The sequence below is a fragment of the Micromonospora sp. NPDC047740 genome, assembly GCF_043204735.1.
Lineage (GTDB): Bacteria > Actinomycetota > Actinomycetes > Mycobacteriales > Micromonosporaceae > Micromonospora.
Genome location: NZ_JBIDCT010000002.1, coordinates 57,672 through 288,357, shown reverse-complemented (window position 1 = coordinate 288,357; position 230,686 = coordinate 57,672). Strand labels below are relative to the sequence as shown.

The following is a 230,686-nucleotide window of genomic DNA, read 5'->3' as shown; positions in this document are numbered from 1 at the left end:
CGTGGTCTCGGTGGTGGTCATGGCGGTCAGCCCAGCTTCTCGATGAGGGTGGCCAGCGCGCCCTGCTCGTCGGCGGTGAGGTCGGTCAGCGGCGGCCGGACCGGGCCGGCGGGGCGGCCGACGATCCGCATCCCGGCCTTGATGATCGAGACCGCGTAGCCGGCCTTGCGGTTCCTGATCTCCAGGTACGGCAGCACGAACTCGTTGAGCCGGGTGTAGACGCCGGCCCGGTCCTGGGCCCGCACGGCGGCGTAGAACTCCAGCGCGAAGGTGGGGGCGAAGTTGAAGATCGCGGACGAGTAGGTGGTGACGCCCAGCTCCAGGTAGGGCAGAGCGAACGTCTCCGCGGTGGGCAGGCCGCCGATGTAGAGCAGCCGGTCGCCGATCGTGGCGTACAGCCGGGTCATCAGCTCGATGTCGCCGACGCCGTCCTTGAAGCCGATCAGGTTGGGGCAGGTCGCCACCAGCTGCTCCATGGTCGGCACGGTGAACCGGCCGTTGGCCCGGTGGTAGACGACCACGCCCAGCGAGGTGGCCGCACAGACCGCCCGGACGTGGGCGGCGAGGCCGTCCTGGCTCGACTCGGTCAGGTACGGCGGAAAGAGCAGGATGCCGTCGGCGCCGGCCCGCTCGGCGTCGCGGGCCAGGTCGACCGCCTGGGCGGTGCCGAAGCCGGCCGGCGCGATGATCGGCGTCGTGCCGCCGCTTGCCGCCACCGCCGCCCGCACCACCCGGGCGATCTCGTCCGGGGTCAGGGAGAAGAACTCCCCGGTGCCGCCCGCGGCGAACAGCCCCGCCGCCGGGTACGAGGCGAGCCAGCTCAGGTTCTCCCGGTACGCGGCCTCGTCGAACTCCAGCTCGGGGGTGAAGTGGGTGACGGGGAAGGACAGCAATCCGCTCCCCAGCACGCGCTGAAGCTCTTCCGGCGTGTGTCGCGTCATCTCGCTGGACTCCTGTTTCGGGTAGGTGACCAGGAGGTTAAGCACCTCGGGTGATACCGGTCCAACACGAGTTGGGCATTGGCTGATACCTTCCCGGCATCATCGCTGGAGGTGCCATGTTCACCCTCGATCAGCTGCGGGGCTTCGTGGCGGTCGCCGAGGAAGGCCACGTCGGGCGGGCGGCCGCCCGGCTGCGGATGACCCAGCCGCCGCTGAGCCGCCAGATCCAGCGGCTGGAGCGCGCCACCGGGCTGCTGCTGTTCGAGCGGACGTCCACCGGCGTCACCCTCACCCCCGCTGGCCGGGTCTTCCTCGACGAGGCGCGGCGGCTGCTCACGCTGGCCGCCACCGCGCCGCTGACCGCGCGCCGGGTCGCCGACGGCACCGCCGGGTCGATCCGGATCGGCTTCACCGCCGTGTCGGCGCTGACCGTGCTCGGGCGCTGGATCGCCACCGCGGCCGAACACCTGCCCGGCGTGGACCTGGTGCTCTCCGAGATGGTCACCCGGGTCCAGCTCGACGCGATCCTCGCCGGCGAGCTGGAGGTGGGGCTGGTCCGCGAGGTGCCGCGCAGCGAGCTGCTCGCCTCCCGGCTGGTGCACACCGAGTCGCTGGTGCTGGCGGCGCCCCGCGACCACCCGCTGACCCGGCTCGGCCGCCCGCCCCGGCTCGCCGACGTCGCCGAACACGACGTGGTCACCTACTCGCCCTCGGAGGCGTGGTACTTCTACGAGCTGGTGGTCGCCGCGTTCCACCAGGCCGGCGTCGCCCCCCGGTACGTCCAGCACATCAGCCAGGTGCACACCCTGCTGTCGGTGGTCAACGCCGGCCTGGGGGTGGCCCTGGTGCCGCGCTCGGCGTCCGCGCTGCGGCTGGAGAACCTGGCCTTCCTCGACGTGACCGACATCGAGGAGGGCACGGTGAAGCTGCACTGCGTGTGGCGCACCGGCCACCAGAACCCGGCCCTGGCGGCGCTGCTGGCGCGGGTGACCGGCTGACCAGGCACCCGCGCCGACGCTCGGTCAGGCCGCCGGCAGGAGCACCTTGGCGGCCAGCTTGGCCAGCTCGCGCAGCGCCTTGCCACGGTGGCTGACCGCGTCCTTCTCCTCCGGGGTCAGCTCCGCGTTGGTCCGCTCCTGACCGTCGCCCAGGAAGATCGGGTCGTACCCGAAGCCGCCGTCGCCGCGGGGCGCCCGCAGCAGCCGGCCCGACTGCCGGCCGTCGACCAGGTGCTCCTTGCCGCTCGGCAGCACCAGCGCCACCGTGCAGACGAAGGCGGCGCCCCGGTGCTCGTCCGCCAGGTCGGCGATCTGGTCCAGCACCAGCTGGAAGTTGGCCCGGTCGTCGCCGTGCCGGCCGGCCCAGCGGGCGCTGAACACGCCCGGCATGCCGTTGAGCGCGTCCACGGCGAGCCCGGAGTCGTCGGCGATGGTCGGCAGGCCGGTACGCCGGCAGCCCTCCCGCGCCTTGATCAGCGCGTTCTCGCCGAAGGTCAGGCCGGTCTCCGGCAGCTCCGGATACTCCTCGACGTCGTCCAGCCCGAGCAGGGCGATCCGGTGCGCGCCGAGCGCGCCGTCGAGGATCCGCTGGAGCTCGACGAGCTTCTTCCGGTTCCGGGTGGCGAGCAGGACCGTGTTCATGAGAGATCACCTTCGTTCGCGACTGCGGGGCTCACAAGCTCGCTCCTCGCGCTCACTGGAGCGCCTTCCGCTGCGCGTCGGCCAGTTCCAGGCAGCCCACCACGCCCAGGTCCAGCAGGGCGTCGAGCTGCTCCCGGGCGAAGACGCCGGCCTCGCCCGTCCCCTGCACCTCGACGAAGTCGCCGGTCCCGGTGCAGACCACGTTCATGTCGACCTCGGCGGCCACGTCCTCCTCGTAGCAGAGGTCCAGGCGCGGCTCGCCGGCGATGATGCCGACGCTGACCGCGGCCACCGAACGGTGCATCACCTTCTCCACCTTGCCGGCCAGGGCCTTGCGCTCGGCCAGCCAGGTCACCGCGTCGTGCAGCGCCACGTACGCGCCGGTGATCGCCGCGGTCCGGGTGCCGCCGTCGGCCTGGAGCACGTCGCAGTCGAGCACGATCGAGTTCTCGCCGAGCGCCTTCAGGTCGATGGAGGCGCGCAGGCTGCGGCCGATCAGCCGGGAGATCTCGTGGGTACGCCCGCCGATCTTCCCGCGCACGCTCTCCCGGTCGGAGCGGGTGTTGGTGGCCCGGGGCAGCATCGCGTACTCGGCGGTGACCCAGCCCAGCCCGGAGCCCTTGCGCCAGCGGGGCACCCCCTCGGTCACGCTCGCCGTGCAGAGCACCCGGGTCGCGCCGAACTCGACGAGGACCGAGCCCTCCGGGTGGGTGCTCCAGCCCCGGGTCAGGGTCACCGGTCGGAGTTGGTCGGGCCGCCGCCCGTCAGGTCGCGCCATGCCTGCACCTTATGCGGTGTCGTGATCGAAGCGCGCCGCGGTGTGCCCTCTGCCTGGGCGGGTCGGTGGCCCGGGCCTGAAGCGCGGGCCGGTCGGTTCCGTCCGACCCGGCAGTGGCGGGGGCCCAGCTCGCCGCCGGAACGAGCGGAGTGGCACGGGTCAGGGCGGGCCGGGTGCCTCCGTGGCGGGCTCGGCGGGGACCGGTGCAACGCCGTGCGCGCGGAGGAAACCGGCGACTGCGGCGGGCCAGCCGAACTCCTCGGCCCGGCGCCGGGCGGCCGACCGCCGCGCCGCCTCGGGGCGCTGAAGCAGCCGGACGACCGCGGCGGCGATTGCCGACGGGGTGCCGTAGGCGGCCAGCCCGCCCGGCCCGATCACCTCCGGCAGCGCACTGGCCGCGTTGGCCACCACCGGGGTGCCGCTGGCCAGCGCCTCCAGCCCGGCCAGGCCGAAGGTCTCCACCGGACCGGGTGCGAGCACCACGTCCGCGCTGGCCAGCAGCGCGGCGATGGCGGCCCGGTCGGGCAGGAAGCCGGCGAAGTGCACCGGCAGGCCGGCCGCGCGCCGGGCCAGCGTCGCCCGCAGCGGCCCGTCGCCGACCATCACCAGCACCGCGGGTACGCCGGCGCGGCGCAGCCGGGCGAGGGCGGCCACCGCCAGCTCGGGGCGTTTCTCCACCGACAGCCGGGCGCAGTGCACCAGCAGCACCTCGGTGTGGTCGGCGTACCGCTCGCGCAGCACCGGGTCGGTGCGGTCGGGATGGAACGTGGTCAGGTCGACCCCGAGCGGCACCAGGTCGACGGGCGGGCCGGCGAGCCGGTCGAACTCCTCCGCCGCCCAGCGGGTGGTGCAGACCACCCGGTCGTAGTGGCGCAGGGTCTCCCGGTTGAGCCGGTCGGCGACCCGCCGGGCCGCGGCGCCCGGCAGCCGCCACTGCCCGAGCAGCCCGGTCAGGCTCTCGTGCGAGACCATCACCGACGGCACGCCGTGCGCCCGGGCCCACCGGCCGGTCCAGCGCAGGGTGCTCCGGTCGGAGACCTCCAGCCGGTCGGGCGCCAGGTCGGCGAGCATCCCGGCGAGCCGGCGCCGGTCGGTCAGCAGCCGGTACCCGCCGCTGCCCGGCAGCACCGGTCCCGGCAGCGTGACCACGCGGCCCCACGGCTGCCGGGTGTCGCCGTACCGCTCGCCGGGGATCACCAGCACCGGTTCGTGGCCGGCGGCCAGGTAGCCCTCGCCGAGGTGCCGCAGGGCGGTACGCAGCCCGCCGGAGCGGCCGGTCACGAAGTTGGCCACCCGGACGATGCGTACCCCGCTCACCTGGGGGCCCGGAGGCCGGCGAGCGACGTGCCGGCGACGGCGGCCTGGTAGTGCCCGACCAGCTCGTCCCCGACGGCGCTCCAGCTGCGGCGGCTGACCGCCGCCCGGGCGGCGGTGCCGTACCGGGTCCGGCGGTCGGCGTCGGCGACCAACTCGGCCACGGCGGCGGCGAGCGCGTCCCCGTCGTCGGGCGGGACCAGCAGCCCGGTCACGCCGGACTCGACCAGGTCGACCGGTCCACCGCTGGCCGGCGCCACCACCGGCACCCCGCTGGCGGCGGCCTCCTGCAGCGTCTGCCCGAACGTCTCGTGCGGGCCGGTGTGGACGAACACGTCGAGGCTGGCGTAGAGGCGGGCCAGCGCTTCCCCGTGCTGCACGCCGAGGAACCGCACCCCGGGCAGGGCGCGTTCGAGTTGCCGGCGGGCCGGGCCGTCGCCGGCCACCACCACCCGTACGCCGGGCAGCCGGGCCGTCGCCGCGAGCAGTTCCACCCGCTTCTCGGGGGCGAGGCGGCCCACGTAGCCGACGAGGAGTTCGCCGTCGGGCGCCAGGGTCCGGCGCAGCGGGTCGCTGCGCCGGGTCGGGTGGAACAGGTCGGCGTCCACGCCCCGCCGCCAGAGCCAGATCCGCTGGATCCCGTTGGCGATCAGGTCGGCGGCGGCGCGGGTCGACGGCGCGAGGTTGCGCTGCGCGCAGTTGTGGATCTCGCGGAGCCGGCGCCAGGCCGCGGCCTCACCCCAGCCGACCCGGTACGCGCGGGCGTAGGAGGCCACGTCGGTCTGGTAGACGGCGACGACGGGCAGGTCGTGCCGGACGGCCAGGGTCGCCCCCGCCGCGCCGAGGACGAACGGGCTGGCGAGGTGGACGACGTCCGGCCGGTGGCCGAGCAGGGCGGCGGCCAGCCCGGCGGTCGGTACGCCGAGCCGGAAGCCCTGGTAGCGCGGCAGCGGCAGGCTGGGGATCCGCACCACGGGGTAGGGGTGCGGTTCGGTGGGTCGGTGCCGGCCCCGGGCCGGCGCGGGCGCGATGACGAGCGGCTCGTGTCCCCGCGCCACGAGGTGTTCGGCGGTCCGGACGACGGAGTTCGCCACGCCGTTCACGTCCGGCGGGAACGACTCGGTCACGATGGCGATCCGCATGGCCCGAGGGTGCGGGCCGGACGGGTGCGTCAGGCGACCAGCCGCTGACGGATCGGCGAACACTACGGCAACGCGGCGCGCCGCCGTCGTGGTCAGACGTCGTAGCAGGCGCCGGGGCGGACCACGTCCAGCGGCCCGACGTACGCCCCGGCCGCCGACTCGACGGTGTGCGCCTCGCTGCCCCAGGCCGCCACCAGATGGGTGAGCAGCAGCCGACCCACCCCTGCCTTGGTGGCCGCCTCGCCGGCCTCCCGGCCGGTCAGGTGCAGGTCCGGCGGATTCTCCACGCCGTCGAGGTAGCTGGCCTCGCAGAGGAAGAGGTCGGCGCCCTGGGCGAGGCGCAGCAGCGCGTCGCAGGGCGCGGTGTCCGCCGAGTAGCAGAACACCCGGCCGTTGTGTTCCAGCCGCACGCCGTACGTCTCGACCGGGTGGTTCATCCGGTCGACGGTGACGGTGAACGGGCCGATCGGGAAGGTGCCGGGCTGGAGCCCGTAGAACTGGTAGACGTCCTCGACCGTGCTGTCCTCCTGCCCGTACGCGCCGGCGATCCGGTCCGGCGCGCCGGAGGGGGCGTAGACCGGCAGGGGCGGGTATGGGCCGTCCGGGGCGTAGCGGCGCACCACCACGTAGGACGCCGCGTCGAGCATGTGGTCGCAGTGCAGGTGGGTGAGGAGGATGGCGTCGGGGGCGTGCAGCCCGACGTAGCGCTGGAGGGTGGAGAGCGCCCCCGGGCCGAAATCGATCAGGAGGCGGAAGCCCTCCGCCTCCACCAGGTAGGCGGAGCAGGGGGACTCGGGGCCGGGGAAGCTGCCCGCGCAGCCGAGGACGGTCAGTCGCATCCGGTCGCCCTGATGTCACGCTTCGTAGTCGAAACGCCGGCAGTCGCTCCGCCGATGATCACAACCGACGCGTACGCCACGCTGCGCAGCCTACGCGTCGGTCCGGGCGGGCAAGAATGATCCAACGGAAGTTGTCATCAACGTGACACCCGTACACGTCCGATGCCGACACGGCGGGGGCGGGCCGGCCGGCGGATGACGCCAACCGGCCCGAACCGCCAACGGTCAGGCCCAGAGCTGCCCCTCGAGAGCGTCCTCGGCGTCCGCCAGGGTGCCCCCGTACGCCCCGGTCGACAGGTATTTCCAGCCGCCGTCGGCGACCACGAACGCGACGTCGGCCGGGCGGCCCGCCCGGACCGCCTCGTGCGCCACCGCCAGGGCGGCGTGCAGGATCGCGCCGGTGGAGAAGCCGGCGAAGATCCCCTCCACCTCGACAAGCTGCCGGGTACGCAGCACCGCGTCCCGGGTGCCCACCGAGAACCGCCGGGAGAGCACCCCCGCGTCGTAGAGCTCGGGGACGTAGCCCTCGTCGATGTTGCGCAGGCCGTAGACCAGCTCGCCGTAACGGGGCTCGGCGGCGACGATCTGGATGCCGTCGACCTTCTCCCGCAGGAAGCGTCCGGTGCCCATCAGGGTGCCGGTGGTGCCCAGACCGGCCACGAAGTGGGTGATCGTGGGCAGGTCGTGCAGCAGCTCCGGCCCGGTCGTCTCGTAGTGCGCCCGGGCGTTCGCCTCGTTGCCGTACTGATAGAGCATCACCCAGTCGGGGTGCTCGGCGGCGATCTGCTTCGCGGTGGCGACGGCCTGATTCGAGCCGCCGGCGGCCGGCGAGAAGATGATCTCCGCGCCGTACATCCGGAGCAGCTGGACGCGCTCGGTGGAGACGTTCTCCGGCATCACGCAGACCAGCCGGTATCCGCGCAGCTTGGCCACCATGGCCAGGGAGATTCCGGTGTTGCCGCTGGTCGGTTCCAGGATGGTGTCACCCGGCCGGAGCTGCCCCGCCGCCTCGGCCGCGCGGACCATGAACAGGGCGGCCCGGTCCTTGATGCTGCCGGTCGGGTTCCGGTCCTCCAACTTGGCCCAGAGCCGCACCTGCGGCGCCCCGTCGGGCACCGTCGGCGAGAGCCGGGGCAACCCGATCAGGGGCGTACCGCCGCAGGCATCGAGCAGGCTGTCGTACCGCGCCATGACGGCCGCCGTCAGCGGCGCGCTGCGCGCACGCCAGCCGCCGCGGCGGCACCGTGCTGCGCGATCGCGGCTGCCGCCGCACTGTGCTGCGCGATCGCCGCGGCGGCGGCGAAGCCGAACGCGCCGCCCGCCACGGCCGGCAGGATGGTGACGCTGTCACCGTCGTTGAGCTTGGCGTCGAGCGCGCCGAGGAAACGGACGTCCTCGTCGTTGACGTAGACGTTGACGAACCGGTGCAGCGCGCCGGCGTCGGTGACCAGCCGGGCCTTCAGGCCGGCGTGCCGGGCGTCCAGGTCGGTGAGCAGGTCGGCGAGCGTGTCGCCGGTGCCCTCGACGACCTTCGCGCCGCCGGTGTAGCTGCGCAGGATGGTGGGGATGCGAACCTCGATGGCCATGATGTCTCGTGCTCCTTGAACGGGTAGTGCCAGGTGACGGGGGGAAAGAAGGAGGTGCCGGCGCTGAAAGGTCAGCGGCCGGAACACTCGTAGTCGACCGTCGCCGGGCTCTGCCCGAACATGTAGGACTGGACGGCGTGCGGGTCCACGGCGGCATCCACGATCCGGACCGGCTCCTCGGTCACCACCCCGTCGACGATGCGGAAGGAGCGGATCTCCTCCGTGTCGGGTTCGCGGGTCGAGACGAGCAGGTAGTGCGCTCCCGGCTCACCGGCGAAGGAGATGTCCGTCCGGGACGGATACGCCTCCGTCGCGGTGTGCGAGTGGTAGATGACGACCGGCTCCTCGTCACGGTCGTCCATCTCCCGCCACAACCGCAGCTGCTCCATCGAGTCGAACTCGTAGAAGGTCATGGAGCGGGCGGCGTTCTCCATCGGGATGTGCCGGGTCGGGGTGTCGCTGCCGGCGGGACCGGCGACCACGCCGCACGCCTCGTCCGGGTGGTCCCGACGCGCGTGGGCCACGATCGCGTCGATGATCGACCGGTCGATGCTCAGCACGCCGACCAGCCTAGCGCCTGGGCGTCACGGGCGGCGAGGTGGTGACCGTCACGAATCAGTCGATCAGGGCGTTGAGCAGGGATTCCTGCAGATACCCGAGGTACGCGTAGACCGACAGTTGGAACACCCGGGAGGAGGTCGGGTCCGCGGCGACCGCGTCGTCGAGCTCCTCCCCGAGGTCCATGCCGTCCTTGATCTCCAGCCGGACCCCCATGGCCAGCCGGGCGTCGTTGAGCGCCCGCAGCCACGCCTCGGCCGCCTCCGCGTCGAGGCGCACCTCGCCGCCGGCCTCACCGTCGGGCAGCGCGGCGAGGATGGCGCCAGCCTGGTCGATCTTGGCGGTCTTGAGGTCACCCTCGGTGTAGCGGCGGAACTCCGCGGCGCTCGCCGCGTCCTCCGGGTAGACCGCGGGGAACAGCCGGCCGACCACCGGGTCGCCGTGGTCGAAGCCGTCGGTGAGCAGGCCGACCACCTCGGAGGCGACCTTGCGCAGCACCCGGACCTCGTCCACCGCGAAGGTGGCCACGTAGCGGTCGCCCTGGCGACGGAACATGCTCACGACCGGTCCACCGTCGCCCACAGGCCGTACGCGTGCAGCTGCGACGCGTCGTGCTCCATCCGCTCCCGGGCGCCACTGGAGACGACCGCCTTGCCCTTGTGGTGCACATCCAGCATGAGCTGCTCGGCCTTCTCTCGGCTGTACCCGAAGAGCTTCTGGAACACCCAGGTCACGTACGTCATGAGGTTGACCGGATCGTCCCAGACGATGGTCACCCAGGGCCGGTCGGAAGCCGGCACCTCTTCAGTGTCCGGCGTCTCGACCGGCGCAACCTGTGGAGCCGCCATGCCCCCCATCGTGCCACCGGATCCGGGGAACCGATGAACCGGAACGTCACCCCGGCCCGGATCACCCGCCCGGGCCGCCCACGGCGACCCGGCCGGCCGGCCGGCGAGCCCGACCTCAGGCGAGCAGGATGCCGTGGTCGACAGCATCGGTGAGCACCGCCCCCAGCGAGAGCCGGATCACCTCGAAGCGACGGGACACCTCGCGGGACAGTTCCAGCTCGACCTCCCGCAGTGCCCGCTGCGACCAGGAGCGGGCGCTGTTCGGGTCGTCGTTGCCGGGAACGCGCCAGTGCTGCCAGCAGCCGCCGGAGAGCGCCACCCCGATGGGCGGCAGCACCTCGTCGCGGGCCGCACCGGGGAAGCCGGCCAGGGCGTCCGTCGCCCCGGTGCCGCTCAGCCCGGCCACCCCGGCCGTGCTGGTGACCAGGAGCACCCGGTCCAGCTCCCCGCCGACCGGCTGGTCGGCGAGGCCCCACCGGACGGCGTGGGTGATCCGGCGCCGCACCCCCTCCGCCAGGGGCGCGCCGAAGACCCGGGCCGCCAGGTCATCGACGATGCTCCGGACCGCCTCGTCGCACTGGGCGGTGGCGAGCAGCGACAACGCCTCCATCTCCCGGTCGAGCAGCTGCGGCAGGCCCGCGCAGCCGACCCCGAAGACGATCTCCTGCACCACCCGGAGGTGGATGTTGGCCAGTTCCAGGGCGAGGTGCTGGCGGATCCGCTGGGCGCACGAGCGGGCCTGACGGTCGAGGCGATCGGTGAGGTCGCCCGGGTCGAGCCCGGGCAGGACGGCCACCCGGTGGTGCACGCCGGGCGGCTCCGGCGGGTGGGCGCTGGCCCGCCGCAGTCCCTCGTCCGCCGCCCAGCCCACCAGGGCGCGGCGCAGGGCCGAGTGGTCCGCCTGCCGCACCGGGTACCAGCGGGCCGAGGCGAGGCCGGGCACCGCGGACAGCAGGGCCGCCCGGTGCGCCGCCAGGGAGACCTCCGCCGGGTCGACCCGGCGGTCCGCCGCACGCGGCCCGGGCGGCCGGGCACGACCGGCCGACGCGACGGACGCCCCCGGGTCCTCCGTCGTCGTCGGGCCGGCCGCCGGGGCCGCCCAGCCGGCTGCCCCGGGGGTGACCGCGAAGAACACCTCGACCCGGGCCCGGGCCACCTCCGCCAGCAGGTGCAGCTCGGCGGCGGTGAACGCCTGGTCGGCGGAGATCACGAAGAGCAGGGCGCCGGCCCGGCCGACCGCGTCGAGCAGCACCTGGTCACCGGCGACGCCGAGGGAGCCGGTGTCCGGCGTGTCGAGCACCGAAAAATGGCGCAGCAGCGGGTCGGGCAGGCTCAGCTCCACCCGGCGCGGCGGACGGGCCAGTGCGGGGCCGGCCGCGAGCGGATCCGCGCCGTACGAGTGCGGCTGGCGGTAGCCCGGCACGTACGCGGCGCGGGTCGGCACCTTGGCGTGGTTGACGAGCAGGCAACTGCCGGCGGGCACGGCCAGCATGCCGGGCGCCACCTCGAGCAGGCCGGCGAGCAGCTCGCGCCGACCGGCGCCGGCCGGACCCGCGACGACGACGGCCAGCGGCTCCTCGGGGCAGGGCTCGGTCACCCCGAGCCGGGTGGGCAGCGGGGCGCAGCGGGTTCGCTCGGCCGGCGCGCCCGGTTCGGACACGTCGACCGAGGGCAGCGGACGCCGCTTCATGAGATGGCCTCCCAACCAGGCGACCGGGTTGCGGACCGCGTCGCGTGGGAAATCCTGCGGTTAATCTGGGCTGCCGGAAGAGTACTTCTGTCGCAAGTCCGACAGCGAACACTCCCGATACTCAGGGCTGATCGGCCAGTTACTCAACTTCGGTGCGTGACGCTCTGCGCGCGGACGGATTACCGTCGATATGCTGCTGGGATGAGTCGGTGGGAGTTCGTCGGCCGGACGGAAGAGCTCAACCGTCTGTTGTCAACGGTCGGCGACCCCGAGGGGCGCGGGTTGTTCTTCAGCGGCAGCGCCGGGGTCGGCAAGAGCCGACTGCTGCGCGAAGGGGTGGCCGCCCTCCCCACCGACCGGTACGCGATCTGGTCCGTCGCGGCCAGCGCCACCACCGCCACGCTGCCCTTCGGCGGCCTGGTGCAGGTGCTCCCGGCCGAGCAGCCGCAGGGGCTCTCCCCCGCCGGTGTCCTCCGCTGGGCCGTGGACATGCTCCAGCAGCAGGCTGCCGGCCGACCGATCGTGCTCGCGATCGACGACGCGCACCTGCTCGACCCGCCCTCGGCCGCGCTGGTGCATCTGCTCGCCCGGGCGGAGAACGCGACCGTGATCGGCACCCTGCGCAACGGCGAGCAGATCCCGCTGCCGATCCGCGCCCTGTGGACCGACGATCTGGTCGACCTGGTCGAGCTGGCCCCGCTCGGCCCGGCCGAGACCGGCGGCCTGCTCGCCGCGATCCTGGGCGGCCCGGTCGACGACAAGTCGTCCGAGCGGCTGTTCCAGCTCTCCGCGGGCAACCCGCTGCTGCTGCGCGAGCTGGTGCTGGCCGCCTCCGGCGGCGACGAGCTGAGCCGGACGTACGGGATGTGGAAGTGGACCGGCCGGCTGGAGCTGGCCCCCAACCTCACCGACCTGATCGACATCCGGATCGGCCAGCTCACCCCCGGCGTGCGGTCGGTGGTCGAGCTGGTCGCGTTCGGCGAGCCGCTCGGCCTGCAACTGCTGCAGAAGGCGGTCGACCCGGCCGACGTGGAGGCCGCCGAGGAACGCGGCCTGATCACCATGGTCCACGACGACCGCCGGTTGGACGTCCGGCTCGCCCACCCCCTCTACGGCGAGGTGATGCGGCGGCAGTGCCCGGTCAGCCGGACCCGCCGGCTCCAGGCCACCCTGGCCGAGCTGCTGGAACAGGTCGGCAAGCGCCGCCGGGACGACCTGCTCCGGGTCGCGGTGTGGCGGCTCGACTCGGGTACGGCGCAGGACGCGGCCCTGCTGCTCGACGCGGCCGCCCAGGCCTTCGGCCGGTACGACGTGCCGCTGGCGACCCGGCTGGCCCGGGCCGCGCTGGACGCCGACGGCGGCTTCGACGCCGCGGAACTGCTCGCCACCATCCTCATGTTCGGCGACCGGCCGGACGAGGCCATCCAGGTGCTCGACTCGGTCGCCGGGGAGATCGGCTGCGACCGGCGGCGCAGCCGCTGGCTGACGGTCCGTGGCATGGTCAGCTACTGGGGGCTCAGCCGCGAGTCCACGGTGGAGGAGATCGCAGCCCGCGGCGACGAGATGACCGACTCGGCCGACCGGGCCCGGGTCCGCGCCTTCGAGGCGATCATGCGACTGCACCGGTTGGACACCGACGCCGCGCTGCGGCTCGCCCAGGCCGTGCTGGACCGCCCGGCCTCACCCATGGCGGCCCGGGAGCTGGTCCGCTGCACCATCGCCCACCTCCAGGCCGCGCAGGGGCAATACCACCGCAGCGCCACCGCCATCGCCCTGGTGCAGGCGGAGGCGGCCCGCTGGCGGGGCGACATGCCATACCTCCAGCTCGCCATGGAGCTGGCCCGGGGCACCCGGCTGGCGCTCTCCGGCGACCTGGCCGGCATCGACGCGATCGTCGCCGACGAGTTCGCCGACCTGGCCGGCGCGGGTGACTTCCGGCTCGGCACCGGCTACCTGGCCATCCTCCAGGCGTACGCGGCGCGGCTGCGCGGCCGCAGCGACGAGGCGCTCAAGACCAGCCTCGGCGCCTGCGCGGTGCTCGCCACCAGCCGGGTGTACGCCGGGCTGGCGCACGCCGAGCGCGCCCAGGCGGCGGCCCTGCGCGGCGACGCCACGCACGCGGTCGAGGCGATGGCCGAGGCGGACCGGACCCACGCCCCGGGCATGGCGGTGCTGTATCCGTGGCTGGAGCAGGCCCGAGCCGCCGTGCACGCGGCCACCGGTGACCTGCCGACCGCCGCCAAGCACCTGTGCGCGCTGGCCGACCGGCTCCGCGAGGACACCCTCGCCGGCCACGAGCTGCTCGTCCTGCTCGACCTGGTCCGGCTGGACCAGGCCGCCGCCCCGGTCGGGCCGATGTGCACCGACGGCGGCCGCCGTACCGTGGCGCAACGCCTGGCCGAGCTCTCCGAGCGGGTCGACGGGGCGCTGCCGCCGCTGGTCGCCCGGTACGCCCGCGCCACGGTCGAGGACTCCGTCCCCGAGCTGCTGGCCGTCGCCGACGACTTCGCCGCCCGGGACCTGACCGTGTACGCCGCCGAGGCGACCGCGATGGCCCTGCACCGGCTCGGCCGGAGCCGGGCCGCGGCGACCGCGCCGGTCCGGGAACGACTCGCCGCACTGCTCAGCCGCGGCGACCAGATCTCCACCCCGGCCCTGCGGCGGCTGCGGCCCGCACTCACCGACCGCGAGTGGGAGGTCGCGACGCTCGCGGCCGAGGGAGCCACCAGCCGGGCCATCGCGGAGCGGCTCTACCTCTCCACCCGCACCGTGGAGAACCACCTCCAGCGGGTCTACAGCAAGCTCGGGGTGACCGGCCGGGCCGAGCTGCGGGCCGCACTGTGGTCGATGCCGGGGCACGACGGCGGGGATCCGGCCTGAACTTTAGGCTGGAGCCGTGAGCACCCTTCGCCCCGCGCTGCTGACCGACCACTACGAGCTGACCATGGTCAGCGCCGCGCTCCGCGACGGCACGGCCGATCGCCGCTGCGTCTTCGAGGTGTTCACCCGGCGGCTGCCGGCGGGCCGCCGCTACGGAGTGGTCGCCGGAACCGGGCGGCTGATCGAGCTGATCCGGGATTTCCGGTTCGACGCCGAGGAGGTCGAGTTCCTCCGCCGCAGCCGGGTGGTGGACGACCGGGCCGCCGAGTGGCTGACCAACTACCGCTTCACCGGTGACATCGACGGGTACGCCGAGGGTGACCTCTTCTTCCCCAGCTCGCCAATCCTCACCGTCTCCGGCGGGTTCGCCGAGTGCGTGGTGCTGGAAACGCTGGTGCTGTCGGTGCTCAACCACGACTGCGCGGTCGCCGCTGCGGCCGCCCGGATGGTCACCGCCGCCCGCGGCCGGACGCTGATCGAGATGGGCTCCCGCCGGGCGCACGAGGGGGCGGCGGTGGCCGCCGCACGGGCCGCGTACCTGGCCGGGTTCCGGTTCACCTCCAACCTCGCCGCGGGCCACAAGTACGGCATCCCCACGGCCGGCACCGCCGCGCACGCCTTCACCCTGCTGCACGACGACGAGCGGGCGGCGTTCGCCTCGCAGGTCACCACGCTGGGCAAGGACACCACGCTGCTGGTCGACACGTACGACATCAGCGAGGGCATCCGCAACGCCATCGCGGTGGCCGGGCCGGAGCTGCGGGCCATCCGGATCGACTCAGGCGACCTCGCAGTGATCGCCCAGCAGTCCCGGGAGCTGCTCGACTCGCTCGGCGCCACCGAGACGAAGATCATCGTCAGCGGCGACCTGGACGAGTACGCCATCGCCGCGCTCGCGGCCGAGCCGGTCGACATGTACGGCGCCGGCACCGCCGTGGTGACCGGCTCGGGCGCGCCCACCGCCGGCCTGGTCTACAAGCTGGTCGAGGTCGACGGCCGCCCGGTGGTCAAGCGCTCCGAGCGCAAGGCCACCATCGGCGGCCGGAAAGTGGCGGTACGCCGGCACAAGCCGACCGGCACCGCGACCGAGGAGATCATCGTGCCGCAGGGTGTGCCGGACCGGCAGCCGAACGACCGGCTGCTCCAGCACTCCTTCATCGTGCACGGCGAGCCGGTGGCGCTGCCCACCCTCGACGAGTCGCGGGAGCACCTACGGCAGTGCCTGATCTCCATTCCATGGGAAGGCCTGAAGCTCTCCGGCGGCGACCCGGCTGTTCCGGTCACCGTCGTACCCGCGACCTGAGGAGGACCGCCAGCGTGAGCAACGCGTTGATCATCGTGGACGTGCAGAACGACTTCTGCGAGGGCGGCTCGCTGGCCGTGGCCGGCGGGGCGGGCGTGGCGGCCGGCATCTCCCGGCTGCTCGCCGCCGAGCCGGACCGGTGGGACCACGTGGTGGCGACGAAGGACTACCACATCGACCCGGGCGCGCACTTCGGCGAGCCGCCGAACTACGTCGAATCCTGGCCGCGGCACTGCGTGGTCGGCACTCCCGGGTCGGAGTTCCACCCCGACCTGGAGACCGGCCGGGTGGAGGCGATCTTCCACAAGGGCGAGTACGCGGCCGCGTACTCCGGGTTCGAGGGGCACGCCGAGGACGGCGAGTGCCTGGCCGACTGGCTGCGCCGGCACGGCGTCGACCGGGTCGACGTGGTGGGCATCGCGACCGACCACTGCGTCCGGGCGACCGCCCTGGACGCCGCCCGGGAGGGGTTCGGCACCACCGTGCTGCTGGACCTCACCGCCGCCGTGGCGCCCGAGACGCTGGACGTGGCGCTGCGGGCCATGGACGGCGCCGGGGTCACCATGGTCGGCGCGCCTGTGATCAGGGCCGCTTGACCAGGTAATCGGTTGCTGATTGTCGTACCCCCGGTCGAGGATGTGCGCCGGAGGTACGGACCGTCGTGAACTTGAAGCCTTACCGGGAGGCGCTCGCCCTGCCCGGTCTCCGGTCGCTGCTGCTGGTGTCGGTGCTGGCCCGCATCCCGCTCACCGCGACCGGCGTGACGCTCACCTTTCACGTCGTGCTCGACCTCGGCCGGGGATACGGCGCCGCGGGCCTGGTCGGCGCCGCGTCGACCGTCGGCGCCGCGCTCGGCTCTCCGCTGCTCGGGCGGCTGGTCGACCGGCGCGGGCTGCGCCCGGTGCTCCTGCTGACCACGATCGCCGAGGGGATCTTCTGGGCCAGTGCCCCGGCGCTGTCGTACCCGGTGCTGCTGCCGGCCGCGTTCCTGGCCGGACTGTTCGCCCTGCCGGTCTTCTCGGTGGTCCGCCAGTCGGTCGCCGCGCTGGTGCCGGCCGAGCGGCGCCGCCCGGCGTACGCGCTGGACTCGATGTCGGTGGAGCTGTCGTTCATGGTCGGCCCGGCGCTGGCCGTGGCCGTGGCGACCGCCGTCTCCCCGCGGCTCACCATGTGGGCGGTCGGGATCGGCATCGTCGCCTCCGGGATCGGGTTCTGGCTGCTCGACCCGCCGACCCGCAGCGCCGACGAGCCGGCCGGCCCGCACCGGAAGGTGCCCCGCCGCGAATGGCTGACGCCCCGGCTGCTCGCCGTGCTGGCGGTGAGCCTGGCCGCCACCCTGGTGCTCGGCGGCACGGACGTCGCCGTGGTCGCCGTGCTGCGTGCCGGCGGCGAGGTCGGGTGGACCGGGGCCGTGCTGACCATGTGGGCGGTGGCGTCACTGGTGGGCGGCTTCGCGTACGGGGCGGTCACCCGCTCGTTCTCCCCGCTGGTCCTGATGGCGGTGCTCAGCCTCACCACGATCCCGGTCGGGTTGGGCGGGGCGCACTGGTGGCTGCTCTGCCTGGCGCTCATCCCGACCGGGGCGCTCTGCGCGCCCACCATCGCGTCGACCGCCGACGCGGTCAGCCGGCTCACCCCGGCCGGCGTACGCGGTGAGGCGATGGGCCTGCACGGCTCCGCCGTCACCGTCGGCATCGCGCTCGGCGCGCCGCTCGCCGGCGCGGTGATCGACGCCTCCTCCCCGCCGTGGGGCTTCGCGGTCACCGGCGCGATCGGCGTGCTGGTCGCCCTGGCGGTGCTCCCGATCGAGCTGCGCCACCGCCGCCAGGCCGCCGCCGAGCCGGCCGCCCCGGAACTGGCCCCCGCCACCGTCTGATCCCCCGGCACCTCCCCACCCCGGCCACCCGACTCCCGGCACCCCGGCACCCGGGCACCGGGCACCGGGCACCGGGCACCGGGCACCGGGCACCGGGCGGACGTTGCCTGCTACCCCGTTCCCAGCCAGGCGGACGTTGCCTGAAGAGGGCGGCCGCCGTCGGGTGGCGGGGCGCCGGATCACTTGGCGGCATCGGCTCCCAAGGGCGTCATCACACCAGCGCGCCCAGGTGCCGGGCCGACTGGCCCGGGTGGCGGCCCGACTAGCTCTCGTACGCCTACGAACCTGATGACGTGGATGGATCACCAGGGCGGCCCGATTGAGGTGAATCGTTTACGTCATCAAGTTCGTAGCGGCTGAGGAGTCACCTCTCGGCGCGCGGGGCCAGCGACGCCGGCCGTGCAGAGCGGCAAGATCCGCACAACATCGCGGCAGTTGACCCCTCCGCAGCCGCGGAGACAGCAACGTCCCCGAAGTTGCGGCCAGCGCCCGCCCGCGGCCAGCGCCCATGCGCGGCCAGCGCCCACGCGCGGCCAGCACCCAAGCGGCACCGGACGGCCGGTTCGGCCGGAACGGCGACGGGCGCCGCACCCGGTGGGGTGCGGCGCCCGTGGCGCGGTGCCGGCAGCGGGTCAGCGCCGGTCGAGGTTGCTGGCGACGTCCTCCTGGTAGCTGGCGCCACCGTTGGACTCGCTCGTCAGCGGCTTGGCGCCACCCTCCGGCGGGCCGGCCAGGCTCTGCTGCCCGGCGGCCAGCTCCGGGAACTTGAGGTCGAACGCCGGGCGCTCGGAGCGGATCCGCGGCATCCGGTCGAAGTTCCGCAGCGGCGGCGGGGACGTGGTGGCCCACTCGAGCGAGTTGCCGTAGCCCCACGGGTCGTCGACCTCGACCACCGGACCAGCCTTGTACGACTTCCAGCAGTTGTAGATGAACGGCAGGGTCGAGATACCGGTGATGAAGGCGCCGATCGTGGAGACCGTGTTCAGGAAGGTGAAGCCGTCGTCGGGCAGGTAGTCGGCGTACCGCCGGGGCATGCCCTCGTTGCCCAGCCAGTGCTGCACCAGGAAGGTGGTGTGGAAGCCGATCATGGTCAGCCAGAAGTGGATCTTGCCCAGGCGCTCGTCGAGCATCCGGCCGAACATCTTCGGGAACCAGAAGTAGATGCCGGCGAACACGGCGAACACGATGGTGCCGAAGAGCACGTAGTGGAAGTGCGCCACCACGAAGTACGAGTCCTGGAGGTGGAAGTCCAGCGGCGGGCTGGCCAGCAGCACACCGGTCAGGCCACCGAAGAGGAAGGTCACCAGGAAGCCGACGGAGAACAGCATCGGCGTCTCGAAGGTGATCTGGCCCCGCCACATGGTGCCGATCCAGTTGAAGAACTTCATGCCGGTCGGCACGGCGATCAGGTAGCTGAGGAAGCTGAAGAACGGCAGTAGCACCTGGCCGGTGGCGAACATGTGGTGCGCCCAGACGCTCATCGACAGGGCGGCGATGGCGATGGTCGCGGCGACCAGGCCCTTGTAACCGAAGATCGGCTTCCGGGAGAAGACCGGGATGATCTCGGAGATGATGCCGAAGAACGGCAGCGCGATGATGTAGACCTCGGGGTGACCGAAGAACCAGAACAGGTGCTGCCACAGCATCGGGCCGCCGGTGGCCGGGTCGTACACGTGCGCGCCGATCAGCCGGTCCGCGGCGAGCGCGAAGAGCGCGGCGGCGAGCAGCGGGAAGACCAGGATCACCAGCAGGCTGGTGACCAGCATGTTCCAGGTGAAGATCGGCATCCGGAACATGGTCATGCCAGGGGCGCGCAGGGTCAGGATCGTGGTGATCAGGTTGACCGCGCCGAGGATGGTGCCCAGACCGGAGATCGCCAGGCCGACCACCCACATGTTCCCGCCGACGCCCGGCGAGTGCTCACCGTTGCTCAGCGGCGTGTACGCCGTCCAGCCGAAGTCGGCCGCGCCACCGGGGGCGATGAAGCCGGCGGTTGCGATGGTGCCGCCGAACAGGTACAGCCAGTAGGCGAAAGAGTTCAGCCGGGGGAACGACACGTCGGGCGCGCCGATCTGCAGCGGCACCACGTAGTTCGCGAAGGCGAACACGATCGGCGTCGCGAAGAACAGCAGCATGATCGTGCCGTGCATGGTGAAGAGCTGGTTGTACTGCTCGGGCGACAGGAACTGCAGGCCCGGTCGCGCCAGCTCGGCGCGCATGATCAGGGCCATCAGGCCGCCGATCATGAAGAACGCGAACGCGGTGACCATGTACATGATCCCGATCTGCTTCGCGTCCGTGGTGCGCAGCAGCCGCGCGATGGCCGACCCCTTGACCGGCTCGCGGACCGGCCAGGGCCGGGTCACGACCGGCTTGGGTGCGACGGTGGTCACGAGTGGCCTCCGGTTCTGGGTTGTCCCGCTCGGCAAACGCTGGTCATCTGCGCAGCCGTCATCCGCAAGGAGGATAGTCCCCGGCAGGTGGCACCGCCTCCGGGGGTGGGCCGCTACGATCACCGCCGCCCGGCGCAGCGCCTCAGAGCGGGTCCACGAGAAGCCGGTAGTGCTCCTGGAAGATGCGCCCGCCGCGGCCGCGCAGCAACGGGTCGCGCAGCGCCGGCGGCACGTCGCGGGTCCGGTTGCGGTCCCGGGTGCGGTCCCGCACCCAGCGGGTACGCGGCCGGCGGCGGCTCTCGTACGCGACCAGGGCGGCCTCCACGCTGCCGGCGGCCTTCAGCGACTCGGCGAGCACCACGGCGTCCTCGAGTGCCATGGCGGCACCCTGGGACAGGGTCGGCGCGGTGGCGTGGGCCGCGTCACCGACGAGCAGCACCCGGCCCTGGTACCAGCGCCCCAGCTCGACCTCCTCGGTGATCTCGACGTGCACGTCGTCCAGCGCGGCGAGTATCTCGGGGACCGGGCCGCCGTAGGAGCCGAACAGCTCGTGCAGGCGGGCGAGGGGGTCGGCCGGGAGGGTGGTGCCCGCCTCGTCGGCGTAGCAGTGCAGCCGCCCGGCGCCGATGGGCACCACCAGGAAGCCGGCGCGCTGGCCGAGCAGGGCGGTCCAGTCGGCGACCCGGGGGCCGCCGCGGACGATCCCCCGGTAGACCACCTGGCCGGCGGGGCGGGGCGGGCCGCCGAGCGCGCCCAGGGTACGCACCGCGGAGTGCGGCCCGTCGGCGCCGATGACCAGGTCGTAGTCCCCGCAGGTCCCGTCGGTGAAGCCGACGGTGACGCCACCGGGGCGCGGCTCGACGGCGCTGACCTCGGCGCCGTGCCGGACCGCCCCGCCCGCGCCGGTGAGCAGCACCCGGTGCAGCTCGGCGCGGGGCAGCGCCCGGCACTCCCCCACCCCGGCCCACAGGGCGTCGAGGTCCACCTCGCACAGCAGCGCGCCGGACGCGTCGAGGAACCGCTGGCGGTGGATGACCTGGCCGAGCGGGCGGAGCGGGCCGTCCAGGTCGAGCCGGCGCAGCGCCCGGGCCGCGTTTCCGGGGAGGTAGAGGCCGGTGTCGGCCCGCTCGGTGGGGGGCAGCCGCTCCGTGACGTCGGGCCGGAACCCCGCCAGTCGCAGCGCTCGGGCCACGGCGAGACCGGCGATGCCTGCGCCGACGACGAGGATGCGCAGGGGTGGACCACCCATGGTGGGGTACGCCTCCGGAGGGGTTCGGCACGCGTTGGAGGCACGACACTACTCCCCGCAACCGAAAGGCGGAAGGGCCCATCGGCCCTGGCGGCACCGCCCGTCGGCGCGGCTCGGCGATCCCACCAGCAGGAGTCCCACGTCGACCGGGGGAAGTTGCGCCGTGCCGCACGGCGCGGGAGCGAGTGGGCAGTCACCCGGCGTCGACATCCGGGACGGATCCGACCGGGTGGTTGCGGAAGGCTTTCAGACATGTAAATGTGTTGCAATGGAATTTGGGAGCGCTCCCGGCCTTGCTCCCCGGACCGAACCAGCCATCCTCCCGCCACCCAAGGAGCACCATGAAGCGTCCACTGAGAGCCCTCGCGGCCGCCGCCCTGCTGGCCGCCGGTTCGCTCGTCGCCGTCGTCCTCGCCGGCGGCAACGCCTCCGCCGACACCCAGATCTGCGATCAGTACGGCTCGACCGTCATCGGCAGCCGGTACGTCGTGCAGAACAACCGGTGGGGCACCAGCGCGCAACAGTGCATCAACGTGACGTCCACCGGCTTCTCGATCACCCGGCAGGACGGGGTGGGGAACACCAGCGGCGCGCCGGTCTCCTACCCGTCGATCTTCGTGGGCTGCCACTACACGAACTGCTCGCCCGGCACCAACCTGCCGGTCCAGGTGAAGAACATCAGCAGCGCGCCGAGCAGCATCAGCTACAACTACGTCAGCGGCGCGATCTATGACGCGGCGTACGACATCTGGCTCGACCCCACGCCGAAGCGGGACGGGGTCAACCAGATGGAGATCATGATCTGGTTCAACCGGCAGGGCCCGATCCAGCCGATCGGCTCGCCGGTGGGCAATACCACCGTGGCCGGGCGGACCTGGGAGGTCTGGCGGGGCAGCAACGGGTCGAATAACGTCATCTCGTACCTGGCGCCGTCGCCGATCACCAGCATGAGCTTCGACGTCATGGCGTTCATCAACGACACCCGCAGCCGCGGCGCGATCACCGCCGACTGGTACCTGACCAGCATCCAGGCCGGGTTCGAGCCGTGGCAGGGCGGCGTCGGCCTGGCGGTGAACTCGTTCTCGCAGAGCGTCGACACCGGCGGCGGCACCACCCCGCCCACCACGACCCCGCCGTCCGGCACCGGGTGCGCGGTGAAGTACACCCCGAACGCCTGGAACAACGGCTTCACCGCCGACGTGCAGATCACCAACACCGGCTCGTCGACGGTCAACGGCTGGACGCTCAGCTACAACCTGCCAGCCGGACAGCAGATCACCAGCGCCTGGAACGCCACGGTGAGCCAGAGCGGCTCCGCGGTGACCGCGCGGAACCTCGGCTACAACGGGACGCTGGCGCCGGGCGCCTCGACCAGCTTCGGCTACCAGGGCACGCTGAGCGGGGCGTACTCCTCGCCGACCAGCTTCACCCTCAACGGCGTCACCTGCGCGCGGGCCTGAGCGGAGAAGGGGCGCGGCCCGTGGGGGCCGCGCCCCCGGTGCCCGGCACCCGGCGCCCAGCACCCGGCTCAGGACACCGGGTCGGCTTACCGGACGCGGTCCAGGTCACCTCGCCCGCCGTCCCTTTTCCCGCCGCAGTCAGCCGCCGAGGGCGTCGATGTCGCGCATCTCCTCGGCGGTGAGCGAGAAGTGGAAGACGTCGGCGTTGGCCTGGATCCGCTCCGGATGGACCGACTTGGGGATCACCACGATCTCGTGGTCGATGTGCCAGCGGAGCACCACCTGCGCCGGGGAGACGCCGTGGGCCTGGGCGATGCGCACCAGCACCGGGTCGGAGAGGTCGCTGGTCTTGAACGGGCTGTAGCCCTCCAGCACCACCCCCCGGTCCCGGTGGGCGGCGTGCGTCTGCCGGTCGTACAGCGTCGGGCTCCACCGGACCTGATTGACCGCCGGATTCTCCTCGGTGGCCTGGATCAGCTCGTCGATCTGGCTGATGCTGTAGTTGCTCACCCCCACCGTGCGGACCAGGCCCTCGTCCCGGGCGGCCAGGAACTCCCGCCACACGGGGATGCTGTCCCCGGGCGCGGACGGCGGCCAGTGGATCAGCCACAGGTCGACGTAGTCGGTGTCGAGGGCCCGCAGGCTCGCCTCGATGGCCTCCCGCTCCCGGCCGACCTGGTCCGGCAGCATCTTGGTGGTGAGGAAGACATCCTCCCGGCGCAGCCCGCTCTCCTTGACCGCCCGGCCCACCTCCTCCTCGTTGCCGTACATGGTGGCGGTGTCGATCATCCGGTAGCCCGCGTCGAGGGCGGCGAGCACGGCGTCGTAACCGGCCCGGCCGGTGGCCTGCCAGGTGCCGAACCCGAGCAACGGGATCCGGACGTCGCCGGAGAGCGGGACGGTGGGTTGCTGCTCAACACCAGTCATGGCGGCTGTTCTACCCCTGATCGGGCCCACCATGCCGGCGACCCGCCGGCGGACGGGCCCGGCGCCGACGGCGGAAACGGGACGATCCGCCCCACGACACCCCTGCGGAGCGCCGCCGCGTACCGGACAATGCGGGAGTGGCTGACCGGCTGGAGGAGTACCGGCGGAAGCGGGACGCGGCGCGTACCCCCGAGCCGGTGCCGGAACCGGCCCCGGAGCGGAAGCGGACCTCCCGGCGCAAGCCCCGCTTCGTCATCCAGCAGCACCACGCCCGCAGCCTGCACTGGGACCTGCGGCTGGAGCACGACGGGGTGTTGGCCTCCTGGGCGGTGCCGCGCGGCCTGCCCCGCGACCCGGGTCGCAACCACCTCGCCGTGCACACCGAGGACCACCCGATGGAGTACCTCACCTTCCACGGCGAGATCCCGGCCGGCGAGTACGGCGGCGGGAAGATGACCATCCACGACACCGGGACGTACCGCGCCGAGAAGTGGCGCGACGACGAGGTGATCGTGGTGCTCGACGGGAAGCGGACGAAGGGCCGGTACGTGCTCTTCGCCACCGGGGGCCGGGGGCGGGACTGGATGGTCCGCCGCACCGACCCCGCCCCCGAGGGCTGGGCCCCGATGCCCGAGCTGGTCCGCCCGATGCACGCCGCCCCGGGGAAGGGCCTGCCGAAGGACGAGACCGCCTGGGGGTACGAGCTGCGCTGGGCCGGGCTGCGGGCGGTCGCGTACGTCTCGGGCGGCCGGCTGCGGCTGCTCGACGAGTCGGACGCGGACGTCACCGGGGACTACCCCTGGCTGCGGGCGATGGCCGAGGAGTTGGCCCCCACCGAGGCGGTGCTGGACGGCGTGCTGGTCCGCATCGATCCGGCCGGGCGGGTGAAGCCGCCCACCAAGCGGGACGGCCAGTTCCTGGGCGTCGACCTGCTCTGGCTGGAGGGCGTGACCACCCTCGACGTGCCGTACGCCCAGCGCCGCGAACTGCTCGACGGTCTGGCGCTGGCCGGGAAGCACTGGCAGACTCCGCCGTGGTTCCCGGGTGCCGGCGCGGACGCCCTGCGGACCGCCCACGAACAGGGGCTCCCGGGAGTCGTGGCCAAGCGGCTCGACTCCCCGTACGAGCCGGGTCGGCGCAGCCGGCTCTGGCTGAGCATCGACCCGAGCTGAGGACCACCGTGCACCTGACGCACCTGGAGTGCCCGCGCTGCGGCCGGGAGCATCCGGCCGACAAGCTGCAGAACCTGTGCGAGTGCGGATCCCCGTTGCTGGCCCGCTACGACCTGGCCGCGGTGGGCGCGTCGGTGACCCCGGAGCAGTTCGGTCTCCGCCCGGCCGACCTGTGGCGCTACCGGGAGCTGCTGCCGGTGGCCGACCAACGCTTCGTGACCACGCTGGGCGAGGGCTGGACTCCGCTGCTGCGCGTCCCCGGGTACGGCCAGGAGATCGGCATCCCGGACCTGATCGTGAAGGACGAGGGGCTCACCCCGACCGGGTCGTTCAAGGCCCGGGGCGCGGCGGTGGGGGTGAGCCGGGCCCGGGAGCTGGGCGCCGAGCGGATCGCCATGCCGACCAACGGCAACGCCGGCGCGGCCTGGGCGACGTACGCGGCCCGGGCCGGGATGGGCGCGACCATCGCCATGCCGCTGGACGCCCCGACCATCTGCCGGCGGGAGTGCCTGGCGGCCGGGGCCGACCTGCGGCTGGTCGACGGCCTGATCAGCGACGCCGGCCGGTGGGTGGCCCGGCTGGTCGCCGAGTCGGGCGGGCGGATCTTCGACGCCGGCACGCTGCGCGAGCCGTACCGCCTGGAAGGCAAGAAGACCATGGGGTACGAGATCGTCGAGCAGCTCGGCTGGCAGGTGCCCGATGTGATCATCTATCCGACCGGCGGCGGGGTGGGGCTGATCGGCATCCACAAGGCGCTGCACGAGCTGCGCGAGCTGGGCTGGGTGGAGGACCGGCTGCCCCGGCTGGTGGCGGTACAGTCCACCGGCTGCGCGCCGATCGTCCGGGCGTTCGCCGCCGGCGAGCCGCGCGCCACCGCATGGGCCGACGCGCGGACCGTGGCGTTCGGCATCACCGTGCCGGCCCCGCTCGGCGACGAGCTGATCCTCACCGCGCTGCGGGAGAGCGGCGGGACGGCGATCGCGGTGGACGACGCCGAGATCCTCGCCGACCTGCGTGACTTCGCCGCCCGGGAGGGGCTGCTGCTCTGCCCGGAGGGGGCCGCGTGCCTGACCGCCGCCCGGCAACTGCGGGCCGGGGGCTGGATCCGGGCCGGCGAGCGGGTGGTGGTGTTGAACACCGGCGCCGGGCTGAAGTACCCGGAGACGGTGGACGTCTCCGGGGTACCGCTGGTGGCGGTCTGATCCGCACCTCGATCCCTGGCCGGTCACCCGGTGGGCGGCTCGTCCTGGCCGGCGGCCTCGGCCGCGTCGGCCTCCTCCTTGGTCCGGTGCACCGCGCCGTCGGCGTGATCGGGCGGGCCGTAGACGGTGTAGAGGACGAGCGGGTTGGGGCCGGTGTTGACGAAGTTGTGCCTGGTGCCGGCGGGTACGACCACCAGGTCGCCGGCGACGACCTCCTTCTTCTCTCCAGCCACCCGGGCCTCCCCGGTGCCGCTGACGAAGGTCAGGATCTGGTCGATGCCCTCGTGCACCTCCTCGCCGATCTCCCCACCCGGCGGGATCGTCATGATCACCAGTTGGGTGTGCTGCCCGGTCCAGAGCACCCGCCGGAAGTCCGGGCTCCTCTCGGCGACGGTCGCGATCGTGAAATGCTCCATGGCGGGCACATACCCGATCGCCCGCACCAGTCACGCCGAAACTTGCGGATGGTGGAATTTGCCACCCGCCCTGGTTTGGATCCCCTCTGGACGGGCATCCGCTGCGCCAGGACCGGTGCACCCTGGCCGGTCGAGCCAAGTCCCCGCTGTCGTACCGCCGTACGGCTGCGGTGGTGGGAGACGGCCAGAGCGCGGCGACGTTACGACCCCGGTCGAGCGGCGCCGTGCGCTCGTCTGCGCGCCCGTTCCGGCAGCCGGCCGGCTCAGTCGTGGGGGTCGGCCACCGGCTGCCCGCCGACGCAGCGCACCCTCAGCTCGTACTCGCCCCCGGGGCCGACGAACCGGACCTTGACGTGGTCGTCCGGTCCTGGTTCGGCTTCCTTCTCCCGGTAGCCCTGGGCGGGCGACCAGGTGACCAGGCGGGCTCCAGCCGGCCCGCACTCCGCCACCGCTGTGCCACCCGGGGTGGCGAAGCTGCTCCGGGCTCCGGTCGGGCGGCCGGTGGGCGTCGGGCTCGCCGGGGCGGTCGCGCCAACGGCTGGCGAGCCGGTCGGGCTTCGGGTCGGCCGCGGGGGTGCCGGCTCGGGGGACGCGAGCGCCCGCTCGACCTCCTGCTGGTCGCGTACACCGCCGGGGGTGCCGGCGATGCCCTTGCCGACCAACTGGATCGCGGCCATCCCGACGAGGGTGGCGGCGACGGTGGTGGCCAACCACCCGACGGCGGCGAGGATCTGACGACGGCCCATGCGCCGAGTGTCCCCGAGGGAAGGTTAAGGCCGGCACTGGGGAACGTTAAATGAGTCAGCGGGGCTTCGACGACGGCCGCAGCCGTTCGGCCGAGTTAGTCATCCGGCGGCGGTGGCGGTCGGCATCCCGCCTGGGGTCGGGGCAGGGGTCGGTGTCGCGCTCCCGATGGCCTTGACGACCGCAACGGCCACCGCCGTGGTCAGCGGGATCGCGAGCACCAAACCGATGGAGGCGACCAGCGTCCGGACGATCTCCTCGGCGATCTGGGCGGTGGTGAGCACGTTGAGCAGCGGGCGGTCGTAAGCGTTGATCAGCAGCAGGACGGGTAGGGCCGCCCCGGCGTACGCGAAAGCCATGGTGTAGACGGTCGAGGCGATGTGGTCGCGGCCGATCCGCATGGCACTGCCGAACAGTTGTCGGGCGGAGCTGTTCGAGCCCAGTTCGTGCAGCTCCCACACGGCCGAGGACTGGGTGATGGTGACGTCGTTGAGCACGCCGAGTCCGGCGACGATGACGCCACAGAGCACGATCTCCGGCAAGTTGATCCGGGTGTCGAAGAGGGCGAGCGCACCGCTGTCGTGGTCACCGAGGCCCGTCAGGTGGGCGGCGCTGGTGGCCCAGAGCCCGATACCGGCCGTGGCCAGCAGGCCGAACAGCGTACCGATCAGCGCGGAGGTGGTGCGCACCGAGAATCCGTGGGCCAGGTAGAGGACGACGAACATGATCGCCGACGAGCCGACCACGCCGACCAGTAGGCCGGATTCACCGGTCAGCAGCGCGGGCAGCATGAACTTGACGATGATCAGATAAGCGAAGCCGAGCCCGATCAGGGCCTTCAGCCCGCGCATCCGGGCCACTGCGATGACGACCACGGCGAAGGCCGCCGCGAGCAGTGAGATGGGCAGGGTCCGGGAGTAGTCGTAGAAGGCGTACATGGCCGGGCCGCTCTGGTGGTTGAAGACGCGGACCAGCTTGATCCGATCACCGGGTTCGAGGCCGGCGCGGTAGACCTCCGCCGGCACGTCGACGGCCACGCTGCCACCACTTTCCGGCCCGGTCTCCAACCGGGCCTGCACCGACGCGCAGGTCACCATCTGTTGCCGGCCGTCTGGTCCGGGCTGTTGACTGCCGGCGGGGCAGTCGTACGTCGCGACGCTCTGCACCGTCGCCTCGGGATGGCTCCGGCTGCGCGCGCTCGCGGTGGCACTACCGCTCGCCGGCTTGCCGTCCGGCCAGAGCAGCACCATCCCGAGCAGCGTCGCCGCGGCCAACGGCGCCAGGATCAGAGTGAGCAGCAGCAGGGTCCGACGTCGGGTCGCGCTGTCGCGGGACGGGTCGACCGGCGGCCGGGAGGTCGGCCGGGTGTGGGTGTGCATCGGTTGCTCCGGTGGGTAGCGGAGATGGGCGTGATCGGGGTGGCTGCGGGGACGAAGCCGAGCCGGGCATGCCGGGACAACGGCGGTGGCCGCCGACCGGAGGTCGACGGCCACCGCTTCCCATCGATGTTGATTACTGGATGGCTACCGTCTGCTTGTTGTAGTTCTTGCCGTTGCCGTCCGGCTTGTAGTTGCTCTCCACGTTGCCGGCGATGTCGATCGAGAACCAGTTGACGGTGGTGTTGCCCTTGACCGTGAGGGTCTGGTTGCCCTCCCGCATGCCGGCCAGCGCTAGCTTGGGGGAGTCGAACGTCGGCCGGCTGCCGTCGAGCGTGTAGTAGACGTTCGCCGGCTCGCTGGTGGTGAAGGTAAAGGTCGTGGCACCAGGTTCCTGCTTGACGGTCTTCAGCTCGGATCGCGGCTGGAGCTTGTCCGTCGCGTAGGACCGGGCGACATCGAGGATGGCGATGTTGCCGTTGGCGAACTCCATCGCCTCCTCGTGACCCTCGGCGAAGGACGGCTGGAAGCCGACCGCGGTGAACCGCTTGGTCGTCGGGTTGTAGACGTCCGCGCCGACCTCGAAGTCCCAGCCGATGATGCCCCGGTTGTACCAGTGCTCGTCGGCGCTGTTACCGGCCGCCGAGTAGAGCACGTCGGTCACCGGCCCGGTGCGACCCGGCCAGATCCCGGTGCCCCGGTGCTCCTGCACGCGGGAGAGGATGTAGTCCGACGAGGTCCAGAAGAAGGCCTCGGTGCCCTGGTCCACCCGCGGCAGCACCTCCCGCCCGGCGGTCTTGTACGCGCCCGGGGGCCACATGAAGTAACCACCGTAGGAGTGGTTGTTCATGGCGAACTTGATGTTCGGGAAGGTGTCGACCAACCACACCTCGTTGCGTGCCTCCGGCTCCGACAACTTGCTCGGACCGGCGTAGGTGTCACTGGTACAGCTCGTCGAGCCCCCGTTGTAGCCGTCGTAGACCGAACCGATCGAGAAGTTCCGGTTCAGGTCCACGCCCCAGGCGTTGCGGTTGGCCGGGTCCGCCGAGGTGGCCGGGCAGTAGTTGGTCATGTTCCGGCGTTGCATGTTGTAGTCGTACATGCTGTAGTGCGAGCCGTCCGGGTTGACCGTGGGCAGGATGAAGATGTCCAGGTCATCGACGAGCTTGCGGGTGTTCGGGTCCTTCGCGTAGTTGCGCAGCAGCCGCTCGGCCGTCTCCACGCAGACCAGCGGGGTCACCCACTCCCGGGCGTGCTCCTGGCAGTAGAGGAAGACGCCGACCTTCGAGCCGTCCCGCTGCTTGCCGATCCGCAGCGCCTTCATCTGGAACGGGTCGCGGGACACACTCGCCGGGGCCTTCAGGTTGTCGGTCAGCCTGGTGACCGCCGCCGCGGCCACCACACCGGCGCCGGCGTTACCCCGGTAGGTGCTGGCGGTGAGCAGCTTCGCGGCGTCGGCGTTGCCGTTCACCGCGGCGACGACCTGCGCCGCGGTGCTGCTGATCGCGCCGGAGACGTTGGTGGCCAGGTTCACCGTGACGGCCCTGCCGGACACGCCGACCGTCAGCGGGGCGTTCGCCACGCCCGGGTTGACCAGCGACATGGTGATGTCGTTGCCGCCCTCGGAGCCGTACGCCTTGGAGGTGACGTAGACGATGCTCGCCGAGGCGGTGCCGAACTGAGCCTGCGCCTGGCGCCGGTAGCCGTTCGTCTTGTACGGCAGGTCGATCAGCTGGGTCAGCTTCGGGAACTCGGCGGCCAGGCTGCTGATCCGCGCGGTGACCTCGGTCGCGTCCATGTAGTGGTCGACGAAGTCCGACACGTACGGGTGGTTGCCGGTGACCTTGCGCGGGCTGCCCAGCCACTTGCTCACGTCGACGGTGACCAAGCCGCCCTTGCTGCTGGTGATGGTTGCCTTGGCCGGTGCGGCGCTGATGGCCACCGGGTTGCTGAACCGGTGGTACATGTACTGGCCGGCGTCGGTGAACCGGGACATGGTGGCGGTGCCACCGGAGCCGATCTCGGTACCCGCTCCGCTGTCCCAGCTCGCCGTCAGCACGGTCGTCGAGTCGGTGCCGGCGCTCGACTTCACCTCGATGTTGAGGAAGAGCTGGTTGTCGAGGCTGGTGAACCACTCCGCGCGCAGCATGGTCAAGGTGTCCGTGCTGGCCGCCGCAGCCGTCAGGGCGCGCATCGTGGCGGCCCGTTCGGTCATGTTCTCCGCGTAGTCGTTCTGGTCGGAAATGGCGTCCTGGACGTCGAAGCCCATGTCCCGCAACGCCTGGCTCTCCTCCGGGCTGAGGATTGCGTGCACCTCGATGCCGTTGTCGACCGGCTTGACGTACTCGGCGAGGTCGACACCCAACTCGTTGAGCTGATCGATGCCCGACTTGTCGGCGACCACGATGCGCATCAGCCCGACGCCGTTCTGCGCACCACTCGACACCCTGTCGGGGGCCACCTCGCCGTCCGACGTCATCGCGAGGCCGGGGGCGCTGAAGGCGAGCGCCAGCGGTAGCGCGAGCAGGGCCAACCAGCGGCCCGTTCTGACCGATTTTCTGCTACTCCTCATGAGAGTCCTTCCAGGCAAGGGGGTTCCCGAGGGCCGCTTGGTGGGGGAGTGTCCGGCACGACCTCCGGCTGCCACAGTTGGGCGGAAGTGTGAGCCGCCTCTCAGCCAGTGTCAAGATCAGCGGCGACAGGGCGGACCTTGGTCCGACCGATCGGAACGATCATCCCGACCGGGCTGCCCGCACCGCCAAGCCCTCGACCCGAGCAGCTCGAACCGCATCATTAGCCCAGCTAACATTTCTGCGGACTCAATCGGGCGTTCGGTCGAAGACCGGACCGCCTCGACAACCCGGACGAGGACTGACCCGGACGGCTCCAGCGGGCTACCGTGCACCCTGTGCCCCGGCTGCTGCTCATCGAGGACGACCTGACCATCCGTACCCCGTTGATCCGGGCCCTGCGCGAGCGCGGGCACGCGGTGGCCGCCGCCTCGACCGCGATGACCGGGCTGCGCGACGCACTCGACGACCGGCCCGACCTGGTCGTGCTCGACCTGGGACTGCCCGACCTGGACGGTCGTGAGCTGCTGCGGATGCTGCGCGCGGTCAGCTCGGTGCCGGTAATCGTGGCCACCGCGCGGGACGACGAGAGCGAGATCGTCCGGCTGCTCGACGCCGGGGCCGACGACTATCTGGTGAAACCGTTCACCGCGGCGCAGCTGGACGCCCGGGTCCGGGCCGTGCTGCGCCGGTCGGCCGGCGACCCCGGGGCGGAGGACGCGGCGCTGGTGGTCGGCGGGCTGCGGATCGACCCGCGCTCCCGGCAGGTGAGCCTGGACGGCGTCGCGGTCGAACTGACCCCGCGCGAGTTCGACCTGCTGCACCACCTCGCCGGTCGCCCCGGGCAGGTGGTCAGCAAGCGGGAGCTGCTCACCGACGTCTGGCAGATCCCGTACGGCGGCGCCGACAAGACCGTCGACGTGCACCTGTCCTGGCTCCGCCGCAAGCTGGGCGAGACCGCTCAGGAACCGCGCTACCTGCACACGATCCGGGGAGTCGGAGTGCGGCTGGAGGCTCCCGGGGCCAGCCGGTGAGGGGCCGGCTGGCGCTGCTCGTCGCCGCCGTCAGCGTGCTCGTCCTGACCGCCTTCCTGGTGCCGCTGGCGCTGCTGCTGCGCACCGTCGCCGCGGACCGGGCGACCGTCCAGGCCACCGCCGACGCGCAGAGCCTGGTACCGGTGGTCGGCACGGCCGACCCGGACACTATCCGGCTCACCGTCGAGCAGCGTGCCGCCGACTCGGGCCGACCGATCAGCGTGTACCTGCCCGACGGCACGGTGCTCGGCACGCCGGTGCCACGGACGCCCGCGGTGGCGCTCGCGGCACGGGGGCAGAGCCTGACCGTCGAGTCGGCCGACGGCCGGGAGGTGGTCATCGCGGTCCGGGGCCGCGATGCCGGGACCGGGGTGATCCGGACCGTGGTGCCCCGGTCGGAGCTCACCGCCGGGGTGACCCGGGCCTGGCTGGTGCTGGCCCTGCTCGGCGTGCTGCTGGTGCTGGTCGGGCTGGCGGTCGCCGATCGGCTGGCCCGCACGCTGGTCCGGCCGATCAGCGAACTCTCCGCGGTCTCGCACCGGCTCGCCAACGCCGAACTCGACGCCCGGGTCACCCCGGCCGGGCCGCCCGAGCTGCGGGAGGTCGCCGGCGCGCTGAACCACCTGGCCGGCCGGATCCAGGTGCTGCTACGCGAGGAGCGTGAACAGGTCGCGGACCTGTCGCACCGGCTGCGTACCCCGCTGACCGCGCTGCGGCTGGAGGCCGAGTCGCTGCGCGACCCGGACGACGCGGCCCGGCTGACCACCGCGGTGGACGGCCTGGAACGGGCCGTCACCGGCCTGATCCGGCAGGCCCGGTGGCGCAGCGCGGCATCGGACGGCCGGCCCGGCTGCGACGCGGCGGCGGTCGTCCGCGAGCGGGTGGCCTTCTGGTCGGTGCTCGCCGAGGACACCGGCCGCACCGTCGCCCTCGACCTGGCGCCCGGCCCGCTGCCGGTCGGGGTGCCCGGGGACGAGCTGGCCGCAGCCGTGGACGCGCTACTGGGCAACGTCTTCGCGCATACGTCGGACGGCACCCCGTTCGCCGTCCGGCTCGCCCCCGAAGCGGGGCAGGTCGCGCTGACCGTCGCCGACTCCGGCCCGGGTCTGCCGTCCGGAACGGTCCGGCGGGGCGCCAGCCACGCGGGTTCGACCGGGCTGGGACTGGACATCGCCGACCGGGCCGCCCGGGCCAGCGGTGGCCGGCTGGAGCTGCAGACCGCCCCCGGCGGTGGGGCGCTCGTGCTGCTGCGGCTCGGGCCGCCCCGGCCTTAACCCGGGCTTATCACGCGGGTAGCGCGCCGCTATCCACTCCGGACCGATCCTCGACGGCACAACCGAGGAAAGGTGGAGACGATGCGACGGACTTCTTTGGCCCTGGCGGCGGCCGGCGGGGCCGCGGTGCTGGCGGTGACCGGTGTGGCGCTGGGCATGACCGCGGCCGACCGGCCGGCTCCCGGCCCCGCGCTCGCCGCAGCGACCGCAGACGACAACCCCAAGCCGGACGACGACACGACGTCCAGCGGGGCGCCGAGCGGCACCGCCGACGGTGCGGTGAGCGGCAAGCGGGCGGGCGAGATCGCGCTCGCCCGGCTCGGCGGCGGCCGGATCGTGGAGATCGAGGCCGAGCTTGAGCACGGCCGTCGGGTGTGGAGCGTCAAGGTCGCCAAGGGCGGCACCACGTACGAGGTGAAGGTCGACCGGGGTGACGGCACCGTGGTCGAGATCGAGCAGCGGCGGGCCGACGGCGATCGCCGCGGCGACGACCGCACCGCCGCCCGCAGCGGCAGCGACGACCGCAACCACGACATCGGCGACGACCACGGCGGAGACCGGCCCCGCACCGGCACCGACGACCGCGGCGACGACCACGGCGGCACCCGCACCGGCAGCGACGACCGCAACCACGACGTCGGCGACGACCACGGCGGGGACCGGCCCCGAAACCGCGACGACGACTGAGCAAGCCGCCGCACAGCTCCGGGGCCCGGGCGGACATCGTCTGCCCGGACCCCGGATGCCAGCGCGCAAGCAGGCAGTCGGCTCAGGAGGTGGTCAGGGTGTCCTGCCCGGCGACGCCAGCCCGTGCCAGCACCGCTGGTCAGCGGCCGTCAACGACGTCCCGATTCCGCCGAAAGTGTGGGCGAACGCGAATCGCCCGATACATTGAAGTATGGTGCCCGCCCACGGGGGTCGGGCGGCCGATGCGGTCTACCGTCCTGTACTCAATGGCCGCCGGGGTGAGCTGGAGGCGCTGGCCCATCTCGACGAGGTCACCGCTCCGCTGCTCGCTCCGGTCATCGACGTCCACGCGGTGGAGCCGTACACCGTGGACCTGGTCGGCCGGCTGCCGGCCGGGCTGCTTCCCTCGGTCGATGTGTCGGCGCTGCCGGACGGGCCGCGCAGCGAGCTGGTCCGCTGGGGCGTACCGCTGGTGCCGGTGATCGGGCTCGCGGAGAGCCACCGGCGGCTGGTGGCGCACGGCGCCGCCGCGCGGGCGTACGCCCAGCGGGCGGTGCTGCGGCTGCGGACCGGTCAGGGCCGGGCCGGGCCGGACGCGACGACCGGCGCGGTGGAGCGGGTGTGGCGGCTGGCCCGGCTGGTGCCGGAGCAGTGCGACCTGCTGATCGACGCCGGGGACGTCTGCTGCCCGGCGGACGTCCGGCTGGCCGAGTCTCGGGTCCGGCGGCTGGCGGAGTGGGCCCGGCGGCACGCGTGGCGTTCGGTGACCGTGGTGGCCGGCGGGATGCCGCCGACGCTGGCCCGGCTGCCCACCGACGAACCGGTCCGCCTGGACCGCTTCGACTGGCAGCTCTGGCAGCGGCTGGCCGACCTCGGCGTCGGCTACGGCGACTACGGAGTCTGCTGCGCGGTGCCGGACGCGGAGGGGCCGGGCGACCGGCTGCCGACGCTGCGCTACACCACGGACGGGGCGTGGTGGCTGTATCGCTGGTCGCGGCGGGGCGGCCGGGGTGACGAGCGCTTCGCCGACCTGTGCCGCACGCTCGTGGCAGCGCCGCACTGGCCGGTTGCCGGGGCCGGCTTCTCGTGGGGCGATCACGAGATCCTGCGCCGGGCCCGGCGGGGTGCGGGGGCCGGCTCGACGGCGAACTGGATCGCCTGGAGCACCTCGCACCACCTGGCGCACGTGCTGGCGGCGCTGCTCCCCGCCGGGCCGGAGCAGCGCGACGATCCGTGGCACGCGGACGGGCCTGAGCGGGGCCGTTCCGGCCGGCCGCACCGCGGCGGTGAGACTCACCGCCGGGCCGGGTGACCGGTGGTCGTCACTCCTTTGTGGTGAAGCCGAACTGGACGATCCCCTCCTCGTCGACGACCGCGTCGACGGAGGTGTCGTTGAGCAGCTGGGCGGCGTCGGCGTCGAGGAAGATCCGGGCGCCCTCGGTGTCGACCACCTGGTCGCCCTGCGCCGGCTGCGGCACCAGCTCGATCGAGAGCGAGCCGGCGTCGGTGTCGGCGGCGATGCGCAGCCCGCCACCATCGGCGACGTCCTGCTGTTCGGCGAGGTCGCGGATCACCAGGACGGCGTTGTCGGTCATGGTCAGCATGGCGGACTCCTCGTGGCAGGTTCGGGATCGAGGACGGGTCGACGCGGCCGTACGCGGCCGGGCCCGGAACCGGAACGGCGAATCACTCTTCGCCGGGCAAATCTGGGCAGCTCGCACCGCCCTCATGGCCTACGGTGCCCCCTGCGCGGGCATCCGTCAAATAGAGCCAGATCAGTGGACAGCGGGGCCGCGGGTGGGACACCCGATCGGGTGACCAGGGGGTTGACCAGGGGTTTTGCGGTCCGTGAGGTGGGTATTCGGCGGAGTTTCAGCCGCGCTTCCGTCGGCGGCGACCATTACGGCAATAACTTTCGCTCCAGAGCCTTCTCCGGAAGAAAACGCCATGGCAGCATCGATACATGCATCGTCGTCTCTTTCCGCGGGCGCTCGCCGTGCTGGCAGTGGTCGCCACCGCGGCCACGGCCGGCGCCTCGACCGCCACCGCCGAGTCGCCCACCCCCGCGCAGACCCGGCTCAACGCGACCATCGACGCGGTCCTCGCCGACTCCCGGCTGGCCGGGGCGCAGGCGGGCGTGGTCGTGGTGGACACCGCCACCGGGCGGACCCTCTATCACCGCAACGGTGACCGCCGGCTGATCCCCGCCTCGAACACCAAGCTGCTCACCTCGACCGCGGCGATGAAACTGCTCGGCCCCAGCCACCGCTTCACCACCGACGTCGCCAACGACGGCGTACGCCGCGCCGGGGTGCTCACCGGCAACCTGTACCTGCGCGGCGGAGGCGACCCGACCATGCTCGCCGAGAACTACGACGAGCTGGCCGCGCGGGTCGCCGCCGCGGGCGTACGGGTGGTGACCGGGACCCTGGTCGCCGACGACACCCGCTACGACCGCACCCGGCTGGGCCCGGACTGGACCTGGGACGACGAGTCCTACTACTACGCCGCGCAGGTCTCGGCGCTGACCGTGGCCCCGGACACCGACTACGACGCCGGTACGGTGATCATGCACGCCGCCCCGGCCGGCGCGGCGGGCGCGCCGCCGGTGGTCACCATGACCCCGCCCAACGGCTGGCTGCGGATCGACAACCGGGCCGAGACGGTCGCCACCGGCGACACGAGCATCTCCTTCGAGCGCGAGCACGGCGGCAACACCATCGTGGTGACCGGCCAGATCGCGGTCGGCGAGGACCCGGCGAGCGACTGGATGACGGTCTGGGAGCCGACCGGGTACGCCGCCGACATCTTCCGGTCGGCGCTGCTGCGCCACGGAGTGCGCGTCCTCGGCCGGACGGTGCTGGGCGAGGCCACCCCGCGCGACGCCACCACGATCGCCCGCCACGACTCGATGCCGCTGGCCGAGTTGATGGTGCCGTTCCTCAAACTCTCCAACAACGGCCACGCGGAGGTGCTCACCAAGGAACTGGGCCGGGTCCTGTCCGGCTCCGGCACCTGGTCCGCCGGGCTCGCCGCGATCGGGACGTACGCCGGCAACTCCGGAGTGGACACCGGCACGCTGCGCCAACGCGACGGCTCCGGCCTCTCCCGACGCAACATGATCCCGCCGTCCCAGTTCGTGACGCTGCTCGCCGCCGTCCGGGCCGAACCCTGGTTCGACACCTGGTACGCGGCCCTGCCGGTGGCCGGCAACGCCGACCGCTTCGTCGGCGGCACGCTGCGCAGCCGGATGCGCGGCACGGCCGCCGCGAACAACGTGCACGCCAAGACCGGCAGCCTCACCGGGGCGTCCAGCCTCTCCGGCTACGTCACCGACGCGGACGGGCGCCTGCTGGCCTTCTCCATCGTGCTGAACAACTACCTGACCTCGTCGGTCAAGGGGCTGGAGGACCAGATCGCGGTCGCGCTGGCCGCGTACACCGAGAAGGGGACGAGCACGGCGCGGCTGACGGTGCCGACGGCGCCGGAGGCACCGCAGGTGCCCGAGGGCAGGGAGTGCTCCTGGGTGAAGCCGATCGTCTGCTGACTCCGGTGAAGCCCCGGCCCGCGGGATGGGCCGGGGCTTCACCGGTCAGGCGCCGGGCCGGCGCGGGCGCGGCTCGGCGTTCGGATCGCCGCGCTCGATCAGGGCGTCGATCTCGGCGGGCGGCAGCCCGTGCAGTGCCAGCACCCGCCGCCCCCAGCGGTGCAGCCGGCAGGGGTGCGGGCTGGCGTCATTGCGGCAGATCGTCCCGCCCGACCAGCGCCGCGGTGCATGCACCACCACCGCCCGGGCCGCGAACTGGGCGTCCTCGCCGGTCACGTACGGCGGCAGCGGGATCTCCCGCAGCACCTCGCCGGACGGGTCACCCGGGCCGGACAGGCCGACGGGACGGACGACGGACGCACTGCTGCACATGAGAACAACCTCCACAGGGGACGGTCGAACCGGGACATCGGAAAGGTACGACGGCCCATGCCGCCCCTGACGGACAAACTGTCCCGCCGTCACCGGCCGCAGTGCCGGCACGTCCGACGGGTCCGCAGGTGATAACCGACTGCGGCGACGCCCAGCCCCCAGCCCCACAACCAGTAGCCGGACTCGGCGAACCAGAAGAAGCCCAGCGGGTAACGCCCGTCGCCCAGGTCGACGGTGCCGGTCACGGTCTCGACGGCGAGCTGGGCGAGACCGACACCGAAGTAGCAGATCAGCCCCACCGCGAAGACGACCGCCGGTGCCAGCGGCACCAGGCGGGGCACCCTATGGCCGGCGAGCAGCGGCACCCACCCCGGCCACACCCTCCCCCACCGGTACACCAGGGCCAGCGGCAGCAGCACCCCGGCGAGCAGGAACCCCACCTCGAACGCCACCACCGAGGCGCCCTGCGCCAGCGGCAGGTCCCCGAAACCCACCGCCACCTGGGCGGCGAGCCGCACCAGGCAGCCGGCGACCGCCGCCCACGCCGCGACCCGGGCCCAGCGCGGCGCCGGCCCACCGGACCTGCGAGCGCGGCCGCACCGGCCGCAGTCCCCCCGGAATCGGCGAAGGTGGGCGAGCGCCGCTGCGTGCAGCAGCACGGCGCCGGTGAGCGCACCCGCCCGGCTGAGGAACCCGGCCAGGGTGAACGCCGGGCTGAGGTCGAGGATGAGGAAACCGACCAGGTCCAGCAGCAGCAGTGCGCCGGAGAGCAGGATGGCGGCGCAGACCGCCCAGGCCGCCGCGGCCAGCGCCGGCCGCCAGGCGTGAGCCCGGGCCAGCCCGACGCCGGCCGTCGCCGCGGCGGCCTGGAGCGCCACGGACCACCAGCCGGTGACCACCACCAGGTCGGTCCCGAGCGGCCCGAACGACGGGGGCCCCGTCATCGCCCAGGCCGCGCGCAGCGTGCCGTAGCCGATCGCCCAGGCCACGGCGGCGTACGCCAGCCAGGCGGCACGGCGCCGGGTGGCGGCGGCGGTCGGCGGCGGCACGGTGAGCGTCATGCGTCCACCCTGCCGCCGCCGCGCCCACGGTCCCTCCCGAGCGGGAGGGGACCGACTCCCCCGGGCGGGGGATCCGCCTCAACCGGCGTCCTGGCGCAGCCGGGCGGCGGTGCGCGCGGCGCTGTAGTCCGGCCCGACGCCCTGGATGATGATCGCCGAGCCCTCGATGTGTCGCAGGCGCAGCGGCAGGATCTCCTGATACGCCGGGGAGGCGTACCAGGCGTGGGCCTGCTCGACGTCCGGGAACTCGATGACCACCACCGTGCCCGGCCACTCCCCCTCGATCACCTCCGGCGGAGCGCCGTGCACCCGGAACCGCCCCTGGTAGGGGTCGAGGGTCGCCTGGATCTTCTCCAGGTATTCCAGGACGTCCTCGTTGATCTGCGGCGTACGCAGATGGGCGAGCGCGAACGCGGGCATTTGTCCCTCCCCGGTGACGTGCGCCGACTCGACGGCGCAGGGCCTGGCATCGATTCTGCGGCCGGCGGCTTCTCCTCGGGTGCCGCGGGCGTGGGCGGCTCGCCCGCGGGTCCGGCCCCTACCGGACGTACGCCAGCGCCAGCGCCAGCGCGGCCAGGGCCGCCACCCCGAACAACAGCCGGCGCCGGCGACGCCGGGCCCGGGCCACGCCGACCCGGGTGACCGGCCCGTCGGGGATGATCCCGACGGCCGTGCCTACCTTGGCGGCCGCCGGACCGAGCAACTCGGCGAGGCGACCTCTGACGCTCCGCGACGAGTGCCGGGCCGGCGCCACGGCGCCGGGCCGCGGCCCGGTGACCGGCGGTGCGGCTGGCTCGGCCGGGGACCTGAACGGCTCGGGATCATCCTCCCCGGGCCGGTCGATCACGATCGCCGGTTGAGCGTGGTCGCGGACGAGCGACGGATCGGGGCGGTCGCGGACCGGTGCCCGATCGGACGAGGTCTCGCCGTCGGCGGGCAGCCGCCGCGGCATGGTCAACGCCTGCTCCGGTGCCCGCGCCGGTTCGGCCGATACGGCGGGCAGCCACCCACCCACCCGGATACCGGTCTGCGTGAGTTCGTCCTCAGCCACCGATCCCTCCCTCGGCCACCGGCGCCGGCGGTCGCCCCCGTGGCCCGCCGCAGGGAGGATGACACACGCCTCGATCGTCGAGTAGCCGTCGAGCGGAGGCGTGTTCCCGACAGCTGGCCGGTCAGCGCCGCTCGCGCCGCCGCAGGCCACGGTCGGGATGCCAGCTCTCGATCAGCAGATGGTCCGGCGGGTCGCCGACCCGGGTCAGCACCACCTCGGTCAACTCGATCCGGAACCGGTGCGAACCGTCCTCGCCGGGCGGCTCCTCGTGCGCCCGGCCGGCGATCTTCGCGTCCCCGCCCCACGACGCCGGGTCGTCCTCCGGGGCGTCCTCGCTCGGGCAGTGCAGCGCCACGCGGGGATCGCGCCGCAGGTCGAGCGCCTTGACCGCGCCGGCCATGCTGCCCAGCCGGAGCTGACCGTCGTCGGAGAAGTCGAACTCGGTGCCGCTGATCCGCGGCGAGCCGTCCCGCCGCAGGGTCGCCATCGTGCCGTGCTTGCGGACGGTGAATCGGGCGCGGACGCGCGCCGCGAAGTCGGGTTCGGCTGCCACCAGGTCGGACCACCATGCCATGCGGGCCAGCCTGGCAGGGAAATCTGACACCCTGCGGCGTATTTTCCGGACTGCTCAGCGGATCTCGAAGCCCAGCGCCTGGGCCAGCACGATCGCCTGCTCGGCGTCGACGATCGCCCCGGCCCGCTCCACGGCGGTGGGGTCGAGCGCGGTCAGGTCGCTGCCACGCAGGTCGGCCCGGACCAGCCGGGCGGCGTGCAGCTGGGCGCCGGAGAGGTCGACGCCGGTGACGGCCGCGCCGGTCAGGTCGGCGCCGGTCAGGTCCACCTCGCGCATGCGTACGTCGGTGAGGTGCACCCCGCGCAGGTCGGCGGCGGGCAGGGCGACGAAGGACCAGTCCCCGCCGCTGACCCGCAGCGGGCGCAGGTCGCACTGCTCGAAGCTGCTGCCGACCAGCTTGCAGCCGGTGAACTCGGCCTCGAACAGGTTGCAGCGCTTGAAGGTGCAGCGGGTGAAGGCCGAGTCGGTGTGCCGGGAGGCGTTCAAGGCGACGTTGCCGAAGACGCACTCGGTGAAGACGGCGCCCTGGCTGACCGCCTCGGTGAGGTCGACGTGGAAGAAGGAGCAGCGGACGAAGTGCCGGTCGGCCAACTCCTCGGCATACCAGTCCTCGTGGCGGTAGGTGACGTCCTCTGTCGGCTCCGGCATGGGGCAAGGTTAGTGGTGGCCGCCGACACTTCCCGGTCGGCGTACCGGCCGGTAGGTTCGGCGGCGTGAGCGTCGCAGTGAGCACCGACCCGGCCCGTATCGGATTCGACCCCGCCCGGCTGGCGCGGATCGACGAGCACTTCGGCAGGTACGTCGACGACGGCCGGCTCGCCGGCTGGCAGATCGTGGTGACCCGCCGGGGCGAGATCGCCCACTCCTCGACCTACGGGCTGCGCGACCGGGAGGCCGGCACGCCGGTCGAGGCGGACACCCTCTGGCGCATCTACTCGATGACCAAGCCGATCACCTCCGTGGCCGCGATGATGCTCTGGGAGGAGGGCCGGTTCGAGCTGAACGACCCGATCAGCCGTTGGCTGCCGGAGTTCGCCGACGTCCGGGTCTATGACAAGGGGTCGGTGCTCAAGCCGTACACGGTGCCGGCGGTCGAGCCGATCCGGGTCTGGCACCTGCTCACCCACACCGCCGGCCTGACGTACGGCTTCGCCCAGAGCACGGTGGTCGACGGCCTGTACCGGGCGGCGGGCTTCGACCTGGGCGTGCCGCCGGGTGCGGACCTGGCGGCGGCCTCGGCCGGGCTGGCCCGGCTGCCGCTGCTCTTCCAGCCCGGCACGAGCTGGAACTACGGCGTCTCCACCGACGTGCTGGGCCGGCTCGTCGAGGTGGTCTCCGGGCAGAGCCTGGACGCGTTCTTCGCCGGGCGGATCCTGCGTCCGCTGGGCATGACCGACACCCGGTGGTGGGTCGCCGAGGGGGACGCCAAGCGGCTGGCCGCGCTGTACGCCCCGCACCCGGCCACCGGGCAGGCGACGCGGCACGACGGCATCGGCCAGGCCGCGCTGACCGAGCCGAGCTGGTTCTCCGGCGGCGGCGGGCTGGTCTCCACAGCCGCCGACTACCACCGGTTCACCCAGTTCCTGCTACGCGGGGGCGAACTCGACGGGGTACGCCTGCTGGGGCCGCGGACGGTGCGCTTCATGACCCGCAACCACCTGCCCGACGGCCGGGACCTGGCCTCGTTCGAGCCGGCGGGCTTCGCCGAGACGGTGCTCGACGGCATCGGCTTCGGCCTCGGCTTCGCCGTGGTGCTGGACCCGGTGCCCGTCCGGGTGCCGAGCAGCGTGGGCGAGTACTACTGGGGTGGGCTGGCCAGCACCGCGTTCTGGGTGGATCCGGTGGAGGAGATCACCACGTTGCTGTTCACCCAGCTCATGCCGTCGAGCACCTATCCGCTGCGTACGCAGCTGCGCCAGCTGGTCTACTCCGCGTTGATCGACTGAACCGGCTCGCCGCCCGGCCGGGATCGCCGTTACGGCACCGGCCGGGCGATCGGCTCCCTAGCCTGAGGGGCGAGGCACCTGGGGCGGGGAGGTGGTCAGCCATGAGCGAGCGCAGCGAGCGAATTAGAGGGCGCAGTGCGGTGGAGCCTCATGCGGTCGCCGAGCGGAGCGAGGTGGCCGCATGAGCGAGCGCAGCGAGCGAATCATCGGGCGCAGTGCCGTGGAGCCTCATGCGGTCGCCGAGCGGAGCGAGGTGGCCGCATGAGCAACATCGTCGTGTTCGGCGCCGGTGGCACCGCGGGGTCGCGGATCACCGACGAGGCGATGAACCGGGGGCACCGGGTCACCGCGGCGGTGCGCCGCCCGGAGGCGACCAGCTACCTGGCGCCCGGCGTACGCACGGTCACCGGCGACGCCACCTCGGCGCGCAGCGTGCGCGAGCTGGCCGAGGACGCGGACGTGTTCGTGGTGGCGATCGGCGGCGGCGAGCGGGAGCTGTGGCGGGAGGCGGCCCGGACACTGGTCGACACGCTCCGCGAGCTGCCGAACCCGCCCCGGGTGATCCACGTCGGTGGCGGGGCGACGCTGCTGACGTCGAAGGGCACCCCGTACCTGAACGAGCCGGACTTCCCCGCGGAATACCGGGACGCGGCGCTGGGCCAGGCCGAGGCGCTGGCCATCTACCGCTCCGCGGACGACGGGGTGACCTGGACGTACATCTCCCCGCCGCCACTGGAGTTCCACCCAGGCGAGCGGACCGGGCACTACCGCACGGGCACCGACCACCCGGTGACGGACGCGCAGGGCCGGTCGGTGCTCACCTACGAGGACCTGGCGGTGGTCATCGTCGACGAGATCGAGCACCCGCGGTTCACCAACACGCGGTTCACCGCGGCCTACTGAGCGGGTCAGTCGGCCAGCCGGGCGGGGAAGCCGCCGGTGGCGATCGGGCCCCAGTGCTCGATGGTGATCCGGATCAGCGACTTGCCCTGCCGGACCATGGCCTCGCGGTACTCGTCCCAGTCCGGGTGCTCGCCGGAGATGCTGCGGAAGTACTCCACCAGCGGCTCCAGGGCCTCGGGCAGGTCGAGCACCTCGGCGGTGCCGTCCACCTGCACCCAGGGCCCGTTCCAGTCGTCGGAGAGCACGCAGGCGGAGACCCGGGGGTCGCGGCGGATGTTGGCCACCTTCGCCCGTTCGGGGTAGGTGGAGATCACCAGCCGGCCCGCGGCGTCGATGCCGCAGGACACCGGGGAGGACTGCGGCCGGCCGTCGGCGCGGGTGGTCATCAGCAGGACCTTGTGCCGGGGGCGGAGGAACTCGATCAGGGCGTCCCGGTCGACCCGGGTATTGGTCGCGATGGTGCGTGCCATGCGTCGGTTCTACCAGTCCGCCGGGTCAGGGATTCGGCGCGGGCTCAGCGGGGGCGATGGGCAACCCGGCGTGGGGTGGCCTGGGCCGGCACCCGGGGCCGGGCGGTCGGCCGCCAGGCCCGGCCATTGGCGTAGATCACCCGGAAGCCGAGGTATGCGGCGAGGGGCGCCCAGTGTGCCGAGCCCATCCGCAGCTCGGCGGCGTTGTGTCGCTGCCCGTTGGCCAGCACGTCGAGCAGCACGGTCTCGAACGCGGCCGACTCGACCCAGTCCACCTCGCGGGTGAAGCCGCAGACCAGGGCCGCCCCGGTGACGTCGAGGAATTCCCGCAGCGCGGCGTCGGAGGCGCGCAGCACCGAGCAGCTGCCGAAATAGAGGCGCCGCCCGTCACAGCGGCCGGCCATCCGGTCGGCCACGTCGGCCAGTTCCACCGAGTCCCAGTCGGTGAGGCAGAGCCGGCTCGGTTCGCCGTGCATGGCGAAGAAGCCGACCCGGTAGTCGGCGTACTGCTTGAGCAGCCAGCGGTCGATGAAGTAGAAGAGCTCGTCGCGGGTGGCGGCGTCCTTGTGGATGAAGCGGATCCGGCCCAGCCGTTCGAGCAGTTCGAGCGTGGGCAGGACGGAGCCGCGCTCGTTGAGGTCCCGGTGCCACTGCCCCTCGACGCAGAAGACGCCACCCCGCGCCAACGCCCACCTCCCCCGCCAGCGAAGGCCGCCCGGGAAGCCGTGCCCGCCCCCCCGGCGCAGACGTTACCGGCCGCGGGCCGCCCGGCAACATCACCGTCGGCACGATTTGGCAACCGTTTCCGTCCCCGCTGGGTCGGCGCGCGTGTCGACCGCCGGAATGGGCGTTTCCGAGAATTGGTGCAATTTGCAGAAACAGTCCTTGACCTGCGGTTATGAGGCTAATTCGGGTAAACGGCTGCTCATGGGTCGGAACAGTGCCAGGGTGGATGAGCCAGGGACGTCCCGCCCGATGCCCTGATCGCACCCCAATCGCACTCCAATCAGGAGGAATCTGTGCGCGTCCATACCTTGAAACGGATCGCCGTCGCCTTCGCGCTGGCTCTGCCCGGGGCCGCGATCGCCACGGTGGTCGCCGCGCCGCCGGCCCACGCCGACGGCTGCTACACCTGGAACCGCACCCTCGCCCAAGGGCGCTCCGGCGAGGACGTCCGCCAGCTGCAGATCCGGGTGGCCGGCTGGGCCGCGTACCGGAACATCGTCCGCGTCGACGGCCGGTACGGTCCCGAGACGGCCGCCGCGGTCCGGCGGTTCCAGTCGGCGTACGGGCTGCGCGCCGACGGCACCGCCGGCCCGCAGACCTTCGCCAAGCTCTACGAGTTGCAGGACAACGACTGCACGCCGAAGCACTTCAGCTACACCGAGCTGGACAACGGCTGCGGCATCGGTGGCTGGACCGGCGGCCCGCTCTCCGCGAGCGCGACCCGGGCCAACGCGCTACGGCTGATGTGGAAGCTGGAGGCGCTGCGCCACAGTCTCGGCGACCAGCCCCTCCACGTGAACAGCGGCTTCCGCAGCTTCACCTGCAACCGGCGCGTCGGCGGCGCGTCGGACAGCCAGCACCTCTACGGGAACGCGGCCGACCTGACCTCGCGTACCTCGTCGCTGTGCCGGATCGCCCGGGAGGCCCGCAGCCACGGCTTCAGCGGCATCTTCGGCCCCGGCTACCCGGGCCACAGCAACCAGGTCCACGTGGACGCGCGCCGGGAGAACAACGCCGACAAGAGCGCGAACACGACCACCTGGTCCGCCGCACGCTGCGGGATCTGACCAGGGCGGAGTCGATGTCGACGGGGGCCCGACGCAGGGGGAGCCCTGCGGCCGGGCCGCCGTCGGCGTCGCCTCGGGCGCCATTCGGGCTCGGAGTGCGTGCGCAGAGGCGGTGAAGTAGAGGTACGGCACGTCGGCACGGTCGACGAACTCCTCGACCAGTCGGGACTTGCCCACCCGACGCCGTCCGCGCATCAGGAGGGCGCGGCCAGGGCGTCCCGCTCAACCGCTGCGGCTGACCCTGGGCAGCATGCCGTGGAGCGCTGCGAGTTGCCGGGTACGTCCCAGAAATCCCTGCACGCGCTCCCCCGCGATACTTTCACCGGTGATACAACCAAGAATGATTGCAATCCGCCCGGCGAGCGGTCCGGCGCCGCTCAGACCAGGCCGGCGTCGTGGACGAGCAGCGCCACCTGCACCCGGTTGTTCAGCTCGAGCTTGGTCAGCAGGCGCGACACGTACGCCTTCACGGTCGCCACGCTCATGAACAGCTCCGCCGCGATTTCGGCGTTGGTCCGGCCCTGCCCGAGCGCGACCGCGACCTCCCGCTCCCGCTCACTGAGCCCGTCCAGCAGCCGCAGCGCCCGGTCCCGCCGGGGGTCCGCGCCCACCTCGGCCGGGGCGGCGGCGGTCACGTGCCGGATGAGCTGGCGGGTCACCGTCGGCGACAGGGTCGCCTCCCCCGCCGCGACCCGGCGGATCGCCTGGACGATCTCGGCGGGTGGCGTGTCCTTGAGCAGGAAACCGGCGGCGCCGGCGCGCAGGGCCCGCAGCACCTGGTCGTCGGCGTCGAAGGTGGTCAGCACCAGCACCTCGGGCGGCCGGGGCAGCGCCCGCAGTGCCTCCGTGGCGGTCAGCCCGTCCATCCGGGGCATCCGGATGTCCATCAGCACCACGTCCGGCGCGTACGCCTCCACGGCGGCCGGAACCTCGGCGCCGTCGGCCGCCTCCCCGACGACCCGGACGTCCGGCACCCCGCCGAGGATCATCGACAGGCCGGCCCGGACCAGCGCGTCGTCGTCGACGATCAGCACCCGGACCGGTTCCGGGCCGGCGTTCACGCCGGCCACGGCAGCCAGGCGGCGAGCCGGAAGTCGCCCGAGTCGTCGCGCCCGTACTCCAGGCGGCCGCCGGCCAGGCTGACCCGCTCGGCGATGCCGACCAGGCCGGTCCCGGCACCCGGCAGCTCCGGGCTACCGGACCCGCCGACGGGCCAGCGGTTGCGGATCTCGACAGTGAGCCCGGCGCCGGGCCCGCCGATCAGCTCCACCGTGACCGCGGCCCCGACGGCGTGCTTGCGGGCGTTGGTCAGGCCCTCCTGCACGATCCGGTAGACACTGCGCCCGAGGGCCGCCGGCATTCGTTCCGCCTCGGTCACCCGATCGCGCAGATCGACCCGCATCCCGGCCGCCCGAGACTCCTCGACCAGAGCCGCGAGGTCCGCCAGCGTGGGCTGCGGACGTTCCGGAATCCGCTCCGCGCCGGTCTCCGCGCGGAGCACGCCGATCACCTCGCGCAGGTCCTGCAGGGCGGCGTGGGCGCTGCCCCGGATCACCCCGGCCGCCTTCGCCACCTCGTCCGGCGGTGCGTCCGGACGGAACTCCAGAGCGCCCGCGTGCAGGCTGAGCAGGGAGATCCGGTGGGCGAGCACATCGTGCATCTCGCGCGCGATCCGAGTGCGCTCCAGCTGTCGGGCCTGCGCCACCCGCAGCTGCTGTTCAGCCTCGGCCCGCTCGGCCCGCTCCCGCAACGACACGACCAGCTGCCGGCGGGCCCGCACGAACATTCCCCAGGCGAGCACGAGGAAGCTGAGCACCACGCCCCAGGCGGTGGCCGCCCAGTACGGCATGGTGGGCTCGGGGCGCAGGTAGTTGAAGGCGAGGTTGGTGAGCATGCCGGCGGCGGTGACCCCCAGCGCGACGGCCGTCCGGCGGTGCACCACCACGGTGAAGTAGATGATCAGCAGGGGGCCCGCGGCCGCCAACGAGAACAGAGTCAACGGCAGGGTCGCGACGGCCAGGCCCAGCGGCCACCGGCGCCGCACCCAGAGCAGGACGCAGCAGGCCAGCCCGAGCAGCGCGTCGGCCGTGATCATCCACGGCTGCGCCAGCGGCTCGGCCATCTCCGGATCGGGCGAGGCCGCATCGGCCGTGGCGACCAGGACCCAGCCGAGGCCGAGCAGGAAGCACAGACTGTCGATGATCCAGTCCCGCATGGTGCGTCGCGGTCGCGCTCCCGCCGCCGGATTCAGCGTCAGCACCCCCGGCAGCAGCCAGGGGTGCTCGGGCACGGCGCTGCTGGTCACGCCCTCATGCTAGGCGGGCCCCGGCGAGTCGGACCAGCGACCAAAGTCGACACCTGAGCGTCGACCTCGGTCGAGGCGATGCCGACCGCCGGCCGCTGCGGGTGGCCGGGTGGCGCGGGCAGGCTCACCGGCATGATCGAGGTTGACCACCTGACCAAGCGCTACGGCCCGCACCCGGCCGTCGACGATGTCTCGTTCCGCTGCGAGCCGGGCACGGTGACCGGCTTCCTCGGCCCGAACGGCGCGGGCAAGTCCACCACCATGCGGATGATCTGCGGCCTGACCCCGCCGACCTCGGGCAGCGCCACCGTCGCCGGGCTGCCCTACCGGCAGTTGGGCAACCCCGGCCGGGAAGTGGGCGTCCTGCTCGACGCGTCCGCGCAGCACGTCGGGCGGACCGGTCGGGAGGCACTGACCGTCGCCGCGAGCACGATGGGCGTGGACCGGCGGGAGGTCGCCGCGAAGCTCGACCTGGTCGGACTGACCGGGCCCGCGACGAAGCGCCGGGTCCGGGCGTACTCCCTGGGGATGCGGCAGCGGCTCGGCCTGGCGCTGGCCCTGCTGGGTGACCCCCGGGTGCTGATCCTCGACGAGCCGGCCAACGGCCTCGACCCGGAGGGCATCTTCTGGATGCGCGGCCTGCTGCGCGACTTCGCCGACCGGGGCGGCACCGTGCTGCTCTCCTCGCACCTGCTCCGCGAGGTGGAGGCGGTCGCCGACCGGCTGGTCGTGATCGGCAACGGCCGGGTGGTGGCCCAGGGCGGCAAGGACGAACTGCTTGCCGGCGCCGGCACCCTGGTCCGGGCCCGCGACCAGGGCGCGTTGCGCGTCGCGTTGGACCGGGCCGGGCTCGACGCCGACCAGGTCACCGACGGCCTGCTGGTGCGCGCCGAGGCCGAGGCGGTCGGACAGGCCGCCGCCGACGCGGGCGTCGCCCTCAGCGAGTTGCGACCGGCCAGCAGCTCCGGCCTCGAACAGCTCTTCCTCTCCCTCACCTCCGACGCGCCGACCAGGGAGGACGCCCGATGACCACCACCACGCCCGCACCCGCCCCGCCCACCGTCACCCGCCGGGCCGACCGGCACCAGCCGTCGCTGGCCCGGCTGACCGGGGTGGAGCTGCGCAAGCTCGCCGACACCCGGGCCGGATACTGGCTGCTGATCACCATCGGGCTGGTCGCCGCCGGCATCGTCACCGTACAGCTCTTCGTCCTCGACGACGAGCAGCAGAACTTCGCCGACTTCTTCGTCCCGTCACTGCTGCCGGTGGGGCTGCTGCTGCCGGTGCTGGGCATTCTGTCGATCACCGCCGAGTGGTCGCAGCGGACCGCGCTGACCACGTTCACCCTGGTGCCCAGGCGGGAGCGGGTCGTTTTCGCGAAGCTCGCCGCGATGGTGCTGGCCGCGCTCGGGTCGGTGCTGGTCAGCCTGGCCGTGGCCGCCGTCGCCACGCTGCTCGCCCGGGCCACCGGCGGCGCGGGCGCCTGGTCGTTCGACGGGTCCATGCTCCTGCACGCGGCCGTGCTGCAGGTCGTCAGCGTGCTGATGGGCGCGGGGTTCGGGTTGCTGCTGCTCAACACGCCGCTGGCGATCGTCACCTACCTGCTGCTGCCCACCCTCTGGACGATCCTCGGCGGGATGATCTCGGCGCTGCGCGGGCCCGCCCGCTGGCTGGACACCGGGGTGACGATGGAGCCGCTACTCGGACCCGACGTCACCGCGGGGCAGTGGGCACGCCTGGCCGTGTCGCTGGTGGTGTGGATGGTCCTACCGCTGGCCGCCGGGCTGGTCCGGACGCTACGGCGGGAGGTGTCCTGACCATGACCACGCGGGGGTACGGCGACACGGTGGTCAGCGGCGGCGCCGGGGAGCTGGTGCTGATGTGGGCCGGGTTCCCGCTGCTCGGGGCCGGGCTGGGCGCGGCGCTCACGGCCGCGTCCGGCTGGCTGGCCGGCCTGCCCTGGTTCCCGTTCCAGGGCTGGTTCAAGCTGCTGGCCCGGCTGCCCGACGAGCGGGCGTACGCCGGGGGCGCGGCGGCACTGGCGCTGGTCGGGCTGATCGTCGCCTACCTCGGCACCCGGGAGCGGTTGACCGTGACGGTGGGCCGGACTGGGGTGCGGCTGCACCGCGACGGCCACGGCCGGGACGTCGCCCGGGCCGGGGTCGCGGGGGTCTTCCTGGACGGGAAGGCGCTGGTGCTGCTCGACGCCGAGGGTGGGGAACTGGCCCGGGAGAAGTCCGACCTGGATCAGGGCCGGCTGCGTGCCGCGTTCACCGGGCAGGGCTGGCCGTGGCTGGAGCAGGACCCGCACCGGGCGGCGTACCGGCGCTGGGTGGAGGGGCTGCCGGGGCTGCCGGCCGGGGCGGACGCGCTGCTGCGGGCCCGGCAGCGGGCGGTCGAGGCCGACCGTGGCGGCGAGGTGCGGGAGCTGCGCGAAGAGCTGGGCCGGCTCGGGGTGGTGGTTCGCGACGACGGGAAGCGGCAGTACTGGCGGCTGGTGCCGGGCCAGCCCGAGCGGGACGGCGACCGCCGGTAGCGGGGGCCGGTGGGCTCGCCGGGCCGGCCTTAGACTCCCCGGTGACCCGACCTCGCCCAGATGGGAAGTCCTGTGCGTCGCTGGCCCGCCGCCCTGGCCCTGGTCCTGCTGCTCGCCGGCTGCGGCGAGAGCGTCGACCGCACCCTCCCGCCGCCGGTCTGGCAGACCCCGTCGCCGACCGCCCCGGCGCCGCTGAGCCCGAAGGAGGCGAAGGGCCGCTACCTGGCGATCGTGGCGCCGTACAACACGGCGCTGGAAGCGCTGGAGGAGGCGCTCAAGGCTGGCAAGCCGTGGCGGACGTGCCGTGACCTGGCCCGGACCGTCGCCGTCACCAGCGCCACACACGCGGAGCAGTTGCGGACCACAGTGTGGCCGGCGGCGGTGCAGGCCCCGGTCACCGCGCTGCTTAAGGAGAACGACGTGGCGCTGCGGCACTGGAAGCTGGCCGCCGAGGCGACCAGCGCCGAGGCGCTGATGCGGGAGATCCGTGCCGCCGCCGCACACGACGGCGGCGAGCAGGCCAACAAGGTACGGGCCACCCTCGGCCTCCCGGTCTACCAGGAGTCCTGACCTCCGGCACCGCGGCCGGCCGGTGACCGCGACGGGCCCGCGCCGACGTGCGGCGCGGGCCCGAAGGGGTACGGAACTTACTTCGCGTTGCCGGTGTTGGTCACCCGGAACGTGTAGTCCGCGTCCAGGTAGGTGAGGTCACCGGTCGGCAGGTTGGAGATCAGGACGGCGAAGTCGTCCTGCTTGCCGTTGGCGCACTTCGTCTTGAGTCCGCTGGCGGTGAACTGGTCGCCGGTGGTCCGGTAGACCCAGTTGCCCGCGCCGTCGGTGGTCTCCCCCGGCGAGGTGACGCCCGGGGTGAGGTCGCAGTGGCTGACCACCTGGACCGTCCAGTTGTTGTCCTGCACGCCGCTGGTGGCGAACCAGTTGCCCGCCGCCGAGGTGAGGTTCGCATCGGCGCCGTTGACCCGAACGTCGTCGACGAACCAGCCGGTGTCCATGTACGCGGCGTCGGTGGAGTACCGGAACCGCACGTCCGTCGCGCCGGTCGGCAGGTCGGCGGTCAGGTGCAGGTAGGCCGGGTCGTCCACGAAGTACCGGCCGCCGGAGGTGCCGGTCAGGCCGTTGCCCTCCTCGTTGTTGCCGTGCGGGTCGTCGTTGGTGGTGACGACCTGGCCGGCGTCGTTGCGCACCGGCACCGTCACCCAGTTGCCGTTGACCAGGGCTTCGACGAAGCCGTAGTCCCAGCCCTCCTCGATGAAGTACCAGCTCCAGAAGTCCAGCGAGGTCACGCCGCCGGAGGTGTCGACGTCGAGGATGTTGTCGTCCTGGCTCTCGTACCCGGCGTACCAGTGGGTCGTGCCGGTGTGCGGCGCGATCACCGTCTCGTCGTCGCCGTCGAAGGCCAGCGCCACGGTCGGGCCGGGGTTGCGGAACCGCTCGACGGACATGCCGAACGGCACGGCGGTGGTGTCGGGGCGGTTCTTCAGCCGCGCCCACTTGGCCTCCGGGGTGGCGCCCTGGTAGCGGCCCCGGCCGCCCCAGAAGACGTCGTCGGCGATGTCGATGGTCCAGGAGGTGTCCGCCGGGTCGCCGAAGTCGAACGCCTTGATGTCGTAGATCGGCGACTTCTCGTCGTCCAGGTAGACCGCCACCGACCAGTCGCGGAACAGGTCGGCCGCGCTGCGCAGGTGCCCGCCGGTCGCCGCGTTGAAGCTGTCGATGGCGTTCTGCACGCCGGTCATGCCGTCGGCCTGCTCCTCGAAGATCTTCTTGATGAGCAGGTCACCGGCCTTGCCGTCGTACTGCTTGTCCGGCGTGTAGGTGCCGTCGCCGTTGCCGCCGGCCTGCTCCCAGAGGTACTGGAAGTAGGTGAAGGAGGCGCCGTAGTTGGCCAGGGTGCTGCCCCACCGGGTCAGCGAGGTCTCCTCGTAGAAGACCTGCTGGTTGCTCAGGTGCGAGCCGCCGGCGTCCAGCCCGTTGAGGAAGATGGCGAAGTCGGCCAGGCCCTCGTCGACCCAGGACAGCTCGCCCGGGTCGCTGTAGTTGTGCAGCAGGTGCTGCAGCTCGTGCGCGACGGTGCCCTCGTACAGCTCGGGGCGGTCGTTGGCAGGGTTGTTGTCGCGCCACGGCGAGTCGTTCGGGCCGACCCGGTTGGCCCAGTCCAGGGCGTCGACCACGATGACGTTCATGCCGTTGGTCTGGATGAAGTCCGGCGCGAAGTAGCCGGCGGTGTAGGACGTCTGCGCGCAGTCGTAGTACGCGTCGTCCTGGATGTTGTAGAGCACCATGACCAGCGAGTCGCTGGCCGGCTCGTCCGGGTCGGCCGCGTCCATCGGGCCGAAGTGCTCCTCGTCCACCGCGACGATCTGGTTGGCGAGCTTGTCGCCGACATAGTTGATCTGCGCCTGGGTGAGGGTGAACTGCGCCGCCGTGGCCGTGGCGCAGGGGGTGAACCCGTCGCCCGGGTTGTGGTCGAACTGCGGGTCGAGGCTGGCCACGCCGGCCGGCGCGGTGCCGTCGAGCGGGGTGCCCTTCGGGACGTAGATGTAGACCGGGGTGCCGTCGGGCGTGGTGTTGGCGTACACCCGGGTGAAGTCCTGGTTGTACGTGCCGCCCGCCGCGCTGTCGTTGATCGGCAACGTGATGGTCGGCTCGCCGGGAAGGTTCTCGTGATCGTTGGCCTGGGCCGGGGCCGAGACCGTGAAGGCGAGCGCGGTGGCGCCCGCCACCGCCGCCGCGATCCGGCTCGGTCGTTTCAATAGCACGCGGATTCCTCCTGCTGGTGAGGCGGTGATCAGCGTCGGCCACCGCCGTCGGTTAACAGGGTCGCCCCGGTGAATGCTGCACTGAGCAGCTTTTGACCAGGGGATGTTGGCTTCAGGCAACCACTTGGGACAGTGCGCTGCGAAGCGGCGGCAGGTCACAAGTACGACACGATCGGGCGACGCGTCCCGTCATACGGACGATTGGCGCGAACCATCCGTACGCCGGCACCGCCCGGAGTTGGCCGGGCGGTGGCGAGTGAAAGCCGCTCGGAACGGTGATGCCGGAGAGCCGGGGAGGTAGCACGGGATTCCGGCCCGCCCGTTACCGTTCCGGTCGGGGAGGTGCAGGTGTACGTCGTATCGGTGATCAACTACAAGGGTGGGGTGGGTAAGACCACCATGACCGCCAACCTCGGGGCCGAGCTGGCCAACCGGGGGATGAAGGTACTGCTGATCGACCTCGATCCGCAGGCCAGCCTGACGTTCAGTTTCTACGAGCCGGACGACTGGCGGGACCGCCTGCGCGACGAGCGGACGGTCAAGCGCTGGTACGACGGACTGCGCGGGGACACCCCGGCGGTGACCCTCGGGGAGCTGGTGGTCTCCCCCGGCCCGGCGAACACCCAGCTGAAGGGCGCGGGGCGGCTCGACCTGATCGCGTCCCACCTCCAGCTGGTCGACATCGACCTGGCCCTGGCCCGGGGTGTCGCCGACGGCGACGAGTACGACGCCGAACTGTTCCGGGTCCGCGGTTCGCTCGACCAGGGGCTGCACGACCCGGCGCTGGACCCGTACGACCTGGTGCTCATCGACTGCCCGCCGAACTTCAACGTGGTCACCCAGTCGGCCATCATCGCCAGCGACCACCTGCTCATCCCGGCGAAGGCCGACTACCTGTCCACCCTCGGCATCGACTACCTGCACGGCAATGTCCGCGAGCTGGTCGACCGGTACAACGCGGACTCCCGCCGATTCGCCAAGATCCGGCGTCACCACAAGGTCGCCCCGGACATCGCGGGCGTGGTGTTCACGATGATCCAGCTGATGGCGCAGCAGCCGATCGCCGCGCACCAGGGCTACATGGACCAGGTACGGGCGCTGGGGGTGCCGGTGTTCCCCACCGCGCTGCGGGAGAACGTGACCCTGTTCGCCACGAACACGCCACGCGGGGTGCCGGTGGTGCTGCGGGACCGGGTCACCGCGCCGGCGGTCCGCGAGGAGCTACGTCAGATCACCACCGAGTTCCTGGCCCACCTCCAGCCCGCCTCGGCGGCAACGCCCTCCTACCCCGCCGCCAGCGGCGCGGCAGCCACCCCCGCCGTCCCCGTCACCAGCGGCGCGACGGGGGCAGACGCATGAGCGACCCGACCCAAGTGCTGGCCCGGGTGGCCGCGTTCCTCGGCGGTCTGTCCGCGACGGAGGTGGCCGACCTGGCCGCGGGACGCGCCCGGCTCGCGCTGCTCCCGGCCGCCGCCGACCCCGCGCCGCCCGCCCCCGGCGTCGCCCCGACGCGGGGGAACAGGGGCAGTGCACCGGCAGCCGCCGGACGGGCAGCGCCGCCGGGCGGCGCGCCGGGCGGGAAAATCCAGGACGTGGAGCGGGCCCAGGCCGCGCTCGCGGCGATGTCCCGGCGCGAGGACGGTACGGCGTACCTGGGGTCGTGGACGACCCGGGAACTGCGGGCGTTGGCCGCCCGGCTGGGACTGCGCGGGATCGCCGGGCTGCGGAAGATGGAGCTGGTCGAGCGGATCGTCGAGCGCACCATCGGCTTCCGGCTCAACTCCACCGCCATCCGCCAGCGCTGAGCCGCGACGTCGCGGCGCAGCGGTCCGGGAGGAGGAGTGTGTCCGCCGCCGCCTGCTGAGCCGCCCGGCACATACCTCGTGAGTCGCTGTCGACCTGATGTCGCAGGCGATTCACACCACGCGGGTGGACGCGGCCAGCCGGGCAGCGCCGAGGGCCCTACGCTGGGCAGGAGCGATGTCGAGGCGAGGAGGCCCAGGATGGCCGACGGCAGCAACCGCTACGCCGCCCTGCTGCGGGGTGTCAACGTCGGCAGCACCCGGCTCGCCATGGCGGACCTGCGTCGCCTGGTCGCCGACCTCGGCCACGAGGACGTGAAGACGTACCTGCAGAGCGGCAACGTGGTCTTCACCAGCCCACCGACGAAGGACGAGATCCTGGCCGAGGGCATCGAGCGCAAACTCGCTGACGAGCTCGGGTTGCGGGTGCCGGTGCTGGTCCGCGACGGCGGCGAGTTTGCCGCGGTCGCCGACGCCAGCCCGTACGCGGCGAAGCAGGACGACCCGACCCGGGTGCTGGTGGCCTTCCTGTCGGCCAAGCCCACCGCGGCGAAGGTCAAGGACCTGACCGTGCCGGCCGGCGAGAACATCGAGTACGAGGTGATCGGCCGGGAGTTGCACCTGCACTTCCCGGACGGCGGCTACGGGCGGACGAAGTTCACCAACGCGTACCTGGAGAAGAAGTTGGGGGTGGTCGCGACGACCCGCAACTGGAAGTCGGTGCTGGCACTGCGCGACCTGACCGGGGGCTGAGCGGCGGGACCGCCGGGCCCCGCCGCGGCCGGCGTCAGAAGTGGTACGCGGTGTGGGTACTCAGGCAGCAGCACGCGGCTGCGCCCAGCTCGCGGCCGAGGTGCTGGCGGTGGTCGAGCCGCCGCCCGGGCCGGCGGCGGTCGCGTCGGCCGCCCGCCCGTGGCCGGTGCTGTTCGAGGCGGGCCAGTCACCGGCCGGCTGACGCCGGCCGGTGACGCGCCGGTCAGCGCGGGGCGGGGACGACTGCCGGGGCCTGCTCCAGCACGGCCGTCGGAAGCTGCGGGCCGGCGGGCAGCGCCACCGGCTCCTTGGCCCGGGTGACCAGGTCGACCACGGTCCGGCTGAGCCGCTGGGCGGACTCCGACATGGACTGGTTCGCGGTGACGATGGCGGTGACCACTTCGGCCCGCTTCTGCTGGCCGTAGCGGACGGCGTCCTCGATGCCCCGGGCCTGCGCGTCGATCGACTCGGCTACCTCCAGGATGGTTTCCGGGCGGACGGTGGGGGTCTGGATCACCCGGGCGATCTGCGGCACGGCCGTCTTCGACGCCGCCGCGTACGCCGACAGCACGTCGTTGGCGCCGTCGGCGACCGCCTGCTGCATGTCGGCGGCCTGGTTGGCCTGCAACAGCAGCGCCCACTGGGCGATGGTGAGCTTCATCGTCGGGATGGTGAGGTTCATCAGCAGGGCGAGACGCTGGCCGAGTCCATAGTTGAGGGTGCGGATGTTGCGCACCTGCGGCGAGGTCGACCAGGCCACGAAGAGGCGCTGCTGGAACTCGTTGATCCGCACCTCCAGCGCCTGGGCGAACTCGGTGACCAGGGAGAGTCGTTCCTGCTGGTCCCGTTCGTCGGGTGCGCCGGGGGTGACGGTGATCGACCTGGCGTCCGCCAGCGCCGCGTCGCGGATCAGCTCCATCACCGCGATGACGCCGACGAGTTGCCCGATGGCCGCCTCGTTGGCCTTGTAGAGCTCGTCGCAGAGCACCACGTTGCGGCGTAGCTGCAACTGCTTGTCGCTGAGCTGCCCGGCGACCCGGTCGAGCTGCTGCTCGACGGTCCGGGCCTCCTCGAACAGCATCTCCAGCAGATCCCGCCCCTTGCGGAACAGGCCGCGGATGGCGTCGGAGAACTTGGCGAAGGTCTCCCGCACCTTGGGGTCGCTCGGGTCGTACTTGCGGCGGAAGCTGCGCATCCGGTCGTTGATCTCGTGCATGATGCTGGTCAGTTCCGGGATGTCGACCCGGCCGACCTCCCGGAAGATCCGGCTGACCTGCGCGTTGACCTGGTCCAACGCCTGGTTGCCGAAGTTCGCCAGGGCCTCGGTGTTGGCCAGCATGGTCGGGTAGAGCTGGCGGGCGGCCTGCTCGGCCTGCGTCCGCTGCGCCGGGGTGAGCAGGGCGGTGCAGGAGAAGGTCTTCGGTTCCGCGGTGGCCAGCGCGGTGGTGATGGCCGCGTCGGCGGCGCCGGCGGGCGGGTCGGCCGAGCCGCCGACGATGCTGCCGAAGTCGATCTGGAGTCCCTCGGTCATGACGTGGGTCCCTTCACTTGCAGGTGGTGGCGTCCTTCATGCAGCTGAGCAGCGCAAGCGTCACGTCGGCGGCCGGCGCGGGAGCAGCCCGGATCTGGTCGGCGAGCCCGATGTCGGGGAAGTCGGTGACGTCGTTCGCGCCGACCTGCACGGCCGAGCGGAAGCCGTACCGCTGCCAGGCGATGTCCTGGATCTTCGGGTCCTTGAGCGCGTCGATGAGCCGGCCGGCGGCCGGGTCGAGGGCGAGTACCGGGTGGTCGCTGTAGATGGTCGGGTCGGGGTAGAGCACCCGGACGTTCTTCAGCAGGTTGGCGCTGTTGTCGCCGCTCTGCACCACCTGCTGGATGATCTGGTTCTCGTAGCCGGCGTACAGCGGGGCCTTGAACTCGCCGCCCTGGGTGAGCCATTCCCGGAAGCCCGAGTCGGAACTGCGGGACTGCAGGCCCTGCGCGTCGTGCAGCGCGCGCATCGTGGGCAGGGCCCGGCGTGCCTGGGCGAGGCTCGGGGCGGAGAACCCGTCGGCAGTGGCGATGATGTTGAGCTGGAGCTGCGCCAGGGTGAATCCGCTGTTGGACTTGGCGGGATCGGTGCTGGCCACGGTGATCGGGCCACGCAAATCGGCCGCGCCGATCGCCTCCCAGGTGCCGCGCTTGACGACGTGGTCGAGGAGCAGGCCCTTCATGTCGACCACGAAGTACCGGTCGCCGCGGCGCTGCACGATGCCCTTGCGCAGGAGCGCGTCGGTGCCGCGCGGTCCGGCGTAGATGACCTCGGGCGACTGGAGCAGGTTCTCCGCCCGGTAGTCCGGGAAGGCTCCGGCGTGCTGGGCCTCGAAGACGCTCTGGGCGCTGGCGCTGGAGGGCCAGAGGCAGTCCAGCTTGCGGGCCTTGACCTCGTCGGTGCTCAGCTGCACCTGGTCGTAGGAGCCCAGCGGCTGGAAGGCGACCGCCAGCCGGTAGTCCTCGCGCAGGATCCGCTTGACCTCGCCGTCGGCCATCAGCTCGGACTTCTCGGAGCCGCCCACGCAGGTGACCGTGGTGGGTGGGCCGGCGGTCGCCGGGGTGTCCGCGGAGCGGCGCCAGAGCAGCGCCGCGACGACGCAGACGGCGATCACCGTGACCAGCCCGATCAGGAACCGGGTGCTGGGCAGTCTCAACGTGACTCCTTATCGGCCCAGGTCGGGCAGGCTGGGTGGGGCGACGGTGTCCAGGTTGGCGGTGTACTGCGCGATGTCGCCCTGGTTGACCAGCCGGACGCTGTCCAGGGCGAAGTCGGCGAAGCGTCGGAACGCGGCTTCGCCGTTGCGGCGCAGCATCTCCGGGTCGTGGTAGAGCACCGGCTGGCGCTGGATGTCGAGATACTGGCGTACCGCGCCGTCGAGGCTGCGTAGATGGCCGCCGACCTGGGCGGCGGTGGAGTAGAGGCTGTCCGGTGAGCGGTCGCGGACCCGCTCGAACAGTTCGGGGACGTACCGGCAGGCGTCGTCCAGGGCCCGGCGGGCCGCCGGGCTGCGCACGTCCCGGGCGAGTCGCTCGACGCCGCGCAGCACGCGCAGCGCCTCGCCCACCCGGTCGTCGGCCTCGTCGGCGTAGCTGTCGCTGGCCACCCGGGCGGCGGAGCGGTCGTCGAGCATCAGGTAGAGCCCGAGCGCGACGGCGGCGGCGAGCAGCGGCGCCCAGAGCAGGCTGCCGGTGAGGGCGAAGACCAGCGCGAAGGCGCCGACCGCGGCGGCCAGGGCGACGGGCGCGGCCAGCCGGCGCCTCACTTGTACCCCGCCGCCTGCCGCAGGGCCGCCACCAGGTCGTCCTGTCGGACGAAGGTGCCGTTGGTGGCGTCGGCGACCTCCTGGAGCTGGGTGGGGTCGGCGCCGCGGCCGAAGGCGATGGCGACGACCGGCACGCCGGCCGACCGTAGCGCGGCCAGGGCCTTCCCGCGCCGCTTGCTGTCGGACTGGCCGTCGGTCATCAGCACGACCAGCCGCTTGCGGTCGTCGGGCTGCGGCCGGGCCAGTTCGTCGGCGGCGCGGAGCAGGCAGGCGTACATGTCGGTGCCGCCGTCGGGCTGGTAGCCGGTCACCTTGCGGACCAGGTCGCGCAGTGCGGCGGGGTCGTTGCCGGGCACGGTCCACGGGCTGCCGCCGGTGATGTCGCCGTTGAAGATGCTGACGGTCGTGGTGTCCTTCGGGTGGGTCTGCAGGAAGTTCAGGGCGGCCTGCTCGGGGTCGAAGATCTGCCCGGCGGCGGCCTGGATGCCGGTCCACCCGTCGTTGTCGCCCATCGAACCGCTGCCGTCGAGGCAGTAGTAGACGGCGGCCGGCCGGCGGTAGCGGGTCTGGTAGCGGTCCAGCGCGGCCTGGATGACCGGGGCGGACGGGAACTGGATGGCCTGCTCGTTGATGGTGCCCTGGATGCCCCAGGCCGGGTTGAACACGGCCGGGTCGGGTTTGTCGAGGGTGAGCCCGACGCCGGCGGCGGGGCGGCGGCCCAGCTTGAGCAGCGCCGCCTGCGCGCCAGCGTCCTTGAGCAGGTGGTTCTGCAGCTCGGTGAAGATCCGGTGGGCGTTGTCGTTGCCGTCGTGCGGCAGGAAGCCCAGCGGCGCGTCGCTGACCGCGAGGGAGCCCCGGGGGTACGCCACCAGCAGCGGTTCCCGGCCGGCCTTGACCAGCTCGGTGTTCTTCTCGATGACCAGGTCCTCGTAGGTGAACATGGCCCGGCACTGGTCCGGGCGGGCGAGGCACTCGGTCATCAGGGTGCCGGTGGAGGGCGGGGTCTGGTCCATCGCCTTGACGAACCGGGTGACGCCCTGCTCGACGGCGGGCGAGTCGAGCTGCTGCTGGGTGAGCGGGGTGCCCGGGCCGTTGCCGGCGAAGTGGTTCAGGAAGCCGAAGAGCACCGTGGCGCCGGAGTTGGACTGGGTGGGGTTGGTGATCCACACCCTGGTCCGCCCCGATTCGACGGCCTGCAGAATGTCGGCGATCGGCACGTCGGAGCGGCCGGCGAAGCCGAGTTTGTCCATCTCGGAGCGCCAGGCGGCGAAGACGACCGGGGTGAGGAACATCGGCTGCACGTCGCGCAGCGCGCTGGCCCGGTCGCCCAGTTGCAGGAAGACGCTGGAGGCGAACCAGTACGCGTCGAAGTCGGTGCTGCCGGAGGCGAGCATCCGGGCCTGGTCCACCGAACCCTTGAAGGTGACCTCGCACTGGTAGTGCCGCTCGGCGCACCACGGCTTCACGACGGTGTCGACGACGGTTTGCTGTTCACTGCCGGCGACCATGCGCAGGGTGCCGGTGGCCGGCCCGTCGGTCCGCCGCGTCGTCGGCCCGTCCGTCGTACAGCCGGTGATCAGCACCAGCACCGCCACAGCCAGCGCCGTGAGTCTCTTGGCCCGCACCTGCACCCCGCTCCTGTCCGGTGGAAATCCGCATTCGGGCGGATCGAGGTCGTTGGTAGCACCGGCAAACCAACGGGACGGCCAACCTTGGGTGAACTCCAGGTGTCATGATCGTTTGTCGCGGATCACCGTCGGCCCGTCGTGAGGAACCGCCCCGATCGGGTAGGAGAGGCTGGTGGCATGGCCCGGACGAGGGCGTGGAAGCGCTTCCGGGCACCCCCGACGATGGGAGATGAGGCTTTCATGGCCGCGAACGGCGTTCCGACCATCGCACTCAACGACGGCAACACCATCCCGCAGCTCGGCTTCGGGGTCTTCCAGGTCCCGCCGCAGGAGACCGCGCAGGCCGTCGGCACGGCGCTGCAGGTCGGCTACCGGCACATCGACACCGCCCAGATGTACGGCAACGAGGCCGAGGTCGGACAGGCGGTCCGCACCTCCGGGCTGGACCGCGGCGAGGTCTTCGTCACCAGCAAGCTCAGCAACGGCTTCCACCGCCCCGACGACGCCCGCAAGGCGTTCGAGTCGACGTTGCAGGCGCTCAAGTTCGACTACCTCGACCTGTTCCTCATCCACTGGCCGCTCCCCACGCGGTACGACGGGGACTTCGTCTCGACGTGGCAGGTGCTGGAGGAGCTTCAGCGCGACGGCCGGGCGAAGTCGATCGGCGTGTCGAACTTCCAGGTGGCGCACCTGGAGCGGCTGGCCGCCGAGGCGCAGGTGATGCCGGCGGTGAACCAGATCGAGGCGCACCCGTACTTCGGCAACGAGGAGGTCCGCGCGTACGACCAGGCCCACAACATCATCACCGAGGCGTGGTCCCCGATCGCCCAGGGCAAGGTGCTGGACGACCCGACGATCATCGACATCGCCGAGGAGATGGGCCGCGCCCCGGCTCAGGTGGTGCTGCGCTGGCACATCCAGCGCGGCGACGTGGTCTTCCCGAAGTCGACCACGGCGAAGCGGATCGAGGAGAACTTCCGGATCTTCGACTTCGAGCTGGACGGCGCCACGATGGACCGGATCGGCGGCCTGGGCCAGGGCGAGGCCGGCCGGCAGGGGCCGAACCCGGACACCTTCGACTACGTACCGAGCTGACCAGGAACTCCGTCAGGAGCGGACGCGCTCACCGATCCGGCGGAAGGCCGCCTGGGTCGGCGAGCCCGGCTCGGGGACGTAGACGATGAGCCGCTGGTCGGTCTCCGGCACGTGCAGCACCCGGCACTCGAACTCCAGCGGGCCCAGCTCCGGATGGGCCACCCGCTTGACGGTGGGGCGCCGCTCCCCCACCTCGTGCTCGGCCCAGAGCGCGGCGAACCGCGGCGACGTCCCCAGCAGCTCGGTGACCAGCCCGGCGATCGCCGGGTCGGTCGGGTAACGGCCGTACGCGGCCCGCAGGTCGGCCATCGTGGTACGGGCGAAGCGCAGCGCCTCCGGGTCGGTCCAGTGCGACTCCGGGACCTTCCGGCCGAACATCCAGCGGATCATGTTGCGTTCGTCGGCCGGCACCGCCGACAGCTCGCCGACGAACCAGGTGGCCAGCCGGTTCCAGGCCAGCACCTCGTACGCGGCGTCGACCAGGTACGCGGGCGTCTCCGTCATCGCGTCCAGCAGGTGCCGCAGCCCCGGCGGCACCTGCCGGCTCGGCCCGGTCGGTTCCGGCGGGCTCTCCCCGGCGATCCGGAACAGGTACGCCCGCTCATCGCGGCCGAGCAGCAGCGCCCGGGCCAGCGCGGCGAGCACCTGCCGGGACGGGTGCGGGCCCCGGCCCTGCTCCAGCCGGATGTAGTAGTCGATGGACATGCCGGCGAGCTGGGCGACCTCCTGCCGGCGCAGGCCCGGCGTGCGGCGGCGTACCCCCTCGGGCAGGCCGACCTCGGCGGGGCGCAGCCGGGCGCGGCGGGTGCGCAGGAAGTCGGCCAGCTCATCACGGCGCAGGCTCGTCATGCCTCCAGCCTGCCGCAACCCCGACCCCCGAGGGTGGTACCGCCGGTACCAGCCTCGGCGGGCCTCTCCCGGCCGGCCCGTCGCGGCGGCAGCCTCGGTGCCATGACGACGACGATCGCCCTGATCACCGGGGCCAACAAGGGAATCGGGCTGGCCACCGCCCGGCAGTTCGGCGCGCGCGGGTGGACCGTGCTGGTCGGCGCGCGGGACGCCGCGCGGGGCCGGGAGGCGGAGCGGACGCTGCGCGCCGAGGGCGCGGACGCCCGGTTCGTGCCGCTGGACGTCACCGACGAGGCGTCGGTCGCCGCCGCGGCCGAGTTGGTCGAGCTGGAGTACGGCCACCTGGACGTGCTGGTCAACAACGCCGGCATCATCCGCGCCGACGGGTCGGCGCTGCCCAGCGAGACCACCCTCGCCACGCTGCGCGAGGTGTACGAGACGAATGTGTTCGGGGTGGTAGCGGTGACCAACGCGTTCCTGCCGCTGCTGCACAAGGCCCCCGCCGCGCGGATCGTGAACGTCTCCAGCGAGGTCGGCTCCATCGCGGTGATGACCGACCCGCAGGGCGCCCTGTTCGAGCTGACCTCGGTGCCGTACCCGTCGTCGAAGGCGGCGCTGAACATGGTCACCGCGATGTACGCCAAGGAGCTGCGGGACACCGCGATCAAGGTGAACGCGGCCAACCCCGGCTACTGCGCCACCGACCTCAACCACCACTCCGGCTTCCGTACCCCGGAGCAGGGCGCGGAGGTGAGCGTGCACCTGGCGACGCTGCCGGCGGACGGGCCGAGCGGGCTGCTGTGGGGTTTTCAGATGGATGCCGGCGGCGGCTACGGCGTGCTGCCGTGGTGAGGGCCTACCCGGCTGCCGCCGTGGCGCGGGCTTGACTTCGAGCGCGCTCGAAGGTCGAGGGTGGTCGGGGACGGCGCTCATCCCACGGGGAGGGATCCATGAGATACCGCACGATCGGCACCGACCCGGCCACCCGCCGCGAGGTCAGCGTGCTCAGCCTCGGCGCGATGCTGTTCGGCACCGCCACCGACGAGGCCACCTCGTACGCCATCCTCGACCGCTACGTCGAGGCCGGCGGCACGTTCATCGACACCTCGGACAATTACGCCTTCTGGCAGAACGGGGGCCAGGGCGGGGAGAGCGAGGAACTGCTCGGCCGCTGGCGGCGCAGCCGCGGCGTCGGCGCCGAGGTGTTCATCGCCACCAAGCTCGGCGCGCGGCCCCTGGCCCCGGGCACCAGCTATGTGGACAACCCGGAGGGGCTGTCGGCGAAGGTGATCCGCGAGTCGGCCGAGCGGAGCCGGGAGCGGCTCGGCGTGGACCGGCTCGACTTGCTCTACGCGCACATCGAGGACCGGACGGTGTCGCTGCGGGAGACCGTGGAGGGTTTCGCGGAGCTGGTCGGCGAGGGCACCGTCGGGCTGCTGGGTGCGAGCAACCACCGCGCCTGGCGGGTGGAGCGGGCCCGGAGCATCGCCGCCGCGGCCGGCCTGCCCGGGTACGAGGTGCTCCAGTATCACCGCAGCTACCTGCCCCCGCGGCTGGACCTGCCCAGCGAGCTGGACCCGGACGGCGACGTCGGCTGGGTCGGCCCCGACCTGGCCAGCTATCTGCGGGCCGAGCCGCAGCTGGCCCTGGTCGCGTACTCGCCGCTGCTCAAGGGCGCGTACGCCCGGCCCGACCGGTTGGGCGTCGAGTATGACCTGCCGAGCACCCCGGCCCGGCTGGCCGCGCTGCGTGCCGTGGCGGCGGAGACCGGCGGCACGGTCAACCAGGTGGTCCTGGCCTGGCTGATGGGCGGGGACATTCCGGCGATCGCGCTGGTCGGCGCGTCCTCGGTGGCGCAGCTGGACGAGAGCCTCGCCGCGGTCGACCTGGTGCTGACCGCGGAGCAGCGGGCGAGGCTGGACGCGGCCCGGTGACGGATGCCCACCGATCCACCGTTCGGCCGGGCCAGCCCGGCCGTCCGCGCGGCCCGGCCGCCCTCACCGGCACGCCAGGGTCCGCCACCTGTGCGTGGCCGGGGCCGTACCGCCGGGCAGGCCGGCGACATGGGTCTGGCTGACGGGACAGTCAGGCAGCGAGATTGGTTCGTATTGCTGTGGGGTACAGATCGCGATCGCCGAATACTGTAAGCGACCGGAGGATCGACGCCGCGCGGCTGTAGGCGGCGGCGCCGATGGCGCGAGCACCAACAGGAACGGATACCTCGCATCCCATGAGCACCTACCGGCGGCCCCCGGTCGTGGTGGCGCTGCCCGCGTACAACGAGGTGGCCAGGGGGCGGGCACGGGTCGCCCAGACCCGGCCGGTGGACCGGCCCGTCGTGGCGCCGGACAACCGCTCCAACGACACCGCCGCCATCACCGGCCGCGCCGCAACCGAGGTGTGGCACCGGCCCCACCCGACCCCGCACCGCCAGGGCCGGCACCGCCGGCCTGCCCGGGAGCGCCAGCGCGGCGCCGGGCGGCGCGACGCGGGGCACTCGGTGAGAAGAAACGCGGCTGCGGCCCGTGGTAGCGCCACGGTGCCTGGGCGGCTCATCGTGCTGGTTCCTGCGCACAACGAAGCCCAGGGGATCAGCGAAGCGGTCACCGCGCTGTTGCGGCAGACGTATCAGCCCACACAGGTTGTGGTCATCGCCGACAACTGTCGCGATGAAACGGCGAGACTGGCCGCACAGGCCGGTGCACGCGTCTTCACGACGTACGAGAACCGACACAAAAAAGCGGGCGCGCTGAATCAGGCTCTCGCCCAACTGCTACCGCGGCTGGCGAGTGACGACTTCGTGATGGTGGTGGACGCTGATTCGGTCCTGGACCCGCACTTCCTGACGCACGCGGTGGCGAAGCTCAGCGCCGACCGGCGGCTGGGTGCCGTAGGGGGCGTGTTCCGGGGCAGCAGCGGCAGCGGGTTCGTCGGCCACCTGCAACGCAACGAGTACATGCGGTACGCCCGGGACCTGGCCCGATTGAACGGGAAGTGCCTGGTGGTCACCGGGACCGCTGCGGTGTTCCGGGCAGGCACCCTGAAGGAAATCTCCGCGGCGAGACTCAGTGGCAAGCTCCCCACGGGCGACAGAGTGGGCGGCGTCTACGACACCACCGTCCTGACCGAGGACAATGAGATGACCTTCGCCCTGCGCCATCTCGGCTACACGGTCCTCTCCCCCAAGGAATGTTCACTGGTCACCGAGGTCATGGGCACCTGGGGCGACCTCTGGAGGCAGCGCCTGCGCTGGAAGCGGGGGGCCGTCGAGAACTGCTTTCAGTACGGGCTCACGCGTGTGACGTGGCGGTACTGGGGCAGGCAGTTGATGACCCTCCTCGGGGTGCTCGTCACCTTCGCGTATCTCGGATCCCTCGTGTACACCGTGGTCGCCTACGGGGGAATCCACATCCAGCCGTTCTGGCTGGCAATTTCCAGCATCTTTGTCGTCGAGCGGGTGGTGACCGTCCGCTATCGCGGCTGGAAGTACATGCTCGCTTCGGCAACGATGTACGAGTTGGTCCTTGACCTCTTTCTGCAATTCGTCCACGCCAAGGCATACGCAGATGCCATTCTGCGCCGAGAAAGGAACTGGTAACCAGAGATGTACAACAACGTGACTGCCCCTGCGGCTGCTGGTGCAGCTACTTCTGGTGGACTCGCCGTCACCGGAGCCAGCACCGTCTGGGTCGTGCTGGCAGGGTTCGCCATGGTGGCTGTCGGATCCGCGCTGATGCGAATCGCTCCGAAGCTTCGCCGGTCCCGGTGAAACTACCGCGACACTGACCGACCGGTCCGACCGACCCCGGCGGCGCAACGACGCGTCGCCGGGGTCGGCTGTCTCTCAGCCGCCGGCACCGTCACTTCTCGGTCGTGCCGGTCAGGTCGATGCGCCAGTCGTTGGCGCGGATCAGGTGCCCCGGCGGGTATTCGAACTCGGTCTCGCCGAGCAGCGTAAAACCGGCCTTGCGGCAAACCGCGTTCGACGCCGGGTTCTCGACCGACGGGTAGGCGTGCGCCCAGCGCCGGCTCCCCTCGGCGCGGGCCGCGTCCAGCGTCGCGAGCACCGCCGCGGTGGCCAGCCCTCTCCCCTGGTACGCCGGCAGCACCGCCCAGCCCAGCTCCCAGATCTGCTCGCCGCGCCAGGCGCGCTCCCAGTAACCGACGCTGCCCACCTTGGTCCCGTCCGGCAGCCCGATGGTGAACATGCAACCGGGACCGGCGCCGCTCGACCGCGCGTAGCGGGCGTTGCGGCTCACGACCTGCTCGTCGGTCTCCGGCCCGCCCGTGTGCCGCCGCACCTCCGGCGAGTTGAGCTGCCGCAACAGGTCCAGGTCGCCCTCGATCCACGGCTGGATGCGCACGTCGGCCATGCCGCCCCCTCGTCTCCGGCGCCATTCAAGCAGCCGCCACCGACACTCCGGGCCGCGTTCGGCGGCTCCGCCAGATCCGATCTGGCGGCTGCCGGCCGGCGTCTCGCGCCTGACGGGTGAGGCCCGACGGAGCCGGGGAGGAAGCATGGCGCCGCTACAGCTCGCCGTGATCATCGGCAGTACCCGCGAGGGGCGGATGGGCGACCGGATCGGTCGCTGGTTCGTCGACCAGGCGCGGCAGCGCGACGACATGGCGGTGTCCGTCGTCGACCTCGCCACGTACGACTTCCCCGCCAGCTACCCCGCTGAGCCGACGGCCACCATGCGGTCGTTCGCCGAGGAGGTGAGCCGGGCGGAGGCGTTCGTCGTAGTCACCCCCGAGTACAACCACAGCTTCCCGGCCTCGTTGAAACAGGCGATCGACTACGCGTACGACGAGTGGCAGGCCAAGCCGGTCGGCTTCGTGTCGTACGGCTGCCGTTCGGTCGGCCTGCACGCGGTCGACCAGCTCCGGACGGTCTTCACCGCCCTGCACGCCGTGACGGTGCGCGACTTCGTCGGTGTCGACCTGCTCGGTGCTGAGTCGACGCCGCAGGTCGAGGACCAACTGCGCCAGGACGCCCAGGTGCTGCTCGACGAGCTCTGCTGGTGGGGACTGGCGCTGCGCGACGGCCGGGCGGCGCGCCCGTACGTCTCCTGATTGTCGAAGGAAGGTAGTGATCATGAGTAAACGGAACACCGGTCTGGCTGTCGAGGCCGACGGGCTGGTCCGCTCGTTCGGCGCGACCCGCGCGCTCGACGGCCTGGACCTTCAGGTCCCGGCCGGCACCGTCTACGGGCTGCTCGGCCCGAACGGTGCCGGCAAGACCACGGCGGTGCGGGTGCTGGCGACGCTGTTGCGCCCCGACGGCGGGCGGGCGCGGGTGTTCGGCCACGACGTGGTGACGGAGGCCGACGCGGTGCGCGCCCGGGTCAGCCTGACCGGCCAGTACGCCTCGCTGGACGAGGACCTGACCGGATCGGAGAACCTGGTCCTGCTGGGCCGCCTGCTCGGGCTGCCCAAGCCGGCCGCCCGGGCGCGAGCGGAGAGCCTGCTCGCCGCGTTCGGTCTGACGGACGCGGCGGGCCGGCAGGTGAAGAAGTACTCGGGCGGGATGCGGCGGCGGATCGACATCGCGGCGAGCATCCTGAACACCCCGGACCTGCTCTTCCTGGACGAGCCGACGACGGGGCTGGACCCGCGCAGCCGCAACCAGGTGTGGGAGATCGTCCGGGCGGTGGTGGCGCACGGCACGACGGTGCTGCTGACCACGCAGTACCTGGACGAGGCCGACCAGCTCGCCGGCCGGATCGCGGTGATCGACCACGGCAAGGTGATCGCCGAGGGCACCCCGGGCGAGCTGAAGTCGTCGGTCGGCTCCGGCACCATCCATGTGCGGCTGCGCGACGCGGGCCAGCGGCCGGAGGCCGAGAAGGTGCTCCAGGCGGCGCTCGGCGTGCCGGTGCAGCTCGAACCGGATCCGGTGGCCATGACGGCCCGGGTCGGCGAGGAGGGCAGCGACCTCGAGGCCAACGAGCAGGCCGCTCGGGCGCTCGGGGAGCTGGCCCGCGCCGGCATCGTCGTCGACGACTTCTCCCTCGGCCAGCCGAGCCTGGACGAGGTGTTCCTGGCCCTCACCGACCACCCCGCCGTCGCGGCCGACGAGCGGGACGACCAGCTGGAGGCAGCCCGATGAGCGACACCGCGACCACCACCGGGCGGGCGCCGTCCGTCTACGTGCCGTCCGCCGAGGCGTTGGCGACGGTCCTCGCGCCGGGTGCCCGGCCACCGCGGCCGAATGCCTTGTCGGCGTCGCTCACGTTCGGCTGGCGGGCGCTGCTGAAGATCAAGCACGTGCCGGAGCAGCTGTTCGACGTGACCGCGTTCCCGATCATCATGGTGCTGATGTTCACGTACCTGTTCGGCGGCGCCCTCGCCGGCAGCCCGCGGGACTACCTGCAGTTCTTCCTGCCCGGAATCATGGTGACCAGCGTCGTGATGATCACCATGTACACCGGGGTCGGCCTCAACAACGACATCGAGAAGGGCGTCTTCGACCGGATCCGGACCCTGCCGGTCTGGCGGCCGGCGGCGCTGGTCGGGATGATCTTCGGCGACGTGCTGCGTTACATCCTCGCCGCGGTGGTCATCCTCGGCGTCGGGCTGGCGCTCGGTTTCCGGCCCGGCGGCGGGCTGCTCGGCGTGCTGGCGGGCATCGGCCTGCTGGTGGTCTTCTCGTTCGCGTTCTCCTGGGTCTGGACGTTCTTCGGCCTGGTGCTGCGCAGCGAGAAGTCGGTGATGGGGGTCAGCATGATGGTGCTGTTCCCGCTGACCTTCCTGAGCAACGTCTTCGTCAACCCGAGCACCATGCCGGGCTGGCTGCAGGCGTTCGTCAAGGTCAACCCGATCACCCATCTGGTGGCCTCGGTACGCGCGGCGATGGCCGGCTCGTCCGACGCGGCGAACACGATGTGGCTGCTGCTGTGGAGCGTCGGGTTCGTCGTGGTCTTCGGCTCGCTGACCATGTACCGCTACAACCGCCGCTGATCCTCCGCTCGACGACGGGCGTCCCGGCTGGGGCGCCCGTCGTCCGTCCTTTGCGGAGCTGAGTAGCCACCTTTTTGTGGGTACTTGGCGGCGGCTGACGGCGGGGCCAAGCTGGTCATGGGCGGTCGAGGGACCGCCAGTGTGCGAAACGAGCCGGAGGTGGCGATGCTTCAGGACGCCGGTTGGGCGTTGGTGAGCTTCGCCAGGCGACGGTGGCCCCAGTCCGACAGGGGTGCCAGCGCCTCGGAGAGTTCGCGACCGAAGGCGGTAAGGAAATATTCAGTCTTCAACGGCAGCTCGTCGTGTACCTCCCGGTGCACCAGCCCATCGACCTCCATCTCCCGAAGGGCCTGAGTCAGCACCTTCTCGGTAAGGCCGGGCAGGCTCCGCCGTAGCTCTCCGGGACGGCGCGGACCGGATTCCAGCAGCCAGAGCAGAATCGTCTTCCACTTGCCGTCGATCACGGCGATCGCGGCGGTCACTCCGCACACGTTCAGGTCCTGGGCACGACTGCGCGTCATCTCCGCCCCATTCGTCACTGTTTGTTGGTATCTGCCGATGAGGAGTAGAGGCATGTCCTCGGACACCGAAAAGTCTGTCACCGTGCTCGGCCTGGGTCCGATGGGACGCTCGCTGGCCGGTGCGTTCCTGGACGCCGGCGTGCGAACCACGATCTGGAACCGGACCCCGGGCCGAGGCCAGGCGTTGGTCGAGCGGGGTGCGGTTGGCGCCGAATCGGCGGAGGAGGCGGTCGCCACGAGTGACTTGACCGTGGTCTGCGTGGTGAACTACGACGCCAGCGACGCCATCCTCCGCCCGGCGGCGGTCACCGATGCGCTCAAGGCGCGGACGGTGGTGAACCTGACCGCCGACACGCCGGACCGGGCCCGGGACAGCGCCGACTGGGCGGCCACCCACGGCATCGGCTATCTGGACGGCGCGATCATGACACCGGCCACGACCATCGGGACGCCGGCCGGGGTCTTCATCCACAGCGGTCCGAAGGAGCTCTACCAGCAGCACCGGCCGGTGCTGGACGCGCTGGGCGGCACCCACACCCACCTCGGCGAGGAGATCGGCCGGGCAGCGGCGTACGACATCGCGCTGCTCGACATCTTCTGGACCGCGATGGCCGGCTACGCGCACGCCCTGGCGGTGGCGCAGGCGGAGGGCGTCACCGCACGTGAGCTGGCGCCGTTCGCCAAGGGCATCGGCGCGATCATCCCGCCGATCTTCGAACAGTTCGCCGAGGACGTGGCGAACGGGACCTACTCCGGCGAGGGCAACCCGATCACCTCGGCCGCGTCGTCCATGGCCCACATCGTGCACGCCTCCGAGGCCCACGGCATCGACGCCGGCGTGATGCGGGCGGCAGAGGGGATGGCCCGCCGCACGATCGGGCTGGGCCACGGCACGGACGGGTTCAGCCGGATCGCCGAGGTCCTGGGACGCCGCTGACGCGGACCGGGCCCGGGCCGACGCCGACGCCGACGCCGCCCGGATGGCGGCCGAGGCGGCCCGCGCCAGAGCGCGACACCCCAACCACCCCAGGTCCCGGTTGTGCCGGGCCGGCCCGGCGACCCGGCCTAGAGGCGCCACGGCAGCGGCTGCGGGGGCAGGTAGCGGCAGGAACTGCCGGTGGAGACCGTGTCGCGTAGGTGGGCAGCCAGCGCCGGGTGCCGGTCGTCGAGCCGGCGCAGGGTGTCGCGGATCCGGGCGGTCACCGCCTTGCGGGCCCGTTCGGCCTCGTCGCCGAGCCGGCGGCTGCGGCCGGCCAGCCCGGCCGCGGCGCGCAGCTCGTCCAGCAGCGCCGCACGCTCGGCGTCGAGGGCGGCCACCTTCGCCTCGTCGCCGCGTGCGGCGGCCCGGTCGATCTCGTCGTCGAGCCGTTGCAGGTGGCGCCGGTAGCGGGCCTTGGCCTCGTCGTCGAGGACCGGGTCACCACCGAGGCGTCGGGCGGCCACCAGCTCCGGCCCGGCGGCGGGGTCGAGCAGCTCGACGGCGGGCACGTCGACGCCCGGGCGGCTCAGCAGCAGGCGCAGGTCGTGCAGGCCCTTGGCGTCGGGCAGGTGCACCACCGTGCCGGCGTACGCGAGCCGCCACACGGCGCCGTCACGCCGGAACTCGTAGTCCGGAACCGGAGCCGGGCCGGGTGCTGCCCGTGTGGCGGCAACCGTGGCGGATGGCTGGTCGGGTCCGGGTGTCGCCAGCGCGGCGGACCGGTGCTCGGGTCCGGATGCCGCCGGCACCAGGGCCTGCTCACTAACGGGCCCGACCTCGGCCGCCGTCGCCGGGGCGACGAAGCCGCCCGCGGTTGCGGGCACCTGGCCTGATCCGGCCGACGCCGGGCCGCCCACCTCGACGGGTGCCGCCGCCGGGACGCCCAGCCGGTGCAGGACCTGCGCCATGCCGAGCGCTCGCGCCTCGGCCGCGGTGGCGGCGCGCAGCTCGGCGGCGGCCTCCGCGTCGCCCGCGCGACCCCGCGCGGTCAGGGCGTCCACCAGAGCGGCGCGGCTGATTAGCGACCACGGTCGGGCGCCCATCCGGTCGGCGGCGTCGCGGGCCGCCTCGAACCCGGCGATCGCGTCGTCCCAGCGCTCCTGCGCGGCGTCGACGACGGCCAGCCAGTGGTCGACCGGGCCGCTGATGTCGCAGCCGAACAGGGCGGCCATCCACTGGCCGCGGTGCGGCGCGAGCGCCTGCCGGGCCTGCGCGCAGCGGTGCGGGTCGCGGGTCGCGGCGGCGGCCTGCGCGCGCAGGCGCAGCCACAGCGGGGACATCGGCCGGGCGTAGGTGGTGCCGGCGGCTTCGATGCCGGCGGTCAGTTTCGCGGTTGTCTCGGCGTCGCCGCGCTCGGCGGCGGTAATCGCCCTGACCAGCTCCAGGTGGGAGCGGTCGGTCGGATCCACCCCGTCGAGCAGGGTGTCGATCTCGTCGAACCGGCCCTGCAGCAGCAGCCGCGACCAGTGCAGGTGCTGGTTCATGAACCCGTGGTCGGCGTGCTCCCGTTCACCGAGGTCGGCCAGCTCGGCGAGGAACTCGTCGGCCTGGGCGAAGTTGCCCCGGAAGCCGGCGATGATGGCGCCGTCGATGGCCGCCGCCATCTTGTGGCGGGCGACGTCGCCGTCCCGGCCGGCGGTGACGAAGGCGGTGAGCTCCTGGTGGTAGCGCGGGTCGTTGAGTTCGAGCAGCGCGACCCAGCGCAGCGAGGTCGCCCACAGCTCGGTCTCCCGGTCGCCGGTCCGGCGGGCCACGTCGCGGATCTCGGCGGTGAGCGCGGCCCGGTCGGCGGCGGTGCCGAGCCCCCAGGTGGTGTCGTGGCGGGCCCACAGGCTGAAGGTGAGCGCCTCGTCGTCCTGGCCGCGCCGGGCGAGCGTCTCGGTGGCGGTGATGAGGTCGGCGACGACGGTGCTGAGCGGCATGCGGCCGTCGGGTTCGCCGATGAACCGCCGGTACGCCTCGCGCAGCAGCTCCTCGGCGTCGGTCAGGCGGCCGGTGAAGGTCTGGTGCCGGTGGACGCTGAGCGCGACCCGGGCCAGCACCGCCGGCTCGTCGAGGGTGAGCGCGAGCGCCGCGGCGTCGGCGAGCAGCCGCTGGGCCTCGTCACCGACGATGTGGAGCAGCAGTTGGGCGAGCTCCACCATGATCTTGACCCGCTGCGCCGGCTGCTCGGTCACCTCCAGGGCGCGGCGGAAGTGCAGCGCCGACTCCTCCACCGCCAGCCGGCCACCCGCGTCGCGGGCGGCGGCGACGAGCAGGTCGGCGGCCCGGGACGGGTCGAGGTCGGTGCCGGCGAGCCAGGCGTGGCGGGCCAGGTCGGCGGGGATGAGCCGCTCGGCGAGCGCCGCCGAGTGGTCGACGGCCCGGACTACGGTGGCGTGCCGGGCGCGCCGGTCGTCGTCGGGCAGCCCGTCGTAGAGGGTTTCCCGGACCAGGTCGTGGGCGAAGGCGAACCGGCCGCCGCCGCGGGAGATCACGAGCCGGGCGGTCACCGCGCGGTCGAGCAGCCGGTCGACCTGCGCCGCCGGGGTGGGTACGCAGGCGGCGAGGACCTGGCGGTGGAAGTGGCGGCCGAGCACGGCGGCGACGGTGAGCGCCTCGACCACCGGGGCGGGCAGTTGGGCCAGCCGCCGCCGCACGGCCTCCCGGACGCCGGGAGCGATGGTGCTGACCTGGCCGTCGGCGCGCCACAGCCGGGCGGTCTGCTCGACGAAGAACGGGTTGCCGCCGGTGCGCCGGTGCACCTCGTCGACGAGCTCGGCGTCGGGCTCGGAACCCGCCGTGCGGGTCATCAGCGCGGCCACCTCGTCGCGGGACAGGCCGGTGAGGGTGATGGTGGTGGCCTTCGCGGTCAGCGGCATCAGCAGCGGGCGCAGCCGGTGGTCGCCGGACTCGACCTCCGCGTCGCGGTAGGTGCCGATCAGCAGCAGCCGTTCGAACCAGGTGTGCTGGGTGGCGAACTGCAGCAGCCGCATCGACGCGGCATCGGCCCAGTGCAGGTCGTCGAGGACGACCACGACCGGCCGGCGCTGGGAGGCCGCGACCAGGGCGGTGGTCACCGCGTCGTGCAGTGCGAACTCCTCCTGGTCCCCGTCGTCCCCGTCGTCGCCGCCACGACCGCCGGGGGTCTCGCCGAGCAGCACCGCGAGCCCGGGCTCGGCGGCCTCCCGGGCCAGGGCCCACTCGTCGGGCGAGCGGCGCAGGCCGCGCAGCACCTGCACCCACGGCCAGTAGCCGGGTGCGCTGTCGGAATCCCAGCAGGCGGCGCCGAGCACGAGCGCGCCGCGCCGCCGGGCCTCCTCTGCCGTCGCGGTCACCAGCGTGGTCTTGCCGATGCCGGGCTCGCCGGTGACCAGGACGAGGCCGCCGTGGCTCGCGGTCACCCGGTCGACTTCGGCGCGCAGCAGCCCGGCGGGGTGCTCCCGCCCGATGATCTCCTCGCCGAACCGCGGCTCCATGACGTTCCGACCGTAGCGGAAGCCTCCGACACCGGGAGGACACCCGGAGGATGACCGGGCAGCTTCGCCGCGGCGAATTTTCGTCGGACTGGTGACCCCGCCGACCCGGATGGGGCCGGCGGGGTCACCGCAGGTGGCGACTACCGGTGGCAGGACGCCGAGCCGGAGTCGGTGAAGCCGCTGGTGCTGCCGGCGATCGGCACGAATCGCCAGTCGTAGCCGGTGGGCTTCAGGGTCAGCTCCAGCGCCCCGAAGGTGTCGCCCTGCGCGACCTCCAGGTTGGGGACCTGGTCGGGGGTGCCGTGGAAGCCGACGCCGCCGGTGCCGACGATGAACTCCCGCGGTGCGTCGGGCCGGGGGTTGCCGTCGACGTCCTGCGGCGCGAACCGCTGGTAGCTGTGGTCGTGCCCGTTGAGGATCACGTCCACCCCGTACCGGTCGGCAAGCTCGTAGAGCGAATTGCTGTCGGGGTTGCCGTAGATCCCGCCGCGGAAGGTGCCGGTGTGCACCGGCTTGTGCCAGGTGGCCAGCACGCACATGTTGTGGTGCCGTTGGAGGTCCTGCTCGAGCCATGCGTACTGGGCCGAGCCGGGAGCGCAGGACACCACGCCGCACTCGCTGTTGAGCGCCACCACGTGCCAGCGGCCGATGTCGTACGAGTAGTAGCCCTTCTCCCGGTCGCCGGCCCGACCGTCCGGCGCGCCCACGCCGTTGAAGTAGTCGAAGTAGCCGTCGGCGCGGGCCCCCGGGTGGTAGGCCTGCCCGTACTCGTGGTTGCCGACGACCGGGTAGGTGATGTCCTTGACCGCGCCCCACGACTTGTCGTAGGAGGCGAGGAATGCGGGGAGCGTGCCGACGTCGTACTGGTTGTCGGCGAGGGTGAGCACGGCGTCGGGGTTCAGCGACCGCACCGTGTCGGCGACGGCGGCCTGCTGGCAGGTCGTGGGGGTGGTGCGGCTGGTCGCCGCGCAGGCGATGTCGCCCGCGGCCACGACGCGGGCCACGTCGGGGCCGGCCATGGGGCGGTCGGGCCGGATCTGGCCGCGGTCGTAGGCGCCGGGCGCGATGCTCGGCGGTGGGGTCCGGAACGTGACGTTCTTCGTACTCGCGTTGCCGGCAGCGTCCGTGGCGGTGACGGCGAGGGTGTGCTCGCCGGCCGGGATGTTGCCGGTCGGGAAGGAGTTGGGCACGGGGATGGTGCGACCGTCCAGCTTGGCGGTCACCGAGGCGACGGCGGAGACGCTGTCGGCCGCCGACACGGTGACCTCGATGCGGTCCCCGGTGACGGTGGTGCCGTCGGCGGGAGTGGTGGCGGTGACGACCGGCCCGCTGTTGTCGGTCAGGAACCGGACGACGGTGGCGGTGCCGGCCGAGGTCACGGTGAGGGCGTGCGGTCCGTCGGGCAACGGGCGGGTGTCCACGCTCGCGGCGACGCCGTGCGCCTGAGCTTCGTCGAGGGTGATGGCGAAGTTGGCGGTCACCTGCTCTTCGGTCGCGTTGCCGCCCGGGTAGCCGTCGCCGAGGGAAACCTTGCGGGTTGGCGGGACGGCGGGATCAGCGATGTCCGTACCGTCGAGCGTGGTGATCCGCACGTTGCGGACGGTGAAGTCGTCGTGGTTCGCGGTGAGGTCGGTGGGCGAGATCGAGCTGCCGGCGCGGATGGTGAGGGTGTTGGTTCCGGCGGTCAGGTAGCCGGCGGGAATCGGGATCTCGGCCGTGGCGTAGCCCAGGTAGTCCTTGTTGATCAGGGTCACGATCTTGCCGTTCACCCAGACCGAGTTCAGCAGTTTCTGGGATCCGCTCTGGATGCCCTCCCCTTCGAAGCGAAGGGTGGCGGGCAGGCTCGACACCCCGGTGGTGCTGAGCGGGCTGCCGTCCAGGTCCAGCGAGGGCAGGGGTGAGCCGGTGGCGTAGACGGTGGTGACGCCGCGGATGACGTCGCCGTCGTGGACGGAGGTGGCGGGCGTCGTGCCCGCTGCGTACGCCGGTCCGCCCAGCGTGCCGAGGAGCAGTCCGGTGATGGCGAAGGCCGTCAACGCCCGGCCGTGTGGGCGTCGCAGGATCATGTGTCCCTCCAAGCTTCGATCCGGCAGGCCGCGCGTACGGGCACAGCCCCGGGGCCTGGTCAGGCTAGGAATCGTGGCGATCTTGAAGGTGAACTCGGCGACAACACCGGTGGACGACCTGGATGCCGAACAGAAGCTCAACCAATCAGTTGAACATTTCCTGGCGGAGCACTATCCTCAACCACATGGTTGAGGATCCGGTGGGGATGGACGAGGTGTTCCACGCCCTCGCGCACGGCGCGCGCCGCACCATGCTGCGCCGGCTCGCCGAGCGGGAGCTGACGGTCGGCGAGCTGGCCGAACCGCTGGCGATGTCCCTGGCCGCCGCCTCCAAGCACGTCCAGGTGCTGGAACGCGCCGGCCTGGTGAAACGGACGGTCACCGGCCGGCGGCACGTCTGCCGGCTGGAGCCCGCCCCGCTCGCCACCGCCTCGGCCTGGCTGAACTTCTACCAGCGCCACTGGGCCGAGCGCCTCGACGCCCTCGAAGCGCTGTTCACCGACGAAGGGACCGAACGATGAGCACGGTCGTACGGCTGCACCGCGACATCCCCGCCCCGCCCGACAAGGTCTACCGGGCCTGGCTCGACCCCGACCTGCTGCGCCGCTGGATGGCACCCGGCGGGCTGGAGGTGACCCGCGCCGAGGTCGAGCCGCGAGTCGGCGGCCGGTACCGGATCTGGCACGCCGACGCCAGCACCGACGTCGGCGGCTTCGACTGCGAGCTGGTCGAGCTGGAGCAGGACCGGCGCATCGTCTGGCGGTGGGGGTTCGTCGGCCCGCAGCGCACCGACGCGCCGCACTTCGACTCGCTGCTCACCGTCACCCTCGACGGCAACCCGGACGGCGGGACCGCGCTCACCCTCGTACACGAGCGGTTGGCGGAGCTGGCGGCGGCGCTGCCGCAGGTGGCCGCGAACGTCGCGGGCGGCTGGGAGTCGGCGCTGGACAAGCTCACGGAGGTGGCCGCGTGAAGCTCGTGGTGGTCGAGTGGATGAGCCTGGACGGTGTGGTGCAGGCGCCCGGCGCACCCGACGAGGACCCCAGCGGCGGCTTCGCACACGGTGGCTGGCACCTGCGCTGGTTCGACGACGCCTCCCGGCAGTGGGTGGTCGACAACCTGAACGCCGCCGCCGCGTTCCTGTTCGGACGCCGCACCTACGACCGGTTCGCCGCGCACTGGCCGCACGTCACCGGGCCGGAGCAGGTGGTCGCCGACCCGCTCAACAACAAGCCCAAGTATGTGGTCTCCTCGACGCTCACCGCCCCGGAGTGGACCGGTTCGTCGGTGCTGCCGGACCTGCCCGCCGTCGCCGAGCTGGCCAGGTCCGGCGAGGGCGAGCTGCACGTCATCGGCAGCGCGCAGCTCGCCGCCGCCCTGCTCGCCGCCGACCTGGTGGACGAGCTGCGGCTGATGGTCGACCCGGTACGCCTCGGCGGCGGCAAGCGGATCTGGCCGTCCGACGGAACGTTGCAGTCGTACGCCCTGACCCGCTGCACCCCGACCAGCACCGGGTCGCTGCTGCTGCACTACGAGCGCGCCGCGGGCGGGCAGGACTAGCGGCGGGCGGAGCGGGTACGCCGCCCGCATGGGTAGCCACAAGCAGAACAAGCATGATCCGGGCGGCGAGTCGGCGCGCGCCGGGCGGAATCCGGGCAGCGGGGCACGAGGCCGGCAGGGCTCTGAGGTGGAGCACTCGCCGGACCGGCGGCACCTGCGGGCCGCGACCGGAACATCGGGCACGGAACGCGACCACGGCCGGGCGAGGGTCGAGGGCGGCGAGCGGGTCCAACGCCAGGGGACGCGCTGAGCGTCCTGGGCTGATTCGAGCGGGCAGTCGCGGCAGTCCGAGGGCCGCCAGCACGTCGGGGAGTTGATCGAGGTGTCCATGTTCCTGTTGCAGTCGACCTACACCATCGACGGGGTCAAGGGGCTGATCACGGACGGTGGGACCAGACGCGCCCAGGTTGTCCGAAACACGATCGAGGCCAACGGCGGACGGATGGACTCGCTTCACTTCTCGTTCGGTAAGTACGACACCTACGTCCTGTGTGACCTGCCGGACCACAAGAGCGCGGCGGCGCTGGCCATCGCCATCCGAGCGGCGGGCGGGGTGGACACCCGGGTGATTCCGCTGATCACGCCCGCGGAGATCGACGAGGCGACCCGGGCAGAGCCCCCCTACGAGCCGCCAGGCCGATAATCAGGCGGGGCGCTCACCCTGCCCGCCGGGCGATGACCGCCATCCGGGACAAGTCCAGTCGGCGCACTCAGCGTCATCGCGGCGATCCACTACGGTAGTGGTCTGCCGAGGGACTGGGGAGTGTTCTGGGTGTTGCGCATCAGCGTGCTCGGCCCGGTGCAGGTGACGCGCGGACACCAGCCCGTCCGGCTCGGCCCGAAGCTGGTCGAGCTGCTGGCGATCCTGACGATCGACGCGGGCTCGGCGGTGCCGGCCGCCCGGGTGGTCGAGCTGCTCTGGGCCGGCTCGCCACCGTCCGGGGCGCAGGCCACGCTGCGCAGTCACGTGTCGCACCTGCGCCGCGCGCTCGCCGCGCCGGACGATCCAGTGGTGGTGACCGTCGGGTCGGGCGCCGGTGGGGCGTACCGGCTCGATGTGCCGCACGACGCCGTCGACGCGCACCGGTTCGAACGGTGGTGCGCGGAGGGTCGCCGGCTGCTCTCCGCCGGCGACAACGACCTGACCGAACGGGCCGCCGCGGTGCTGGAGCGGGCGCTCGGGCTGTGGCGCGGTCCGGCCTTCGCCGACGTGGCGGACCGCTCCTTCGTCTTGCCGAGAGTCGCCCAGCTCGACGCCGTGCGGCGGGATGCGCGCCGTGGCTACGCGGAGGCGCTCACCGCGCTCGGTCGGCACGCCGAGGCGATCCCGCAGCTCTCCGGTGCGGTGGTCGACGACCCCTACGACGAGGGCGTCCGGCGGCTGCTCGCCCTGGCGCTCTACGCCGAGCAGCGGGTGGACGAGGCGGCCGAGGTCTGCCGCGCGGGCGTGCATCTGCTGCGCGACCGCGGGCTCGACGCCCCCGAGCTGCAGGAACTCCAGCGGGACATCCTGCAGCGCCGGCTGCCGCCGGGCCTGTTGCCGGCGGACCGCGGCAAGCCACTGCGCCCCTGTCTGCTGCCACCGGACCCACCGCAGTTCGTCGGCCGGGTCGACGAGCTGGCCACCGGCCGCGACCTGCTGTCCTCCGCGTCGGGCGGGCCGCCGCTCGTGCTGGTCGGCGGGCCGGCCGGCATCGGCAAGTCCCTGTTCGTGCTGCGGCTGGCGCACACGGTGCTGGATCAGTTCCCGGACGGGCAGCTGTTCGTCAACATGCGCGGGTTCGATCCGACCGGCGCACCGATGGCGGCGGCTGAGGCACTGCTGGGCTTCCTCGACGCGCTCGGCGTACCGCCCGAGCAGTTGCCGGCCACGGTGGAGGCGCAGGCCGGGCTCTACCGCGACCTGCTGCGCGACCGGCGGATCCTGGTGGTGCTCGACAACGTCCGGGACGCCGAGCAGGTCCGGCCGCTGCTGCCCGGCGCGCCCGGCTGCGCCACGGTGGTCGCCAGCCGCAACCAGCTGCCCGGCCTGGTGGTGGCCGAGGACGCCCGCCCGCTGCGGCTCGATCTGCTCAGTCGCGGCGAGTCGCGGGAGCTGATCGTGCGCCGGGTGGGCGCCGGCCGGCTGGCCGGTGAGCCGGCGGCGGTGGACCGGATCATCGACTCGTGCGGTCGGCTTCCGCTGGCCCTGGCCATCGTGGCCGCCCGCGCCGCCACCCACCCCGAGTTCCCGCTCGACGCGCTCGTCGAGGAACTGCGCCCGGGGCTGGACGCGTTCGCGGGCGGCGACGCCAGCACCGACGTAAGGGATGTCTTCTCCTGGTCGTACCGGAATCTGAACCCGGCGGCGGCCCGGCTGTTCCGGCTGCTGGCGGCGCACCCGGGCCCGGACCTCACCGCCGCCGCGGCGGCCAGTCTCGCCGGCCTGCCCGCCGACCGGGTCCGCCCCGCATTGCGGGAACTCGTCACGGCGCAGCTCGTCGGTGAGCATCGTCCCGGCCGGTACGCGCTGCACGACCTGCTCCGCCTGTACGCCGCCGAGTTGGGCCGCGACGACGAGCTGTCGGCGGCGCAGCAGCGGCTCCTGGACCACTACCTGCACACCGCGCTGGCCGCCGACGGGCTGCTGTGGCCGCATCGGGATCCGCTGGCGGCGCCGCCGGTCGCCGCCGGGGTGACCGCCGAGGTGTTCGAGGACCGGCCGTCGGCGCTGGCGTGGTTCACCGCGGAGCACGCGGTCCTGCTCGCCGTGGTGGACCAGGCGGCGCGCGGCGGGTTCGACGGGCACGTGTGGCGGTTGGCGTGGGCGGCCACGAATTTCTTCGCCCGGCGGGGGCACTGGCCGGACTGGGTACGCACGGGCCGGGCCGCGGTCGCCGCCGCGCGGCGGCAGGGCGACCGCGCCGCCGAGGCGGAGGCGCACCGGATTCTGGGTGGCGCGCACGTGCGGCTGCGCCAGTTCGCCGTCGCCCGGGAGCACTACGGGCAGGCGCTGGAGTTGTTCGGCGTCCTCGGCGACCTGGTCGGGCAGGGTTTCACCTGCCGCAGCCTTGGCTGGCTGTGCGAGCAGCAGGGCGACATCGGTGCGGCGCTGCGCCACGATCAGCGGGCGCTGGAGCTGTTCCACCGCGCCGGCCACGAGCGGGGCGAGGCGAACACGCTCAACTCGGTGGGCTGGTGTCACGCCCTGCTCGGCGACCACGAGCAGGCGATCGTGCACTGCCGGCGGTCGCTGTCCCTGCTGGAGCGCCTCGGTGACCCGGTCGGGATGGCCGGCGCGTGGGACAGCCTCGGCTACGCGTACCGGCATGTGGACCTCGCCGAGGCGATCTCCTGCTATCAGCAGGCGCTGCTGCTGTACCAGGGGCTCGGCGATCGGCCGAACGAGGCGGTGACGCTTCGCCATCTCGGCGAGAGCCAGCACGCGTACGGTGACGCCGATGCGGCCCGGCGGTCCTGGCGGCAGGCGTTGGACATCCTCACCGAGATCGAGCACCCGGACGCCGGGCGGGTCCGGGCGCTGCTGGCTGCGGACGGGTAGACCGTGGCGGTGCCGTACCCCCCGTCATCGGTATGGCACCGCCACGGTGGATCGCATGGTCACCCTCGGTCGGCGACCTCGTCGTCGGTCTCGTCCGAGGTCGCGGCGACGCCCGTCTGCGGGTCGTGGCGCAGGCTTTCGCGGTGGTGCGAGTCGAACCGCCGCTGGAACGGTGTGCTGAGCAGGTGGTTGCGCAGCGACAGGAGATTCTCCTCGTGGTGGCGCAGCGCCCGGTAGGGCAGGTTGTGGCTGGCGGTGTGGAGGGTCGATTCGCTGCCCTGGCGGATGGTCAGGAACTTGTCGTGCATGGGAATCCCCGCGCCCGGATGGAAGTCTGCTGGTGCCAACTGTGGCGGCGGTCTGTGGAAGCGCTGTGGAAGAAGCGTGAAAGCTGCTGCTGGGCCGGCCCTCGTCGTCGCCGGTCGACCGGTCCGGCGCGGCCGTTCCTGGTGGCGCGTGGTGGCGCAGTCTCACTCACCGGCCGGAGCGTGCCGGTAGGCCAGCCAGCCCATGGCCACGAACCAGGCGTGCACCTGCAGCACCAGAAGCCGCTGCACGAGTCCCGCGATGCCGTGTTCGGCGCCGTCGGCGGTTGGCTGGAACGTCGCGAAGAAGGCGACCAGGAGCACCAGGGTCAGCGGGCTGCCGAGCAGCAGCATGGTGCCGAATCGCTGCCACCCGGGGACGCCGCGGAGGTAGCGCCCGGCGACGAGGAAGGCGGCGATCGGGGTCCCGACGGCGAGGGTGAAGCCGAGCGAGTGCGGCATCGCGGCTTCGAGGTTGAAGATCCCGCACACGACCTGACCGATCCCGGTACAGGCGAGCAGCGCGACCGACCAGCGCCGCAGGGCGGGCCGGGTGGGCGGCAGGGCGCGGAACACGCCGACCACGCCGACGGTCAGGACCAGCCCGGTGACGACGAAGGCGATGTTCATGTACGGGGCGGTCACGCCGAGGCCCAGCCCGCTGATCGGCTGGCTGATCGGCGAGTAGTCGGTGAACCGGTGACCGAAGAAGGTGTATCCGGGGCTCAGGATGCCGAGGACGAGCCAGGCGAGGGTGAACAGCACTGGCCCGACAACAGCTCCGAGGGCGAGCCGTCGGGTCGAGCGGGAGGTGTGGGGGCGTGGGAGCATCGTCGCTATAGTCATGGAGTGACTATACATTTTATGACTATGCAAGTGTCAAGCGTTAAGCTCGGCCGGTGACCTCACCACGCCGCTCCGTGCTCGCGCTGGCCGTGCTGTCGATGCTCACCGAGGAGCCGATGCACGCGTACCGGATGCAGCAACTGATCAAGGAACAGCGCAAGGACGACGTGGTCAACGTCAGCCAGCGCAACAGCGTCTACCAGACGATCCAGCGGCTGGTCCGGGACGGCCTGGTGGCGGTGGAGTCCACCGAACGCGCCGAGAACCGGCCGGAACGCACGACGTACCGCATCACCGACGCCGGACGGGCGGCCCTGGGAGAGTGGCTGCGCGTCATGCTCTCCACCCCGGCCCCGGAGTACCCCGAGTTCCCGGCTGCCCTGTCCTTCCTGCCGAACCTCGCCCCGGCCGACGCCCTCGCCGCGCTGAACACCCGCGCCGCCCGGCTCGCGGAGCGGCTGACCGCGCTCGACGAGGAGATCATCGAGGTCGGCCGGTTCCTGCCCCGACTGTTCGCGATCGAGTCGGAATACCAACGCCAGGTCATCGCCGCGGAGCTGGCGTACGTCCGCACCCTGATCGAGGACCTGCGCGCCGAGCGGATCACCTGGCCGTTCGTCGACGGTGCGCCGGTCTGGCCGGGCTGAGCGAGGGCCCGGTCGCCGGATGGTCCAGCCGTGGCTACGGAGCCGCGCCGGTCAGCGGGTGTCGGTGACGACGTGCGAGCAGGCCGGGCAGGCCGCCGGCCCCTGCTCGGCGAACCATCGGCAGGTACGCCGGATCGCGCACTTCGGCAGCTCCACCTCGGTCGGGCCGACGGCCTCCTGATATGACGCGGCCAGCCGGGCGCCCAGGCCGCAGTGGTCACCGGTCCAGAACCCGCAGGACGAGGTGACGCAGGGCCCGGCGAGCCGGTAGCGGGACTCGACCGGGGTGTCGGCGTCGCTGGCCGCGGCCAGGGCGACCTCGGCCGGGGTCGCCGGGGTGACGTAGGCGACCCGACCCGCCGGAGTGATCATGCCGAGGAAGACCGTGGCGTTGGCCGCGGGCGTACTCGGGCACATCCGCTCCGACGGGTCAGGACGTACGGCGGGATCGGTCACCGCTCGATCCAGAACCCGATGTCGTTGATCTTTTGGCCCAGCTCGTCGGCGTTGATCCCGTCGAGCACCCAGAGACCGCGCCACTCGGGGCGGAGCTTGAGGTTGGAGTGGCCGACGGTGAGCGGGTTGGTCAGCTTGGCGTTGGCGGCGGAGAGGGCGGCCAGCCCCGCCTTCTGGATCTCGCGGGAGATGAGGGTCTGCTGCTCGGTGGTCAGGTCGACGCCGTCGACCACGAACCGGAACTCGCTGCGGGACATGTACTACCTCCGGTCATTCGTACGATTCGGTGCCCAGCCCGCGCCGCAGACTGGTCCGGGTGAAGGCCGCCCAGCCGGCGCGGGAGGCGACATCGCCCCGCTGCCCGGCACGGCTGAGCACCTGGTTGGCGTGCTCCCGCCAGCCGACAGCGGTCGCCGCGCGCTCGCCCCACAGCTCGCGGCAGGCCGCGACCGCGAAGGCGAGTTGCCCGGCGCTGCCGGTGAAGCCGGCGACCCCGTCGCCGACCTGGACCGGGCCGCCGGGCAGCGGAGCCACGATCGGGAAGTGGTGGTGCAGGCTCGCCAGGGTTGCCCAGTGACTGCCGTCCACCCGGCCGGCGGCGAAGCCGTCGTGCAGTTCGTCGGCGCGCCGATAGCGGACGGCGTGCAGGGTGAACGTGTCGCCGGACCGGTCGACCCGGCCGACGACCTGGACCGGGGAGCTCCAGGCGGCGGGTGAGTTCGCCGACCAGAAGGCGAGCCAGGCGGCGAGCCGGTCGTGGAAATCGGCCTGGAAGCGCGCCACGGCCGGGCCGCCGCCCGGGTCGTGGAGCAGGGCCGACCCGATCCGGTCGCGGGTGACCAGTGGGGTGGTGGCGTGGGTGGGGTTCGCCGCGGCGGCGGTCGGGGCGGTGGCCACGCCGGTCACGGTGACCGCCGAGGCAACCGCGGCGCCGGCGAGGAGCCGCCGGCGCGAGAACGGGTGTCCGTTGTGGTTCATCGTCGGCCTTTCGTCGTCGGCCAGTGCCACGACGCTATCGATCGAAGGCGATCAGATGAACAGCTCCCGTGACGGGAGCCCGACAGGAACGCCGCAGATCAACGGCGGCGTGAACCGGTGTTCCTGTGGCACGAATTCACGCCTGACCGCCATGCGTCACGGTGGGCAGCGTCCGCACCGGTTGGGCGGGGACGATCGCGCCCAGCGGTGGCAGGGTGACCGTCACGACCAGCCCGCCACCGTTTCGGGGGTAGGCGTGTACCGCGCCGCCGTGCGCCTGGGCCACCGCCCGCACGATCGACAGGCCGAGCCCGAACCCGCGTCCCGCGCCGGCCCGGTCGTCGGCGCCGCCCCGACCGGCGCTCCCCCTCGGGCCGGCCAGGCGGTCGTGACGCAGCCGCCGGAACGGCTGGAAGATGGTTTCGATCTCGTAGCTGGGCACCACGGGGCCGGTGTTGACGACCACCAGGGTGACCCAGCCGTTGACCAGGCCGGTGCTCACGTCGACCTCGCCGCCGGCCGGCAGGTTGTGCCGGACCGCGTTCTCCACCAGGTTCTGCGTGAGCCGCTCCAGCAGCACCGGGTCACCGGCCGTGGCGGCGGACGCGAGCTGGCGGCGTACGGTCAGCTCCGGCGTGCCGGCGGCCTGGTCGAGGACGTGCCGGGCGATCTCGGCGAGGTCTACCGGGGTGCGGTCGACGACCTGCTGCTCCGAGTCGGCCAGGGTGAGCAGCCCGTCGATGAGCCGTTCGTGGCGTTCGTTGATCGCCAGCAGCGTCTCGCCGAGCTGCCGCAGCTCGGCGGAGGCGCCCGGCCGGGACATCGCCACCTCCAGCAGCGACCGGTTGAGCGCGAGCGGGGTACGTAGCTCGTGCGACGCGTTCGCCACGAACCGCCGCTGGCCGTCGAAGGACCGGTCGAGCCGCTCCAGCATCAGGTCGAACGTGTCGGCTAGTTCCTGCACCTCGTCCCGGGGCCCCCGCAACGCGATCCGCTCGTGCAGGCCCCGCCCGGCCGCGCCGGCGGCGGCGATCCGGCGGGCGGTGCCGGTGATCTGGTGCAGCGGCTGCAGCGCCCGCCCGGCGATCAACCAGCCGAAGCCGAGGGCGATCGCCGAGATCAGCAACAGCGCCACCCCGCCCTGGGTGAGCAGCGATTCCAGCGCGGTCCGTTTCGCCTCGTCCTGAGCCTCCTGGATCAGGACCCGCACCTGGTCGGCCTCGCCCGGGCCGGGCAGCCTGCTGAACGGGTTGGTCGTGGTGATCTGGGTCTTGACGCCGGCCAGCGGCTGGCGCATCCGCTGGTCGACCAGCACGTACGTGACGCCGAGCAGGACCACGCCGGCGAGCAGCAGGAGGCCGCCGTGCACCAGGGTCAGGCGGGCCCGGATGGTCAGTCGCTTCACCTGATCTGATACCCCACTCCCGGCACCGTCTCGACCACCTGCGGGTCGCCGAGCTTGCGGCGCAGCTTCATCACGGTCACCCGTACCACGTTGGTGAACGGGTCGATGTGCTCGTCCCAGGCCCGCTCCAGCAGCTCCTCGGCGGAGACCACCGCCCCGCCGGCCCGGACCAGTTCGGCCAGCACCGCGAACTCCTTGCGGGACAGCGCGACGTACCGGCCGTCGCGGTAGACCTCACGCCGGGCCGGGTCGACCACGATGCCGGCCCGGCTCAGCTTCGGCGGAGCGGCCGGGCGAGCCCGCCGGGCCAGCGCGTGCACCCGGGCGGAGAGTTCGACCAGCGCGAACGGTTTGACCAGGTAGTCGTCGGCGCCGAGGGCCAGGCCGGCCACCCGTTCCCGGACGGCCGCGGCGGCGGTCAGCATCAGCACCCGCGTCTCGCCGCCGCTGTCCACCACCGCCCGGCACACGTCGTCGCCGTGCACCACCGGCAGGTCCCGGTCGAGCACCACCACGTCGTAGTCGGTGACGCCGAGCCGTTCCAGCGCCGCGTCCCCGTCGTAGGCGACGTCCACCGCGAACGCTTCCCGGCGCAGCCACTCCGCGATGGAGTCGGCCAGCAGCGTCTCGTCCTCGACCACAAGCACTCGCACCGTCCCATGGTGACGCGGCCACGGATAACCACAGCGTTAACACCGACGGTTACGCCCGGGATACCGCCGCTGCGGTCGACTCGTCCGTATCGGCCGGCGATCCGCGCCGGCCCGGAGGAAGGAGTTGTGCCATGCGCCGACGAATGTCGGACACACTGCTCGTCCTGCCCCTGCTGCTCGGGCTCGCGGTCGCCGGCTGCGCGAAGACCGGTTCGGACGGGGAGCAGGTGGCCACGGCCGGCGGCGGTGCGGCCAGTGCCTCGCCGAGCGCCAGCCTCGTCCCGGTCAGCGACGAGGACCGGCAGCGCGAGTTCGCCAAGTGCATGCGGGAGAACGGGCTGCCGGACTTCCCGGACCCCGAGACAGCCGACGGCAAGGTCCGCATCCGCATGCCGGACGGAGCTGACCGGGCGAAGGGAGAGGCGGCCATGGAGAAGTGCCGCAGCCTGATGCCCAACGGCGGCAAGGAGATCAAGCTCGACCCGGAGCAGGTGGAGAAGGTGCGGCAGCTCGCCCGGTGCATGCGGGAGAACGGGGTGCCGGACTTCCCGGACCCGGGCCCGGACGGCGCCATCGAACTCAACGGCGACGGTTTCGACCCGAAAAGCCCGACGGTGCAGGCCGCCATGGAGAAGTGCCGGCAGGACGGCGCGCCGCTACTGATGAAGAGGACCCAGTGAGCGCGAGGAGTGAGCCGGGTTTGCGAGCCCCGCAGTCGCGAACAGAGACAAACTCCGCGAGCGCGAGGAGTGAGCCGGGTTTGCGAGCCCCGCAGTCGCAAACGGAGATCGTTCCGGTGAGCACCACCACCCCGCTGGCCGCCGCACCCGCTGGGGGCGGCCGGCGCCGCCGCCGCGCGCGTACCCCGATCGTGGTCGCCTCCGCGGTGGTGGTCGCCGCCGCCGCGGGCGTCGCGGCCGCCGTCGGGGCCGAGGGCCGCACCGGGGGTACGCCGGCCAGCGGCGGGCTGCCGCCAGCGACCGCCCAGGTCACCCGGCAGACCCTGGTGGACTCGGAGAGCTTCGACGGGGAACTCGGCTACGGCGCCAGCCACACCGCGACGCTGCGCACCGGCGGCACGGTCACCTCGCTGGCCGCCACCGGCAGCCAGGTCAGCCGGGGCAAGCCGCTGTTCGCCGTCGACAACGCCAAGGTGCTGCTGCTGTACGGGCGGCTGCCGGCGTACCGGACGCTCGGGCCCGGCGTGTCCGGCGCCGACGTGCGGCAGTTCGAGGAGAACCTCAAGGCGCTGGGCTACTCCGGGTTCGCCGTCGACGACGACTACACCTCGGCGACGGCGGACGCGGTGCGGCGGTGGCAGGACGACCTGGGCCTGCCCGAGACCGGCCGGGTCGAGCTGGGCCGGGTCGTCTACGCCGACGGCGCGGTCCGGGTGGACAGCCACGAGGCGGACCTCGGCGACCCGGCCCAGCCCGGCCAGACGGTGCTGACCTACACCGGCACCGCCCGGGTGGTGACGGTGTCCCTCGACGTCGACGACGAGCGGCTGGCGAAGCGGGGCACCAAGGTGAGCGTCACCCTGCCCAACGACAAGGACGTCACCGGCACGGTCGCGGCCACGGAGACGGTGATCGACACCGGCACCGGCGGCGGAGCGGGCGGCCAGGGCGACCCGGAGACCAAGATCGAGGTCACCGTGACCGTGGCCGACCCGAAGGCGCTGACCGGTTTCGAGCAGGCCTCGGCGAAGGTGGCGTTCACCGCCGCCGAGCGCCGGGACGTGCTGACCGTGCCGGTCGCCGCGCTGCTGGCGCTGGCCGAGGGCGGCTACGGCGTGCAACTGGTCGAGGGCTTTACCACGCGGATCGTCGCTGTGGAGACCGGGTTGTTCGCGTCCGGCCGGGTGGAGGTCTCCGGCGCGGGGCTCGCCGAGGGGGCGACCGTGGGGATGCCGACGTGACCGGCGACGCGGTGGTGGAGCTGGCCGAGGTGACCAAGGTGTACCCGGGCGGCGTACGGGCCCTCGACGGGGTGTCACTGACCATCCGGTACGGCGAACTGGTGGCCATCGTCGGCCCCTCCGGGTCGGGCAAGTCCACCATGCTGCACCTGATCGGTACCCTGGACCGCCCCTCCACCGGCCGGGTCCGCATCGACGGGTACGACGTGGCCGCCCTCGCCGACCGGCAGCTCTCCGCCCTCCGGTCGTCCCGGATCGGCTTCGTCTTCCAGCAGTTCCACCTGGCCCCGAACGTGCCGGTGCGGGACAACGTCGCCGACGGGCTGCTCTACGCGGGCGTACCCCTGCGGGAGCGGCGGCGGCGCGCGGAGGCCGCGCTGGACCGGGTGGGGCTGGGGCACCGACTCGACCACCGGCCGCACGAGCTGTCCGGCGGCGAGCGGCAGCGGGTGGCGATCGCCCGCGCGGTGGTGGGTGCGCCCAGGCTGCTGCTCGCGGACGAACCGACCGGCAACCTGGACTCCGCGTCCGGCGCCGGGGTGCTGGCGCTGCTGCGCGACCTGCACGCGGCCGGGACCACCATCGTGGTGATCACCCACGACCTGGAGATCGCGGCCGGCCTGCCCCGCCGGGTGCAGATGCGCGACGGCCGGATCGTCGCCGACCACCATCCCGTGGCGGTGCCGGCATGAGCGAGCGCAGCGAGCGAATCAGCCAGCTCAGCGCGGTGGTGCCTCATGGCGTCGGCGAGCGAAGCGAGGCGACGACATGAGCGAACGCCTACGGCTGGCACCCGCCCGGCTGCGCCCACGGGACGTCCTGCGGGTTGGCGGGGTCGGGCTGCGCACCCGGCCGCTGCGGGCGTTCCTGTCCGCGCTGGGCATCGCGATCGGGATCGCCGCCATGGTCGCGGTCGTCGGGATCTCCGCGTCGTCCCGGGCGGAGCTGGACCGCACGCTCGCCCAGCTCGGCACCAACCTGCTCACCGTCAGCCCGGGCAACACCCTGTTCGGCGACGACGCCCAGCTGCCGACCGAGTCGGTGGCGATGATCGGGCGGATCGGGCCGGTACGGGCGGTGGCCGCCACCGCGCTGCTGGCCGACGCGAAGGTGTACCGGTCGGATCTGATCGCTCGGGGCGAGAGCGGCGGGATCGCCACCCGGGCGGCCAGCCTGGAGCTGCGGGACACGGTCGGGCTGGCGGTGGCGAGCGGCACCTGGCTGAACGCCGCCACCGCGCGCTATCCGGCGGTGGTGCTCGGCGCCACCACGGCGCGGCGGCTCGGGATCGGCGCCGCCGGGCCGGACGTGCAGGTCCAGCTCGGTGGGCGCTGGTTCACCGTGGTGGGGATCCTGGCGCCCGCGCCGCTGGCCCCGGAGCTGGACCTGTCCGCGCTGGTCGGCTGGGACGCGGCGAAGTCCTATCTCGGCTTCGACGGGCACCCGACCACCGTCTACACCCGCACCGCGGACACCGCCGTCGAGGCGGTACGCGCGGTGCTCGGCGCCACCGCGAACCCGGAGGCGCCGAACGAGGTGAAGGTGGCGCGGCCGTCCGACGCGCTCGCCGCGAAGCAGGCCACCGACGAGGCGTTCACCGGGCTGCTGCTCGGACTCGGCGCGGTCGCCCTGCTGGTGGGCGGCGTCGGGGTGGCGAACACGATGGTCATCTCGGTGCTGGAACGGCGCCCGGAGATCGGCCTGCGTCGTTCGCTCGGTGCCACCCGCGGCCAGGTACGCACCCAGTTTCTGGCCGAGTCGCTGCTGCTGTCGGCCCTTGGCGGGGTCGGCGGGGTGCTGCTGGGCGCCGGGGTCACCGCCGGTTACGCCCTCTCCCAGGCGTGGCCAGCGGTGGTGCCGGTCTGGGCGGCGGCCGGCGGGGTCGGTGCGACCCTGCTGATCGGTGCTCTCGCCGGGCTGTACCCGGCGATCCGCGCCGCCCGGCTCGCCCCGACCGAGGCGCTTGCCACCCCGTAACGGCGATCAGGGAGGAGTCCTGGCGGGTTGTGGTCGACGTCGGCCGCAACCCGCCAGCTTCGTGCGCGTGCGGCAACTACTTGAAGGTCATTCAAGTAGTTGCTACCTTCGCCGCATGGCTCCCTCCAGCGCCGACCCGTCATCCGCTCCCGGTGCCGAACCAGCTCCGCTCGACGCCGCCGCCGCCCTTCGCGAGATCCAACGCGTCAGCCGTCGGGCCCGCGCAAGCCTCTGGCGGGAAGTCCTCCAATGGCTGTGGGCCGCCGCATTCATCCCCAGCTTCCTGCTCGTCCTGCACCTGCATCCCGAGTATTCGATGGGGATGGTGATTGCTGCGATCGTGATGTGTGTGCCCCTGGGCATCCTCAACTCGCGCACCGGTGCGTTCAGTCGGGGCGCCGCCCGCCGAGACAAGGTGATCGGCTGGATCTGGATACTCCTCTTGTGCGGAGCTCTTGCCGCCCTGGACCAGGTGCCTCAGGGCCTGTCACCGTGGGTGGTGATCATCGCTATCGTGCCGGGTCTACCCCCGCTCCTGGCGGCGGCGTGGGTGTTTCGCCGATGACCGACCAGGGCAGCCATCCGCGTCACGGACTCGTCGATGTCATCCACGCCCCGGTCCGGTTGTCGATCGTCGCCGCGCTCGCCGGGCTGGAGAAGGCGGAGTTCCGATTCCTCCGCGACACCATCGAGGTCAGCGATTCGCTGCTCTCCAAGCACCTGACCACCTTGGAAGCGGCCGGTTACGTGCAGATCGTCAAGGCCGGCACGGGGCGCAGACCGCGAACCTGGGTGAGTCTGACCCCGGCGGGCCGGACCGCCTTCGACGCCTACACGGAATCGCTTAAAAAGATCATCGACGCCGGCACCTGAGCCGACCAGCGACGGTTGCCGCCGGAATGCACGCCCGCCTCGTCCTCGACCCAGCTGCTGGTGCCGGCGGTGGTGGCGGTCGCCGCGATCGGCCTGCGCGTCTCCCCCGGCGCCGTTATGGTCGACGCGTGATCAATGGTGCTCATGTGATCATTTACAGCCGCGACCCGGAGGGAGATCGGGCCTTCTTCCGGGACACGCTCGGCTATCAGCATGTCGACGCCGGCCACGGTTGGCTCATCTTCCGGCTGCCGCCGGCCGAGCTCGCCGTGCACCCGACCGACGGCGAGCCGGCCCACGAGCTGTTTCTCATGTGCGACGACGTCGAGGCGACCATGGCCGAGCTGACGGCGAACGGCGTCGAGTTCACGATCCCGGTCACCGAGGAGCGGTGGGGGCTGCGCACCGCGCTGCGGCTGCCCGGCGGTGGCGAACTCGGCCTCTACGAGCCCCGCCACCCGGTGGCAATCTGAGGCCCCGGCATCCGCGCGGTGGCGGGTGCGGCGCCGTGTAGCAGCGACCGCACCCGTCCTCGCACAGGCTGTGCAGGCGGTCAGCCGTATCGCCGGCCGCTGGTCGGGCACTGACCGTCAGGACCCGACGGTCTGCGGCTTGCGGGTCAGGCCCCGTCCCTTCATGACGTGCTGGAGCAGGGTGATGAGGACCTCCTTGCTGGACTCCCGCTTGCGGGCGTCGCACAGCATCACCGGCACGTCCGGGTCGAGGTTCAACGCCATCTGCACCTCTTCGAGGCTGTACTGCCGAGCGCCGTCGAAGCAGTTCACGGCGACGATGAACGGCAGACCCTGGCCCTCGAAGTAGTCGATGGACGGGAAGCAGTCGGCCAGGCGGCGGGTGTCGGCGAGCACCACCGCGCCGAGGGCGCCGAGGGCCAACTCGTCCCAGAGGAACCAGAAGCGGTCCTGCCCTGGGGTGCCGAACAGGTAGAGCACGAGGTCGTCACCGAAGGTGATTCGGCCGAAGTCCATCGCCACCGTGGTGGTGGACTTCGCCTCGACCCCGGTGAGGTCGTCGACGCCGACGCCCCGCTCGGAGAGCACCTCCTCGGTGCGTAGCGGCTGGGTTTCGCTGACCGCTGCGACGAGGGTCGTCTTGCCGACGCCGAAGCCCCCCGCAATGAGGATCTTGAGGGCGGTGGGCAGGATCGTCCGATCCTCCCTGTCAGAGTTCTCGTAGTCCATGAATGAGCGCCTCGAATACGCTGTCGTCGGGAAGAGTGGCGGGCGGACGGGGTTCGGAGACCTGCACAAGCTGGCGGGCGACCAGGTCGTCGAGCAGGACGCGGACCGTGCCGAGCGGCAGGTGGAGGTGCGCGGCGACCTCCGCCAACGCGAGGGGCCGCTGGCACAGCTCGATGATCCGAGCGTGCTCCGGCACCAGTCCGACGTCGAGGGGCGGGGTCGCCCGGGTTGCGGTCACGAGTGAGATCACGTTGAAGCCGTTCCTCGGTCTGGCTCGCCCGCGGGTCATGGCGTAGGGCCGGACCACCGGTCCGGCCTCGTCATCGACCCACATCGGCTCGGCGTCAGGCCTCGTCATGGGCGCCTCTACTTCCCGGACAGCTGGACGGTGGCTCGGGCGGGGGCGGCCAGGAACTTGCCGGCCCTCTGAACGATCATGGCCATCTCGTAGGCGACGAGACCGACGTCGGCGTCCTCGGCCGCGAGGACGGCCAGGCACGCGCCGTGACCGGCCGCCGTGACGAACAGGAACGATGACTGCATCTCGATGACGGTCTGCCGCACCGGTCCGCCGCCGAAGCGACGTCCGGCACCCTTGGCGAGGCTCTGGATTCCAGAGGCGATCGCGGCCAGTTGCTCCGCGTCGTCCCGGCTGAGTCCGGCGGAGGACGCCATCAGCAGGCCGTCCACCGAGAGTACGACGGCATGCTGGGTCTGCTTGACACGTCCGACCAGGTCGTCGAGCAGCCAGGCCAGATCGGACCTCGAAGAGTTCTGATGCTGCACGTGCTGGTTCCTCTTTCTACCGATCGGTCCCGGCCGCCGGTGAATCGTCGGCGGCTGGGGGCTGTTCGTCTTCGTCGCCGAGCAGGCGCGCGTCGTCGCGTCCACGGCGGGTGCCGCTCTGGTAGCGGCTCATCAGTTGGCGGATCTGTTCCGGCGACCTGCCCGGGTCCGCCTCGGCGGGCGCTTCGACGGCCGGTTCGGCGTCGGCCCGCAACTGCGGTGCGAGGCTCGCCTGCCGGACCCGCACCGGCAGTCCTTGCGGGGTCCGATCCGCGTCGGGCCGCGGACGCGGCACGAGCGGGGCGCCCGCGCTGCCCGGCTCGGCAACGGGCGCGGTGTCCGCGACGGGCGCGGCCTTTTCAACGGGCGTGGCATCTTCAGCGGCCGGGCGCACCGGTGCCCGCATGCCCACGGCCGGCAGCTCCAGGGTGGGCTGGCGGGCCGGCGGGGCGTCGGTCAGCGCGACGGATCCCCGTCGTTCCACGGCGGGCAGGCCGTCGTGGAGGGACGCGGTGGGCTCGCCGGCGGACGGACCGCCGGCCTTGCCGGCTGCGGCGGTGAGGGCTTCGGCGCTGGTCACCAGCTCCATCGGGATGAGCACGACGGCGGTGGTGCCGCCGTACGGCGAGGTCTTGAGGTTGACGCTGAGGTCGTGCCGCTGGGCGAGGTGGCTCACCACGAACAGACCCAGCTGGTTGGCATTGGCCAGGTTGAACTCGGTCGGGTTGGCGATGCGGTCGTTGGCTGCGGCGAGTTCCTCCTCGCTCATGCCCAGACCGCGGTCCTCGACCTCGATGACGAAGCCGCGCGCCACCAACTGTCCCCGCACCTCCACCTCGGTGTTCGGCGGGGAGAAGGACAGCGCGTTCTCGACGAGCTCGGCGAGCAGGTGGATGACGTCACCGGCGGCCCGGCCGGTCAGGCCCACGGAGCCGAACGGCAGCACGTTCACCCGCGTGTAGTCCTCCACCTCCTGGGTCGCCGCGCGGGCCACGTCGATCATGGGCACGTCCCGGCGCCAGGCGCGGCCGGGCGCCGCGCCGGACAGGACGATGAGGTTTTCCGCGTTGCGCCGCATGCGGGTGGCGAGGTGGTCGACGCGGAACAGGTCCTCGAGCTCGTCGGCGTCGTGCTCGCGGCGCTCCATCGCGTCGAGCAGGGTCACCTGGCGGTGGACGAGGCCCTGCGTACGCCGGGCGAGGCTGAGGAAGACGTCGCGCACGTTGCGGCGCAGCTCCGCCTGCTCCACGGCGGTGCGGATGGCCGTCTCCTGGACCCGGTTGAAGGCCTCGCCGACCTGCCCGATCTCGTCGGAGCCGAAGTCCAGCGGTGGTGCTTCGACGGCGACGTCCACCTGCTCACCGTGGCCGAGTCGTTCGACCACGCTGGGCAGTCGCTTGTCAGCGAGGTCGTGGGCGGCGTTCCGCAGCCGCTCCAGCTGGGCCACCAGGGCGCGGGCGGTCGTGATCGCGAGGATGATCGAGGCGATAACGGCGATCGTGCCGAGGCCGGCCGCGAGGAGAAGCCGGACGATGACCATGATGGCCACGCCCGTGGCGCCGCTGACGATCCCGTTGCCACCGGCGGTCACGACGCTTTGCAGCTCGCCCTGGGCGTCGTCTACCGCGCGGCGCCATTGGGCTGCGTCGACCGGAGCCTTGGAGCGCGTGTTGGCGCTCTGGACAACCTGGTCTTCGATTGACCGGAGGCGGCTGAACGCGTCGCCGGCGAGCAGCTGTTCGTATCGGGCGCGGTCGTCGGGTGACAGCTTGGTCGAGGTCTCGGCCCCGGCGAATCGCTGTGCGCCGACGAGCTGTGCAAACTGCGCGTATTCGGCGCCGGTGAGCCGACCGCTGGCGAGGATGCCGCTCATCAGGGCGTCCTCTTGTGAGATCAGTTCCGACATCCGGTTGAGCTGGATGAGCGCCGCGGCGTAGCCCGCGATTTCCTTGTCGTCAAGGCTCGCGGTGGCGTGGTAGATGCTGAAGATCGAGTCGATTGCGTCGGCGAAAGAACGCCCTGCGCTGGTGCGGTCGATCGTCCTTGCGTTGACCGACTCGCGGGTAGCGGCGAGACCATCCAGGCTGGCGTAGGTGGCGTCGAGCCGTTGGCCCAGCTTGTCGCTGCCGGCAAGGTCGGTCTGCCAGCCCTGTGCGGACTCCTTGAAGCTCGCCGCGAGCTGCTCGGACTCTCGTCGTTGGGCCTCCAGGGCCGCTCGCGCCTGGCTGTCGTTCCCGGGTCCGCCCAGGTAGGCCAGCGTGAGTCGGCGTTCGTTCTGCAGTGCCTTCAGCAGCGGGGCGCTCGGCTCATAGACGGTGCTGTTCAGCGTGTTCACCCAGAGCAGGTTCAGGCCGTCCCGCAGGGTCACCCACGCCGCGAACGCCCACAGGGCGGTTAGCGACACGAGCATCGCGACCACTTTGGTGCGTACATTGGTACTGCGAGAACGCATTACACCGTCCCAGTCAGCCGTTGAAGCATCTGGCATACAGCTTGGTGAATTGAGGTACCTGGGTGCGTGCGAGCCGTCGGCGCGCGACAACGGGGCACGCTAGCAGTGCCCGAACAATCCCTCAAGCGTCGCTGATCACCGGCTTGCCGGCAGCCTGTCCGGGTTTGGACGCGATTGCACTAGCCTCCACTGTGGTGACCTCCGGGTGCTGCCGCGCGAGATGCAGTGCGGCGAGCACCGCGGCCCGGACGATCGCCCTCGGGTGGTAAAGCTCTTTGCCGTACCAGAGGGGAGGATCAGCGCCGCGCCCGGCGGCGTGGCGCAGGTACGCGCAGCCGCGACGCGCGGCCGTTCCGACCCCCGCAGCCTGCGGGCGCGTGGTCAGCAGCACCTGCAGCGCGTATGCGGTCTCCTCAACGGTGCCGCCCCATCGTCCCCACGAGCCGTCGGACCGTTGGGTGGCCAGGACCCAGTCGACGGCCTTCACCACCGACTCGACCGCCGTGGGCCCGCGGCCGAAGTCGTTGAGCGCCTGGGTGCAGCACGCGGTGGCGTAATACGGCGAGGCGTGCCATCGGTCGCGCCACTGTCCGTCGGGCTGCTGGTGTTCGCGCAGCAGGACCGTGAGCCGATCGATGGCCGTCACGTACCGTGGCGAGGGATTGCTGCCGTGCACGTACTGGCCAAAAGCGTCCAGGACGTGCGCGTTGGTGGTGACGGAAAAGCCGTCCTCACCCGGCCAGGTGCAGAAACCGTCCGCGGTTTCGTACGTCCACAGACCTCGGGGATCTGCCGGCTGGCCAAGCTTCCCGAGCGCATGCAGCGCCACGGACGTGGTGTCCGCGTCAGCGGGTAGTCCTGGCCCGGTGGGGGTGCCGACTGGGCCCATCGCGGCGGCGAGGCTCGCCAGCACGCCTGGACGCACCGCGGGCCTTATTCCGGCACGTGCCAGTCCGCTCACCACCCACGCCTGTTCGAAGACGGTGATGGGAAGCGGGCACGGTACGGGTCCACCACCGGCTACGGACGCCAGGTATGCCCAGGCGGGATCGTCGGGGGTGGCGGGGACGCCGAACCAGGCAGCGGTCGCCGCCGGCGAGGCGCCGACCGTGCCGGGCGGCATCGGGTGGATGCCGGCGGCGCGGCGGGCAGCAGGGCCCAGGACCTCTAGGAAGTGCAGCAGCTTGCCGGGCAGCTCAGCACCGGCCGCCAAAGCCTGTCGGACCCGGGCGAGGCGGTTGTTGTCCATTCCCGCCGGCAGGCCCAGGCGCACGCCGTGCCAGCGTTCGAGGCCGGTGGCTGGCGCGTCCTCAAGTCGGTCGAGGTGCTGATTGATCTCCGCCACGAGCGAGGGCACGATGACGTCCGCTGCCGGTGTGTCCGGCACCAGCAGATCCCCGCGTAGCCAATTGGTGAGCGCCTGGAGGCCGTGGCTGGCGGCGACGGCCAACCGTGCCTGCCCATGATCCCGTTGCGCTCCGGATCCGATCGCCCGGATGGTCGCGAGCAGCGCCTCGGTGGCGCTCAGCGTGGGTACCAGCGCATAACCCTCTGGCGGGCCCCACGCGCCATCCCCCCGCTGGCTCTCGAGCAGGTACGCGATGCGCTCACCATGCCCGCCGAGCCACGGAGACAGCGCCACGAGCCGGGCGGTCTCGTAGACCGATGGAGCAACCTGACCCCACGGCTCCGCCTCCAGACTGGCGATCAGTTCACGTACGGCGAAGTCGAGGTCGTCCTCGGCGCGGGTGGGTGTGGGGATGCCCTGGCTGCTCACAGGCTGCCCCAGAAGTCTGAGACCTGGTAGAAGCCGCTGGTGAACGCGATCTGGCGTTTCAGGTAGGTGGCCTGCCGGGGGCACGTTGGCTCCAGCGGCCGGATCAGGTCGTGGCAGCCCTCGATGAGCGTGGTGAGCCTGGTGGTCACCTCGGTCGAGTCGTTGACGAGCAGGAGCGCGTTGAGGTCCCCCCATTGGAGGTCGCGCCGATACGTAGCGAGGTCGTTGACCAGCCGCAGTGCGCGCTGCACCGCGCGGCTGGCGACTCTGAGTTCGGCAATGTGGTCGAGGCAGTCCTGATCTCCGACGTAGGTCCAGTGCGCCACGTTGACCAGCACACAGGCGAGATTGTCGGCGTTGCCGAGGTATTCATCGAGCGTCGGAGCAGCAGTGCTCGGCTCCGACGCGGCCTCGGGCGTGGTCTTCCAGGTCCATTCCTGCTCGACCGCCGCGAACATCCGCCCGAGTTCTTCCCGCCACATCGGCTGCATGACCGCAAAAGCAGGCGCCGCCGCCAGATCGCCGCCGATCTCGGCCAACAGCCGGGCCAGTGGGTGCCTGCCGGGGGGAGGGCTGCCGTCAGCGACCGCGAGGCAGTCGGCGACGACCGCCCGCACGTCGTCGGCAGTCCTCGCCAGATAGTCGATCTGCCAGTCGGCCGCGAATACCCACAGCAGGGTCCGCGTCGTCACCCGCAGTTGCTCGGCCGGGTATTCGGGTGCGGTGACGGCGATCGACATGGCGATGCTGCTGACCAGGGCTGGGTCGAACGGCCGGCCGGTAAACAGATCCTGGTGGCGGGATACCACCTCGTGCAGGTCACGTTCGAGTCGGACGGCCAGCGCGCAGATCCGTCCGTGCTCTGCCACGGTGAGCAGGTCGGCTGCGGTGAGCGGTACGTGCGGGCCCGAAGTCACGAGACCGAGGCGCGTTCGCGCGGTAGCAGGGTGACCGTGTTCGGCCGGGGCCGCAGCGAGGCGCCGAGCCGCGGCTTGAGATCGGCCGGCTGCCCGAGCCGGAACCGGAACCGGCTCAGGAGCGTCGCCATGATGATGGGCGCCTCGAGCAGGAACAGGTACTGGCCGATGCACTGGTGCGGGCCACCCCCGAACGGGAAATAGCTGTAGCGGTACTGCCGCTTCGGCCGGTCGGGAGCGAACCGCTCCGGGTCGAACTCGTCCGGGCGATCCCAGAACGCCTCCATCCGCTGCGTCGCGTACGGGCTCACCAGGATCGTGGCCCCGGCCTCGATCCGGACGCCGCCCAGGACCTGCTCCCCTACCGCGGTACGCGGGATGGTCCAGCCCGCGGGCCAGAGCCGCAGCATCTCGTCCAGGACCATCCGGGTGTAGCGCAGCTCCGGGATGTGCGTCCGCTGCACCGGCCCATGCCCGACTACCTCGTCGATCTCGGCGTAGAGCCGGGAGGCCACCTCGGGATGCGTCTCGAGGACCGGCCACAGCCAGGACAGGACGCCGATCGTGGTCTCGTTGGCCGTGGAGAACATGGCGACCACATCGCTGCGGATCTGCTCCTCGCTGGCCTGCGACCCGTCAGCCCGTGGACGGCACAGCGTCGCGATGATGTCGTCGCCGTCGCCCGGGGCTGCCCGCTCCTTCCGGATGATCGGCAGAACCAACGAGTCGATGCCTGCCACGGCGTTACGGAAGTCGCGGTCGCCTGGCAGGGGAATCCAGTAGGGCATCCCGGGGGCGATCAGGCGAGACACCATCGTCCGCGTGATCGTGTCCAGGTGCGCGTAGATCTGGAGCGCATCAGGCAACGGGATCTTCTTGCCGAAGAGCACCCGCGTGGTGGCCTGGCATACGACCCGCGACATCAGGGTGATGGCGTCGACGGCCTGGCCCGCTCGTGCGGGCTCGTCCAGAGCGTCGACCGCCTCGCGGATCGCCACCGCCATCCGGTCGATCAGCATCTCGGCGCGCTTGGCGGTGAACAACGGTTGCAGAGTGTCCCGGCTGGACTCCCACAACTCGCCCTCGGTGACGAGGATCGCGTCACCGACCACCCGCCGGACCCCCCGCCAGAGCATGCTCTCGGGGTCGCGGATGTAGTTGGTCCTGTCGCGCAGGATCTGCTGCAGGTGCTCAGGATGAGTGACCAGGTAGGGGCGGAAGGTGCCGAGGTTGAGCCGCACGACCTCGCCACCGGCCTGGTTGCCGAAGTGGACAAGCGCCCCCAACGGGTCCCGGACCAGGTGCGGCAGTGCGCGGCGCAGGGGAACGGGTCTGGCCTGGCCGGCGACGACCTGCGCCTCGGACATGAGCACCTCCACGATCTGTCGTACAACCGAGCCCATGGCGGCGGCCAGGTAGGTCTCGTGAAAGCAAGGCCCTTGATGATCATCGCACGCATCGCCCCGCAAGGCCAGATATGTCCACCGTCCTCACCGGACTTTCGGGCGATGGGGTGCGTCCATCAGGTTGACTGAGCGGTCAACCTGTGGGGTGGCATGTTGCCTGACCGGTCAACCCGTGCGGCGGCCTGGACGCATCCGCGCCGGAGCCGGTCACCCACGCTCCGCCAGCACCGTCACCGGACCCTTCGACCAGGCGCTCCCACCTGGCCGAGTCGAGGCGCCGCAGCGGACATCACGTCGCCGTTACCACTCCTGTCGCTGGGAGGCCCTCATATGTAACATCCCTCGACTGGACCGACGGCAGGGTGGAGGTGACCGGGGGGTGCTCCCTACCGAGATTCTCGATACATCCCTACTACCACCAGCTGACCGCTTTGCCTGTTGGTATGAGATCGTCTCGCAGGAGGCCGCCCCGACCCACGTCAGATGCCCGCACATCGAGAACTTCACGGCCGTGGCAAAGCGGGTGGACCTGGGCAGTGTCCGGCTGGCGGAGCTGCACTACCCAACCCTGGAAACCATCCGATCGCCGCGCCTGGTGCGCAAATCGCAACCCGACACGTACCAGTTGGTGCTGATGACTACCGGGTCGAGCGTCGCCATCCAGGACCGCACAGAGTCGCCCCTGGAGCCGTCGTCGTTCACCCTTCTTGACAACAGCCGGCCGTTCACCGGCTCGCACTTCGCGGACGGGCCGGTGCTCGCGGGCTCCATCTCCCTTCTCATCTCGCGTCAGTCGTTGCCCCTGCATCCCGACCGGGTGCGCCGATTGCTCGCCACCTCGATCCCCTCCGATACAGGTATGGCGGCCCTGCTCGCTCAGTTCGTTCAGCGCCTGGTGACCTATCCCGAGCAGTTTGCCGCGAGTGATGCGCCGAGGCTCGGCATGATGGCGCTGGACCTCGCCGCCGGCGCCCTGGCGCAGCAGCTGGAGGTGCAAGGGGCACTCCCGGTCGACGTCCGGGAACGTGCGCTGCGTGCGGAGATCCGGGCCTTCATCGAGAAAAACCTTGGCAACAGTGAACTCAACCCCAGCTCGGTCGCCGCAGCCCACCACATCTCGCTGCGCACCCTGCACCGCCTCTTCGAGCAGGAGGACCGCACCGTGGCGGGATTGATCCGCCAACGACGCCTGGACCGGTGCCAGCGAGATCTGATCAATCCCCGGTTGGCCCACCAGGCGATCCAGCGAATTGCCGCCCGCTGGGGGTTCGCCGACAAAGCGCACTTCAGTCGCCTCTTCAAGGCGTGTTACGGCATGTCGCCACAGGAGTACCGCGACCAGCACCGCCAGCCTTGACCTCCCATTGGCGCTCCCGGTCGTCAGCCGTGCGTCGAGGAGGACCGGGCGATGGCGGCCAGTTGGGCTCGGGAGGTGACACCGAGTTTGGGGAACGCCTTGTAGAGGTGGTAGCCGACGGTGCGCGGGCTGAGGAAGAGCTGCGCGGCGATGTCGCGGTTGGAGGCACCACCGGCCGCCAGCCGTACGACCTGGCGTTCCTGGGGAGTGAGCACGCTGAGCGGATCGCCCGCCTTGCGCGGCGCCGCCGGCACGTCCCCGGTCGCGCGCAGCTCGGCGCGAGCGCGGTCGGCCCACAGCTGCGAACCGAGTCGGTCGAAGATCTCCAGCGCGCCGCGCAACTGTGCGCGGGCGTCCGACCGCCGCCGTGCCCGGCGCAGCCACTCGCCGTAGGCGAGCCGCGTCCTCGCCAGCTCGTACGGCTGGGCGTCGTCATGGAGCTGCACGGCCCGCGTGAAATGCGCTTCGTGCTCCTCGACGAACGCCCGGCAGCGCAGGGCGATCGCTTCCGCCGACGGCTGACGGACGTGCCGCGCCCAGGCCAGGTAGCGGGCGAGCGGCTCCGCTGCCTGCCCCGGCCGGCCGCTGCGGACAGCTGCCTCGACCTGGTCCGGGGCGGACAGAACGGCGATGCTGCTGACGGGGATGGCCTGCAACTGCTGGAGGGCGGCGTCCGGGCGGCCCAGGCCGAGGTCGAGCAGGCCCAGGGCCCACCGCCCGATGGCCGCCGCGAGCACCATGCCCTGCTGGTCAGCTCGCGCCACGCCCGCTTCGGCCTTCACCCGGCACTCCTGCGCGTCGGCGAGGTGCGCGAGCACCCAGGCGAGCGAGCACGTGAGGTGGCTGACCCGGTGCTCGTGGCCCAGGTCCGTCGCCAGCCGCAACCCCGCGTTGAGGGTCGCGGTGGCCTCGCCGTACCGGCCGAGCCACCCCTGCGCGAGTCCGTGGTCGAGGAGCGCGTTGGCGAGCCAGCCGATCATCCCGTTCCGCTGGCAGTCCGCCACGACTCCGCCGGTGATCTCCTCGCCGAGGGCGGCTCGGCCCAGCGCGAAACACAGCGACGCGGTGAAGGTCAGTCCGGGCACGCCCAGCCCGGCGCGGTGGTGTTCGTCCACCGCTTCACCCATGAGCGTGATCCCACCACCGATGTCACCGCCCATCAGCCGGGTCAGCCCGAGCGCACCGGTGACCAGCGGCGAGTCGATCGCGGGGAGCGCGCGGAGGCTGGCGGCCGCCTCCTCCGCCAGCTCGGTGTCGCCGGCGAACCACGCGCAGCGGATGGCCTCCACCAGCAGCCAGGTGGCCCGCTCGGTGGACCGGGTTGCCAGGCGTGGCACGCCGGCCATGATGATCCGGCCCGCCGCGAGCGGTGCGCCCAGCTCGAATTCGCGATGGGCGCGTACCTGGACCAGCGCAGCGATCATGTCCGGGTCGTCCACATCGGGTGCGGCGCGGTCGGCGAGGGCGGCGGCCCGATCCATCAGTCCGGCGTCACTCGCCGCCAGCGCGGCGGCGGCGAGTCGTCCGGATCGTCGTACCGGATCGGCGGTGAGTTCGGCGGCCCGCTCGTAGGCCGCGGCGATCGCGGCGTGGCCGCCGCGGGTCCGTGCCCGTTCCGCGGCTTCCGCCAACTCCCGGGCGATTTCCTCGTCGGGACCGAGCGCGGCGGCGGCCAGGTGCCACGCCCGCCGGTCGGCCGCGTCGACGGCCGGCGAGCGGGTGAGGGCGTCGGCAAGGGCACGGTGTACGGCGAGGCGGCGGGTGGCCGGCGCGCCCTGGTAGGCGGCAGTCCGGATCAGGGGGTGGCGGAAACCGACGACAGTCCCCTTGACCTCGATCAGCCGGCTCCGCTCGGCCGCGCCCAGCGCGTCGAGGGTGGCGCCCGCGGCTACCAGCGTCCCCAGCTCACCGGAGCCGTCCGCCGCCGCGATCAGCAGCGCGGTTCGCGCGGACTCGGGCAGCGCGGCTATCTGTGCCTGGAACGCCTCCTGGACCCGATCGGCGACGGGCATCGCACCCACCGGTGAGAGTCGTCCCGCCCGCTGCTCGGCGCTGAGTGCGGCGGGCAGTTCGATGAGCGCCAGCGGGTTGCCGTCCGATTCGTCGATGAGGCGCTGCCGTACCTGCGGTGGGAGGTCGGCCGGGAGCAGGGCGGCGGCGGCTGCCCGGTCCAGCCCGCCGAGCCGGAGCTCGGGCAGCCCCACGGCGGGAAAGCCCGCGCGGGCGGCGAAGAGCATGACGACGCCTTCCGCCTCGAGGCGGCGGGCAGCGAACATCAGTGCGTCGATGGACGCCTGGTCGAACCACTGCGCGTCGTCGACGAGGCAGAGCAGCGCGGCGTCCCCGGCCAGCTCGGTGAGCAGGCTCAGCGTGGCCAGCCCGACCAGGAACCGGCTCTCCGGAGCGGTGTCGCCCAGTCCCAGGGCGGCGTTGAGCGCGGTGGCCTGCGCGGCGGGCAGCGTGTGGATCCGGTCGAGCCCGGTGCGCAGGAGCAGGTGGAGTGCGGCGAACGGCAACATCGCCTCGGACTCGACCCCGACTCCGCGCAACACCCGCATGCCCTCGGCCCGCCGGGCGGCGTGCTCCAGGAGCGCGGACTTGCCGATCCCCGCTGGGCCCCGGATGACGAGGCTTCCGCTCCGGCCACTGCGGGCCGCCGCCAGGAGCCGCTCGATCGTCGCCTGCTCCCCCACTCGTCCGTGCAGCACGGTCAGGAAGCTACCGTCACGATGACTGATTCGGCGTGGCCTGGACCTCCGTAGCTTCGTGATCATCCGCACGGACGTACTACGAAGGGACCCCCGGGATGACCACCGTCGCCAGCACCGTCCACCCCGCCGCCGACGCCAAGCTGCTCCGCTTCGCCCTCAAGCAGGACGCGCTGGGCTCGGGCGCCAACGGAGTCGTCTACGTCGTCGTCGCGGCGATCTTCGGGGAGCTGTTCGGGCTGCCCGCCGCCCTCCTCTACCCGATCGGTGTCTTCCTGGTCGCGTGGGCCGCCGCGCTGTTCTTCCTCGCCGCGCGGCCGACGGTGAGCCGGGCCGCGGTGGGTGTGGTGATGGCGGTCAACGTCGTCTGGGTGGTCGCGAGCGTCGAGCTGCTCGTCGCCGGTTGGTTCCCGTTGACCGGCCTCGGCATCGCACTGGTGATCGTCCAGGCGGTGGCGGTCGCCGGCTTCACCGTCCTGCAGTTCGCCGGCCTCCGCAAGGCCGGGTGAGCCGCGAGCCCTCGGCGCCCGCCCTGGTAGGGGCGGGCGCCGAGGCACGTCGGCCGCGCTCACGACGAGGGGTCACGGGGTGGCGACGCCCTCCTCGATCGCCAGCCGGGTCAGTTCCGGCCGCCTTCGGCGCCCGGTCTTCTCCCGGATCCGATCGAGGTGGGAGCGGACCGTGCGGACGCTGATCGCCAGCGCCTCCGCGATGTCCTGATCCCGCTCGCCGGCCACCAGCAGCGACAGCACCTGGCGTTCCCGGTCGGACAGGGGCACCCGGTAGAGCGGTTGCCGGCCGCGGGACGAGTCCAGCAGGATCGAGGCCAGGGTCGGGGACACGTACGTGTTGCCGGCCGCGATCTCCCGCACCGCCGGCGCATGCCGACCGGCGGGTGGGCGGCGGACCGGGACCGCCAAAGGCGGACCCGTGTGCCAGGCGGGCTGCATCAGCTCACGACGCGGACACCAGGCCATCGCTCGGCGGGGCGGTGCCGGGCCAGTCGTTGCCGGGAGACGTCGGGGCTGACCCGGGTCGGGTTTCGCCGCCACACGCCGTCGAGGAGGTCGTCGAGGCCGTGCGGGGCGCAGATGTCGATCCGGTCGTGCCCGTCGAGGCGGACGGCGACGGCGGTGGCGTACTCGGGCCAGGTGGCTACCGCTTCGGCGATGCTGCGCAGCGGCGGAACCGGGTCGCCGCCGAATTTGGCGGAGTACCAGGTGTGTACGGCGGCTTGGTTTTTGGCTTCCCAGGGTGGTTCCGGCCAGGCTGCCCGGAGTCCAGCGGTGGCTCTGTCGTCGTTGTCCCGGTTCAGATCAAGCGGATCGAAGAACACGACGTCGATATCGCGTACCGCCGAGGGGTCGAAGCCGTTGCCGTACCGCTGGCCCCAGACCAGATCGCGCAGGACTCCCGCGCCGATCCACGCATCGGGCAGCCCCGAGTTCCGTACGACGTCGAGGGCGCCCATCAGCCACGGACTGGCTCTGACCAGGTCCCGCAACATCGCCTCCCGCACACCCCCACCTTAGGTTCCCGACCGCAGCTGTCACCCGGGCGGCAATGGCAGAGCCGGGGATGAAGGCTCGGTCGGAGCGTCTGCGCAAGCTCGGCAGTCCTGGCGAAGCGGTGCCGTCTCTGGTAGCCGGAGCTCAGCTGCGTCTGGCGGCCGCGGACGGCGTCGGGCAGTGTCGAGCGTCGTGGATGCCATGACGATCGCCGCCGCTCAACCGTTGGTGACCTGCGATCCGGTCGAGAACGGAGCCGTGGTGCGTGCGCTCATGCGCGAGGCGCATGAGCGGGGAGCACGCCTGGTGCAGTTTCCCGAGGGAGCGCTCACCGGCTATGTCGGACAGGCGAAGCGGCACTTCGCCGGCTGGAACATCGACTGGGCGCCGGTCCGGGCGCAACTCGACGAGATCACTGCGCTCGCCGGCGAGCTCGATCTGTGGGTGGTGCTGGGCGGCAACCACCGCCTGACCGGCCCCCACCGGCCGCACAACAGCTTGTACGTGATCTCCAATCGGGGTGAGATCGTCGACCGGTACGACAAGCGGTACCTCTCCCACACGGAGGTGACCGGCTACTACTCCCCCGGCTTCGAGCCGGTGGTGGTCGACGTGTCCGGATTCCGTTTCGGCCTGGCCCTCTGCATCGAAATCAACTTTGCGGAGGTGTTCCTCGACTACCTGCACCGCGGTGTGGACTGTGTGCTGTTCTCGTCCTTCTCCCAGGACCCTGTGTTCGGCGTGATCGCCCAGGGCTACGCCGCCGCCAACTGCCAGTGGTTCAGCGTTTCGGTTCCCGCCCAGTGCAGCCCAGCGATGCCGAGTGGAGTGATCGGCCCACACGGCTCCTGGCTGGGTCAGTGCGCCGCCGACGGCCACAGTGGGCTGGTGTGCGTCGACCTCGACCGGCAGGCCCCGGAGCTGGAGGTGGCTCTGCACGTCGCCCGGCCGTGGCGCGCCACCGCCCGTGCCGGCACGATCTACACACAACGCCGCGTGGCGGATCCTCGCAGCAGCGATCGCACGGCGCCGTAGTTGTTGATGGCTACACCCCGCCCCGTTGCATATCCCGGCCGGTGCAGGTGAGCCGGCGTGCGAGGTAGTCGCCGAGCGACGTGGCTTCCGGCACCTCGGGGTCGCCGGTCGGGCCGGCGGGGGCGTAGCGGGTGTGCCGCAGTTCCGCCACGAACTCGGACACGGGCGCCCCAGCGTGTAGGCCGGTGGTGATCGCGGTCGACAGGGCGTCGGTCAGGCCGGCCAGGGTGGAGCCGTGCTTGCCGACGTGCAGCTCGACGTGGGTGAGCCGGTCAGCTGCGACAGCGGTGACGAGGAGGCCGGGGGTGCCATCCAGAACGAACTCGGCCGTGGTGCCTGCCGTCCGGCGAGGTACCGGAATGCGAGTTCGCCCAAGGTCCGTCATCGTCGGGTGCTCCTTCACGCTCGCGCCTCGCCCCGTGCCGTCGAGGACCTCGACACGGTAGGCAGCCGGACGGGCCGGCACCAGCGCGACACGCTACCCATTCGCACAGGTGAACGAAGACGAGCTCAGGAAGGCAGGCAGCACCGCGTAAGCCGGTGTTGTCCGTCCACGGGAATGGCCAGCGTCCGGGTGGAGGTGGCCAGTCCGTGCAGTGCCCGCTACGGGGTCGCGCGTCTCGCCTATCGGGTGATATGCACACTTCATGACCTGGTCCAAGGCGCGGTCAACCCACCCGTCGGCCTCAACCTCGCACGTCATCACCGGCACCGCTGTCATGCTGGCGTGGTTCGTGGCTGCCCTGGCCGCGACGGTTTACTGGGTGGCGCACCAGTCGAACAGGGCAGGCGCCTGCGACAGCTTCTGCGTGTCGGACCGGGTCGAGGCCTTCGTCGTGGCGTTCTTCGTCGGCATCCCAGTCGGCGTTGTCGGCCTGTTCGCCGGTGCGGTCCTCCTCGCGTTACTCGGACGGCGGATCCGTTCAGGGTGGCTCGTTGGCAGTCTCGCAGGCGTTGGTGGCCTGGTCACCGGCCTGGTCGTCGTGGTCGGCGGGCTGCAGGTCTGGACGCGGGTCACCGAGGCCGCCGGATGGTGACGGGTCGGGCGCGGAACGGCGAGCCGCGAGCATGCCCTCCACCATGCCGGCTGTAACGGCGGACGACGGATCGACGCTCACCTACCAGGGACGGCCGCAAAGCATGGCCAGACCCTTCGCCGGGCGGGATGTCGGCCCACACCTCCCCCGCAGTCCCGTCCGGCCTCCACAGTCCGACCCGTAACAGCGACCCCTGACGCTGCCGGAGGCCCCGTGATCGTCGAATCAACCACCCGCACACCGCCGCCCCGTTGGCCGGCCACCAACAGCCGGCAGGTGCCTGCCGCGCGGAATCAGCCAACGCAGCAGGTACCGGAGCCGCGCGACTGGTTGCCGTACGCGGCGTTGGCCGTCACGACCGTGATGATCGGATGCATCGCCACGGTCGTGGTCGTGCTGGCTCGCTAGCCGGCCCTGCCTCAGCTGAACCACGAACGCCCCCACCGCCTCGCGTGGGGGCGCTTCGTGTCCGCCCGGCTGTCAGCGGCGGTGTCGGCGGCTACCGGTAACGCCGCCGGTGTGCTGCGGTATCGGGTGCCAGTCGGGAGAGTGCGGGGAGGAACGCCGCACCGGCTGATCAAGCGTGAACAAGGAGCAGCCGCATCGTGCCACAGCCTGAAAACCGCGAAGACCTTGTCGCACGCGCGCGCGAACTGGTGCTGGCCGAGCGGTTCGAGCCCGCCATCGCACTGCTACGCGAGCATCTGGCGGCGCACCCGGACGATGGCGTTGCATGGCGCCGCCTCGCCGGAGCGCTGATCGGGTTCGGCGACGATGCCGCCGCGGTCGACGCGGCCAGTCGAGCAATCGAAGCCAATCCTGAGGACGCGACCGCCTACCGCTACCGTGCGTTGGCTCATCTCATACTCGCCAGGGATCGGGAGTCGTATGCCGACGCGAAGCGCGCGGTGGAGCTTGCGCCCGATGATCACGAGGCGCTGAGTCTGCTTGCCTCGAACGTCCTCAATGTCGATCGCGACGTGGCGCGGTTCGAGGAGCTGATCCAGCGGGCGCTCACCGTGAATCCGAGCAGTCCCCCGACACGAAGGCTGGCCAGGCGATATCGGGCGATCCATCGCCGCACCAAGACGATCGCGGTGAACCTTGCGGCCTTCCCGATCGCGATCGTGCTGCTGTTCGGGTGGTTCGCGGTGGATACCGGCAGGGCGAGCGACGCTACTTGGATGATCTGGCCCGGCCTTGTCGCCTTGGCCGTCATCTTTGTCAGCGGCCTGGTCACCTGGTCGGCACGCGGCGCGCTTCCGATGCTCACTCTGCCCCAGGTGGCCACAGCGGCTGGCGCCGCCGGAATCATCGCGGCAGGTGCGGGATACGGTGCCACGCGCGGAGTTCCCGCCGCAGCCGTCCTCGGCCTGATCTCGATCGCATTGTCGGGCGTCTTGGGGCTTCCCCTGTTCCTTCGCGCCGGACGACGCACGGCGCACCATACGGACCGTGACTGACCGTAGATCGTGAGACAGACTCAGGGGGAGTCGTGATCCTCCGCTGAACACCGCCACCGGTGTTAACGTCTTCGGCGTGATGTCCGGGTGGACCCCGGCGCTGCGTCGGTCGCACGAGACCAGGGAGGACTGCGACGCGCACCGTCGCCGCCCCGAATCACCCCGATGATCGAGAGGGGGTGAGACTCTATGACCACCCCGATGCGAGCCGGCGATGTCGTCGCCGTAACCGTGACCAAGGTCCTGCCGTTCGGCGTGCTCGTCGAGACTCCGGCAGGCGTGCCCGGGCTCGTGCGCAGCGCCAAGGCCGAGGTCGGCACGGTCGTAAACGTTCGCGTCCGCGAGTTCGACGGCCAGCGGTTCGGCGCCAGTCTGGTGTGAGTGAGGTGGCCGGGTGCGGCTTGGAAAGCGCACCCGGCCACGACATTCCCCCGCTGAACAGTCGCCGCCCGTCACGACGAAGCCACAGGACCAGACTGCCCGAGCGGCGGCTTATCGCCTTCGGCTACCAGCACCAGCGGGGACGGTCAGGAGGACCAGGCCCAGGGCGAGGACGACCATCCCGGACCACGATGCGGCCGGCAGGCGTTCATCGAGGACGGCGACACCCAGGACCGCTGCCACGGCAGGCTCGGCCAGGGTCAGCGACGTGGCCACCGACGCGGGGGTACGGCGCAGTCCGTGCCCGAAGAGCCGGTAGGCCAGGTAGACGGTGAACAGGGCAAGATACAGTGCCACCGCCGCGCCGCGGGTGGTGGCGAGCCAGTGCGGGTTGGTGAACAGCACGAGCGGCAGGACGAGCAGCCCGGCGGCGCCGAACAGCACGCCCATCACCGCGTCGGAAGGGTGTTCGCGGGTGATCAGTTTCCCGCCGATCAGCGAGTAGGCGGCGTACGACAGACCGGCGCACCCGGCGAGTGCGACGCCCGTCAGGTCCATGGGCGCGGCATGTCCGGTGAGCCCGGGGCCGAGCACCAGAAGGGTGCAACCCAGCACGGCGGCCGCGGTGGCGCCGCTCCAGCGTGCGGTCGGCCGGGCCTGCGAGGTGATCCAGGACAGCAGGCCGGCGAAGACCGGCGCGCTGCCCAGGGCAACCACGGTGGCCACCGCCACGCCGGTCCGGGCCACGGCGGGGTAGAAGGTGACCGGATACCCGGCCACCGCCAGCGCACCCAGCACGAGCAGCCACCGTTCGGGGCGGGTGCAAACGGCGGGCAGCGAGCGAGCGCGGCGTGAGGTGAGGAACAGCAGGGTGCCGCCGAGGGTGAGACCGGCGCCGCCGATCGCCGCCGCCGTTGCACCGGCGGGTGCCAGGGAGCTGGCGGTCCCGGTCGTACCCCAGAGAACGGCTGCGGTGAGGATGGGCGCGGGGCCGCCCAGGGAACCGGTGCGGGAGGGGCGTTGGCCGGCAGCCGGGTAGGTGGGAGCTTGAGGTGAAATGCGGTTCGGCACAGTAGTGGTCTTCCGTCGTCGAATGCGTCTGGGACTCGATCCGAAACGGGCGCACCACAGGAACCTGAACCGCCGCGGTCGACGGGGTCAGGGGTTCACACCATTAGTGTCTGCGCCCGATCAGGCGCAGAGCGGCGGCAGAACGACGTGCCAGTAGGAGTTCACCTCGCGATGGTAGCTGCCTGGGACCGGTGGCTGAGGAAAGGCCCTGTCCCGGCTGGTGATGAAGTGGCCAAGATCGATCAGGAATCAAGAAGTGCAGGCCACGGAGCCGCACCTAGCATGATCGTCATGGACATCACCATTCACACGAGCTTCCTTCCGCATGTCGACCCGGACGCCTCCGTGGCCTTCTACCGGGACGTCCTCGGCTTCGAGGTCCGCAGCGACGTCGGCCAGGGCAAGATGCGTTGGATCACCGTCGGCCCCGTCAACCAGCCCGACACGTCCATCCTCCTGGCGCCGGCGGCCGCCGACCCTGGGATCACCGAGGACGAACGCCGCACCATCGCCGAAATGATGGCCAAGGGCACCTATGGCTGGATCCTGCTGGCCACCCGGGACCTCGACGGCACCTTCGAGAAGGTGCAGGCCGGCGACGCCGAGGTCGTCCAGGAGCCGACCGAGCAGCCGTACGGCATCCGCGACTGCGCCTTCCGCGATCCCGCCGGCAACCTGGTCCGCATCCAGGAGCTTCGCTGAACCGACCGGTCACGCGGCCGTGCTGGCCGGCGCCACGACCACCTGCGGGAACGGGGCGGTCGGCCCTTCCCGGCCGCCGCCCTCGCCCACACTCCTCGGCGGGCCGTTCATGCTCGCGGGCATCGATGGAAGGAGCTCTCTCATGTGTCACCCCTCGTGGGGGCGCGCGCTCACCGCGGCGCACCGCCTCACCGACCTCGCTCGACTGCGCCGCGTCCGCGACCGGATCGACCGGGAGTACGCGCAGCCGCTGAACGTCGAGGCGCTCGCCCGCGGCGTGAACATGTCGGCAGGGCATCTCAGCCGCCAGTTCCGGCTGGCCTACGGCGAGTCGCCGTACGCGTACCTGATGACGCGGCGCATCGAGCGGGCGGCGGCGCTGTTGCGGCGTGGGGACCTCAACGTCACTGAGGTCTGCTTCGCGGTCGGGTGCTCCTCGCTGGGCACCTTCAGCACTCGCTTCACCGAGCTGGTCGGCATGTCGCCCAGCGCCTACCGGCGCGGCGCAACCAGCGCTGCGGCGGGGATGCCGTCGTGTGTGGCGAAGCAGGTGACCAGACCGGTCAGGAATCAAGAAGCCCTGGTCGCCGAGCCGCAACTAGCGTGATTGTCATGACATCCATCGAATCCGTCACCCTCGACGTGGCCGACCCCGCGGCCGCCAGCCGCTTCTACACCGCCGCCTTCGGTTTGGACACGCAGATCCGCCTGCGGGCCTCGGAGGCACCGACGACCGGTTTCCGTGGGTTCACGCTGGCGCTCACGGTGTCCCAGCCGGCCACCGTCAACGGCTTCATCGGCGCCGCCTTGGACGCCGGCGCCACGACGCTGAAGCCGGCCGCGAAGTCGCTCTGGGGCTACGGCGGTGTCGTGCAGGCCCCGGACGGGACGATCTGGAAGGTCGCGACCTCGGCGAAGAAGGACACCGGCCCGGCGACCCGGCAGATCGACGAGTTGGTGCTCCTGCTGGGTGTCGCGGACGTGGCAGCGAGCAAGCGGTTCTACGTCGAGCGTGGCCTGGCCGTGGCGAAGAGCTTCGGCCGCATGTACGTCGAGTTCGCTGCTGGGTCGAGCCCGGTGAAGCTGGCGCTGTACCGGCGCCGCGCGCTTGCCAAGGACGTCGGCGTCGCTCCCGAGGGCACCGGATCGCACCGGCTCATGATCGGCGGCGATGCCGGGGCTTTCACCGACCCGGACGGGTTTGCCTGGGAGGCCGCCTCGCTGGCACCCACGGCCTGATTCAGCGGGGCTCGCTCGGCCTTGCCGGGCGAGCCCGTTTGCCGCGCTAGATCGGCGTCGGGTCGGCGGGAAACTGCTCATGTCCCAGCACGGCGAGCAGTTGCAGCTTCTCGTAGCCCTCGCTGCGCGGTGGCGCGGTGAGCACGAGCAGCGCCTGGGACTGGTCCTCGGTGATCAGCGCCTGGCAGTCCAGTTCGATCGCACCGAGTTGGGGATGGATGAGCGTCTTGTGGTCCTCGAAGCGCTTGGCCACCTCATGTCGTTCCCACAGCTCGGCGAACTCCGCGCTCGCCTTCTGCAGGGCCCGCACGATCTCGCCGGCCCGTGACTGCGGGCCCATCGACCCGTACGCGGCGCGCAGGTTGGCGACCTGGGCGCGGCTGTGCCGGTCGCGGTCCTCCTCGGGGTAGCGCAGCCGCTCCGCGGGCTCGGTGAACCACCGGTAGATCTCGCTGCGGGCGAGGCCGGTGTAGCCCGATCTGTCGCCGAACAGGGCTTCGGCCATCCGGTTCTGCACGAGGGTCTCGCCGAGGTTGGACAGGATGAGTGCCGGGGTGTCGTCGAGCCGGTCCAGCACGCGCAGCAGCGCCGGGGCGACGTGCGTCGCCGCGGACACCGAGGCCGGGGCGTTCTGCCCTGCCACCTGGAAGAGGTAGTCGCGTTCGTCGCCGGTCAGCCGCAGCGCCCGGGCGAGCGACGCCAGCATCTGCGGGCTCGGCTGCGGGCCGCGCTGCTGTTCGAGGCGGGTGTAGTAGTCGGTCGACATGGCGGCGAGGGCAGCGACTTCCTCACGCCGCAGGCCGGGTGCGCGCCGGCGGGCGCCGGCAGCCAGCCCGACGTCCCCGGGCTGCAGTGCCTCTCGGCGGCGGCGCAGGAAGTCGGCCAGGGCTGCACGGTCCATGATCTCAGTATCCGCAGGCGGCGGGAGCCAACCAGGGATTGCCGATCCCCCGATGACCGGTCTCTTAATCCGCCTTCGAGGAACGGCGAGGCTCGGGGCATGAACATCTCCGGAAACACGATCTTCATCCCGGGCGCCACGAGCGGTATCGGCCTGGCCCTCGCCGTCGAGTTGCGGGCCAGGGGTAACACGGTCATCGTCGGCGGCCGGCGTACCGATCTGCTCGACAAGATCGCCGCGGAACACCCGGGCATCGACACCGTACGGATCGACACGACGGACCCGGCGAGCATCGGCGCCGCCGCGAAGGAGGTGCTGGCGAAGCACCCGGACCTCGACGTCCTCGTCACGATGGCCGGCATCATGCGCGTCGAGGACTGGCACCAGCCCGAATCGTTCCTCGCCTCGGCCGAGGCGGTGGTGACGACCAACGTGCTCGGCCCGATCCGGCTCATCGCCGCGTTCATCGAGCACCTGCGGGCGCAGCCGGACGCCACCATCGTCACCGTCTCCTCGGGCCTGGCGTTCGCGCCGCTGAAGGTCACCCCGAGCTACAACGCGTCGAAGGCCGCGATCCACATGCTCAGCGAGTCGATCCGGCTGCAGCTCGCCGACACGACCGTGAAGGTGGTGGAGCTCGAACCGCCGGCCGTCCGTACCTCGTTGCTGCCCGGGCAGGAGGACAGCGAGTTCGCGATGCCGCTGGACGAGTTCGTGGCGGAGGTCGTCGCGCTGCTGGAGTCGCAGCCCGACGCCAGGGAGATCCAGGTCGAGCGCGTGAAGTTCCTCCGGTACGGCGAAGCGCGCGGCGACTACGACCAGGTCGTCGCGACGCTCAACACGGCCGACCCGCACGGAAAGTAGCCCCGGACTCCCTGGCGGCGCAGGGTCGACGCCGCGTCGCCGGCACTGGGCAGGCGAAAGGCCGGCCGGGCGACACCACCTCGACCGTCGCCATCGAAGCGCCACCGGCTGGTCATACCGGCTTCGGCTAGAGATCATGGACGGCTTCACGGGCGGCGTTTAGGGTCTTTTGCGCCCCCTACCGGGCGAACTGTGCGCCGTTCTCGAACCGGAGGAAACGCCTCGTCGGCACTGGCCTTTCCACCGTCTGATCCGGGAGGACCCGTTGAGACTGAGCATTCATCGCCGTACCCTGCTCGGCACCGCGCTCGCCGCCGCGCTGGCACCGCTGTCGCTGGCCGCGCCGGCCGGCGCGACCGAGCGCGCGGGATCGGCCGCGCCACCCGTGGCGCTACGCGTGGCCACCTACAACATCCACGCCGGGGCCGGCGAGGACAACGTCTTCGACCTCGCCCGGACCACCGAGGCGATCCGGGCGCTGGACGCCGACGTGGTCGGCCTTCAGGAGGTGGACGTCCACTGGGGTAACCGCAGCAACTTCATCGACGAGGCCGAGGAGCTCGCCGATCGGCTGGGCATGTGGGCCTTCTTCGCGCCGATCTACGACTTCGACCCGCTGACCGCCGGTGCGCCCCGCCGGCAGTACGGGGTCGCGGTGCTCAGCCGCTACCCGATCCTCGAGGCGGAGAACAACGAGATCACCCGGCTCTCCACCCAGGTGCCCAACCCGGTGCCGGCCCCCGCGCCGGGCTTCGCCGAGGTGACGATCAACGTGCGGGGTGCCCACGTACACGTCTACTCCACGCACCTCGACTACCGGGGAGACCCGACCGTGCGGCGCATGCAGGTCGCGGACACGCTGAACATCCTGGCCGCCGACTCCGGGCCGAAGGTGCTGGTCGGCGACCTCAACGCGCAGCCGGGGGCACCCGAGCTGACCGCCCTGTGGCAAGACCTGCGTGATGCCGCCCCGGCCGGCGCCAAGACGTACCCGGCGATCAACCCGGTGAAGCGGATCGACGTCATCAGCGTCTCACCGGACATCACCGTGGTGGGCACGGACACCGTAGCGACGACGGCATCGGACCACCGGCCGGTGGTCGCCGACCTCCTGCTGCACCAGCGCGGCAACTGATCCGGGCGGCAGCCGACGCGGCGGTGCTCCGGCCCTGGGACCGGAGCACCGCCCCGCCACGATCCCCGGTCAGCGGGCGTGGTGCGCGGCGAGGTGGGTCAGCATCGTCTGGTTGGCTTCCCAGCCGTCCGGGAACTTCACCGGCACGTCCAGGTGCACCCGCTCGGTCGACGGGTGCGCATCGAGCAATTCGGCGATCCCGGCCCGGGCCACCACGAGGCATGCGTGCCGGTGCCGGGATGCCAGCACGCACAGCCGCCCCGACTCCAGGTGGAACGCGGTCGCGTCCCGCCGCCCGGACAGCGGGTGCAGCACGACCGTCACGTCGTACTCCCGGCCCTGCAGCCGGTTGGCGGTGTCGACGGTGATGCCCGCGCCGGCCTCGCCGAGTTGCGACCGGATGGCCGCCACCTGGTCGCGGTGGGCAGCCCCGATGGCGATCCGGTCCGCGGTCACCGGCGCGCCGTCGGGCGCCTGCTCGGAGATCGCGACCGCACCCCGCGCCAGCACCCGCAGCGCGAGGGCCGCGCAGGCCGCGGCGGCCTCCCCATCGGTACGCAGCGTCTGCCGGGCCGGCAGTTCGTACAGCCCCCAGCCGGTGGTCGCCGCCACGTCCACCGTCGCGTCGTAGGCGTCACCGGGTCCGGCCTCGGTGAGGGAGAGGGCGCGGTCGGCGGGCCCGGTGCCGGACCGGAACCCGGTGAACGGGTAGAACGCCGCCGCCACCACCGGCGCGGCGGTGGCGGGCAGCCGCCAGGACACCGGCAGCCGGTGTACGGGCAGGTCCGGGTTGTGCCGCAGCAGGGTGGCCACCGCCGACTGCATCGGATCCCAGGTCAGGCCGGTCCAGCGGGCGGTCTCGACGGTGGAGAACGGGTCGAGCTGCCCGGGATCGCCCACGAACAGCGCCCGCTCGAACCGGCCGGCCACGCGCAGCAGCGCGTCGGAGCGCATCTGGTATGCCTCGTCGACGATCGCCCACGGCCAGCAGCCCTCGGCGACGGTGGCCCACTTGGCGGCCGTACCGATGATGACGGCCGAGGCGGCGAGGTCGGCGACCTTGGCGGCGACCCGGACCGTCTCGTGGCCCTCGACCCGGTCGGTCGGCTTGTAGTCGGTGGCGGAGAGCCGGCCGATGCGCAGTTCGGGTGCCTTGCGGACGAGGCGGTCGATGAGGTCGTCGACCTGCTCGTTGGTCTGCGCGATGATGATCAGCGGCTCGCCGGTGGTGGCTAGTTCGACGGCGGCGCGGACCACGAGGGTGGACTTGCCGGCGCCGGGCGGGGAGTCGACCACCACGCCACGGTGGTCGCCGGAGCGCAGGTCGGCCAGCACGGCGGTGATCACCCGCTCCGCCTCGACGGCGGGCGGGAGCTCCAGACCAGCAAGCATCGACACGTCACCTTCCGACACGGCGTCCCCGGCACCCTACCGGTCGGGGCGGACGCCGACCTTTCTCCGATGGCCGCTGACCCGCTGTCACCCTTGCGACATAACCATTAGTGATCGACCGGCAACGGTTCGTCCAAAACCACGCGTCCTTCCCATCATCAATGCGGCGGAGAGCTGTCGCGCCATACACCTGAGGACACCTCATGCAGAAACGAATCGGCCGCCGGCTGACAGCCGTGCTCACGGTGGCGGGACTGGCCCTGCTCGGTGCGGTGGGGTCCGCAACCCCGGTCGCAGCCGCCAAGGCAGGGGCGCGGGCGTCGGTGCAGGTGGGACGATTGATCCTCGAGCCGACTGAGCGCGGTTACCGGGGCGATCTCCCGGTGACCGTGACCAACCTCGGCAGCACCACGGACAGCTTCGCCCTGCAGATCGCGGAGCCGATCGCCGGTTCCTTCCGCAACGCCGGCCCGGACGCGCCCTGCCTCACCTTCGACGACATGGTCGATGGTCGGCGCACCTTCGAGTGCTCCCCCTCGCTCTACCTGCAACCCGGCGAGACCCGGCAGGCCGTCCTGTCGTTCGAGGTGCTCACCACGGTCCGGTCGTACGCGATGCGCGCCGGTAGCGGCACGATCACGGCGACCGTCTACTACCAGAGCGCACCGGCAGGCAGGGGCGACTTCGGGACCCTGTTCCGCGCGGCGGACGGCAAACTGAACCCGACCACGCCCTACGTCCAGGACAGCGAGATCAAGGCGTCGATCACGGCGGATGACGCCACCCTGTCCCGAGTGGCGGACGGGCGTTGGTTCGGCCGGGTGCCGATGACGGTGCGCTACGCCGGCGACGCCGCCCACGACGACCTGTGGGTCGACGGGATCGCCCTGCCCAACGGGGTACGGGTCTGGGCCACCGACCCGGACAGCGGCCCGGCCACCACGGACACCCGGCTGAACGTTCCGGGGCACCGGTTCATGCCCGGCGAGGAGCGCAGCTTCGACCTGGTGGTCGTCGCGCCCGCCGAAACGCCGGCGGGTGATCTCGGCAGTGCCACGTTCGAGGTGGGGGCGATGTTCTTCCCCATCCAGCAGCTGAGCGACGCGGATCCGTCCGACAACACGGCGTCGGTGCGGCTCACCGCCGTCGACAACAGCTGACCGTCATGGTGGTGGTCCCTGGCCGCCGGTCGGGGGGTGCGGGCCGGGGTCACCGGCCCGCACCCACCGGTCAGCCGCGGCGCTCCCCCACCTGGTACGTGTGGTCAGCGTGGGCGGCCGAGTCCGGCGTCGCGGGCGCGGACGATGGCCTGGCTGCGCTGGGTGAGGTGCAGTTTGGCGAGGATGGTGGTGACGTTGTTCGCCACCGTCTTGCTGGAAAGGTGCAGGCGCTGGCCGATTTCGGTGTTGGACAGCCCGGCGGCGAGGTGGTCGAGGATGTCGCGTTCGCGGGTGGTCAGTTCGGGAAATGGGCCGTCCTGCGGCGGTGGCGAGGCGAACCAGGTCCGTAGGCGGCCGGCGAGGGCGGCACCGAACACGGGTTGTCCGGCTGCGGCGGCGTGGATGGCGGCGACGATGTCCGCGCCGTCGGCGCCCTTGACCAGGTAGCCGAGGGCGCCGGCTTGCATGGCGGCGAAGACGGTGGCGTCGTCTTCGAACATGGTGAGGACCAGGACGGCGGCGTGGGGCACCTGGGCCTGGATCTGGCGGGTGGCTTCGATGCCGTGTAGGCCGGGCAGTTGCAGGTCCATGATGATGACGTCGGGTTGCAGCTCGACGGCTTGGCGGACGGCTTGGCGGCCGTCGCTGGCTTCGCCGGCCAGGTCGATGTTGTCGACCGTGTCGAGGACGGCTCGTAGCCCCTGGCGTACCAGGGGGTGGTCGTCGGCGAGCAGTACGCGGATCATGGCGTCACCGGAAGTGGGAGTCGGGCGGTGACGCTGCCGCCACCGTCGGGGGTGGGGCCAGCGTGGCAGGTCCCGCCAAGTTCGGCGGCGCGTTCTCGCATCGCGGTCAGTCCGACGCCCGGCAGCCACGGGCCGCTGGAGCTCCCGTCGTCGGTCACCTGAATGACCATTTCGCCGGGTGCGGCGGTCAGGCGTACCCGGCACTGGTGGCCGTCGCTGTGCCGGACCGTGTTGGTGATCGCTTCGACGGCGGTGCGGTAGGCGACGACCTCGATCGCCGCGGGCAGGTCCGGTAGGCCGTCGGCATCGATGGTGACTCGCAGCGGGCCGCCTGCGGTCAGCCGGTCGGCCTGGGAGCGCAGGGCACCGGCGAGTCCGAGGTCGTCGAGGGCGGGTGGGCGTAGCCCGTGGACGACCTTGCGCAGGTCGGCCAGCGCCTGCGTGGCGGCGTCACGGGCTTCCCGGATGTGGTGGTCGGCGGCGGGTGGGTCGGTGTGCAGGCGGGTGCGGGCGGCATCGAGGGTCAGGCCGATGGCGGTGAGCGCGGGTCCGAGGCCGTCGTGCAGTTCGCGGCGCAGCCGGCGGCGTTCCTCCTCCCGGGCGGTGACCAGTCGCTGTCGTGAGCGCAAGACTTCGGTGGTGAGGCTGCGGGTGGCCATGGCCAGGCCGAGTTGTCCGGCGAGGTCGGACAGCAGGTTGCTGTCGCGTTCGTCGACGGTCTCCTCGCCGCGCCGGGCCGACGCGATGAGGAAACCCTCGACCTGGCCGTCGTAGGCCAGTGGCCAGCGATGCTGCGGCTCGGCCGGCCGGCCGTACGACGTGACGGGAGTGCCGTCGACCCGATGGATCGCCACGTAGGGCAGCCGGAGTGCGGCGGCGACGGCGTGGGCGAAGGTGCCGAGGGCGTCGCCGCCGGGGACGGTGTTGAGTTGCCGTCCCAGGTCACGCAGGGTCCGGTGGGGATCCTGGCGGCCGCCGTAGAACAGCCGGTCGACGAGGCGCTGGGTGCGCTCGCGCAGCGGCACGAACGACATCGCCACGGCCACCGCGGCGATCGGCGCGGCGATCTGGCGGGAGACGACCCGGGTGGTCAGGGCCGAGAGCAGCGCGAAGCTGACGACGAGGGTGGCGGTGATCGCGCCGTAGACCAGGGAGCGGCGGAGGATCGTGTCGATGGACCACAGCCGGTAGCGCAGCACCGGGCCGACGAGGGTGAGTACGAACACGAACGCGTCGACGGTGTTGACGACGCCCGGCAGCCGTTCCGTGACCGCCAGCGGAAACAGGGCCAGCGCCACGACGATGCCGGCCGCCCGCCACTTCAGCTGCTGACGGGCGATGCCGTCGGCCCGGGCGAACCGGATGACCACGCCGATGCCGGCGGCCAGGCCCAGCAGGACGACGACGGGGGCCAGCAGGAGCATGCCGTCGGCGACGCGCCCGACCAGGGTGCCTCCGGTGAGAGGATGCGCCAGGCCGGGTACGCCGGTCACGCTGCGCGGCGTCGTGCTGCCGAGGATGCCGCCCACCAGGACGAGCACCGTGGCGCCGATGATCAGTTTTTCCAGGATGGCGCCCCACCGACTGGCGGGCCGTCCGGACGGGAACCGGATGTTGATCAGACCCTGGGCGGCGATCGGCGCGAAGCTGAAGGTTCCGCTGGTCAGGGCCCAGGTCACCCATGCGCTGTGATCACCCTGCCGGGCGGCCAGGTAGGCGGGCGGCAGGATCAGCACCTGGCCGACGACGAGCACCGCGGCGCCGGCCAGCAGCCAGCCGAACGGCAGATCCGGGCGGCGGTCGATCAGCAGGCCGCCGGCGACCCCGTAGGCGACCATGATGGCCAGCGGCTCCAGCCATGTCGGCAAGGAGCCGTTCGGTGGCAGGGGCCGCCCGGCGGTGACCCACCACAGCAGGAACCCGACCCCGATCAGGACAGCCACCAGCGTCCCGGCAGCCCACCGGCTGCCGTCGCGGGTCTGGTGAGCCGGCGCCGTGTCGATACGGGCCAGTATCCCGGCCCTGCTCAGAGGGGATCAACGGCCGCGGTTCCCGAGCGGCCGGGAAGAGGTTCCCGCCGGTCCGGGAATCCCCGGACGTCAGGGCGGAGGACGGCGGCGCGGTTCGGGAAGCGCTGCCGTGGTCCGGTGAGCGGTGCGCGGCCGACGCTCAGTGGCGACAGCATCTCTTGCCACACCGGGAGTTTCGCCATGAGGACCATCCGCTACACCGCTGCCGTCGCGACGATCATCATGTCGCTGCTCAACCTGCCCGTCGGCCTCGACCCGGCCGGCGCCCACCTGCCGGCCCCGGTCGCCTGGCTGGTCAGCCTGGTCGGCGTCGCCGGCATCGTCGCCGCGATCGGCCTGTTCCGCACCGCCGGCTGGGCCGTCCCGGCGGTGATCGCCGTCGGCGGGCTCAACCTGTTCGGCGCGGTCATCGCGCTGGCCAACAGCAGTGAAGGTGGGGTCGTCGGCCTGGTGCTCAGCGCGGTCGGCACCGGCCTGGCCGTCGCGTACGCCGCCCGCCGCCCGGCCGCGGCACCGCAGGCCGGCTGACCCACTCCCCGTGAACGGAGGTTCCACCATGCAGACCGAAACCGCACCGGCGCAGACCGCGCCGCCACGCCGGCAGCTGACGGACGTGCGAGGATTCTGGCGGGTGCTGCTCGCCGTCATCGCGCCGCTGCCCATGCTCGCGCAAGGGTTGTACTACCTGCTGTTGCCGTGGGCCGCCGACGCGTCGTTCCCACAGCGCGTGCAGGACACCACTGGCCACCTGAACCTGGTCGGTTCGCTGCAATGGATCGAGACGCCGTTCCTGGTCGGGCTCATCCCCGCCACGTTCGCGGTCGCCTGGGTCGCCCGTCGTGGCGCGCCGCGGCTGGCCACCGCCGGCGCGCTGCTCGCCCTGCTGGGCGACCTGGCCGGGTTCCCGCTCATTCCCAACAACGACCGGCTGACCTACCTCACCGCGACCAACAGTTTCGATGTCGACGCGATGTCCGCGCTGTCCGGCGCCGAGGACAACTACCTGCTCGGCCAGTTGGGCGGTCTGCTGTTCATCATCGGCGTCACCATCGGGCTGCTGCTGCTCGGGCTTGCGCTCTGGCGCAGCAAAGCGGCCCCGGCGTGGATGGGCTGGGCGCTGGCCATCGGCGGTTTCACCCACCCGTTCGTCTCCGGCATCGTGCCCGGCTACGTCGCGCAAGGCCTCGGGCTCTGGGTGGCCGCTGTCGGCTTCGCCGGCGCGTCCTACGCGCTGCTGCGGATGCGCAACGACGCGTTCGACCTGCCGCCCGCCCCAGCCGGCTGAACCAGCAGCAGACCGCGGGTGCCGGAGCGAGTGAGCCCGACCGCTGCGGCACCCCTTCCGGGAGAGGCGACTGGGCCGCGAGCCCGCCGTCAGCTCCCTCATCGCGGGAAGTTGGGGATCAGGCCTGCGCACCAGCGGCGCCGGTACCGGCCTGCGGCAGTGGGTCCGCAGGCCGGCACCCGGTCATCGACCGCCGGTCAGTCGCGGCGCTCCCCCACCCGATACGTGACCAGGTTGGGGTCGGCCTTGAGCTGCCGTTCAGTGAACTTGATGGTGTCGAAGCCCTTGCCCGAGTAGAGCCGGGTCTGATCGGCGTACCAGGGGGAGTTCGGGTTGGCCGACTGGGAGTAGGTGAGGATCTGCCGGCCCGACGGCCCGTTGCGGCCCAGCTCGACGGCCATCAGGAACGACGTGCCGTGCACCACCTTCGGGTAGCCGACGCCAGGCTGCACCAGGTTGATCGTCATATTGAAGACGCCGGCCTCGGGCCACCCGCCGTGGATCGGGATCCGTTCGGTGCCGCGCGGCTCGGTCTGGATGTCGCCGAGGCGCGCGTCGAGCGGGATCCCGTCGAGCAGCTGAACGGCGTCCGCGAGGGCGGTGCGGATCCGAGGGTCGTCGACGGCGAGCCGGCCCGAGGTGGTGAGCGGGTTGGCCGGTTCGAACCGGTCGGCGAAGCGCAGGCCGCCGGCGCGGGCGAACTCGGTGAATAGGTGCGAGCCGCGGCTGTCCAAGTCGACCCGAAGGTCCCAGCCGCGCAGGGCGGCGCAGGCGGCGCTCAGGTCGACCCGGGTGCCGTCGGAGGCGGTGGCGACCGGGTTGGCCGTACACGATCTCACCAGGTCGTCGCGGACCAGTTCACCGCCGTAGGCGCGGTTGCCGAGGGTGACCGTCCACAGTTGCCGGTGGTGAACTGGGTGCCGGGGAGCCCGTCGGTGCCGGCGAGGCGCTGCCGCACCTGGTTGACGCCGAGCCGGGTACGCAGGCTGCGTTCGGTCCGTGCCGATGATGCGCGGGAAGCGTCCCTGATCAGCTTGGCGATCCTGAGTCGGATGGGGTTTCCGGGATCGTTTCCCACCGTGGCGGAGATGCATGGACGTGGAGATGGAATCCCGCGCCCAAGGCGGCTCCGCGTGGCCGGTGGCCGGCGGTGGTGGGTGTGCTGGTCGTATTCACGCCCTGGTGCCGGTGGGCTGCGCGAGGCAGCCTGGGCCGGTCCGTTGGTGCGTGTCCCTCCGGACGCTTACTCGCCCAGCCATGAGGCCGGGTGGGGGAGGGTGCCCTGCGTCGCCTGGGCGCGGGGCGTGAGGTGCGGGGCCGGGTGGGGCCGGACTTCGACCGGTCCCTCCGGCTGCCTGTGGTGGTGGGGGTGACGACGGCGTTGGCTTCGAGCTCGTCAACGACCGAGCGGATCACCATCTGCCCGCTGGTCTTGTCGATGACGGTCTTGCCCTGATGGGTCAGACCACGGGCGGCGATGCGCCGCCAGGCACCGTGGTCGCGGTCGCCCTGCCAACCGCAGCCGCCGGTGTTGGGGCAGATGGCCCACTTCCATCCCGGTGTGGTGGGCCGGTCGGGGGCTTTACGGTGCTGTAGCGGGGTCAAACATTGCGGGCAGTGCTTGGAAGTGTTGCGGGCGGGGACCGTGACCACGGCGATATCGTGCTCGGCGGCGAGGTGCCGCATCCGGTCGCTGATCTTTCCGCGGACCTGCTGGGACAGCCGCGTGTTCAGGCTGTGCCCCATGCCCCGCGCTTCCATCGACCGCAGGTCTTCCAGATAGATCGCCGTCGCCCGGGCGGCGATCGCCTGGTCGACCGTCCAGCGGGCGGCAGCCCAGGCGAGCGCGTCGTTCAGGTTTTGGCGGCGGGTGGACACGTGGCGGATCTCGCCGGCCAGCACCTCCTGTTTCGCCCTCAACTGCTCGTCGGGGCGGCCGCCGAGCAGCCGCGTGTACTGGTCGGCCTTCGCATGCAGCCGCTCACTGTGACGGCGCAGGCGGTGCTGCTTGGCCAGGACCCCGGCGGCCCGGAACTGGCCACCCGCCCCCAACGCCGTGATCCGCCCATCCTTACCCAGTCGCAGCGCACCGGCGCTGAGGAGCGTGTTGAGACCCCAATCCACGCCAAGCGCCACCGAGTGACCGGTAGCCCGGGCCTTCGGCACGGCATGCGTGTACGCCATGTCGGCACGCACCTTGCCGTCGGTGAGGCGGAGGGTGGGCAGGTGCAGCACCGCCGAGGCAGGAACCGTGGACGGCAACGCGATCCGGCACGCCACCCACGTCCAGTCCCGATACCCCCGCGGATCCGGACGGGTGGGCAGTTGCAGCCGCAGCAGCGCTCTCGCCGGGTCGGTGTCGCAGCGCTCGATCGTGGCCTGCTGCCGATCACACGCGGCCAACAGCAACATCCGCCCGATCCTCGGGGTGCCTTCGAGTTCGAACACGTCCACCGGCAGGCGACCATTGGTCTTGGCGAACGCGGCAACCTGGCGGGTCCGACCCTTGATGACATTCGACGGCAGATGCTCCCCACCCGGGACCGCCCGGCGCACCTGATCCCACTCGGCCGGGGTGCGCTTGCGCGGATCGGCCGGCCACGTCGCCAGGACCCCGGCGGTCACCTCGGCACGCCACGCCGCCGAACGCAGCGCACGCCCCGCCTGCTCCTGTGCCATCCGCACGATCCGGTCATTGACCCTCACACCCCCAGGCGGGGCGACCGTCCACCCCAGTCGCCGTAACGCCATCCACGCGTGCGACGGCAACCTCCGCCCACCCGCATCCACCCCGGAAGCCAACACCCCCACATCCACGCTGTTCCAATGCTCACCGACCAGCGCGGCCACCATGCCCGCCACCAGATCGGCGCACCAACCCATCCGCAGCGCCAGCACCGCCGCAGACAGGACCTCACCGGTTGCCTCGTCCACACCGGTGCGCAACACCGCGCGGGCACACGCGGTGCGGGCCGCCTCACCCTCGGCCAGCCGCAGCTTCCCGCTCACCGACTCAACGACCCACCAACGATCGAGCAGAACCAACGCCCACGGACGGCCCGCGTCACCGGAATCCGCCCCGAACCAACCCAACCACCAGGCGTCACGAGGCGGACACCGACAGACGCGCCGCAGTCTGCGAGAATCGAAGAAGGTCCACACGACCAATCTATGATCACTGACGATTCGTAATCAAATTGGTCAGCCTTCCAGGGGCTGCTGCGGGTTGGCGAGCCGGTAGCTGTCGTTGGAGTTGGTCACGTAGTCATTGCGGACCAGCGTGGGCAGGTGCGCCGGGCCGAAGATGCCCGGCACGGCGGCGTCGGGGTCCCGGCCCAGCTCGCAGGCGGAGCGGGAGCCGTCGAGGACGCCTGGCCGCTGCGGGTGACGGCCGCCGTGGACCGGGCCGCGGGACGGTGGGAGGGTCTGGTGGACCGCGTCCGCCGCCTGGGCGGCGCGGCGGCCACGTACCCCGCGGCGTCCCTGGACTCGCGGCTGCTGCACGGCGCGCTGCTTGCGGCGATGGGGCCGACCGAGGAAGCCGTGGACCGCCTGGTCGACGTGATCGCGGTCGCCGAGCGGGTCGGCGCCGTCAGGCCGCCCTGCTGACCGCCCAGGCCGTCCTGGCCCGCTCCCGCTAGGAATGGGGACACGCTGATCGCCTGCTCGACGCAGCGCATACCGTCTTGAACGGTGCGGGGCTGCGGTACGAGGAGGCCCTGGCCGCCGACGGCTCGGCCGGTTGCGCTGCGAGCGCGAGGCCGCGGACGGCGGGCACCTGCTGGAGAGCGCACTGCGCCGGTACGGAGCGATACACGCCGACCGCGACATCGCGCGGATCTGCCAGATCATGCGGCGGAACGGCGTGCCGATCCCGTACCCGTGGCGGGGCGGGCGACCCTCCCTCGGCCAGACACTGTCGTCGCGGGAGCGCAAGGTGGCGCTGCTGGCGGCGGAGGGCAAGACGAACCAGGAGATCGCCACCGAGCTGTTCCTTTCCCGGCGCACCGTCGAGAGCCACATCTCCAGCGCACTACGCAAGCTCGGCTACCTGTCGCGAAAGGAACTGGCAGGCTTACCGCTCGATGAAGATGGTGCTCTGCCGCGGGCTACGTCTGGGTGACCCGCCCTCGGGTTAGGGTCAGCGGCGTGAGTGTGCACGCCCGCGTCGTCGCCGACGAATTCCCGGCCACCCTGCGCTTCTACACCGACCTGCTCGGCGAACCGGAAACGGTTGTCGCGGACTTCGAGTACGCCAGCTTCGACCAGGGCGGCGAAACCGTCCTGGCGATCCTCGGCCGCCGGGCGGCGGAGGCGGTGCTTCCGGTGGGTCGGGGCGACGGCAGCGTGCTCGTGGTGGTCCCGGTGCCCGACGTGGATGCCACCATCGCCGGGCTCCCGGCCGAGGTGGTGGTGGCCGAGGCGGCCGACCGCCCTGGGTGGGGTGTGCGCTCGGCGTACCTGCGCGACCCCGAGGGTAACCTGGTCGAGGTGCAGACCTGGACGGCCCGCTGAGGGTGCGGCCGGCACTGTCGTTGCGGTCCGGCCGCACTTCCGGTCCCGCAGTCTCGGCATCGGCGGGGTTGGTTGAAGACGTGCAGGTGGGTGCCAGGGCCTCCTAGGTGTCGGGAACGGGAAGCGGGGCCGGCCCGATGGACCGGCCCCGCTCAGAGTGTGCGTTTTGTGAACCCGTCGATCAGCGCTTGGGCTCGACCACCGTCAGGGTGAAGTCGTCGTACGACGCCGCGTGGGTCTTGTCGCCGCCGTAGACCGCCCGCACTTGATGGATGCCGGGGTTGGGCAGCATGCGGACGGTGCAGGAGGCGATGCCCTTCTTGGCCGGCGCCTCGCAGAGCACGTCCTCACCGATCATGAACTGCACCGGGCCGGTAGCCGTGGTCGGCGTGACGGTCGCGGTCAGTTTCAGGGTCCGGCCCCAGGTGGCGGTCACGTCGTTGACGCGGACCGAGGTGGGGGTGAGTTCCACGGTCGGGGCCGGGGTGACGGTGACCACCCGGTTGGCGACCGCCTGGTTGCCGTTGGTGTCGGAGACCAGGTAGGACAGCGCGTAGTTGCCCGGGGTGGTGGTGTCGACGGTGCCGATGACCTGGATCCGGTTGGTGACGTCGCCGTCGGTGTTGTCCACCGCGGTGATCCCGGCCAGCGGATCGAAGGCCTGTCCCTGCTTGACTGAGGTCGAGGCGGGGACGGTCAGCACCGGCGCGGTGACGTCGGTGCCGGCCGCGGTGGCGGTGAAGATGCCGCCGAACTGGTCGACCGAGCCGACCTGGGCACCGCTGCCGGTGTGGCTGGTGGTGGTCCAGGCGTAGAGCTCGCCCTCGGTCAGGCCGCTCCACTGGACGGTGGCCGGCCAGCCCGACTTGGCCGTGGCCTCACCGATGACGGTGTCGGTCGGGGTGACCAGGACGAGGCCGTCGGTGCTGAAGCTGGTCTTCCGCGAGGACAGGTCGATCGGCAGGACCATGTTGTCCTCGGCGCCGTTGTAGCGCTTGCGGTCGTCGTACTCGGTGGCGCCGTAGTTGTTGAGCATCGGCGAGTAGGTGTCGATGCTCATCTGGGCCCGATCGACGTCGATCTGCAGCAGCCGCAGGAAGCTGGCGCCGAACTGCAGCAGGTCGCCCTTCTTGTGGTCGACGACGCCATCGCCGTTGAGGTCGAGGTTGCCGTTGGCGTCGACCTTCTCCGGCCACAGCTCGCCCGCGGTCATCTTGTAGAACTGGTAGTCCGCGAGCAGTTCGACCACGTTGTGCTCGACGGTGACGCCGACCCCGGTCTTGAGGTTCGTGCCGACGCCGTGCTCGTGGCCGGCGAGGACCAGGAAGACGTTCGGGTTGGCGGCCACGATGCTGGAGAAGGCCCGCGAACCGTCGGTGGAGAAGTTGGCGCCCCGGCCGTCCGGCGCGCCCGACGGGGCGATGTAGGCGTGGGTCAGCAGGATGCCGTTGCGGTCGTGGTAGCGCTGGAAGATCGAGCTGGCCCAGTCGGCCTCGGCCTGGGTGACGCCGTAGGAGAGACCCACCGCGACGAAGTCCAGACCGCCCGCGGAGAAGAGGACGTAGTTGTTCTGGTTGTCCTTACCGCGGGTGACCACGGCGCCGGAGGCGTCGGTGGTCTCGTCCCAGGCGTGGTACGACGCCTTGTACTCGGCCGGCCACTGCTTGGAGCCCTCGTAGTAGCGCTCGGGGCCGTAGTACTGGTTGAACCGTGAGGTCGGGCCGGTCTCGGCGCCGCCCTGGTTGTCGTGGTTGCCGGCGATGACCTGGTTGACCAGTCCGGCCGCGTCCAGGGTGCGCTGCGCCTCGGCGGTGAACTGGAACTCTTTGGTCACCTGCTCGTCGAGGCCGGGGCGGAGCAGTTTGCCGCTGGCGTCGGTGGCCAGCGGGTTGGTGTAGTCGTTCTCGATGATGTCACCGGTGTGCGCGGTGTAAGCGATCTTCCGCTTGGCGGCGTTGTCGGCCAGCCACTGGGTGGTGTCCCGGTAGGACTTCGCCCAGAGCGCCTGCTCCTCCATGGTCATCTTGTCGCTGGGCTCGTCGATGCCGTCGAAGTCGTCGTACGTGCCACCGACGGCACCCTCGGCGAGGTACTGCGTGTCGGTGAAGTGGGCCAGCGAGAAGTCGTAGGCCGACGGGTCCTCGAAGTGGTCCCGGTTGGCCGGGGCGCCGGCGGTCGCGTCGCGCGACGCCAGGTCGTCGGCGAACGGGTCCTGGCCGGTGACCAGGACGTGGACCACGCCGTTGTCGACCAGTTCCGGCCGGACGGCGGCCTTCAGCGTGGTCTCACCCTCGGCCTGGCCGCGGGCGGTGGCGAGTTCGGTCCACACCTGGGCGGTGCCGTTCCACGCGTGCAGGGAGACCGCGCGCGCGGGGTCGACCGTGCCGTTCCACAGGATCTGGCGGCGCTCGGTCGACGCCGGCACCTGGACGTCGTACCGCTGGAACGGGATGTTGCCCGTGGACGGGCTGTTCGCCATCTTGCCGTCGGGACGCGGTGCGGTGCCGATCTGGCCGCCGTCGGTGTAGGAGAAGTCCAGCGCGGACGGCATCACCGGGATGACACCCTGGAAGCCGCCGACCGGCACGCTCGGGGTGGCCTGCTTGAAGGTGGTGGTCACCTCGCCGCCGTCGGGGTTGTTGGCGATCGCCGAGAGCGTCACCCGACCGCTGCCCTGGCCGACGTCGGTGCCGCCCGTGGTCGGGATGGCGTCGGAGGTGAACGTGACCGTCTTGCTGACGGGCTTGCCGAACACGTCGGTCGCCGAGATCGCCAGGGTGTGGTTGCCGGACTTCATGCCGGCGCCGATCTCCTGGCCGACCTGTACGGGCTGGCCGTCGAGCAGGTAGCGCCAGCCGGTCGCGTTGCCCTGGTTGGTCACGGTCACCTGGAGCTCGGTCGGGCGGCTCAGGTGGTCGCCCTCCCCGGGGAGCGTCGAGGTGATCGCGACGCCCGCGTTCCGGATGTCACCGAGGGCGGCGATGTTGAGCGCCTTCACCTCGTCGAGGGTGAGGACGCGGGAGTAGATTCGGGCGTTGCGCACCGTCGCCGGGGCCCAGAACTGGTTGACCGCGTCGGCGCCGACGTAGAAGGAGTTGCGGGCGGCACCGCCGGGCAGGCCGAGCGGTGCCGGGGCGGCGACGGACGCGGCCAGCTCGCCATCGACGTAGAGGCGGGCGGTGGCACCGTCCCAGGTGCCGACGGCGTGGTACCAGCGGCCGGAGGAGATCTGGACCTGGGCGTTGCGGTAGGCGCCGCTGGCGTACACGGCGAAGGTCAGCTTGTCGCCGTAGACGACGATCGAGTAGCCGCCGGTCTCCTTCTCGGAGCAGACGGAGTGCTCACCGGAGTTGGGCAGGGTGCCGTTGTCCTTGAAGGTGCACTCGATCGAGACCTGGTTGCGGATCTTCTCCCACTGCGTGTCGCCCATCGCGTAGGCGTAGGCGTCGTTGGCGCCGTCGAAGGTCGCGACCGGCGTCTTCACCGCGGTGTCCTGGGCGATCACCGGCTCGCCGACGGTGGTGACGGCGAGGTTCTGGGCGTCGTCCTTCGGCGTGCCGTCGTCGAAGTCCACGTCGAGGACGTCGGCGGTCGGGACGGGCGCCTTGAGGTCGAAGGCTGACGCCAGCTCGGCCGCCTGGGCGGCGGTCAGCCCCCGGCTCCAGACCTTGCTGGCCGCGAAGGAGGCCGGCGGGGCGACCTGCCCGATGCCGGACGGGGCGGCGTCGGCGCCAATCACGAAGCGGCGCGAGGTCGTGGCCGGCGGGGTGAGCGCACCGGTGGCCGCGGCGGAGCCGGCCAGCTGGCCGTTGAGGTAGAGGCTCAGAGTCTGGCCGTCCCAGACCGAGAGGGCGTGGTACCAGCGGTTGCCGCTGATCGGGGTCAGCACCGACTTGTAGCCGCCGCCGATGTGGGCCATCGTGCCGAGGTTGCCGGCGTTGACGTAGACCGAGAAGCCGCCGGCTTCCTTGTCGGAGCAGAGGTCCTTCTCGCCGCTCACCGGCATCGTGGTGTCGACCCGGAAGACGCACTCGATGGCGAAGCCGCTGGAGAACCGGCTCCACTGGTCGGTGAAGTCGAAGGAGACCGCGTCGTCGACCCCGTCCACCTTGAGCAGGTCGTGACCGAACGCCGCGTCCGTGGTGTAGCTGGGAGCGCCCCAGGTGGTGGGGGCGAGGCCCTGGGCCCGGTCGGTGGTAACGCCGCCGGTGAAGGCGACGTCGAGCACGTCGGCAGCCGGGACCGTGGCAGCCGCGGTGGGCGCGGCCTGGGCGGGCATCATCAGCGCGCCGCCGGCCATCGCGAGCCCGAGGGCGGCCGCGCCCAGGCGGCGCCACCTCCGGGCGAACGGATGGAGTCGTGTTGTCACGACATCTCCTTTTTCTGAAGGGGTTTCTCTTGGTGGTTGGTGGTGGGTGGTTGGAAATCCGGAAGGAAGGTCAGGTGCCGGGTAGGCCGGCGACGGCGGAGGCGGAGATGCCGACGCCGATGAGGGTGATCCCACAGGCGGCCAGCACCGGGGCCACCCGCGTGGCCAGCTGCAGGAGGGCGTGGGACCCGGCGGCGCGCGTCACGAGGGAGCGGCCGGTGAGAGCCATGAGGCCGACGGTGAAGAGCACCGCGGCGAGCCCGAGGCCGAAACAGACCACGAGGACGAGAGCGAACCCGGCTCGCCCGGCGAAGATGCCGGTCACCAGCACAAGGAAAGCCGCCGGCGACGGCGTCAGGCCGCCGGACATGCCGAGGAGGAGGAGCCCCGGGCGGGACGGGCTGGGGTGGTCGTGTCCGTGGCCGTGGTCATGGCTGTGGCTGTGGCTGTGGCTGTGGCTGTGGCTGTGGCTGTGGCTGTGAGCATGACCACGCCGACGCAGGTGGCGGCGTAGCAGCCAGAGCCCGACGGCGACGACGGTCAGGCCAGCCGCCAACTGCAGCCCGGTGGTCAGGCGCTCGAGGCTGACCAGGTCGGAGAGGGAGAAGAAGGTCCAGGCGACCGCGATGACCAGCACCGAGACGGTGTGCATGGCGGCCACCGAGAAACCCAGCCAGGCGGCGTCGCGGACCCGGCCGCGGGAGCCGATCAGGTACGCCGCAGCGAGACTCTTGCCGTGGCCGGGTGCGAGTCCGTGCGCAGCCCCCGCCACGAAGGCGATCACCAGCGCCACCGGCACGAAACCCGGCGACTGCACCGTCTCGATCAGTCGATCGCCGAACCCGGCGGCGCCGAAGAGATCGACGGCGAGGAGGGCTGCGGGGCCGGAGCCGAGGGGTGCCGCCGCAGTGCCGAGGCTGGTGATCGAGTGCATGATTCAGGCCTTTCGTCCGCGCCGGTGATGCCAGAACGCTCCGGCTGCGACGAGGGCCAGCAGGACGCCCCCGACGACGGAGAGTTGCAGGGCGCTGCTGCTTGAGGAGGTCGCGGCGACGGTCCGAGTTGCCGCGGGACGGGAACTCGGACCGTCGCTGATGGTCCAGTCCGCCGACTCGTGCGCGGCGTCGTACACCGCCTTCTGCCCACGAGGACCTCTGGCGAGCGTCCGATAGGCCTCGTGCAGGTCGGTGAGCATCCGGGACGTCACGGTCACCGTGCTCACCGGTTCGGGGCAGGTGAACAGCACCTCGGCGCCGCCGGCCACCAGATCGTCGGCCACGGTGACCTCGCCCTTGCAGGACCGCCCTCCCTGCTTCACGGCGATCCGCTCGGTCAGGTACTTGGCGAACGCGGGAGCCTCAGCCAACGCCACCGCGTCGGCGGGCTCGTAGATCACCGCACCGTCCAGCAACACCCGGTCCTGCGGAAGCACGCCGAGGGCGATGCCGAGCTGGGTCAGGTCGTCGGTGCCGCCGACGAGCCACCGGACCCGCACAGCGTGATCGCCCTCGCCCGCGACCTTGATCTGCTGTGGGGCGCCGAAGGGATGCGCCGAGACCGGGGCCGGAGCCAGCCCTCCCATCAGCACCAGTGCGAGTACGCCCCAGGAGCAACGCCAGGCGTGGCGTAGGGCACGGCGCAGGGCAGGCACAACAGGCTCTCATCCGCTCGGTGGGGCAAACGCAATGACTGTTCCGGCCACAGGTGACCAGCAAGATCACAAAAACCGAGCGAACTCTTACGGGCAGGTTGCCGAACCAGGAAATGACCCTGGTCATCGCGGGTACCGGGCGGCTCTGTCCATGCCCCACCGGCGCCGGTGACGGCCGAAATGACACGCAGCCGCGTCGCCGACGCCGTACCAACTCATCTGCGGAAGTGGCTGGACCGCACGATGATACTGAGTATTATACCCAGTATATCGACGGCTGGGTGGTGGACCATGAGCATCCGACATGCACTGCTGGCGTTGCTGGCGGAAGGATCCAAGTACGGCCTGCAACTGCGGCAGGAGTTCGAGGCACGCACCGGTGAGGTCTGGCCGCTCAACGTCGGGCAGGTCTACACCACGCTGCAACGCCTCGAGCGCGAAGGACACGTGGAATCAGACGAGACCGAACGCGACGGTGCGCAGCGACGGTACCGGATCACCGCCGACGGCGAACGCGAACTGGACCGGTGGTTGCGGACCCCGCCCGGCGCCACGCCTCCCCCGCGCGACGAACTCGTCATCAAGGTGCAGGTGGCGGTGCGCCTGCCCGACGTCGACGTACGGGAGATCCTGCAGGTCCACCGCCGGCGCCTCGTCGAGGAAATGCAGCGGTACACCCACCTCAAGGCCGAGGCGGACCCCAGCGACATCGCGCTCGGCCTCGTCGTCGACGCGGAACTGTTCCGGCTCGAGGCGGTGGTCCGCTGGCTCGACGCGGCCGACGCCCGGCTGCGCCGCCTACCCGCCACGCCCACCGTGCCCGCCGATGCGGCGTCGAGCGACCCGGCCCGACCGGCCGGCCCCGCCGACCGGGAACCGGCCGAATCCACCCCGGCACGCGAGGGGGCCCGTCGATGAGTGCGGTGCTGAGCATGCGCCACGTGTCCAAGGTGTACGGCGCGGGCAACGCCGCCGTACACGCGCTGCGGCAGGTGGACCTCACCGTGGACGGCGGCGAGCTGGTGGCCGTCATGGGTCCGAGCGGCTCCGGCAAGAGCACCCTGCTGACGATCGCCGGCAGCCTCGAGGAGCCGACCGACGGTGCGGTGCTGGTCTGCGGTGACGACATGTCGACCATGTCCGCCGACGCGCAGGCCAGGATGCGTCGCCGCGCCATCGGCTTCGTCTTCCAGGACCTGAATCTGCTCGCCGGGCTGTCCGCCGTCGAGAACGTGGCGCTGCCGCTCGAACTCGACGGCGTGGGCGCGCGGGCCGCACGGGCCGCCGGCATGCGCGTACTCGAGGAGTTGGGGCTGGCCGAACGGGCCGCCGCCTTCCCCGACGACCTGTCCGGCGGCGAACGCCAACGGGTCGCGATCGCCCGCGCCGTGGTCGGCGACCGGCGGCTGCTGCTCGCCGACGAGCCCACCGGTGCGCTGGACTCGGCCAACGGCGAAGCGGTCATGCGGATGCTGCGCGCGGCCTGCAAGCGCGGGATCGCCGGGGTCATGGTGACCCACGACGCGCAGCTCGCCTCCTGGGCCGACCGGGTGGTGTTCCTCCGCGACGGCCGGGTCGTCGACCAGACTGCGTCGACCGGTCCGGACGCCCTGCTCGCCGGGGACGTGACCCCGTGACGGCGAGCACCGCCACCCCACCGAGCACTGACCGGCCGGCACCCCGCCGCGCCCCGGGCGGCGGCCTGCCGGCCCACCGGGCCGTGATCCGGTGGGCGGTACGGCTGTTCCGCCGCGAGTGGCGCCAGCAGATGCTCACCCTCGCACTGCTCACCGTCGCCGTCATCGGGGCCACCTTCGCCGTCTCGGCGACCTACAACATGGCCTCATCAAGCGACGCGACGTTCGGGCGCGCCGACCACCTCCTGCGCCTCGACGGTGGCGACCCGGCCGTGCTCGACTCCCGGCTCGCCGCCGCACGGGCGTGGTTCGGCACGATCGACGCGATCGGCCACCACTACGTGCAGGTGCCGGGCCTGTTCGACCCGGTCGACGTCCGCGCGCAGAACCCTGACGGCGCGTACGGCGCACCGATGCTGGCGCTGCGGCAGGGGCGGTACCCGGCCGGCGCGGGCGAGATCGCGGTCACCGACGGGGTGGCGCATACCCTGCGGACCGGGCTCGGCCGGCGGGTCAGCCTCGACGGCCACGACCGGCTGGTCGTCGGGGTGGTGGAGAACCCCAAGGACCTGACCGACGAGTTCGCCCTCGTCGACCCGGCGCACGCCGACCCGCCGCAGACCGTCACCGTCCTCGTCGCCGGGGACCAGGCCTCCCTGGAGGCGTTCCGCAACACCATCGACGGTCCGCTGGTACGCGAGTCACGGCCCGCCATGACCCGTACGGTGATCGCCGCCGTCACGCTGGCGCTGGCCACCATCGGCCTGCTGCTGGTGTCGCTGGTCGCCGCGGCCGGGTTCATCGTGGTGGCGCAGCGCCGGCAGCGCCAGCTCGGCATGCTCGCCGCGATGGGCGCCACCCGACGGCACCTGCGGCTGGTGATGCTGGCCAACGGCACCGTCGTCGGAGCGGTCGCCGCGGTGCTCGGCACCACCATCGGCGTCGCCGCCTGGCTGCTCGTCGCCGGGCGGGTGGAGACGGCCGCCGGGCACCGCATCGACCGGTTCGACCTGCCCTGGGCGACGCTCGGCGCGGAGATGGTGCTGGCCGTGGCAACCGCCACCGCCGCCGCATGGTGGCCGGCGCGGGCCATCGCGCGTACCCCGATCATGAGCGCCCTGTCGGCGCGGCCGCCGCGCCCCCGACCGGCCCGGCGCACCGCGGTGGCCGCCGTGGTCCTGCTCGCCGCCGGTGTCACCTGCCTGGTGCTGTCCGGCGGCACCAACCCGGTGCTGATCTCCGCCGGCACCCTCGCCACGGCGGTCGGGGTGCTCTTCGTCGGCCCGACCGCGATCCGGTTGCTGGCCGCGGCGCGCGGCGGGATGCCGGTGGCCGTCCGCCTGGCGTTGACCGACCTGGTCCGCTACCAGGCCCGGGCCGGCGCGGCGCTCGCCGCGATGAGTCTCGCGCTGGGGATCTCGGTGGCGGTCGTCGCCGGGTCCGCCGCCGCCGAGTACCAGGCCAGGCACTCCGCCGGGCTGGGCAACCTGGCCGACACCACGCTCCTGGTCCGCATCGGCCGACCCACCCCGGTGATCCCGATACGGACCCCGGACCAACTGGCCAGCCTGCAGGCGCAGCTCGACGCGATCGCCGGCAACCTCGGCACGCCCACGGTGACCCCGCTCGACATGGCGGTGGTCGCCTCGTACGCCGACCCGGGCCAGCCTGGCGGCCAGCCCGGCCATCCGGCCGTCGAGATCGGTACGCCGGTTGCCGACGGTCAGACGATGACGTCGTACCCCCTCTACGTGGCCACACCGGAACTGCTCCGGCTCTACCGGCTCGACACCACGGCGGTCGCCGCCGACACCGAGGTGCTCAGCGTCCGCACCGGCGCGCTCGAACTGGTGAACATCCCCGAACGCCGCGTCTACCCGAAGACCCAGGCGCTTCCGGACACCCGGTACTCCTCGATGCCGAACTCGATGGTCACCGCGAGCATGATGGCCCGCCACGGCTGGCAGCCCGCGCGGGTCGGCTGGCTCGTCGACGCGGACCACCCCCTCACCGGGCAGGAGCTGACCACCGCGCAGAACCTCGCCGCGACCGCCGGCCTCACCATCGAGTCCCGCCACGAGCAAGCCTCCCTCGGGGCACTGCGGACCGGAGCGGTCGCCGCCGGCGCGCTGCTCGCCCTCGGCATCCTCGCCATGACCGTCGGCCTCATCCGCGGCGAAGCGGCCGGCGACCTGCGCACCCTGACCGCGACCGGCGCCCCGCGACGCGTACGGCGCACGCTGACCGCCACGACCTCCGGTGCGCTCGCCCTGCTGGGCGCCGTCCTCGGCCTGGCCGGCGCGTACCTCGCGCTGGTCAGCGTCCTGCACCGCGACCTCGACGCGCTGACCGACGTACCCGTCGCCCACCTGGCCGCGGCGACCGTCGGGCTGCCGGTGCTCGCCGCCGTCGCCGGCTGGCTCCTCGCCGGCCGCGAACCGTCCTCGTTGAGCCGCCGCAGACTGGACTGAGCAGGGCCCGCGCTGCGCCACCAAACTCGCGCGCAAACGGCGAACAGACGTGATGTGATGAACCGCTGTGAATGAAGGGAAACAACTCCTCGGCGGCCGCGCAGACCTGATGATCGCAATGGAGCAGAACCTCGCCGAACATGCCTGCCACTTGCACCGGCATGTGGCGGGCTCGACCGTCATGGAAACCAACGACCTCCTGATCGCCGACAGCGGCCTGGACGACGACACTTTCAACATCGTCGCAGCGGCGCGTCTCACGCCGGACACCGCCGCGACCCGGATCGAGCAGACCCTTCAGGCACTGGCCACCACCGAGCGTCCCTTCTCGTGGTGGGTGGGCCCGGCCTCCACGCCGGCGGATCTCGCGTCGCTCCTGGAAAGCACCGGTCTCCAGGCATCCGAGACCGAGACCGGCATGTGGCAGGACCTACGTGCGGCCCCACCCCAGCAACCTGCTGGGGATCTGGCCATCCACCGGGTGAGCACCCCCGAGCAACTCGCCGATTACTCGACCGTCCTGGCTGCGAACTGGAACCCACCGGCGGCCACGGTGCGCCGCTTCTTTGCTGATGCAGCCGACTGGGCCCTCGCCCCCGACTGCCCCGCTCGCTACCTGGTCGGCTACGTCGACGATCGCCCCGTCTGCTCGGCCGAGGTCTTCCTCCACTCGGGAGTCGCTGGGATCTACAACATCGCTACCCTGGCGACCGACCGCCGGCGCGGCTACGGCAGCGCCATCACCCTGGCGACCTTGCGCACCGCGTACGGCGCGGGCTACCGCACAGTGGTCCTGCAAGCATCCTCCGAGGGCGAACCCGTCTACCGCCGGCTTGGGTTCCAACCCTGCGGCCGCTTCACCGAGTACGCCATCACACCCTGAGACCAGATATCCACTCGCGTGCCGTGGCCCCTGCCCCAGCGGGTGGCCGGGCCCAGCGTGAGCAGGCCACGAGCATCGAAAAACGATGAGTTACTGATCAGTCACCCATTGTTTAATCTCTGCATTCGCATGGATGATTGCGCTGATGGCCCGGACGCCGGTGCTCCGTCGTCCGAGTCAGCTCGCCCACCGGATGAAGGAGAGTGCCTGGTGTGTGACACCGATCATCTTGAGCCCTCCGGCATGAACCGTCGCGACCTGCTGGGACTTCTCGGCGCGGCCGGCGCCGGGCTGGCCGTCGCCCCCGTCCTGACGTCAGACCCGGCACTGGCCGCCGCGTCAGACCTCGCGCTCGACCCGAAGACAATGCCCGCCGACCCGGTCAACTACGAGCCACCGACCACACTCGCCATCGACTCGCAGGCCAAGGACTCGGCCATCTCCTGGATCGACCGCAACGAACACCGCATCGTGGGGTTGAACGACCGGATCTGGGAGTACGCCGAGCCCTCCCTGGCCGAGTGGAACTCGTCCTGGGCCGAGGCGGACTTCCTGCAGGCCAACGGCTTCACCATCAAGTGGGGCGCCGGCGGCATGCCCACCGCGTTCGTCGCCACCTTCAGCCATGGCACCGGCAAGCCGGTGATCGGATTCAGCGGGGAGTACGACGCGCTACCCGGGCTGTCGCAGGAAAAGGGCAACCCACAGCATTCGCCCCTGGTCTACCACCACGACCCGTACGCCCCCACGTACGGCTTCGGACACGGGTGCGGCCACTGCGCGCTCGGCGCAGCCGCGGCGGGTGCGGCTGTCGCGACCGCCACGGCGATGCGCGCTCGCAACCTCGACGGCACGATCAAGTTCTTCGGCTCGACCGCGGAGGAGCAACTGGTCGGCAAGTCGGTGGCAGTGCGAGCCGGGGTCTACAAGGGCCTCGATGCCTTCGTCGACTGGCACCCCAGCAGCGGCAACAGCACGAGCTGGTCGTCGAGCAACGCGATGTACAGCATCGCCTTCCATTTCCTCGGCACCGACGGCCACGGCGGGTCACCGCTCGCGACCCGATCCAGCCAGGACGCGGTGACGGCGATGGCGATGCTGACGGAATATCTGCGGGAGAGCGACCAGGCGCACACCTCCCGGATGCACTACGCGATCCGGCAGACCGGCCAGGCGCCGAACGTCTTCCCCACGCTGTCGAGCATCTGGTACTACGCCCGCGAGGGCAGCCCGGAACGCGCGAAGATCCTGATGGACAAGATCATCAAGTGTGGTGAGGCGGCGGCGATGGCCACCGGCACCCGGATGCAGTACCGCATCATGGGTGGGGTCTGGAACCAGCTCGGCAACAAGCGTGGCGCCGAGCTGATGTACGCCAACATGACGCAGATCGGCGCGCCGAAGTTCTCCGCCCAGGACCAGGCGTTCGGCAAGGCGCTGCAGCGGTCCAACGGCACGGCGGAGACCGGCTTCTCCGAAACGATCACCGAGCTGCGGCCGCCGGCCACGGTCTTCATGGGCGGAGGTTCGACCGACGTCGCCGACATCAGCTGGCAGGTGCCGACGATCGGAATGGGGACCGCGCATCAGCCCGGCGGCACGAAGAACCACTCGTGGCACCACACCGCCACTGCGGCCTCCCACGCCGGCCACCTCACCACCCTGATCGCCGCCAAGTACCTGGCGGCAACCACCATCGACCTGCTGACCCAACCGACAGTGCTGGGTGAGATGAAGGACGAGTTCGACCGGCGTACCGCCAAGATCAAGTGGAAGAGCCTGCTGCCCGGCGACTACGAGTTGCCGCTCTACGAGCCGCCGGCGTGGTTCCTGGAGCGGACCGGGCAGTCGTGGCCGCCGCCCGGCGTCAAGTGGCCGCCCCGGCGGGTCGTCTCGACCGAGACGGCCCCGGACCTCGGGCCCGCGCTGCCACCGTCGAACCTGCCCCCGCTCGACTGATCCGTACCGGTGCGCCCGGCCAGGCGGTTGATCACCTGGCCGGGCGCCACCTCGGCCGGCCCCTCGCGTGGCCGCTGTTGCGGCCCATTGGTGGTGGCGGTCAGTTCCCGCTGCGGTACGGGCCGTCCACGTAGATCAGCGCGTCGCCGACGGCCCGCTCGGTCGACCCGCTGGGCCGGTTGACCAGGGCGCCCTCGACGGACATGGCGGTGGAGCCGCCGCCGTCGAGGTTGATCGAGTCGGACATGCCGAGCGCCTGGGCGACAGCGGCGGTCTCGTCCATGGTGGTGCCGACGCTGGTGGTCTGGCGGCCGTCGATGGTGGCGAGCACGATCTTCCCGTCCCGGGTGGTACCGGCGATGGTGCGCGGGTTGCGGTCGAAGAAGCTGCCGGAGCCGGCCGGTACGACGATCTGGCCGTCCGCCGTCAGCGGGTACCGCCCGGTCACCCCGAACAGGCCGGGCCGCACGGGAAGGTGCTCGCCGTTCTGGTCGGTCAGGGTCGAGGTCATGCTCACGCAACCCTGCGCGGTCACGTCGAGCAGGGCGGCGGTGTCCCGCCCGGTGGCCTGCAGCGAGGTCTGGCCGGCCGCGAGGGTGGTGCCCCGGGTGGTCGAGGTGCGCACCACGCAGCCGAGCCGGTCGAGCACGACCTCCACGCCGGCGCCGGACGGGGTGGCCGCGGCGAACTCGGGGGTGAACTCGACGACGTCGCCGGGCAGGGTGCACTGCGTCTGATCGACGAGGGCGGCGCAGCCGGCGGGCACGACCGGCGGGTGGTTGATGAACTCCAGCGGCAGGGTGGCGTCGGTCTGCCGGTTTCGTACGCTGCCCGACCAGGTCAGCTTCCCGGTGAGGGCCCGGTTGCTGTTGGCGTCGACGACGAAGTTGACCTCGGCCGGGTCGCTGATCGGCTCGCTGAGCAGCTTCCCGCCGAACAGCCCAAGCCCGACCGGGTCGCCCGGGTAGAGCTGGCTGGCGGTGAAGGTGAAGAAGGAGGCGTTGACCCCGGCGAGGGCGCCGGAGGCGCGGACCAGGTCGGTGGTCTTCTCGACCTTGGCGAGGTCCGGGCCGTACGTCGCCTTCAGGTGCCCGCGGGCCTTGCTCGGGTCGATCGTGAGCACGTTGACCACCCACGGACCCCGCGTGGTGGTGTTGATCTGGTCGGCGGGCGCCGGCGCGCTGCCCCGCTCGATCCGGGTGAGGGTGACGCCCTCGGCCAGGGCACGACTGGCGTGTACCTCCGTCAGGTCGGCGTCGCCGAGCGGAAGCGTGCCGGCGGCGGCCTCGGCCCGGGCCTGCGGTACGACACCGAGCGCCACCGCGGCCAGGGCGGCCGCCGCGATCGCCCCGGCCCGGCGGAAGCGGGACAGGTCAGCAGTGGAAACAGTCATGGCCGTGATCTTGGCGGCGCCGAGGAACCACGGTCCCGACTCCACTTGACACCGAGCCGAATTGTGGTTGAGGAACAGCTGACCCGAAGGAGTCGACGTGAGCGGCACCGACAAGCCGATCGGCTACTGGCTCAAGCACTTGCACAACCTGATCGAGAAGCAGTTCGACGCGACGCTGGGCGACCTCGGCCTCGACCGCCGGCAGTGGCAGATCCTGAACGCGCTGTCTAGCGCGGCGCGGAGCCGCAGCGAGATCGAGCAGGCGCTCGCACCGTTCTGGCCGGACGGCGTACCCCACTTCGGCGCGATCCTCGACGGTCCCGACGGCCTGGTCACGCGGGGATGGGTGGCGGACGACGGCGACGCGCTCAACCTGACCGAGCAGGGGCGCGCGGCGCACCGTAGGGCGGCCGAGCGCGTCGGCGAGACTCGGCGGCTGCTGCTGCACGGACTCAGCCCCGAGCAGTACGCCGAGACCGTTCGGATCCTGTCGGTCATGGCCGACAACGTCGAAACAGCGTTGGCCAGCCGCGCCGGCGTGCAGGACTGAATGGTCTGCGGGTGGTTCAGCGTCCTGGCATCGCCGATCCCAGGGCCGGTCGACGCAACCGGGCCCGTCGCCACTCCTGTTCGAGGATGGCGTAGCCGACCGTGTCCAGCCATCGGCCGGACCGGTGCAGTGACTCGCGGACTGCGTGCACTTCGCGGCGCATGCCGACGTGCTCCATGAGGCGCCAGGAGGTGTCGTTGCCGAGGAAGCAGTTCGCGGTGGCCCGGCGCACGCCGAGATCCTCGAAGCAGTAGCGGAGGAGCTCACGTACGGCTTCGGTGGCGTAGCCGTGGCCGGTGAAGGCGGGATCGAGGACCCAGCCGAGCTCTGCCTGCGTGTCGCGCGCCTGGTCGGCGACATCGAGCTGGGCCCAGGCGTCCTCGCGGCGGAGCATGAAGTCGCCGATGGTCGGGGCCTCGGGGTCGTGGCCGAGGGTGACGATGACAGTGGTCGCGAGGCGGGCAGGCTTCGAGAACAGCTCGCGGTAGCCCTCGAGGTCTGCGGGGCAGCCAGTGAGCCACTCGTTGACCGACTCGAGCTGACGGAACGTCCAGGTCGCGTCGGCGTCGTCGGCGGTGGCGGGACGGAGGGTGAGGCGCTCGGTCTGCAATGGGCGCTCGAGCACCGACGGGCAGATGGGGGCCGGCGTACCGGTGGCGCGGAGCTCAGTGAGGACGACGCCGATGTCGCGCAGTCCGGCGAGTACACCGTGGAGCTGCGCTTGGTCGACGACCGAGACCGTGACGGTGGTGGTGCCGTCGTCGTTGCGGGTCAGGTCGAGCTGGCCGAGCCAGGCGGACCAGTGGTCGTCGAGGTGGCCGTCGACGCGGATCGTGTACGTCGTGGGGGCGGTGTTCATGAGGGCGCTCCAGTTTGCTGAGGACCTGTGGGGAGTACGGGGCGCCGACGGGCGGGACTTCGAAGGGCCCACTCGGCGACGGCCAAGTTGATCACCCAGCCGGCGCCCTTGGCGAGATCGGCGGCGAGCACGCCGGGGCCGAAGATCGCGCCGCCGATGCCCTCGGTGAAGGCCTGGGTGCCGGCGGCCAGGCCGATCGCGTACGCCCGGATCATCCACGCCCGGTGGGCCGCGGTGTCCCGGCGACGTACGGCGGTGAAGCCAAGCACAAGGCAGGCGGCCATCGCGGACCCGAAGACCAGGCGGAGCACGTAGAGCAGGCCGCCGGTGCCTGGCTGCGCCTCGTAGAACAGCGTCATCCAGAGGGCCGAGGTCGCCACCAGCAGGCCGGCCACGGCCAGCACCCGGCCGGCACGGCGGTGCCAGGCCAGGTGCCGGCGGCGGAACCGTGGCATGAGCTGCAGGATCCCGACGAGCACGTACATCGTCGCGCCGACGATGTGCACCACGAGCGGGAGCGGGAGGCCGGTGAACCGGTGGTCAGCGGGGATGATGGCCGGGCCGCCGGCCAGCTGGATCAGCCGCAGCGTCCCGGCCGTCAGCGGGATCGCGCTTAGGGCGACCAGCGCCATCGGCACCGGCCAGCTCCGTTTCCGGGTGCTCACCGGACCGCGGCGACGTCGGCGTGGGCCGTGGGCCGGGCGTCGACCGCCTCGGCGGCGTCGACCCGCCGGCGCCCGTCGCGCCACAGTGAGATGCCGAGGCCGATCAGTGCGACGCCGGTGGGCACCGCGAACGGGCGGTCGAAGGACTCCGGGAGCACGGACAGCGCCAGCGCGGAGACGGTGCCATAGGCCAGCAGCAGGGCGGCCCAGCGGGGCAAGATGCCCGCTCGGAACAGCGCGATGCCGAAAAGCAGGCCGCCGAGCGAGTAGCCGATGCCGGTGATGCCGAACAGGACGGTCATGCCGCCGATATCGCCGCTCGGGCTGCCACCCATGGCGGCGTCAACATAGTCCTGGACGTAGCCCGGGCTCGTCTTGGCCACGGTCGGCAGGACGCAGGCGACGATGACCTGGTTGGCGAACATCGCGAGGTATCCGACGGTCAGCAGCACGTAGCCGGCCACCCCGAGAACCCCGAACCGGCGGTGGTTGCGGAGGAACATGCCGGCGAAGCCGGCCAGCGACAGGACGGCCATCACGGCCTTGGCGGTCTCACGGACCGCCATCTCGGTCGTCACGATGTGCGCAACGTCGGCCGGTGGGTGGTTGACCTGGACGCCTGCGTAGATGGCGCCGGCGGCGGCCGCGCACAGGCCGGCGGCTGCGGTGATGCGGTGGGTGGTGATGTTCATGTCGGATTCCTTGGTGCGCGGTGCCGGGCGGGGTGTCCGGCGATATCCGGGACGTTAGGAACCGACGTGGTGAGGTCACATCACCATGTGATGTGACCGGGGTGGTGATTCGGCTCCGCGGTGACGCTCAGAGCAGGCCGAGGTCCGCGGCTCGGCGTACCGCGGCGCGGCGGGTGTTCACGTCGAGCTTGGTGAAGATGTGCTTGGTGTGCGTGCGCAGCGTGTTCACCGATACGAAGAGCTGTCGCGCGATCTCCGGCCCGCTGAGGTCGGTCGCCAGCAGGCGCAGGACCTCGAGCTCACGCCCGCTGAGTCCTTCCTCGGAGGCGGGTCCGGCGGGTGCGGGTGCCGACGGTCTTTGTGCGGCGGCCAGCAGGTGCTCGGCGTGCGTCCGTACGTCGTGCGGCGCGGCGCGGGCGACCTTCCCGAGCAGCTCCGCCATCGGGTATCCCTCGTCGAGGAAGAGCCGGCAGTAGCCGGCCGGCACCCCGTCAGCGAGGGCGGCAGCGAGGTCGCGCGCCGCCGAGTCCACGTCGCCGTTCGCCTGGTGGGCGAGCGCCCGCACCAGGCCCGCCTCGACCAGGCTGCCGTCGCGGCCCGCCGTCCGCGCGGCGTCCAGCACGCGGTCGAGCAGGTCGAGCGCCGCGCGCGCGTCACCCTCGGCGATGAGCAGCCGGGCGAGGGTGAGTTGGTCGTACTCGGCCAGGTAGGCCAGCGGATCCGTCGGCACGACGCCGCGCTCGCGGGCCCACGCTCGCGCCTCATCGAGGCGGCCCTGGGCGATCCGCACCCGTGCTCGGGTCGCGGCGATCGGCCGCACGTCCGGGAAGTAGCCGGGCAGGAAGAGCGGCTCCGCCTGGTTGAGCATCGCGATCGCGCCGTCGAGGTCGCCTTGCGCCTGCAGCAGTGCGGCCGTCGCGGTGTACCAGCGGTGCCGGTTCTCCAGCAGCGACGCCCGGTCGCCGAGCTCGCGGGCGAGCTCGAGGTGCTCCGTGGCCGCGTCGAGGTCGCCCTGCTCGCGGAGGACGTTGGCGAGGCCGACGTGCAGGTCGCCGGTGGTGGGGAGCACCGGGCCGGGGTGGCTCTCGGCCGCGGCCAGCGCCCGTTCGTAGAGCCGGCGCGCCTCGACCGGACGTCCGCGCGCCAGCCACATTTCTGCCAGCACGACAGTCGCGCCCAGCTCGTCTGCGACCATGCCGGCCGCGTGCAGGCTGGCGACCGCCGCGGTGAACGTGTCCACCGCGGCGCCGAGGTCGCCGGCCGCCCAAGCCGCCAGGCCGACGAAGCCGGCGGCGGCTCCGCGCGGGAAGTGGTCCTCCGGCCCGGCCAGCGCGAGTGCCCGGCGGGCGTGCGAGACGGTACCGTCGACATCGCCCCTGGCCTGGGCGACCGCGGCGCGGTAGACCGCGATCATGGCTGGGAGGGAGCGGAGTTCGCCCTCCCGGTCCCGGGCCGCCTCGGCCAGTGAGCCCGCGGTAGGAATGGTCGATGGCGGCATCGTGTCGAGAGCAGCCTCAGCGGCGTCGAGCCACGCCTCCACCCCGTCGAAGTCGCCCTCGGAGAGCCGGCTCCACCCCACGAAGGTGGCCAGCAGCGGTCGGCGACGGACGACGTCGCCGGGCAGCGCAACCAGCCAGTCGCGAAGGGTGCGGTCCTGGCGTCGTCGGCGCATGTCGGCCTCGGCGAGCTCGACGAGGTCGGCGGTGTGCTCGTGGTCGCCGCTCGCGATCGCGTGCCGTACGGCGTCGGCCAGCAGCCCGTTCTCGGCGAGCCATCGGCTGGCCGCGGCGTGCAGCTCACCGACCCGGTCGGCCTGCCGGGCCGCCAGGCGGGCACGCAATGCGTCGGCGAAGAGCTGGTGGTAGCGGTACCACCGGCGCTCGTCATCGAGCGGGACGACGAACAGGTGCTCGCGCTCAAGGGTCTCCAGCATCGGCTGACCGTCGGAGCGACCGGTCAGGGCGTCGCAAAGGCCGCCGGTCAGCTGGTCGAGCACGGAGGTGTCGAGCAGGAACGCGCGCACCTCGTCCGGCTGCCGGTCCAGAACCTCCTCAACGAGGTAGTCGAGGACGAACCGATGGCTCCCGGAGAAGGCCTCGACGAACCCAGCGACATCTCCAGGCCCGTCGGCGGCGGCATGGGTCCGGGCCGACAGCGCGGCCAGCTGCAGCCCCGCCGCCCACCCCTCGGTGCGCGCCTCGAGCGCGGCCACCAGCGCGGGCTCGAGCTGCAGCCCCATCACCTCGTTGAGGAACACCTCCGCCTCGTCGGTGGTGAACCTGAGGTCAGCGGCCCGCACCTCCACGAGCTCGCCCCGCGCACGCAGACGGGACAGCGGGAGCGGCGGGTCGGCCCGAGTGGTCACCGCCAGCGTGACCTGCGGAGGCAGGTTGTCCAGGAGGAAGGTCACCGCCTCATGGACGGCGGCCGCGTCGATGACGTGGTAGTCGTCGAGCGCCACCACCGTGGGACCGGCGAGGACGTCGAGATCGTTGATCAGGCTGACCAGGACGGTGTCGGTTGGCGTGGCACCGCCGGCCTCCAGCAGGGCGAGCGCGTCGACACCAGCCTCGGGCTCGGCGGTCTGAATCGCGGCCACGAGGTGGGTCAGAAACTGCCGGAGGTCGGCGTCGCCTGTGTCGAGAGCCAACCACGCAACTCTGCGCTGCGACTTCTCGACCGCCGCCAGCCACTGCACCAGAAGTGTGGTCTTGCCGAACCCAGCCGGTGCCGCGACGAGGACCAGCCGCGGCCCTTCGCCTCCGTCCGTGCGCAGTTGGTCGGTGAGGCGGGCGCGCTGCACCAGCCGACGACGCGGCGAGGGCAGGTGCAGCTTGGTGCCCAGCACAGGCATCCAATCATCGTAGGCCCGCTGTGAGGCGGTGGTCAGCCGGTACTGGCCCCGTCTACCTGGCGGAACATCCAGTCCACGTCGAGCCGCTCAGCCGGGCGGACCGGTTAGGGCAGGATGGCGGCGGGAACGAGTCGTTGCGCCCGTCCGGGCGTCTGCGGCACGGGGCCGGGGCTGCGGGCGGTGACGACAAACGGCCCCTGCCCTGACGGGCGGGACCGTGTGGCGGTTGCGTCGCCCGGCCTGTCGCCGGATCGGGTGTGGTCAGCGGGGCTGCTGAGATTGGTTTTGCCGCAGGGCTTCCTCGAGTTGGTCTTCGAGGATGATGATCCGTACGGCGGAGGCCATGTCGGTGCCCTGGTCGCACATCTCGCGGGCGCGGGCGGCCAGCCGCAGTTGGTATCGGGAGTAGCGGCGGTGGCCGCCGCCGGACCGGTACGGGTCGATCAGTTTCGCCTCGCCGAGCCGGCGTAGAAAGTCCGGCGAGCAGCCGACGATCTCCGCCGCGCGGCCCATCGTGTAGGCCGGGTAATCCTCGTCGTCGAGCCTGTCATCCGGTTGTGCCATGCACACCTCCATCACGAGGGCCCCGGCGCCGTAGCGCCGGGGCCCAAGGGTTACGGGTCAGAAACACCATTCACCGACAGGAACGTCGGTGAGTCATATCCGCACCAGCCGCGCGAGTCGGCTTCGGGTGCGGGGATCGCGTAAGCGTGACCGGAGACCACCTCTCGTTCGATGGAAACAACGGTGTCCGCGCCGAGCCCAGTCGATGCGGCCGGCATCGGGCGATCCAACGGTGTGTACAGCCCTCCCTCTCCTCTGACTTCCTCTACTACTACTTGCTGTCCGCCGGTGTCGAAACCCCACGCGACTCCATGGCCCCAGACACGTGCGGCGGAACGGTTACTGCTAGCAGCGGAACCCTGAAACCTGACGTCGGCCCCACCACTTCGGTACCCGGGAGCATATCTGCCCCCGGGATACCGCCGTACTGAACTTCCACTTCAACTACAAGGTGCTGTCGTTCAACTGCCTGGCACTTCTCGTGCTGAGCAGGGCCGTGTCGCTTGCTGGCCCTGCCCCCTCGCCTCGTCCGGCGGTTCCGTCCGCGTCGCTGTCGTTCCTTTGCTCTCAACCCGAGAAAATATAACCGGCGACGGCGAGCATGTCTACTAACTCGCGCATAGATTCTGCCGACTCGGCGCGGGCGTGCCGGCGGACCGACCGGGTATGCGGACGTTCGCAGTTCATGCGACAGGAGGGACATCATGCAGAAAACCCTCGCGGCCGGACAGGTCAACATCAGTGGCGCGCTGACCGACCTGTGGCGGTCCGTGCTGCTCTTCGTGCCGAAAGCGGTCGCGTTCATCGTGATCCTCGTGATCGGCTGGCTCATCGCCCGAGCCGTCCTGAAGATCGTGGACAAGGTACTGGAACGGGTGGGCTTCGACCGCGCGGTCGAACGCGGCGGCGTGAAACGCGCGCTCGAACGCAGCAAGTACGACGCCAGCGACATCCTGGCCAAGCTGGCCTACTACGCGGTCCTGCTGTTCACCCTGCAGCTCGCGTTCGGGGTCTGGGGACCAAACCCGATCAGTGGGCTGATCCGAGGCGTCATCTCGTGGCTGCCGCGAGCCTTCGTGGCGATCATCATCGTGATCGTCGCCGCCGCCATCGCCAACGCCGTCCGGGACCTGGTGACCGGCGCGCTCGGTGGGCTCTCGTACGGGCGGGTGCTGGCGAATCTGACAGCGGTCTTCATCCTGGCGCTCGGCATCATCGCGGCACTGAACCAGGTCGGCATCGCCACCACGGTCACCACTCCGGTGCTGATCGCGTTCCTCGCCACCGTGGCCGGCATCCTGATCATCGGGGTCGGCGGGGGCCTGGTGAAGCCGATGCAGGCCCGCTGGGACGGTTGGCTCAACCGCATGGCGGAGGAGTCCCGGGCCATCCGCGAGCAGCGGCAGGCGCAGACCGCCGGCCGCGCCGACTACGAACGGCAGATGGCCGACCGGGGCACGGCAACCACCCAGGTGATGCCGCCATCGTCGGTGTCCGGCACCCGAGGCCGGCAGAGCGGCACGTAGCGGTCCGGCAAGGTCAGCGACGAGACCCAGCAGTTCCACCGGCCAAACCCGTGAGAAGAGGCGTGCGAGGGTGTGCCCACGTTCGGCTGCGGGCACACCCTCGCCGCAACCCCGGCGCTTCCCGACGACGCCTCCGCCCGGCAGAGGTAGATGACTCGCCCTTCCCACCGGCTGACTCGTCTGGCGCGATCGCGCCCCACCCGGACCCGTTCAGGCGCCACCTGGCGGTCCCAGCCATGGTCCACTTCACCGCGGCGCAGCGTGTCTGCGAGGGGTCCGGCGATGGTGGCGCCTGGTTGCAGGACGGCCTGGTAGTTCCTCCTGCGTGACCTGCCCGTGCAGGTCCTCGCTCGGATGCGCTCAGACCGGGTACTACGCCGAGCAGTGGCAGCCCGGCAACCCGGGACGATCGGCCGACCCCGCAGGCACGGCGACGAGTTCGTCTTCGGCGATCCCACCACCTGGGGTGTACCGGACGCAGCCACCATCGCCGACACCCGGGCTCCACGGCACGGCGTGGGCGGCGTTGGTCGCCTCGGTCGTTCACCCAGTTGGTCACACGGCCCGGGTGTCAGATATTGATGGGCTCCTCATCGGGCCTCCCGTGCCGTGCGTGGGATGTGTGCCTCCGTCGCCACCACCAACGCAGCAGCCAGAACAATCCCTTCACGGACTCCGGCAGCAGGAATGGTCCGGCAGCGGTCACGGCGACGAGCTGCCAGACCTGTGCATCGCCCGGATCGGCCACATGGTCGAAGACGATCAGCGCGGCCATCACTGACCAAGCGGCATCTGCTCCCCAGTCGCGCACCTTGACCAGGGCGCGCCGCCAACCCTTCCGTACCGGAGGATCGGGAAACTCGCCCCTGATCACCAAGGCCATCCAGCCGCGCCACCCAACGGCCAGCGCATAGGCGAGCATCATCGGCAGCCTCACCAGCACGATCCACGCAGCGAACCTCGCAGGGCTAGCAGCCACCTCACCCAGCACGCTCGGAGCGATCGAGGCCAGCACCACATACGTGAGAAGGAGGAGGACGAAGTCGAGGGCAAACCCATACAACGGGAGTCCCAGCATTAACAGCCAGCCCAGCAGCCTAACCTTGCGCGGGCTCATCTCTGCCATGCCGATCATTGTCCGAGCGGGTGGCAAAACCGCTAGGGAACCTCCTGCCATCGCCTTCGCCGTCGACCCGCCGCCGGGGAGAGCGAGCTGCCACCCGGCCCCTACGTCAAGCGGACCTGACGCACGTACGGACGCTGCCGGGACAGACTGAGTCGCATCTCGTGTCACGGACCGCGCCCCCGGCGGACACCGCCACAGTGGCGCAGTTGACCCAACCTCGCCCGGCACGGACCCGGCCCCCCGGGGTCGGCGCCGGCCACCGGCGGCCGCCCCTCCCTCTCCCAGGTGAGCGGTTGACCTGACCCTGAACGGCTGTGGAGCCGGCTCCTGGATGACTTGTCCGGTCTCGGGACCTGCGTGACACTCCCCGATGGGGCCCGGGCGCCAGCGCGGCCGGCCAACTGACGCACCACTGCACCGACCTGGGAGATCAGCCGGGGTGTGCGGCGCTGGTAGCGGTTCAGGAGCCCGGGCAGGTGTTCCCGGAACGTCTGACGGCAGCCTTGGGTCGCACACCAGCCGACGTACCCGGACCACCACCGGCCGAGCATCGACCGGCACGTCCGCGGCAGTCCGCTGATGATATCCGTGCACCCAGCCCGTTACCGCCGCGCAGCCCGGACAGGCCACCGGCCCCTCGGGAGTCCGAGTCCGCACCAGGATCCGTTCGCCCTCGTCCGTAACGTCGTCGATCGCCAGCGGCAACAGCCCCGAGAACATCATCTTCCTAAGATCATCGATCTTGCCCACATGACCTCGACGACATCGACTACCTTCGGTCACCACCGAATGTGGGACAAAGCCGTCAGATCCACACTCCCCTCGGCGGCCAGGTCTATCCGCGCCATGCCGTCACCCCCCAGGTGCGCCGGGCGCTGGGCTTCAGCCGGTCTGGCCGGCCTTGTCGACAAACTTCGCCGCCACCCGGGTGATGGTGAACTGGACCTCACCCCGCTTGATCCGAATGGGCCCGGTGGGCGACGTGAACGTGTGATCCTTGGCCGCCACGGAGCGGTACCCGACGAACTCGTGCGTGCCGGCATCCAGCAAAAGTTGCTCGAAGCGCCAACCCTCCTGAACCCGGCCGACCGCCACCACCGGCCGCCCGTTGACCATGACCGTTCCCGGTTCCTGGGTAGCCCCAGGAACCATGCCGATCCCCCGCCACAGCGCCGCCGCAACCCGCGGCGGGAGCACGTTGCTCTCCAGGATCATCGCGAGGCGGCCGAACAGAAGGCTGTCCATGTCATCCGACGGTTTGATGTGCGCTGGTACGCCGCCAGCCTCATGCTGCAGTTGCCCGCGGACGGCATCGAGCAGCTTGCCCGGGTCGGTGGGCAGCGCGACCGCCTCCGGGTAGCCGTTGTCCTGCGTCCACGTGTCGAACTTGCCGGTCTCGGGGTTCCATTCGGCCATCTTCAAGCCGTCGACGCTGCGCCACACCTCGGTGATCTCGTCCTGCCGCTGGCCCTTGTCCTTGGCGATCGAGCTCGGGTTGCTCTTGTGGTCCTTGACGTAGACCCACTGGTCCGGGCGGGGCGGCGTGTACGGTTGCGCGGCTGCATACTGGGCGGCCAGCTCGAACGCGGGGGCCGGGGCGTGCTTCGACGGTGGGTTTTGCGCCGTATGCTGCGGTGTGGTGTCAGTGGGCAGGCTGCCAGCGGGCACGGTGCCGGTGTGCAGGGCCCCGGTACCGACCGCCACGGCGGCGACAGCGGCGGCCGCCAAGCCCGCGGTGGCGAAAAGGAGCCGCCGCTGCACCCGGCGGGCCGCCCCGGACTCGCGTTGGTCCCGCTGGATCTCGCTCATCAGAAACTCCTGAAGTTGGCGCTGGCGGCCGCCAGGTAGATCAACCTCCGCCAGTTCCGGCAGCAGCCGGGCCACCTCGTCACGGTCATCGCCGGCGGGCTGGTTCGGGGTCATGTCCATCAGATCTCCTGAACGAACCGGACCGCGTTGTCGCGGTCGACTGTTACCTGTCCGGGGCGGACCGGCGGTTCCCGCCGTATCCGCTGAGGCTCCACAACACCCCCGGCGACGAGTGCGGTGAGCTTCCTGCGGGCCCGGGAGAGCCGGGAGCGGACCGTGCCCACCGGTACATCCAGTGCTGCCGCAGCCTGCGCGTAGTCCAGGCCCGACCAAACGCACAACGCCAGCACCTCACGCTCGGCCCGCCGTAACGACCGCAGCGCCGCCACCACCCGGGCCAGCCGCTCGCGGTCGGCCAGCCGGGCGGTGACGCCCTCGGCGAAGTCCGGTTCCGGTTCGGCATCGGGTAATCGCGCCAGCGCACCCTCATGGCGGCGCGCGGTCCGACGCACGTTGCGCGCCACGTTGGTGGCGATGCCCAGCAGCCAGGGCCGCAGCGACCCGGCCGCATCATCGATGTCGACCCGTTCGCGCAGCCGCCACGCCTCCAGGAACGTCAGCGACACCACGCCCTCCGCCGCCGACCAGTCACCGATCAGCCGGAAGGCATGGTTGTAGACGGCGCGCGCGTGCGCGTCGAACAGTTCACGGAACGCCTCAGGATCCCCCTGGCGAACCCGTTGGCGCACATTCATCTCCACACGTGATAACTGTCCGCGGCCCACGTCCCGGTTCCCGTCAGGCGCAGTGAAGGGCGCCAGCAGCCCTCGGGCGAAGTCACGCACCGGGGCGACGCGGCTCAGGCCTGCGGAAACGCTGCCCGACCGTCAACATCAGGTCGTCGAACAACACCCGCCACCGCTGCGCGTCTACCCGTCCTCCGAAGCAGTAGCATCTGCAACTTCGGCCCCCCGCACGGCCTCGCGAAAGCGAGCCTATGGGTCGTTGCAGGAGAAGTGAGTTCCCGCAAATCAACAAGCTCCGCGCAGTGCTGTCCGGTCCGCCCGAACTGGCCGGAGCGCTGCTTTGAACTGGCCGGAAGATCGCTGAGGACAACACCTCTGCACATACCGCTCCTCTGCCTCAAGCCCATCTCTGTCGAAGATCCCCGCCGGAGGCAACGTTCCGGGTACTGGGGCAGTCTGCAATCGGCCGGCGCGCCGGCCGATGCCGGCGCTTGCGCCGCCAGCAGGCCGAGCGCGGCCGGCGCGGTCCGCTTGCGGGCCGCATTGACTGGACGGCCGGCACGCTGCTGGTGTCGCACAGCGTCAAGCGGATCAAGGAGCGCAATCAGCAGCTGGCCGGGGCGCATGAAGCGGTCCGACAGGACACGTTTCCCAGAATCCCGGACCTGATGACCGCCGCACCTGTCCCCAGAGGGTGGGCGGCGAATACGGTTCCGCCGGTGGACAGCTACCTCGAGCTCGCATCCTGCCAGGGCTGGCCGGGCAATGCGCTCCGATCGCATCAACGCTCTCGCTGACGGATCGCCCGGCTTCGCGTGGCGTCTTGTCAACACCCACGCGCTCTACGCCGTGTGAGAAGCCCGCGTTGAGTCGCACCAAGGCGCACAGGGCGGCCTACGAGCGGTGCCGCTGTGCACCTGCCTTGATCACGTCAACGGGTAATTCATGAAGGGGTCCTGGGGATGGATGGCTATTTCGCTACCGCCCGCCACGAACGGCTGCGGGACGAAGTCAGAGCGTTCGCGGAGGCCGAGGTGCGGCCCCGGGTACCGGAGATGGAAGCTTCCCATGGTGTGGCGCACGAGCTTTCTCGGCTGATCGCCTGTCAGGGCTGGATCGGTGTCACGATCAGCCCCGAATACGGTGGCATGGGCCTGGGGCACATGGCGAAGACCATCGTCATCGAGGAGTTGGCGCGGGTCAGCGGTGCGATGGGCGCGATGGTGCAGGCCTCGCAGCTTGGCGTGGCCAAAATCGTCCACTTCGGGAGTGAGACCCAGAAGAAGACGTGGCTGCCGGCCATATCGAGCGGTGACTGCCTGCCCACCATCGCGGTCACCGAGCCGGAGTCAGGTGGACATGTCCTCGGCATGACGGCCAGAGCGGTGCGTGACGGCGACGACTACATCCTCACGGGCCGGAAGGTTTTCGTCGGCAACAGCCACGTGGGCGACCTGCACGGCGTCGTGGTGCGGACAGGGCCGGCCTCCAAGGGGTTGTCGGCGTTCCTGGTGGAGTCGGACCGTCCGGGCTTTTCGCTGGGTCCGCACCGGCCTGCCATGGGTTTGCACGGCTTTAGCTTCGGCGAGCTGAACTTTGACGACTGCCGGGTTCCTGCGGCCAACATGCTCGGCGAGGAGGGAGACGGGCTGGCGGTGGCCTACTCGTCCAGCGTTCTTTACGGCCGTCCCAACCTGACGGCCGTCTCGCTGGGCATCCACCAGGCCATCATGGACGAGACGGTGGCGTACGCCGCGGAACGGCACCGCTACGGCAAGCCGCTGCACGAGATACCGTCGATCAAATTGAAGATCGGGCAGATGCAGTCGCGGCTGATGACCGCGCGTCTGGCCGCGTACCACGCGGTGCACCTACTCGATCAGGGGCAGCCCTGCGACGCGGAGCTGATGAACGCCAAACTCGTCAACGTCGAATACGCGCTGGACTCGGCGCGTAACGCGATGGAAATGCAGGCGGCCAGCGGTCTGTGTACCGATCGGCCGCTGGAACGGTACGTGCGCGACGCTTACCACATCTTCGCTCCGGCCGGAACATCCGACGTGCAGATGCTCCGGCTGGGCGAGATGGCGCTGGGGCACTCGAAGGGTCAGTGGTCGCAGCGGCTTGCCGCAGCCGTGACGGCGGCTGCGGGTGCCCGCTGACTACTGCGTACGCCGGTCACGCTGGTTGATCCGCTCCACCAACTCTTGGGCAAGGGCCTTGACGGTCTCCAGTCCCGGTCGCCCCCAGGGGCGCGGTTCGGTGTCCACCACACAGATGGTGCCGAGCGTCGCACCGGTGTGGTCGATCAGTGGCGCCCCCGGGCAGGAGCGGATACCGATCCGGATTGCCGGCGAATCTCGGGTAGTCGGCGGCGGGACTGTCCATCGATCGACTGACACCGGATTCCGTCTTGTCGCCGTCCCGCGCGGCACCCCGGCCGGCGCACGATCGACACATCGACCGGCGGCCTGCCGAGCTGCGGGCAGCCTTCTCCGCAATCAACGGTTTGGAGACAACGATGCGACCCGTCTTCCGGTTTGGCGTACATGTTGTTGAGATGGTCGTGGCGATGCTGGTCGGCATGTTCGCGCTGCGGCCGCTGTGGGCGTTGGCATTGCCCGGCGCGATCGAGCGGACCGACGTACGTACGCTCGCGATGGCCACCGGCATGGCCATCGGCATGGCGGTCTGGATGCGTGTACGTGGCCACGGTTGGGCCGGCATCGGCGAGATGGCCACCGCGATGTACGCGCCGTTCATCGTGCTGCTCGTGCCGTACTGGTTCGGCGCCGTCTCAGCCGGTGTCGTCATGACCGGAGGCCACGTGCTGATGGTGATCGCGATGGTCGCGGTCATGCTGCGGCGGCGGTCGGAGTACACCCGCGGCGGGCACCGGCTGCCGCGCGCCGTGGTACGGATCGGCGCGGTGGTGCTGGCGCTGGCGGTACTGCCGGTGTCGGTCGGTGCGGCGGTCGCCGCAGTGAACACACGAAGCGTGTACGCGCCGCCGGCGCCGGGCGCTCCGGCGCCGGCATCACGTCCCTTCGACCCGACGCTGCCGACCGCCGTCGTGGTGCTCGGCGCCGAGGGGGCCCACGCCGGGGACATGCTCGGACCATTCGAGGTGCTGGCCGTCACGGGACGCTTCAACGTCCTCACCGCCGCCCCGACCGCGGCACCGGTCGCCCTGACCGGTGGCCTGGACCTGGTACCCGATGTCACGTTCGAGTCCCTGACCACCCGGCTTGGCGGCCGCGCCGCAGACGTGGTCGTGGTACCCGCCATGCCGCGCACCGACGAGCCGGCGGTGCTCGACTTCCTCCGGCGGCAGGCCGACGACGGCGCGCTGATCCTCAGCGTGTGCGTGGGCGGCGAGGTCGCCGCGGCAGCCGGGGTGCTCGACGGGCACACCGCCACATCGCACTGGTACTACCTGGACGGCCTGGAAAAGGACTTCCCTGAGGTGCGGTGGCAGCGCGGCGTCCGATACGTCGACGACGGCCAGGTGATCAGCACCGCCGGCGTGCTCTCCGGCATCGACGGCACGCTACGCGTGATCGAACGCCTGACCGACACGCAGGTCGCCGCCGCTGCGGCACAGGCCGTGGGCTGGCGCCACTACTCCCCCGGAACGCCGCTGCCGATTCCCGTGCAGCGCTTCGGTCCCGGCGACGCGATCGCCGCACTGAACCAGTCCTACCGCTGGGACGCGCCAACGGCCGGGGTCCTGCTCACGGACGGCGTCGGTGAACTCGAACTCGCCTCGCCGTTCACCACCTACACCGAGGCCGTCTACGCCGCCCGCACGCTCGCCGTGTCGCCAGGAGCCACAACCGTCCGCTCCCGGCACGGGCTGACATTCGTGCCCCGCGCGACGCTCGCGGACGCACCACAGCTGGACCGACTGCTGGTGCCCGGCGCGGCAGCCGCCGCCCGGCACGACGCGCCCACGACCCACGACCTCCAGCCGGCGTACCTGCACGCGACACCCGGCTTCGCCTTCGACGGACCACTACGCGACATCGCCACCAACGTCGACGTCCCCTCCGCGGCGTGGCGAGCCAAACTCCTGGAGTACCCGACCGGAGACATCACCCTCACCGGCCGCGGCTGGCCCTGGGAGCGCACCCTCCGCCCGGTCGTCCTCGCGCTAGCCGGCCTGGCCCTACTCGCCGGTGGGCTGGCCGTACGCCGGCGCCGGACACGCCGACCGGTGCAGCAGGACGACCACCGCGCTCCGGCAGCCGCGTAATGAGCAGTTCGAGCGGTCGGCGCATCGGGCCGCCCGACGTCATGGTGCCGCCGGAGATCCACCGCTCCCCCGCGGACGCCGTCACGTTCGGGTTGCTCGGCCCGTTCGTCATGCTGGTCCAGGGCCGACCCGTGCCCGTCCGCTCGCCCAAGCACCGGACGCTGCTCGCCGCGCTCCTACTGGGAGGCGGCCGCGTCCTTCCGGTCCGGCACCTCGTCGACGCCCTGTGGGACGGCCGCGAGCCGGACAGTCCGCGACGTGCGGTCCAGCTCACGGTGGTGCGGCTTCGCGCGCTCCTCGACGCGGCCGGCTGCGCCGGCGTGATCACCACCAGCGCCGACGGTTACCGGATCGAGCTGCCAACGGAGTCCCTCGACCTCAACCGGTTCCGACGATGCCTCGACGACGCCGATCGGGCGGCGAACCGGCCGGACCTCGCCGCGGAGGCCGCGGCGCTGCGGCGAGCGCTGTCCCTGTGGCGCGGCGAACCGCTGGCCGACGTCCCCTCCGAGACGCTGCACCGACTGCACACGCCGGGTCTGCGTGAGCAACGGCTACGCGTACTCGAACGGTGCTTCGACTCCGAACTGCGCCTCGGACGCCATCGTGAGGTGGTGGAGGAACTGTTCGAGGCGACGACCGCGTACCCGTTGCGCGAGCGGCTGCGGGCGCAGCTCATGACCGCGCTGCACTGCGACGGTCGACGCGCGGACGCGCTCGCCGCGTATCACACCGGACGCCGGCACATGGCCGAGCAACTGGGCATCGATCCTGGCGAGGAACTGCAGCGCCTGCACGCGTCAATCCTCGACGGTCTCCGGTCCCGCACCAGCGGCGCGATTCTGCCGCCTGCGGTCCCGCGTCAGCTACCGGCCGACGTATCCGGGTTCACCGGACGGATGGCGGAGCTCGCCGAACTGGATGCCATGGTCGCCGGGCGCGGCCCACGCGAGCCGCAACCGGCGCCCGTCGTGGTGGTCACCGGCGCGGCGGCCGTCGGCAAGACAGCGCTGGTGCAGCGCTGGGCGCGACTTTCGGCCGACCGGTTTCCGGACGGCCAGCTCTGGGTCGACATGCGCGGCCACCAGAAGAACCGGATATCGCCGGGCGACGCACTCGGCCGGTTCCTTCGGGCGCTCGGTGCACCGGACGAGGTGATTCCACCCGATCCAGACAGCCGGGCTGGGCTGTACCGAACCTTGATGGACGGCCGACGGGCCTTGGTCGTGGTCGACCACGCTCGCAACGCCGAGGATGTCCGGCCGCTGCTTCCCGGCGGGCCCGGCAGCGCCGTCCTTGTCACGAGCCGTGACCGGTTGGCCGGTCTGGTCGCGGCGAACGGCGCTCGCGTCCTGCCCCTGAACAAGCTCGACGGCGGGGAGGGCCCATGAACCGCGGCGACCTGAGCTTCGGTCTGCTGGGACCGCTGGCCGTGCGCTCCGCCACGCACGGTCAGCTGCACATCCGCTCGCCGAAGCACCGGATCCTCCTCGCCGCGCTCCTGCTCGCGCCCGGGCAGGCCGTGCCGGTCGCCAATCTCGCCGAGGCCGTCTGGGGCACGCGTCCGCCGGCGAACGCGAGACGTGCGCTGCAATTGCACGTGTTGCGGGTGCGCGCCTTGTTCATGGAGGCCGGGCTCGCTCCGGTGATCGCGAGAGACGCCGGCGGGTACCGCATCGACATCGACGCGAACGCGGTCGACGCGTGGTCGGTCACGCGGCTGGTGGACGAGGCGGACGCGGCAGCCCGTCGCACGGATCCGCAAAACGAACTCGCCGCGCTCAGCCGGGCGCTGGACCTGTGGCGCGGTGAACCGCTGTGCGACGTGCCGTCGGACCTGCTGCACGGCAGGTATGTCCCAGTCCTCGACGAGCAGCAACTACGCATCGTCGAGCGGTACCACGACGTCGGCCTCCAGCTGGGCCGCTTCGACGAGACGGCCGAGTCCGCTTTGCGCCATCTGGCGCGGTACCCGCTTGCCGAGCCGTTGTGGCACCAGCTCATCACGGCGTTGCACAGCAGTGGCAGGCGGGCGGACGCGCTGCAGGCATACCACCAGGCTCGGCAACAGCTGGCCGCGGACCTCGGCGTCGGCCCCGGGCGCGCGTTGCAGCGGCTCTACGCGAGCGTGCTGTCCGGCCACAGCGCGACCGCTGACCTGGCCGGCCCGCCGGACGTGCCGCGGCAACTGCCGAATGCGATCGCAGGGTTCGTCGGGCGCTCACCAGAACTGCGGCAGCTCGAGGCACTGATCGACAGGAGTGACCGGCAGCCGGCAGTAGCGGCGCTGACCGGCATGGGAGGCATCGGCAAGACCGCACTGGCGGCCCACTTCGCCCGCCGCGCCGCGGACGCCTTCCCGGACGGCCAGCTCTGGATCGACCTGCGCGGGTACGACGCTCGGCCGGCCCTCACACCCACGCAGGCGTTGACGATCCTCCTGCGGTCGCTCGGTGAGCAGAGCTCGCAGATGCCCACCGACTTGGACGGCCTCACCGAGCGGTACCGGTCGGTCATGGCCGACCGGCGTGCGCTGATCGTGCTGGACAACGCCCGAGACGCCGGCCAGGTGCGTGCGCTGTTGCCCGGCGGATCGCCGAGCCTCTTGCTCATCACAAGCCGTCACATGCTCAGCGACGTGGTGGTCCGCGCCCGAGGGCAAGCGCTCCGCTTGGAACCCCTCGATCGGCAGGAGGCGTGTGCTTTGCTCACCGCCCGGCTCGGCGCCGACCGGGTGGACGGCGAGCCCGAGGCGGTCAACGGCATCGTCGACGTGTGCGGGGGCCTGCCGTTGGCGCTGGCCATCGTCGCTGCCCACGGGGTGGCCTGTCCCACCGCACCGCTGGCGGATCTACCCGGGCAGTTGCAGGCAGCCGACGCCGACCTCGACCGGTTCTCCAGCAACGACGTGCGGGCCGATGTCCGCACAGTGCTGTCCTGGTCCTACCAGGCCCTTGGACCCCAGGCGGCGCAACTGTTTCGTCGACTCGGGCTCCATCCGAGCCCGGCCATCCGCGAGGCGGCAGCCGCGGGCTTGGTCGAGGCAGGGCCGGCCGGGGTGCGACCGCTGCTTGACGAGCTGGTCGCGGAGCACCTGATCGCCGAGCCGCAGCCGGGCAGTTTTGTAATGAACCGGCTGGTCCATGCGTACGCGGTCGAGCTGGCACGGGCCTTCGACAGCGCCCGACGGCGCGTCCTGGCGCGGTACGGCCTCCTCGACCGCCTCGCCCGGCACGGGCGAGCTTCCCTCGCCCCCGACGACGGGCGACGATGGTCGGTATGGGAGTGAGTGTGGACGCGCGGCCCAGCCTTCAGGGCGCGGGCGAGGGTGCGGGCCGACTCTGGGACGCCTATTTCGCGGCGGTCTTCACCCTGACACTGGCAGCCGTGGCGTTGTCCGAGGCGTCCGCCGCCCGGCGTTGGCTCGCCGCCATCACGCTGGGTGCGATCGCGACGCTGTACCTGGCGTACGGGCGCGGCCTGGCGCGCCGGGGCACCATAGACAGCCGCGCCGGTGGCTTCCTCGCGGCAGTGCTGGTGCTGTTCCTCGTGGCGCTCACCGGAGCGGCGCCGAGCTCGTTCCTGCTGTTCGCGATCTGCCCGCTCGTCTTCCGCATGTTGCCGATGTGGCCGGCCGCCGCCGTCACCACACTCGCCAACGCCCTGCCGGCGATCGTCGCGATCCAGCGTGAGGGCTTCGCCGGGCAACTGCACACCCACCTGCTGCCGATGGCGGTCGGTGGCGCGATCCTGTCGCTGGGGCTCGGCCTGTGGATCCGGGAGGTGGTGCGCCGCAGCCGCGAACGGGCGGACCTCATCGTGCAGCTGGAGCAGTCCCGGGCCGAGGTGGCCAGACTCTCGCACCAGGCCGGTGTCGCCGCCGAACGGGCCCGCCTCGCCGGGGAAATCCACGACACGCTCGCGCAGGGCTTCACCAGCATCATCGCGCTGCTGCAGGCCGCCGGTTCCGATCTTGACGACCTGGAAAGCAACCCGGACGGTGACCGGGCCCGGCACCGGATAGACGTCGCCGTGCGCACGGCTCGGGAGAGCCTCGCCGAATCCCGGGCGCTCGTGGCCGCGCTCGCGCCGGTCGCCTTGGACGCCGGCCCGCTCGACGAGGCGGTCCGAGACCTCGTCGCCCGGCTGGGCGAGCAGACGCTGATCCGCGCGTCCTACCGGCTGTCCGGCACGGTACGGCCGCTGCCGACCGCGGTCGAGGTCGTCCTGCTGCGCGCGGCTCAGGAGGCGTTGGCGAACGTCCGCCGGCACTCGTTCGCGTCCGAGGTTTCCGTAACGCTCGGGTACAAACCGGACGCCATACGGCTGGTCGTGGCGGACGACGGGCGCGGCTTCGACCCCGCCTCCGCCAGTGGCGGGTTCGGGCTCCGCAGCATCCGCGCCCGGACCGACGAGGTGGGCGGGACGCTGACCGTGCAGAGTGGCCGGGACGCCGACCAGGGTACGACGCTCACACTGGAGGTGCCGCAGTGATCAGGGTGCTGCTCGTCGACGACCACCCGGTGGTCCGTGAAGGCCTGCGCGGAATGCTCGAGGCCGAACCCGACCTCACCGTGGTGGGTGAGGCCTCCTCCGGTACCGAGGCGGTGCGGCTCGCCACCGACCTGGCGCCGGACATCGTCCTGATGGACCTGCGTATGCCGGGCATGGACGGCGTCGCCGCCACGGCGGAGATCGTGGCCGGGCCCGCGCCGCCGCGGGTGATGGTGCTGACCACCTACGAGTCCGACGCCGACATCCTGCGCGCGGTCGCCGCCGGCGCCACCGGCTACCTGCTGAAGGACGCAACGCGGACGGACCTGGCCGGCGCGGTGCGCGCCGCTGCCCGCGGCGAGACCGTGCTGGCCCCGTCGGTGGCCACAAAACTCGTCCAGCAGGTGCGTTCCCCGGCCCAGCCGCCACTGTCGGCACGCGAGATCGACGTGCTCCGGCTGGTCGCGCGGGGCCTGACCAACGCGGAGATCGGCACGGCCCTGTTCATCTCGGAGGCCACCGTCAAGACCCACATGTACCGCGTCTTCACCAAGCTCGACGTCACCGACCGCACGGCGGCCGTGACCACCGCCATGGCCCGCGGCCTCCTCCAGTAGGCACCGAGAAGACCATCATGGCCACTATTCGTTCCAGTTCGGCGAGGGGGAGTTTGCTGCTCACCGGCGGGTTGCACGGCTTGGTCAGGACGCTCGGTCCGCGGGTGCGCGCCGACGCCGACGGGCAGCGTTCGACCTGCAGTTCAGCTGCGGACGACACTCGGGTCGGCCGTCGCGGACGAGGGCGACGTGGTCAGGGGCGGCCGTTGAGCGAGTCGAGGAACCGCTGCTCGAACGCCTCGGTGTTGACGTCGAAAGCCGCATGGACCCGGCTGCCGGCCGGGGAGACCATCGTCCGGCCCGACTGCACGCCGTCCTGGACCACGTCCACGCGCGCGTCGCGGAACGGCGCGAGTTCCTCGTGGACCAGGGCAACCGCCGCCGCGGCGTCCCACCAGTACATGATGCCCAGGTCGATCAGCGCGAGCAGGTCCGGCTGACTGGCAATACGGTACGCCAGGCGGGCACCAGGTGCGTCCTGATTCGCGGCAAGCCGGGCGATAAACGTCCGCGTGATGGGTACGGACGCGGTGGCGTCCAGCGGGACCAGATACACGCTGCTGGAAAGAGCCTTGCGGAGCACGGTGCGGGCCGAGACGGGATCGAGCCACATATTGAATTCCTGCGAGTTGTCGAACCCGGGAAGTGCCGAGCCGTACAGGTTGCCCGGGACCTCCAGGGCACCGCCCATGATCTGTATGCGGCCGATCCGCGCCGCGACACGCGGAACGCAAAGCGCGGCGGCCAGATTGGTCAGCGGGCCGGTGGCCACGACGGTGACGGGCCGCGCGGAATCCAACACAGTGCGGCAGATCAGGTCGGGCGCCGACATGGGCGCTCGGTACCGGAGCAGTGACGCATCGCCCAACGCCCCGGTCAACACGTTCTCGATCGTCGCCACCAGCTCGGGAGGGGCGGGATGGACACCGGCACCGGTCGCTCCTTCGGCGACCGGTACCTGCGGGAGACCGCACTGCTCCAGCACGCTGCGCGCATGCCGGAGGGTCCGCTCGGGATGGCCGAATCCGTTGTTGGCCACGGTGACGGCGCGGAGATCGATCCGTCCGAGCTTGTGCTCCTCGCAGAGGTAAGCCAATGTCGAGGCGTCATCGAAGTCCATGTCGCTGTCGTAGATCACCGGAACCGGCTGGTCATCGGGAATCGACGCGGGTGCGGCCTCCGACGCCGCCGCATGGCCCAGACTTCCGCCGAGGACCGCCGACCCCAGGACACCCAGCGCCGATCGCCGTGTCAGCCTCATCGTTGCTCCTCGTATCAGTCGGCTGGTTGGACCCGGAAGGAGTGTCCCGTACGGCTGCTTCAGATGGCCTTCAACGGGCCTGGCCTGTACCTCCGGTGGGGCTACTGCTGCTGGGGCCCGGACCTCGCGGGAAGGCCGCGCAGCGCGGGGCGACGGTCCTTGCGACCATCTGCTTGTTTTCCTGATCAGGAAACGCCGAGCGGACCGATGGCGCCGGCATCACCCGAAGGCCCGGGACCCTTCTGGAAGGCAATCTGAAGCGGCCGGATGGCACGGTGTATCGCGGGCCTCAAAGCGCCGGCAGCGTTCACTGGGCGCACGACTGAAGAAAGGAAAAGGACGCAATGGACACTGCCCCGCTCCGGCACGCCTACCGTGCGCTGCTGGATGCTGCGGCCGCAGTGGCGGACTCCGGCCACCCGAGCCCGCCGGCCGGCGAGTGGAACGCGGACCAGATTCTGGCGCACGTCACCCTCATCAATGCCGCCACCATCACCGCTGCTTCCGCTGTCGCTGGGGGAGCGAACACGACCTACGACAACCGCATAGCTCTCGACACCTGGACCATCGAACGCGTCATCGCGCTCGCCGGCGGCAACGTAGGGCTCCGGGGGCGCATCCGCCTCCAAGGAGACGCCCTCTGCGCACTCGGCGGACCGGCGTTGAGTGAGGCCGAACTCGACACACTGGTGCCCGCCCGGCTCCTTTCCAGGGACACACTCCTGGTCAATCAGCCGCTGCCGCTGAGGGACATCATCACCGGCCTCGCAGAAGTGGAACTGCCCGGACACACGAAACAACTCCTAGCCCTCCTGCGGGACGGCGACGGCGCCGAAATCACAGCGTGATCCTTCAGCCTGCAACGACGGGCAGGCAGTGGTGCCCGGGTGTGGGCGTGACTGTCGCCCGACGCAAGGTCAAGGGCAGCTGGTCCTAGCCCGGAGCGCATCTCGCGCGCCGCCCCTGGGGATCCGCACGTGGATGGCAACAACGATCGTGGCTCCGTTGGCCGAAGAAAGGGAGATCTTGATGAATCAGCGCAAACGGTTCGGGGATTGGCCGCTACGGCTGCTAACCGCAGCTGTAGCCGCCGTTGTGGTGCTCCCGGTCGGGCTCCCTGCGCACGCTCAGATTCGGGGTCGGGCGCAGCCAGTGCCCGAGCAGCCGGTGACCGGCTGGGTCAGGCACAATGCCGCGACGCTGAGCAGCATCGACCCCGCTGCTGCGCTCGACGACCTGGCGCCCGTTGGGCGGTCGGTCGGCGATGCGGAGATCGTCGGGTTGGGCGAGTCGATGCACGGGACGGCAGAGGAGACCAGACTCAAGCATCGGGCCTTGCGTTTCCTGGTCGAGCGGATGGGTTTCCGGTCGATTGCCTGGGAGGAACAGTGGACGACCGGGCCCGTCGTCAACGAGTACATCCGTTTCGGCCAAGGTGATCTGGACACGGTGATGGCCCGGCTGGGCCCCCAGTGGCAGACGCGTGAGGTCGCGGATGTGCTGCGGTGGCTGCGTGACTTCAACGCCGGCCGTTCCGACAAGGTGCATTTCGTCGGTGTCGAGTACTACTGGACGTGGCTCGAGGCATACGACGCGGTCGACGCCTATGTCGCCCGTGCCGCTGCCCAGCGGCTGCCGGAGCTGCGCAGCCACCTGGGCAAGATCCATCCCGCTCCCGGCTCGACTGTTTTGGAGCACTTCCAGAAGTACCAGGCGGAGCCGGACAAGGAGCCGTACATCCGTCAAGCCCACGAGGTGTACGACCTGGTCGCTCGCCTGCCGCACCAGCCGGGGGACCGTGCTCACGCGCTGGCGCTGCACAACGCCAGGCAGATCGTCTCGTTCTACGAGCACTACAACCTGTCAGCCGATGATGCCCTCGTTTACCGGGACGCTCGCGCGGCCGAGAACCTGAGGTGGTGGCGCGAGTTCAGCGGTGACAAGATCGCCTACTGGGCGGCGAGCCCGCACACCGCCAACGCCCCGCAGCTACGCATGGGCGCACCAGGCCAGACGGACAAGCGCTTCCCGAGCGCGGGTTCGTACCTGCGACGCTGGTACGGCCAAAAGTACCGGTCAATTGGCTTCACCTTCGACCACGGCACCGTGAATGCCTTCGGCACCATGACTCCCATGCCACCACCCGCGGCGGACTGGTTCGAGCAACCCCTCGGCAGGGTCGGCGTCGGCCAGTTCACGCTGGACCTGCACACGGCCGCCCCGCCGCCGGTCCGTAACTGGCTGGACGCCCCCATCAAGACCCGTGGCCTACCCGACGGCGGCCCGGATGCGTTCATGGACGGTGGCACCCTGCGCCAGTGGTTCGACGTGATCGTCCACCGCCAGGAGGTGACTCCCGCACAACCAGCCTGACCACCACGGCAAGGTGCCGCCGCCGGTCACCGGCGGCGGCACCTCAAGGGCCCCCGCACGGCCTCGCGAAAGCGAGCCTATGGGTCGTTGCAGGAGAAGTGAGTTCCCGCAAATCAACAAGCTCCGCGCAGTGCTGTCCGGTCCGCCCGAACTGGCCGGAGCGCTGCTTTGAACGAGCCGGAAGATCGCTGAGGACAACACCTCTGCACATACCGCTCCTCTGCCTCAAGCCCATCTCTGTCGAAGATCCCCGCCGGAGGCAACGTTCCGGGTACTGGGGCAGTCTGCAATCGGCCGGCGCGCCGGCCGATGCCGGCGCTTGCGCCGCCAGCAGGCCGAGCGCGACTGGACCATCCCGTGGGACAAGTGGTGATCCGCGGGTAGCAGCCCGGTCGGGCTCAGTCGGCGACCTCGACCAGCGGGAAGGCTCGGTGGCGCCGGGGCGGGACCAGGAAGTTCTGGCGGCGGGTGCAGGTCAGGAAGCGTTCCAGGCCGTTGTCCTGCTCGGCCACCCGGTGCTTGCGGGCCAGGTCCACGGCCGCCTGGTTGCGCCGCATCCGGGTGAAGAACTCCGCGGTCGGCACGAAGATGCTGAAGTGCAGCTTCGGCTGGCTGCTGCCGTCCGGCACGTCCAGGGGGTCGAAGCCGGGGCCGTCGATGCGGACGTGCATCGGGGTGCCGTCGGACGCGCGGGAGCTGCGCTGGAGGGTGGACAGGTGCCCCATCCGGCGCTCGCCCGCGGGCAGGCCGATCCCCCTGGCGGTCCGCTCGGCGTAGTCCGGGCCGCGGTTCTCGGCGGGCAGGAACGACGGCCCGCCGCCGTCGCTGAGCTGGTCGGGGTTGCCGGGATGCACCGCCGGGGCGTGGAACATGTACTGCACCCGCTTGGTGAAGTTGCCGTTCTCGCTCGGCGGGGTGTCCGGCGCGGCCATGTCGTAGAACTGGAGCATGTCGAGGATGACGTGCGACAGGTGCTGGATGCTGCCGTTGTCCAGATAGTCGCCCGCGCGGGCGGTGGTCAGCCGGGCCGCGGGGTGGCCGGCGAAGGTGCAGATCGCCGGCGGCCCGGAGGCGTTGGACTGCTGGTCGGAGAAGCCCATCCACATCGGGGAGTCGGGCTGGATGAACCGGGCATAGGGCAGCCGGTTCTGCTCGGCGACCGAGCGGGGCAGGCCGACCTGGGTGAACATGTGCCGGCTGGAGGTCACGGTGAGCAGCCCGGCGAGGGCCGGCGAGGGTGTCGCCTGTCCGCCCAGCGTGCCGCTGCCGTCGAACCAGGCCAGCACGTCCTGGATGACGGTGGCCCGATCGCTGCGGAACGTGAACAGCAGGTCGTGCTGCTCGATCCGCACCGGGACGGTGAAGCGCTGCTTGGTGACCCCCGGGTTGTCCGGGTGGACATCGGTCGGCGCGGGCGTCGCCTCCTCCAGCACGGACCGGGACGGGTCCGCGAGCAGGCGGGGCAGGTGCGCGCCGACGAGATCGCCGGTCAGGCCGCCCGGCAGCCGCCGGAAGTACGGCAGCCCGTAGGAGACGAAGGTCATCAGGCCGGCCGCGCCGAACGGGTACCGCGACTCCAGGGTGGCGAGCACCCGGGCCAGCTCCCGCTGGTCGTCCCGCCCGGGGGTGCGGGCCAGCGTGGCGGTGAGGTAGACGGTGTGCACCGGCGGCATGACGAACGGCCCGCCGGTGGGCGAGGTCTGCTCGGGCGCGCTGAACCGGGCGACGTCGAACTGGATGTCGGGCAGGCCTGCGGCCGGGTCGGGCGCGGCGGGACGGTGCGGGGTGCGGGCGTCGGCGGAGCAGGCGGCGAGGGCGGCGGCGGCCATCGCCAGCGCGCCGCCAGCCAGCACCGTCCGGCGATGGAGCCGGGACTCGTCGGCCATGGGTCAGCGGGACCGGTCGAGCGCGGCGCGCAGGGCCGCGCCCAGCTCCGCGTCGCCCGGGTCGGTCAGCCGCACCGCGTGCTCGGCGAGCCCGACGAAGCCCTCCCGGGCGCCGCCGTTGCGGGTCGGGCTCACCAGCACCGCGTCGGCGTCCTGCTCGACGTCCACGTGCCGGGTGCCCTTGGCGTAGCTGGTCCAGGACCGCAGGCCGAGCGCGTCGAGGACGGGCGCGAACGGGGACGGGCCGCCCCGCAGGTCGGGGCTGGGGAGGCCGGTGCGCGAGGCGGCGAGCATCCGGCGTACGGCGGCGCCCAGGTCGCGGGCGTCGACCGACTCGTCGAGGACGTCGAAGACGCCGTTGGCGATCCACATGCCGTCGGTGGTGAGCGAGGAGGAGTGCGCGACGTACCGACCTCTGCGCAGGTCGAGTGCGGCGAGTCTGGTCATGGATGTCCTCGGTGGGGAGGGGACGCCCCAGGATACCCGTGGGGCGTCCCGCCGGCCTATCTCATGGTGATGACGCGGACGGTGACCCCCTTGCCGGCGCCGTACTGGACGATCTGGTTGAGGACGTTCTGTTGGGCGGCGGTGGCCGTCCCACGGGGGACGACGATCTCCAGTTCCCGGGCGGCGACCTGACCGGGCCGGATGGTGACGCCGTCCCAGGTGACCGGGTTGTTCTTGGCGAACCCGGCGGCCTTGTCCACATAGCCCTGGAGCCGGCTGGTGAGCTGGCTGGCGCTCTGGTATGTCTTCGCGGAGAGGTCGACGCTCTTGATGCTGGTCGCGGTGCCGTTGGCGAACCGGTCGATGGTCGGGAAGCTGCGTGGCAGGTTGCCGCCGAGCTTCGCCTCGATGGCCAGGCCGCGTTGGAACTGGTTGAGCTTCCAGACCGAGCTGCCGGCCTTGAGGGCCGCCCCGAGGCCACCGCTGAGGGCGCCCAGCGCGCCGCCGATCGCGAAGTCCCTGAGGGCGTCGCCCATCGTGTACTTGCGACCGGTCAGCGCCGCGATGCCAGCGCCGATGCCGACCGAGGAGGCACCGCCGATCAGCGCCCCGACCAGGATCGGAATGCAGATGGGACAGTCGCCGTTGGGGTCGGAGAGGTTGACTGGGTCGTTGAGGGCGTAGCTGTAGAGGTTGGTGCTGCCGCCGCCGAAGCCGGCCGGGTCCTGGCTGAGGAAGCGGCCCGTGTCCGGGCTGTACCAGCGGGCCCGGTGGTAGGACAGCCCGGTGTCGGGGTCGCGCTCACGGCCGGTGAACTGCTGCGTGTTGCCGCTGGCCGCGCCGCTGGCGGTGGCGGCGCCGAACGGGTCGTACTGGTACTGCGTGGTCAGCGTGCCGGCGGCGTCGGCCAGGCCCAGGACGCTGCCGAGAGCGTCGGTGACCGGCACCCGGACGCCGGCGGAGTCGGTGCGGACCAGCGTCTGGTCGAGCCCGGCGGTGAGCCGGTCGACGGCGGTCGCGCCGGTGAGCTCCTGGATCAGGTTGGGGCCGTCGTAGAGGTGGGTGGTGGTGGTCCCGCCGGCGGTCCGGCCGGCCAGCCGCCCGGCCGCGTCGTAGCCGTACGAGACGGCCAGGCCGGGGCCGGTGACGCCGGCCAGCTCGCCCCGGGCGTTCCAGGTGTAGCCGAGCACCCCGTCGCCGGTCAGGTTGCCCTCGTCGTCGTAGCTGAACGTCCGGTCGCCGCGGCTGGTCAGCCGGTTCGCGGCGTCGTAGCTGGCGGGTGGACCGGTGCTGGGGATGGTGACGGTGGCGAGGCTGCCGGTGAGGCCGAGCACCCGGCCGGCGCCGTCGTACGAGTAGCCGAGGTTGCCGATCGGCACCCCGCCGGTGGTCTGGTACGACATCCCGGTGAGCTGCGACGCCGCGTCGTACGCGTACCGGGTGACCACACCGGCCTGCTCGACCCGATCGGTGCGGCCGGCGGCGTCCCGGTGCCAACTGGCGGTGGTGCCGCCCTGGGTGATCTGCTCGATCAGCCCGGTCTGGTCGTACTGGTAGGAGATCGCCGGCTGCCCGGGCACGGTCATCCCGGAGCGGCGGCCGGCGGCGTCGTAGGAGTAGCCGACGGTGCCGGCCGGGCCGGTCACGCTGACCACCTGGTCGAGGTTGTTCCAGCCGAGGGTGAGCAGCCCGCCGGCCGAGTCGTCGATGGTGGTGAGCCGGTCCAGGCCGTCGTAGCCGAACCGTTTGGTGCTCTCGTAGCCGCCGCCGGTGGACGCGCCGTACCCGATGAAGGTGGTGCGGCCCAGCGTGTCGTACTCGGTGACGGTGGTGATGCCACGCCGGTCGGTGGCGGAGACCGCCCGGCCGAGTACGTCGTACGTCTGCCGGGCCTGCTTGCCAAGCGGGTCGGTGACGGTGACGGGCCGGTCGGACTGGTCGTACGCGACGGTGGTGCGGTTGCCCCGGGCGTCGGTGACCGTCGTCAGGTTGCCGTTGCCGTCGTACTCGTAGCTGGTGGCCCGGCCGAGGCCATCGGTGCTGGTGACGATCTGGTTGTCGGGGTCGTAGCGGACGTACTCCTGGACGCCGGTCGGGTCGGTGACCGCGACCGGGCGGCCGACGGCGTCGACGAAGCTGCGCGTGGTGCGGCCCAGCGGGTCGGTCACCGCGACGAGGTCACCGTTCTCGTAGGTGTAGTGGGTGGTGTTGCCCAGCGGGTCGGTGAATGAGGTGACCTGGCCGGCGGCGTTGTAGGCGTAGCGGCGGGTGCGGCCGGCGGCGTCGGTGGCGGCGGTGAGGTTGCCGCGGTCGTCGTACGTCATCCGGGTGGTGCGGCCCTGGTCGTCGCTGACCGAGGTGAGTTGCCGGTAGGGCCCGCCGGAGGTGACCGTGGCGGCCTGGGCGGCGGCGGTGCCGGCGAGCGCGGTGAGCGAGGTGAGCTGCCCGTTCGCGTCATAGCCGAGGGCGGTCCGCCGCCCGTACGGGTCGACCAGCACGGTGGGCAGGTGGGTGACCGGGTCGCGCTCGGTGGTGGCGGTCCGGGCCTGGGCGGTGCCGGCCGCCGTGGTCTCGGTGACCACCCGGCCGTTCGTGTCGAAGCTGGTCTCCCGGACCTGGCCGTCCGGCTCGGTGACCGCCGTCTTCACCACCTTGCCGCCCGCGTCGGTGATGTACGCGAACTGGTAGGTGACGCCGTCGGGCAGGGTCTGGGTCGCCACCCGGCCGGCGGTGTCGTAGGTGTTGGTGAGGTAGGTGACGCCCCGGGCGTCGGTGACGGTCGTCATCCGGTTGGCGGTGTCGTACGTGTACGTGGTGGTGCGCCCGCCCGGCGAGGTGACCGTGGTCAGCCGGCCGGAGCTGTCGTAGCCGTACTGCACCACCCGGCCCGCGTTGTCCTGGGCCCGGGTGACCCGGCCGCTGGTGTAGGCGAGCTTGATCCAGCGGCCGTTGGGCGAGGTGATCTGGGTGATGTCGCCGGACTGTCCGCCGCTGGACCGGGTGAGGGTGATCTGGTTGCCGTGCCGGTCCCGGATGGACTGCAACGGCGCGTTCTCGCCGAAGACGTAGGTCATCCCGTCGGTGCGGACGAGGTCCCAGCCGTTGCCGTTCCAGGTCATCACGGCGTCCCGGAACGGCCCGGTGGTGTCGACGGCCTTGAACACGGCATCGGTCCAGCCCGTCCCGGGGCTGATCCGGTCCATGTGGACCTTGCCGCTGTCCGGGAAGACCAGGTCGGCCTCGCTGTACTGCCGCTCCGAGTAGATGAAGATGCCGTAGGTGAAGTTGGCGCCGATGCCGAACTCGCGGTTCTGGGTGTCGTTCTGCCGGTAGGTGCGGGTGATCGCGATCGGCAGGACGTCGTTGACCACGAGGTCGGTGTGCTCGTCGACGAAGAGGCCGCTGGCCAGGTCGACGGGGTCGCCGCCGGAGTCGCCGTCCTCGCCGGGGCCGCTCCCGGCGGGCCGCTTGCCGCTGCCGTTGAACATCGCGCCGGTGAACTCCCAGACCCGCACGTCGGGGTCGGGCACGATCTGCTTGCCGTCGGGGGTGACGGTGCCGTGGCCGTAGATGTACCAGCCGGCCTCCGCGCCGGTCACCGCGCAGACCGCGGGTGCCTTGCCCGCCTTGCCCGGCTTCTTCGGGTACGACTTGACGGGCGTCTTGGTGCACGGCACCCGGCCCGGGTCGTAGTCCCAGAAGTCGAGCCGGCTGCCGGGCGCGAGGCCCTGGGTGTTCGGGTAGATGATCTGCGCGCCCTCGGGCAGGATCACCGAGCCGCCGGGCTGGACGGTGAAGTAGACCGGGGTGCGCACGCCGGCCGGGAGCGGGAACGGCGGCTGGTCCACCGGCAGGGCGGTGATGGACAGCTCGGTGACCCGCTTGCCGGCCCGGTCGCGGATCACCGCGCCCTTGGGCAGCCGCACCTCGAAGCCGGGGATCGCCGGGGTGGTGAGGACGGTCTGTTTCCGGGTGGGCGACGGGAAGCGGACGCTGTGGGCGGTGTCGAGGCGGGTCATCCAGATGGGGTAGGACAGCTCGACCGTCTCCCCGGCCCGCAGGTCCACGCCGGTCTCGAAGCGGCCGAAGGCGCGGCCCGGGCTGCTCGCGGTCGCGCCATCGATGACCAGGACGTGGTGCCCGGCGGTGAGCCCGGTGAGCAGGAAGCGGCCGGTGGCGTCGGTGCGGGTGCTGTGCCGGCCGACCGAGAGGGTGACGTCGGCCAGCGGCTTGCCGTTGAGCAGCAGGGCCTGTCCGGCGAGCGCGGTCGCCCCCACCGGGGCACGCAGCGCCGGCTGGAGGTGGCCGTACGCGCCGGTGCGGTGGCTGGCCCAGTCCTCGCCGGCGAGGTTGAACCGGTCCGGCGTCCAGGTCTCGGTCACGTCGGCGACGGTCCGGGCGGCCGGCGGGGCTGGCGTGGTCTTCGCGGCGGCCCCGGCGGGCAGCCGGACCTCGCCGGTCAGCGCCCCGATGGTGGTGGACGACGGGTCGACGAAGACGGTGTACGTACCGGTGGCCGGCAGGGTGACCGAGGTGAAGGTGCAGGTGTCGCCGCAGTACGCGCTGCTGCCGAGGTTCGACCCGTCCGGCTTGCGGATGATCGCCGAGGCGTTGTAACGGCCGAAGGTGCCGGCGGTCATGACCACGGTGACCACCTGACCGGCGGTGCCGGGGAAGGTGAGCGCCGCGTTCTGGCCGGGCACGGTGGTGGTCAGGGTGACCGCCGGGCCGCCCGGGGTGGCGGCGGCGGTCGCGTCGGCCGGCACCTCGTGCACCTGGAGGGTGACGGAGCCGGTGTACATGCTGTCCGGGTTCAGCAGGATGGTGTACGTCCCGGTCACCGGCAGGGTGGTGACGTCGAAGAAGCAGGTCGCGCCGCAGTAGGCGCTGCCGGTCAGGTTCGACCCGTCGGGCTTGCGCACAATCGCCGACGCGTTGTACGTCCCGTACGTGCCACCGCTGCCCTGGACCGAGATCCGCTGGCCGGCGCTGCCGGCGAAGGACAGCACCGCGTTCTGGCCGGGGCCGGTGGTGGTGAGGGTGACCGGGCTGCCGCCGACGACGGCGGTCGCGGTGGCGTCGGCCGGCACGTCGTACAGCCGGAGGGTGACGGTGCCGGTGTACATGCCGTCCGGGTTAAGCAGGATGGTGTACGTGCCGGTCACCGGCAGGGTGGTGACGTCGAAGAAGCAGGATGCGCCGCAGTAGGCGCTGCCGGTCAGGTTCGACCCGTCCGGCTTGCGCACGATCGCCGATGCGTTGTATGTCCCGTACGTGCCACCGGTCCCCTGCACCACGATCCGCTGGCCGGCCGTGCCGGCGAACGACAGCACCGCGTTCTGGCCGGGTGCCGTGGTGGTGACCGGGATGGCCGGACCGCCGATGGTCGCGGTTGCCGCGGCGTCGGCGGGCACGTCGTAGACCCGCAGCGTGACCGCGCCGGTGTAGGCCGCGTCGGGGTTCAGCAGGATGGTGTATGTCCCGGTGACCGGCAGCGTGGTGACGTCGAAGAAGCAGGATGCGCCGCAGTAGGCGCTGCCGGTCAGGTTCGACCCGTCCGGCTTGCGCACGATCGCCGATGCGTTGTATGTCCCGTACGTGCCACCGGTCCCCTGCACCACGATCCGCTGGCCGGCCGTGCCGGCGAACGACAGCACCGCGTTCTGGCCGACAGTGGTGGTGAGGGTGACGGCGGCACCGCCCGGGGTGGTGCTGGCGGTGGCGTCGGCCGGCACGTCGTAGACCCGGACGGTGAGCGCGCCGGTGTAGGTGCCGGACGGGTCGAGCAGCAGACTGTAGGTGCCGGTGACCGGCAGCACCACGGTGTCGAACAGGCACGAGGTGCCGCAGTACGCGCTGCCGGTCAGGTTCGACCCGTCCGGCTTGCGCACGATCCCGGTGGCGTTGTAGGTGCCGTAGGTGCCGCCGTTGCCCTGGACCAGGATCCGCTGGCCGGCGGTGCCGGGGAACGACACCACGCCGTTCTGCCCCGGCACGGTGGTGGTGACGGTGACCGGGTCGCCGCCCGGGGTGGTGCTCACGGTGGCGTCCGGTGGCACGTCGAACACCTGGACGGTCAGGCTGCCGACGGCCGCCGCGGCTGGGTCGACCAGCACGGTGTAGGTGCCGGCGGCGGCGAGCGTCAGGGAGCTGAACGAGCAGCTCGTGGCGCAGGACGAGGTGCTGGCGACGGTGCTGCCGTTGGGGGCGCGCAGGGACACTGCCGCGTTGCCGCCGCCGAAGGCGCCGGCGGAGAGGTTGATGGTGACGACCTGCCCGGCGGTCGCCGGGAACGACACCACGGCGTTCTGCCCCGGGACGGTGGTGGTCACGGTGACCGCGGCCCCGGCGGGGGTCGTCGCGGCGGTGCGATCGGCCGGCACGTCGTACACCCGGACGGTGAGTGCGCCGATGGCGGTCGTCCGGCCGTCGACCAGGACGGTGTAGGTGCCGTCCGCCGGGAGGGTGGTGGTGTCGAGGAAGCACGATGTCCCGCAGGACGTGTTCGACAGGATCGACGTGCCGTCCGGCCGGCGCAGCGTCACCGTCGCCTCCGACGACCCGAACGTGCCGCTGGAGAGCTGCACCGCGACCCGCTGACCCGACGCGCCCGGGAACGACACCACCCCGTTCTGGCCGGGGACCGTGGTCGTCACCGTCACGGCCGCGCCACCCGGGGTGGCGGTGGTCGCGGCGTCGGCCGGCACGTCGTGCACCTTGACCGTGATGCTGCCGACGACCGTGCCCCTCGGGTCTACCAGCACCGTGTACGTGCCGTTCGCCGGCAGGGTGGTGGTGTCGAGGAAGCACGACGTCCCGCAGGACGTGTTCGACAGGATCGACGTGCCGTCCGGCCGGCGCAGCGTCACCGTCGCCTCCGACGACCCGAACGTGCCGCCGGAGAGCTGCACCGCGACCCGCTGACCCGACGCGCCCGGGAACGACACCACCGCGTTCTGGCCGGGGACGGTGGTCGTCACCGTCACGGCCGCACCGCCCGCGGTGGTGTTGGCGACGGCGTCGTTGGGCAGGTCGTACACCCGGGCGGTGATCGCGCCGAGCGTGGTGCCGGTCGGGTTGACGAACACCGTGTAGGTGCCGGTGCTCGGGAGGGTGACGGCGTTGAACGAGCAGTTCGTGCCGCAGTAGCTCTCACTGACGACGGGGGTGCCGTCCGGGGCGCGCAGCGTGACGGCGGCGTTGTAGGTGCCGAAGGTGCCGTTGGCCAGGGTGACCGAGACGCTCTGTCCGGCGGTGCCCGGGAACGAGACGACGGCGTTCTGGCCCGGCACCGTGGTGGTCACGGTGACCGCGGCGCCGCCCGGGCTGGTGGTCGCCGAGGCGTCGGCGGGGACGTCGTGGATCTGCGCGGTGGCCTCGCCGACGTAGGTGGTGTCGGGGTTGAGGTAGACGGTGTACGTGCCGTCGACCGGCAGCACGATGGTGTCGAAGAAGCAGGACGCGCCGCAGTAGGCGCTGCCGGTCAGGTTGGACCCGTCCGGCTTACGGATCACCGCCGACGCGTTGTACGTCCCGTAGGTGCCGGCGCTGAACTGCACCGAGACCCGCTGCCCGGCGGTGCCGGCGAAGGAGATCGCGGCGTTCTGGCCGGGCACGGTGGTGGTCACGGTGACGGCGGCGCCGCCCGGGCTGGCGGTGGCCGTGGCATCCGGCGGCACCACGTGGATCTGCGCGGTGACCTGGCCCCGGTAGACGCCGTCCGGGTTGAGCACGATCGTGTACGTGCCGTCGACGGGCAGCGTCACCGTGTCGAAGAAACACGACGCGCCGCAGTAGCCGCTGCCGAGCAGGTTGGATCCGTCCGGCTTACGGATCACTGCCGACGCGTTGTACGTCCCGTAGGTGCCCGCGCTGAACTGCACCGAGACCCGCTGCCCGGCGGTGCCGGGGAACGAGATCAGCCCGTTCTGCCCGACCGTGGTGGCCACGGTCACCGGCCCGCCGCCGGGCGTGGCGTCCACGGTCGCGTCCGCCGGCACGTCGTACACCTGCGCGGTGACCGCCCCGGTGTAGCTGGTGTCGGGGTTGATCAGGATGGTGTACGTGCCGTCGACCGGCAGCACGGTGGTGTCGAAGATGCAGGAGCTGCCGCAGTAGGCGCTGCCGGTCAGGTTCGACCCGTCCGGCCTGCGTACGATCGCCGAGGCGTTGTAGGTGCCGTAGGTGCCGCCGGTCAGGTGGACGAGGACCCTCTGGCCGGCCGTGCCGGGAAACGAGACGACGCTGTTCTGGCCCGGCACCGTCGTGGCGACGCTGACCGGCGCTCCGCCGGGGCTCGCGGTCGCCGTGGCGTCGGCGGGCACGTCGTACACCTGGACGGTGATGGTCCCGGTCGAGGTGGACTGCGGGTCCACGACGAGGGTGTAGGTGCCGTCGGTGGGCAGCACCGTGGTGTCGAGGAAGCAGGCGCTGCCGCAGGAGCCGTTGGAGACGACGGTGCCGCCGCCCGGCTTGCGCAGCGTGACCGCGGCGTTGTAGGTGCCGTACGTGCCGCCGCTCAGCTTGACTGAGACCCGCTGGCCGGTGCTGCCGGGAAAGGTGACGGCGGCGTTCTGGCCGGGCACGGTGGTGGCGACGGTGACCGCGTCTCCGCCCGGGGTGGTGGGCGCCGTGGCGTCGGCCGGCACCTCCCGCACGGTCGCGGCGATCGAGCCGGTGGCCGAGCTCGACGCGGCCAGCAGCAGCGTGTAGGTGCCGGCGGTGCGGGCTGTCACCGTGTCGATGAAGCCGGCGGCGCCGACGCAGCCGGACGAGGCCGCGGTACGCCCGAACGGGTCGAGGACCTTCGCGGTGGATATGCCGCAGGAGCCGAAGGTGCCGTTTGCGAGCTGGACGCTGGCCTGCTGCCCCTCGGTCAGGTCGAACACGACCAGCGCGATGTCGCCGGCGCTGGGGATCGACACCGCGCTGGTGCCGCCGAGCGCGACCCGGGAGGTGTGCACCACGTCGGCGACCGTGTACGGGGCGGGCGCGACGAAGACGTCGGCGGCCCCGTCACCGCTGCCGTGGCGGGTGCGTACCCCGATCCGGCCGGAACCGGCGCCGGCGGGCACCTGGACGGTCAGGCTGCCCGCGCCGACGGCCGAGGTGAAGGCCCGGGTGCGGTTCAGGGTGACGGCGTTGTCGGCGGCGTCGGCGGCGAAGCCGGTGCCGGTGACGGTGACCGTGCCGCCGGGCACCACCACGGTCGGGGCGACGCCGGTGACGGTGGGCGCGGATTCGTCCGGGCCAGCGACCACGAAGGACTGCGGGCTGGTCGCGGTGGCCCCGCCGACGGAGACGGTGATCAGGCCGGTGGTCGCCCCGGCGGGGACCCGGGCGACCAGGCGCCGGCCGCTGGCCGAGGTGACCGTGGCCGGGACGCCGTTGAACTCGACGGTGTTCTCGCTCGCCACGTCGGAGAAGCAGCCGCCCTGCAGGGTCACCTCGGCGCCGACCGCCGCCCGGGGCGGCACGACGGAAAATAGGGCGAGGGCCGGGCTGCCGTCGTTGCTGACGGAGGTGATGTTTCCGGTGGGGTCGTACCGGTAGTGGGCGGTGCGGCCGGCCTGGTCCTGCACGCCGGCCAACTGGCCGGCGGCGTCGTAGGCGTAGCCGACCGAGTCGCAGGAGACCGAGGCCGGGACGATGTCCGGCAGGTCCGCCCGGACGCCGAAGGCCAGCAGCAGGGTCAGCGCACCGACGGTCGCGGTGAACCGCAGCCGGGCCCCGGCCCAGACCCTCGATCGGATGCTGCGGCGGCCGAGTGGTCCTGACATGGTGCCTCCCCAAGACGCAACCTCTGCCGTGGAAGGTAGGCGAGCGCCATCGGCAGGAATAGATGCCTGCGAGAACGGGGCGCGGGCGGCCCTGGTGACCGACCGTGACAGGACCTGCTACCGGCCGAAACAGGCGGACCGCCGGTGATCGTGTCGACTATCGGACAGTCAGTTGTGTTGCCCGAACTTGGCCGAAAAAGGGCAGGTCAGAAGGGATCCGCCGAACCGGGCGCGAAGTTGACTAATTGAATCCGAATCGGTGGATGAATTCATGGTCCGCCTTTGCCGCCACATCGCTCGATTTGCCGAGGTTTCCGCTTCAACGACCGGAGTGCAAGGAGTCAAAACCCACAATGGATATCGACCAGTTCCATTGTTATATTCCTGACCCCCGGCCTCGGTGACCGTGGATCCCCCTCCTATCCATGTCCCGGAAAGGACGTGACAGGTGACGAGACGTCTCTGGAAATGGCGTGCCGGCAGCGCGGCTGCCCTCATGGTGCTGGCCGGCCTCGCGGTCCCCGGCCCAGCCTCGGCCGCCTCGTCGGTGCGGACCGGGATGACCTGGACGGTCCTTGGCCAGCAGGGTGGCTCGGTCCACGTCGGCTCGGACGCGCAGACCAACCCGTACGCCGGCGACACCGCCGTCGACCAGCCCCGGGCCATCCTCTGCCTGCTCGTCGACGGCCGACCCAAGCCGCCGGACGTGGTGACCGATGCCTACAGCGGCTGGGCCGCCGGCGCGGTGCAGGTCACCCCGCAGATCCCCGGGCTGGTGCTGACCTCGCAGGCCCAGGGCGACACGATCTGCGCGGAGACGTTCGGCGCGGGCTGGCGGCTGGCGGAGTTTCACGACGGCGGCGGCTGGACCTTCTGGGCCAGCGGCGCGATCCCGGCCGGCACCCGGTTCTGGACCGCGATCAACGACCAGCCGGCCAACCCGTGGAACTCCGCGGGCGACCTGCCGACCAGCGTTCCGCAGCCGAAGTTCCTCACCTCCGAGGCACCCGTACCGGGACAGTTCATCGCGATGCTTCCCGAGTCCACCGCCCCCGAGGACGTGGCCGGCATCGCGGCCAGTCTGGTGGCCGGCTACGGCGGCACGATCATCGATACGATGGAATCGGGCATGTTCAGCTTCACGGCCAGCGACGCTCAGGCCCAGGCGATGAGCCTCGACTCTCGGGTCGAGTCGGTCGAGCAGGACACCTACGGGCAGCCGAGCGAGTATTCCTGGGCGGTCGACCGCGTGGACCAGCGCAACCTGCCACTCGACTACGCCCCGTACACGGGGGGCGGCGTGACGGGAGCCGGCGTCAAGATCTACATTTTGGACACCGGATTCCGGCCCAGCCACCAGGAGTTCGGCGGCCGGGCCAGCCAGGCCGTGGACTTCATCCGGTTCCTCGGCCAGCGTGACGACTGCAACGGACACGGCACCGCGGTCGGCAGCGCCGCCGGAGGCGCAACCGTCGGCGTCGCCCCCGGCGCGACCCTGATCTCGGTACGGGTCGCGGGCTGCCGCGGCAACGCGTACAACCCGCTCGTCTCGGTCTTCAACTCGACGATCGTCGCGGGCCTCAACTGGGTCGCCGTCCACCATTCCGGCCCCTCGGTCGCCAACGTCAGCTACGGCGTCCCGCCGGGCTTCTGGCGGCGCTGGCTGCGGCTGTCCAGCCCGACGGACCGGGCCGCCAAGTTCGCCATCAGCCGCGGGGTGACCGTGGTCGCCGCCGCCGGCAACGAGAACCACAACGCCGACCGGTCCAGCCCGGCCCGGGCCGGCGGCGTCATCTCGGTCAGCGCCACCGACGGCAGCGACACCAGGGCCAGCTTCGGCAACTACGGCAAGGTCGACATGTTCGCCCCTGGATACGGCGTACGCACGGCCTGGCTGGACGCCGACAACCAGTACAACACCGTCAGCGGCACCTCGTTCTCCGCGCCGCTGGTGGCCGGCGCCGCCGCCCTCTACCTGCAGCGGAACCCGAGCGCGTCACCCGGGGCGGTGGCCAGCGCACTGTACGCCAACGCGACGCCCAACAAGGTGAGCAACCCGGGCCCCGGCTCGGCCAACCGGCTGCTGTTCGTCGGCGCGCCGCCGGCCACCCACGCCGGGATGACCTGGGCGCGGCTGACCCAACGCAGCGACGGCGTCGTGCAGGTGGGTCGGGACGCCACCACCAACGCGTACACCGGGGACACGCCCGCCACCGCGTCCCTACCGGTGCTGTGCATCCGCATCGACGGCCGGCCGGCGCCCGCCGGCATCCCCACCACGGGCTTCGGCAGGTGGGCCGGCGGCGCCGTCGCGGTCACCCCGGCCATCCCGGGCGCCCAGCTGACCAGCCTCGCGGCGGCCGACGCGATCTGCGCGGCGCAGTTCGGCAGCGGGTGGCGGATGGCGGAGTTCCACGACGGTGGCGGCTGGTCCCTCTGGGCCTCCGGCAACCTGCCGGCCGGTCGTTTCTGGACCAGTATCAACGACCAGCCCGCCAACCCCTGGAACTGACGCCGGGCCCGGCCCGGGGAGCCGTCGCTCCCCGGGCCGGTGGGCACCCTCGACGCGGCCGGTCAGGGGGCGCAGTAGAGCAGTCGGTTCGGCGACCCGGCTCCCGGGCTGGTCACGAGGCCGGTGGTCGCGGTGGCGAGGACATGGTTGGCCGCCTGGCCGACGGTCCACAGGGGGTTCGCCTCGGCCACCACGGCGATGCAGCCGGCGACGTGCGCGGAGGCCATCGAACTGCTGCTCAACAGCTGGTGTCGGAGGCGATCGCCGTGGTGGTGATGTTCTGGCCCGGCGCGAAGATGTCCAGGCAGCTGCCGTAGTTCGCCGAGCTCATCTTAGCGTCGGTGATCGTGGTGCCAGCCACGGTGACGGCGGCCGGCACCCGGCCGGGTGAGTAGGTGCAGGCGCTGGCGGCCGACGAACCCGACGGAACGACGTACGGGATACCCGAGTTGATCGAGTTCGTCACGGCGTTGTCGAGTGAGGTGCTGGGGCTGCTGCCGACACCCATGTTGACCAGCGCCCGCGTCCCGCGGGCGTTGGCGGTGACCCAGTCGACGCCGCGCCCGAAGGGACTCGAACCCCTAACCTTCTGATCCGTAGACCGATGCTTGCCTGCCCCCCACCAACAGTTCGTTGGAGTGTCAGACATCAAGTGGAGACACCGAATGTTCGGCGGGCTTGTGGATTGGGACGTTCTCGCGGAGCTTGGCCCGCCAGCGGCGAGAAACCAGAGCCGTGACGACGAGGAGCCCGGAGAGGACTGCGAGAAGGAGCAGCAGTAGCCAGGGGAGGGCCCAGGCGTGCGTCGTGGCCTCGACGGTGGCGAGCGGAGCGATCGAGCCCGACGCGTCGGTGAGCAGTGGGACGAGGGTGACGGTCCCCGTCAGCTTCACCGCGGGTGCCACTCCTGGTAGCGGCACGGAGACCTTCCAGGTGTCACCTGGGAGCAGCGGGGGCGAGTCCTCGATCTGCCCCGCGCGGACGTTCAGGCCCCCGAAGGGGCCGAAGATGGACACTGCCTGCCGAGCGGTGACGATGGCGTTGCCCGTGTTGCGGATCGTGTACGTGACGGCGGCGTCACCCTTCCCGAACGGATTGGGCGTGCCCGAGTAGCGCACCTGCAGATCCTCCACCGACAGGCTCGGCTTGAGCGCTCCACCCACCCGCAGGCGGATTCGAATGCCCACACGCCGGGCCACATTCGTCCCATCCGCTTTGCTGGCTTGCGTCAGCGAGGTGACGACGCCGCCCAGGTAGTCGCCGGGCGCGGCGTTGTCCGGAAGGGTGAGCTGGAACGGCACCTCAACCGACTGGCCGGGCCCGACCGTCACGTCGGGGCGATCCGTGTGGACCCATGCACCGATCCCTGTCGACTTGGCGTCCTGGGTGACCAGGTCGAGCTGGCCCTCCTTGGTGGTGAACCCGTCGGCGGCGTACACGGCCAGGTTGAGCGGCGTGGCGCCGTGGTTGACGACGACGAGAGCGTCCTTGAGCTGCCCGCCGGGGTTGAGGGTGTAGGTGTAGTTCTGCCGGCCGGACCCGAAGTTGTTGGAGGCCGTCCTGACCGCCCAGGAGACGTCGCCGTCCGCCGCGGCGGCAGGTCCGGCCCCCACTGCGAGGAAGCCGAACGCGGCGAGCAGCACCACGACAGTGGCCTGGGCGAGGACTGCTGCGGTCGTACGCGGTTTGGGCAGGTGCATCTGATGATCCTCGGACGGTCTGGGAGCGGCGGGATGGAACACGTGCGGTGGGGTGGGCACCCGACGGTGCCCACCCCACCGGGTGGAGCGGACCGGATCAGCTCAGCGCGGTGAGCGTGGTCCCGGCGCCACCCTCGGTCGTCTGCTCAACCCACGCGGACGGGGTCGTCCGGGCCACGTCGGCCCGCTTGTCCCAGCCCTTGCCGCGGTACGGGTGGATGACCACCTTGTCGGCGGTGGATCCGACCGGCTGAGCGGGGCTGGTGCCGTTGTTCGGGCCGCACCACTTCACCTTGCCCAGTTCCACGGCGGCGTTGGGCCCGTCGCAGGTGCTGCTGCGGATGTTCTCGACGATGAGCTTGTTGTCGCGCACCTGGACCTTCACGTAGGTGCGGACGTGCTCCTGGTTCTCTACCGAGTTGGCGTAGTGGTTGTCGGGGTTCAGCGGGTCGGGGCCGAAGTCCGAGCCCGGGACGGGAGCGGTGAGGTCGTAGTACTTCGAACCTGACGCGGAGTTCGCCGTCACGTAGATGACACCCCCGGGGCCCTGGGCCACCTGCTCGGCGCCGGGCTGCTCATCCGGGTGCGACTTCTGACCGTTCTTGAGTGCGTAGCTGCGGGAGTAGCTGTGGTCGTGGCCCTGCAGGACCAGGTCGACGCCGAGCTTCGAGAAGGCGGTCGGGAAGTCCTGACGGCGCTTCTTGTTGTCGCTGTCGTTCGCGTGGGCGGCCGGCGAGTAGATCGCGTGGTGGTACACGAGCACGGTGTACTTGGCGTCGGCGCCGTGCGCCTTGATCACGTCGGTGATGTAGCCGATGTGCGCCTCGTCCGAGCCGTTGGCGTACGCGTTGCTGTTGAGGTCGATGAACAGGACGCCCTTGTAGGTGTACCAGTAGTCACCGCCGGACCGGGTCGTCGCGCTGCCGTTGTAGAACGGCGTGGAACGGTCGGTGTTCGGGGTCCAGAAGTGCTGCTCGTAGGCCTTGCCGCCGACGTCGTGGTTGCCGATGGTGGCGGCCCACGGGTACTGACGCAGCTCGTCGGGCGCGAGGAAGGCGTTCCACTGCGTCTCGGTGTTGGCGGTCTCGACCTGGTCACCACCGGAGACCAGCAGCTCGGCGTTCGGGTTGGCAGCGGCGGCGACCTTCAGCGTGTCCTGCCACCCCTCACCGTCCTTGGCCACGTTGCCGGACGAGCCGATCTGCGGGTCGCCGAAGAACAGGAAGTCGAAGTCGCCCTTGAAGGCCTGGGTCTTGAAGGAGTACGTCGGGGACCAGCCGCCCGCCGCGCCGACCCGGTAGGAGTACGTGGTGTTCTCCTGCAGGCTGTCGATCGTGGCGTGGCCGTTGTAGCCGCCGTTGACGCTGTTCGCGGCGACGCTGGCCGAGAAGGTGACGGAGTTCGCGGGGAACTCGCCGTTGACGAGCTGGGAAGCCGGCGCGACCTCGACGATCTGTGGGGTGCCGGTCGAGGAGTACCACGACACGACGCGCTGCGATTCGCTGGCGCCTACGCCGAGGACGATGCCGGTGGGCGCCGCGACATCGGCAGCGTGGGCCGCCGACGCCAGGCCGCTGCCGAGCACCGCGGCGACGCCGAGGACCGCCGCGCTGGCGCCCCCGGCCACCCGGCGGCGCGCAACCCCGCGGCCTTGTGTCCAATCGAGCCTCATCAGATTCCATCCGTTCTGATTCGAGGGAGTGTTGAAAAGCCTTGGTCAAGCTCGCGGAAACCGGTGTCTGCCAGGTGAACCTCGGGCAGGCGGACTGTTGCGCCTGGCGGAAGTTGTCCCGGGCAATCAGATTCCGACGACCCGCTGTACGAACCACACCAGGCCCATTACGGACACCGCCGCCGCGATCGCCCCGGTCGTCCACACCCCTGCGGCCGGGCTGTGGCGGCGCAGCAGGGCGAGCAGCGGGAAGACGACCACGATGATCGTCAGCTGGACGACCTCGATGCCCACGTTGAAGACGAGCAGCGACCACAGCAGCGTCCACGAGAAGGCCTGGTCGATCCCGAGTGCCGCGGCGAAGCCGAGTCCGTGCACGAGGCCGAAACCGAACACCACCGCGAGCCGTCCCCAGCCCGCACGGTCCAGACTGAGGTGACTGCGACCGGCCGACTCGAGATCCGCGGCGTGCGACCGGCGCCGCCAGATCCGCCACAGATGCCAACCGGCGACGGCCGCGATCGAGAGGGCGATGACGGGCTCGACGAACGACGCGGGCAGCTGAACGAGGCCGAGGGCGGCCAGGATGAAGGTCACCGAGTGGGCCAGCGTGAAGGTCGTCGCCGCCAGCACGATCTCGCGCAGGCGGCGGGACCCCACGATGAGCGCCAGCAGGAACAGGAGGTGGTCGAGCCCGGTGAGCAGGTGCTCGGCTCCGAGCCGGAAGAACTCCCAGAACCGCTCGGACCAGGACTGTTGCGTGGAGAACGACCGATGCTCGGCGTCGAGGGCGGTGCTTCCCGACTTCAGGTCGAGGTCGTAGGTGACGATCGTCTTGGTGTCGCGCACATAGCCCTCGGAGTCCGGGAACAGCCCGCTGCGGACCTCGTGCGCTCCCGCTGACTCCGGGCACCGGTAGTCGAGAACCAGCAGCGCGTACGGGACAGCCTCGCGTTTCTCGACGGTGAAGTCGCCGTAGCGGACCGGGGTGCACGCCGTGCCCTCGGTCGTGACGCCGAAACGCTCGGTCACGTACGCGACCACCGTGTCGGCGTGGGCGTCGAGCGCGGCGGCCTGCTCCGCCGCATCGCCGTCCTCGAACGCCGCGGTGCCCGCCCGGAAGAGCTGATCATCCTTCTCGTAGTCGGCAGCGGAGACGACGAGCAGGTCGTACTCCAGCCCGAGCTCGGCGCGGACGTGCCCGGCCTCGGGCGAGGTGAGGTCGACGTACGCGGTCGAGCTGAAGCCGTGGGCAAGGGCGGGCGCGGCACTGAGCAGGACGCCGACGGCTAGGGCCGCAACGACGACACCAGCGCGCCATCGAGCGGCGTGGGGCATGTGACTCCTCTTCGGTTGGCGACCGAAATCTGCTCGGCTCAGATGAACGAACGGCAGCCTGCGCGCAAACCAGCGACGAAACCCACCCGACCGAGCTGGCCTGCGCATTCGCAAACGCCCGGCCGTCGGGTAGGAAGTAGGGCGCACCTACCGCCACCTCGAGGACGGTCTCCATGCGCTCCCGCCTTCTGCCCGCCGGCACGCTGGCCGCGGCAGTAGCGACCGCCGTACTGATCACCGGATGCAGCTCCGGCGACGACTGGTCCCGGCCGCACCCGAAGCCCACCGCCGTCGGCACTCTCGGCCCGGGGTTCTTCGACCCGGCCGCACCGCCCGCCCCGGAGGCGACGATCACGCCACGGCCCGGCTCCTGGGACGGGGTGCGTCCGTCGAAGGGCTACCGGGTGGTGCTGCTCACCGCAGGCGACGACCCGCAGACCAGGACGCTGGTGAACGCCGTGACGCAGTGGGCCGAGGACGAGCAGGCCAGCCTCAAAACCATCACCGCCACTGAGCCCGATCAGTTCATTCCGCAGATCAGCAAAGCAATCGACCTGGCACCCGACCTCATCATCAGCGCCGGCAACGACCTCGTCGACCCGATGGCCCTCGTCACACCCCACCACCTCGACCAACAGTTCCTCGTGGTCGGCGCCGAACTGGCCGAACCCACCGCGAATGTCACCGCCGCCGACTGGACGGGTGCGTCGTTCCGCGGCGAAGGACTCGGCATGTCCTCAACGTACGACCCCGCCACCTTCACCCCCGAGCGCGCCGGCCGCGCCGTCCGGGCCGGCGTCGCGGCCGTACTCAACCGCCTGACCGGCATCGTCATCTGGCTGGACTAGACGCTGGCGAGGGGATCCCGGCTACAACCCGTACCGCGCATGGCCCACCGCCTACGAGGGCAACGAGACGAGCTGCCTGAACGCACGTTCTGTGCTCTGTCAATGACCGATCGCTGCTGAATCGACGATCCGGTCGTCGCAAACGAGAATCGGGGCGGCTCGCGGTCCAGCGCCGGCGGCGACCGTGCGACAGGCGTAGGAGCCGACGGCGGCCATCTTCCACAGGTGGCCGATGACCTGCCGCACGTCGGTCCGTAGGTTCGGTTCGACCGTTGTGGCGACTGGCCCGTGTCTATGCCGACGAGGGACCTCGAGCCGCTGGTCGACGGGTGGTGTGGGAGAAGGAGCACGCAGATGCGAAGAGGGAAGTTTGCCTGGCGCGGCTCGGTGCTGGCCTTGGCGGTGGTGGCCACCGGCCTGCCGGCGACCGGCGCCCTGGCCCGGCCGGGGGCCGACGAACGCCCGGCCAGCGCGCAGCGGTCGTACCCGGAAGACTGCGCGCAGTGGTCGTACCCGGAAGACCCCGGCTTTGTCGCCAAGAGTCCAGGGGAACTAGATGCCGCTAAAGCCAGTTGGGAAACGCCGGAATATGGTTATTATACCGGCCATAATCCTTCTACTCCTGGCACAGCAGTCAATTCCCCATGGCAGCTCACCGCGGTAAACGCGTCCACCGCCTACGCCCTGGGGTACTGCGGGCAGGGCGTCACGCTGGGCATGATGGATTCGGGCTACAGGCCTACACACGAAGCATTTCAGACCGAGCTGATCGATCCGGTGACAGGGGAGGGAGTCTACGGCACGTCCGGTTACGGGTATCGTGGCGCGACCCCGACGAACCCTTTTACTGCCGGCGAGTGGTTCACTGTGGCCGGTGATCAGGCGAGACCAAGTGACTACTCGCACGGGACCGGTATGCTTGGGGTTACCTCCGGCATGCGCGATGGTATCGACCAGCACGGCATCGCCTTCGGGTCGAAGATGTATGTTGCCAAGACCGGCGGTTCCGATAGCCAGTCCCACGGCCCCTTCCACGATTACGTGTACTGGTATACAGCCAATAAGGCCCTGGTCGACGCAGGCGCCCAGGTCATCAACAGCAGCTGGGGCTCTTATGTCCAAACCCTTGACAGAGCCCGCTATGACGGCTTAGGAAACGACCTTGGAGTCAACGGCAACCGCGCCAACGCTTACCAACTGAATGGCAAAGACAGCGCCAGCGCCACGGCAATGGCGACCATTATCCCCAACGAGCACCTGAAGGATCTGGAGTACCAGTATTTCTTCTTCAAGAAAAGCTATTCGGAAGGCGGCATTCAATACAATCCGAACCACCCCGGACGTTCCTTTATGGACGCCATCTGGGACGCCATCAAGGATAGCGGTACCGTCAACGCAAGGTCGGCCGGCAACAACGACTGGAGCAACCCGTATTTTCGCCCGGCGTATCCCCTCTTCAATCCCTTGGCGGAAAAGCAGTGGATAGCCGTCGGCGGGGTGCAACCGCCCACTGCGACCAATCCCGAATACACAAAGCACTTCGGGTATAACGAGGCGGGGCTCGCCAAATGGTGGAACGTGTCTACCCCCTCAAGCAACGTTCGGACCACGAGCAGCGCTGGTGACACTAACTATTCAAACTCAAGCGGCACGTCACCGGCAACGCCCGTTGCGACAGCGGTGATGGGGGTTCTGCTCTCCCGCTATCCGAACATGGACGCCAAGCAGGTGCGTGAGCTGATGTTCACCACGGCGAACAACAAGATGTCCGACGGCGTGAGATTCCTCGGCACCGGGCAGACCTCCCCCTCCGGGGCATCCATCGCCTGGACCGCTCCCGACGGTCTTCCGGACGAACGCTGGGGCTGGGGGATTCCCGATCTGGCCAAGGGCATGTACGGCCCCGGCCAGCTCCTGAGCCCCATGACCTACAACATGGATAAAGCGCCCTTGGACGTCTGGTCGAACGACATCAGCCAGATCGCGATCAAGGAAAGGGAAAGGGAAGATCTGGAGTGGCTGGCGGGCTACAAGAAGCACGGCATTGCCTACGCCGGTGAATTCAGCCCCAACGTGCTGAACCCGGACGGCACGCTTGACGAACAGGCCTTCATGCTTCAGGGCATTTTGGGTGATCCTCACATCCAAGCTATCACTAACGGCCATCCCGAGTTGTACGACAAGATCACCTATGAGGACGCCGTCAAGTGGCGCAAGGAATGGATGGACGAGCGCGCGGCCTACATTCAGAACAACATCGACAACGACCTCTACACGGCTTCTCTGACCAAGCAAGGCCCAGGGACGCTGATCATGACGGGCAACGCCACCTACGAGGGCGGCACGACGGTTGAAGGCGGTAAGCTTTCGATCACCGGCTCGCACGCAAGCTCGATCGACGTCAAGGGCGGCACGCTCGGCGGCAGTGGCAGCGTGGGTGACAGCGTGACCGTCACCAGCGGCGTGCTGCGGCCCGGGCTCGCGTCCGACGAGGCCGCGCAGCTCACCGGCACCTCCGCGGGCAACGTCCTGAACGTCGGCGGGAACGTGACCGTCGGCAGGCAGGGTCGCGTCGCCGTCACGATCTCCGGCGACCGGGACTACACGAGCGTCCGGGCGGCGGGCAAGCTGGTGCTGGACGGCGAGCTGGACCTGGACGTGCGGGGCAAGCTGACCCCGGGCACCGTGTTCACGATCATGAGCGGTAGCTCGATCGAGGGCGCCTTCCACGCGCTGCCCGAGAACCGGGCCCTGAACGTGGGCGGTTACCTGTTCCGGGTGTCCTACAAGAACAACAGCATGACGCTGACCGTCGTGCAGCCGGTGCCGAACAACGGGAAGTAGGCCGTGATCTGCGGCTTGACCATGGTCGAGCCGTGGTGAAGGGACCGTGAGGAAAGGTGGGCCGCGACGCCGAGATCGGCGTCGCGGCCCACCAATTCGTCCGGCTCGCGCCGTGCCCCTGCTGCCTCGTCAACTGTCACCAGAACGCCGGATCGAGGCCGGCACCGACGGGAGCCGCCGCCTTCCTACCGGCGCGGCTTTGGCACCTGACGGTTAAAGCGGGGCCTGAGGGCCAGGACCAGGGCTTCCTTCGTGCCCTCCGGGTTGTCGGTCTCCTGCCAACGGACCTCGCACCGGCCAAGCCAGTCGGCGATGTCCGCGGCGGACGCCTCGGGACCGGGCTTGTCGAGGAGCTGGCCGACCTGCTCGTGCAGCACCGACGAGTCCCGGTTGCCGGTCAGGTGCTGCCGCAGGCGATTGCGCAGATTCCCGGTGTAGCCGACGTAGACGACCGTGCCGCCGTCGAGGACCACGTGCACGCCGGGTGTGCCGGGAGCGCCAGCTGCGGCTTCCATCGTGTACGGCTGAGAAGGCGTGAAGTCGGCCAGAAGATCTTCGGCGTCGAGCATCCTCGGACGCTACCGGTGTCAGCCCTGCCCCGCAGTCCCGCACGATCCGGGGTGCCCGTCGCGTCGTCGGCAGCGCCGGCCGCCATCGAGCCGACCGTCGCACCAGACTCGGCGGCGGAGGTGCTGGGCGTCCTCCTCGCTGGGGGTGGTCTCGCTGAAGTCGAGGGCGGTGACGTGGCCGAGGGAGTCGCGCAGCGCGGCGGGCAGGTCGGCGGCGGCGTCCGTGATTGCGGCATTGACCACGACCCGGATGAGGGGTGAGGCGGGTTCGGCCGAGCGGCCATCTACATGGCGACGACCCAGCCACCGTCCACGGTGAGCGTGTGGCCCGTGACATACGCGGAGGCGTCCGAGGCGAGGAAAACGACGGCGCCCGCGAGGTCCGCCGGTTCGCCGACTCGTCCAAGGGGTATGTGCCTGGTCACCAGCTCATCCTCGACAGCCTTCGTGGGCAGGAGGTCGGCGGTCATCTCGGTTCGCATGTAGCCCGGCGCGATGGAGTTCACGCGGATCCCGTACCTGCCCCACTCGTAGGCGAGGTTCTTCGTCAACTGCACAACGGCCGCCTTCGACGCGTCGTACACCGAAGACCGTTCACCGTCGACGACGAGGCCTCCGATGGAGGAGAGGTTGATGATCCGGCCCCCGCCGCGTTGGCGCATGGCCCGCGCGGCACGCTGGGCCACGAAGTACGTGCCGCGTAGGTTCACTGCCAGGGTCAGATCGAACTGGTCCGTGGTCGCGTCCAGCGCGGTGTTGCGCAGCGATACGCCGGCATTGTTCACGACCACGTCCGGGACGCTGCGCCGCCGCTCAAGGTCGTCGAACGCGGCCTCGATGCTGTCGACCGAGGTGACGTCCAGCGACAGCGGAGTCGCGTGGAGGCCATGCTGTTCGAGGTAGGCGCACGCCTGCTCCGCGCGGTCGGTGGTCAGGTCCGTCGCGATGATCTCGGCGCCGGCCTGCCCGAGCGCAAGGGCCTGCGCGCGGCCGAGACCGCCGTGGGCGCCGGTGACCAGAGCTCGTGCGCCGTCCAGGGTGAATAGAGAGCTCAGGGGGGCCGAGGTCACTGACAAGGTCCTTTCTGGCGGCCCGTGAACGGCTGGCGAGGCGGCTACAGGCCGTAGTTGGTGAGGATTTCGAAGACCTGCTGGGAGTCGTGGCGGACGTGCTCACGCATCTGCTCGGTCGCGGTGGTGACGTCCTCGGCGGCCACAGCTGCCGCCATGGAGCGGTGGTCCACCCCGGTCCAGTCGGGGGTGGTGACCACCTTGGAGCAGAAGTACCACTGCCGTAGAGCCAGGTTGAAGTACACCCGGGCGGTCGCGACAAGGTATTCGTTGCGGCTCATCCGGTAGATGCTCTCGTGGACTGCGGCATCCAGGTCGATGCATCGTTGCAGGTCGGTGGTCTGCGCCTGTTCCTCGGCGAGCGCGACGAGTTGTTCCTTCTCGGCTTTCGAGCCGCGGCTGCAGGCCAGCATCGTGGCGAGGGATTCCAGTTCCAGTCTCAGTTCCATGACCGAGCGGGAGTCCTTGAGGGCGATCTCGGTGGCGTAGGTGCCGCTGCGCGGGTAGATGACGACCAGCTTTTCGAACTCCAGCCGGCGGATCGCCTCCCGTACCGGGGAAAGGCCGAGGCCGAGATCTGCCCGCAGTGCACTCTCGACGAGTTTGTCTCCGGGCATGATCTCGGCGCGGACGAGTCGGGAGCACAGTCGGGCGTAGGCCGATTCGCTCAGCAGGGCGTTACCCGTCTGGTCGACGCCGACGAGCGCGCCCTTTCCGGCATACTCCGACAACATGCTGCTCCTCCCCCACTTTCTCCGCCGCGTGTGCGCAGCGGCCCCGTTTTCTGGCAAGCTACCGGACGGCTACGGCCGCTCGGCTTCCTCGACACCGGGCGGATTGCCGAGGAGGTCGTCGATCACCGTCGAGATCCCGTTCGCCACGGTGCAGGCGTAGTCCCCGACGGAGAATTCGCCGCCGAGAACCTCCACCACCTTCAGTTCGACGCCATTGACCGAGAGCGTGTCGGTGAGTTCGACGTTCGCGGGGCCGAAGCTCTTGCGGTTCAGGACGAAGTCGCTGGATGTGTCCCGGGAGATGATCTCGAAGACTCGGAAGCCTGGTCCGTCGGCCTCGGGCAGGGCGTGGACCTGAAGGTGCGGGTACGTGGACATGTCCGCCCAGGCGGCGTTGTCGTACCCATCCTGGGGAGTCATCGAGATGCCGAAGATCAGCTTGCCGGAGCGGTGGACGGTGCCGGAGACGGATTCGGCGGTGTCGGTCAGGGTGATCTCGGCGTACTGCTTGGGGTAGCCCCAGACCTCCCGACCGAAGGCAACGCTCCAGGGCTGATCCTCGTACTCGAAGAAGTAGTTCACCCCGCGGTGGTTGCGGTAGCGGACCGGGATGACGACGCCCGAGTCGTAGAAGGCCCCCGGGGTGGCGTTGCCGAAGTCCGCGATCTGCACGACGAATCGGTCATCGGCGAGTTCGAACGGAGTGGGCTCGAGAAGGGCCTCGAGGTTGGCCCGGTCGCCGCGGCAGTAGACGGAGAGGCTACGCAGATCCTTGCACCAGTAGGGCTGGTCGCCGCTCGGGTACCCGAGGTAGGTGAAGAACTGCTTCGTGTCGTACGTCTTGCTCATCAGGTGATGTCCTTGATCCGTTCTCAGGGAGGGGTGGCGCTAGTCCCGGCCGGCTTCGTGGATCTTCCGGAGGAAGGACCGGAGCTCGGGAGTGGAGGGTGAGTCGAAGATCTGCTCGGGCGGGCCCTGCTCGAGGATCGTGCCCTGGTGCAGGAAGCAGACCTTCGACGAGATCTCGCGGGCGAAGGGCATCTCGTGGGTCGTCATCATCATGGTGATGCCGTCGGAGGCGAGTTCCCGGACCAGGTTCAGGACCTCGATCACGAGCTCGGGATCGAGGGCCGAGGTGATCTCGTCCAGCAGCAGGGCCTGCGGACGCATGAGCATTGCCCGGGCGATGGCGACGCGTTGCTGCTGCCCGCCGGAGAGTTGGTCGGGGTAGGCGTTGGCCTTGTCCTTGAGGCCGACGCGTTCGAGCATGACCCGGGCGTTGCTTTCGGCCTCGGCCCTGGTCGCCACGCCGGCCCGGACCGGGGTGAGGGTGCAGTTGCGCAGCACGGTCATGTGCGGGAACAGGTTGTAGCTCTGGAAGACGATCCCGACGCGACGGCGAAGGGCGACGAGGTCGACGCCCTCGCCGGATACGACGTCGCCGTTGAGGAGGATCTGCCCGCCCTGGATGTTCTCCAGCCCGTTGACGCAGCGCAGCAGTGTCGACTTTCCGGAGCCGGAGGCGCCGATCAGGGTCACCACTTCGTGTCGGTCGACGGTGAGGTCGACCTTGTCCAGCACGGTGAGGTCGCCGTACCGCTTGGTCACCGTGTCGAACTCGATGAACGCTGTCGACATGGCTCACACCCCTGTCTTCCTGGCGCCGCTGCGGGCGAGCAGGTAGTCGACGAACCGGGTCTGCGGGATGGTGATGAGGACGAAGACGATGCAGACGGCGGTCACCGCGGAGAGGTTGAAGTCGTTCGCCGAGTAGATCTTGGCCTGGCTGAACGCGTCGATGATGCCGACGACGATCACCAGCGCGGTGTCCTTCTGCAGGCCGATGAAGGTGCTGAGCATCGGTGCGGCGATGTTGCGGGCCATCTGCGGCAGGATGACGAATCGCATGACGTCTGCCTGGGTGAGCCCCATGGACAGGGCGGCTGAGCTCTGACCCGGGTTGATCGACTCGATCCCGGCCCGGTACAGCTCCGCGTTGTAGGCGCTGTAGGTCATGGCCAGCGCCACGATCGCGTAGACGATCAGGGAGCCGCCGCTGAGGAACGGCACCTCGGTGAGCGGGAGCCCGTAGCAGACGAGGTAGATCAGGACGACGGACGGAATGCCGCGGAACACGTCGATGTAGGCGATGGACAGGGCCCTGACCGGGCGGAAGCCTCGGCCGGGGAGCTGCCTGCCGATGGCGAGCACGAGCCCGAAGACCATGGCGAGGACCTGGGCGCCGAGCGCGATCTGCACGTTGATCCAGAGTGCGCGCAGGATGTCGAAGAAGCTCCGCGTCATGTACTCGCCGTTGAAGAAGGTCTTCTGCACCGCCCCGTCGTTGGTGAAGACCATCAGGGCGAGTACGGCCACGATGGCCACGCAGCCGCTGAGTCCGAGCGAGGTGATGGCGGCGTTGCGGGAGTTGGCGGCCCCCGTGCGGGCCTCGACGTAGCGGCGGGCGGCCCAGTCCTGCTGGGACTGGCGGCTACGTCGGTAGGCCAGCGACAGGGGCCAGCCGAGCGCGGCGATCGGAAGCACGGCCCCGAGCAGGAGCCGGGTGGCGGATCCGGTGACGAGGACGGCGGTGAGCTGGTAGCAGAGCGCTGCGGCCAGTAGGGCGAGGATGGCTGCTGCGGTGAGGTAGGCGGTCGTCGGCAGTGGGCGGGTCGGAGTGAAGCTGATGTCGGACGGTGTCGGCGGGGCCTCACGTCCTTCGGGTGCCTGCACCTTCATGGTCAGGCACTCCAGTCGGCCAGCTTGTTAGGGTCGCCGCCGAGGATCGGGTTCAGCCACTTGTTCATGATGGCGGCGAGGGTGCCGTCCTTCTCCATGTCGGCGAGGATCTCGTTGACCACGGTGACGTTCTGCGAGCCCTTGGGGAACAGCGCCGCGACGTCGCCGCCGGCCGGGTACTGTCCGATGACTTCGAGCTTCCCGCCGGAGCTGGCCGCCCGGGGCATGACGGTGGCGGTGTCGTTGAGTGCGGCGTCGATCTGCCCGGCCAGGACCGCGTTGAAGAGGTCGTCGTTCGAGGAGAAGACCCGCACCTCCTTGGGCTTGAGGGTCTCGTTGACGTACTTGAGCTGGACAGAACCGGCCAGCACGCCGACGGTGGCGGTCTTGATGCTCTCCTTGGTCAGGTTCGAGCCGGTCTTGACGAGGACGCCGGTGCGGTAGGTGTTGTAGGGCGTGGAGAAGTCAACCGCCTTACGTCGCTCAGGGGTGTCGTAGATGTCCCAGACCGCGAAGTCGAAGTTCGAGGTCTTGGCGGTGACGAGGGCCTCGAAGGAGGCGTTCACGAGCTTGATCTTGCGCAGTCCGGCGCGGTTGGCGATCTCGGCGTCGAGGCAGTACATGTAGCCCCCGTCCACCGACTCGAGGGTGTTGCCCCGGTAGCCCGCGGGGTAGGGCAGGGAGGCGGCGACGGTGAGAGTTCCCTCGGTCTTGGTCTTCATCGCGTGGACGGTGGGGTTCTTCGTCACCTCGCAGTCGCCGAAAGGGGAGGACCCCGAGTTGGCGGACGAGGTGTTCGTGCCACATGCGGCGAGGGCGAGCATCCCGGTGATGGCTGCGGCGACGCCGAGGGATCGGAGGGACCTGGTCATCTGACACCTCCGTGTCGATGGTCATTGGCTCAATCAGAAGCGGTGAATATGTCAGTGAAATGTTAGTGAAGTGTGAGTGAGGCTACACCCGGAGAACAGGCCCGTACAGAGGGCCGAGGATGGAATTTTGGCTGGTCGCAGGCTCCCGCGGCGGGCCCGGATCAGCGAGGCCGCATGTGGGGGTAGCGGTACTCGCGAGGCGGATCGAAGGTTTCCTTGATCGACCGGGGCGAGACCCAGCGGGAGAGGTTGGACGCGGCACCCGCCTTGTCGTTGGTGCCGGAGGCGCGGGACCCACCGAACGGCTGCTGCCCGACGACCGCACCGGTCGGCTTGTCGTTGACGTAGAAGTTCCCCGCAGCGAACCGCAGCCGCTGGCTCGCCCACGCGATCGCCCTACGGTCACGGGCGACGACCGCTCCGGTCAGGCCGTACGGCGCGAAGGACTCCAACTGGCCGACAGCGTCTTCGAAGTTCCCGTCGTCGAAGACGTGCACGGCAAGGATCGGCCCGAAGTACTCGGTGCGGAACATCTCGTCGGTCGGATCGCTGCTCTCCACAACGGTCGGACGAACGAAATAGCCGACCGAGTCGTCGACCTGACCGCCAGCGAGCACCGTGAGGTGGTTCGTCCGGGTGGCCCGGTTGATCGCGTCCCGGTGCCGGGCGAACGCCCGAGCGTCGATCACCGCGCCCATGAAATGGGAGAAGTCGGTGACGTCACCCATCGTGATCGCTTCCACCTCGGCGAGGAACTCCTCTCGCACCTTGTCCCAGACCGACCGGGCCACGTACGCGCGGGAGGCGGCGGAGCACTTCTGCCCCTGGTACTCGAACGCCCCCCGCAGCAGTGCCACCCGCAACACGTCGGGGTCGGCCGACCCGTGTGCGACGACGAACCCCTTCCCGCCGGTCTCGCCGACGACCCGTGGGTACGAACGGTAGTTCCTGAGATTCGCTCCCACCGTCGACCACAGGTGCTGGAACGTCGCGGTGGAGCCGGTGAAGTGGATGCCGGCCAGGTCGGGACTGGTGAGCACCGACGCAGAGACATCGACTCCGTCGCCGGGCAACATATTGATCACCCCGGGTGGCAGCCCGGCCTCCTCCAGCAACTCCATGATCAGGTGGGCGGCGTACTGCTGGGTCGGAGCCGGTTTCCAGATCACCGTGTTGCCCATCAACGCCGGGGCGGTCGGCAGGTTACCCGCGATCGCGGTGAAGTTGAACGGGGTGACCGCGTAGACGAACCCTTCCAGGGGGCGGTGATCGGTGCGGTTCCACACCCCACGGGCGTTCGCCACCGGCTGCTCGGCCACGATCTGCTTGGCATAGTGGGCGTTGAACCGCCAGAAGTCGACCAGCTCACACGCGGAGTCGATCTCAGCCTGGACGGCGGTCTTCGACTGGCCCAACATCGTGGCGGCGTTGAGGCGTTGACGCCATGGCCCGGCCAGCAGGTCGGCCGCCCTGAGCAGGACTGCGGCCCGATCATCGAGAGACAGGTCCCGCCAGCCGGGCGCCGCTTCCCGCGCCGCCATGATCGCGGCCTCGGCATCGTCGCGCGTGGAGTTGCGCAGCACCCCGAGAACGTGGCGATGGTCGTGCGGCTGCACCACTGCGACCTCCGCTCCCCCGCCCATCCGCTTGCGGCCGCCGATCGTGGCGGTCAGGTCCACCTCTCGGCTCTCCTGCCGCTCCAACTCCCGCTCCAGCGCATCCCGTTCGGGGCTACCGGGGGCATAGCTCAGGGTCGGCTCGTTGACCGGAGACGGCGCACTCGTGACGGCATCCACACTGTTGTCCTTCGCATCGACAGAAACCGCGGTGCCGGCTGGGCCGGCCCGCCCGGAAGGCGCGATTGGTGACGCGCTACGAGGCGTACCTGGATCAGGACCACCTCGGGTGGCAGCTGACATTACACTAAAATTTCAGAGGCGCCAGCCCTTGAATCGCCTGGTCGAAACGCCAATGACCGGACCCCGAGACGCCAACGAACCGGGATCTTGGCTGGCGCCGCGAAGGCCTGTACACGTCGCTGATCGCAGCGTGGAAGCACCAGCGTGACGCGGGCGCGTGAGGCTCCGGCCAAGCCCGCTGGTCGGCCGAAGACTGACCCCGCCGTGCGTGAGGCCGCCCGGCTACGGGCGGAGAACGAGCGGCTACGCGCCGAGCTGGAAAAGGCCCGCAGGTGATCGAGGTTCAGGGAAAACTCTCCGCGCTGCTGGGCCAGCTCGCCACCGACAGTGCGACGGAGCAGGGCGAGCCGACATGATCGACGCCACCATCGAGGCGATCGCCGAGTTGGCGCCGCTGGTCGGGGTCCGGGCGGCGTGCCGGGCGACCGGTTGGCCGCAGGCCAACCGCTACCGCCGCCGCCGCCAGTCCCCCCGCTACCGCCACGCCCGGCCCGTCAGCCGAGGCCCAGCCCCGCGCGCTCGGTCCTCAACGGGAACGCTGGTCGGTTGACGGCTGGGCAGTCAGCCGAGGTTCCACATCCTCCGGCAGCTCAGCACCACACAGCACGCAGATGTAGTCGTCGTCGCGGACGAGGTTGTGTTCGCCGCAGTCGAGGCAGCGCCGGAAGACCACAGCGACGGTGAAGGCTTCCGGACGGCCGATACCCGCCCAATCGAGGGCGTCCGCCACTGCCGCCCATGAGGTGGGATTGGGGCAGTAGCCGGTGGACTGGTTGCTCACCTCGGCCACGACCCAGCCGTCCCGCTCGTCAGCGAAGGCGATCTCCCCCGCGCCGAGAACCTCCCCACCGCCGGCGCAGGCGACGTGCTCGCTGCGTCTCGGTGCGAGACGCAACGTACCGCCAGTGTCGATGACGTACGTGAACGGCTCGTCACGGTCGCGCGGATCGGCTGCCGCCAGAAAGGTGTCGAGATCGGCCGGTGATCGGACGGGCCAGCCCTCGGGCGCGTCGGCGACCGACGCCCGCACGTCCGCCGGGCCGACATAGCGGTACCGACGCCCCGCCCCTACCACGGCACCGACCCTACGCCCGTGCGGCCACCGTGGTGCACCACCGCGCCGGTCTGGCAGCCCAGACCTGACCCCCGGTCGATGCCAGCACCTCACAGCTCGCGGGTAGTGGTACCTCCGCGTCAGCCGGGTACGGTCACCCGCTGCTCCGGGGTCGGCTTGCCGGCGCCCGGGAAGTGCACCTCGGTGTCGAAGGCGAGCACGCCGTAGTGGCCGCCCGAGGTGTATCCGGTGAATCGGATCGTGTAGGCGTCGCCGCCCGTCGTCGGGGTGACACCACGAGGCCGCCTCCTCAGAGACAGAGCTGCCCGCGACCTGTCGGGTCGCGGGCAGCTCATCGATGGAACGGGGGACGAGCGTGCGCGGCGGCGGTCGTCCCCGGAGTGGGCTTCCGTGGCCGCCGCTCACGGGATCTGTCACGTCGAGATGGTTGGGGCGAGTGCACGGGCGGCGTTCTGTCATAGAGGGCCGCCGCTGACAGTTTGTGAGGGCTGTCGAAGCTTGCTGCCTGCCCTGATGGCAGGGCCTCTCCGCGCTGTCCTCTACGTGTCGTGCGGCGGCGACGGTCGCTGCCCGGATGGCTGGGCAGTGGGCATTCGGTGGCGTGTGGCCACAGGTTGCGCAGGGGCCACCTGCTCTTATCGGCCCATCATGCCGCCCGCCCATCCGGATTCGGCACGGCGAGTGTGGGGAACTCGTTGTCGTGGTCGGTGTCGGTGTAAGGAAGAGCGATTAGCCGGTGGCGACCGGCCCTGCGGCCGGCTATTTGCCACAGCTGATCGGCCGGGCTGGCGCCAGTCGCTGTGCGCAGCTCCACGGTGGTGGTGGCGATGATCGCCTCCAAATCGACGGCGGCGAGGCGGTGGTGCAGGTTCAGCTCTCGGCGGGCGGAGGGTAGATGGAACAGGACCGGCCATGCCCAGGTGCTCATGCTGTACAGGCGCTCGTACTTGGCGATCTTCTCGGTGAGGATGTCGAGGCGTTCGCGGCCGGTGTCGTACTCGAGGAAGAACGGCACGGACCGTCCGTGCTCGGTCCATACCCCGGCGCCGTCGGGGCGGGGCAGTCCTGCCGGTCGGACGGTCATCTGCGGGTTGTCGCCCTTCCGGTAGAACACCCCCGGGCTGTGGAAGGCGGAGGCGGGCTGCCACCGGTCCAGGCTCGTGTTGGGCTGGGTACGGGCATGGGTCGCAAGGTCGATGAAGACCTGGTTGCCGCCGAGTAGGTGCGGCAGGTCCGGTCGGGCGGTCAGGGACTGTTTGCGGCGGCGGGCTTGGTCCCGGCGTGGTGGTCCGAGTCCGCGTTGGGCGTGGACGTGGTGGTAGCCGAGTTGGTCCAGGACGTAGTGGTACGGGTAGGAGCCGCCGTCGGGCTTGTTGGGTCGGAAGCGGTCTACCGCCCGCACGGTGGTGAGGCGGCGTAGCCGGCGTTGGGCGAAGTCCAGGGATGGGAACAGGGCGGTGGCGATCTGGTCGGTGGTGAGGACGCCGTGGTCGTAGAGCCAGCCGAGGAGGCGGTCGTCGCGGGCGGTGATGCTGGCCTGCAGCCGCAGCAGGGGGTCCGCAGCGGGCAGCGGTTTACGCATGGGCGGCCCCTCGGGGGGACACCCAACACATGGGGTGTGTCTGGAACCGATCCGGGCCGGTGAAAGCGGGCCTGACCTGGGCTGTCAGTGGGATCGGGGGGTCGGTTCGGGGGTCAGTATCAAGACGGACAGTGAAACGGAGATCGACACCGACGCCGACACGGCCAGCCACACCGTGACCGTGGTGTGGGAGGACGTGTGACGCGGGCCGGTGACGACGCGGGCTGGACAGGTTGGGCTCGATGAGCTGGATCAGCATGCTTGTTGCTCCTTGATCAGGTGGGTGGGCTGGTGATGCGTGCACTGGCCGCCCCGTCGTGGCGGGCGGGCCGCGTGTGCGTTCTGACAGGTCGGGTCAGGTTCTGACAGACGGCGGGCTTCCTGACAGACACGCGCTGCCCGGGGACGGCGTGGTCTGACAGGCGTCGCAGGTGATGGTTCTGTCAGGCGGCCTCGTGTGACGGATCCGGCGTGGGTGGGGTGGTCTCAGTGCGCAGGACGCGCACGAGCGCTGAGGCGGTGACGTTGGACAACTGGTGCCCGTCGGCGCGTAGCTGTCGGGCGAGTTCCTTGCGGGACAGCGGCGTCCCCTCGGCGGCGAGGGCACGGGCGGCGGTCCGCGCGGCCGGGACCAGTGCGGCAATCTCCGGACCGCGGTCCCGGACCGGCGTAGCGCTGTCGGGCCGGTCCGGGACCGCCGGTTCCTGGTCCGCCAGAGCGGGAACCGCGGTGGTGCGGTCCCGGACCGCGGTGGTGCGGTCCCGGACCGCGGTGGTGCGGTCCCGGACCGCGGTGGTGCGGTCCCGGACCGCGGCAGGGTTGGCGGGGACCGGCGGCCGCGGTCCTGGGACCGGCTCGCGGCGGTCCGGGACCGCGGCGTCAACGATCAGCGCCGGTCCTGGCTCGGCCCGCATGCGGGCAGTGCGGTCGGGTGGGGCGGGATCGGCGCGGCCGAGAGCGATCTTCACCATCGTCAGGAAGCCGAGCGCCGGCAGCGCGGCGGCAACCCAGCCGATGACGGACGCCTCCGCCTCCACGACCTGGGCGGCGAGGGACAGGAACACCGCCACTGTCAGTACGGTTGCGGGGAATGCGACGCTTTTGCCGAGTCGCCGGTTGCGGCGCAGTTCCAGACCGGCGGCGATCGAGGTCAACTCCAGGACTACCGCGTCGGCCCAGGCGAGCGGGCCCGGCTGGCCGTGTGCCGCCGCGACGTCATGGACGTGACGGAACGAGGCTGCGCCGGCGGCGCTGCCGATCAACAGCATGATCAACACCTGTATCCAGTTTTCCAGCCGCTCCCGCCTTGTCGGCCCGCCGGCGGGCAGGTCAGGGGATCGCTGCTCAGGTGTCGCCAAGGGCCCACCACCTGTCGACACGTGTCCCGCGTGAAGCCTTGGATTGCGTCGTCGTGCGCAGGCGGACTGGGAAGGCATCCGCCGTGTTGGTTGGATTGATGTGGGTTGAGGTCATGTTCGTGCTCCAGCTTCGTTGGTAGGGATTTGAGATACGGCGATGTGGGTGCGCCCAGGTCGCGCCCGCCGCCTAGGGCAGGTCTCAGGCAGGCGCGATCCTGCCGGGTGGTACCGGTCGGGCGTACCCTCGTACGTGCAGGGGTTGATATGAGTCACTGTGGTCGAGTCAACGAACTACCCCAGACCCCCGCGCAGGGGCAGGCACGTGGGCAGCAAGCGTCGCCACAACGCGCACAGCCGGGCTGCGGTCAACAGACGGACACAGGGCAGACGGACAAGCCGAGCCACGAGGGTCAGGACTCTCGCCACTGGCAGCGCTCGACAAGCGCCACAGTGGTGCGGCGGCTCAACTCGCCGACGGACGATCCTTCACATTGGCCTCCCATCTCTCGGCGTTCCCGGCGTCGTCGGCGCATCAAGAGCAGGCACCCCGTGCTGGGAGTGCCTGCCCCGCGCTTTTGTGGCCGACCACGCCAGCTGGCGGTGCGGGGACGTCTATCCAGTACGCCCCGGGACCGCTCGTCGAGTCAACCCAAATCCCGCGTGGATCGGCCATCCAGTCTGACGGCACTGTGGTGGAGTATTGATCGACCCGGTCATTGAGCCATTCCGCGCAAGCGGTTGACTACTGAACGAGGTCACGTGGTGCGGGCGTGGTCGAAGTGGAGGATCACGAGTGCCGCGGCGACGATCTTCCCGATCTGCCACGGGTCGTGGCTGCGTCCGGTCGAACACCTCGTCGACCTCCACCCACTCATCGAGCCGGCAGCGGTACAGCGTCGTCGCTACCGTCTGGTAAGGCTCATCACTGTCGATGACAGGTCGGCGATCAGGTCCTCCCGTGCCTCATCATCGGTCAGCGCCTCGAACACCTCTGGCGAGCCGAAGGACCCGGTAGCCCCGTCGACCGGATAACGTAGGGCTCGCCGTTGCGCTGCGCCGGCCGCCAGTCGACGACCGGCGCTGGGCGCGCGACGACCCGGGCCGCGACAATCGCGCCGCCGCGGCTCAGGACCTCGACTGGGTATGCGCCCGGCTCGACGATCTCCGAGAACGCCCACTGGCCCGCCTCGCCAACAGGAAAGCCGGTGCCTGGCTCTGCGGCGATGAGGCGGCCGCTCGGCAGAAACAGCCGTAGCCCGAGTAACAACAGCACCCGCCAGAGACCGGGCAGGGCAACGCTCATGCGACCAGCGGACCGCTCACGGCGCCTCCGCGCGTCCACACAGGACCTGGTATCCCCTCAGCTTGCCGGGGTCAGCCGCAGCTCAACCAGGATCGCCTGGGGCAGCTCCGGCCCGGTGCCCGGCTCGATGGCGACGTAGCTGTTTGCCGGCACGTCGTACGTCCGGTCCTCGCCGCTGGGCAGGTCGGCCGTGGCCTGCAGCGGCGTGTCGCCGCCCCGTACGCCGAACGTGGACGGCACCTCCAGCGTCAGGAAGCCCCGCGTGCCCCAGGTGCGGAAGCAGTAGTAGACGCCGTACGGCGCGTCGGCGAGGGCCTTCTCGACCTGGATCAGGCCGGGTGTGCACTGGCCCTCGTCATACGTCCGGGAGCCCACGAGCACGATGCGCCCGTCGCCCCGGAAGACCTTCAGGCCGTGCTCGGCCAGGACGCGGTCGGCGTTGGGGTAGGTGTAGTCCTCCACGGCCGGGGCGGGGGCGTCGGCCGCTTGGCGGGCCGCCGAACCGTTGCCGGAAAGCACCAGCACCGTTCCGGCGACGACCGCCGTCATCGCGAGCCAGGATAGTGTCTTCTTCATAAGCCGTCGATCTCCTCAAGGAAGTGGTCAGGATGGCCGAGGTCGCGCGAGGTGGATGCGATCTCGTCCCGGATGGCCGGCGAGATCGGCATAAAGGTGGCGGCGGCGAGTGCGAGGAATAGCCGCATCGTCAGGTCCGCGTGTCCGGAGTCGATGAGCCTGCGCAGGATGCGCCGCGCATCGACGGTCGACAGAGGACAGAGGGACGACTCGTGATCCGGGGCGGGCTGGAACGCGTCGACGACCTGGGCCACCCGGGCGGCCGCCGCCGGATCGTCCGAATGCGGCCGGTGGGCCGGGTGACCCTCCGGTGCCAGGATCGCCGACACCGTCGCCAGCCACTCGCGGCCGTCCAACCCGTCGCGGCCCGGCCGGTGGCTGCCGCCGGTGCACCAGCACCAGAGGGACTCCAGCTCCCCTGGGTCCAGCCCGGAGGCCAGCAGGCAGTTGGCGTCGTCGGCACACTGTCTAAGGTGGAGGGTGGCGTCCTGAGCCCACTCGGCGTATCGCCGCAGGTGCTCCACCGCGCCCTCGCCGCCCCGGTTCCAGGACTGTACGAAGACGGCGAGCGCGAGGTGGCCGAGACCGACGGTGCGGGGTGCCGGCATGGCGACAACCTATCTACCGGAGCGGGTAGGCGGTGTACACAACGAACCCACGCGAGTGCCCCTTCGTGTATCGGAGAACGATCTTGTACTTGTTGCCAGCGGCGACGAGGTCCCCGCTGCTCGTGGCGACGTCGCCGAGCGATCCGCCGGGCTTCCAGTAGCCGACGATCGTCTTGTCCCCGGCCTGGCCCCGGGACGCCCGGCTCACCCACCTGTCGATCTCGGCTGAGCGCTTGTTCAGCTCGGCGTCGATGACTTTCTGCGCCGTCGCCTGGTCGGTCCAGCGACCGACGTCGCCGCCTTCGTCCTGGGCGCGGGCCGTGAGCTGAGCGTCCGACGGGTCGACATGCGCCTCGATGGTGTGGGCGCCGTTCACCCTCTCGTCCTTGAGGAGGTCCCCGCAGTTGTGCACCAGCAGTTGCGCGTCGCCGGCGAGCACGTAGTAGGTACCCACGTCAGCGACCGTGAGGTTGTGCACCGTCGTCCGGACGGTGCGGGTGGACACCGCGACGACCTCGACGGTGTTCCCGTCCGCGGTCCGCAGCGACACGCCGGCGACCAGCGCCTTCGCCGGCACCCAGCGGCCCAGCTGCGGTACCCAGAACGGATGGCCCGCGGTCGCGGAGACGGTCCGCGGCGGCGTGCGGCGCTTGTGGTCGTCGTCGACGGCGATGGCGACGATCTGCTTGCTGCCGGAGCTCGCCCGAAGGGCGGTGACCGGCTTCGGCGCGGTGCCGCCCACGGCCGGCTCGGTGGCGAGCACCGGGTCGCCTACCCGCACGTTCTCGATGGGTGTGGAGCGGCCACCGGTGAGCAGCACCCTGGTGCCGGGCACGAAGCTGCTGGCCGCCTTGCAGCGGTTCTTGAACTGCTCGACGAGGCGCATGACGTCGCGCAGTTTGTCCGACATCTTCGCGCCGGCCGACGCCCAGCCGAGGACCGGCACCATGGAGCCGATCGACAGGAGCCCGCCGACCACGTCCCCGCGGATGAACGATATTGCCGCGTCTATGGCGTCGCACGGCTCGCCCACCACCGGCACCAGCCCGCACGCCATCAGCGCCAACTGGAGGAAGTCGAGGACGATGTCCGGGTTCTCCTCGAGGAACTGCTGGACATCGCTGAGCATCTGGCAGCCGGCCGTCGCCTTGCCCGACGGCGAGGCGCACTTCATCGGGTTGATCAGTGCCTCGGTGAAGCTGAGATACACGTTGAGGCAGGCTTTCGGCATCGTGGCAGCCTCGATCGACAGGCACGACCAGTTGCGGTGCTGCTCCTCCGCCGTCCCGGTGCCGTCGGGGCCGCTGCCCGGGGTCGAGTTGCGGTCCTCCTGCTGCAGGGTCCGGAGGCGGTTGCTGTAGATGTCCATCGCCTCCTTGGCGGCCTGCGCCGCCAGTTGGGCGTCGTTGCTGGCGTCCAGCGCGGCTTGCCGCGCCTCCTGCTTCGCTTGCTGGGCGGCGCGCGCGTCGGCCTGTGCCCGCCGGGCAGCCGCGGTCGCGGTCGCCGCCGAATGGGCGGCCGCGTCGGCGCTGGCCTGGGCGGAGTTGGCCGCGTTCCGGGCGGTCTCGGCCGACTGCGCGGCCTCGTCCGCCGAGCGTTTGGCCGCTACCGCGGACGCCTGCGCGGCGACGGCGTAATCTGCGGCCTGGGCCGCAGAGGCAGCCGCCTGGTCGGCCCACCGCCGGGCCTCGTCCGCGGCGTTCCGGGCCACGGCGGCAACCCGCTTGGCCTCGGCGGCGTCGGCCCGCGCGGTTTCCGCGTACTGCTGGGCCTGCTTGATCAGTGCCCGTACGGCCTCGACGTGGGTCGCCTGTTCGAGGTCTCGCTGCGCGGCGTGGTACCGGCCGGCGGCGAGGAAGTACGAGGCGTAAGAGCCCGGCCCGGCGAGCGCCACCTGCGCGGCGGCCTTCACCTCGGGGCCGCCGGTCGCCATGATCCGGTTGATCTCCAGCCGCTCGTCCGCCGTCCGCGCCGTATATTGGCCGCTGCGCAGGAACTGATGCGCGTCGGCGGGTGTGCCGGCCAGCGCCCGTTCCGCGGCGGCCTTCACGTTGGGGCCGGGGTTCGCGCCCAGGATCGCGTAGATCTTGCGACGGTCCTCACCGACCTTGCCCGTGTACGAGCGGGTGCGCAGGAACGTGGCCACCGTTGCGTTGTCGCTACCCAGCGAGGTCCGCGCTGCGGTCTTCTCCGGGCCGTCGGGCAGCGTGTCCACCAGCCGCCAGACCCGTTCGCGGTCGTCCTCGCCCGCCGCGGCCGCGCGCCCGGTCGCCAGCCAGATCCGCATCTCGAACTCGTCGCCGGCGAGGGCGTCCTCGGCGGCGGCACGCGTCCATTGACCGCCGGTGGTGATCAGCGTCGTCGCGGCCCGGCGGCCCCGGTCGAGGACCACCTCGGTCGGCGCGCCGGCCGCCGCCGCCTCGTCGAGCAGCGTCCGCGTGGCCGCGGGTATCCGGTCGTCCTCGGCGGTGTCCCAGAGCAGCTGGCGGTTCCAGGCGGCGTACTCGCCCGCGTCCTGACCTTCCGCCTGCTCCTCGGCGAGCGCGGCCTGCGCGTTCTTGACACCCTGCTCCGTGTACTCGGCCAGGCGCGTTTCGTCCTCCTGGCGGGCCAACTGTTCCAGCGTCACGGCCTGGTTTGCCGCGGCCACAGCGACGTTGGCCGCCTGCACCGCGGCTTCCGCGTGCTTGGCCGACTCCTCCGCCGCTTTCTCGGCGATGCCGGCCTGTTCGGCGGCGGTCTCCGCTGCGGCTGCAGCGCGTTCGGCGTGGTCGGCCGCCTGGGTGGCGAACGCGAACGCCTCGTCGGACGCCGCGGCCGCGGTCCGGGCGAACGACAGCGCCCGGTCGGCGGCACGCGCGGCGGCACGCGCCTCACGCTGGGCCGCCGCGGCGGCGTCCCTGGCCCGCTGGGCCTGTGCGGCCGACACACCCGCCTGGTGGCTCGCCTCGTCGGCGGCGACCGCGGCGGCGTCGGCGTTGGCTGCGGCGCTGTGTGCGGACTGCGCCGCCGCCTGCGCCTGGGCGATCGCCCGGTCCCGCTCGGCCTTGATCTGCTGGAGTTCGCGTGCCTTGGCCGCCGCGTCCCGGGCCGCCTGCGCCGCCGCCCGCGCGGCCGCGGCCTGGCCGGCGTCGGTACGCGCGTTCGCCGCGGCGCGCTGGGCCTGCGCGGCCGCCTGTGCGGTCAGCGAAGCGGCCGTCGTGGCCCGCCGCGCGCCGTCGGCGGCGACCTGGGCCGCGCGCATCGCCGCGTTCGACGCCGCGATCGCTTCCCGCGCCGCGGCCGCTGCCCCGGCTGCCGCGTCCGCCGCCCGTCCCGCGGCCGCCGACGCCTTCCCCGCCGCGCCGCCGGCCGCTTCGGCCTCGGCCGCCGCAGTCTCGGCCGCCTTCTTCGCCTCCTGTGCCGCGTTGACCGCCCGCGCCGAAGCCTCGGCGGCCGCCAGCGACTCCCTCGCGGTGGTCTCACCGGCCTGCTTCGCCTGCTCGGTGAGGCTCTTGATCGAGGCCAGCTCGGTGTCCCGGGCGCGGGCCACGAACTGCCCGTACACCAGGAACTCGCGGAGCGAGTCGGCGGTGCCGCCGAGCGCCCGCTGGGCGGCCGCGTCGAGGTTGGGCCCGCTGCCGTTGGGCGCGCCGGCAAGCATGCGCGTGACGGCGAGCCGGTCGTCGGCGAGCTCGGCGGTCGCCCGGCCGGTCATCAGAAACTCGGACCAGTCCGCGGCGGTACCGGCCAGGGCCGCGGCGGCCGCCGCCTTGGTGCGCGGGCCGCCGGCCTCCCACACCCGGTGTACGCGGAGCCGCTCGTCCGCCGCCCAGGGCTGCCTCCAGCCCTCCTCGACGAACTGGCGCAGCTGCTCCGGCGGGCCGTCGAGGGCGCGCAGCGCGGCCTCGCGCACCGCGGGACCGTCCATTCCGGCCAGTACCTGCGCGGCGGTCCGGTCGTCGGCCTGCTGCGCCACGATCCGGCCGGAGGCCAGGAAGCCGCGCAGGCCGGCATCGGAGCCGAGCAGGGCGGCCTCCGCCGCCCGGCGGGTCGAGGGGCCGCCGTCCGTGAGCAGGGAGACGGCGAACGCCCGGTCGTCGGCGGGGCCGGCGGCGACAGCGGGTTCCGGCGCCACCAGCAGGCTTCCGGCGAGGACCGCCACCACTGCGGCGGCGACGGCTCGTACCGTGGTCATGCGCATGACGGACTCCAAATCCTGGCGCGGGTCACTGGATCGGGGCTGCGAACCAGCCCTGAAGCTCGACGATGATGTGGACGGTGCCCGACCCGACGTTGCGGATCCGCACCTTGCCGTCCGTGCCGACCTTCACGGTGGCGAGCCCGGACCGGACGCCGCCGGGGCTGGGGTAGTTGGTCAAGGACGTTTCCGGCTCGGTGCCGCCAAACGGCCACGCCCGCAGGTAGCCGCTCTCGGCGTTGTCGACGACCGTGAGGTTGAGCAGCGCGGCCCAGCCCGCTGGCAGTCCGAGCGGGATGTCGACGACGCCGCGGCTGGCGATCGGGGCACCGCCGTTCAGGCGGGTGTCCAGGAGGCGTTTGGCGAGTGCCGTCCGCAGCCCCCAGCCGGTGGCGCTGCTGGCCGTGTGGTAGCCGGTGGCGGTGAGGACGAGGTGGATCGGGGCGCTGCTGCGGTTGGAGAACGTCGCCTTGCCGTCCGTCCCGAGCCGCACCGTCACGGCGTGCGCGGTCTCGCCCGGTACGAAGTCCAGCGCGCTGTGGTTGTTGGCGCCGCCGGTCGGGTACGCACTGAGGAAGCCGCCGACGGTCGCCCCCACGACGACGGCGTCGAGGAACGCGGCGCTGGCACCGGCAGGTATGGGGCTGCCGGCGGCGGCGAGCGTAAACGTGCGGCTGCCCCAGGCGGGGATGGCACCGCCGCTGGTGCGCGTGTCGGCCAAGCGGGTGTGGTCGAGCGGCATGAAGCCGCCGCCACTGCCCCGGGTGTAGTAGCCCTGGACGTCGATCACGATGTGCGACGCGCCGTGGGTGTAGACGGCGAGCTTCCCGTCGGCCCGGAGCGGCACGACCGCCGTGTTCGAGATGATCTCGCCAGGTCGCGCGTTCACCATGGACAGTGCGGGGTCCAGCGGAGTGCCGTCGGGAAACACGGTGAGGAACGTGCTCCAGCCGGGTGCCGGCACCGCGGTGATGTCGACAAGCACCGCGTGGACGCCGGTCGCCGGCACGCCGCCGACCCCGGCGACCGGGAACGTCGTGATGCTCCGTGCCCCCCGGGTGCCGGCTGGGGCGCCAAGGCCTGTTCGGGTGTCGAGCACCTGCGCGCTGGGATTGAGCCGCACGAACGTCTCGCGGAGCGTCTGCCGGATCCACTCCTTCACGTCGTCCACCCGGGTCTGCACGGCGCCACGCCGGGTCTCCGACGCCGCGGCGCCGAGGCAGCCACCCTGCCACGACAGGCTGCTCACCGCGACCAGCTCGACGCCGGTGCTGGTCTGGCGCAGCGCCGGACCGCCCGCGTCGCCCTGGCAGACGGTCGACGACGCACCCGGGTCGCCCGCCACGTCGATGGTGCCGGCCGCGACCGACTGGACCGTGAACGCGCCGGAGTGCGCCCGCTCCGGTGCCCACTCGGTGGCGGTCCGCCCATAACCGGCGACCCGGAGCGCCTCGCCCACCTGGGGGGCGGCCGTACCGATGGGCACCGGCGTCACGTCCGTCACCGGCTTGGCGAGCCGGGCGAGCAGCAGGTCGCGGTCGGGATGCCCCTGGATCTCGACCACCGGCCGGTCGACGGCCGCGCCGACGCTCGCCCGGATGGGCGTGTTGGGCACCCCGCCCGGCACCGGTACCGCCCCGGTGAGGCAGGACTTCACGGTGACAATCCACTCAGGATCGACAAGCGTGCCGGAGCACCCGCGTTTTTCCGGCCCCACGTCGATGCGGGAGACGAACGGGTACGCCGCGCCGGTGTCGGGGGTGCCGTCCGCGATGCCCAGTGCCGGGGCGGCTACCCACCCGCCCGCCACCAGTACGGCACCGGCCAGCAGGGCGGCGGCGAACGTCTTTCTGTCAGTTATGCGCACAGCTGTTTCCCCTCGCAAAACACGACGCCACGACACCGCCGGTACGCCAGCGGCCCGTGCAGGACATCAGAGAGCTCCTTCATTTCGACTTCACGCCGCTGGCAAAGGCGTGGGCGCGGCGGACACTGCGGACCGATGTACAGGTGAGGCGGGCGGTCCCGGGCCGGAGCCGCCCGCCTCGGTCGTGGTCAGTGCGGAGCGGGCGCCGGACCGCCGCGGATCACGCCACGCAGCTGGTCGACGGAGACGGCGTCCCACGGGCCACCAGGTGGCGCCGACCTCGGCGTACGGCGCGGGATCCGTACCCGGTGGGAGGGGCGAGGGGCGCTGCTGGCGGCCAAGGCCGCCGGTTACGGCCACCTCAATATCGACGGGATGCTGGTCGAGACCGACCGGTGTCGCACTCCCGGCCCCACCCCTGGGGTGGATCTGTGGTGGTCGGGCAAGCACGACAACCACGGCGGCAACGTCCAAGTGATCACCGTCCCGGACGGCTGGCCGATCTGGACCTCGGATGTACGGCCCGGCCGCGAGCACGACACCACCGTGCTGCGCGCCGACACCGAGATCCTGCCCACCGTCGCCGACGCCGCCGATGATTTGCGCGCGCTGGGCGACCTGGCCTACGAAGGCGAGTCCGGCACCATCACCGTGGCGTTCAAGAAGCCCAAGCGCGGCCGGCTCACCCTCGTACAACAGCAGCTCAACAAGGCCCACAACAGCGTCCGAGCGATCGGCGAGCGCGGCAACTCGGTGCTGAAAATGACGTTCAAGGCGCTCCGCAATGTCAGCCTCGACCCGTGGCAGATCGGGAAGATCGTCGCCGCGGCACTCGTGATCCTCCACTTCGACCACGCCCGCACCACGTGACCGCGCTCAGTAGTCAACCGTTTGCGCGGAATGGCTCATTGTCCGTTAGTTCCCACCTGATCGCCGACGAGAAACCGAGAAGCGGTCACCGCGCGGGACAGTCATTTTCAGCAGGTGAACGGGTGCTCAGGTGGCTGGTGCCGCCCGTAGGCAGGACAGCTCCCAGTAATCGCGTTCGGTGGCGGGACGGCTCGGGTACCGCAGCCGTCAGGTACACCCGATTGGCCGCCATTATCTGGTCAAGTCATGGGCTGTCGGCCAACGCCGCGAACCTTGCCCGCATCTCCGGATCGGCGCCGGCGCCGCGGGAAGCTGCTCTCATCCATATGTGCGCAGTTCATCAAACCGGCACAGTGGACCGTCAAGGGTCGCGGCAGTAGATCTGCTACCGACCGATGGCTGGACTGTCTGCCGCACCGCTTCGCCGACCGCTGTACCGTGGGTCGGCCCGGAGTCGGTCAGGGCTGGCGGATCGCCTCGCCGGCGATTTCGATGCGCACGTTCTTGCCGACGAGGACGCCCCCGCTGTCGAGAAGTACGTTCCACACCAGCCCGTAATCCTCGCGGTCGATCTCCGCTGTCGCGCTGAACCCGAAGATGTCCTGCCCGTAAGGGTCTCGGCGAGCGCCGCCGAACTCCACTTGGAGGTCGACCGGTCGGGTGATCCCCTTTACTGTCAGTTCCCCGGTGAGCACGAACCGTCCGGTTGTGGACTGTGGTGGGATGTGGCTGGCTTCGCTCCGGCGGCCCAGTCGATTACTCCGCAGGCGAGCCCAGTAGAAGATCGAGTCGTTGTTTCCGTGCCATTTGATCCCTGTGCTGCGGTACTCCAGCGTGGGATACCTCTCCACATCGAGGAAGTCAGGGCTGCTCAGGTGCGCGTCGCGGTCGGGGTTGCCGGTGTTGACGGTCGCTGCGTGGATGGTTGCGCTCACCGAGGATGCCAACGGGTCCTCGGTGATGTCGATCCGGGCGGTCGCCGCGCCGAACTCACCGCGTACGGGACTCACCATCATGTGGCGGGCCAGGAAGCCGATCCGCTTGTGCGCCTGATCGAGAAGATAGGTGCCGGCGGCCGGGATGGTGATGCCATCCCAGGACCGTGTGGCAGGACCGGTCATGGTTGTGTCATCCCCCGAATTGCTCTTGGGTGCTACCAGCGTTCTGCTGCGGTTCCCGGAGTCCGCCGGAATAGTCGGACGTATACCCCTTGGCCAGCATAGGAGGTAGCTCTGCCCGCCTCCTGAACCCAGCCAATGACGACCATGAGTGGCTACCTGGGATGCGTCCCGGTCGTCAGCAGTGCCGCCTTCCGGCCAATCCCCTTTCAGCGAAAGGCTTTTCGCCGTCGGTGGATCCAGCCCAATCGTCGATGGGGATCGAATCGAGGCGACGCCGGAGCGTCATTGGCGCAGGCCGCGAGCGTGAAGATTCTCACCGCCGAGGAGGGGCGGGCAGCGTGACTGCCGGTATGGAGATTGCTTGGCGTGCCCGGCTCGTCGCGTTGCGCGTACTCACTGCGAGGTCGCCACCGGCTCAGGATCGCCCGGCGAGGTCGTTTTCGATCCGCGTCGCGGCGGCCGTCATGGCGGCGACCCAGGTCGGTAGCTGGTGACGGTCGAACCGCGCGGTCGGGATGGCGAGGGAGATCGCCGCCTCGGGCGCTCCAGAGGGCCCACGAACCGCCACGCCGGGTGCCGTCAACCCGGCCTCGGTCAGTTGGTCGTTGATCGCGAAGCCACGCTTGCGGACCAGGGTCAGCTCCCGCCGCAGCTTGGATAGGTCGATCTCGTCCACGTCCTCGTACAGCGCCCGGACGTGGTTCGGCGGGAGCGCGGCGAGGATCGCCTTGCTGCCGGAGGCGAGGTTCGGCACGGCCCGACGCCGCAGGCGCCGATGTCGGCCCAGTGACTCCGCGATCCTCCGGTTTGTGCTCGACGCCGCGGGATGGGAACACAGCGAATGGTCCTGGGAGACGCAGCGGTTCGTAACGGACGTATAGTTCGCGCCATGGCCGACCCCAGTCGCCCCTCCCCGCTAGGCTCACTCATCGGGGTCGATGTCGACGCGACGGCCGAGCGGGTCTATCGGGCGTTGGTCTCCGGCGGACCGGCGCTCGGGCCGGATCTCGCCGGCCTGCTGGGGATCTCGGTCGAGGACATCGAAACGGCGATCGGTGCGTTGCGGCAGGTGTGCCTGGTTGACATGGCCGACGGCGGAGAAATCTCGGCGGTGCCGCCGTCGCTGGCGCTCGAGGGGATGGTCGCGCAGCGCGAGCAGCAGGTCAGGGCCGCCCGAACGGCACTCGACGAGCTCGCGGAGGAGTACCGGAGGGCGCGCGAGGTGCGGCTGTCGAACGGCATCGAGATCGTTCGGGGTCGCAGCGAGATCGGCAGCTGGCTCAATGGCCTGTTGCTGTCCGCCAAGGAGCAGATGCGGATGTTCGCGAAACCACCGTTCGCGGTTTTCGGGATCTCCGAAACTGACACCGAACGCGAGGTCGCCGGCCGTGGTCTGCGGGAGCGGATCATCATCGAGCGGACCGTGCTGGATGAGCCCGCCGCGGAGAAGGACCTGTTCGCCTCCCTGGATCGGGGACAGGAGATCCGCATGGTGCAGTCGTTACCGGCGAAGCTGCTGATCGTCGACGATTCGATTGCGATCGTGCAGCTCGACGAGGGTGGGCACGCGCACTCGGAGATCGCGGTGGTGCGGGCCGGGGGGCTGCTGGACTGTCTGGTGTTCAGCTTCGAGAGCCTGTGGCGGTCGGCCATGCAACTGCGGGAAGCCCTCGGCCGTAGGGTCGACCCGAACTTGGCATCGCCGAAGGATCTCGCCGACCCGGCGGACCGGGAGGTCCTGATGCTGTTGCTGGCCGGGTACACCGATGCTGCGGTCGCTGCCCGACTGGGGATCGGCCTGCGAACCATGCAACGCAGGGTCCGCCGGTTGATGGATCTGGCCGGCGCCGATTCCCGGGTGTTGCTTGGCTGGCACGCGCGGGACCGGGGCTGGCTTTGAACGCCTTCGTCCCGTCGAGCCACCGACTGCGGTGGCTCGACGGGACGAGGTGCCGCAGGGGTCTAGTTGCGCAGACCTGCCGGGATGCTCAGCATCACCGAGCTGGACCAGGCGGCGTTCGGGCCGCCCTCGCCGTAGACCATCAGCTGGTGGCGATCGTTGATGTCGAAGCTGTAGGTCGGCGTGAATCGGTCACCGGCAGAGAGCGGCACCATGCCGGACAGATCCCAGAGCCGTCCCTGCGGGTCCCACATCGCCGACACCGCGACGTCCGGGAAGAGTTCGACAGTTCCGAGGATCCACCCGTCGTCGGTGACTTTCTCGCCCGTCGCGTTGTATCCGTAGTCGGCAAGGCGCCGCATTCCGCCGGCCTTGGTCCAGGCGAACGCGTCGTCACCGCTGGTCCCCACGATGGTCCCGGAGGCGTTCACATCGTTCGCCTGGGCCGAATACTGTCCCGGAAGCGTGCCGAGATCCTGAATAGCACCTGACGTCGCATCCCAGGCGACCGCGTGCGGCAGGTGGTCACCGGTGCGCGAGGCACCGACGATCATTCCGGCATCGTTGATGGCGCGCGGCTGGGTTCCCGTCGGATCCGAGGACAGGTGGGCCAGCTTGCTGAACGTCCCATCCGGCGTCCGCACGAACCCGTCGCTGTAGCTGTGGTTCTTGCCGTCAGCCTCTTTGACGATTGCTTCGGAGAATCCGGTGACCACCGCCTTGTTATTCACGGCGGTCGCGTAGCCGCTGGAATAGGGCCGCCAGTCCGGGACGCCGAGCACGGTGAGCGATCCGTCCTTGGCCCATTGGGCGGGAAGATAATGCAATGCACTGTCTGTCGCGACACCGACGGCGATCTGGCCGTCATTCAGGTCCAGAGCTGCTCCGTACCTGCCCCCGGCGAGATCCAGGTTGGTGAACCCGTCGGCGGCCGTCCAGATGGTCGGGGTCATCCTGGCGTTGTACTGGCGATCTCCCGCGACTACGCCGCTTTCATTGAGAGCCGCGCCGACGAATGGCGGGGCCCACGCGACCAGATCGAGTTTGGGGACATCGACAGCGGCGATCGTGACGTCCGCCGCCCCGATGATCGTGCCGTACTCGTTGGCCACTCGGACCCGGCCGACCATGGGATCCTTGGTCAACTGCCGAGCGCTGACGATCACTGCCCCGTCGACCGGCATCGACTGGCCCGTGGCAACCGTGTACTTCGCGTCGGATTTCGGCGTGATCGTGCCGAGGCCCTTCGAGTACATCTCTTGGTGGTAGTCGAACGTGACGTTGTCTCCGGCCACGGTGACTCCCGCGACCACGATGAAGTACGTACCCGGTTGTGGATCATCGATGACGATGTGCTCGGGGGAGTCCCCGGTCGTGGTGCTCTGGCCCACCGGCCTGCCGTTGAAATAAACATAGAAGTCCAGATCGGCAGCGTCTCTGGGCGTCAGCGTCACGTCGAGCCGGGTCGCCTGGCGCGGAACATAGAGCATGTTGGACGTGATTTCGCCTTGCGAGACCGTCGAGAACAAGTTGCGGACATCGCCGATCTCGCCAGTTGCGACGTGGGCGATCGCGGGGCCGAAGGTGTTCGTCCCCGTCGAGCCGACATTCGTCGGCGAGTTCATCGTCACCTTGTCGACCGTGACGGTCCCCGGATCGAACGACATGCCCTGCAGCGAAACCGTTGCGGTGTACGGGTTCTGTTCGACCGGAGACGTCCTGCGAGACTCGATCACGAACTCCCAGACGCCGGGTTTGGGTCGGTACACCGGTCGTGCGGTGGCGTCGCAGTTCGCCGGGTCGGTGTAGTTGGTGTAGCAGTGGTAACTGGCGTTGGAGTCCGCGGGCATGCCGTCGGGGTCGATGGGCAATGCGCGGACCTGGCTGCCGTCGGCGAGCCCGCCCAGGGTCAGCTGCAGTGCTTCGACGCCCTCGGGGACGGGCACCAGCAGCGAGGTGGTTCCGGTTCGGCCGAGCGTGCCGGAACTGGTGACCGCGTAGTCGGGTTTGGCCAGCGGCTTGGTCGCCAGCACGGTGACGGCGACGAACTGGTCGATGCCGCCCGTCGCCGGGTCATCAATGGTCAGGATCGCGCTATGCACGCCGGAGGTCGTCGCGGTCGCGGTGACCGTGATATCGGCTGCCTTTCCGAGCTGCAGGGGCATTGCCGTGCGGGCGCTGAACGTGCCGTCGTTGCCGATCCAACCGATCCGGTGCACGACGTTCCCGGCGGCACCGCTGGTCCGGGTGACGCTGACCTTGTAGGTCTTCTGCGCACCGGTCACCTGGCCGCCTTCGGTTGGCAGGCAACGGTTGTAGATGCCGACGCCGGTGTTCGGAGTTGCGAGCAGGCCGGACAGCGAACTACAAACGGGAGCCGACACAGTGAGCTCATTGGTGCTGATGCCAGCGCTGAGCTGCTTCCAGGCCGCGACGGTGTCGATGATGCCAGCGCCCTGCGCGGCGGTCGGGACGTCGGGGATCGGGTCGGCGGTGCCGGTCAGGGCGGTCTTCAGCGCCGCCGAGCTGACCGTCAGCGAACGGGCCTTGGCGGCCGATAGCAGCAGTGCCGCCGCTCCGGCGACCTGCGGGGCCGCCATGGAGGTGCCGTTGGCCATGCCGTACCCGGCCGGCAGCGAATACCCGGCCTCGGGGACGGCTTCACCGGACAGCCACATCGGGATCGAGGAGATGGCGGCGCCGGGCGCGGACACCTGCGGCGCCAGCGCCCCGTTCTCAGCGGGGCCGCGGGAGGAGAAGCCGAAGATGCCCTGCTTGGTGGCGACCTTCGACCCGTAGTCGGCCCACCAGGTGTCGGAGCTGACGGACGCGGCGACCGAGATGGCCTTGCCCGCCACGGACGGCGAGCTGACGGTGTTGGTGCCGAGGCCGTCGTTGCCGGCGGCGATGATGATCTGCACGCCGTAGCTGTCGATCAGCTCGTCGTAGAGCGCGGCGATCACGTCGGAGCCGTCGTTCAACGCGGGAAGCCCACCGATGGACAGGTTGACGACGTCGACATGCCGATTGGTGACCAGGTCGATCATGCCCTCGGTCAGTGCCGCCTGGGTGCAGCCACCGCCCCACGTGCAGGCGCGGGCGGACACGATCTGCGCGCCCGGTGCGGCGCCGTGCATCTGGCCGCCAAACATCGACGTGCCCGCGATGATCCCCGCCACATGGGTGGCGTGCGAGGCGACCGGCAACCCGATAGACACGTAGTTCGCGGTCTTGCCGACGTTGCTGCCGCCGAGCGGGGAGAGATCGACGTTGTCGCGGTACTCGACGACGAACGGGATGCGCTCGTTCTGCAGTGTTGCGGGGTCGTCACTGCCGAAGTGGCCGACGTGGCGATCGACCGCGAACGGGGCCATCGGTGCCTCGTCGGTGAGGTCCTGGTTGTTGTTGCCGTCGACCCAGATCCTGTGGGTGGTCGGGTCGTACAGAACCCCGTGGAAGTCCAGGGTGTCGCCGTCCCGGTTGAGGTCGCCCTCGAAGTCGCTCCCGGCCGTCGCGCCCTCGTAGAACACGCCGAATTGGAACGTGCCCTCCGGGATCGTCCAGGTCTTGCCCAGGTAGCTGAACTTCGGACCCGTCTTGGTGGTGGACATCCGCACCCAGCTGCCGTCGCGGTCGGTGACCGGATCGGTCTCGGTTACCCAATCGACAATCTTGGGCTTGCCGTCGCTGGTCGTCTGTAGCGCGGGATGCTCGACGTCGACGCCGGTGTCCAGCACGCCGACGACCGTGCCGCGTCCGTCCCAGGCCGGGTTGTCCTTGACGAAGGCCTCGGCGCCGGTCTCGTTGATCGGCAGGTACGGGTTGTCGGCGGGCGTGTTCGCGCCGGGCGCGGTCGGCCCCGCGGCCTTCGTTGCCGCCGTCCTCGCACCCGCGGCGCCCAGATCCGGGCCCGGGATCTTGTACGTCCGGTCCAGGTCGATCGCCGCGACCGACCGAAGGCCGGCCAAGGTGGTCACGCGGCCGGTCGGGACGGTCGCCCGGACGTAGCCGACCTTTCCGGTCACCGACCCGACGGTCCCGCCGGCCTTCTTCACCGCGGCGACGACGTCCTCGGTCGCGCCCTTCCGGGCCAGCATCAACACCGTGACAGACTTCTTCTTCGACGCCTGCGCCTGCTGCAGCAGCCTGGTGTCGGCGTTGCCGAGCTTCTCGGCCGCAGTATCCGACAGCGAATCGTCGGTCAGCGGCTGGAACCCGTCGGTCTTCCCCGCCCTGTAGATCGAATCCGGGTTGTCGCGTCCGGCCCGGTCGTCGAGCCCAGCAAGGGGCGACCGACCCGGACCCTGTGGCCCGTCGGGATCAGCGGGTTCGAGCTTGCTCGCGCCAGCACTCTCGGAGCCAGTCGGGCTGCTCGGGGCGGCGGCCGCGGCCGCAGGCGCAATCAGCGCCGCGGCGATCACCACGGCCGACGCCGCGGCAACCACACCTGTTCGTCGTTTCATCGTGCTCCTAACCAAGGGGTGAAACATCACCGCGCGGCCAAGCCCGCAGACACGAGAACACCTGAGCCGCCTGGCCAATCTCGCAGTTGGGCCGGGGCAGGATCAACGGACCGAGTGGGGCGGATGCCGGCCATGGCTGAATACCGCCACACTCGGCGCAGACCCGCCATTGCCGCCGGGCTCGGACGCGCGGTGACGCGCGGTCCGAGCCCGGCGGCATACGAACCCCTGAGTGGCGGTTAGCTACCGACGATCGGGGCAGAGTGGCCAGCTGTCCTACTGCAGCCGCACCGTCACCGTGTGCACGGCCCCATCGCCCAGGTCGATCCGGACCCGGTAGTCGCCCGCGGCGAACCCCTTCGTGCTCCAGTTGTACGCGTACAGGCCACTGGTCTCGGCCAGACGCATGAGGTTGGCATCGTTGCCGGATGCTGAGGTTGCCGGCGTCTCCGGACCCACCTGCCCATCGGTGACGGGTGCGATGAAGACGCGCGGGGCGGCGTCCAACACGGGCTTGCCGGCGGCATCGGTCAGGACGAACTTCACCGGGATCACCCGGCCGGCGTTGAACGGGGCGCTTGTGTCGCTCAGCGGGCCCTCGAGGTCGCCGAGCACGTACTCGACCCGGTAGCTGATCGTCACTGTTGCCGTGTTTCCGGCACGGTCGGTGGCGCTGAAGCGAACGGTGTGCAGTCCTGGCGTCGTGGTGTCGAGCTGTTCGCCACTGGCCACGTCCCCTCCGGACTCGGCGACGCCGGAGGTCGCGTCACTGGCGCTCCACGTCACCGGCACGGCCTGGTTCAGCTTCACTACCTGACCGTCGGTGATGCCGTTCACCGCGATGACCGGTGCCGTCCGGTCCACGACGAACGCCATCGACGACTCCGATCGGTTTCCCGCCTTGTCAACCGCGACGACCTTGAACTCGTAGTTGCCGTCCGCCTCAATTGGGCGACCGTCGTAGGGGCGTCCGTTCAGCGTCACCGTGGTGGTGTCGGCGTGGGCATCGGTCACCTTCACCACCGGGGTCACCGGCTGGTTGTAGACCCCTTGGTCAGCGACGCCGGACACGGTGACCACGGGCGCGTCGATGTCCTTGACGAGGCTGTACTGGTCGATGATCGACTCATCGGCCCGCTTCGCGGTCAGCGACAGCTTGCCTCCTGTGACCTCGACGGTGAGGTACATGGCGAACTGGCCGTCGTCCATCACTGCGAAGGTGCCGTCATTTTCGGCCGAGTAGTGCTTGGGCCCGGTCGTCCCGGTCACCACGTACACGGTGCCGCCGTCGGTCTTCACGCCCGCCTTCAGCGGGTCGGTCCGGCCGTAGGCGTGGTCGTGCCCGGAGAAGACCAGGTCGATACCCAGCTCGTCGGCGGCCTTCGGCAGGTCCTTGCGGAACAGGTCGGAGTCGTCCGGGTTGGTCGCGTACGGCGGCTGGTGGGTGACCACGACCTTCCACAGCTTGTCGGAGGCGGTCATGTCCTGCTTCAGCCAGTCCAGCTCGGCCTTCAGCGTCGCCGCGTCGTCGGTCCAGCCGATCACCGCGACGTGCATGTTCTGGTAGTCCATCGAGTAGGTGCCGTCCGGGTTCACCTTCGACCCGTTGTTGGGCTGCCCGAAGATGCGTACAGCCTTGGACCCGTCGTCGCCCATGTACTCGTGGTTGCCCAGTACCCGGACCATGTCGGTGGACCCGATCTTCTCGTGGTCGCTGAGCATGCCTGCGATGGCGTCCATCTGGGCGAACTTGCCGGCGTCATCGGTGAAGTCACCCACGTGCATCGTGAAGTCCGGCAGCTTCGCCTGCCCCTCGATCGAGGTCAGGATCTTGTCGAACTCGGCCAGGCCGGCGCGGTCCGGCGACTGGGTGTCGCCGAACACGTTGAAGGTGAAGTCCGTTGCGTCGCTGGACGTGGAGAACTCGCGCACGCCCGACCAGCTGGCGCCGTCGCCGACCCGGTACACGTAGTGGGTCCCGGCGGCCAGCTTGGTGGCCGTGGCCGAGTTGGAGCGCACGACGCCGTTCTGGGCGATGTCCTCGTAGCCGGCGTAGGTCAGCTCCTTGGCGGTGCCGTCGAAGCTGGTGAACGCGGCCTCGCCGCCGGCCTGGTAGGCGGCCTTCGTGGCGACCTGCAGCACCGCGGCGTCCGTGGAGGTCAGCGGGTTCGACATCCAGGTGATGGTCTTGGTGGTCGCCGGGTCGGCGCTCGCACCGGCCATGATGTTGCTCGGCGCCTGCTGCTTCAGGGGCGTGAACGACTGCGTGCTGATCGCAAATGACCTGCCCTGCTCGGTCTGGGCGAACAGGTCGTACTTCTTCACCATGTCGGTCAGCTGCGCCGAGGTCAGCACGCCGTCAGCACCCGTGACGCCCAGCTTGGTCGCCCTGCCAGCCACCAGCATCGTCACCGTGGCACCGGCAACCGGCTTGCCGGCGGCATCGGTCACGGTCACCTTCCCCGGCCGTCCGACCACGGTGCTGTTTGCTGCCAGCTTCAACGCTGCCACGACATCGACCGACGCCGGCCGCGCCGAGAAGGTGGGGGCGAACTTCGACGGCCTGTCGCTGGCATAGCCGATTCTCGAACTCGTGACTTCCCAGCCCAGCTTGGTCCCGGGTGCCACGCCGCCGGCCACCGACACGTTGACGGTCGCCAGCGTCGCGGGCCCAGCCGCGGCATTCGAATTCACCACATGCAAGGTGAGGACACCGGTGCCAGCGTCATAGGCCCAGGTGCTGCCCGACGCCGACGCGGCGAAGTCGACCCCCGTCACCGGGAAGTCCTTGCCGATCCGGATCTTCGTGTCGACGCCGGTGACATCGGCGGCGTCGGTGGTGGTGAGGTGGAGCCGGTAGGTCCCGCCGAGGTTCGCGACGGCGTCCGGGGAGGACAGCCTGACCGAGGTGCCCGAACCGGTCTTCACCGTGAAGTACCCGGTCTTGAGGGTTTCGTTGCCGAAGTTGTCCTGGACGCTGGCGTCGACCCGGTGGATACCGTCGGCGAAGCTCAGGTGCGACAAGGCGACGGTGTTGAGGCCCTTGTTGAGCGCATAGACGCCCTCGGCGTTGGTGTACTCGGTGCCATCGACCCACATCCGCACCCGGTCGTAGTTGATCCCGGTGGCGTACTTGTCGGTGGTGTTCTCGGCGAATGACGTCGAGATCTCCACCTGCGAGTTTGTGAAGGTCTTGCCGTCGATGTTGAGGGCGTGCACGGTCGGCGGGAACATGTCGTCAACGGACGCGCCGTAGGTGACCCGCACGTTGTCGATCGCCACGAACCCCTTTCGCAGCGGGTTGCCGCCCGGCATCCCCGACTTCAGCGACATGATGCGGAACATCTGGTTGGGGAAGGTGGTGAACGGGCCGACCAGGCCGTCGGGGATCTCCGCCTCGACGTACTTCCAGCCCAGCCAGTCGATGCCCTCGGTCTGGGTGGTGAAGTTGATCGGCTGGAACTGGCCCTTGGCGTCGTAGATGTAGCAGCGCAGCCAGTAACTCTGGGCCTCGGGTGTTCCGTACACCCAGGCGCCGATCGCCTTCGGGCGGCCCGGGATGGGCTTGCTGGACTCGGGCCCGGCGTAGGCGCCGAGGGTGGCATTCAGCTGGCCCTTGGTGAAGTCGAAATTCACCTGTAGCGCATGGTCGCCGAACCGGGTCAGGTCATCTGGGTAGGTGTTCCAGTGCAGCTGGCTGACCTCGCCGCGTCCTGCCGTGCCGGCCTTCCAGTCGCCGATGCCGTCCTCGAAGTCGTACAGCACGACGGGCAGCTGGCCCAGCAACACGTGGACCGACGAGCGCACGTCGCTCCCGGTGAGGGTCGCGGTGACCTGGGTGTCGAAGCTGCCCGACGACGCAGCGTGGAAGACGTTCGCGTCATCCATCGTGCCCATCCCGTCAGGGATACCGCCCCAGGTGATGTCGCCGGGCTTGAGCCGCACGTCACGGCCCCGGTAGCGGGCGGTCAGCCCGAACGGCTTGACCGCGCCGTAGTCGAGGCTGATCTCTTTCTGCTCGAAGGCGAGCGTGTCCGGCAGTGTCACCTCGACCCAGGCCGAGCCGACCTGCTTTCCGCTGTGGGACAGGATTGCCTGCGTCTGGCCCTGCTTGCCGGTCGAGGTGAACAGCCCGTTGGCGTCGATTGTGCCGAACGTGGGATCCGCGAGGCTCCAGGTCAGCCCGGATGCCGGCACGGGCGCAGAGGCACCGGTGGCGTCCTGTCCCTTGGCCGAGAACTGCACGGTCGAGTGCGGCGTGACGGTCATCCCGTTGGGGGCGACAGCGGCAGCTGCGAACTCGTGGGTCGCCGGCGCGGAGGAGACCAGTAGGAACCCGTTGGCGACCGGGCGTTCCTCGCCGTCGGAGGGGCGGTTGACCACCTGGACGGTGTCGGTGCCCGGCGTCCTGGTGGTGAAGGTCGCGCTGCCGCCACTGTCGAGGTGGATCGCGTTGTAGGCGCCCAGGGACAGCATGTAGTCGGCGAAGTCCGACATGGTCAGGCCGCGGCTGAAACCGGTCTGGCGGCCGTCGATCTCGGCGAAGAAGATGGTGCCATCGCGCCTGACGCCGATGCCGATACGCGGGTCGAGGTTGTTGGGGGCGCCCTTGGTGGCGATCTGGTTCTCGTCGCGGGCACCGTTCTTGATGACCTGCGCGTCACCGGACAGTGCCTGTTGCAGGTCGTTCTTGACCTGGTTGAACAGGGCGCGGTCACCCATCAGGTAGCTGCCGTCCTTCTTCATGCCGAAGAAGAACCAGTTGGCGGCCATGTCGCCCTTGAGGACGGTGCCGTCCTTCACGACCACACCCAGTGGGTAGCCGTCAGACATGTTGTAGTAGTCGGCGTTGATCGCGGCGATGACCTGGTGGCCGGGACGCGTGGCCGCCGCAGCCTGCTTGCTCATCGGCTGCATGCCGTACCAAGGAGTGCCCTTCCCGTCGTTGGGCAGGCCAGCCTCGATGGTCAGCTCAGGGCGTTTCGGCATGTCGATGTCCAGGACGTGGGACTCCATCCGCTGACCGTCCCGGTCGTTGAAGATGTAGTCGCTCTGCACCACGCCTGGCGCGATCTGCTGGGTGTTCTGGTTGATCGGGGTCGCAGTGATCGGCGAGGTGGGGCTGAAGCCTCCCATCGCGGACGCCGACTGCGCATTGCCCAACAGCAGGGCAGACGCCGCCACAGCCGTCAGGATCGCTTGACTTCTCTTCCGCGACAGCTTCATCGCCCTCTTTCACCCTTCGGCCGGTTCCTCCACGACATGCCACGCCTGAAATGCGAGCATCGGATGAACAGTCCCGGAGATCAAGTCCAACCATGCGCGAAATAGGACCGACGACGACTGCCGCGGGAGGCGATTCGATGTCGCTGCCCTGCCGCCGGGGAAGGCCCTCAGCGCCCCGACGGTCGGTGGTGCTCGGTGCCGCGTTGGCGCTGGCGCGGTACCGGCGGCGTCTGCGACAACCGGAGCCGGCGGGCAGTCACGGCCTCGCGGGTACGGGGATGGGCGTCCGGGTTCCCGTTCAGCCACGCGTCCAGGTATCGCAGCGTCCGCTCGGTGTACTCCGGGACGAAACGCGTGCCTGCTCCCTCCACCGCCAGCCGCTCCGCGACCTGGCGCAACAGCGGAAGATAGTAGGTGTTGGGTCTTTCCCGACCCAGTATGTCGAGGGCAAGACTCACCGCCGCGTCCTCGACCGCCGGATCCGGCAGTTCGCCCTGACGGAAGAGTTCGGCGAGCAGCTTGCCGAGGCCCGGGTCGTCCAAACTGTCTCGTCTGATCCATTCGACCGCCACCCGTGATGCCTCCCGTCGCACGGAGTCCGGCAGGATGCGGCTGCCGAGCACGGTGCCGAGCAGTTCGGTGGCGTCCCGCGTACGGCTGTTCGCCGCGCACCAGGCGACGCACGTCAATTGCAGCTCCTCGGCGATGGTTTCGCTGATCGGCCCGCACCCCTTGAGCATCAGGCGCAGCGCCCGTTTCGCCCCCGCCGGCATTCCGGAATCCCCGAGGACGACGCACGACCTGGCAACGAACCGGTTCCAGGCAGCTTGCACCTCGACGCGGTGGGCCAGCAGATGCTTGACCACCCGGTGCTCCCGCTCCGTCGCCAACAGTTCGCCGGAGAGCGCCCCCACTGCGCGCTCGGCGAGCGTCTGCCGGTCTTCCGGGGCCGCCCAGCGATTCCCCAGAGCGGCGCCGAGGAGACGATGGGCGCTGGCTTGCCTCGGGTGCGCGTCCAGCCATCCGAGGGTGGCGTCGAGCGCCCACCGGTACTCCTCGACGGCGAGGTCCGCCCGCCGCAAGACAGAGGTGAGCGGATAGCTCGTGTGTTCGCCGATGGGGTGGCGCCGGATCAACTCGGCCAGCAGCCCCATGACGAGCATCCGGGTGTCGGGGGCAAGCGCCTCGTGGTTCAGCAGCGGCACCAGCAGGTCCCGGGCGACGCTGTCGTCGAGATGCCGGTCGCAGAGCACCAGCGCCTGCTTGGCGTATCGCTCGAACTGGTCGGGCTCGGTGAGCAGCCCGGAGTGCAGCAGCGCGCCCAGCACGCTCGTGCGCTTGTACGTCAACGCGGCAGGGGCGGCCAACCAGGCGGTGGTGCGCCGCGCGAGCGCGTCGCGTTCCTCGGCGGTGAGGCGGATGTCGGCGCGGGTCTCCTCCCGCGCGAAGGTGAGCAGGCGTTCCAGTAGCTGCCCCGCCTCCGGCGAGTCGTCGTTGTGCTCCAGCCACCGCAGCGCCAGGTGGACCGCACGGGGCAGGTCGTTACGGCCGGGCAGGTCGGGAGCGATCAGCCGCTTCAGGACATACGATGCCCCAGGCTGCAGGCCGTGGCCGGCGGGGTGCGCCAGCCACTCCAGGGAATCCTTCACGGCGTCCCTGAACAGGGACGGCGGCAGGTCCCGGCGCCTGCGGTGGCGCTGGAGCACGGGCCCGTAGGAGAAGCTCGCCTCGTGCGGGGCGCGCTGGGCGACCGTGTCCAGCAGGTACCGGGCCGTGCGGGCGAGAGCCTCCCCGGTGAGCTCGGGACGCAGCACCAGCCGACTGGCCACGTAACCAGTCCAGGGATCGGCCGGATGACGTCGTAGCCAGCGCAGCGCTGCCGCGGCCAGCGGGCGGGCGGCCGGGTGGCCGGGTGGCAGGCCGATTCCTCGGCCGAGTTCGAGCAGGGGCTGCAGAACCCGGGAGGCTTCGCGTTCGTCGGCGTGCTGGGCGAGCCAGTCGACGCCGTACTCGGCCATGCGCAGGCGCACGGCCGGATCGACGTCACTGGGCACCTTGATCCGATGGAAGACGGCGCCGGCGGAGAGGAGCGTGCCGTGTCGGCTGAGCCAGGCGAGCAGCGGCGGATACACCACCTCCGGTGCCAGGTCGAGCGCCGCTGCCACGTACGTCTCCCTGGCACCCGGCTGGTCGACGTTCCGCTCGAGCCAGGGCCTGGCGATCCGGTCCGCCAACCGGCGCACCGCCGGCACCCAGGTGGCGCGTCGCAGCAGCAGCCGCAACGTGTCGCCGTCGGGTTCGTCGGCGAGGTACCGCCCGAGACCCGTGGCCGTCTGCTCACACCATCGGTCCACCCCGGCGGCGAGTGCCTCCGCCGCTTCGCGGTCGACGGCCTCGCGCAGCCGGTCCACGGCACGGACGAGGTTGGCCAGCGCCCGGTGCCCACCGAACCCGCTGTCCAGGAGCTTGGGCAGCCATTTGCGGCGCAGCGCCGACGAGTTGGGCTCGAAGAGCACCTGATGCAGGATCTCGTCGGCGAGGAGGTGGTGGGTCACCCGCAGTCCGTCCGGGCCCTGGGTCAGGATTCCGGCCCGGCACAGGGTGTCGATCAGTTCCTGGGGTGACCACACGAACCCGTCCGCGGTACGGATCTCGTCTTCGACTTGGAGGTAGGTCAGCATCTCGGGCAGCGGCCGGGGGGTGGTGGCGGCTGCGTAGGCGACAGCGAAGAGCCGGCCGTCGGGGTCGCCCAGCGGGCGGGACGGACCCGAGCGGCGCATCGACAATTCCTCGCTGTCCAGCACCCGCCGTAGCCAGCCACTGATGCCGGCCGCGCCCACCGGGACCGCGGCACGAATGTCCCGGCCGGCTTTGGCCTGCGCGTCGTACCACCGGGCGAGCAGGGCGGCGACCGCCGGCACGCCGGCGCTGATGCGCGTGACATGCGGCGCCCCGGCTCGCTCGACGGCGTGTGGGGCGAGCGCAAGTACCACCTGGTCGAGGATCAGCCGGTGGTACTGGTCGTCGTCGCGGATCGGGACCCGCTCGAAGCTGTCCCAGAGCTGGGGCGGCCAGCTCTCCGTCTCCCGGGTCGGCGCGGTGGTCAGGACCGCCAGTTGGAGGCCCCTGGACAGTGCGTCCTGCTGGATCTCATACAGGTTGTCGTCGGCCGTTTCCGTGCTGGACCGGATGTCGTCCACGACGATCAGCACCCGTCGCGTCATCCCCCGGACACTCTCCCAGGCCAGGTCCACCGGTTTGCCGCGCAGCAGATGGACCACGAACCAGTCCCGCTGGTCGGCGAGGGCCGCGACCTCGAGGCAGAGCCGGCTCTTGCCGGTGCCCGGCCGCCCGTGGATCAGTACGCCGCTGGCGGGCTGGCGTCCGTCGGCACACTCGGCGAGGGTGGCCAGGATCCGGTCCGGCTTGCTCGGGTGGTCGCCCGGATCGACAAAGGTGACCGGACCGGCCGGCCCCTCACCTTTGGCCGCCAGGGAGTCCGCGTGGATCCAGTGCGGCTCCAGGTCCCGGCGGAGCTGGTTCCAGTTGTCGGGTGGGACCGGCCAGGGTTGGGGGCGGATGCCCTCGTCTTCGAGCAGGCGCTCCCAGCTCGGGTCGTTGACCGCCGCCAGCTCGATGACCTCGTGCGTGCTGACGCCGGACGCGGTCAGGTGGCTGTGGAACACGCCGACCAGCAGTCCGGACGCTCTGGTGATCAAGGCGGCGCCGGACATCCCCTTCCAGGGGCTGTCCGCGGGGTCCGGCGACGGCGTGGGGGTGCTGGCCAACCGGACGCGCAGGGTGCCCGGCTCGCCTGTCTCCGCGGTCCGGATCTCGCACGGCTCGTGGGCTCGGCCCCGCAGATAGTCGTCCGACCCCGCGTTGATGTCGAGATGCTTGGGGTAGCCGAGGACGTCACCGCTCACGACCGTCACGGCGTTTCGGTTCACCCGGCCCAACCGCACCGGAGGCACCGGATCGGGTGGCGGCTTGGTGAAGCGCAGCAGGGCGAGGTCGAGGGTGCTGTCGTGCCAGACGCGGACGACGTCCCGGTAGCGGCCGTCACCGGCGAGGTCCACGCTCAGTTGGGGCCGGTCGGTGGCGTGGGCGGCAGTGAGCACGAGGTGACGGGAGATGCGGTAGCCGGTGGCTAGCTCGATATCCTCCGTGTCGGGGGTGCGGCCCAGAACCCGCGCCACCCGGCGCGGGTTCAGCCCGCTGGGCGAGGGATCCACGGTCTCACCGGGGCAGCCGGCGCAGCTGGTCGCTGGTCTGCACCGGGCGGCCCTCGGCGGTCCGAGCGTCGAGCTGGATCTTGAGCGTCTGCACCTCACTCTGCGAGTGCGAACGTTTCGCCCCGGCCGTGATCACATGGACCCGGATCCCGCCGTCGAGGTCACCGGACCGGGTCAGGGTGGTCTGCAGTTCGAGTTCGAGCGAGGTGACCTCCAGTCGCACCGGCCCGTCCTCCGCCCTGGCCGCCGCCATCGCCCGGGACAGCTCGCTCCTGATCGCACCGAGCGCGGCTGCCAGGCCGATCTCTTCGCCCTGATCCACTAGAACACTCCCCACGGGTGTATCAACTATGGACCATCGATCCTGTCGTATTTTTATTCTCTTGGTCCAGCCCGCACTGTGGACGGGGAGGTCGCCTCAAGCCTCCGCGACGCCTCGGCCGACTGCCACCTCCGCAGCGCGTCCTTGATGCGCCGATTCTCGGCGCGGGCCTCGTCCCGCTCCCGGGACCGTACTCTCAGCTCGTATGCGAGCCGGTGCAACAGCGCGTCGACCTCGTCGACCCGGTAGCCGCGCCGGCCCCGCCGGGTCAGCGGGATCGGCACGGCAACGATCCGCTCCGGGGTAAGCGGGCCGCGCAGAGCGTGGCGGCTGCGATAGACGGTCATCGCCACGGGATCCGTTCCGGCAGGTGGATCCGCTCGGCGGGCACCCCGGCGGCGAGCAGCCGCAGCCGCGACCCGGCCAGCATCGCCGGCGGCCCGCATACGTACACCGCCTGGTCGGGGCGCAGGTGGTCGAGGGCGACGGTGAGCGCGTCGCCCCGCTCCCCCGGGTCGGTCAGATCATCGTGGGAGAACGCCGGCACGATCGTCAGCCAGTCGTGGCGCAGCTTGTCGAGGGTGACCGCGTCGTACAGGCTCTCCACCGAGCGGGCCTGAGCCCAAGTGTTCTGTTCACCATGTTGATCCGTCCTGGGCACTCCAGGTCATCGTTTACGGGAGCCCGGAGATGCTCGCACGGAAAGGGCTGCCTCAATAAGAGGCTGCGACGCGCGCCGTGCTAATAACGACGCAGGCCGGAAAACCACCAAACCATCGTCTGAACGCGAGAACTGACGAGTCCCGGCAAACTCCTGCAGCACTCCCTGAAGAAATTGCGCAAAATAGCTAGCGCGGAACTTGGGGTAGTAGGCCACGTTGTGCGAGAACCAGTATGCCAGGACACCAAAGACAACTACGACCGAAATTCCGATCCAAGTTGAGTCCAACATTGCGTTTACCGAGGCCGCACTTGCAATCGAAAGCAGCGAGACTGGAAGCAGAAGGAGCCATTTGTTCAACCACAAGAACTTCGAAAACCAAAAGTCTCCGGGTGCTCGGAGTTGCGCCAACTGAGCGCAGCTTGGGAAAGTCGTCGTATTGATGACGTCGACAGAGTGCGCATTGGCAACGATGCTGGCGGAATACGTAAGGAGGTTGAGGTTAAGGCCGTAAGCAAGCAGGAAAAGGTTGGAACCAAACGACATTGCCGCGGGTTCGCCAGAGACGAACCAGCGGAAACGCCTTGGAATCGAGGAAGGCGTTCCAAATTTCAAGACGGTAGGGGGCTCTTCGTGGAGAGCGAAGGCGACATAAGGATTGGCCATTGCCGCCTCGCATAAAACCATCGCTTGCTGCAGACTGGGCGTTTTCCGTGAGGCGAGGTCTTCGACGATAAGGGACCGGAAGGGCCGGTTTGACAAGTTCTCTATAACAATCGCCGGATGGTCCTCGACTAGGTCTACCTCAAGTGACCGCGCAAGCCGGAAAGCGGCTTGGGGGTCGACTGACGCATATGATCCTAGAACCGCAACCAACCTTTCGCGGTCCCCTTGAATCAGCATCTTTAGTAATTGCTCAAGCGTTACGGCGGCCGGTTCCCGATTGTAAGCCTGCCGCCACTCTGACTCATCGGCCAGGATGACAGTAAACAGGTGAAGTCTCTGAAGCCAATCGTCATTCCAATGAGATCGAATGGTGCTCGTTAGGTAATCTGCCTCAGACGCGGCATAGAAGGCCCAAGCGGGATGGTCGTAGGCTTGAGTCTCTAGAAAGACGCGACCAAAAACTCGAGGATCCCTCAATATGGCCACGTCATCGAGCATCTTAGCTCTCATGACGCGGGACATTAGGCCGGCGGCAAAGGGAATAACTTCCACCAGTTTGGTGGCGCTCTGGGCGGCATCTGACGAGAAGCTTCGGTGGATCGATACTAATTCGCTCCACCCTGCTTCGCGACCATGGATAGCCTCCTTGGCAGCCAAGAATTCGCAGAAGGTTAGGTGAATGAACCGCAGTGTCTCGCTGCTGCGCTCCTCAGACATTAGGCCCGTCTCTTTACACACTTCCCGAAGCGTGGCTGCGGCCACGTCGCGCGACTTGCACCCGTATATCTCTGTGGTCACCTCAATGGCTCGATCCCATGAGATCAGGTTCGCGGGTTGTGCAGGATCGGTCAGATTTTCGAATGAGAGAATGCCGAACAGCCGCTCGCGCTGTTCGCGGAGTGTGCTCTTGACGGGCGCATCGAGCTGGCGGTTTCTGCGGAACAGCAGAAGCTCGTCCACAACCCGAGAGTAGAATCCCGTTCGGGTGTCGGGCGTCCCCACGCTATTTCCGCCCTGGTCGCTCGCCACGTACATCGCTAGAACTAGGGGATTGCTGCACATCTCCCTAAGGGTCGGCCTGTCTGTTAGTTCTGAGAATATCCTGTTAACAGTCGCCTTCTTTGCTGCCGCATCGGGGTAGGGCCACAGTGATAAGAAGTTGTATATATCACCTGGGGTGAACGGTTGAATGTGGTAGACCCTGGGGAAGGTATCGGAAAACCGAGAACGAATCTGTCTATAGAACTGGGTGCGCATGGTGAGCATGACTCTGTTATGGGGGCTCGCATTACTTAAGCGCTCACTGAGCGAGTTGATGGCCCTTGCGATTATCGGGTAGGTGTCGGACGACACCTCATCTAACCCGTCAAGCATCACTAGTAGGCCCCGGTTACTCAATGACAGGTCGAATAGCTTACCCATTTGATAGCCGCCTACGGCCTCAACTCTCTCCCTAAGCATCCTGATAGCCCAATCGCCGAGAGCTCGATCTGACGTTAGGCGCTTGGGTGGCACAAAGTTCTTCAGTTCCAAGACTAACGGCAGCGGTGCTCGCTTTTCATGCAACGCGTGTCGGCAAGCATCCCTAAATGCCTTCTTTACAAGGGACGTCTTGCCCGATCCGGGGTCTCCTACGATTTGTACCCTGGTCGCGCCGTCCTCCCAAACGTTTCCGTGCTTTGTGGTGACGCGACGAGAGGACGTTTCGAGCCTAAGAGGGACGAAGGTCGAGTCTGTCAGCAGGGCGGCTTCCGAGGCTCCAGGCACTTGAAGGAATTTGGTAGCATCTCTTGCTAGCTCGGCTCGGCAATACCTCTTTAAGCTCATCTTTGTCGCAATCGATTCGGCGATGAACCTGTCCGCCATCCAAAATAGGGCGTCTAGAATCTGCCCTGTATTTGCTTGAACGAAGCGAGATACTCTCCGCAGAATCAAGTAAAAGACTGGGATTGCGACTGCGGTGATTATTGCCGTTTTGATGTCGAATCCGCTCACGTCGCTGGCCTTTCAGGTACATCTGAAGCAGTGTGCGTATCTGAGCTAGATAGGTGGGTGCCGCCGCGCTGCTCCGATCAAGGGTCAAGGGGGCATACTTACCAGCACGTAGGGTCAATTGGA

At 70.9% G+C, this 230,686-nt stretch carries 197 protein-coding genes and 5 pseudogenes (1 of these 202 running past the window's edge); 83 read left to right on the top strand and 119 right to left on the bottom strand.

Translation table 11 applies throughout. The features are described 5' to 3' along the window. Window positions 1-21: the start of an aldehyde dehydrogenase (NADP(+)) gene (locus ACGF4F_RS05910; RefSeq protein WP_393075359.1), read on the bottom strand. It extends 1,581 nt beyond the left edge of the window; 21 of the gene's 1,602 nt are visible here — the first part of the coding sequence; its start codon is at window positions 19-21; the stop codon falls past the left edge of the window. A gap of 5 nt (window positions 22-26) precedes the next feature. Next, window positions 27-941 carry a 5-dehydro-4-deoxyglucarate dehydratase gene (gene kdgD, locus ACGF4F_RS05905; RefSeq protein ID WP_357434036.1) on the bottom strand — a complete coding sequence of 305 codons (915 nt, stop codon included), beginning with the start codon at window positions 939-941 and terminating at the stop codon, window positions 27-29. A 116-nt stretch (window positions 942-1,057) separates the two neighbouring features. On the opposite strand from kdgD, the gene ACGF4F_RS05900 reads away from it, so the two are divergent. Next, window positions 1,058-1,939, top strand: a complete 882-nt coding sequence (locus ACGF4F_RS05900) for a LysR family transcriptional regulator (RefSeq protein WP_357434038.1) — start codon at window positions 1,058-1,060, stop codon at window positions 1,937-1,939. A gap of 24 nt (window positions 1,940-1,963) precedes the next feature. Here ACGF4F_RS05900 and rdgB read toward each other — a convergent pair whose 3' ends face one another. The 11 genes from rdgB to ACGF4F_RS05845 all read right to left on the bottom strand — a co-directional run bounded on the left by rdgB (window position 1,964) and on the right by ACGF4F_RS05845 (window position 11,336). Then, window positions 1,964-2,581, bottom strand: a complete 618-nt coding sequence (rdgB, locus tag ACGF4F_RS05895) for an RdgB/HAM1 family non-canonical purine NTP pyrophosphatase (protein ID WP_073832363.1) — start codon at window positions 2,579-2,581, stop codon at window positions 1,964-1,966. Window positions 2,582-2,633: 52 nt separating this feature from the next. Beyond that, window positions 2,634-3,359 (bottom strand): ribonuclease PH, encoded by a 726-nt coding sequence (gene rph, locus ACGF4F_RS05890; RefSeq protein ID WP_393075354.1) that lies wholly within the window; start codon window positions 3,357-3,359, stop codon window positions 2,634-2,636. Between the two features lie 159 nt (window positions 3,360-3,518). Beyond that, window positions 3,519-4,676, bottom strand: a complete 1,158-nt coding sequence (locus ACGF4F_RS05885; RefSeq protein ID WP_393075351.1) for a glycosyltransferase — start codon at window positions 4,674-4,676, stop codon at window positions 3,519-3,521. Then, a complete protein-coding gene (locus ACGF4F_RS05880; RefSeq protein WP_393075348.1) occupies window positions 4,673-5,815 on the bottom strand; it encodes a glycosyltransferase family 4 protein in 1,143 nt (380 codons plus the stop codon). The genes ACGF4F_RS05885 and ACGF4F_RS05880 overlap by 4 nt, the downstream gene beginning before the upstream one ends. A 92-nt stretch (window positions 5,816-5,907) precedes the next feature. After that, on the bottom strand, window positions 5,908-6,654 hold the full coding sequence (locus tag ACGF4F_RS05875) for an MBL fold metallo-hydrolase (RefSeq protein ID WP_357434048.1): 747 nt from the start codon (window positions 6,652-6,654) through the stop codon (window positions 5,908-5,910). Between the two features lie 225 nt (window positions 6,655-6,879). Beyond that, window positions 6,880-7,845 (bottom strand): PLP-dependent cysteine synthase family protein, encoded by a 966-nt coding sequence (locus ACGF4F_RS05870; protein WP_393075345.1) that lies wholly within the window; start codon window positions 7,843-7,845, stop codon window positions 6,880-6,882. Between the two features lie 11 nt (window positions 7,846-7,856). Further along, window positions 7,857-8,240: a MoaD/ThiS family protein gene (locus tag ACGF4F_RS05865; RefSeq protein WP_393075342.1), complete on the bottom strand. Its 384-nt coding sequence runs from the start codon at window positions 8,238-8,240 to the stop codon at window positions 7,857-7,859. Between the two features lie 71 nt (window positions 8,241-8,311). Then, window positions 8,312-8,800, bottom strand: coding sequence for a Mov34/MPN/PAD-1 family protein (locus ACGF4F_RS05860; protein WP_073832356.1), 489 nt, complete (start codon window positions 8,798-8,800; stop codon window positions 8,312-8,314). A gap of 55 nt (window positions 8,801-8,855) precedes the next feature. Further along, a complete protein-coding gene (locus tag ACGF4F_RS05855) occupies window positions 8,856-9,353 on the bottom strand; it encodes a DUF2017 domain-containing protein (RefSeq protein ID WP_357434301.1) in 498 nt (165 codons plus the stop codon). A gap of 2 nt (window positions 9,354-9,355) precedes the next feature. Beyond that, window positions 9,356-9,646 carry an ATP-dependent Clp protease adapter ClpS gene (clpS, locus tag ACGF4F_RS05850; protein ID WP_357434056.1) on the bottom strand — a complete coding sequence of 97 codons (291 nt, stop codon included), beginning with the start codon at window positions 9,644-9,646 and terminating at the stop codon, window positions 9,356-9,358. A gap of 115 nt (window positions 9,647-9,761) precedes the next feature. Next, window positions 9,762-11,336, bottom strand: a complete 1,575-nt coding sequence (locus ACGF4F_RS05845; protein ID WP_357434058.1) for a hypothetical protein — start codon at window positions 11,334-11,336, stop codon at window positions 9,762-9,764. A gap of 201 nt (window positions 11,337-11,537) precedes the next feature. Between ACGF4F_RS05845 and ACGF4F_RS05840 the strand changes: the two genes are divergently transcribed. The 4 genes from ACGF4F_RS05840 to ACGF4F_RS05825 all read left to right on the top strand — a co-directional run bounded on the left by ACGF4F_RS05840 (window position 11,538) and on the right by ACGF4F_RS05825 (window position 17,395). After that, window positions 11,538-14,216, top strand: a complete 2,679-nt coding sequence (locus ACGF4F_RS05840) for a LuxR C-terminal-related transcriptional regulator (protein WP_393075337.1) — start codon at window positions 11,538-11,540, stop codon at window positions 14,214-14,216. Between the two features lie 16 nt (window positions 14,217-14,232). Further along, a complete protein-coding gene (locus tag ACGF4F_RS05835; RefSeq protein WP_357434062.1) occupies window positions 14,233-15,519 on the top strand; it encodes a nicotinate phosphoribosyltransferase in 1,287 nt (428 codons plus the stop codon). Between the two features lie 14 nt (window positions 15,520-15,533). Next, entirely contained in the window at window positions 15,534-16,115 is a 582-nt protein-coding gene (locus ACGF4F_RS05830) for an isochorismatase family protein (RefSeq protein ID WP_393075334.1), read from the top strand. Between the two features lie 65 nt (window positions 16,116-16,180). Beyond that, window positions 16,181-17,395, top strand: coding sequence for an MFS transporter (locus ACGF4F_RS05825; RefSeq protein WP_393075331.1), 1,215 nt, complete (start codon window positions 16,181-16,183; stop codon window positions 17,393-17,395). 632 nt (window positions 17,396-18,027) lie between these two features. On the opposite strand, the gene ctaD is transcribed toward ACGF4F_RS05825, so the two are convergent. Together ctaD and ACGF4F_RS05815 are read right to left on the bottom strand one after the other, a co-directional pair. Continuing rightward, window positions 18,028-19,788, bottom strand: a complete 1,761-nt coding sequence (gene ctaD / locus ACGF4F_RS05820; RefSeq protein ID WP_357434068.1) for a cytochrome c oxidase subunit I — start codon at window positions 19,786-19,788, stop codon at window positions 18,028-18,030. 142 nt (window positions 19,789-19,930) lie between these two features. Then, entirely contained in the window at window positions 19,931-21,037 is a 1,107-nt protein-coding gene (locus tag ACGF4F_RS05815) for an FAD-dependent monooxygenase (RefSeq protein ID WP_393075328.1), read from the bottom strand. Window positions 21,038-21,378: 341 nt separating this feature from the next. Between ACGF4F_RS05815 and ACGF4F_RS05810 the strand changes: the two genes are divergently transcribed. Continuing rightward, complete coding sequence (locus tag ACGF4F_RS05810; protein WP_393075325.1) at window positions 21,379-22,497, top strand: cellulose binding domain-containing protein; 1,119 nt, start codon at window positions 21,379-21,381, stop codon at window positions 22,495-22,497. A 138-nt stretch (window positions 22,498-22,635) separates the two neighbouring features. On the opposite strand, the gene ACGF4F_RS05805 is transcribed toward ACGF4F_RS05810, so the two are convergent. Further along, window positions 22,636-23,424 (bottom strand): aldo/keto reductase, encoded by a 789-nt coding sequence (locus ACGF4F_RS05805; RefSeq protein WP_357434074.1) that lies wholly within the window; start codon window positions 23,422-23,424, stop codon window positions 22,636-22,638. A gap of 137 nt (window positions 23,425-23,561) precedes the next feature. Between ACGF4F_RS05805 and ACGF4F_RS05800 the strand changes: the two genes are divergently transcribed. Continuing rightward, window positions 23,562-24,596, top strand: coding sequence for a DNA polymerase ligase N-terminal domain-containing protein (locus ACGF4F_RS05800; RefSeq protein WP_393075322.1), 1,035 nt, complete (start codon window positions 23,562-23,564; stop codon window positions 24,594-24,596). Between the two features lie 8 nt (window positions 24,597-24,604). Continuing rightward, window positions 24,605-25,798, top strand: coding sequence for a threonine synthase (locus tag ACGF4F_RS05795; protein ID WP_393075320.1), 1,194 nt, complete (start codon window positions 24,605-24,607; stop codon window positions 25,796-25,798). A 23-nt stretch (window positions 25,799-25,821) separates the two neighbouring features. Here the strand turns inward: ACGF4F_RS05795 and ACGF4F_RS05790 are convergent, their stop codons facing one another. The 4 genes from ACGF4F_RS05790 to ACGF4F_RS05775 all read right to left on the bottom strand — a co-directional run bounded on the left by ACGF4F_RS05790 (window position 25,822) and on the right by ACGF4F_RS05775 (window position 30,906). Then, window positions 25,822-26,214 (bottom strand): cupin domain-containing protein, encoded by a 393-nt coding sequence (locus tag ACGF4F_RS05790; RefSeq protein ID WP_357434081.1) that lies wholly within the window; start codon window positions 26,212-26,214, stop codon window positions 25,822-25,824. A gap of 263 nt (window positions 26,215-26,477) precedes the next feature. Further along, window positions 26,478-26,960, bottom strand: a complete 483-nt coding sequence (locus tag ACGF4F_RS05785; RefSeq protein ID WP_393075317.1) for a septum formation initiator — start codon at window positions 26,958-26,960, stop codon at window positions 26,478-26,480. Window positions 26,961-27,059: 99 nt separating this feature from the next. Continuing rightward, window positions 27,060-28,337, bottom strand: coding sequence for a YibE/F family protein (locus ACGF4F_RS05780; protein ID WP_357434085.1), 1,278 nt, complete (start codon window positions 28,335-28,337; stop codon window positions 27,060-27,062). Between the two features lie 133 nt (window positions 28,338-28,470). Continuing rightward, entirely contained in the window at window positions 28,471-30,906 is a 2,436-nt protein-coding gene (locus ACGF4F_RS05775) for a M14 family zinc carboxypeptidase (RefSeq protein ID WP_393075314.1), read from the bottom strand. Window positions 30,907-31,242: 336 nt separating this feature from the next. Here ACGF4F_RS05775 and ACGF4F_RS05770 point away from each other — a divergent pair, with 336 nt between their 5' ends. The 4 genes from ACGF4F_RS05770 to ACGF4F_RS05755 all read left to right on the top strand — a co-directional run bounded on the left by ACGF4F_RS05770 (window position 31,243) and on the right by ACGF4F_RS05755 (window position 35,211). Continuing rightward, complete coding sequence (locus ACGF4F_RS05770) at window positions 31,243-31,938, top strand: response regulator transcription factor (protein WP_357434089.1); 696 nt, start codon at window positions 31,243-31,245, stop codon at window positions 31,936-31,938. Next, entirely contained in the window at window positions 31,935-33,212 is a 1,278-nt protein-coding gene (locus tag ACGF4F_RS05765; protein ID WP_393075311.1) for an ATP-binding protein, read from the top strand. Before ACGF4F_RS05770 ends, ACGF4F_RS05765 begins: the two co-directional genes overlap by 4 nt. An 81-nt stretch (window positions 33,213-33,293) precedes the next feature. After that, window positions 33,294-33,899 (top strand): PepSY domain-containing protein, encoded by a 606-nt coding sequence (locus ACGF4F_RS05760; RefSeq protein ID WP_393075308.1) that lies wholly within the window; start codon window positions 33,294-33,296, stop codon window positions 33,897-33,899. A gap of 211 nt (window positions 33,900-34,110) precedes the next feature. Continuing rightward, window positions 34,111-35,211, top strand: coding sequence for a hypothetical protein (locus ACGF4F_RS05755; RefSeq protein WP_393075305.1), 1,101 nt, complete (start codon window positions 34,111-34,113; stop codon window positions 35,209-35,211). A 10-nt stretch (window positions 35,212-35,221) separates the two neighbouring features. On the opposite strand, the gene ACGF4F_RS05750 is transcribed toward ACGF4F_RS05755, so the two are convergent. After that, the gene (locus ACGF4F_RS05750) at window positions 35,222-35,503 is read right to left on the bottom strand and encodes a HesB/IscA family protein (protein ID WP_393075302.1); all 282 of its coding nucleotides are present in this window, start codon (window positions 35,501-35,503) and stop codon (window positions 35,222-35,224) included. Between the two features lie 359 nt (window positions 35,504-35,862). Between ACGF4F_RS05750 and dacB the strand changes: the two genes are divergently transcribed. Further along, complete coding sequence (dacB, locus tag ACGF4F_RS05745; RefSeq protein ID WP_393075299.1) at window positions 35,863-37,446, top strand: D-alanyl-D-alanine carboxypeptidase/D-alanyl-D-alanine-endopeptidase; 1,584 nt, start codon at window positions 35,863-35,865, stop codon at window positions 37,444-37,446. A gap of 45 nt (window positions 37,447-37,491) precedes the next feature. On the opposite strand, the gene ACGF4F_RS05740 is transcribed toward dacB, so the two are convergent. From ACGF4F_RS05740 to ACGF4F_RS05715, 6 genes are all read right to left on the bottom strand, one after another. Beyond that, entirely contained in the window at window positions 37,492-37,818 is a 327-nt protein-coding gene (locus ACGF4F_RS05740) for a hypothetical protein (RefSeq protein ID WP_393075296.1), read from the bottom strand. Between the two features lie 89 nt (window positions 37,819-37,907). Beyond that, window positions 37,908-38,879 (bottom strand): hypothetical protein, encoded by a 972-nt coding sequence (locus ACGF4F_RS05735; protein ID WP_393075293.1) that lies wholly within the window; start codon window positions 38,877-38,879, stop codon window positions 37,908-37,910. 78 nt (window positions 38,880-38,957) lie between these two features. Beyond that, on the bottom strand, window positions 38,958-39,299 hold the full coding sequence (locus ACGF4F_RS05730; RefSeq protein ID WP_357434107.1) for a DUF1330 domain-containing protein: 342 nt from the start codon (window positions 39,297-39,299) through the stop codon (window positions 38,958-38,960). Between the two features lie 118 nt (window positions 39,300-39,417). Next, the gene (locus ACGF4F_RS05725) at window positions 39,418-39,930 is read right to left on the bottom strand and encodes a hypothetical protein (protein ID WP_393075289.1); all 513 of its coding nucleotides are present in this window, start codon (window positions 39,928-39,930) and stop codon (window positions 39,418-39,420) included. Between the two features lie 121 nt (window positions 39,931-40,051). After that, window positions 40,052-40,504 carry a pyridoxamine 5'-phosphate oxidase family protein gene (locus ACGF4F_RS05720; protein WP_393075286.1) on the bottom strand — a complete coding sequence of 151 codons (453 nt, stop codon included), beginning with the start codon at window positions 40,502-40,504 and terminating at the stop codon, window positions 40,052-40,054. A 54-nt stretch (window positions 40,505-40,558) separates the two neighbouring features. After that, window positions 40,559-41,152, bottom strand: a complete 594-nt coding sequence (locus ACGF4F_RS05715; RefSeq protein ID WP_393075283.1) for a pentapeptide repeat-containing protein — start codon at window positions 41,150-41,152, stop codon at window positions 40,559-40,561. A gap of 65 nt (window positions 41,153-41,217) precedes the next feature. Between ACGF4F_RS05715 and ACGF4F_RS05710 the strand changes: the two genes are divergently transcribed. Both ACGF4F_RS05710 and ACGF4F_RS05705 read left to right on the top strand, forming a co-directional pair. Beyond that, a complete protein-coding gene (locus tag ACGF4F_RS05710) occupies window positions 41,218-42,450 on the top strand; it encodes a serine hydrolase domain-containing protein (RefSeq protein WP_393075280.1) in 1,233 nt (410 codons plus the stop codon). A gap of 261 nt (window positions 42,451-42,711) precedes the next feature. Next, a complete protein-coding gene (locus ACGF4F_RS05705) occupies window positions 42,712-43,353 on the top strand; it encodes an NAD(P)H-binding protein (RefSeq protein ID WP_357434117.1) in 642 nt (213 codons plus the stop codon). A 5-nt stretch (window positions 43,354-43,358) separates the two neighbouring features. Here the strand turns inward: ACGF4F_RS05705 and ACGF4F_RS05700 are convergent, their stop codons facing one another. Beyond that, window positions 43,359-43,823 (bottom strand): PPOX class F420-dependent oxidoreductase, encoded by a 465-nt coding sequence (locus ACGF4F_RS05700; protein WP_393075277.1) that lies wholly within the window; start codon window positions 43,821-43,823, stop codon window positions 43,359-43,361. A 44-nt stretch (window positions 43,824-43,867) separates the two neighbouring features. Further along, entirely contained in the window at window positions 43,868-44,509 is a 642-nt protein-coding gene (locus ACGF4F_RS05695; RefSeq protein WP_357434121.1) for a DUF6642 family protein, read from the bottom strand. Between the two features lie 333 nt (window positions 44,510-44,842). Here ACGF4F_RS05695 and ACGF4F_RS05690 point away from each other — a divergent pair, with 333 nt between their 5' ends. Beyond that, complete coding sequence (locus ACGF4F_RS05690; protein WP_393075273.1) at window positions 44,843-45,616, top strand: D-Ala-D-Ala carboxypeptidase family metallohydrolase; 774 nt, start codon at window positions 44,843-44,845, stop codon at window positions 45,614-45,616. A 377-nt stretch (window positions 45,617-45,993) separates the two neighbouring features. On the opposite strand, the gene ACGF4F_RS05685 is transcribed toward ACGF4F_RS05690, so the two are convergent. Both ACGF4F_RS05685 and ACGF4F_RS05680 read right to left on the bottom strand, forming a co-directional pair. After that, entirely contained in the window at window positions 45,994-46,695 is a 702-nt protein-coding gene (locus tag ACGF4F_RS05685) for a response regulator (protein WP_393075613.1), read from the bottom strand. Next, complete coding sequence (locus ACGF4F_RS05680; RefSeq protein WP_393075270.1) at window positions 46,674-47,921, bottom strand: sensor histidine kinase; 1,248 nt, start codon at window positions 47,919-47,921, stop codon at window positions 46,674-46,676. Before ACGF4F_RS05680 ends, ACGF4F_RS05685 begins: the two co-directional genes overlap by 22 nt. A gap of 132 nt (window positions 47,922-48,053) precedes the next feature. Here ACGF4F_RS05680 and ACGF4F_RS05675 point away from each other — a divergent pair, with 132 nt between their 5' ends. Genes ACGF4F_RS05675 through ACGF4F_RS05660 form a run of 4 tightly spaced genes read left to right on the top strand, consistent with a single transcriptional unit; the run spans window position 48,054 to window position 51,027 of the window. Then, the gene (locus ACGF4F_RS05675) at window positions 48,054-48,950 is read left to right on the top strand and encodes an ATP-binding cassette domain-containing protein (protein WP_357434130.1); all 897 of its coding nucleotides are present in this window, start codon (window positions 48,054-48,056) and stop codon (window positions 48,948-48,950) included. Then, on the top strand, window positions 48,947-49,738 hold the full coding sequence (locus ACGF4F_RS05670) for an ABC transporter permease (protein ID WP_393075266.1): 792 nt from the start codon (window positions 48,947-48,949) through the stop codon (window positions 49,736-49,738). The genes ACGF4F_RS05675 and ACGF4F_RS05670 overlap by 4 nt, the downstream gene beginning before the upstream one ends. 2 nt (window positions 49,739-49,740) lie before the next feature. Continuing rightward, window positions 49,741-50,457 (top strand): hypothetical protein, encoded by a 717-nt coding sequence (locus ACGF4F_RS05665; protein WP_357434134.1) that lies wholly within the window; start codon window positions 49,741-49,743, stop codon window positions 50,455-50,457. 60 nt (window positions 50,458-50,517) lie between these two features. Further along, the gene (locus tag ACGF4F_RS05660; RefSeq protein ID WP_393075263.1) at window positions 50,518-51,027 is read left to right on the top strand and encodes a hypothetical protein; all 510 of its coding nucleotides are present in this window, start codon (window positions 50,518-50,520) and stop codon (window positions 51,025-51,027) included. A 77-nt stretch (window positions 51,028-51,104) separates the two neighbouring features. On the opposite strand, the gene ACGF4F_RS05655 is transcribed toward ACGF4F_RS05660, so the two are convergent. After that, window positions 51,105-53,234, bottom strand: coding sequence for a hypothetical protein (locus ACGF4F_RS05655; protein ID WP_393075260.1), 2,130 nt, complete (start codon window positions 53,232-53,234; stop codon window positions 51,105-51,107). Window positions 53,235-53,582: 348 nt separating this feature from the next. On the opposite strand from ACGF4F_RS05655, the gene ACGF4F_RS05650 reads away from it, so the two are divergent. From ACGF4F_RS05650 to ACGF4F_RS05635, 4 genes are all read left to right on the top strand, one after another. Then, a complete protein-coding gene (locus ACGF4F_RS05650; protein WP_393075257.1) occupies window positions 53,583-54,593 on the top strand; it encodes a ParA family protein in 1,011 nt (336 codons plus the stop codon). Next, window positions 54,590-55,039, top strand: a complete 450-nt coding sequence (locus ACGF4F_RS05645) for a Rho termination factor N-terminal domain-containing protein (protein WP_393075254.1) — start codon at window positions 54,590-54,592, stop codon at window positions 55,037-55,039. Before ACGF4F_RS05650 ends, ACGF4F_RS05645 begins: the two co-directional genes overlap by 4 nt. Before the next feature lie 198 nt (window positions 55,040-55,237). After that, entirely contained in the window at window positions 55,238-55,789 is a 552-nt protein-coding gene (locus ACGF4F_RS05640) for a DUF1697 domain-containing protein (RefSeq protein ID WP_393075251.1), read from the top strand. A gap of 52 nt (window positions 55,790-55,841) precedes the next feature. After that, window positions 55,842-55,991 carry a hypothetical protein gene (locus ACGF4F_RS05635; RefSeq protein WP_393075248.1) on the top strand — a complete coding sequence of 50 codons (150 nt, stop codon included), beginning with the start codon at window positions 55,842-55,844 and terminating at the stop codon, window positions 55,989-55,991. A 21-nt stretch (window positions 55,992-56,012) separates the two neighbouring features. On the opposite strand, the gene ACGF4F_RS05630 is transcribed toward ACGF4F_RS05635, so the two are convergent. From ACGF4F_RS05630 to ACGF4F_RS05615, 4 genes are read right to left on the bottom strand one after another with little or no spacing between them, the layout of a single operon-like run. After that, window positions 56,013-57,320, bottom strand: coding sequence for a toxic anion resistance protein (locus tag ACGF4F_RS05630; RefSeq protein WP_393075245.1), 1,308 nt, complete (start codon window positions 57,318-57,320; stop codon window positions 56,013-56,015). A gap of 13 nt (window positions 57,321-57,333) precedes the next feature. Continuing rightward, window positions 57,334-58,476, bottom strand: coding sequence for a hypothetical protein (locus tag ACGF4F_RS05625; protein WP_393075242.1), 1,143 nt, complete (start codon window positions 58,474-58,476; stop codon window positions 57,334-57,336). A 9-nt stretch (window positions 58,477-58,485) separates the two neighbouring features. After that, a complete protein-coding gene (locus ACGF4F_RS05620; protein WP_357434150.1) occupies window positions 58,486-59,085 on the bottom strand; it encodes a hypothetical protein in 600 nt (199 codons plus the stop codon). Continuing rightward, window positions 59,082-60,710 (bottom strand): VWA domain-containing protein, encoded by a 1,629-nt coding sequence (locus ACGF4F_RS05615; protein ID WP_393075239.1) that lies wholly within the window; start codon window positions 60,708-60,710, stop codon window positions 59,082-59,084. Before ACGF4F_RS05615 ends, ACGF4F_RS05620 begins: the two co-directional genes overlap by 4 nt. Window positions 60,711-60,953: 243 nt before the next feature. On the opposite strand from ACGF4F_RS05615, the gene ACGF4F_RS05610 reads away from it, so the two are divergent. After that, window positions 60,954-61,808, top strand: a complete 855-nt coding sequence (locus ACGF4F_RS05610; RefSeq protein WP_393075236.1) for an aldo/keto reductase — start codon at window positions 60,954-60,956, stop codon at window positions 61,806-61,808. 12 nt (window positions 61,809-61,820) lie between these two features. Here the strand turns inward: ACGF4F_RS05610 and ACGF4F_RS05605 are convergent, their stop codons facing one another. After that, window positions 61,821-62,657: a helix-turn-helix transcriptional regulator gene (locus tag ACGF4F_RS05605; RefSeq protein WP_357434156.1), complete on the bottom strand. Its 837-nt coding sequence runs from the start codon at window positions 62,655-62,657 to the stop codon at window positions 61,821-61,823. A 102-nt stretch (window positions 62,658-62,759) separates the two neighbouring features. Here ACGF4F_RS05605 and ACGF4F_RS05600 point away from each other — a divergent pair, with 102 nt between their 5' ends. The 3 genes from ACGF4F_RS05600 (at window position 62,760) to ACGF4F_RS05590 (ending at window position 66,255) form a co-directional block, all read left to right on the top strand. Beyond that, a complete protein-coding gene (locus ACGF4F_RS05600) occupies window positions 62,760-63,509 on the top strand; it encodes an SDR family oxidoreductase (protein ID WP_393075233.1) in 750 nt (249 codons plus the stop codon). Between the two features lie 98 nt (window positions 63,510-63,607). Further along, window positions 63,608-64,591, top strand: coding sequence for an aldo/keto reductase (locus ACGF4F_RS05595; RefSeq protein WP_393075230.1), 984 nt, complete (start codon window positions 63,608-63,610; stop codon window positions 64,589-64,591). A gap of 296 nt (window positions 64,592-64,887) precedes the next feature. After that, window positions 64,888-66,255 carry a glycosyltransferase family 2 protein gene (locus tag ACGF4F_RS05590; protein WP_393075227.1) on the top strand — a complete coding sequence of 456 codons (1,368 nt, stop codon included), beginning with the start codon at window positions 64,888-64,890 and terminating at the stop codon, window positions 66,253-66,255. Window positions 66,256-66,517: 262 nt separating this feature from the next. Here the strand turns inward: ACGF4F_RS05590 and ACGF4F_RS05585 are convergent, their stop codons facing one another. Next, complete coding sequence (locus ACGF4F_RS05585) at window positions 66,518-67,030, bottom strand: GNAT family N-acetyltransferase (RefSeq protein WP_393075224.1); 513 nt, start codon at window positions 67,028-67,030, stop codon at window positions 66,518-66,520. 145 nt (window positions 67,031-67,175) lie between these two features. Here ACGF4F_RS05585 and ACGF4F_RS05580 point away from each other — a divergent pair, with 145 nt between their 5' ends. From ACGF4F_RS05580 to ACGF4F_RS05570, 3 genes are read left to right on the top strand one after another with little or no spacing between them, the layout of a single operon-like run. Next, entirely contained in the window at window positions 67,176-67,730 is a 555-nt protein-coding gene (locus ACGF4F_RS05580) for an NADPH-dependent FMN reductase (RefSeq protein WP_393075221.1), read from the top strand. Between the two features lie 22 nt (window positions 67,731-67,752). Beyond that, window positions 67,753-68,766: an ATP-binding cassette domain-containing protein gene (locus tag ACGF4F_RS05575; protein WP_393075218.1), complete on the top strand. Its 1,014-nt coding sequence runs from the start codon at window positions 67,753-67,755 to the stop codon at window positions 68,764-68,766. Further along, window positions 68,763-69,617, top strand: coding sequence for an ABC transporter permease (locus tag ACGF4F_RS05570; RefSeq protein ID WP_387273960.1), 855 nt, complete (start codon window positions 68,763-68,765; stop codon window positions 69,615-69,617). Before ACGF4F_RS05575 ends, ACGF4F_RS05570 begins: the two co-directional genes overlap by 4 nt. 170 nt (window positions 69,618-69,787) lie before the next feature. On the opposite strand, the gene ACGF4F_RS05565 is transcribed toward ACGF4F_RS05570, so the two are convergent. Next, entirely contained in the window at window positions 69,788-70,099 is a 312-nt protein-coding gene (locus tag ACGF4F_RS05565) for a winged helix-turn-helix transcriptional regulator (protein ID WP_393075214.1), read from the bottom strand. Between the two features lie 91 nt (window positions 70,100-70,190). Here ACGF4F_RS05565 and ACGF4F_RS05560 point away from each other — a divergent pair, with 91 nt between their 5' ends. Continuing rightward, on the top strand, window positions 70,191-71,075 hold the full coding sequence (locus ACGF4F_RS05560) for an NAD(P)-binding domain-containing protein (protein WP_357434174.1): 885 nt from the start codon (window positions 70,191-70,193) through the stop codon (window positions 71,073-71,075). 128 nt (window positions 71,076-71,203) lie between these two features. Here ACGF4F_RS05560 and ACGF4F_RS05555 read toward each other — a convergent pair whose 3' ends face one another. Continuing rightward, a complete protein-coding gene (locus ACGF4F_RS05555; protein WP_393075211.1) occupies window positions 71,204-74,575 on the bottom strand; it encodes an AAA family ATPase in 3,372 nt (1,123 codons plus the stop codon). A gap of 140 nt (window positions 74,576-74,715) precedes the next feature. Continuing rightward, entirely contained in the window at window positions 74,716-76,641 is a 1,926-nt protein-coding gene (locus tag ACGF4F_RS05550) for a metallophosphoesterase (RefSeq protein ID WP_393075208.1), read from the bottom strand. Window positions 76,642-76,826: 185 nt separating this feature from the next. Here ACGF4F_RS05550 and ACGF4F_RS05545 point away from each other — a divergent pair, with 185 nt between their 5' ends. From ACGF4F_RS05545 to ACGF4F_RS05525, 5 genes are all read left to right on the top strand, one after another. Next, a complete protein-coding gene (locus tag ACGF4F_RS05545; RefSeq protein ID WP_357434180.1) occupies window positions 76,827-77,162 on the top strand; it encodes a metalloregulator ArsR/SmtB family transcription factor in 336 nt (111 codons plus the stop codon). After that, window positions 77,159-77,614, top strand: coding sequence for an SRPBCC domain-containing protein (locus tag ACGF4F_RS05540; protein WP_393075205.1), 456 nt, complete (start codon window positions 77,159-77,161; stop codon window positions 77,612-77,614). Before ACGF4F_RS05545 ends, ACGF4F_RS05540 begins: the two co-directional genes overlap by 4 nt. Further along, window positions 77,611-78,201 carry a dihydrofolate reductase family protein gene (locus ACGF4F_RS05535; RefSeq protein WP_393075202.1) on the top strand — a complete coding sequence of 197 codons (591 nt, stop codon included), beginning with the start codon at window positions 77,611-77,613 and terminating at the stop codon, window positions 78,199-78,201. Before ACGF4F_RS05540 ends, ACGF4F_RS05535 begins: the two co-directional genes overlap by 4 nt. Before the next feature lie 328 nt (window positions 78,202-78,529). Further along, a complete protein-coding gene (locus ACGF4F_RS05530) occupies window positions 78,530-78,844 on the top strand; it encodes a GYD domain-containing protein (protein WP_357434302.1) in 315 nt (104 codons plus the stop codon). A 120-nt stretch (window positions 78,845-78,964) separates the two neighbouring features. Next, on the top strand, window positions 78,965-81,742 hold the full coding sequence (locus ACGF4F_RS05525; RefSeq protein WP_393075199.1) for a BTAD domain-containing putative transcriptional regulator: 2,778 nt from the start codon (window positions 78,965-78,967) through the stop codon (window positions 81,740-81,742). A 59-nt stretch (window positions 81,743-81,801) separates the two neighbouring features. On the opposite strand, the gene ACGF4F_RS05520 is transcribed toward ACGF4F_RS05525, so the two are convergent. Both ACGF4F_RS05520 and ACGF4F_RS05515 read right to left on the bottom strand, forming a co-directional pair. Continuing rightward, window positions 81,802-82,050 carry a hypothetical protein gene (locus ACGF4F_RS05520; protein ID WP_357434191.1) on the bottom strand — a complete coding sequence of 83 codons (249 nt, stop codon included), beginning with the start codon at window positions 82,048-82,050 and terminating at the stop codon, window positions 81,802-81,804. A gap of 162 nt (window positions 82,051-82,212) precedes the next feature. Continuing rightward, window positions 82,213-82,893: a DUF998 domain-containing protein gene (locus ACGF4F_RS05515; RefSeq protein ID WP_357434193.1), complete on the bottom strand. Its 681-nt coding sequence runs from the start codon at window positions 82,891-82,893 to the stop codon at window positions 82,213-82,215. Between the two features lie 53 nt (window positions 82,894-82,946). On the opposite strand from ACGF4F_RS05515, the gene ACGF4F_RS05510 reads away from it, so the two are divergent. After that, on the top strand, window positions 82,947-83,540 hold the full coding sequence (locus tag ACGF4F_RS05510) for a PadR family transcriptional regulator (protein ID WP_393075196.1): 594 nt from the start codon (window positions 82,947-82,949) through the stop codon (window positions 83,538-83,540). 51 nt (window positions 83,541-83,591) lie between these two features. Here ACGF4F_RS05510 and ACGF4F_RS05505 read toward each other — a convergent pair whose 3' ends face one another. The 5 genes from ACGF4F_RS05505 to ACGF4F_RS05485 all read right to left on the bottom strand — a co-directional run bounded on the left by ACGF4F_RS05505 (window position 83,592) and on the right by ACGF4F_RS05485 (window position 87,032). After that, window positions 83,592-83,996: a hypothetical protein gene (locus ACGF4F_RS05505; RefSeq protein ID WP_393075193.1), complete on the bottom strand. Its 405-nt coding sequence runs from the start codon at window positions 83,994-83,996 to the stop codon at window positions 83,592-83,594. Next, window positions 83,993-84,253 (bottom strand): hypothetical protein, encoded by a 261-nt coding sequence (locus ACGF4F_RS05500; RefSeq protein ID WP_357434199.1) that lies wholly within the window; start codon window positions 84,251-84,253, stop codon window positions 83,993-83,995. The genes ACGF4F_RS05505 and ACGF4F_RS05500 overlap by 4 nt, the downstream gene beginning before the upstream one ends. A 13-nt stretch (window positions 84,254-84,266) precedes the next feature. Next, window positions 84,267-84,974 (bottom strand): hypothetical protein, encoded by a 708-nt coding sequence (locus ACGF4F_RS05495; RefSeq protein WP_357434201.1) that lies wholly within the window; start codon window positions 84,972-84,974, stop codon window positions 84,267-84,269. 136 nt (window positions 84,975-85,110) lie between these two features. Continuing rightward, complete coding sequence (locus ACGF4F_RS05490) at window positions 85,111-86,379, bottom strand: sensor histidine kinase (RefSeq protein WP_393075188.1); 1,269 nt, start codon at window positions 86,377-86,379, stop codon at window positions 85,111-85,113. Further along, the gene (locus tag ACGF4F_RS05485) at window positions 86,376-87,032 is read right to left on the bottom strand and encodes a response regulator transcription factor (RefSeq protein WP_198940137.1); all 657 of its coding nucleotides are present in this window, start codon (window positions 87,030-87,032) and stop codon (window positions 86,376-86,378) included. The genes ACGF4F_RS05490 and ACGF4F_RS05485 overlap by 4 nt, the downstream gene beginning before the upstream one ends. Before the next feature lie 131 nt (window positions 87,033-87,163). On the opposite strand from ACGF4F_RS05485, the gene ACGF4F_RS05480 reads away from it, so the two are divergent. The 7 genes from ACGF4F_RS05480 to ACGF4F_RS05450 all read left to right on the top strand — a co-directional run bounded on the left by ACGF4F_RS05480 (window position 87,164) and on the right by ACGF4F_RS05450 (window position 92,276). After that, window positions 87,164-87,712, top strand: a complete 549-nt coding sequence (locus ACGF4F_RS05480) for a hypothetical protein (protein ID WP_357434205.1) — start codon at window positions 87,164-87,166, stop codon at window positions 87,710-87,712. 188 nt (window positions 87,713-87,900) lie between these two features. Beyond that, entirely contained in the window at window positions 87,901-88,953 is a 1,053-nt protein-coding gene (locus tag ACGF4F_RS05475; protein WP_393075609.1) for an efflux RND transporter periplasmic adaptor subunit, read from the top strand. An 11-nt stretch (window positions 88,954-88,964) separates the two neighbouring features. After that, window positions 88,965-89,645, top strand: a complete 681-nt coding sequence (locus tag ACGF4F_RS05470) for an ABC transporter ATP-binding protein (protein WP_393075606.1) — start codon at window positions 88,965-88,967, stop codon at window positions 89,643-89,645. A 76-nt stretch (window positions 89,646-89,721) separates the two neighbouring features. Beyond that, window positions 89,722-90,930 (top strand): ABC transporter permease, encoded by a 1,209-nt coding sequence (locus ACGF4F_RS05465; protein WP_393075184.1) that lies wholly within the window; start codon window positions 89,722-89,724, stop codon window positions 90,928-90,930. 115 nt (window positions 90,931-91,045) lie between these two features. Then, window positions 91,046-91,495 (top strand): hypothetical protein, encoded by a 450-nt coding sequence (locus tag ACGF4F_RS05460; protein ID WP_393075181.1) that lies wholly within the window; start codon window positions 91,046-91,048, stop codon window positions 91,493-91,495. Continuing rightward, a complete protein-coding gene (locus tag ACGF4F_RS05455) occupies window positions 91,492-91,803 on the top strand; it encodes a winged helix-turn-helix domain-containing protein (protein ID WP_393075178.1) in 312 nt (103 codons plus the stop codon). Before ACGF4F_RS05460 ends, ACGF4F_RS05455 begins: the two co-directional genes overlap by 4 nt. A 146-nt stretch (window positions 91,804-91,949) precedes the next feature. Further along, window positions 91,950-92,276: a VOC family protein gene (locus ACGF4F_RS05450; protein ID WP_393075175.1), complete on the top strand. Its 327-nt coding sequence runs from the start codon at window positions 91,950-91,952 to the stop codon at window positions 92,274-92,276. Between the two features lie 117 nt (window positions 92,277-92,393). Here ACGF4F_RS05450 and ACGF4F_RS05445 read toward each other — a convergent pair whose 3' ends face one another. The 7 genes from ACGF4F_RS05445 to ACGF4F_RS05415 form a co-directional block, all read right to left on the bottom strand. Next, window positions 92,394-93,005 (bottom strand): ATP/GTP-binding protein, encoded by a 612-nt coding sequence (locus ACGF4F_RS05445; protein ID WP_393075172.1) that lies wholly within the window; start codon window positions 93,003-93,005, stop codon window positions 92,394-92,396. Beyond that, window positions 92,986-93,363, bottom strand: coding sequence for a DUF742 domain-containing protein (locus ACGF4F_RS05440; RefSeq protein ID WP_357434220.1), 378 nt, complete (start codon window positions 93,361-93,363; stop codon window positions 92,986-92,988). The genes ACGF4F_RS05445 and ACGF4F_RS05440 overlap by 20 nt, the downstream gene beginning before the upstream one ends. 8 nt (window positions 93,364-93,371) lie before the next feature. Beyond that, the gene (locus ACGF4F_RS05435) at window positions 93,372-93,791 is read right to left on the bottom strand and encodes a roadblock/LC7 domain-containing protein (RefSeq protein ID WP_357434221.1); all 420 of its coding nucleotides are present in this window, start codon (window positions 93,789-93,791) and stop codon (window positions 93,372-93,374) included. A gap of 16 nt (window positions 93,792-93,807) precedes the next feature. Continuing rightward, complete coding sequence (locus ACGF4F_RS05430; protein ID WP_393075603.1) at window positions 93,808-96,243, bottom strand: nitrate- and nitrite sensing domain-containing protein; 2,436 nt, start codon at window positions 96,241-96,243, stop codon at window positions 93,808-93,810. A gap of 121 nt (window positions 96,244-96,364) precedes the next feature. After that, a complete protein-coding gene (locus tag ACGF4F_RS05425; protein WP_393075167.1) occupies window positions 96,365-98,020 on the bottom strand; it encodes a prenyltransferase/squalene oxidase repeat-containing protein in 1,656 nt (551 codons plus the stop codon). Continuing rightward, a complete protein-coding gene (locus ACGF4F_RS05420; protein WP_393075164.1) occupies window positions 98,017-98,889 on the bottom strand; it encodes a terpene synthase family protein in 873 nt (290 codons plus the stop codon). The genes ACGF4F_RS05425 and ACGF4F_RS05420 overlap by 4 nt, the downstream gene beginning before the upstream one ends. Before the next feature lie 44 nt (window positions 98,890-98,933). Next, the gene (locus tag ACGF4F_RS05415) at window positions 98,934-100,304 is read right to left on the bottom strand and encodes a cytochrome P450 (RefSeq protein WP_393075161.1); all 1,371 of its coding nucleotides are present in this window, start codon (window positions 100,302-100,304) and stop codon (window positions 98,934-98,936) included. 184 nt (window positions 100,305-100,488) lie between these two features. On the opposite strand from ACGF4F_RS05415, the gene ACGF4F_RS05410 reads away from it, so the two are divergent. After that, on the top strand, window positions 100,489-101,700 hold the full coding sequence (locus tag ACGF4F_RS05410) for a helix-turn-helix domain-containing protein (protein WP_393075600.1): 1,212 nt from the start codon (window positions 100,489-100,491) through the stop codon (window positions 101,698-101,700). A gap of 23 nt (window positions 101,701-101,723) precedes the next feature. Here ACGF4F_RS05410 and ACGF4F_RS05405 read toward each other — a convergent pair whose 3' ends face one another. Then, on the bottom strand, window positions 101,724-104,408 hold the full coding sequence (locus ACGF4F_RS05405) for an AAA family ATPase (RefSeq protein WP_393075158.1): 2,685 nt from the start codon (window positions 104,406-104,408) through the stop codon (window positions 101,724-101,726). Window positions 104,409-104,506: 98 nt separating this feature from the next. Between ACGF4F_RS05405 and ACGF4F_RS05400 the strand changes: the two genes are divergently transcribed. Further along, entirely contained in the window at window positions 104,507-104,917 is a 411-nt protein-coding gene (locus ACGF4F_RS05400) for a hypothetical protein (protein WP_393075155.1), read from the top strand. Window positions 104,918-104,989: 72 nt separating this feature from the next. Here the strand turns inward: ACGF4F_RS05400 and ACGF4F_RS05395 are convergent, their stop codons facing one another. After that, window positions 104,990-105,280, bottom strand: a complete 291-nt coding sequence (locus tag ACGF4F_RS05395) for a response regulator transcription factor (protein WP_393075152.1) — start codon at window positions 105,278-105,280, stop codon at window positions 104,990-104,992. 77 nt (window positions 105,281-105,357) lie between these two features. Continuing rightward, complete coding sequence (locus ACGF4F_RS05390; protein ID WP_393075149.1) at window positions 105,358-105,927, bottom strand: nucleotidyltransferase family protein; 570 nt, start codon at window positions 105,925-105,927, stop codon at window positions 105,358-105,360. Between the two features lie 190 nt (window positions 105,928-106,117). On the opposite strand from ACGF4F_RS05390, the gene ACGF4F_RS05385 reads away from it, so the two are divergent. After that, the gene (locus ACGF4F_RS05385) at window positions 106,118-106,951 is read left to right on the top strand and encodes a carbon-nitrogen hydrolase family protein (protein WP_393075597.1); all 834 of its coding nucleotides are present in this window, start codon (window positions 106,118-106,120) and stop codon (window positions 106,949-106,951) included. Window positions 106,952-106,961: 10 nt separating this feature from the next. Here the strand turns inward: ACGF4F_RS05385 and ACGF4F_RS05380 are convergent, their stop codons facing one another. Continuing rightward, on the bottom strand, window positions 106,962-107,336 hold the full coding sequence (locus ACGF4F_RS05380) for a hypothetical protein (RefSeq protein WP_393075146.1): 375 nt from the start codon (window positions 107,334-107,336) through the stop codon (window positions 106,962-106,964). Window positions 107,337-107,598: 262 nt separating this feature from the next. Between ACGF4F_RS05380 and ACGF4F_RS05375 the strand changes: the two genes are divergently transcribed. The 3 genes from ACGF4F_RS05375 (at window position 107,599) to ACGF4F_RS05365 (ending at window position 109,832) form a co-directional block, all read left to right on the top strand. Further along, complete coding sequence (locus ACGF4F_RS05375; protein ID WP_393075143.1) at window positions 107,599-107,988, top strand: hypothetical protein; 390 nt, start codon at window positions 107,599-107,601, stop codon at window positions 107,986-107,988. A gap of 605 nt (window positions 107,989-108,593) precedes the next feature. After that, a complete protein-coding gene (locus ACGF4F_RS05370) occupies window positions 108,594-109,451 on the top strand; it encodes a tetratricopeptide repeat protein (RefSeq protein WP_393075140.1) in 858 nt (285 codons plus the stop codon). A 189-nt stretch (window positions 109,452-109,640) separates the two neighbouring features. After that, entirely contained in the window at window positions 109,641-109,832 is a 192-nt protein-coding gene (locus tag ACGF4F_RS05365; RefSeq protein WP_357434250.1) for a hypothetical protein, read from the top strand. A gap of 111 nt (window positions 109,833-109,943) precedes the next feature. Here ACGF4F_RS05365 and ACGF4F_RS05360 read toward each other — a convergent pair whose 3' ends face one another. Continuing rightward, complete coding sequence (locus ACGF4F_RS05360) at window positions 109,944-110,903, bottom strand: DMT family transporter (RefSeq protein WP_393075137.1); 960 nt, start codon at window positions 110,901-110,903, stop codon at window positions 109,944-109,946. A gap of 291 nt (window positions 110,904-111,194) precedes the next feature. On the opposite strand from ACGF4F_RS05360, the gene ACGF4F_RS05355 reads away from it, so the two are divergent. Next, window positions 111,195-111,605 carry a VOC family protein gene (locus tag ACGF4F_RS05355; protein ID WP_393075134.1) on the top strand — a complete coding sequence of 137 codons (411 nt, stop codon included), beginning with the start codon at window positions 111,195-111,197 and terminating at the stop codon, window positions 111,603-111,605. A 9-nt stretch (window positions 111,606-111,614) separates the two neighbouring features. Here the strand turns inward: ACGF4F_RS05355 and ACGF4F_RS05350 are convergent, their stop codons facing one another. Beyond that, entirely contained in the window at window positions 111,615-111,749 is a 135-nt protein-coding gene (locus ACGF4F_RS05350; protein ID WP_393075131.1) for a hypothetical protein, read from the bottom strand. Between ACGF4F_RS05350 and ACGF4F_RS05345 the strand changes: the two genes are divergently transcribed. Beyond that, window positions 111,748-112,212: a helix-turn-helix transcriptional regulator gene (locus ACGF4F_RS05345; RefSeq protein WP_357434256.1), complete on the top strand. Its 465-nt coding sequence runs from the start codon at window positions 111,748-111,750 to the stop codon at window positions 112,210-112,212. The genes ACGF4F_RS05350 and ACGF4F_RS05345 overlap by 2 nt on opposite strands. Window positions 112,213-112,217: 5 nt before the next feature. Further along, the gene (locus ACGF4F_RS05340) at window positions 112,218-112,844 is read left to right on the top strand and encodes a glyoxalase (RefSeq protein ID WP_393075128.1); all 627 of its coding nucleotides are present in this window, start codon (window positions 112,218-112,220) and stop codon (window positions 112,842-112,844) included. 46 nt (window positions 112,845-112,890) lie between these two features. Here ACGF4F_RS05340 and ACGF4F_RS05335 read toward each other — a convergent pair whose 3' ends face one another. Continuing rightward, window positions 112,891-113,745, bottom strand: a complete 855-nt coding sequence (locus ACGF4F_RS05335) for a helix-turn-helix transcriptional regulator (protein ID WP_393075125.1) — start codon at window positions 113,743-113,745, stop codon at window positions 112,891-112,893. A gap of 99 nt (window positions 113,746-113,844) precedes the next feature. Here ACGF4F_RS05335 and ACGF4F_RS05330 point away from each other — a divergent pair, with 99 nt between their 5' ends. After that, the gene (locus tag ACGF4F_RS05330) at window positions 113,845-114,609 is read left to right on the top strand and encodes an SDR family oxidoreductase (RefSeq protein WP_393075122.1); all 765 of its coding nucleotides are present in this window, start codon (window positions 113,845-113,847) and stop codon (window positions 114,607-114,609) included. A 265-nt stretch (window positions 114,610-114,874) separates the two neighbouring features. Continuing rightward, the gene (locus ACGF4F_RS05325; protein WP_393075120.1) at window positions 114,875-115,744 is read left to right on the top strand and encodes an endonuclease/exonuclease/phosphatase family protein; all 870 of its coding nucleotides are present in this window, start codon (window positions 114,875-114,877) and stop codon (window positions 115,742-115,744) included. Between the two features lie 69 nt (window positions 115,745-115,813). On the opposite strand, the gene ACGF4F_RS05320 is transcribed toward ACGF4F_RS05325, so the two are convergent. Further along, window positions 115,814-117,136 carry an AAA domain-containing protein gene (locus ACGF4F_RS05320; RefSeq protein WP_393075117.1) on the bottom strand — a complete coding sequence of 441 codons (1,323 nt, stop codon included), beginning with the start codon at window positions 117,134-117,136 and terminating at the stop codon, window positions 115,814-115,816. A 203-nt stretch (window positions 117,137-117,339) separates the two neighbouring features. On the opposite strand from ACGF4F_RS05320, the gene ACGF4F_RS05315 reads away from it, so the two are divergent. Continuing rightward, entirely contained in the window at window positions 117,340-118,296 is a 957-nt protein-coding gene (locus ACGF4F_RS05315; RefSeq protein WP_393075114.1) for a hypothetical protein, read from the top strand. 104 nt (window positions 118,297-118,400) lie between these two features. Here the strand turns inward: ACGF4F_RS05315 and ACGF4F_RS05310 are convergent, their stop codons facing one another. Both ACGF4F_RS05310 and ACGF4F_RS05305 read right to left on the bottom strand, forming a co-directional pair. Beyond that, window positions 118,401-119,042 (bottom strand): response regulator, encoded by a 642-nt coding sequence (locus tag ACGF4F_RS05310; protein WP_393075111.1) that lies wholly within the window; start codon window positions 119,040-119,042, stop codon window positions 118,401-118,403. Further along, window positions 119,039-120,985 carry a sensor histidine kinase gene (locus ACGF4F_RS05305; protein ID WP_393075109.1) on the bottom strand — a complete coding sequence of 649 codons (1,947 nt, stop codon included), beginning with the start codon at window positions 120,983-120,985 and terminating at the stop codon, window positions 119,039-119,041. Before ACGF4F_RS05305 ends, ACGF4F_RS05310 begins: the two co-directional genes overlap by 4 nt. Before the next feature lie 267 nt (window positions 120,986-121,252). On the opposite strand from ACGF4F_RS05305, the gene ACGF4F_RS05300 reads away from it, so the two are divergent. Both ACGF4F_RS05300 and ACGF4F_RS05295 read left to right on the top strand, forming a co-directional pair. Then, window positions 121,253-121,600, top strand: coding sequence for a hypothetical protein (locus tag ACGF4F_RS05300; protein ID WP_393075106.1), 348 nt, complete (start codon window positions 121,253-121,255; stop codon window positions 121,598-121,600). A 28-nt stretch (window positions 121,601-121,628) separates the two neighbouring features. Beyond that, window positions 121,629-122,357: a hypothetical protein gene (locus ACGF4F_RS05295; RefSeq protein WP_393075103.1), complete on the top strand. Its 729-nt coding sequence runs from the start codon at window positions 121,629-121,631 to the stop codon at window positions 122,355-122,357. A gap of 197 nt (window positions 122,358-122,554) precedes the next feature. On the opposite strand, the pseudogene ACGF4F_RS05290 reads toward ACGF4F_RS05295, so the two are convergent. From ACGF4F_RS05290 to ACGF4F_RS05280, 3 genes and pseudogenes are all read right to left on the bottom strand, one after another. Next, window positions 122,555-123,357: pseudogene (locus ACGF4F_RS05290) on the bottom strand (penicillin acylase family protein); the annotation flags it as partial. 29 nt (window positions 123,358-123,386) lie between these two features. Further along, complete coding sequence (locus ACGF4F_RS05285; RefSeq protein WP_393075100.1) at window positions 123,387-125,366, bottom strand: zinc ribbon domain-containing protein; 1,980 nt, start codon at window positions 125,364-125,366, stop codon at window positions 123,387-123,389. A gap of 192 nt (window positions 125,367-125,558) precedes the next feature. Then, on the bottom strand, window positions 125,559-125,861 hold the full coding sequence (locus ACGF4F_RS05280; RefSeq protein WP_393075635.1) for a hypothetical protein: 303 nt from the start codon (window positions 125,859-125,861) through the stop codon (window positions 125,559-125,561). 238 nt (window positions 125,862-126,099) lie between these two features. Between ACGF4F_RS05280 and ACGF4F_RS05275 the strand changes: the two genes are divergently transcribed. Beyond that, window positions 126,100-126,480: a response regulator transcription factor gene (locus ACGF4F_RS05275; protein ID WP_393075097.1), complete on the top strand. Its 381-nt coding sequence runs from the start codon at window positions 126,100-126,102 to the stop codon at window positions 126,478-126,480. A gap of 26 nt (window positions 126,481-126,506) precedes the next feature. Continuing rightward, on the top strand, window positions 126,507-126,872 hold the full coding sequence (locus ACGF4F_RS05270; RefSeq protein WP_393075094.1) for a VOC family protein: 366 nt from the start codon (window positions 126,507-126,509) through the stop codon (window positions 126,870-126,872). Between the two features lie 181 nt (window positions 126,873-127,053). Here the strand turns inward: ACGF4F_RS05270 and ACGF4F_RS05265 are convergent, their stop codons facing one another. From ACGF4F_RS05265 to ACGF4F_RS05255, 3 genes are all read right to left on the bottom strand, one after another. Then, window positions 127,054-131,241 (bottom strand): LamG-like jellyroll fold domain-containing protein, encoded by a 4,188-nt coding sequence (locus tag ACGF4F_RS05265; protein ID WP_393075091.1) that lies wholly within the window; start codon window positions 131,239-131,241, stop codon window positions 127,054-127,056. Window positions 131,242-131,311: 70 nt separating this feature from the next. Beyond that, window positions 131,312-132,175 carry a cobalt transporter gene (locus tag ACGF4F_RS05260; protein ID WP_393075088.1) on the bottom strand — a complete coding sequence of 288 codons (864 nt, stop codon included), beginning with the start codon at window positions 132,173-132,175 and terminating at the stop codon, window positions 131,312-131,314. A 3-nt stretch (window positions 132,176-132,178) separates the two neighbouring features. Beyond that, the gene (locus ACGF4F_RS05255; RefSeq protein ID WP_393075085.1) at window positions 132,179-132,823 is read right to left on the bottom strand and encodes a hypothetical protein; all 645 of its coding nucleotides are present in this window, start codon (window positions 132,821-132,823) and stop codon (window positions 132,179-132,181) included. A gap of 360 nt (window positions 132,824-133,183) precedes the next feature. Here ACGF4F_RS05255 and ACGF4F_RS05250 point away from each other — a divergent pair, with 360 nt between their 5' ends. From ACGF4F_RS05250 to ACGF4F_RS05230, 5 genes are all read left to right on the top strand, one after another. Beyond that, window positions 133,184-133,810 carry a PadR family transcriptional regulator gene (locus ACGF4F_RS05250; protein WP_393075082.1) on the top strand — a complete coding sequence of 209 codons (627 nt, stop codon included), beginning with the start codon at window positions 133,184-133,186 and terminating at the stop codon, window positions 133,808-133,810. Continuing rightward, entirely contained in the window at window positions 133,807-134,529 is a 723-nt protein-coding gene (locus tag ACGF4F_RS05245) for an ABC transporter ATP-binding protein (protein WP_393075079.1), read from the top strand. The genes ACGF4F_RS05250 and ACGF4F_RS05245 overlap by 4 nt, the downstream gene beginning before the upstream one ends. Next, window positions 134,526-137,000, top strand: a complete 2,475-nt coding sequence (locus ACGF4F_RS05240) for an FtsX-like permease family protein (protein ID WP_393075076.1) — start codon at window positions 134,526-134,528, stop codon at window positions 136,998-137,000. The genes ACGF4F_RS05245 and ACGF4F_RS05240 overlap by 4 nt, the downstream gene beginning before the upstream one ends. 67 nt (window positions 137,001-137,067) lie before the next feature. Beyond that, complete coding sequence (locus ACGF4F_RS05235) at window positions 137,068-137,883, top strand: GNAT family N-acetyltransferase (RefSeq protein ID WP_393075073.1); 816 nt, start codon at window positions 137,068-137,070, stop codon at window positions 137,881-137,883. A gap of 243 nt (window positions 137,884-138,126) precedes the next feature. Then, window positions 138,127-139,842, top strand: a complete 1,716-nt coding sequence (locus ACGF4F_RS05230) for an amidohydrolase (RefSeq protein ID WP_393075070.1) — start codon at window positions 138,127-138,129, stop codon at window positions 139,840-139,842. 100 nt (window positions 139,843-139,942) lie between these two features. Here the strand turns inward: ACGF4F_RS05230 and ACGF4F_RS05225 are convergent, their stop codons facing one another. Next, window positions 139,943-141,187, bottom strand: a complete 1,245-nt coding sequence (locus ACGF4F_RS05225; protein ID WP_393075594.1) for a phosphodiester glycosidase family protein — start codon at window positions 141,185-141,187, stop codon at window positions 139,943-139,945. A gap of 145 nt (window positions 141,188-141,332) precedes the next feature. Between ACGF4F_RS05225 and ACGF4F_RS05220 the strand changes: the two genes are divergently transcribed. Beyond that, the gene (locus ACGF4F_RS05220) at window positions 141,333-141,785 is read left to right on the top strand and encodes a MarR family winged helix-turn-helix transcriptional regulator (RefSeq protein WP_393075067.1); all 453 of its coding nucleotides are present in this window, start codon (window positions 141,333-141,335) and stop codon (window positions 141,783-141,785) included. 16 nt (window positions 141,786-141,801) lie between these two features. Here the strand turns inward: ACGF4F_RS05220 and ACGF4F_RS05215 are convergent, their stop codons facing one another. From ACGF4F_RS05215 to ACGF4F_RS05195, 5 genes are all read right to left on the bottom strand, one after another. Next, window positions 141,802-142,644 (bottom strand): GNAT family N-acetyltransferase, encoded by an 843-nt coding sequence (locus ACGF4F_RS05215; protein ID WP_393075064.1) that lies wholly within the window; start codon window positions 142,642-142,644, stop codon window positions 141,802-141,804. Continuing rightward, window positions 142,641-143,309, bottom strand: a complete 669-nt coding sequence (locus tag ACGF4F_RS05210; protein WP_393075061.1) for a DUF2306 domain-containing protein — start codon at window positions 143,307-143,309, stop codon at window positions 142,641-142,643. Before ACGF4F_RS05210 ends, ACGF4F_RS05215 begins: the two co-directional genes overlap by 4 nt. After that, window positions 143,306-144,001 (bottom strand): hypothetical protein, encoded by a 696-nt coding sequence (locus ACGF4F_RS05205; protein ID WP_393075058.1) that lies wholly within the window; start codon window positions 143,999-144,001, stop codon window positions 143,306-143,308. The genes ACGF4F_RS05210 and ACGF4F_RS05205 overlap by 4 nt, the downstream gene beginning before the upstream one ends. 127 nt (window positions 144,002-144,128) lie before the next feature. Then, window positions 144,129-146,855 (bottom strand): tetratricopeptide repeat protein, encoded by a 2,727-nt coding sequence (locus ACGF4F_RS05200; protein WP_393075055.1) that lies wholly within the window; start codon window positions 146,853-146,855, stop codon window positions 144,129-144,131. A 261-nt stretch (window positions 146,856-147,116) separates the two neighbouring features. After that, the gene (locus tag ACGF4F_RS05195) at window positions 147,117-147,419 is read right to left on the bottom strand and encodes a MerR family transcriptional regulator (RefSeq protein WP_357437105.1); all 303 of its coding nucleotides are present in this window, start codon (window positions 147,417-147,419) and stop codon (window positions 147,117-147,119) included. A 704-nt stretch (window positions 147,420-148,123) separates the two neighbouring features. Between ACGF4F_RS05195 and ACGF4F_RS05190 the strand changes: the two genes are divergently transcribed. Together ACGF4F_RS05190 and ACGF4F_RS05185 are read left to right on the top strand one after the other, a co-directional pair. After that, window positions 148,124-148,945, top strand: a complete 822-nt coding sequence (locus ACGF4F_RS05190; RefSeq protein WP_393075053.1) for a hypothetical protein — start codon at window positions 148,124-148,126, stop codon at window positions 148,943-148,945. Between the two features lie 315 nt (window positions 148,946-149,260). Further along, window positions 149,261-149,468, top strand: a pseudogene (locus ACGF4F_RS05185) (transposase); the annotation flags it as partial. Window positions 149,469-149,516: 48 nt separating this feature from the next. On the opposite strand, the gene ACGF4F_RS05180 reads toward ACGF4F_RS05185, so the two are convergent. From ACGF4F_RS05180 to ACGF4F_RS05165, 4 genes and pseudogenes are all read right to left on the bottom strand, one after another. Next, on the bottom strand, window positions 149,517-150,071 hold the full coding sequence (locus ACGF4F_RS05180) for a hypothetical protein (protein ID WP_393075050.1): 555 nt from the start codon (window positions 150,069-150,071) through the stop codon (window positions 149,517-149,519). Between the two features lie 377 nt (window positions 150,072-150,448). Continuing rightward, a pseudogene (locus ACGF4F_RS05175) lies at window positions 150,449-150,791 on the bottom strand (transposase family protein); the annotation flags it as partial. Window positions 150,792-150,953: 162 nt separating this feature from the next. Next, window positions 150,954-152,000 carry a CU044_5270 family protein gene (locus tag ACGF4F_RS05170; protein WP_393075047.1) on the bottom strand — a complete coding sequence of 349 codons (1,047 nt, stop codon included), beginning with the start codon at window positions 151,998-152,000 and terminating at the stop codon, window positions 150,954-150,956. Continuing rightward, window positions 152,000-152,635: an RNA polymerase sigma factor gene (locus tag ACGF4F_RS05165; RefSeq protein ID WP_393075591.1), complete on the bottom strand. Its 636-nt coding sequence runs from the start codon at window positions 152,633-152,635 to the stop codon at window positions 152,000-152,002. The genes ACGF4F_RS05170 and ACGF4F_RS05165 overlap by 1 nt, the downstream gene beginning before the upstream one ends. Window positions 152,636-153,117: 482 nt before the next feature. Here ACGF4F_RS05165 and ACGF4F_RS05160 point away from each other — a divergent pair, with 482 nt between their 5' ends. Both ACGF4F_RS05160 and ACGF4F_RS05155 read left to right on the top strand, forming a co-directional pair. Beyond that, on the top strand, window positions 153,118-153,423 hold the full coding sequence (locus ACGF4F_RS05160) for a hypothetical protein (RefSeq protein WP_393075044.1): 306 nt from the start codon (window positions 153,118-153,120) through the stop codon (window positions 153,421-153,423). Window positions 153,424-153,588: 165 nt separating this feature from the next. Further along, the gene (locus ACGF4F_RS05155; RefSeq protein ID WP_393075041.1) at window positions 153,589-154,788 is read left to right on the top strand and encodes an acyl-CoA dehydrogenase family protein; all 1,200 of its coding nucleotides are present in this window, start codon (window positions 153,589-153,591) and stop codon (window positions 154,786-154,788) included. Here the strand turns inward: ACGF4F_RS05155 and ACGF4F_RS05150 are convergent, their stop codons facing one another. After that, window positions 154,789-155,061, bottom strand: a complete 273-nt coding sequence (locus tag ACGF4F_RS05150; RefSeq protein ID WP_338013313.1) for a GAF domain-containing protein — start codon at window positions 155,059-155,061, stop codon at window positions 154,789-154,791. Between the two features lie 125 nt (window positions 155,062-155,186). Between ACGF4F_RS05150 and ACGF4F_RS05145 the strand changes: the two genes are divergently transcribed. From ACGF4F_RS05145 to ACGF4F_RS05125, 5 genes are read left to right on the top strand one after another with little or no spacing between them, the layout of a single operon-like run. Further along, entirely contained in the window at window positions 155,187-156,881 is a 1,695-nt protein-coding gene (locus ACGF4F_RS05145; protein WP_393075038.1) for a DJ-1/PfpI family protein, read from the top strand. Beyond that, on the top strand, window positions 156,881-158,272 hold the full coding sequence (locus tag ACGF4F_RS05140) for a BTAD domain-containing putative transcriptional regulator (protein WP_393075035.1): 1,392 nt from the start codon (window positions 156,881-156,883) through the stop codon (window positions 158,270-158,272). Before ACGF4F_RS05145 ends, ACGF4F_RS05140 begins: the two co-directional genes overlap by 1 nt. Next, window positions 158,269-160,170, top strand: coding sequence for a BTAD domain-containing putative transcriptional regulator (locus tag ACGF4F_RS05135; RefSeq protein WP_393075032.1), 1,902 nt, complete (start codon window positions 158,269-158,271; stop codon window positions 160,168-160,170). The genes ACGF4F_RS05140 and ACGF4F_RS05135 overlap by 4 nt, the downstream gene beginning before the upstream one ends. Continuing rightward, window positions 160,161-161,375 carry a sensor histidine kinase gene (locus ACGF4F_RS05130; RefSeq protein WP_393075029.1) on the top strand — a complete coding sequence of 405 codons (1,215 nt, stop codon included), beginning with the start codon at window positions 160,161-160,163 and terminating at the stop codon, window positions 161,373-161,375. Before ACGF4F_RS05135 ends, ACGF4F_RS05130 begins: the two co-directional genes overlap by 10 nt. Beyond that, entirely contained in the window at window positions 161,372-161,992 is a 621-nt protein-coding gene (locus ACGF4F_RS05125) for a response regulator transcription factor (RefSeq protein WP_073837583.1), read from the top strand. Before ACGF4F_RS05130 ends, ACGF4F_RS05125 begins: the two co-directional genes overlap by 4 nt. A gap of 193 nt (window positions 161,993-162,185) precedes the next feature. On the opposite strand, the gene ACGF4F_RS05120 is transcribed toward ACGF4F_RS05125, so the two are convergent. Further along, window positions 162,186-163,253 (bottom strand): nucleoside hydrolase, encoded by a 1,068-nt coding sequence (locus ACGF4F_RS05120; RefSeq protein WP_393075026.1) that lies wholly within the window; start codon window positions 163,251-163,253, stop codon window positions 162,186-162,188. A gap of 344 nt (window positions 163,254-163,597) precedes the next feature. Here ACGF4F_RS05120 and ACGF4F_RS05115 point away from each other — a divergent pair, with 344 nt between their 5' ends. Further along, window positions 163,598-164,101, top strand: a complete 504-nt coding sequence (locus ACGF4F_RS05115; RefSeq protein WP_393075023.1) for a hypothetical protein — start codon at window positions 163,598-163,600, stop codon at window positions 164,099-164,101. 304 nt (window positions 164,102-164,405) lie between these two features. Further along, window positions 164,406-165,626, top strand: a complete 1,221-nt coding sequence (locus tag ACGF4F_RS05110) for an erythromycin esterase family protein (protein WP_393075020.1) — start codon at window positions 164,406-164,408, stop codon at window positions 165,624-165,626. A gap of 398 nt (window positions 165,627-166,024) precedes the next feature. Here ACGF4F_RS05110 and ACGF4F_RS05105 read toward each other — a convergent pair whose 3' ends face one another. From ACGF4F_RS05105 to ACGF4F_RS05095, 3 genes are read right to left on the bottom strand one after another with little or no spacing between them, the layout of a single operon-like run. Further along, window positions 166,025-167,512, bottom strand: coding sequence for a hypothetical protein (locus ACGF4F_RS05105; RefSeq protein ID WP_393075017.1), 1,488 nt, complete (start codon window positions 167,510-167,512; stop codon window positions 166,025-166,027). Between the two features lie 3 nt (window positions 167,513-167,515). After that, on the bottom strand, window positions 167,516-167,959 hold the full coding sequence (locus tag ACGF4F_RS05100; protein ID WP_393075014.1) for a hypothetical protein: 444 nt from the start codon (window positions 167,957-167,959) through the stop codon (window positions 167,516-167,518). Between the two features lie 56 nt (window positions 167,960-168,015). Beyond that, the gene (locus tag ACGF4F_RS05095; protein ID WP_393075011.1) at window positions 168,016-177,738 is read right to left on the bottom strand and encodes an RHS repeat-associated core domain-containing protein; all 9,723 of its coding nucleotides are present in this window, start codon (window positions 177,736-177,738) and stop codon (window positions 168,016-168,018) included. Window positions 177,739-178,186: 448 nt separating this feature from the next. On the opposite strand from ACGF4F_RS05095, the gene ACGF4F_RS05090 reads away from it, so the two are divergent. Further along, window positions 178,187-180,250, top strand: coding sequence for a S8 family peptidase (locus ACGF4F_RS05090; RefSeq protein WP_393075008.1), 2,064 nt, complete (start codon window positions 178,187-178,189; stop codon window positions 180,248-180,250). A gap of 62 nt (window positions 180,251-180,312) precedes the next feature. Here the strand turns inward: ACGF4F_RS05090 and ACGF4F_RS05085 are convergent, their stop codons facing one another. From ACGF4F_RS05085 to ACGF4F_RS05065, 5 genes are all read right to left on the bottom strand, one after another. Next, on the bottom strand, window positions 180,313-180,477 hold the full coding sequence (locus ACGF4F_RS05085) for a hypothetical protein (protein WP_357437058.1): 165 nt from the start codon (window positions 180,475-180,477) through the stop codon (window positions 180,313-180,315). Between the two features lie 11 nt (window positions 180,478-180,488). Next, on the bottom strand, window positions 180,489-180,758 hold the full coding sequence (locus ACGF4F_RS05080) for a hypothetical protein (RefSeq protein WP_393075004.1): 270 nt from the start codon (window positions 180,756-180,758) through the stop codon (window positions 180,489-180,491). A gap of 133 nt (window positions 180,759-180,891) precedes the next feature. After that, a complete protein-coding gene (locus ACGF4F_RS05075; RefSeq protein ID WP_393075001.1) occupies window positions 180,892-181,950 on the bottom strand; it encodes a WxL protein peptidoglycan domain-containing protein in 1,059 nt (352 codons plus the stop codon). 97 nt (window positions 181,951-182,047) lie between these two features. Further along, a complete protein-coding gene (locus ACGF4F_RS05070; protein ID WP_357437052.1) occupies window positions 182,048-183,622 on the bottom strand; it encodes a metallophosphoesterase family protein in 1,575 nt (524 codons plus the stop codon). Window positions 183,623-183,748: 126 nt separating this feature from the next. Then, complete coding sequence (locus ACGF4F_RS05065) at window positions 183,749-184,960, bottom strand: HupE/UreJ family protein (protein ID WP_393074998.1); 1,212 nt, start codon at window positions 184,958-184,960, stop codon at window positions 183,749-183,751. A gap of 173 nt (window positions 184,961-185,133) precedes the next feature. Here ACGF4F_RS05065 and ACGF4F_RS05060 point away from each other — a divergent pair, with 173 nt between their 5' ends. Together ACGF4F_RS05060 and ACGF4F_RS05055 are read left to right on the top strand one after the other, a co-directional pair. Next, window positions 185,134-185,808: a hypothetical protein gene (locus ACGF4F_RS05060; RefSeq protein WP_357437046.1), complete on the top strand. Its 675-nt coding sequence runs from the start codon at window positions 185,134-185,136 to the stop codon at window positions 185,806-185,808. 354 nt (window positions 185,809-186,162) lie between these two features. Next, entirely contained in the window at window positions 186,163-188,652 is a 2,490-nt protein-coding gene (locus ACGF4F_RS05055) for a S8 family serine peptidase (RefSeq protein ID WP_393074995.1), read from the top strand. Window positions 188,653-188,837: 185 nt separating this feature from the next. Here ACGF4F_RS05055 and ACGF4F_RS05050 read toward each other — a convergent pair whose 3' ends face one another. The 18 genes from ACGF4F_RS05050 to ACGF4F_RS04965 all read right to left on the bottom strand — a co-directional run bounded on the left by ACGF4F_RS05050 (window position 188,838) and on the right by ACGF4F_RS04965 (window position 209,104). Further along, complete coding sequence (locus tag ACGF4F_RS05050; RefSeq protein ID WP_393074992.1) at window positions 188,838-189,221, bottom strand: GIY-YIG nuclease family protein; 384 nt, start codon at window positions 189,219-189,221, stop codon at window positions 188,838-188,840. Window positions 189,222-189,239: 18 nt separating this feature from the next. Beyond that, window positions 189,240-189,464: a hypothetical protein gene (locus ACGF4F_RS05045; protein ID WP_393074989.1), complete on the bottom strand. Its 225-nt coding sequence runs from the start codon at window positions 189,462-189,464 to the stop codon at window positions 189,240-189,242. A 41-nt stretch (window positions 189,465-189,505) separates the two neighbouring features. After that, window positions 189,506-190,291, bottom strand: a complete 786-nt coding sequence (locus ACGF4F_RS05040; RefSeq protein WP_393074987.1) for an SDR family NAD(P)-dependent oxidoreductase — start codon at window positions 190,289-190,291, stop codon at window positions 189,506-189,508. A 44-nt stretch (window positions 190,292-190,335) separates the two neighbouring features. Next, entirely contained in the window at window positions 190,336-191,025 is a 690-nt protein-coding gene (locus tag ACGF4F_RS05035) for a GntR family transcriptional regulator (protein WP_393074984.1), read from the bottom strand. A 69-nt stretch (window positions 191,026-191,094) separates the two neighbouring features. Next, window positions 191,095-191,874, bottom strand: coding sequence for an acetoacetate decarboxylase family protein (locus ACGF4F_RS05030; protein ID WP_393074981.1), 780 nt, complete (start codon window positions 191,872-191,874; stop codon window positions 191,095-191,097). A gap of 39 nt (window positions 191,875-191,913) precedes the next feature. Continuing rightward, entirely contained in the window at window positions 191,914-192,663 is a 750-nt protein-coding gene (locus ACGF4F_RS05025) for an amino acid ABC transporter ATP-binding protein (protein WP_393074978.1), read from the bottom strand. A 3-nt stretch (window positions 192,664-192,666) separates the two neighbouring features. Then, window positions 192,667-193,764 carry an amino acid ABC transporter permease gene (locus ACGF4F_RS05020; protein ID WP_393074975.1) on the bottom strand — a complete coding sequence of 366 codons (1,098 nt, stop codon included), beginning with the start codon at window positions 193,762-193,764 and terminating at the stop codon, window positions 192,667-192,669. Between the two features lie 2 nt (window positions 193,765-193,766). Next, window positions 193,767-194,636: an ABC transporter substrate-binding protein gene (locus ACGF4F_RS05015; RefSeq protein WP_393074972.1), complete on the bottom strand. Its 870-nt coding sequence runs from the start codon at window positions 194,634-194,636 to the stop codon at window positions 193,767-193,769. A 161-nt stretch (window positions 194,637-194,797) separates the two neighbouring features. Next, window positions 194,798-196,432 carry an L-glutamate gamma-semialdehyde dehydrogenase gene (pruA, locus tag ACGF4F_RS05010; protein ID WP_393074969.1) on the bottom strand — a complete coding sequence of 545 codons (1,635 nt, stop codon included), beginning with the start codon at window positions 196,430-196,432 and terminating at the stop codon, window positions 194,798-194,800. A gap of 649 nt (window positions 196,433-197,081) precedes the next feature. Next, window positions 197,082-197,585, bottom strand: a complete 504-nt coding sequence (locus ACGF4F_RS05005; protein ID WP_393074966.1) for a hypothetical protein — start codon at window positions 197,583-197,585, stop codon at window positions 197,082-197,084. Window positions 197,586-197,749: 164 nt separating this feature from the next. Then, complete coding sequence (locus tag ACGF4F_RS05000) at window positions 197,750-197,965, bottom strand: hypothetical protein (protein WP_393074963.1); 216 nt, start codon at window positions 197,963-197,965, stop codon at window positions 197,750-197,752. A gap of 311 nt (window positions 197,966-198,276) precedes the next feature. Continuing rightward, window positions 198,277-199,212, bottom strand: coding sequence for a replication-relaxation family protein (locus ACGF4F_RS04995; protein WP_393074960.1), 936 nt, complete (start codon window positions 199,210-199,212; stop codon window positions 198,277-198,279). Between the two features lie 443 nt (window positions 199,213-199,655). Beyond that, entirely contained in the window at window positions 199,656-200,570 is a 915-nt protein-coding gene (locus tag ACGF4F_RS04990) for a DUF2637 domain-containing protein (RefSeq protein WP_393074957.1), read from the bottom strand. 973 nt (window positions 200,571-201,543) lie between these two features. Next, window positions 201,544-201,873 carry a DUF4241 domain-containing protein gene (locus tag ACGF4F_RS04985; RefSeq protein WP_393074954.1) on the bottom strand — a complete coding sequence of 110 codons (330 nt, stop codon included), beginning with the start codon at window positions 201,871-201,873 and terminating at the stop codon, window positions 201,544-201,546. A gap of 57 nt (window positions 201,874-201,930) precedes the next feature. After that, the gene (locus ACGF4F_RS04980) at window positions 201,931-202,422 is read right to left on the bottom strand and encodes a hypothetical protein (RefSeq protein ID WP_393074951.1); all 492 of its coding nucleotides are present in this window, start codon (window positions 202,420-202,422) and stop codon (window positions 201,931-201,933) included. A gap of 23 nt (window positions 202,423-202,445) precedes the next feature. After that, the gene (locus ACGF4F_RS04975; RefSeq protein ID WP_393074948.1) at window positions 202,446-203,057 is read right to left on the bottom strand and encodes a hypothetical protein; all 612 of its coding nucleotides are present in this window, start codon (window positions 203,055-203,057) and stop codon (window positions 202,446-202,448) included. Window positions 203,058-203,070: 13 nt separating this feature from the next. Further along, the gene (locus ACGF4F_RS04970) at window positions 203,071-207,240 is read right to left on the bottom strand and encodes an RNase A-like domain-containing protein (protein ID WP_393074945.1); all 4,170 of its coding nucleotides are present in this window, start codon (window positions 207,238-207,240) and stop codon (window positions 203,071-203,073) included. 25 nt (window positions 207,241-207,265) lie between these two features. Next, the gene (locus ACGF4F_RS04965; RefSeq protein ID WP_393074942.1) at window positions 207,266-209,104 is read right to left on the bottom strand and encodes a S1 family peptidase; all 1,839 of its coding nucleotides are present in this window, start codon (window positions 209,102-209,104) and stop codon (window positions 207,266-207,268) included. A gap of 318 nt (window positions 209,105-209,422) precedes the next feature. On the opposite strand from ACGF4F_RS04965, the pseudogene ACGF4F_RS04960 reads away from it, so the two are divergent. Continuing rightward, window positions 209,423-209,974, top strand: a pseudogene (locus ACGF4F_RS04960) (transposase family protein); the annotation flags it as partial. 458 nt (window positions 209,975-210,432) lie between these two features. Here the strand turns inward: ACGF4F_RS04960 and ACGF4F_RS04955 are convergent. Beyond that, window positions 210,433-211,095, bottom strand: coding sequence for a YceI family protein (locus ACGF4F_RS04955; RefSeq protein WP_393074939.1), 663 nt, complete (start codon window positions 211,093-211,095; stop codon window positions 210,433-210,435). A 415-nt stretch (window positions 211,096-211,510) separates the two neighbouring features. Then, a complete protein-coding gene (locus ACGF4F_RS04950; protein WP_393074936.1) occupies window positions 211,511-211,849 on the bottom strand; it encodes an IclR family transcriptional regulator C-terminal domain-containing protein in 339 nt (112 codons plus the stop codon). Window positions 211,850-211,984: 135 nt separating this feature from the next. On the opposite strand from ACGF4F_RS04950, the gene ACGF4F_RS04945 reads away from it, so the two are divergent. Then, window positions 211,985-212,995, top strand: coding sequence for a hypothetical protein (locus tag ACGF4F_RS04945; RefSeq protein ID WP_393074933.1), 1,011 nt, complete (start codon window positions 211,985-211,987; stop codon window positions 212,993-212,995). A gap of 62 nt (window positions 212,996-213,057) precedes the next feature. Here the strand turns inward: ACGF4F_RS04945 and ACGF4F_RS04940 are convergent, their stop codons facing one another. From ACGF4F_RS04940 to ACGF4F_RS04905, 8 genes and pseudogenes are all read right to left on the bottom strand, one after another. Then, a complete protein-coding gene (locus ACGF4F_RS04940; RefSeq protein ID WP_393074930.1) occupies window positions 213,058-217,458 on the bottom strand; it encodes a S8 family serine peptidase in 4,401 nt (1,466 codons plus the stop codon). Window positions 217,459-217,734: 276 nt separating this feature from the next. Continuing rightward, window positions 217,735-222,642, bottom strand: a complete 4,908-nt coding sequence (locus ACGF4F_RS04935) for a phosphodiester glycosidase family protein (RefSeq protein ID WP_393074927.1) — start codon at window positions 222,640-222,642, stop codon at window positions 217,735-217,737. 209 nt (window positions 222,643-222,851) lie between these two features. After that, window positions 222,852-226,919, bottom strand: coding sequence for a trypsin-like peptidase domain-containing protein (locus tag ACGF4F_RS04930; RefSeq protein ID WP_393074924.1), 4,068 nt, complete (start codon window positions 226,917-226,919; stop codon window positions 222,852-222,854). 4 nt (window positions 226,920-226,923) lie between these two features. Beyond that, the gene (locus ACGF4F_RS04925; protein ID WP_393074921.1) at window positions 226,924-227,241 is read right to left on the bottom strand and encodes a trypco2 family protein; all 318 of its coding nucleotides are present in this window, start codon (window positions 227,239-227,241) and stop codon (window positions 226,924-226,926) included. Between the two features lie 53 nt (window positions 227,242-227,294). Then, a complete protein-coding gene (locus ACGF4F_RS04920) occupies window positions 227,295-227,588 on the bottom strand; it encodes a hypothetical protein (protein WP_393074918.1) in 294 nt (97 codons plus the stop codon). After that, on the bottom strand, window positions 227,585-227,848 hold the full coding sequence (locus tag ACGF4F_RS04915) for a hypothetical protein (protein ID WP_393074915.1): 264 nt from the start codon (window positions 227,846-227,848) through the stop codon (window positions 227,585-227,587). The genes ACGF4F_RS04920 and ACGF4F_RS04915 overlap by 4 nt, the downstream gene beginning before the upstream one ends. Before the next feature lie 60 nt (window positions 227,849-227,908). Beyond that, window positions 227,909-229,528, bottom strand: coding sequence for a hypothetical protein (locus ACGF4F_RS04910; protein WP_393075632.1), 1,620 nt, complete (start codon window positions 229,526-229,528; stop codon window positions 227,909-227,911). 207 nt (window positions 229,529-229,735) lie between these two features. Continuing rightward, window positions 229,736-230,395, bottom strand: a pseudogene (locus tag ACGF4F_RS04905) (NACHT domain-containing protein); the annotation flags it as partial. Window positions 230,396-230,686 lie beyond the last annotated feature (291 nt).

Coding starts and splice junctions, on each gene's coding strand:
- kdgD (WP_357434036.1), bottom strand. CDS start 941: ATGACGCGACACACGCCGGAAGAGCTTCAGCGCGTGCTGGGGAGCGGA.
- ACGF4F_RS05900 (WP_357434038.1), top strand. CDS start 1,058: ATGTTCACCCTCGATCAGCTGCGGGGCTTCGTGGCGGTCGCCGAGGAA.
- rdgB (WP_073832363.1), bottom strand. CDS start 2,581: ATGAACACGGTCCTGCTCGCCACCCGGAACCGGAAGAAGCTCGTCGAG.
- rph (WP_393075354.1), bottom strand. CDS start 3,359: ATGGCGCGACCTGACGGGCGGCGGCCCGACCAACTCCGACCGGTGACC.
- ACGF4F_RS05880 (WP_393075348.1), bottom strand. CDS start 5,815: ATGCGGATCGCCATCGTGACCGAGTCGTTCCCGCCGGACGTGAACGGC.
- ACGF4F_RS05875 (WP_357434048.1), bottom strand. CDS start 6,654: ATGCGACTGACCGTCCTCGGCTGCGCGGGCAGCTTCCCCGGCCCCGAG.
- ACGF4F_RS05870 (WP_393075345.1), bottom strand. CDS start 7,845: ATGGCGCGGTACGACAGCCTGCTCGATGCCTGCGGCGGTACGCCCCTG.
- ACGF4F_RS05865 (WP_393075342.1), bottom strand. CDS start 8,240: ATGGCCATCGAGGTTCGCATCCCCACCATCCTGCGCAGCTACACCGGC.
- ACGF4F_RS05855 (WP_357434301.1), bottom strand. CDS start 9,353: ATGTTCCGTCGCCAGGGCGACCGCTACGTGGCCACCTTCGCGGTGGAC.
- clpS (WP_357434056.1), bottom strand. CDS start 9,646: ATGGCGGCTCCACAGGTTGCGCCGGTCGAGACGCCGGACACTGAAGAG.
- ACGF4F_RS05845 (WP_357434058.1), bottom strand. CDS start 11,336: ATGAAGCGGCGTCCGCTGCCCTCGGTCGACGTGTCCGAACCGGGCGCG.
- ACGF4F_RS05840 (WP_393075337.1), top strand. CDS start 11,538: ATGAGTCGGTGGGAGTTCGTCGGCCGGACGGAAGAGCTCAACCGTCTG.
- ACGF4F_RS05815 (WP_393075328.1), bottom strand. CDS start 21,037: ATGGGTGGTCCACCCCTGCGCATCCTCGTCGTCGGCGCAGGCATCGCC.
- ACGF4F_RS05810 (WP_393075325.1), top strand. CDS start 21,379: ATGAAGCGTCCACTGAGAGCCCTCGCGGCCGCCGCCCTGCTGGCCGCC.
- ACGF4F_RS05805 (WP_357434074.1), bottom strand. CDS start 23,424: ATGACTGGTGTTGAGCAGCAACCCACCGTCCCGCTCTCCGGCGACGTC.
- ACGF4F_RS05790 (WP_357434081.1), bottom strand. CDS start 26,214: ATGGAGCATTTCACGATCGCGACCGTCGCCGAGAGGAGCCCGGACTTC.
- ACGF4F_RS05785 (WP_393075317.1), bottom strand. CDS start 26,960: ATGGGCCGTCGTCAGATCCTCGCCGCCGTCGGGTGGTTGGCCACCACC.
- ACGF4F_RS05780 (WP_357434085.1), bottom strand. CDS start 28,337: ATGCACACCCACACCCGGCCGACCTCCCGGCCGCCGGTCGACCCGTCC.
- ACGF4F_RS05775 (WP_393075314.1), bottom strand. CDS start 30,906: ATGAGGAGTAGCAGAAAATCGGTCAGAACGGGCCGCTGGTTGGCCCTG.
- ACGF4F_RS05760 (WP_393075308.1), top strand. CDS start 33,294: ATGCGACGGACTTCTTTGGCCCTGGCGGCGGCCGGCGGGGCCGCGGTG.
- ACGF4F_RS05755 (WP_393075305.1), top strand. CDS start 34,111: ATGGTGCCCGCCCACGGGGGTCGGGCGGCCGATGCGGTCTACCGTCCT.
- ACGF4F_RS05750 (WP_393075302.1), bottom strand. CDS start 35,503: ATGCTGACCATGACCGACAACGCCGTCCTGGTGATCCGCGACCTCGCC.
- dacB (WP_393075299.1), top strand. CDS start 35,863: ATGCATCGTCGTCTCTTTCCGCGGGCGCTCGCCGTGCTGGCAGTGGTC.
- ACGF4F_RS05740 (WP_393075296.1), bottom strand. CDS start 37,818: ATGTGCAGCAGTGCGTCCGTCGTCCGTCCCGTCGGCCTGTCCGGCCCG.
- ACGF4F_RS05735 (WP_393075293.1), bottom strand. CDS start 38,879: ATGACGCTCACCGTGCCGCCGCCGACCGCCGCCGCCACCCGGCGCCGT.
- ACGF4F_RS05730 (WP_357434107.1), bottom strand. CDS start 39,299: ATGCCCGCGTTCGCGCTCGCCCATCTGCGTACGCCGCAGATCAACGAG.
- ACGF4F_RS05720 (WP_393075286.1), bottom strand. CDS start 40,504: ATGGCATGGTGGTCCGACCTGGTGGCAGCCGAACCCGACTTCGCGGCG.
- ACGF4F_RS05715 (WP_393075283.1), bottom strand. CDS start 41,152: ATGCCGGAGCCGACAGAGGACGTCACCTACCGCCACGAGGACTGGTAT.
- ACGF4F_RS05705 (WP_357434117.1), top strand. CDS start 42,712: ATGAGCAACATCGTCGTGTTCGGCGCCGGTGGCACCGCGGGGTCGCGG.
- ACGF4F_RS05700 (WP_393075277.1), bottom strand. CDS start 43,823: ATGGCACGCACCATCGCGACCAATACCCGGGTCGACCGGGACGCCCTG.
- ACGF4F_RS05675 (WP_357434130.1), top strand. CDS start 48,054: ATGATCGAGGTTGACCACCTGACCAAGCGCTACGGCCCGCACCCGGCC.
- ACGF4F_RS05670 (WP_393075266.1), top strand. CDS start 48,947: ATGACCACCACCACGCCCGCACCCGCCCCGCCCACCGTCACCCGCCGG.
- ACGF4F_RS05665 (WP_357434134.1), top strand. CDS start 49,741: ATGACCACGCGGGGGTACGGCGACACGGTGGTCAGCGGCGGCGCCGGG.
- ACGF4F_RS05660 (WP_393075263.1), top strand. CDS start 50,518: ATGGGAAGTCCTGTGCGTCGCTGGCCCGCCGCCCTGGCCCTGGTCCTG.
- ACGF4F_RS05645 (WP_393075254.1), top strand. CDS start 54,590: ATGAGCGACCCGACCCAAGTGCTGGCCCGGGTGGCCGCGTTCCTCGGC.
- ACGF4F_RS05640 (WP_393075251.1), top strand. CDS start 55,238: ATGGCCGACGGCAGCAACCGCTACGCCGCCCTGCTGCGGGGTGTCAAC.
- ACGF4F_RS05630 (WP_393075245.1), bottom strand. CDS start 57,320: ATGACCGAGGGACTCCAGATCGACTTCGGCAGCATCGTCGGCGGCTCG.
- ACGF4F_RS05610 (WP_393075236.1), top strand. CDS start 60,954: ATGGCCGCGAACGGCGTTCCGACCATCGCACTCAACGACGGCAACACC.
- ACGF4F_RS05605 (WP_357434156.1), bottom strand. CDS start 62,657: ATGACGAGCCTGCGCCGTGATGAGCTGGCCGACTTCCTGCGCACCCGC.
- ACGF4F_RS05600 (WP_393075233.1), top strand. CDS start 62,760: ATGACGACGACGATCGCCCTGATCACCGGGGCCAACAAGGGAATCGGG.
- ACGF4F_RS05595 (WP_393075230.1), top strand. CDS start 63,608: ATGAGATACCGCACGATCGGCACCGACCCGGCCACCCGCCGCGAGGTC.
- ACGF4F_RS05590 (WP_393075227.1), top strand. CDS start 64,888: ATGAGCACCTACCGGCGGCCCCCGGTCGTGGTGGCGCTGCCCGCGTAC.
- ACGF4F_RS05585 (WP_393075224.1), bottom strand. CDS start 67,030: ATGGCCGACGTGCGCATCCAGCCGTGGATCGAGGGCGACCTGGACCTG.
- ACGF4F_RS05580 (WP_393075221.1), top strand. CDS start 67,176: ATGGCGCCGCTACAGCTCGCCGTGATCATCGGCAGTACCCGCGAGGGG.
- ACGF4F_RS05575 (WP_393075218.1), top strand. CDS start 67,753: ATGAGTAAACGGAACACCGGTCTGGCTGTCGAGGCCGACGGGCTGGTC.
- ACGF4F_RS05570 (WP_387273960.1), top strand. CDS start 68,763: ATGAGCGACACCGCGACCACCACCGGGCGGGCGCCGTCCGTCTACGTG.
- ACGF4F_RS05560 (WP_357434174.1), top strand. CDS start 70,191: ATGTCCTCGGACACCGAAAAGTCTGTCACCGTGCTCGGCCTGGGTCCG.
- ACGF4F_RS05555 (WP_393075211.1), bottom strand. CDS start 74,575: ATGGAGCCGCGGTTCGGCGAGGAGATCATCGGGCGGGAGCACCCCGCC.
- ACGF4F_RS05550 (WP_393075208.1), bottom strand. CDS start 76,641: ATGATCCTGCGACGCCCACACGGCCGGGCGTTGACGGCCTTCGCCATC.
- ACGF4F_RS05545 (WP_357434180.1), top strand. CDS start 76,827: ATGGTTGAGGATCCGGTGGGGATGGACGAGGTGTTCCACGCCCTCGCG.
- ACGF4F_RS05540 (WP_393075205.1), top strand. CDS start 77,159: ATGAGCACGGTCGTACGGCTGCACCGCGACATCCCCGCCCCGCCCGAC.
- ACGF4F_RS05530 (WP_357434302.1), top strand. CDS start 78,530: ATGTTCCTGTTGCAGTCGACCTACACCATCGACGGGGTCAAGGGGCTG.
- ACGF4F_RS05520 (WP_357434191.1), bottom strand. CDS start 82,050: ATGCACGACAAGTTCCTGACCATCCGCCAGGGCAGCGAATCGACCCTC.
- ACGF4F_RS05515 (WP_357434193.1), bottom strand. CDS start 82,893: ATGACTATAGCGACGATGCTCCCACGCCCCCACACCTCCCGCTCGACC.
- ACGF4F_RS05500 (WP_357434199.1), bottom strand. CDS start 84,253: ATGTCCCGCAGCGAGTTCCGGTTCGTGGTCGACGGCGTCGACCTGACC.
- ACGF4F_RS05495 (WP_357434201.1), bottom strand. CDS start 84,974: ATGAACCACAACGGACACCCGTTCTCGCGCCGGCGGCTCCTCGCCGGC.
- ACGF4F_RS05480 (WP_357434205.1), top strand. CDS start 87,164: ATGCGCCGACGAATGTCGGACACACTGCTCGTCCTGCCCCTGCTGCTC.
- ACGF4F_RS05465 (WP_393075184.1), top strand. CDS start 89,722: ATGAGCGAACGCCTACGGCTGGCACCCGCCCGGCTGCGCCCACGGGAC.
- ACGF4F_RS05460 (WP_393075181.1), top strand. CDS start 91,046: ATGGCTCCCTCCAGCGCCGACCCGTCATCCGCTCCCGGTGCCGAACCA.
- ACGF4F_RS05455 (WP_393075178.1), top strand. CDS start 91,492: ATGACCGACCAGGGCAGCCATCCGCGTCACGGACTCGTCGATGTCATC.
- ACGF4F_RS05445 (WP_393075172.1), bottom strand. CDS start 93,005: ATGGACTACGAGAACTCTGACAGGGAGGATCGGACGATCCTGCCCACC.
- ACGF4F_RS05440 (WP_357434220.1), bottom strand. CDS start 93,363: ATGACGAGGCCTGACGCCGAGCCGATGTGGGTCGATGACGAGGCCGGA.
- ACGF4F_RS05430 (WP_393075603.1), bottom strand. CDS start 96,243: ATGCGTTCTCGCAGTACCAATGTACGCACCAAAGTGGTCGCGATGCTC.
- ACGF4F_RS05415 (WP_393075161.1), bottom strand. CDS start 100,304: ATGTCCGAGGCGCAGGTCGTCGCCGGCCAGGCCAGACCCGTTCCCCTG.
- ACGF4F_RS05400 (WP_393075155.1), top strand. CDS start 104,507: ATGACCACCGTCGCCAGCACCGTCCACCCCGCCGCCGACGCCAAGCTG.
- ACGF4F_RS05385 (WP_393075597.1), top strand. CDS start 106,118: ATGACGATCGCCGCCGCTCAACCGTTGGTGACCTGCGATCCGGTCGAG.
- ACGF4F_RS05380 (WP_393075146.1), bottom strand. CDS start 107,336: ATGACGGACCTTGGGCGAACTCGCATTCCGGTACCTCGCCGGACGGCA.
- ACGF4F_RS05375 (WP_393075143.1), top strand. CDS start 107,599: ATGACCTGGTCCAAGGCGCGGTCAACCCACCCGTCGGCCTCAACCTCG.
- ACGF4F_RS05365 (WP_357434250.1), top strand. CDS start 109,641: ATGACCACCCCGATGCGAGCCGGCGATGTCGTCGCCGTAACCGTGACC.
- ACGF4F_RS05355 (WP_393075134.1), top strand. CDS start 111,195: ATGGACATCACCATTCACACGAGCTTCCTTCCGCATGTCGACCCGGAC.
- ACGF4F_RS05345 (WP_357434256.1), top strand. CDS start 111,748: ATGTGTCACCCCTCGTGGGGGCGCGCGCTCACCGCGGCGCACCGCCTC.
- ACGF4F_RS05350 (WP_393075131.1), bottom strand. CDS start 111,749: ATGAGAGAGCTCCTTCCATCGATGCCCGCGAGCATGAACGGCCCGCCG.
- ACGF4F_RS05340 (WP_393075128.1), top strand. CDS start 112,218: ATGACATCCATCGAATCCGTCACCCTCGACGTGGCCGACCCCGCGGCC.
- ACGF4F_RS05335 (WP_393075125.1), bottom strand. CDS start 113,745: ATGGACCGTGCAGCCCTGGCCGACTTCCTGCGCCGCCGCCGAGAGGCA.
- ACGF4F_RS05330 (WP_393075122.1), top strand. CDS start 113,845: ATGAACATCTCCGGAAACACGATCTTCATCCCGGGCGCCACGAGCGGT.
- ACGF4F_RS05320 (WP_393075117.1), bottom strand. CDS start 117,136: ATGCTTGCTGGTCTGGAGCTCCCGCCCGCCGTCGAGGCGGAGCGGGTG.
- ACGF4F_RS05315 (WP_393075114.1), top strand. CDS start 117,340: ATGCAGAAACGAATCGGCCGCCGGCTGACAGCCGTGCTCACGGTGGCG.
- ACGF4F_RS05310 (WP_393075111.1), bottom strand. CDS start 119,042: ATGATCCGCGTACTGCTCGCCGACGACCACCCCCTGGTACGCCAGGGG.
- ACGF4F_RS05300 (WP_393075106.1), top strand. CDS start 121,253: ATGAGGACCATCCGCTACACCGCTGCCGTCGCGACGATCATCATGTCG.
- ACGF4F_RS05295 (WP_393075103.1), top strand. CDS start 121,629: ATGCAGACCGAAACCGCACCGGCGCAGACCGCGCCGCCACGCCGGCAG.
- ACGF4F_RS05260 (WP_393075088.1), bottom strand. CDS start 132,175: ATGCACTCGATCACCAGCCTCGGCACTGCGGCGGCACCCCTCGGCTCC.
- ACGF4F_RS05255 (WP_393075085.1), bottom strand. CDS start 132,823: ATGGGAGGGCTGGCTCCGGCCCCGGTCTCGGCGCATCCCTTCGGCGCC.
- ACGF4F_RS05250 (WP_393075082.1), top strand. CDS start 133,184: ATGAGCATCCGACATGCACTGCTGGCGTTGCTGGCGGAAGGATCCAAG.
- ACGF4F_RS05245 (WP_393075079.1), top strand. CDS start 133,807: ATGAGTGCGGTGCTGAGCATGCGCCACGTGTCCAAGGTGTACGGCGCG.
- ACGF4F_RS05230 (WP_393075070.1), top strand. CDS start 138,127: ATGAACCGTCGCGACCTGCTGGGACTTCTCGGCGCGGCCGGCGCCGGG.
- ACGF4F_RS05215 (WP_393075064.1), bottom strand. CDS start 142,644: ATGAACACCGCCCCCACGACGTACACGATCCGCGTCGACGGCCACCTC.
- ACGF4F_RS05205 (WP_393075058.1), bottom strand. CDS start 144,001: ATGAACATCACCACCCACCGCATCACCGCAGCCGCCGGCCTGTGCGCG.
- ACGF4F_RS05200 (WP_393075055.1), bottom strand. CDS start 146,855: ATGCCTGTGCTGGGCACCAAGCTGCACCTGCCCTCGCCGCGTCGTCGG.
- ACGF4F_RS05195 (WP_357437105.1), bottom strand. CDS start 147,419: ATGGCACAACCGGATGACAGGCTCGACGACGAGGATTACCCGGCCTAC.
- ACGF4F_RS05190 (WP_393075053.1), top strand. CDS start 148,124: ATGCAGAAAACCCTCGCGGCCGGACAGGTCAACATCAGTGGCGCGCTG.
- ACGF4F_RS05180 (WP_393075050.1), bottom strand. CDS start 150,071: ATGGCAGAGATGAGCCCGCGCAAGGTTAGGCTGCTGGGCTGGCTGTTA.
- ACGF4F_RS05170 (WP_393075047.1), bottom strand. CDS start 152,000: ATGGACATGACCCCGAACCAGCCCGCCGGCGATGACCGTGACGAGGTG.
- ACGF4F_RS05165 (WP_393075591.1), bottom strand. CDS start 152,635: ATGAATGTGCGCCAACGGGTTCGCCAGGGGGATCCTGAGGCGTTCCGT.
- ACGF4F_RS05155 (WP_393075041.1), top strand. CDS start 153,589: ATGGATGGCTATTTCGCTACCGCCCGCCACGAACGGCTGCGGGACGAA.
- ACGF4F_RS05145 (WP_393075038.1), top strand. CDS start 155,187: ATGGTCGTGGCGATGCTGGTCGGCATGTTCGCGCTGCGGCCGCTGTGG.
- ACGF4F_RS05140 (WP_393075035.1), top strand. CDS start 156,881: ATGAGCAGTTCGAGCGGTCGGCGCATCGGGCCGCCCGACGTCATGGTG.
- ACGF4F_RS05135 (WP_393075032.1), top strand. CDS start 158,269: ATGAACCGCGGCGACCTGAGCTTCGGTCTGCTGGGACCGCTGGCCGTG.
- ACGF4F_RS05130 (WP_393075029.1), top strand. CDS start 160,161: ATGGGAGTGAGTGTGGACGCGCGGCCCAGCCTTCAGGGCGCGGGCGAG.
- ACGF4F_RS05120 (WP_393075026.1), bottom strand. CDS start 163,253: ATGAGGCTGACACGGCGATCGGCGCTGGGTGTCCTGGGGTCGGCGGTC.
- ACGF4F_RS05115 (WP_393075023.1), top strand. CDS start 163,598: ATGGACACTGCCCCGCTCCGGCACGCCTACCGTGCGCTGCTGGATGCT.
- ACGF4F_RS05105 (WP_393075017.1), bottom strand. CDS start 167,512: ATGGCCGACGAGTCCCGGCTCCATCGCCGGACGGTGCTGGCTGGCGGC.
- ACGF4F_RS05100 (WP_393075014.1), bottom strand. CDS start 167,959: ATGACCAGACTCGCCGCACTCGACCTGCGCAGAGGTCGGTACGTCGCG.
- ACGF4F_RS05095 (WP_393075011.1), bottom strand. CDS start 177,738: ATGTCAGGACCACTCGGCCGCCGCAGCATCCGATCGAGGGTCTGGGCC.
- ACGF4F_RS05085 (WP_357437058.1), bottom strand. CDS start 180,477: ATGGCCTCCGCGCACGTCGCCGGCTGCATCGCCGTGGTGGCCGAGGCG.
- ACGF4F_RS05080 (WP_393075004.1), bottom strand. CDS start 180,758: ATGGGTGTCGGCAGCAGCCCCAGCACCTCACTCGACAACGCCGTGACG.
- ACGF4F_RS05075 (WP_393075001.1), bottom strand. CDS start 181,950: ATGCACCTGCCCAAACCGCGTACGACCGCAGCAGTCCTCGCCCAGGCC.
- ACGF4F_RS05070 (WP_357437052.1), bottom strand. CDS start 183,622: ATGAGGCTCGATTGGACACAAGGCCGCGGGGTTGCGCGCCGCCGGGTG.
- ACGF4F_RS05065 (WP_393074998.1), bottom strand. CDS start 184,960: ATGCCCCACGCCGCTCGATGGCGCGCTGGTGTCGTCGTTGCGGCCCTA.
- ACGF4F_RS05060 (WP_357437046.1), top strand. CDS start 185,134: ATGCGCTCCCGCCTTCTGCCCGCCGGCACGCTGGCCGCGGCAGTAGCG.
- ACGF4F_RS05055 (WP_393074995.1), top strand. CDS start 186,163: ATGCGAAGAGGGAAGTTTGCCTGGCGCGGCTCGGTGCTGGCCTTGGCG.
- ACGF4F_RS05050 (WP_393074992.1), bottom strand. CDS start 189,221: ATGCTCGACGCCGAAGATCTTCTGGCCGACTTCACGCCTTCTCAGCCG.
- ACGF4F_RS05035 (WP_393074984.1), bottom strand. CDS start 191,025: ATGTTGTCGGAGTATGCCGGAAAGGGCGCGCTCGTCGGCGTCGACCAG.
- ACGF4F_RS05030 (WP_393074981.1), bottom strand. CDS start 191,874: ATGAGCAAGACGTACGACACGAAGCAGTTCTTCACCTACCTCGGGTAC.
- ACGF4F_RS05025 (WP_393074978.1), bottom strand. CDS start 192,663: ATGTCGACAGCGTTCATCGAGTTCGACACGGTGACCAAGCGGTACGGC.
- ACGF4F_RS05020 (WP_393074975.1), bottom strand. CDS start 193,764: ATGAAGGTGCAGGCACCCGAAGGACGTGAGGCCCCGCCGACACCGTCC.
- ACGF4F_RS05015 (WP_393074972.1), bottom strand. CDS start 194,636: ATGACCAGGTCCCTCCGATCCCTCGGCGTCGCCGCAGCCATCACCGGG.
- ACGF4F_RS05000 (WP_393074963.1), bottom strand. CDS start 197,965: ATGAGCTGCCCGCGACCCGACAGGTCGCGGGCAGCTCTGTCTCTGAGG.
- ACGF4F_RS04995 (WP_393074960.1), bottom strand. CDS start 199,212: ATGCGTAAACCGCTGCCCGCTGCGGACCCCCTGCTGCGGCTGCAGGCC.
- ACGF4F_RS04985 (WP_393074954.1), bottom strand. CDS start 201,873: ATGAGCGTTGCCCTGCCCGGTCTCTGGCGGGTGCTGTTGTTACTCGGG.
- ACGF4F_RS04980 (WP_393074951.1), bottom strand. CDS start 202,422: ATGACGGCGGTCGTCGCCGGAACGGTGCTGGTGCTTTCCGGCAACGGT.
- ACGF4F_RS04975 (WP_393074948.1), bottom strand. CDS start 203,057: ATGCCGGCACCCCGCACCGTCGGTCTCGGCCACCTCGCGCTCGCCGTC.
- ACGF4F_RS04970 (WP_393074945.1), bottom strand. CDS start 207,240: ATGCGCATGACCACGGTACGAGCCGTCGCCGCCGCAGTGGTGGCGGTC.
- ACGF4F_RS04955 (WP_393074939.1), bottom strand. CDS start 211,095: ATGACCGGTCCTGCCACACGGTCCTGGGATGGCATCACCATCCCGGCC.
- ACGF4F_RS04945 (WP_393074933.1), top strand. CDS start 211,985: ATGGCCGACCCCAGTCGCCCCTCCCCGCTAGGCTCACTCATCGGGGTC.
- ACGF4F_RS04940 (WP_393074930.1), bottom strand. CDS start 217,458: ATGAAACGACGAACAGGTGTGGTTGCCGCGGCGTCGGCCGTGGTGATC.
- ACGF4F_RS04920 (WP_393074918.1), bottom strand. CDS start 227,588: ATGACCGTCTATCGCAGCCGCCACGCTCTGCGCGGCCCGCTTACCCCG.